This window comes from Phaeobacter gallaeciensis DSM 26640, from assembly GCF_000511385.1.
GTDB classification, from domain to species: domain Bacteria; phylum Pseudomonadota; class Alphaproteobacteria; order Rhodobacterales; family Rhodobacteraceae; genus Phaeobacter; species Phaeobacter gallaeciensis.
Window position 1 is genome coordinate 557501 of the sequence record NC_023137.1, and the last position, 226935, is coordinate 784435.

208 protein-coding genes, 1 tRNA gene, 2 rRNA genes and 1 riboswitch (1 of these 212 running past the window's edge) are annotated in these 226935 nt (G+C 60.4%); of the genes, 95 read left to right on the forward strand and 116 right to left on the reverse strand.

What is annotated here, in order from left to right:
- Positions 1–47: 47 nt before the first annotated feature.
- The 7 genes from GAL_RS02760 (at position 48) to GAL_RS02790 (ending at position 7180) form a co-directional block, all read left to right on the forward strand.
- Positions 48–2875: ribosomal RNA gene (locus GAL_RS02760) — 23S ribosomal RNA — on the forward strand.
- Positions 2876–2993: 118 nt separating this feature from the next.
- Positions 2994–3108, forward strand: a 5S ribosomal RNA gene (gene rrf / locus GAL_RS02765).
- A gap of 99 nt (positions 3109–3207) precedes the next feature.
- A tRNA-Met gene (locus tag GAL_RS02770) sits at positions 3208–3284 on the forward strand.
- A 177-nt stretch (positions 3285–3461) separates the two neighbouring features.
- Complete coding sequence (locus tag GAL_RS02775; protein ID WP_024096067.1) at positions 3462–3875, forward strand: hypothetical protein; 414 nt, start codon at positions 3462–3464, stop codon at positions 3873–3875.
- A gap of 141 nt (positions 3876–4016) precedes the next feature.
- A complete protein-coding gene (locus tag GAL_RS02780; RefSeq protein WP_024096068.1) occupies positions 4017–5207 on the forward strand; it encodes a class I SAM-dependent methyltransferase in 1191 nt (396 codons plus the stop codon).
- A 20-nt stretch (positions 5208–5227) separates the two neighbouring features.
- Positions 5228–6313: an NAD-dependent epimerase/dehydratase family protein gene (locus GAL_RS02785; protein ID WP_024096069.1), complete on the forward strand. Its 1086-nt coding sequence runs from the start codon at positions 5228–5230 to the stop codon at positions 6311–6313.
- A gap of 6 nt (positions 6314–6319) precedes the next feature.
- Positions 6320–7180 (forward strand): Gfo/Idh/MocA family protein, encoded by an 861-nt coding sequence (locus tag GAL_RS02790; RefSeq protein WP_024096070.1) that lies wholly within the window; start codon positions 6320–6322, stop codon positions 7178–7180.
- On the opposite strand, the gene GAL_RS02795 is transcribed toward GAL_RS02790, so the two are convergent.
- Both GAL_RS02795 and GAL_RS02800 read right to left on the reverse strand, forming a co-directional pair.
- Positions 7164–8180 carry a hypothetical protein gene (locus GAL_RS02795; RefSeq protein ID WP_024096071.1) on the reverse strand — a complete coding sequence of 339 codons (1017 nt, stop codon included), beginning with the start codon at positions 8178–8180 and terminating at the stop codon, positions 7164–7166. The genes GAL_RS02790 and GAL_RS02795 overlap by 17 nt on opposite strands.
- A 312-nt stretch (positions 8181–8492) precedes the next feature.
- Positions 8493–11627 (reverse strand): transporter substrate-binding domain-containing protein, encoded by a 3135-nt coding sequence (locus GAL_RS02800; protein ID WP_024096072.1) that lies wholly within the window; start codon positions 11625–11627, stop codon positions 8493–8495.
- Positions 11628–11860: 233 nt separating this feature from the next.
- Here GAL_RS02800 and GAL_RS02805 point away from each other — a divergent pair, with 233 nt between their 5' ends.
- Positions 11861–12268: a response regulator transcription factor gene (locus GAL_RS02805; protein WP_024096073.1), complete on the forward strand. Its 408-nt coding sequence runs from the start codon at positions 11861–11863 to the stop codon at positions 12266–12268.
- A 106-nt stretch (positions 12269–12374) separates the two neighbouring features.
- On the opposite strand, the gene GAL_RS02810 is transcribed toward GAL_RS02805, so the two are convergent.
- The 3 genes from GAL_RS02810 to GAL_RS02820 all read right to left on the reverse strand — a co-directional run bounded on the left by GAL_RS02810 (position 12375) and on the right by GAL_RS02820 (position 15876).
- On the reverse strand, positions 12375–13475 hold the full coding sequence (locus GAL_RS02810; protein ID WP_024096074.1) for a M24 family metallopeptidase: 1101 nt from the start codon (positions 13473–13475) through the stop codon (positions 12375–12377).
- 150 nt (positions 13476–13625) lie between these two features.
- On the reverse strand, positions 13626–15212 hold the full coding sequence (locus GAL_RS02815) for an ABC transporter substrate-binding protein (RefSeq protein WP_024096075.1): 1587 nt from the start codon (positions 15210–15212) through the stop codon (positions 13626–13628).
- A gap of 46 nt (positions 15213–15258) precedes the next feature.
- Positions 15259–15876 (reverse strand): helix-turn-helix domain-containing protein, encoded by a 618-nt coding sequence (locus GAL_RS02820; protein WP_024096076.1) that lies wholly within the window; start codon positions 15874–15876, stop codon positions 15259–15261.
- Between the two features lie 50 nt (positions 15877–15926).
- Between GAL_RS02820 and GAL_RS02825 the strand changes: the two genes are divergently transcribed.
- Genes GAL_RS02825 through GAL_RS02845 form a run of 5 tightly spaced genes read left to right on the forward strand, consistent with a single transcriptional unit; the run spans position 15927 to position 20113 of the window.
- Positions 15927–17084 (forward strand): ABC transporter permease, encoded by a 1158-nt coding sequence (locus tag GAL_RS02825; protein WP_040104216.1) that lies wholly within the window; start codon positions 15927–15929, stop codon positions 17082–17084.
- Entirely contained in the window at positions 17084–17986 is a 903-nt protein-coding gene (locus GAL_RS02830; protein ID WP_024096078.1) for an ABC transporter permease, read from the forward strand. Before GAL_RS02825 ends, GAL_RS02830 begins: the two co-directional genes overlap by 1 nt.
- Complete coding sequence (locus GAL_RS02835) at positions 17983–18828, forward strand: ABC transporter ATP-binding protein (protein WP_024096079.1); 846 nt, start codon at positions 17983–17985, stop codon at positions 18826–18828. The genes GAL_RS02830 and GAL_RS02835 overlap by 4 nt, the downstream gene beginning before the upstream one ends.
- Positions 18825–19571, forward strand: a complete 747-nt coding sequence (locus GAL_RS02840) for an ABC transporter ATP-binding protein (RefSeq protein WP_024096080.1) — start codon at positions 18825–18827, stop codon at positions 19569–19571. The genes GAL_RS02835 and GAL_RS02840 overlap by 4 nt, the downstream gene beginning before the upstream one ends.
- Before the next feature lie 29 nt (positions 19572–19600).
- The gene (locus tag GAL_RS02845) at positions 19601–20113 is read left to right on the forward strand and encodes a hypothetical protein (RefSeq protein ID WP_024096081.1); all 513 of its coding nucleotides are present in this window, start codon (positions 19601–19603) and stop codon (positions 20111–20113) included.
- A gap of 132 nt (positions 20114–20245) precedes the next feature.
- Here GAL_RS02845 and GAL_RS02850 read toward each other — a convergent pair whose 3' ends face one another.
- Positions 20246–20716 (reverse strand): hemerythrin domain-containing protein, encoded by a 471-nt coding sequence (locus tag GAL_RS02850; protein ID WP_024096082.1) that lies wholly within the window; start codon positions 20714–20716, stop codon positions 20246–20248.
- Between the two features lie 207 nt (positions 20717–20923).
- Between GAL_RS02850 and GAL_RS02855 the strand changes: the two genes are divergently transcribed.
- The 3 genes from GAL_RS02855 to GAL_RS02865 all read left to right on the forward strand — a co-directional run bounded on the left by GAL_RS02855 (position 20924) and on the right by GAL_RS02865 (position 23381).
- Positions 20924–21538, forward strand: coding sequence for a LysE family translocator (locus tag GAL_RS02855; RefSeq protein WP_024096083.1), 615 nt, complete (start codon positions 20924–20926; stop codon positions 21536–21538).
- A gap of 128 nt (positions 21539–21666) precedes the next feature.
- Positions 21667–22686: an amidoligase family protein gene (locus GAL_RS02860; protein WP_024096084.1), complete on the forward strand. Its 1020-nt coding sequence runs from the start codon at positions 21667–21669 to the stop codon at positions 22684–22686.
- Positions 22683–23381, forward strand: a complete 699-nt coding sequence (locus GAL_RS02865) for a gamma-glutamyl-gamma-aminobutyrate hydrolase family protein (protein WP_024096085.1) — start codon at positions 22683–22685, stop codon at positions 23379–23381. The genes GAL_RS02860 and GAL_RS02865 overlap by 4 nt, the downstream gene beginning before the upstream one ends.
- 108 nt (positions 23382–23489) lie before the next feature.
- Here the strand turns inward: GAL_RS02865 and GAL_RS02870 are convergent, their stop codons facing one another.
- The 5 genes from GAL_RS02870 to GAL_RS02890 form a co-directional block, all read right to left on the reverse strand.
- Complete coding sequence (locus tag GAL_RS02870) at positions 23490–25706, reverse strand: NADP-dependent isocitrate dehydrogenase (protein ID WP_024096086.1); 2217 nt, start codon at positions 25704–25706, stop codon at positions 23490–23492.
- Between the two features lie 305 nt (positions 25707–26011).
- Positions 26012–26863 carry an ABC transporter permease gene (locus GAL_RS02875; protein WP_024096087.1) on the reverse strand — a complete coding sequence of 284 codons (852 nt, stop codon included), beginning with the start codon at positions 26861–26863 and terminating at the stop codon, positions 26012–26014.
- Complete coding sequence (locus GAL_RS02880) at positions 26856–27623, reverse strand: ABC transporter ATP-binding protein (protein WP_024096088.1); 768 nt, start codon at positions 27621–27623, stop codon at positions 26856–26858. Before GAL_RS02880 ends, GAL_RS02875 begins: the two co-directional genes overlap by 8 nt.
- Before the next feature lie 51 nt (positions 27624–27674).
- Entirely contained in the window at positions 27675–28694 is a 1020-nt protein-coding gene (locus tag GAL_RS02885) for an ABC transporter substrate-binding protein (RefSeq protein ID WP_024096089.1), read from the reverse strand.
- An 83-nt stretch (positions 28695–28777) separates the two neighbouring features.
- On the reverse strand, positions 28778–29458 hold the full coding sequence (locus tag GAL_RS02890) for a GntR family transcriptional regulator (RefSeq protein ID WP_024096090.1): 681 nt from the start codon (positions 29456–29458) through the stop codon (positions 28778–28780).
- 190 nt (positions 29459–29648) lie between these two features.
- Between GAL_RS02890 and GAL_RS02895 the strand changes: the two genes are divergently transcribed.
- Both GAL_RS02895 and GAL_RS02900 read left to right on the forward strand, forming a co-directional pair.
- Complete coding sequence (locus GAL_RS02895) at positions 29649–30782, forward strand: metallophosphoesterase family protein (RefSeq protein WP_024096091.1); 1134 nt, start codon at positions 29649–29651, stop codon at positions 30780–30782.
- Positions 30779–33391, forward strand: coding sequence for an AAA family ATPase (locus tag GAL_RS02900; protein WP_024096092.1), 2613 nt, complete (start codon positions 30779–30781; stop codon positions 33389–33391). Before GAL_RS02895 ends, GAL_RS02900 begins: the two co-directional genes overlap by 4 nt.
- Positions 33392–33403: 12 nt before the next feature.
- Here GAL_RS02900 and GAL_RS02905 read toward each other — a convergent pair whose 3' ends face one another.
- A complete protein-coding gene (locus tag GAL_RS02905; RefSeq protein WP_244462778.1) occupies positions 33404–33889 on the reverse strand; it encodes an SH3 domain-containing protein in 486 nt (161 codons plus the stop codon).
- 272 nt (positions 33890–34161) lie between these two features.
- Between GAL_RS02905 and GAL_RS02910 the strand changes: the two genes are divergently transcribed.
- The 4 genes from GAL_RS02910 to GAL_RS02925 all read left to right on the forward strand — a co-directional run bounded on the left by GAL_RS02910 (position 34162) and on the right by GAL_RS02925 (position 41657).
- Positions 34162–35148 carry a 2-hydroxyacid dehydrogenase gene (locus tag GAL_RS02910; protein ID WP_040104215.1) on the forward strand — a complete coding sequence of 329 codons (987 nt, stop codon included), beginning with the start codon at positions 34162–34164 and terminating at the stop codon, positions 35146–35148.
- A 40-nt stretch (positions 35149–35188) separates the two neighbouring features.
- A complete protein-coding gene (gene ggt, locus GAL_RS02915) occupies positions 35189–36979 on the forward strand; it encodes a gamma-glutamyltransferase (RefSeq protein ID WP_024096095.1) in 1791 nt (596 codons plus the stop codon).
- A 120-nt stretch (positions 36980–37099) separates the two neighbouring features.
- Positions 37100–38503: an FAD-binding oxidoreductase gene (locus GAL_RS02920; protein WP_024096096.1), complete on the forward strand. Its 1404-nt coding sequence runs from the start codon at positions 37100–37102 to the stop codon at positions 38501–38503.
- 643 nt (positions 38504–39146) lie between these two features.
- Entirely contained in the window at positions 39147–41657 is a 2511-nt protein-coding gene (locus tag GAL_RS02925) for a GcvT family protein (protein WP_024096097.1), read from the forward strand.
- Between the two features lie 132 nt (positions 41658–41789).
- On the opposite strand, the gene GAL_RS02930 is transcribed toward GAL_RS02925, so the two are convergent.
- On the reverse strand, positions 41790–42977 hold the full coding sequence (locus GAL_RS02930; RefSeq protein WP_024096098.1) for a diaminopropionate ammonia-lyase: 1188 nt from the start codon (positions 42975–42977) through the stop codon (positions 41790–41792).
- A gap of 101 nt (positions 42978–43078) precedes the next feature.
- Here GAL_RS02930 and GAL_RS02935 point away from each other — a divergent pair, with 101 nt between their 5' ends.
- The gene (locus tag GAL_RS02935) at positions 43079–43558 is read left to right on the forward strand and encodes an Lrp/AsnC family transcriptional regulator (protein WP_027246285.1); all 480 of its coding nucleotides are present in this window, start codon (positions 43079–43081) and stop codon (positions 43556–43558) included.
- Positions 43559–43608: 50 nt separating this feature from the next.
- Here GAL_RS02935 and GAL_RS02940 read toward each other — a convergent pair whose 3' ends face one another.
- Genes GAL_RS02940 through GAL_RS02950 form a run of 3 tightly spaced genes read right to left on the reverse strand, consistent with a single transcriptional unit; the run spans position 43609 to position 46363 of the window.
- Positions 43609–44289 carry a DUF938 domain-containing protein gene (locus tag GAL_RS02940; RefSeq protein ID WP_024096100.1) on the reverse strand — a complete coding sequence of 227 codons (681 nt, stop codon included), beginning with the start codon at positions 44287–44289 and terminating at the stop codon, positions 43609–43611.
- Complete coding sequence (locus GAL_RS02945) at positions 44289–45401, reverse strand: NAD(P)/FAD-dependent oxidoreductase (protein WP_024096101.1); 1113 nt, start codon at positions 45399–45401, stop codon at positions 44289–44291. The genes GAL_RS02940 and GAL_RS02945 overlap by 1 nt, the downstream gene beginning before the upstream one ends.
- Positions 45398–46363, reverse strand: coding sequence for an aldo/keto reductase (locus GAL_RS02950; RefSeq protein WP_024096102.1), 966 nt, complete (start codon positions 46361–46363; stop codon positions 45398–45400). The genes GAL_RS02945 and GAL_RS02950 overlap by 4 nt, the downstream gene beginning before the upstream one ends.
- Positions 46364–46504: 141 nt before the next feature.
- On the opposite strand from GAL_RS02950, the gene GAL_RS02955 reads away from it, so the two are divergent.
- On the forward strand, positions 46505–47116 hold the full coding sequence (locus tag GAL_RS02955; protein WP_024096103.1) for a CDP-alcohol phosphatidyltransferase family protein: 612 nt from the start codon (positions 46505–46507) through the stop codon (positions 47114–47116).
- A 172-nt stretch (positions 47117–47288) separates the two neighbouring features.
- Here GAL_RS02955 and GAL_RS02960 read toward each other — a convergent pair whose 3' ends face one another.
- From GAL_RS02960 to xdhA, 7 genes are all read right to left on the reverse strand, one after another.
- A complete protein-coding gene (locus GAL_RS02960) occupies positions 47289–48365 on the reverse strand; it encodes a BMP family ABC transporter substrate-binding protein (protein WP_024096104.1) in 1077 nt (358 codons plus the stop codon).
- Positions 48366–48437: 72 nt separating this feature from the next.
- Positions 48438–49358, reverse strand: a complete 921-nt coding sequence (locus GAL_RS02965) for an ABC transporter permease (RefSeq protein ID WP_024096105.1) — start codon at positions 49356–49358, stop codon at positions 48438–48440.
- A gap of 1 nt (position 49359) precedes the next feature.
- Complete coding sequence (locus tag GAL_RS02970) at positions 49360–50442, reverse strand: ABC transporter permease (RefSeq protein WP_024096106.1); 1083 nt, start codon at positions 50440–50442, stop codon at positions 49360–49362.
- 120 nt (positions 50443–50562) lie between these two features.
- On the reverse strand, positions 50563–52080 hold the full coding sequence (locus GAL_RS02975) for an ABC transporter ATP-binding protein (RefSeq protein ID WP_024096108.1): 1518 nt from the start codon (positions 52078–52080) through the stop codon (positions 50563–50565).
- Entirely contained in the window at positions 52077–53027 is a 951-nt protein-coding gene (xdhC, locus tag GAL_RS02980) for a xanthine dehydrogenase accessory protein XdhC (RefSeq protein WP_024096109.1), read from the reverse strand. The genes GAL_RS02975 and xdhC overlap by 4 nt, the downstream gene beginning before the upstream one ends.
- 3 nt (positions 53028–53030) lie before the next feature.
- On the reverse strand, positions 53031–55436 hold the full coding sequence (xdhB, locus tag GAL_RS02985; protein ID WP_024096110.1) for a xanthine dehydrogenase molybdopterin binding subunit: 2406 nt from the start codon (positions 55434–55436) through the stop codon (positions 53031–53033).
- On the reverse strand, positions 55436–56830 hold the full coding sequence (gene xdhA / locus GAL_RS02990; protein WP_024096111.1) for a xanthine dehydrogenase small subunit: 1395 nt from the start codon (positions 56828–56830) through the stop codon (positions 55436–55438). The genes xdhB and xdhA overlap by 1 nt, the downstream gene beginning before the upstream one ends.
- 381 nt (positions 56831–57211) lie before the next feature.
- On the opposite strand from xdhA, the gene dnaE reads away from it, so the two are divergent.
- Positions 57212–60724, forward strand: a complete 3513-nt coding sequence (dnaE, locus tag GAL_RS02995) for a DNA polymerase III subunit alpha (protein ID WP_024096112.1) — start codon at positions 57212–57214, stop codon at positions 60722–60724.
- A 125-nt stretch (positions 60725–60849) separates the two neighbouring features.
- Positions 60850–61380 (forward strand): GNAT family N-acetyltransferase, encoded by a 531-nt coding sequence (locus tag GAL_RS03000; protein WP_024096113.1) that lies wholly within the window; start codon positions 60850–60852, stop codon positions 61378–61380.
- 9 nt (positions 61381–61389) lie between these two features.
- On the opposite strand, the gene GAL_RS03005 is transcribed toward GAL_RS03000, so the two are convergent.
- Positions 61390–62592 carry an ROK family transcriptional regulator gene (locus GAL_RS03005; RefSeq protein ID WP_024096114.1) on the reverse strand — a complete coding sequence of 401 codons (1203 nt, stop codon included), beginning with the start codon at positions 62590–62592 and terminating at the stop codon, positions 61390–61392.
- 172 nt (positions 62593–62764) lie between these two features.
- Between GAL_RS03005 and GAL_RS03010 the strand changes: the two genes are divergently transcribed.
- The 6 genes from GAL_RS03010 (at position 62765) to GAL_RS03035 (ending at position 67953) form a co-directional block, all read left to right on the forward strand.
- The gene (locus GAL_RS03010) at positions 62765–63781 is read left to right on the forward strand and encodes a sugar ABC transporter substrate-binding protein (protein ID WP_024096115.1); all 1017 of its coding nucleotides are present in this window, start codon (positions 62765–62767) and stop codon (positions 63779–63781) included.
- 186 nt (positions 63782–63967) lie between these two features.
- A complete protein-coding gene (locus GAL_RS03015) occupies positions 63968–65029 on the forward strand; it encodes an ABC transporter permease (RefSeq protein ID WP_024096116.1) in 1062 nt (353 codons plus the stop codon).
- Complete coding sequence (locus GAL_RS03020; protein WP_040104214.1) at positions 65029–65805, forward strand: ATP-binding cassette domain-containing protein; 777 nt, start codon at positions 65029–65031, stop codon at positions 65803–65805. The genes GAL_RS03015 and GAL_RS03020 overlap by 1 nt, the downstream gene beginning before the upstream one ends.
- Entirely contained in the window at positions 65802–66446 is a 645-nt protein-coding gene (locus tag GAL_RS03025; protein WP_024096118.1) for a nucleoside/nucleotide kinase family protein, read from the forward strand. Before GAL_RS03020 ends, GAL_RS03025 begins: the two co-directional genes overlap by 4 nt.
- Positions 66443–67414: a carbohydrate kinase family protein gene (locus tag GAL_RS03030; RefSeq protein WP_024096119.1), complete on the forward strand. Its 972-nt coding sequence runs from the start codon at positions 66443–66445 to the stop codon at positions 67412–67414. Before GAL_RS03025 ends, GAL_RS03030 begins: the two co-directional genes overlap by 4 nt.
- 146 nt (positions 67415–67560) lie before the next feature.
- Positions 67561–67953, forward strand: a complete 393-nt coding sequence (locus GAL_RS03035) for a GFA family protein (RefSeq protein WP_024096120.1) — start codon at positions 67561–67563, stop codon at positions 67951–67953.
- An 89-nt stretch (positions 67954–68042) separates the two neighbouring features.
- Here GAL_RS03035 and eda read toward each other — a convergent pair whose 3' ends face one another.
- The 10 genes from eda to GAL_RS03085 all read right to left on the reverse strand — a co-directional run bounded on the left by eda (position 68043) and on the right by GAL_RS03085 (position 80289).
- A complete protein-coding gene (gene eda / locus GAL_RS03040; RefSeq protein ID WP_024096121.1) occupies positions 68043–68690 on the reverse strand; it encodes a bifunctional 4-hydroxy-2-oxoglutarate aldolase/2-dehydro-3-deoxy-phosphogluconate aldolase in 648 nt (215 codons plus the stop codon).
- A 3-nt stretch (positions 68691–68693) separates the two neighbouring features.
- Positions 68694–70517 (reverse strand): phosphogluconate dehydratase, encoded by a 1824-nt coding sequence (gene edd, locus GAL_RS03045; protein ID WP_024096122.1) that lies wholly within the window; start codon positions 70515–70517, stop codon positions 68694–68696.
- A gap of 71 nt (positions 70518–70588) precedes the next feature.
- Positions 70589–72049 carry a glucose-6-phosphate dehydrogenase gene (gene zwf, locus GAL_RS03050; RefSeq protein WP_024096123.1) on the reverse strand — a complete coding sequence of 487 codons (1461 nt, stop codon included), beginning with the start codon at positions 72047–72049 and terminating at the stop codon, positions 70589–70591.
- A 44-nt stretch (positions 72050–72093) separates the two neighbouring features.
- Entirely contained in the window at positions 72094–73710 is a 1617-nt protein-coding gene (pgi, locus tag GAL_RS03055; RefSeq protein ID WP_024096124.1) for a glucose-6-phosphate isomerase, read from the reverse strand.
- A 193-nt stretch (positions 73711–73903) separates the two neighbouring features.
- Positions 73904–74899 carry an ABC transporter ATP-binding protein gene (locus tag GAL_RS03060; protein ID WP_024096125.1) on the reverse strand — a complete coding sequence of 332 codons (996 nt, stop codon included), beginning with the start codon at positions 74897–74899 and terminating at the stop codon, positions 73904–73906.
- Between the two features lie 26 nt (positions 74900–74925).
- The gene (locus GAL_RS03065) at positions 74926–76005 is read right to left on the reverse strand and encodes a Gfo/Idh/MocA family protein (RefSeq protein WP_024096126.1); all 1080 of its coding nucleotides are present in this window, start codon (positions 76003–76005) and stop codon (positions 74926–74928) included.
- A gap of 142 nt (positions 76006–76147) precedes the next feature.
- Positions 76148–76987: a carbohydrate ABC transporter permease gene (locus tag GAL_RS03070; RefSeq protein WP_024096127.1), complete on the reverse strand. Its 840-nt coding sequence runs from the start codon at positions 76985–76987 to the stop codon at positions 76148–76150.
- Positions 76988–76997: 10 nt separating this feature from the next.
- A complete protein-coding gene (locus GAL_RS03075) occupies positions 76998–77924 on the reverse strand; it encodes a carbohydrate ABC transporter permease (protein WP_024096128.1) in 927 nt (308 codons plus the stop codon).
- A 92-nt stretch (positions 77925–78016) separates the two neighbouring features.
- Positions 78017–79270: an ABC transporter substrate-binding protein gene (locus tag GAL_RS03080; protein WP_024096129.1), complete on the reverse strand. Its 1254-nt coding sequence runs from the start codon at positions 79268–79270 to the stop codon at positions 78017–78019.
- Between the two features lie 77 nt (positions 79271–79347).
- Positions 79348–80289, reverse strand: a complete 942-nt coding sequence (locus GAL_RS03085; protein WP_024096130.1) for an N-acetylmuramic acid 6-phosphate etherase — start codon at positions 80287–80289, stop codon at positions 79348–79350.
- A gap of 177 nt (positions 80290–80466) precedes the next feature.
- Between GAL_RS03085 and GAL_RS03090 the strand changes: the two genes are divergently transcribed.
- Genes GAL_RS03090 through nagA form a run of 4 tightly spaced genes read left to right on the forward strand, consistent with a single transcriptional unit; the run spans position 80467 to position 84334 of the window.
- Positions 80467–81369: a BadF/BadG/BcrA/BcrD ATPase family protein gene (locus GAL_RS03090; RefSeq protein ID WP_024096131.1), complete on the forward strand. Its 903-nt coding sequence runs from the start codon at positions 80467–80469 to the stop codon at positions 81367–81369.
- Positions 81366–82124 (forward strand): GntR family transcriptional regulator, encoded by a 759-nt coding sequence (locus GAL_RS03095; RefSeq protein ID WP_024096132.1) that lies wholly within the window; start codon positions 81366–81368, stop codon positions 82122–82124. The genes GAL_RS03090 and GAL_RS03095 overlap by 4 nt, the downstream gene beginning before the upstream one ends.
- A 24-nt stretch (positions 82125–82148) precedes the next feature.
- Complete coding sequence (locus GAL_RS03100) at positions 82149–83177, forward strand: SIS domain-containing protein (protein WP_024096133.1); 1029 nt, start codon at positions 82149–82151, stop codon at positions 83175–83177.
- A complete protein-coding gene (gene nagA / locus GAL_RS03105; protein ID WP_024096134.1) occupies positions 83174–84334 on the forward strand; it encodes an N-acetylglucosamine-6-phosphate deacetylase in 1161 nt (386 codons plus the stop codon). The genes GAL_RS03100 and nagA overlap by 4 nt, the downstream gene beginning before the upstream one ends.
- A gap of 264 nt (positions 84335–84598) precedes the next feature.
- On the opposite strand, the gene GAL_RS03110 is transcribed toward nagA, so the two are convergent.
- Positions 84599–85750: a TauD/TfdA family dioxygenase gene (locus GAL_RS03110; protein ID WP_244462776.1), complete on the reverse strand. Its 1152-nt coding sequence runs from the start codon at positions 85748–85750 to the stop codon at positions 84599–84601.
- Between the two features lie 479 nt (positions 85751–86229).
- Here GAL_RS03110 and GAL_RS03115 point away from each other — a divergent pair, with 479 nt between their 5' ends.
- The 6 genes from GAL_RS03115 (at position 86230) to GAL_RS03140 (ending at position 93294) form a co-directional block, all read left to right on the forward strand.
- Positions 86230–87357, forward strand: coding sequence for a CaiB/BaiF CoA transferase family protein (locus GAL_RS03115; protein ID WP_024096136.1), 1128 nt, complete (start codon positions 86230–86232; stop codon positions 87355–87357).
- 72 nt (positions 87358–87429) lie between these two features.
- Entirely contained in the window at positions 87430–89418 is a 1989-nt protein-coding gene (locus tag GAL_RS03120) for a CocE/NonD family hydrolase (RefSeq protein WP_024096137.1), read from the forward strand.
- Between the two features lie 211 nt (positions 89419–89629).
- Positions 89630–90634, forward strand: coding sequence for a glycosyltransferase family 2 protein (locus GAL_RS03125; protein ID WP_024096138.1), 1005 nt, complete (start codon positions 89630–89632; stop codon positions 90632–90634).
- Positions 90631–91032, forward strand: coding sequence for a GtrA family protein (locus GAL_RS03130; RefSeq protein WP_024096139.1), 402 nt, complete (start codon positions 90631–90633; stop codon positions 91030–91032). The genes GAL_RS03125 and GAL_RS03130 overlap by 4 nt, the downstream gene beginning before the upstream one ends.
- Positions 91033–91048: 16 nt before the next feature.
- Positions 91049–91834 carry a methyltransferase domain-containing protein gene (locus tag GAL_RS03135; protein WP_024096140.1) on the forward strand — a complete coding sequence of 262 codons (786 nt, stop codon included), beginning with the start codon at positions 91049–91051 and terminating at the stop codon, positions 91832–91834.
- Positions 91834–93294 (forward strand): hypothetical protein, encoded by a 1461-nt coding sequence (locus GAL_RS03140; RefSeq protein WP_024096141.1) that lies wholly within the window; start codon positions 91834–91836, stop codon positions 93292–93294. Before GAL_RS03135 ends, GAL_RS03140 begins: the two co-directional genes overlap by 1 nt.
- Positions 93295–93366: 72 nt before the next feature.
- On the opposite strand, the gene nadC is transcribed toward GAL_RS03140, so the two are convergent.
- Genes nadC through nadA form a run of 3 tightly spaced genes read right to left on the reverse strand, consistent with a single transcriptional unit; the run spans position 93367 to position 96956 of the window.
- A complete protein-coding gene (nadC, locus tag GAL_RS03145; RefSeq protein ID WP_024096142.1) occupies positions 93367–94221 on the reverse strand; it encodes a carboxylating nicotinate-nucleotide diphosphorylase in 855 nt (284 codons plus the stop codon).
- A complete protein-coding gene (locus tag GAL_RS03150) occupies positions 94218–95900 on the reverse strand; it encodes an L-aspartate oxidase (protein ID WP_024096143.1) in 1683 nt (560 codons plus the stop codon). The genes nadC and GAL_RS03150 overlap by 4 nt, the downstream gene beginning before the upstream one ends.
- 3 nt (positions 95901–95903) lie before the next feature.
- Complete coding sequence (nadA, locus tag GAL_RS03155; RefSeq protein ID WP_024096144.1) at positions 95904–96956, reverse strand: quinolinate synthase NadA; 1053 nt, start codon at positions 96954–96956, stop codon at positions 95904–95906.
- A 347-nt stretch (positions 96957–97303) separates the two neighbouring features.
- Here nadA and GAL_RS03160 point away from each other — a divergent pair, with 347 nt between their 5' ends.
- The 3 genes from GAL_RS03160 to GAL_RS03170 are packed head-to-tail and all read left to right on the forward strand — an operon-like array spanning position 97304 to position 99527.
- A complete protein-coding gene (locus tag GAL_RS03160) occupies positions 97304–98008 on the forward strand; it encodes an ABC transporter permease (RefSeq protein WP_024096145.1) in 705 nt (234 codons plus the stop codon).
- Positions 98005–98727: an ATP-binding cassette domain-containing protein gene (locus GAL_RS03165; RefSeq protein WP_024096146.1), complete on the forward strand. Its 723-nt coding sequence runs from the start codon at positions 98005–98007 to the stop codon at positions 98725–98727. Before GAL_RS03160 ends, GAL_RS03165 begins: the two co-directional genes overlap by 4 nt.
- Positions 98724–99527, forward strand: coding sequence for a substrate-binding domain-containing protein (locus GAL_RS03170; protein ID WP_024096147.1), 804 nt, complete (start codon positions 98724–98726; stop codon positions 99525–99527). Before GAL_RS03165 ends, GAL_RS03170 begins: the two co-directional genes overlap by 4 nt.
- Positions 99528–99602: 75 nt before the next feature.
- Here the strand turns inward: GAL_RS03170 and GAL_RS03175 are convergent, their stop codons facing one another.
- Genes GAL_RS03175 through apbC form a run of 3 tightly spaced genes read right to left on the reverse strand, consistent with a single transcriptional unit; the run spans position 99603 to position 101864 of the window.
- A complete protein-coding gene (locus tag GAL_RS03175; protein WP_040104232.1) occupies positions 99603–100079 on the reverse strand; it encodes a DUF6505 family protein in 477 nt (158 codons plus the stop codon).
- The gene (locus tag GAL_RS03180) at positions 100079–100786 is read right to left on the reverse strand and encodes a DUF4444 domain-containing protein (protein WP_024096149.1); all 708 of its coding nucleotides are present in this window, start codon (positions 100784–100786) and stop codon (positions 100079–100081) included. Before GAL_RS03180 ends, GAL_RS03175 begins: the two co-directional genes overlap by 1 nt.
- A gap of 13 nt (positions 100787–100799) precedes the next feature.
- Positions 100800–101864 carry an iron-sulfur cluster carrier protein ApbC gene (gene apbC / locus GAL_RS03185; RefSeq protein WP_024096150.1) on the reverse strand — a complete coding sequence of 355 codons (1065 nt, stop codon included), beginning with the start codon at positions 101862–101864 and terminating at the stop codon, positions 100800–100802.
- 177 nt (positions 101865–102041) lie between these two features.
- Between apbC and GAL_RS03190 the strand changes: the two genes are divergently transcribed.
- On the forward strand, positions 102042–102776 hold the full coding sequence (locus tag GAL_RS03190) for a hypothetical protein (RefSeq protein ID WP_040104213.1): 735 nt from the start codon (positions 102042–102044) through the stop codon (positions 102774–102776).
- Positions 102777–102805: 29 nt separating this feature from the next.
- Here the strand turns inward: GAL_RS03190 and GAL_RS03195 are convergent, their stop codons facing one another.
- Positions 102806–104755 carry a 4Fe-4S binding protein gene (locus tag GAL_RS03195; protein ID WP_024096152.1) on the reverse strand — a complete coding sequence of 650 codons (1950 nt, stop codon included), beginning with the start codon at positions 104753–104755 and terminating at the stop codon, positions 102806–102808.
- A gap of 393 nt (positions 104756–105148) precedes the next feature.
- On the opposite strand from GAL_RS03195, the gene GAL_RS03200 reads away from it, so the two are divergent.
- The 10 genes from GAL_RS03200 (at position 105149) to GAL_RS03240 (ending at position 115216) form a co-directional block, all read left to right on the forward strand.
- Positions 105149–105685 (forward strand): DUF3305 domain-containing protein, encoded by a 537-nt coding sequence (locus GAL_RS03200; protein ID WP_040104212.1) that lies wholly within the window; start codon positions 105149–105151, stop codon positions 105683–105685.
- Positions 105682–106413: a DUF3306 domain-containing protein gene (locus tag GAL_RS03205; RefSeq protein WP_024096154.1), complete on the forward strand. Its 732-nt coding sequence runs from the start codon at positions 105682–105684 to the stop codon at positions 106411–106413. Before GAL_RS03200 ends, GAL_RS03205 begins: the two co-directional genes overlap by 4 nt.
- Before the next feature lie 46 nt (positions 106414–106459).
- Entirely contained in the window at positions 106460–107107 is a 648-nt protein-coding gene (locus GAL_RS03210) for a TorD/DmsD family molecular chaperone (RefSeq protein ID WP_024096155.1), read from the forward strand.
- A 59-nt stretch (positions 107108–107166) separates the two neighbouring features.
- Complete coding sequence (locus GAL_RS03215; protein WP_014875663.1) at positions 107167–107358, forward strand: twin-arginine translocation pathway signal protein; 192 nt, start codon at positions 107167–107169, stop codon at positions 107356–107358.
- A 107-nt stretch (positions 107359–107465) separates the two neighbouring features.
- Complete coding sequence (locus GAL_RS03220; RefSeq protein WP_024096156.1) at positions 107466–110441, forward strand: formate dehydrogenase subunit alpha; 2976 nt, start codon at positions 107466–107468, stop codon at positions 110439–110441.
- Positions 110442–110453: 12 nt separating this feature from the next.
- Complete coding sequence (gene fdh3B / locus GAL_RS03225) at positions 110454–111047, forward strand: formate dehydrogenase FDH3 subunit beta (protein ID WP_014875661.1); 594 nt, start codon at positions 110454–110456, stop codon at positions 111045–111047.
- Between the two features lie 94 nt (positions 111048–111141).
- The gene (locus GAL_RS03230) at positions 111142–112386 is read left to right on the forward strand and encodes a formate dehydrogenase subunit gamma (RefSeq protein WP_024096157.1); all 1245 of its coding nucleotides are present in this window, start codon (positions 111142–111144) and stop codon (positions 112384–112386) included.
- Between the two features lie 18 nt (positions 112387–112404).
- Positions 112405–113736, forward strand: a complete 1332-nt coding sequence (locus GAL_RS03235) for a c-type cytochrome (protein WP_024096158.1) — start codon at positions 112405–112407, stop codon at positions 113734–113736.
- The gene (locus tag GAL_RS22870; RefSeq protein ID WP_024096159.1) at positions 113733–113858 is read left to right on the forward strand and encodes a hypothetical protein; all 126 of its coding nucleotides are present in this window, start codon (positions 113733–113735) and stop codon (positions 113856–113858) included. The genes GAL_RS03235 and GAL_RS22870 overlap by 4 nt, the downstream gene beginning before the upstream one ends.
- The gene (locus GAL_RS03240) at positions 113855–115216 is read left to right on the forward strand and encodes a sigma-54-dependent transcriptional regulator (RefSeq protein ID WP_040104211.1); all 1362 of its coding nucleotides are present in this window, start codon (positions 113855–113857) and stop codon (positions 115214–115216) included. Before GAL_RS22870 ends, GAL_RS03240 begins: the two co-directional genes overlap by 4 nt.
- A gap of 50 nt (positions 115217–115266) precedes the next feature.
- On the opposite strand, the gene GAL_RS03245 is transcribed toward GAL_RS03240, so the two are convergent.
- The 9 genes from GAL_RS03245 to GAL_RS03285 all read right to left on the reverse strand — a co-directional run bounded on the left by GAL_RS03245 (position 115267) and on the right by GAL_RS03285 (position 124336).
- Positions 115267–117237 carry a sensor histidine kinase gene (locus tag GAL_RS03245; RefSeq protein WP_024096161.1) on the reverse strand — a complete coding sequence of 657 codons (1971 nt, stop codon included), beginning with the start codon at positions 117235–117237 and terminating at the stop codon, positions 115267–115269.
- 133 nt (positions 117238–117370) lie between these two features.
- Positions 117371–118096: an SDR family NAD(P)-dependent oxidoreductase gene (locus GAL_RS03250; protein ID WP_024096162.1), complete on the reverse strand. Its 726-nt coding sequence runs from the start codon at positions 118094–118096 to the stop codon at positions 117371–117373.
- Positions 118093–118824, reverse strand: a complete 732-nt coding sequence (locus GAL_RS03255) for an SDR family NAD(P)-dependent oxidoreductase (protein WP_024096163.1) — start codon at positions 118822–118824, stop codon at positions 118093–118095. Before GAL_RS03255 ends, GAL_RS03250 begins: the two co-directional genes overlap by 4 nt.
- A 1-nt stretch (position 118825) precedes the next feature.
- Positions 118826–119374 carry a DUF3833 domain-containing protein gene (locus tag GAL_RS03260; protein WP_024096164.1) on the reverse strand — a complete coding sequence of 183 codons (549 nt, stop codon included), beginning with the start codon at positions 119372–119374 and terminating at the stop codon, positions 118826–118828.
- Entirely contained in the window at positions 119371–120594 is a 1224-nt protein-coding gene (locus GAL_RS03265) for an MFS transporter (protein WP_024096165.1), read from the reverse strand. Before GAL_RS03265 ends, GAL_RS03260 begins: the two co-directional genes overlap by 4 nt.
- Complete coding sequence (locus GAL_RS03270) at positions 120594–121148, reverse strand: chalcone isomerase family protein (RefSeq protein ID WP_024096166.1); 555 nt, start codon at positions 121146–121148, stop codon at positions 120594–120596. Before GAL_RS03270 ends, GAL_RS03265 begins: the two co-directional genes overlap by 1 nt.
- A complete protein-coding gene (locus tag GAL_RS03275) occupies positions 121141–122298 on the reverse strand; it encodes an SAM-dependent methyltransferase (protein WP_024096167.1) in 1158 nt (385 codons plus the stop codon). The genes GAL_RS03270 and GAL_RS03275 overlap by 8 nt, the downstream gene beginning before the upstream one ends.
- Positions 122298–123050, reverse strand: coding sequence for a DUF1365 domain-containing protein (locus GAL_RS03280; protein WP_024096168.1), 753 nt, complete (start codon positions 123048–123050; stop codon positions 122298–122300). The genes GAL_RS03275 and GAL_RS03280 overlap by 1 nt, the downstream gene beginning before the upstream one ends.
- Positions 123047–124336: an NAD(P)/FAD-dependent oxidoreductase gene (locus tag GAL_RS03285; RefSeq protein ID WP_024096169.1), complete on the reverse strand. Its 1290-nt coding sequence runs from the start codon at positions 124334–124336 to the stop codon at positions 123047–123049. The genes GAL_RS03280 and GAL_RS03285 overlap by 4 nt, the downstream gene beginning before the upstream one ends.
- Positions 124337–124484: 148 nt before the next feature.
- On the opposite strand from GAL_RS03285, the gene GAL_RS03290 reads away from it, so the two are divergent.
- Together GAL_RS03290 and GAL_RS03295 are read left to right on the forward strand one after the other, a co-directional pair.
- Positions 124485–125135, forward strand: coding sequence for a sigma-70 family RNA polymerase sigma factor (locus tag GAL_RS03290; RefSeq protein WP_040104210.1), 651 nt, complete (start codon positions 124485–124487; stop codon positions 125133–125135).
- Complete coding sequence (locus tag GAL_RS03295) at positions 125132–125767, forward strand: ChrR family anti-sigma-E factor (RefSeq protein WP_024096171.1); 636 nt, start codon at positions 125132–125134, stop codon at positions 125765–125767. The genes GAL_RS03290 and GAL_RS03295 overlap by 4 nt, the downstream gene beginning before the upstream one ends.
- 108 nt (positions 125768–125875) lie before the next feature.
- Here GAL_RS03295 and gap read toward each other — a convergent pair whose 3' ends face one another.
- Positions 125876–126883 (reverse strand): type I glyceraldehyde-3-phosphate dehydrogenase, encoded by a 1008-nt coding sequence (gap, locus tag GAL_RS03300; protein WP_024096172.1) that lies wholly within the window; start codon positions 126881–126883, stop codon positions 125876–125878.
- Between the two features lie 373 nt (positions 126884–127256).
- Between gap and GAL_RS03305 the strand changes: the two genes are divergently transcribed.
- Together GAL_RS03305 and GAL_RS03310 are read left to right on the forward strand one after the other, a co-directional pair.
- Positions 127257–128234, forward strand: a complete 978-nt coding sequence (locus GAL_RS03305) for a nitrate- and nitrite sensing domain-containing protein (RefSeq protein ID WP_024096173.1) — start codon at positions 127257–127259, stop codon at positions 128232–128234.
- Positions 128235–128525: 291 nt separating this feature from the next.
- Positions 128526–130676, forward strand: a complete 2151-nt coding sequence (locus tag GAL_RS03310; protein ID WP_024096174.1) for a methyl-accepting chemotaxis protein — start codon at positions 128526–128528, stop codon at positions 130674–130676.
- A 69-nt stretch (positions 130677–130745) separates the two neighbouring features.
- Here GAL_RS03310 and GAL_RS03315 read toward each other — a convergent pair whose 3' ends face one another.
- The 14 genes from GAL_RS03315 to GAL_RS03380 all read right to left on the reverse strand — a co-directional run bounded on the left by GAL_RS03315 (position 130746) and on the right by GAL_RS03380 (position 144687).
- On the reverse strand, positions 130746–131441 hold the full coding sequence (locus GAL_RS03315; RefSeq protein WP_024096175.1) for an RraA family protein: 696 nt from the start codon (positions 131439–131441) through the stop codon (positions 130746–130748).
- Positions 131438–132103 carry an alpha/beta fold hydrolase gene (locus tag GAL_RS03320; RefSeq protein ID WP_081731439.1) on the reverse strand — a complete coding sequence of 222 codons (666 nt, stop codon included), beginning with the start codon at positions 132101–132103 and terminating at the stop codon, positions 131438–131440. Before GAL_RS03320 ends, GAL_RS03315 begins: the two co-directional genes overlap by 4 nt.
- Before the next feature lie 26 nt (positions 132104–132129).
- The gene (locus GAL_RS03325; protein WP_024096177.1) at positions 132130–133257 is read right to left on the reverse strand and encodes a cobalamin-independent methionine synthase II family protein; all 1128 of its coding nucleotides are present in this window, start codon (positions 133255–133257) and stop codon (positions 132130–132132) included.
- Between the two features lie 92 nt (positions 133258–133349).
- Positions 133350–134312, reverse strand: coding sequence for a cupin domain-containing protein (locus GAL_RS03330; RefSeq protein ID WP_024096178.1), 963 nt, complete (start codon positions 134310–134312; stop codon positions 133350–133352).
- 154 nt (positions 134313–134466) lie between these two features.
- Positions 134467–135441: a nuclear transport factor 2 family protein gene (locus GAL_RS03335; RefSeq protein WP_024096179.1), complete on the reverse strand. Its 975-nt coding sequence runs from the start codon at positions 135439–135441 to the stop codon at positions 134467–134469.
- Entirely contained in the window at positions 135428–136456 is a 1029-nt protein-coding gene (locus GAL_RS03340; RefSeq protein WP_024096180.1) for a LacI family DNA-binding transcriptional regulator, read from the reverse strand. Before GAL_RS03340 ends, GAL_RS03335 begins: the two co-directional genes overlap by 14 nt.
- A complete protein-coding gene (locus GAL_RS03345) occupies positions 136453–137229 on the reverse strand; it encodes an SDR family NAD(P)-dependent oxidoreductase (protein ID WP_024096181.1) in 777 nt (258 codons plus the stop codon). The genes GAL_RS03340 and GAL_RS03345 overlap by 4 nt, the downstream gene beginning before the upstream one ends.
- Positions 137226–138275, reverse strand: a complete 1050-nt coding sequence (locus GAL_RS03350; protein ID WP_024096182.1) for an ester cyclase — start codon at positions 138273–138275, stop codon at positions 137226–137228. The genes GAL_RS03345 and GAL_RS03350 overlap by 4 nt, the downstream gene beginning before the upstream one ends.
- A gap of 62 nt (positions 138276–138337) precedes the next feature.
- The gene (hisD, locus tag GAL_RS03355; protein ID WP_024096183.1) at positions 138338–139666 is read right to left on the reverse strand and encodes a histidinol dehydrogenase; all 1329 of its coding nucleotides are present in this window, start codon (positions 139664–139666) and stop codon (positions 138338–138340) included.
- A gap of 5 nt (positions 139667–139671) precedes the next feature.
- Entirely contained in the window at positions 139672–140208 is a 537-nt protein-coding gene (locus GAL_RS03360; protein ID WP_024096184.1) for an ester cyclase, read from the reverse strand.
- Between the two features lie 130 nt (positions 140209–140338).
- Complete coding sequence (locus tag GAL_RS03365; protein WP_024096185.1) at positions 140339–141223, reverse strand: carbohydrate ABC transporter permease; 885 nt, start codon at positions 141221–141223, stop codon at positions 140339–140341.
- 1 nt (position 141224) lies between these two features.
- A complete protein-coding gene (locus GAL_RS03370; protein ID WP_024096186.1) occupies positions 141225–142250 on the reverse strand; it encodes a carbohydrate ABC transporter permease in 1026 nt (341 codons plus the stop codon).
- A gap of 71 nt (positions 142251–142321) precedes the next feature.
- Positions 142322–143548: an ABC transporter substrate-binding protein gene (locus tag GAL_RS03375; RefSeq protein WP_024096187.1), complete on the reverse strand. Its 1227-nt coding sequence runs from the start codon at positions 143546–143548 to the stop codon at positions 142322–142324.
- A gap of 89 nt (positions 143549–143637) precedes the next feature.
- Positions 143638–144687 (reverse strand): ABC transporter ATP-binding protein, encoded by a 1050-nt coding sequence (locus GAL_RS03380; protein WP_024096188.1) that lies wholly within the window; start codon positions 144685–144687, stop codon positions 143638–143640.
- Between the two features lie 132 nt (positions 144688–144819).
- Between GAL_RS03380 and GAL_RS03385 the strand changes: the two genes are divergently transcribed.
- Both GAL_RS03385 and GAL_RS03390 read left to right on the forward strand, forming a co-directional pair.
- Complete coding sequence (locus GAL_RS03385) at positions 144820–145821, forward strand: nuclear transport factor 2 family protein (RefSeq protein WP_024096189.1); 1002 nt, start codon at positions 144820–144822, stop codon at positions 145819–145821.
- Positions 145818–146684 carry an amidohydrolase family protein gene (locus tag GAL_RS03390; protein ID WP_024096190.1) on the forward strand — a complete coding sequence of 289 codons (867 nt, stop codon included), beginning with the start codon at positions 145818–145820 and terminating at the stop codon, positions 146682–146684. The genes GAL_RS03385 and GAL_RS03390 overlap by 4 nt, the downstream gene beginning before the upstream one ends.
- A 211-nt stretch (positions 146685–146895) precedes the next feature.
- Here GAL_RS03390 and GAL_RS03395 read toward each other — a convergent pair whose 3' ends face one another.
- The 3 genes from GAL_RS03395 to GAL_RS22755 are packed head-to-tail and all read right to left on the reverse strand — an operon-like array spanning position 146896 to position 149075.
- Entirely contained in the window at positions 146896–147333 is a 438-nt protein-coding gene (locus GAL_RS03395; RefSeq protein ID WP_024096191.1) for a response regulator, read from the reverse strand.
- Complete coding sequence (locus GAL_RS22750; RefSeq protein ID WP_244462775.1) at positions 147330–148199, reverse strand: sensor histidine kinase; 870 nt, start codon at positions 148197–148199, stop codon at positions 147330–147332. Before GAL_RS22750 ends, GAL_RS03395 begins: the two co-directional genes overlap by 4 nt.
- A gap of 18 nt (positions 148200–148217) precedes the next feature.
- On the reverse strand, positions 148218–149075 hold the full coding sequence (locus tag GAL_RS22755) for a hypothetical protein (RefSeq protein ID WP_244462774.1): 858 nt from the start codon (positions 149073–149075) through the stop codon (positions 148218–148220).
- A gap of 244 nt (positions 149076–149319) precedes the next feature.
- Between GAL_RS22755 and GAL_RS03405 the strand changes: the two genes are divergently transcribed.
- Together GAL_RS03405 and GAL_RS03410 are read left to right on the forward strand one after the other, a co-directional pair.
- Positions 149320–150717 carry an extracellular solute-binding protein gene (locus tag GAL_RS03405; protein WP_024096192.1) on the forward strand — a complete coding sequence of 466 codons (1398 nt, stop codon included), beginning with the start codon at positions 149320–149322 and terminating at the stop codon, positions 150715–150717.
- Complete coding sequence (locus tag GAL_RS03410) at positions 150707–151426, forward strand: ATP-binding protein (RefSeq protein ID WP_024096193.1); 720 nt, start codon at positions 150707–150709, stop codon at positions 151424–151426. Before GAL_RS03405 ends, GAL_RS03410 begins: the two co-directional genes overlap by 11 nt.
- Before the next feature lie 21 nt (positions 151427–151447).
- Here GAL_RS03410 and GAL_RS03415 read toward each other — a convergent pair whose 3' ends face one another.
- From GAL_RS03415 to GAL_RS03425, 3 genes are all read right to left on the reverse strand, one after another.
- The gene (locus GAL_RS03415) at positions 151448–152140 is read right to left on the reverse strand and encodes a response regulator (protein WP_024096194.1); all 693 of its coding nucleotides are present in this window, start codon (positions 152138–152140) and stop codon (positions 151448–151450) included.
- A 331-nt stretch (positions 152141–152471) separates the two neighbouring features.
- Complete coding sequence (locus tag GAL_RS03420) at positions 152472–152843, reverse strand: hypothetical protein (protein ID WP_024096195.1); 372 nt, start codon at positions 152841–152843, stop codon at positions 152472–152474.
- Positions 152844–152974: 131 nt separating this feature from the next.
- Complete coding sequence (locus GAL_RS03425; protein WP_024096196.1) at positions 152975–153832, reverse strand: LysR family transcriptional regulator; 858 nt, start codon at positions 153830–153832, stop codon at positions 152975–152977.
- A 111-nt stretch (positions 153833–153943) separates the two neighbouring features.
- Here GAL_RS03425 and tmpA point away from each other — a divergent pair, with 111 nt between their 5' ends.
- Both tmpA and tmpB read left to right on the forward strand, forming a co-directional pair.
- Entirely contained in the window at positions 153944–155089 is a 1146-nt protein-coding gene (tmpA, locus tag GAL_RS03430; protein ID WP_024096197.1) for a 2-trimethylaminoethylphosphonate dioxygenase, read from the forward strand.
- The gene (gene tmpB, locus GAL_RS03435; RefSeq protein WP_024096198.1) at positions 155086–155709 is read left to right on the forward strand and encodes a (R)-1-hydroxy-2-trimethylaminoethylphosphonate oxygenase; all 624 of its coding nucleotides are present in this window, start codon (positions 155086–155088) and stop codon (positions 155707–155709) included. Before tmpA ends, tmpB begins: the two co-directional genes overlap by 4 nt.
- A gap of 179 nt (positions 155710–155888) precedes the next feature.
- On the opposite strand, the gene GAL_RS03440 is transcribed toward tmpB, so the two are convergent.
- The 7 genes from GAL_RS03440 to GAL_RS03470 form a co-directional block, all read right to left on the reverse strand.
- Complete coding sequence (locus GAL_RS03440) at positions 155889–157034, reverse strand: iron-containing alcohol dehydrogenase (RefSeq protein ID WP_024096199.1); 1146 nt, start codon at positions 157032–157034, stop codon at positions 155889–155891.
- A gap of 94 nt (positions 157035–157128) precedes the next feature.
- Entirely contained in the window at positions 157129–158511 is a 1383-nt protein-coding gene (locus tag GAL_RS03445; protein ID WP_024096200.1) for an aldehyde dehydrogenase family protein, read from the reverse strand.
- 82 nt (positions 158512–158593) lie between these two features.
- Entirely contained in the window at positions 158594–159946 is a 1353-nt protein-coding gene (locus GAL_RS03450; protein ID WP_024096201.1) for a glutamine synthetase family protein, read from the reverse strand.
- A gap of 116 nt (positions 159947–160062) precedes the next feature.
- A complete protein-coding gene (locus GAL_RS03455; RefSeq protein ID WP_024096202.1) occupies positions 160063–161097 on the reverse strand; it encodes a TRAP transporter substrate-binding protein in 1035 nt (344 codons plus the stop codon).
- A gap of 51 nt (positions 161098–161148) precedes the next feature.
- A complete protein-coding gene (locus GAL_RS03460; protein ID WP_024096203.1) occupies positions 161149–162651 on the reverse strand; it encodes a TRAP transporter large permease in 1503 nt (500 codons plus the stop codon).
- Positions 162651–163247, reverse strand: coding sequence for a TRAP transporter small permease subunit (locus tag GAL_RS03465; RefSeq protein ID WP_024096204.1), 597 nt, complete (start codon positions 163245–163247; stop codon positions 162651–162653). The genes GAL_RS03460 and GAL_RS03465 overlap by 1 nt, the downstream gene beginning before the upstream one ends.
- On the reverse strand, positions 163240–164049 hold the full coding sequence (locus GAL_RS03470) for an N-formylglutamate amidohydrolase (protein ID WP_024096205.1): 810 nt from the start codon (positions 164047–164049) through the stop codon (positions 163240–163242). Before GAL_RS03470 ends, GAL_RS03465 begins: the two co-directional genes overlap by 8 nt.
- A 149-nt stretch (positions 164050–164198) precedes the next feature.
- On the opposite strand from GAL_RS03470, the gene GAL_RS03475 reads away from it, so the two are divergent.
- On the forward strand, positions 164199–165071 hold the full coding sequence (locus tag GAL_RS03475) for a MurR/RpiR family transcriptional regulator (protein WP_024096206.1): 873 nt from the start codon (positions 164199–164201) through the stop codon (positions 165069–165071).
- A 96-nt stretch (positions 165072–165167) separates the two neighbouring features.
- Here GAL_RS03475 and GAL_RS03480 read toward each other — a convergent pair whose 3' ends face one another.
- Positions 165168–165482 (reverse strand): hypothetical protein, encoded by a 315-nt coding sequence (locus GAL_RS03480; RefSeq protein ID WP_024096207.1) that lies wholly within the window; start codon positions 165480–165482, stop codon positions 165168–165170.
- A 119-nt stretch (positions 165483–165601) separates the two neighbouring features.
- On the opposite strand from GAL_RS03480, the gene GAL_RS03485 reads away from it, so the two are divergent.
- Both GAL_RS03485 and GAL_RS03490 read left to right on the forward strand, forming a co-directional pair.
- Positions 165602–165766 carry a DUF1328 domain-containing protein gene (locus GAL_RS03485; RefSeq protein ID WP_024096208.1) on the forward strand — a complete coding sequence of 55 codons (165 nt, stop codon included), beginning with the start codon at positions 165602–165604 and terminating at the stop codon, positions 165764–165766.
- A 187-nt stretch (positions 165767–165953) separates the two neighbouring features.
- Positions 165954–166451, forward strand: a complete 498-nt coding sequence (locus tag GAL_RS03490) for a Dps family protein (RefSeq protein WP_024096209.1) — start codon at positions 165954–165956, stop codon at positions 166449–166451.
- 103 nt (positions 166452–166554) lie between these two features.
- Here GAL_RS03490 and GAL_RS03495 read toward each other — a convergent pair whose 3' ends face one another.
- Positions 166555–167370 (reverse strand): response regulator, encoded by an 816-nt coding sequence (locus GAL_RS03495; RefSeq protein WP_024096210.1) that lies wholly within the window; start codon positions 167368–167370, stop codon positions 166555–166557.
- A 97-nt stretch (positions 167371–167467) separates the two neighbouring features.
- On the opposite strand from GAL_RS03495, the gene GAL_RS03500 reads away from it, so the two are divergent.
- From GAL_RS03500 to GAL_RS03515, 4 genes are read left to right on the forward strand one after another with little or no spacing between them, the layout of a single operon-like run.
- Positions 167468–167665, forward strand: a complete 198-nt coding sequence (locus tag GAL_RS03500) for a NepR family anti-sigma factor (RefSeq protein WP_024096211.1) — start codon at positions 167468–167470, stop codon at positions 167663–167665.
- A complete protein-coding gene (locus GAL_RS03505) occupies positions 167658–168203 on the forward strand; it encodes an RNA polymerase sigma factor (RefSeq protein ID WP_024096212.1) in 546 nt (181 codons plus the stop codon). Before GAL_RS03500 ends, GAL_RS03505 begins: the two co-directional genes overlap by 8 nt.
- 55 nt (positions 168204–168258) lie before the next feature.
- On the forward strand, positions 168259–169983 hold the full coding sequence (locus GAL_RS03510) for a sensor histidine kinase (protein WP_244462773.1): 1725 nt from the start codon (positions 168259–168261) through the stop codon (positions 169981–169983).
- Complete coding sequence (locus GAL_RS03515) at positions 169958–171475, forward strand: phospholipase D family protein (protein WP_040104208.1); 1518 nt, start codon at positions 169958–169960, stop codon at positions 171473–171475. The genes GAL_RS03510 and GAL_RS03515 overlap by 26 nt, the downstream gene beginning before the upstream one ends.
- A 40-nt stretch (positions 171476–171515) precedes the next feature.
- On the opposite strand, the gene GAL_RS03520 is transcribed toward GAL_RS03515, so the two are convergent.
- The 4 genes from GAL_RS03520 to GAL_RS03535 form a co-directional block, all read right to left on the reverse strand.
- Complete coding sequence (locus GAL_RS03520) at positions 171516–172538, reverse strand: AI-2E family transporter (RefSeq protein WP_040104229.1); 1023 nt, start codon at positions 172536–172538, stop codon at positions 171516–171518.
- Between the two features lie 62 nt (positions 172539–172600).
- Positions 172601–173335 (reverse strand): hypothetical protein, encoded by a 735-nt coding sequence (locus GAL_RS03525; protein ID WP_024096216.1) that lies wholly within the window; start codon positions 173333–173335, stop codon positions 172601–172603.
- Positions 173328–173738, reverse strand: a complete 411-nt coding sequence (locus GAL_RS03530; protein ID WP_024096217.1) for a phage holin family protein — start codon at positions 173736–173738, stop codon at positions 173328–173330. The genes GAL_RS03525 and GAL_RS03530 overlap by 8 nt, the downstream gene beginning before the upstream one ends.
- Complete coding sequence (locus GAL_RS03535; RefSeq protein ID WP_024096218.1) at positions 173738–174292, reverse strand: hypothetical protein; 555 nt, start codon at positions 174290–174292, stop codon at positions 173738–173740. Before GAL_RS03535 ends, GAL_RS03530 begins: the two co-directional genes overlap by 1 nt.
- A gap of 214 nt (positions 174293–174506) precedes the next feature.
- On the opposite strand from GAL_RS03535, the gene GAL_RS03540 reads away from it, so the two are divergent.
- Together GAL_RS03540 and GAL_RS03545 are read left to right on the forward strand one after the other, a co-directional pair.
- On the forward strand, positions 174507–174704 hold the full coding sequence (locus GAL_RS03540; protein ID WP_024096219.1) for a CsbD family protein: 198 nt from the start codon (positions 174507–174509) through the stop codon (positions 174702–174704).
- A gap of 117 nt (positions 174705–174821) precedes the next feature.
- Positions 174822–175331 carry a pyridoxamine 5'-phosphate oxidase family protein gene (locus GAL_RS03545; RefSeq protein ID WP_024096220.1) on the forward strand — a complete coding sequence of 170 codons (510 nt, stop codon included), beginning with the start codon at positions 174822–174824 and terminating at the stop codon, positions 175329–175331.
- Between the two features lie 92 nt (positions 175332–175423).
- Here the strand turns inward: GAL_RS03545 and GAL_RS03550 are convergent, their stop codons facing one another.
- From GAL_RS03550 to GAL_RS03560, 3 genes are all read right to left on the reverse strand, one after another.
- Positions 175424–175603 carry a PLDc N-terminal domain-containing protein gene (locus GAL_RS03550; RefSeq protein ID WP_024096221.1) on the reverse strand — a complete coding sequence of 60 codons (180 nt, stop codon included), beginning with the start codon at positions 175601–175603 and terminating at the stop codon, positions 175424–175426.
- Between the two features lie 57 nt (positions 175604–175660).
- Positions 175661–175924, reverse strand: coding sequence for a DUF7218 family protein (locus tag GAL_RS03555; protein WP_024096222.1), 264 nt, complete (start codon positions 175922–175924; stop codon positions 175661–175663).
- 88 nt (positions 175925–176012) lie between these two features.
- Entirely contained in the window at positions 176013–177428 is a 1416-nt protein-coding gene (locus tag GAL_RS03560; RefSeq protein WP_244462772.1) for a mechanosensitive ion channel domain-containing protein, read from the reverse strand.
- Here GAL_RS03560 and GAL_RS22630 point away from each other — a divergent pair.
- On the forward strand, positions 177422–177571 hold the full coding sequence (locus tag GAL_RS22630; RefSeq protein WP_169731155.1) for a hypothetical protein: 150 nt from the start codon (positions 177422–177424) through the stop codon (positions 177569–177571). The genes GAL_RS03560 and GAL_RS22630 overlap by 7 nt on opposite strands.
- A gap of 109 nt (positions 177572–177680) precedes the next feature.
- Here the strand turns inward: GAL_RS22630 and GAL_RS03565 are convergent, their stop codons facing one another.
- Positions 177681–177806, reverse strand: coding sequence for an entericidin A/B family lipoprotein (locus GAL_RS03565; RefSeq protein ID WP_024096224.1), 126 nt, complete (start codon positions 177804–177806; stop codon positions 177681–177683).
- A gap of 347 nt (positions 177807–178153) precedes the next feature.
- On the opposite strand from GAL_RS03565, the gene GAL_RS03570 reads away from it, so the two are divergent.
- Entirely contained in the window at positions 178154–178735 is a 582-nt protein-coding gene (locus tag GAL_RS03570) for an exopolysaccharide biosynthesis protein (protein WP_024096225.1), read from the forward strand.
- A 7-nt stretch (positions 178736–178742) separates the two neighbouring features.
- Here GAL_RS03570 and GAL_RS03575 read toward each other — a convergent pair whose 3' ends face one another.
- From GAL_RS03575 to GAL_RS03595, 5 genes are read right to left on the reverse strand one after another with little or no spacing between them, the layout of a single operon-like run.
- Entirely contained in the window at positions 178743–180023 is a 1281-nt protein-coding gene (locus GAL_RS03575; protein WP_024096226.1) for an amidohydrolase family protein, read from the reverse strand.
- Positions 180023–180967: an ABC transporter permease gene (locus GAL_RS03580; protein WP_024096227.1), complete on the reverse strand. Its 945-nt coding sequence runs from the start codon at positions 180965–180967 to the stop codon at positions 180023–180025. The genes GAL_RS03575 and GAL_RS03580 overlap by 1 nt, the downstream gene beginning before the upstream one ends.
- Position 180968: 1 nt before the next feature.
- Entirely contained in the window at positions 180969–182018 is a 1050-nt protein-coding gene (locus GAL_RS03585; RefSeq protein ID WP_024096228.1) for an ABC transporter permease, read from the reverse strand.
- Entirely contained in the window at positions 182008–183576 is a 1569-nt protein-coding gene (locus tag GAL_RS03590) for an ABC transporter ATP-binding protein (protein WP_024096229.1), read from the reverse strand. The genes GAL_RS03585 and GAL_RS03590 overlap by 11 nt, the downstream gene beginning before the upstream one ends.
- A gap of 13 nt (positions 183577–183589) precedes the next feature.
- Positions 183590–184621 (reverse strand): BMP family protein, encoded by a 1032-nt coding sequence (locus GAL_RS03595; protein WP_024096230.1) that lies wholly within the window; start codon positions 184619–184621, stop codon positions 183590–183592.
- A 327-nt stretch (positions 184622–184948) separates the two neighbouring features.
- On the opposite strand from GAL_RS03595, the gene GAL_RS03600 reads away from it, so the two are divergent.
- Complete coding sequence (locus GAL_RS03600; protein WP_024096231.1) at positions 184949–185296, forward strand: RidA family protein; 348 nt, start codon at positions 184949–184951, stop codon at positions 185294–185296.
- A 64-nt stretch (positions 185297–185360) separates the two neighbouring features.
- On the opposite strand, the gene GAL_RS03605 is transcribed toward GAL_RS03600, so the two are convergent.
- From GAL_RS03605 to paaZ, 6 genes are all read right to left on the reverse strand, one after another.
- Positions 185361–186452 carry a FecCD family ABC transporter permease gene (locus tag GAL_RS03605; protein WP_024096232.1) on the reverse strand — a complete coding sequence of 364 codons (1092 nt, stop codon included), beginning with the start codon at positions 186450–186452 and terminating at the stop codon, positions 185361–185363.
- 1 nt (position 186453) lies between these two features.
- A complete protein-coding gene (locus GAL_RS03610; protein WP_024096233.1) occupies positions 186454–187428 on the reverse strand; it encodes an ABC transporter substrate-binding protein in 975 nt (324 codons plus the stop codon).
- A gap of 14 nt (positions 187429–187442) precedes the next feature.
- Positions 187443–188228: an ABC transporter ATP-binding protein gene (locus GAL_RS03615; RefSeq protein ID WP_024096234.1), complete on the reverse strand. Its 786-nt coding sequence runs from the start codon at positions 188226–188228 to the stop codon at positions 187443–187445.
- Positions 188225–188650 (reverse strand): DUF1636 family protein, encoded by a 426-nt coding sequence (locus tag GAL_RS03620; RefSeq protein WP_024096235.1) that lies wholly within the window; start codon positions 188648–188650, stop codon positions 188225–188227. Before GAL_RS03620 ends, GAL_RS03615 begins: the two co-directional genes overlap by 4 nt.
- A gap of 106 nt (positions 188651–188756) precedes the next feature.
- Positions 188757–188970, reverse strand: a riboswitch (cobalamin riboswitch).
- Between the two features lie 68 nt (positions 188971–189038).
- On the reverse strand, positions 189039–189863 hold the full coding sequence (locus GAL_RS03625; protein ID WP_024096236.1) for a PaaX family transcriptional regulator C-terminal domain-containing protein: 825 nt from the start codon (positions 189861–189863) through the stop codon (positions 189039–189041).
- Between the two features lie 66 nt (positions 189864–189929).
- Positions 189930–191960 (reverse strand): phenylacetic acid degradation bifunctional protein PaaZ, encoded by a 2031-nt coding sequence (paaZ, locus tag GAL_RS03630; RefSeq protein WP_024096237.1) that lies wholly within the window; start codon positions 191958–191960, stop codon positions 189930–189932.
- Between the two features lie 126 nt (positions 191961–192086).
- Here paaZ and paaG point away from each other — a divergent pair, with 126 nt between their 5' ends.
- The 4 genes from paaG to GAL_RS03650 are packed head-to-tail and all read left to right on the forward strand — an operon-like array spanning position 192087 to position 195251.
- Positions 192087–192872, forward strand: a complete 786-nt coding sequence (gene paaG, locus GAL_RS03635) for a 2-(1,2-epoxy-1,2-dihydrophenyl)acetyl-CoA isomerase PaaG (RefSeq protein WP_024096238.1) — start codon at positions 192087–192089, stop codon at positions 192870–192872.
- Positions 192873–192886: 14 nt separating this feature from the next.
- Positions 192887–193312 carry a hydroxyphenylacetyl-CoA thioesterase PaaI gene (gene paaI, locus GAL_RS03640; RefSeq protein WP_040104227.1) on the forward strand — a complete coding sequence of 142 codons (426 nt, stop codon included), beginning with the start codon at positions 192887–192889 and terminating at the stop codon, positions 193310–193312.
- Between the two features lie 15 nt (positions 193313–193327).
- Positions 193328–194638 carry a phenylacetate--CoA ligase PaaK gene (paaK, locus tag GAL_RS03645; RefSeq protein WP_024096240.1) on the forward strand — a complete coding sequence of 437 codons (1311 nt, stop codon included), beginning with the start codon at positions 193328–193330 and terminating at the stop codon, positions 194636–194638.
- A 16-nt stretch (positions 194639–194654) separates the two neighbouring features.
- Complete coding sequence (locus tag GAL_RS03650) at positions 194655–195251, forward strand: TetR/AcrR family transcriptional regulator (RefSeq protein ID WP_024096241.1); 597 nt, start codon at positions 194655–194657, stop codon at positions 195249–195251.
- Between the two features lie 171 nt (positions 195252–195422).
- Here GAL_RS03650 and GAL_RS03655 read toward each other — a convergent pair whose 3' ends face one another.
- Positions 195423–195629: a cold-shock protein gene (locus GAL_RS03655; protein WP_014875579.1), complete on the reverse strand. Its 207-nt coding sequence runs from the start codon at positions 195627–195629 to the stop codon at positions 195423–195425.
- 54 nt (positions 195630–195683) lie between these two features.
- Positions 195684–196712, reverse strand: a complete 1029-nt coding sequence (trpS, locus tag GAL_RS03660) for a tryptophan--tRNA ligase (RefSeq protein ID WP_024096242.1) — start codon at positions 196710–196712, stop codon at positions 195684–195686.
- Between the two features lie 128 nt (positions 196713–196840).
- Between trpS and GAL_RS03665 the strand changes: the two genes are divergently transcribed.
- Positions 196841–197527: a rhomboid family intramembrane serine protease gene (locus GAL_RS03665; protein WP_024096243.1), complete on the forward strand. Its 687-nt coding sequence runs from the start codon at positions 196841–196843 to the stop codon at positions 197525–197527.
- A 42-nt stretch (positions 197528–197569) separates the two neighbouring features.
- On the opposite strand, the gene murJ is transcribed toward GAL_RS03665, so the two are convergent.
- From murJ to GAL_RS03680, 3 genes are read right to left on the reverse strand one after another with little or no spacing between them, the layout of a single operon-like run.
- Positions 197570–199126, reverse strand: a complete 1557-nt coding sequence (gene murJ / locus GAL_RS03670) for a murein biosynthesis integral membrane protein MurJ (RefSeq protein WP_024096244.1) — start codon at positions 199124–199126, stop codon at positions 197570–197572.
- Positions 199123–201951, reverse strand: a complete 2829-nt coding sequence (locus tag GAL_RS03675) for a [protein-PII] uridylyltransferase (RefSeq protein ID WP_024096245.1) — start codon at positions 201949–201951, stop codon at positions 199123–199125. Before GAL_RS03675 ends, murJ begins: the two co-directional genes overlap by 4 nt.
- A complete protein-coding gene (locus tag GAL_RS03680; protein WP_040104226.1) occupies positions 201911–203083 on the reverse strand; it encodes a penicillin-binding protein activator in 1173 nt (390 codons plus the stop codon). The genes GAL_RS03675 and GAL_RS03680 overlap by 41 nt, the downstream gene beginning before the upstream one ends.
- A gap of 84 nt (positions 203084–203167) precedes the next feature.
- Between GAL_RS03680 and rsmI the strand changes: the two genes are divergently transcribed.
- The 3 genes from rsmI (at position 203168) to gshB (ending at position 205466) form a co-directional block, all read left to right on the forward strand.
- Positions 203168–204028 carry a 16S rRNA (cytidine(1402)-2'-O)-methyltransferase gene (gene rsmI, locus GAL_RS03685; RefSeq protein WP_024096247.1) on the forward strand — a complete coding sequence of 287 codons (861 nt, stop codon included), beginning with the start codon at positions 203168–203170 and terminating at the stop codon, positions 204026–204028.
- A 2-nt stretch (positions 204029–204030) separates the two neighbouring features.
- On the forward strand, positions 204031–204435 hold the full coding sequence (locus GAL_RS03690) for a YraN family protein (RefSeq protein WP_024096248.1): 405 nt from the start codon (positions 204031–204033) through the stop codon (positions 204433–204435).
- A gap of 98 nt (positions 204436–204533) precedes the next feature.
- Positions 204534–205466: a glutathione synthase gene (gshB, locus tag GAL_RS03695; protein ID WP_024096249.1), complete on the forward strand. Its 933-nt coding sequence runs from the start codon at positions 204534–204536 to the stop codon at positions 205464–205466.
- Positions 205467–205487: 21 nt separating this feature from the next.
- Here gshB and GAL_RS03700 read toward each other — a convergent pair whose 3' ends face one another.
- The 4 genes from GAL_RS03700 to cobU form a co-directional block, all read right to left on the reverse strand.
- The gene (locus tag GAL_RS03700; protein WP_024096250.1) at positions 205488–206990 is read right to left on the reverse strand and encodes a YifB family Mg chelatase-like AAA ATPase; all 1503 of its coding nucleotides are present in this window, start codon (positions 206988–206990) and stop codon (positions 205488–205490) included.
- Positions 206991–207120: 130 nt separating this feature from the next.
- Positions 207121–207804: a glutathione S-transferase gene (locus GAL_RS03705; RefSeq protein WP_024096251.1), complete on the reverse strand. Its 684-nt coding sequence runs from the start codon at positions 207802–207804 to the stop codon at positions 207121–207123.
- Positions 207805–207862: 58 nt separating this feature from the next.
- Positions 207863–208468: a histidine phosphatase family protein gene (locus GAL_RS03710; protein ID WP_024096252.1), complete on the reverse strand. Its 606-nt coding sequence runs from the start codon at positions 208466–208468 to the stop codon at positions 207863–207865.
- A complete protein-coding gene (gene cobU / locus GAL_RS03715; protein ID WP_024096253.1) occupies positions 208465–208983 on the reverse strand; it encodes a bifunctional adenosylcobinamide kinase/adenosylcobinamide-phosphate guanylyltransferase in 519 nt (172 codons plus the stop codon). The genes GAL_RS03710 and cobU overlap by 4 nt, the downstream gene beginning before the upstream one ends.
- Positions 208984–209279: 296 nt before the next feature.
- Here cobU and GAL_RS03720 point away from each other — a divergent pair, with 296 nt between their 5' ends.
- The 8 genes from GAL_RS03720 to GAL_RS03755 all read left to right on the forward strand — a co-directional run bounded on the left by GAL_RS03720 (position 209280) and on the right by GAL_RS03755 (position 217917).
- Entirely contained in the window at positions 209280–210158 is an 879-nt protein-coding gene (locus tag GAL_RS03720) for an RNA polymerase factor sigma-32 (protein WP_024096254.1), read from the forward strand.
- Positions 210155–211135: a ChaN family lipoprotein gene (locus tag GAL_RS03725; RefSeq protein ID WP_024096255.1), complete on the forward strand. Its 981-nt coding sequence runs from the start codon at positions 210155–210157 to the stop codon at positions 211133–211135. The genes GAL_RS03720 and GAL_RS03725 overlap by 4 nt, the downstream gene beginning before the upstream one ends.
- A 115-nt stretch (positions 211136–211250) precedes the next feature.
- On the forward strand, positions 211251–212453 hold the full coding sequence (gene coaBC / locus GAL_RS03730; RefSeq protein WP_024096256.1) for a bifunctional phosphopantothenoylcysteine decarboxylase/phosphopantothenate--cysteine ligase CoaBC: 1203 nt from the start codon (positions 211251–211253) through the stop codon (positions 212451–212453).
- 42 nt (positions 212454–212495) lie between these two features.
- Positions 212496–212951 carry a dUTP diphosphatase gene (dut, locus tag GAL_RS03735; protein WP_024096257.1) on the forward strand — a complete coding sequence of 152 codons (456 nt, stop codon included), beginning with the start codon at positions 212496–212498 and terminating at the stop codon, positions 212949–212951.
- A complete protein-coding gene (locus GAL_RS03740; RefSeq protein ID WP_024096258.1) occupies positions 212951–214063 on the forward strand; it encodes a HesA/MoeB/ThiF family protein in 1113 nt (370 codons plus the stop codon). The genes dut and GAL_RS03740 overlap by 1 nt, the downstream gene beginning before the upstream one ends.
- Positions 214064–214106: 43 nt before the next feature.
- The gene (locus GAL_RS03745) at positions 214107–214919 is read left to right on the forward strand and encodes a transporter substrate-binding domain-containing protein (protein ID WP_024096259.1); all 813 of its coding nucleotides are present in this window, start codon (positions 214107–214109) and stop codon (positions 214917–214919) included.
- 64 nt (positions 214920–214983) lie between these two features.
- Positions 214984–215805, forward strand: a complete 822-nt coding sequence (locus tag GAL_RS03750) for an amino acid ABC transporter permease (protein ID WP_024096260.1) — start codon at positions 214984–214986, stop codon at positions 215803–215805.
- A gap of 96 nt (positions 215806–215901) precedes the next feature.
- Positions 215902–217917 (forward strand): M3 family metallopeptidase, encoded by a 2016-nt coding sequence (locus GAL_RS03755; protein WP_024096261.1) that lies wholly within the window; start codon positions 215902–215904, stop codon positions 217915–217917.
- Between the two features lie 88 nt (positions 217918–218005).
- Here GAL_RS03755 and GAL_RS03760 read toward each other — a convergent pair whose 3' ends face one another.
- The 3 genes from GAL_RS03760 to GAL_RS03770 form a co-directional block, all read right to left on the reverse strand.
- Complete coding sequence (locus GAL_RS03760) at positions 218006–219691, reverse strand: tryptophan halogenase family protein (RefSeq protein ID WP_024096262.1); 1686 nt, start codon at positions 219689–219691, stop codon at positions 218006–218008.
- Positions 219692–220221: 530 nt separating this feature from the next.
- Positions 220222–221148 carry a 2-hydroxyacid dehydrogenase gene (locus GAL_RS03765; protein WP_024096263.1) on the reverse strand — a complete coding sequence of 309 codons (927 nt, stop codon included), beginning with the start codon at positions 221146–221148 and terminating at the stop codon, positions 220222–220224.
- Entirely contained in the window at positions 221145–221555 is a 411-nt protein-coding gene (locus tag GAL_RS03770) for a VOC family protein (protein ID WP_024096264.1), read from the reverse strand. Before GAL_RS03770 ends, GAL_RS03765 begins: the two co-directional genes overlap by 4 nt.
- Before the next feature lie 92 nt (positions 221556–221647).
- Between GAL_RS03770 and GAL_RS03775 the strand changes: the two genes are divergently transcribed.
- Positions 221648–222490 (forward strand): LysR family transcriptional regulator, encoded by an 843-nt coding sequence (locus GAL_RS03775; RefSeq protein WP_024096265.1) that lies wholly within the window; start codon positions 221648–221650, stop codon positions 222488–222490.
- 2 nt (positions 222491–222492) lie between these two features.
- Here GAL_RS03775 and rodA read toward each other — a convergent pair whose 3' ends face one another.
- The 4 genes in view from rodA to mreC are tightly spaced (at most 25 nt apart) and all read right to left on the reverse strand, a layout consistent with a single transcriptional unit that may run on beyond the window.
- Positions 222493–223632: a rod shape-determining protein RodA gene (gene rodA / locus GAL_RS03780; RefSeq protein ID WP_024096266.1), complete on the reverse strand. Its 1140-nt coding sequence runs from the start codon at positions 223630–223632 to the stop codon at positions 222493–222495.
- Positions 223633–223657: 25 nt separating this feature from the next.
- Positions 223658–225604, reverse strand: coding sequence for a penicillin-binding protein 2 (mrdA, locus tag GAL_RS03785; RefSeq protein WP_024096267.1), 1947 nt, complete (start codon positions 225602–225604; stop codon positions 223658–223660).
- Positions 225604–226140 carry a rod shape-determining protein MreD gene (gene mreD, locus GAL_RS03790; protein ID WP_024096268.1) on the reverse strand — a complete coding sequence of 179 codons (537 nt, stop codon included), beginning with the start codon at positions 226138–226140 and terminating at the stop codon, positions 225604–225606. Before mreD ends, mrdA begins: the two co-directional genes overlap by 1 nt.
- Positions 226130–226935, reverse strand: partial view of a rod shape-determining protein MreC gene (gene mreC, locus GAL_RS03795; RefSeq protein WP_024096269.1) — the 3' portion only. The gene runs 130 nt beyond the window's last position; only the last 806 of its 936 coding nucleotides appear in the window; its start codon lies off the right edge, out of view; the stop codon is at positions 226130–226132. Before mreC ends, mreD begins: the two co-directional genes overlap by 11 nt.

The window sequence follows — 226935 nt, forward strand, 5'->3', positions numbered from 1 at the left end:
CTTACCAGCTTCTGTGGCGTGACAGTTCACTGTCTTTTTCTGGACCAGATCAAGCGCGAGAAGGGCGTTTGGTGGATGCCTTGGCAGTAAGAGGCGATGAAGGACGTGATACTCTGCGATAAGTCATGGGGAGCTGAGAATAGGCTTTGATCCATGAATTTCCGAATGGGGGAACCCACCTGACAGTTCGTTATTGTTAGCTCTGCTATCAATAATGAGCTTAATCAGGTACTTAAGACCTGAATACATAGGGTTTTAAGAGCAAACCCGGGGAACTGAAACATCTAAGTACCCGGAGGAAAGGACATCAATATGATACTCCCCTAGTAGCGGCGAGCGAACGGGGACCAGCCGAGCCTTGAGTGTGAATAGAATGTGTTGGGAAGCACAGCCATAGTGGGTGATAGCCCCGTATATGAAGCATGATAGGACGTATTAAGTAGGGCGGGACACGTGAAATCCTGTCTGAAGATCGGAGGACCACCTTCGAAGGCTAAGTACTCCTTACTGACCGATAGCGAACCAGTACCGTGAGGGAAAGGTGAAAAGCACCCCGACGAGGGGAGTGAAACAGTACCTGAAACCGAACGCCTACAATCAGTTGGAGGCCCCTTGAGGGCTGACAGCGTACCTTTTGTATAATGGGTCATCGACTTGGTCTCACGAGCAAGCTTAAGCCGTTAGGTGTAGGCGCAGCGAAAGCGAGTCTTAATAGGGCGCATGAGTTCGTGGGATCAGACCCGAAACCGAGTGATCTAGGCATGGCCAGGTTGAAGGTGCAGTAACATGCACTGGAGGACCGAACCCACATCTGTTGAAAAAGATCGGGATGAGCTGTGCCTAGGGGTGAAAGGCCAATCAAACTCGGAGATAGCTGGTTCTCTGCGAAATCTATTTAGGTAGAGCGTCATCCGAATACCCCGGGGGGTAGAGCACTGGATGGGTAATGGGGCCCCACAGGCTTACTGATCCTAACCAAACTCCGAATACCCGGGAGTACTAGATGGCAGACACACTGCGGATGCTAACGTCCGTAGTGGAGAGGGAAACAACCCTGACCTACAGCTAAGGCCCCTAATTCATGGCTAAGTGGGAAAGCAGGTGGGATGTCCAAAACAACCAGGAGGTTGGCTTAGAAGCAGCCATCCTTTAAAGATAGCGTAACAGCTCACTGGTCTAATTAAGACGTCCTGCGGCGAAGATGTAACGGGGCTCAAGCCATGAGCCGAAGCTTAGGATGCACATAGTGCATGGTAGCAGAGCGTAGTGTGACATAGTCTCATGTCTCCTTAGTGTCTTCGGACACATTGGAGACAAGAGGCTTTCGATGAAGCGGGCGCGTGAGCGATCCCGTGGAGAGATCACTAGCGAGAATGATGACATGAGTAGCGACAAAGAGTGTGAGAGACACTCTCGCCGAAAGTCCAAGGGTTCCTGCTTAAAGCTAATCTGAGCAGGGTAAGCCGGCCCCTAAGGCGAGGCCGAAAGGCGTAGCCGATGGGAACTAGGTTAATATTCCTAGGCCAGGAGGATGTGACGGATTGTGAAGGTAGTTCATCCTTATCGGATTGAATGGGCTGCTGATCAGTCCCTGGAAATAGCCCTCCATGAGACCGTACCCTAAACCGACACAGGTGGACTGGTAGAGAATACCAAGGCGCTTGAGAGAACGATGTTGAAGGAACTCGGCAAAATACCTCCGTAAGTTCGCGAGAAGGAGGCCCGGTTCCAAGGCAACTTGGAGCTGGGGGCACAAACCAGGGGGTGGCGACTGTTTATTAAAAACACAGGGCTCTGCGAAGTCGCAAGACGACGTATAGGGTCTGACGCCTGCCCGGTGCCTGAAGGTTAAAAGGAGGGGTGAGAGCTCCGAATTGAAGCCCAGGTAAACGGCGGCCGTAACTATAACGGTCCTAAGGTAGCGAAATTCCTTGTCGGGTAAGTTCCGACCTGCACGAATGGCGTAACGACTTCCCCGCTGTCTCCAACATCGACTCAGCGAAATTGAATTGCCTGTCAAGATGCAGGCTTCCCGCGGTTAGACGGAAAGACCCCGTGCACCTTTACTACAGCTTCGCACTGGCATCAGGATTGTGATGTGCAGGATAGGTGGTAGGCATCGAAACCGGAACGCTAGTTCCGGTGGAGCCTCCCTTGAGATACCACCCTTCGCACTCTTGATGTCTAACCGCGGTCCGTTATCCGGATCCGGGACCCTGCGTGGCGGGTAGTTTGACTGGGGCGGTCGCCTCCTAAAGCGTAACGGAGGCGCGCGAAGGTTGGCTCAGAGCGGTCGGAAATCGCTCGTTGAGTGCAATGGCAGAAGCCAGCCTGACTGCGAGACTGACAAGTCGAGCAGAGACGAAAGTCGGCCATAGTGATCCGGTGGTCCCAAGTGGGAGGGCCATCGCTCAACGGATAAAAGGTACGCCGGGGATAACAGGCTGATACTGCCCAAGAGTCCATATCGACGGCAGTGTTTGGCACCTCGATGTCGGCTCATCTCATCCTGGGGCTGGAGCAGGTCCCAAGGGTACGGCTGTTCGCCGTTTAAAGAGGTACGTGAGCTGGGTTTAGAACGTCGTGAGACAGTTCGGTCCCTATCTGCCGTGGGTGTAGGATACTTGAGAGGAGTTGCCCCTAGTACGAGAGGACCGGGGTGAACGATCCACTGGTGGACCTGTTGTTGCGCCAGCAGCAGTGCAGGGTAGCTATGATCGGACAGGATAACCGCTGAAGGCATCTAAGCGGGAAGCCCCCCTCAAAACAAGGTATCCCTGAGGGCCGAGGTAGACCACCTCGTCAATAGGCCGGAGATGTAAGTGCAGCAATGCATTCAGTTGACCGGTACTAATCGCCCGATAGGCTTGATCTGTTCCAGTAACAGGCAGTGACACAATGAACCAAAAGCAAAACTAAAACATGGACTTCATGTCGATTGTATCTCCGCGACGTCTCAAAATAAAAACGTCGCGAATATGGATTTTCCTCGGTTTGGTGGTCATAGCGCAAGTGAAACACCCGGTCCCATCCCGAACCCGGAAGTTAAGCACTGTTGCGCCGATGGTACTGCGTCTTAAGGCGTGGGAGAGTAGGTCACCGCCAAACCTAGTAAAATCCATAAATCTAAACGATCAAAAATACCTTCAGATATCCCAGCTGAAGGGACACCTTCCTAATCACAAAAAACGTGATCTGGAAATATACCGCGGGATGGAGCAGCCCGGTAGCTCGTCAGGCTCATAACCTGAAGGTCGTAGGTTCAAATCCTACTCCCGCAACCAACTTAAGCAAGCAATAACAAATACTTACAGTCGTCTCCGGGCGGCTTTCCGTGTTTGGAACAACGGCGCTGGAAGCAACGGAAACCCCGCGGAAGAAAACGAGGCACTTTGGAGCCGCGGCGTCAGCGACTTCCTTGCTCAGAGTTGCCATGAGCTCCCCAATAGTCCTGCAATAGAATGACGGCACATCGTCGGGCAAGCCTGACCGATCAATGTAGCTTCTCTGTCCAAAATTCAGCCCATCTGGGGGCCTATTGGGTCAATGACAAAGAAGCCCTGACGCCAACCAAGTGCAGGATGTTCAGCCGTCGTGAGGTGACCTTTCCGCAGCTCAGCGATCTCACGTTGAAGATTGGATTGGTGGAGGGGCCAGGGGGACGCAGATCTCGCTGTATCCATGGGTACAGCCTCGAGATGCTGACGCTGAAAGCGGCGCAGTTATCTGTTTATGCGGAAACCTGCGTGTTAACACTGATAAAACAGCTTTCGAACGAAGCACTTCGGCGGGTCGTGGTGCCATCTGTGTTTTTCTTTTCAACGCAACAGATGGTTAATGCAGCGGCACGACTTCGCGACAGATCCAATGAGTGACGACCCTTTGGACAAACTGGGTGCAATTTAAAAGGCCTTTTACCCTTTATTATAATTGATTCAGTAGATCTGATGCCAAGCCAAGCTGCCGACAAGTCTACAAAGTTGGCATCTGTTGGATTCATTTGTCAAGGAACGCCAATGTCTATGTGCTGCTCTCTCTGCCAAGAGGAAAACCTAGTTAAATTTATAGACTTGGGTCGTCAGCCTTTGGCGAATAAATACCCCCGGCCAACTGATTTCGAAGAAGAGAAATTTTTCTCCCTTGAGGTGTTCTTTTGCGTGACTTGCAAGAATGTTCAGCTGGGGGAAATGGTTCCACGGGCCCTCATGTTTGAGGATTACTACTATTTGAGTTCGGTCAATGGAGGCCTTGTGCGCCACTTCGAGGCATTGGCTGAAGATCTACAAGGCGCTGAATTCATAGTTGATATCGGTTCCAATGATGGCGTGCTGCTACGACCGTTGAAACAACTTGGTGTATGCGCCCTCGGAATAGAGCCCTCAGTGAATGTCTCTAAAATCGCCAATGACGAGGGACTGGAAACAATCTGTGCGTTCTTTGACGAGGCCTCGGCAAGACAGATTGTCAACAGTCATGGTGAAGCCGATGTGATTGTGGCAAGTAGCGTATTCACCCATCTTGATGCCCCAGATGAGTTTATCCGGGCTGCGGATATCTTGCTGGCTGAAACGGGCAAGCTGGTGATTGAGGTCGAATATATCCTCAATATGATCAATCAATTGCAGTATGAACGTTTCTACCTGGATAGGATCTTCTATTATTCGATCTCTTCGATGAAAACTCTGTTCGGCAAGCACGGTATGGTGATCACGCAGGTGGAACCGGTCGCCCAACATGGGGGGTCTCTTCGGTTCACGTTAATGCGCGAGGCGGCCGGCAGCCAAGCATCAGAGCTTGATGAGTTGATTGCCACCGAATTGGAGGTCTTGAACTCCGAAGCACTAATGGATTTTGGACAGCGCTGCCGGTCGTTGACCGATAATCTGGTGGCTGGACTGAAGAGCTGGCGGGACGCTGGTGTAAAAGTGGCCGGTTATGGTGCGCCAGCTCGGCTTTCAACAATCACGAATTTCGGCGGTATTGATAGTGAGTTGCTTCCCTTTACCGTCGACGACAGCCCGCTGAAGCAGGGGCGTACCTCTCCCGGGGCACATATCCCGGTGGTCGCGGCCTCTGAACTCGAGACCTATCAACCTGAAGTGCTTGTGGTCTTTGCTTACGAATATATCGATGACATTCGGGAAAAAACCGGCAACGCCTATGATTATTACATGCCTATTCCGCTTGTTGAACTCAAAGCTTCCTGAAATTTAGAATGGGGGACAATATGTCTCAAGAAATTCAACGCATTGTCGAACGCCTCGGAACGAATGCTCAACGGTTTTCAGGAAAAACTATCCTGCTTGCTGGTGGGGCTGGCTTTTTGGGGAAGCATTTCCTCAAGGTTTTCCAAAAGCTGAACCAAGAGGTGCTACACAAGCCTTGCAAGGTCATTTCTGTCGACAACTACATTACCGGCACCCAAAATCTCGACGACAGTATCGCGAATGATCCCCAGATAATGCAGGTTTGGGCCGATGTGACACATCCACTGCCTGTACGTGAGGATATCGACTTTATTATCCATGGGGCAGGCATTGCTTCGCCGGTATACTATATGCGTTACCCATTGGAGACCATTGAAAGTGCCGTGCATGGCACACGCAACCTTCTAAATCTGGCGGCGAGCAACAAGGAACTTGAGGGCTTTTTGTTCTTCAGCTCTTCTGAGATCTATGGCGACCCAGACCCGCGTGCGGTTCCGATCAAAGAAGATTACTATGGCAATGTATCAACTGTTGGTCCGCGGGCCTGCTATGATGAGTCAAAACGCCTAGGTGAAACGCTCTGCACTATTTATCAGGAACACCACGGTGTCCCGACAAAGATCGTACGTCCTTTCAACGTGTTCGGCCCCGGCATGGGGCACAATGACCGCCGTGTTATTCCCATGTTCACCTATCAGTCGCTGAATGGACGCACTATTCCAGTGCATGGTACCGGTCTGCAAACTCGAACCTTTTGCTATATCACCGACGCCATCTACGGTTTTCTGATGACGCTCCTGCAAGGTGAGCTTGGTGAAGCTTACAATATTGGCAATCCTGACAACGAAATCTCGATGAACGAGTTGGCAGCAATGTACCCAAGACTGGTGCCAGGCGCGACATTTTCCACCATCGACTACCCAGACACTTATCCGGCGGGTGAGCCAAATCGACGATGCCCTGACATCACTAAAGCACGGGAGACCTTTGGGTATACCGCTGAAGTGAATGTTGAAGATGGTTTGCACAGGTTTATCGACTGGGCGCGGCATGAACGCAGCTACATCGATTTTGAACCCGATGCGAACGTGAAACTGGCAGGCTAACGCCACATGGTGGTGTTGGGCTTGGTCGGGCGGGGGGCTTGGGCGCGCAACATCAGCGCGACCCTGGACACCCTGCCAGATGTCGACTGGGTGCCTGTGACCCACCCAGAACCCATGATCGATGGTGTCATCATCGCGAACAAGAGCCAAGATCATGTTTCTTCAGTGCTTCCATTCGTGGAAGCTGGCGTGCCCTGTTTTGTTGAAAAACCATTGGCGACTCGGATCGAGGATTTCCTTCGGCTGGAAGTCGCCGCAGAGGCCGCCGGGGGCGCCGTTTTTGCCGGTCACCTGCACCGGTTTAATCCGGCAGCCGAAGCCTTCTGCGCGGCACTCCCGCAGATCGGGTCGATCCAGTCGGTAAGGGCGTATTGCGCCAACAACAACCCGCGCGATGATACGTCAGTGATATGGGATTGGTTGCCGCACCCGTTGTCTATGGCTCGGCAGATCTTCGGCTCGCCTGCGGATCAAGCCAGGGCCTATAGCCTTCGGGGTAGGGACCGTCCGCTGCATGTTGTTGCGCAGCTTTTGTATCAAGGACGACGATTTGATCTGGAAGCCAGCTGGCTGGCATCGTCTGCTGCGTTTCGACTCATTGCAGAGGGACGTGATGGGAGGCTTATCTTTGATGACAAGGCGGCACATAAGGTTCTGCTTTTTCAAGAAGGCGTTTGCCAGCCCTTAACCTATGAGAATGAGCTCCCGCTTTCGCGGGAGCTGCGCGCGTTTGTCGATATGATCCGCGGAGTGTCCAGGAATGCGTCCCCTCTGAGTGCGGCCAAAGATGTCATGCACAGTCTTGATGCAATTTCACGCTCGGCGCGCAGAATGGGAGAGCCCGTCGCGATCAATTGGCAAGGCTGAGGTGCCCGTAGATCTGCGCCAGGATCTCTTGGACACGGATATCCACATGGCTGGTTTCCATAGCCAGTTCATGACGGGCGATCACACCAGCCTCTCCTTGCTTGCAGAAGTGAGCATTGGCTGCCTCAGTAACCGCTTTCGGATTTTCTAGATCACTTTCCTCAAAGTAGAATAGATGCTCCTGCAGTGCCGACAAGGCTGGCAGCTCTTTCAGGCTAGCGGGTAGGATTGGCACACCACCGGTAATCAGCGCGTCAAATGCACGTATAGGTAGATCATTGCGAGTCGGAATGATCCAATGGCTCATATGGGCGGCCCATTCATCTAGTCGATCCAGTTCCGTCCTCCCATGGTAGGTCTGCGGAGCTGCTCCGACATGCTTGAAATGCTCGCTCAGCCTCTCAAGCATCGAATTACGTTCAGGAAATTGTGGGTGGAGGATGTGGCGCCCAAGCGGCTCGGTATCTCTGGTGATGGTCAGGAAGTGATCACGGTGCTCCTCTAGGTAGGCCCGGGACCACTGGATGACCGCTGCGCTGACCGGTGAGCCCATGGCTGTTGTCATCTGCGCATAAGTTTCATTGTTATGCGGATGACAAGGTATATAAAAATCAGAAAAAAGCGCAAAATTCACTGACTCAGAAATCTGGTGATGATTGTCAAAATCCCAGATGCATACATGCGCACGCGGCTGGTTGGCAAACATACGTGCATATTTCTGCATACCAATTTTAGCGATGTCATTGTTGTTTAAAATATAGATCGTGTCGGCGTCAAAGTGCTCGATCGACTTCAGATTGATGTGATCTATTTGGTTTTTTTTCTCAGTTTGGCTGAAAATACCCTCGCTTAAGTATACCGGCGTGTGTTGTCTTAGTTTCATACCTGCAGAAAACACCTGGCGTCGCAGCTCTTTTTTTTGGTTCCACTGGGCGATCTGTGAACTCTCGGATGTCTTGTGGTGCTGGGCGGGCGGTGATTTTTCCTGGGCGATGGGCATATATATTTAATCCCTTATATTTTCTCATCTGGAAGTTATCTTCCGATCACAAATCATTCAAAACTGGGGCAGTACCTAGGAGCGGATCCTCCTGTAAGCATCAGTAGAATAGGTAAAAAGGCGTGAAAATTTCTCTAACTTGAATAATACTCTTATTTTGCGGGGCGTGACTGTAGGGTTTTGCGCAGCCGCAATTGCGATCCTCGCTGAGAACTACTCCAGCCATGCCGTTTGATCAGCGGCCTTCTCCATGCCTGCAACCTGCAAGACCGACAGCGGTGCTCTTATACAGCGGTGGCTAAGTGGATGGTCCTATCGTTGCAAAGCCGCAGCGAGGGCCGCTGCCAGATCCCTTGGGTGGACGGGTTTTTGCAGTAGCGGGGCCGTGACTGGGCCCATCTCATTCGGGGTGTATCCGGTGAAACCGGAGGTGTAGATCACTGGTATTGTCGGGTGGACCTGGCGGATGCGGTTGGCTAGTTCGAAGCCGCCCATGGCGCCTGGCATCACGACATCCGTCAGAAGAAGATCGAACTGGCTGCCGTCCTGCATCAGCTCCAGCGCCTGTTGCGCGGACCCGACCGGCAGCACGCAGTACCCGAGCGTTACGAGCATATCGCGTGTCATCAGGCGAAGATCTGGTTCATCCTCCGCGAGCAGAATGATCTCACCGGTGCCTTTCTCCAGAGGCGCGGCGATCAGGTCGGCTTTGGAAAGGCTTAGATCGAAGCTGCGCGGCAGCGTCAATTGTACTGTGGTGCCGCTGCCCTGCTGAGAATAGACCCGCAAGTCTCCGTTTGAATGGCGGGCAAAGCCATACACCATTGAGAGCCCCAGCCCGGTGCCAGAATTGCCGTCTTTGGTGGTAAAGAAAGGGTCGGTGCAGCGGGTCAGCGTGGCGTCGTTCATGCCGGGACCATCATCCGTGACGGAGAGTTCAACATAGCGATACTCTGCGGCGGAATCAGACGTGTCCAGCTCTCTATCGTGTCCATCCGGTTTGGTATCAGGGCGACCCTGCGGGGCGGGCACTGAGCGGGCTCTGAGGGTGATGCAGGAACCATCACCGCTGCTCATGATGGCATCACGGCTGTTGAGAACCAGATTCATCAGGGCAGTCTCCAACTGTGCGGGATCGCAATAGACCAGCAGGTCGGGATCGGCCTCCAGCACCTCTATCTCAATCCGCGACTCAAGCATCGGGCGGATCAACTCGTGGAACTCTGCCAGAGTCTCCTGAACCGGTTTGGCCATGGCAAAACCGGGCTGGCGTTTGGCAAAGGCCAGCAGCCGCGTGGTCAATCGGCGCCCCCGGGTGATCGTGGTTGTCGCAGTGCCAAGGAACCGTGCCCGCTGATCGGCGGTGGTTGCGGCTCCCGCCAGATCCACGGCATAGAGCAGCGAGGCCAGAAGGTTGTTGATATCATGGGCAATACCACCCGTCAGCTCACCCAGCGCATCCAGCCTGTTCCTGCGGTCGTTAACCTGCCGGTTGCGCTCCTCGCTGGTGACATCGTCCAGCACCAAGACCAAGGCCACACCATGCTGTTCATTTTTCGGTACTGCGCTGCGGACCCGGACATATCGATGGTCGTCGCGGTTGGCGCTACGCCGCAGCAGATGGGTTTCTCCTGACAGAACATGGCCTGATCGGGCGCGTTGCAGCGGATCGGCGCTGGCATCCAGTGGGGTGAGGGTACCGGTGTCAAGAAAACTGATCGCCTTGGGCCAGACAAATGGCGTCTCAGCCGAGGTATCTCCGAGCATATGGCGGGCGGGGTGGTTGATCCGAATGATCTGGCCTGTCCGGTCAAAGGCTATAATTCCGCTGGTGGCTGCGTTCAGCACCACTTCCAGTTCATCCCGGACCTCGGCGATCTCTGTAGCGCGCCGGGCGTCGTCTCCCGCAGCGCGTCGACGCGTGCGCAGTTGGTGCATACCGAGGACACCTAGCAACGTCAGCAGCCCTCCACCTAAGGCATAGCCGAGCAGGCTCAGCCGCTGCGAAGTCCAGAAGACTGGTGGCTCGAAGTACTTGCGGCGCAGGTCTGTGTAATCGGTTGAAACCAGATATTGAGATAACGCCAGATCCAGCTTGTCACGGACCTCACCAAGGCCGAACCGCAAGGCTGGCGCGCGGTCATAGCGCAGCAGAGCGGGCTGGGTTTCGCTCAACGTATCAAGATCGCTATGGCTTGACGCCGCCAGCGCCAGAATGGCTGGCTGGTCTACGATTGCATCAACCTGTCCGGCCCATAGAGCCGCCATCAGGTCGGAGGCGCGGGGCACGGTCACAAGTTGCCAACCCTCGGCCGCGCCCGCCGCCAGTGCTGCGGCGTTGTCAGCGCGCACAGCAACGCGACGCCCGCTCAGGTCCTGGGGCCGGCGAAATTGCTCCGCATCATCTGGTCGGGTATAGACGGATTGATCCACTGCCAGAACAGGATGGGAGTAATCCATTTGGGCCTGCCGCTCAGGGGTGATCCGATCTGCAGGCAGGAGATCGTAGGTGTCGGATTGCGGACCGCGCTGCCACTCGTCCTCACTGATTTGCTGGAATGTTAGCTCGAGGCCGGTTTGCCGGGCCAGCTGTCGCAGCACCTCCACCCCAAAGCCGGAGAACTCACCACTCGGGCCTACGAACTGATAGGGCGGCGAATGGCGCACCCCAACGCGCAGGACCTCCGGAGCGGGCAGGGGAATATCCAGAAAGTACTTTTTGAGCAGCACGTCAAGACGGCGGTCCGCCTTCATCTTCTGAAGCGCGGTTTCGATATCGGGCATCAATTCCGCCCGGCTTTCATGTAGCGCAACAAAGCGGTTGAACTCACGCAGGGGAGGGTTGAGAAACCGGACCCTACCATCCACTCTGGCGGATTTCGCGATACTGAAGGCAACCGGCTCAGGGATCAGTACGGCATCAATGCGCTCCAATAAAAGCGCCATAATAGCCGCTTCGGCGGTGGTGAAATTCACCGTGGTATTGCGAGCGAGAAATGCCTCCTGTTCAGAGCCGACCGCTGGTGGCACGATCCCCACCCGGACACCGCTGAGCGTCGCGGTGGAGTGACCCTGTACCATGTCTGTCCGTACCATGGGGCGAAGGGTTTCGCTGGAAATCGGTGTTGAGAACAAATTGCTGTTCTGTAGTGCGGGCAGTCGGGCGACACCGGCAATCAGATCAGTACGACCGTCAGCCTGCCCTTGCACGAAATCGTGGCTCGACGTCATCGGCACCAGCGTGATGCTGGTCCCCAGCTCCGTCGCGAGATCCTGCGCGAATGCCACCAGAAATCCGGTTTCTTCGCCCTGGTCGTCGCGCTGCGCAAAGGGGGGAACTGGTAGAAACCCGATGCGCAGCGGATCAGGGGCGTCCTGTGACCAGCAAGGCAGGGCCAGAATCGTCAGCACAAAAAAGGACAAAAGGAACCGGACTGGTCTCGCCATTTAGAAGGCTCCGTAACGCGCTGGCTCAGATTGGGATCGCGGATTGTTGCCATGTTATAAGCGACCAGTCGGGAATGTCAGGCAAAACTGACCTCAGTCCCGGTTCAGCAACCATTATAAGGCTCAACAATTGATCAAACCCCGGACGCTAGGTAAAAGGTTTATGAGAACAACCGCAGCGCGTTGATGTCTGATTCAGGGCAGTATCGCCCAACTGCGGAGGAGCGATGGATATGGCCAATATACTGGTTCTTGAGGATGATGAGATCTTTGCCAGCCTGTTGCAGGACTCCCTGGAACAGGCTGGCCACTTCCCCATCACCTGCGAGGATGCGACTGAGACGATTGCCCAGTACCACGAATACAGCTTTGACCTGGTCATCACCGATCTGATCGTGAAGAAAGACAATCGCGCCGTGCCGGATGGGGGCGTGATGGTTATTTCCTTCCTTCAAGGGCTGGCGCGTGATGGGTATAAGATTCCACCGATTATTGCGATGTCCGGGGCTACGCAACGCCGGGGGTTGGAGCAGTTGTTGGTCACATCCAAAGATCTTGGCGCGACGGCGACACTGACGAAACCGTTTGAGCCGACAGAGCTGCTGACCCTTATTGATCAGTTGTTGGAACGTTCGGTTTGAACATCGTTCGATACAGGTATTGAGGCAATCCAGACGCCGGAGGATATGAAAAGGCGCAGCCCGGATGCGGGTGCGCCTGATTTTTTGGTTGGCAGATGATCTGGTCTCAGCGCCGTTGCATGTCGCGTGGCATCTCAGACAGGATCTCGGCGCCGGTGTCGCGCAGGATCACAATTTCTTCCAGCCGCACGCCAAAGCGGTCCTTGAGATAGATCCCCGGTTCGATCGAGAACACATTGCCTGCGCGCAGTTCCACGTCGGAGGTGGCGGTGATATAGGGCGGCTCATGCACGTCGATACCCAGCCCGTGGCCGGTACGGTGCAGGAACTGCGGACCATATCCGGCGGCAGCAATTGTCTCACGCGCGGCGCGGTCAACCTCGCTGGCGCACACGCCGGGTTTCGCCGCTTGGACTGCGGCCTGTACCGCAGCCTCAACCACCTCAAAGACCTGCTCATATTCGGCCTCCGGCGTGCCGAACCACCCGCAGCGGGTCATGTCCGAAGGGTAGCCGTTCAACCGGCACCCGGTGTCGATCAACACCGCCATGTCGCGGGTCAGTCTGGTGTCGCCGGTGTGGTGATGCGGGAAGGCGCCATTGGCACCGAAGCCGACGATGGTGAATTCCGCGCTGGCGCCGTGGGCCTTGTAATGGGCATGCAGGATCGCCTGCACATCCAGCTCGCTCATGCCCTCTTCAAGACGGGAAAACGCCTCGGTCACGGCGGCATCATTCAACAGATGCGCAGCCTTCAGCGCGTCATATTCGGCGTCGTCCTTCATCGCGCGCAACAGGCCCACGGTATCATCGGTAAAGCGCCGCTTGGGTGCGTCCATTGCATCCAGAACCCGCAGCGCAAAATCGGCGCGCATGGTTTCATCCAGCACCACCGACAGGCCAGCAGCCGTGGCACCGCAGTCACTGAGCAGCTTGGCAAGCGCTGCATCCGGGCCCTCATCATCCGACCAGCAGCAAAATGGCAGATCGGTTGATGTGCGCGCCGCATCGGCGTTTAGCCCCGGCATCAGAAAACCCGCGTGGCTCTGGCTGACCATCAGCAGCACGGGCCGCTCATCACCATGGGGGTTCACGCCGGACAGCCACATCATATGGCTGGAGGGGCCAAGCACCACCAGATCGGTGGCGGTCTCTGTCATGCGGTGGCGCAGCCGGGTCAGCCGGTCTGCATAGGGGGGCGTGGTCATGGGGTTGGTTCCTGTAACGCGGGCGACCTCATCCGTTGCACAGATCAAGGTCGGAAGATGAAAAGAAGGGCCGGCTCATGTCAGCGCCGGCCCCAGATGCCCGCCCCCGGATAAGGGGAGCAGGCGAAAGCGCCAAGTGGCGCCGGGGGATCAGTTCTTTTCCACCAGACGGTAGAAGACAAAGTCGGAGGTCGCGCCATTCACATAGCCGGAGACATCCGCATCCATTGCCACCTGATAAGCGGCCTGGAACATGATCACGATGGGGGAGGTTTTCTGCACCTCTGCCTGCAATTCTCGGTACATCTCCAGACGCTTTTCAGGATCCGCCTCGGTCAGGGCAGCCTTGGTCTTGGCGTTCATATGCTCCGGCACGGCCCAGGCATTGCGCCATGTGGTGGTGGCCGCATAATTGTCGTCCGAGTTGTCGGAGTTATAGGCAAAGGCCTTGGCGTTGGAATGCGGGTCCATGAAGTCTGGGCCCCAATACAAGAGCATCGCCTCATGGCTGCGCTCGCGGTATTTGGTGATCACCTGGCTGCCGGTGCCGGGCAGGATTTCAAAGTTGATCCCCGCATCGGCAAAGCTCGCCTGCAAGGACTGCGCCATATCGGTAAAGGGGGCCGCATTGATCACATCCAGCGAGACGGTGATCGGGGTCTCAATCCCGGCCTCACTGAGGATGGATTTTGCCCGCTCCGGGTCATAGCCAAACGGGGTCTCATCGTAGGAACCGGGGAAACCTTTGGGCCAGAATGCCTGATGGATCTCCATCTGGCCGTTGATGATGGTGTCGGTCATGCCCTTGTAATCGACCAGATAGCGCGCGGCCTCCCAGACGGCAGGGTCGGTCAGGCTGTCGGTTTTCTGGTTGAAGGACAGGAAATGCACCGCCGCTTGCGGGTAAGTCTCCACCTTGATGGTGTCGCTGTCAAAGCCGCGGATCTGGTCGGGTGTCAGATTGCGGGCCATGTCGATATCGCCGGATTCCAGCAGCAGCTCCTGCGTAGCGGCTTCGGCCACATGGCGGATGATGACGCTCTCCATCTTGGGGGCGCCCTTGAAGTAATCCGCATTGGCCGCCAGCCGTACCATCTGCGCGGGGCGGTAGCCCTGCAATTTGAACGGGCCGGAGCCAGCGGCGTTTTCATTCAGCCAGCCATTGCCCATATCGCCGTCCACGGCATTGGCCATCACCACCTCTTTGTCCACCACCGAGGCGGGGCGAGCGGCCAATACGTTCATCACAAAGGCGGGGGAAAAATCCCCTTCGTATTTGATGGTGACGCTGTTGCCGTCGGTGGTGATCATCTGATCGACATTTTCGGCGGTCCAGCCCAGTTGTGCCAGGATGAAGGCCGGCGTCAGGTTCAGTTTGATCACCCGCGCCAGTGAAAACACCACATCCTCACCGCGCACCGGGTTGCCGGAGTGGAACACCGCATCGTCGCGCAGGGTGAAGCGGATGGTCTTGGCCGCGGCGTCGATTTCCCAGGCGCTGGCAAGGCCGGGCGCCAGAACGGTGGGATCTTCGGCGTCATATTGCACAAGGCGATCATAGAGGTTGGTCACCAGCTCACCAGAGGTGAACTCATAGGCCTGAGCGGGATCGATGGCGACGATATCGTCGATGTTTTGCGCCACGATCAGCGCATTGGCGGGCGTGTCAGCGATAGCGCCGCTCGCCAGAGGCAGCGCCATCACGCTGGCCAGCAAGGCGGATTTCACGAGGTTCATGTCAGTGTCTCCCTGTTTTGTTCATTCTATATGCCTGACGGATCGGTCAGGGCAGGTCCGGTGTGTTGGTGCTGTGCAAAACGCTGAGGGTGCCGGTCCACAACAGCCGGGCAGGCAGGTCGGTCGGATTGCTCCAGGAATGGGAGGTCAGACCGCTGTAGTGCAGGCTGTCCCCAACCTGTAGACGGAACACCTGCCCATCCAGTGACTGGTCGATCTCTCCCTCCAGCACATAGAGCATCTCCTCACCCTCATGGCTGACTTCCTCTGAGACATAGCCGGGCGGCACATGGAGGATATAGCTGGACAATTCGGCACCCGGAAACTGCGCGCCGAGCGCCTCATAGGTGATAGAAGAGCCCGCCAGTGAAAACTGCGTGCGCGTTGTCGCCCGCGTCAGCGCATCCGAGGGTTTCGGCGTGGCAATGAAATACTCCAGCCCAACCTCCAAAGCTGAGGCAATCTGTGCCAGCGTGCCCAGCGTTGGGGTGGCATTGTCGCGCTCCACCTGGCTCAGATAGCCGACGGATACGCCGGCGGTATCGCCTAGAGCCTGAAGCGTCAGCCCCATCTGCTTGCGTCGCTTACGGATCAGCGCCCCCAGCATCGGGCCTGCGCTGTTGCGGGTCTTGACGGGTTTGGAGGCGGCACTGGTCTGGGGCATTGGCGGCTTTCGTCTGATCCTGTTTTATCCAGCTTAGAAAAAAAATTATTGTGAAGCAAAAATTTTTTGCTTTTGCGAAAAATAATATTTATGTCGGAGGTGAATTTGGTGGCACTCTGTCGGTAGAGCGCCGTGCGCCACGGCCATGTGGAGGGCAGGATAACTTGACCAGCACAGCAAGATCGGGACGCGCAATTTTGCGCTGGGGGCAAGGGCTTGCAGGCTTTGCGATCGTGTCAACGCTGACCTTCCTCGGCCTTCTGGCAATCACCTTTTTCATTGGGCGTGTGGTGCCGATCGACCCGGTTCTCTCCGTGGTCGGGGATCGCGCCACGCAGGACCAATATGACGCGGCACGGGTTGCCATGGGTCTGGACCGGCCGCTGGTGGTGCAGTTTTTCTCCTATGTGGCGGACGTCTTTCAGGGCGATCTGGGGCGCTCTGTTTCCACCAACCGGCCTGTTGTGTCCGATCTGGCGCGGGTGTTTCCCGCCACGCTGGAGATGGCCACGCTCGGCATCATCATTGGTGTTGTGATGGGCGTGCCCATGGGCGTCTGGGCTGCGGCGCGGCAGGGCACCTGGGTCGATCAGGTCATCCGCGTCTTTGCCCTATTAGGCTATTCGGTGCCTGCCTTCTGGCTGGGGCTGGTTGGCCTGGCGGTGTTCTACGCGGGTCTGGGCTGGGTCGCCGGGCCGGGGCGGGTTGATATCTTCTATGACGGGTTGATTGAGCCGGTCACTGGCTTGTTGCTGGTCGACAGCCTGTTGGTCGGCGACACAGAGGTGTTCCGGAATGCGCTCTCGCATCTGGTGCTGCCTGCGGCCATCCTCGGGTTTTTCAGCCTCGCTTATATCGCTCGCATGACCCGCAGTTTCATGCTGGACCAGCTCAGTCAGGAATTCATCACCACCGCCCGCGTCAAAGGCGTGCCGGAGTGGAAGGTGATCTGGGTGCATGGGTTCAAACCGATCCGGGTGCCACTGATCACGGTGATTGGCCTTTCTTATGCGGCGCTGCTGGAAGGTTCGGTGATGATTGAGACGGTGTTCAGCTGGCCCGGCATCGGCAATTACCTCACCGTGGCGCTGCTCAATGCGGATATGAATGCCGTCCTTGGCTCAACACTGGTGATCGGCGCGGTGTTTATCTTCATCAACAAGATCTCGGATGTGCTGTACCGGGTTCTCGACCCAAGGAGCCTGTGATGCTGAGCCGCGACTGGTTGCTGGACAACTCGCCCGCCACACGGACCCAGGCCACCGCAGGGCGCGCCTATCGCATGATCCTTGCGCTGATGCGCAACCCGCTGGCGGTGTTGGGGGCTGTGATCATCACCGTCCTTATCCTTGCGGCGGCTTTTGCGCCCTGGATCGCGCCGCAAAGCCCGGTGGGGCAGGACCTGTCCTCTCGTCTGTTGCCGCCCTCCTGGACCAATTGGATGGGCACGGATGAGCTTGGGCGCGATATCTTTTCCCGCGTGGTGTACGGCGCGCGTATCACGCTGATGATTGTCGCTCTGGTGGCGGTGATCTCGGCGCCGCTGGGGCTGATCATCGGGGCCATCTCGGGCTACTTCGGGGGCTGGACCGACCGGATCCTGATGGGGGTCACCGATGTATTCCTGTCGATGCCCAAGCTGATCTTGGCGCTGGCCTTTGTCGCTGCCTTAGGGCCGGGGATCGAAAACGCGATCATTGCCATCGCCATCACCGCATGGCCAGCCTATGCGCGTATCGCACGGGCCGAGACGCTGACCTTCCGCAACGCCGAGTTTATTGCCGCCACCCGCCTGCTTGGGGCCTCGCACAGCCGTGTCATCCTGCAACATGTGCTGCCGCTGTGTACGTCATCGATGATCGTGCGGGTGACGCTGGATATGGCGGGGATCATTCTGACAGCGGCAGGGCTTGGCTTTCTGGGCCTCGGCGCGCAGCCGCCGCTGCCGGAATGGGGCGCGATGATTTCGCGCGGGCGGGTGTTCATTCTGGACCAATGGTGGGTCGCGACCATGCCCGGTATCGCGATCATCGTGGTCAGCCTCGGCTTTTGCTTCCTTGGCGACGGCTTGCGCGATGTGCTGGACCCGAAACAGGGGGGCAAATCATGAGCGACGCGTGCGCGCCACTTCTGGAGCTTGAAAACCTCCGCGTCAGTTTTCCGACCCCCAAGGGCCGGGTTGAGGTGGTCAAGGGGCTAAGCCTGACCCTGGGCCGCGAGCGGCTTGGCATTGTGGGCGAGAGTGGCTCCGGCAAATCCATGACCGGTCGCGCCATCCTGCGGCTGATCCGCAATCCGGGCCGGATGACGGCGGGTCGGCTGGCGCTGGAGGGGCAGGATCTGCAAACCCTCAGTGAGCGCCAGATGCGCGCCATTCGCGGCGCCCGGATTTCGATGATCATGCAGGATCCGAAATTTTCGCTCAATCCGGTGATGACCATCGGCGCACAGATCGCTGAGGCGCTGGATGTTCACGAGCGGCTGAATCGCCGCGACACCCGCGCCCGCGTGTTGGAGATGCTGGAGGCAGTGCGGATCAATGACCCGGAGGCCGTTGCCCAGATGTACCCGCATCAGGTCTCGGGCGGCATGGGGCAGCGAGTGATGATCGCAATGATGCTGATCCCGCGCCCGGATCTTCTGATTGCGGATGAGCCGACTTCGGCGCTGGATGTGTCGGTGCAGGCGCAGGTGCTGGATCTGATCGACGAATTGGTGCGCGACAAGGGCATGGGCCTGATCCTGATCAGCCATGACCTCAATCTGGTGGCGCGATACTGTGACCGGATCATGGTGATGAATGCGGGCCGCGTGGTGGAGAGCTGCGCCGCTGCGGACCTGCATAAGGCAAGCCACCCCTATACCCAAGGTCTGCTGGCGGCGGTGCCCCGGATGAAAGAGACCCGCGACACGCTGCCGGTGCTCGACCGACAAGGCTGGAGTGGCACATGACCGCGATCTCTCTGCACAATCTCGATATTTCCTACGGCGACACCAAGGTGGTGCGGGATGTCAGTTTCGACGTCGCCGAAGGGGAAAGCTTTGCCCTGGTGGGGGAAAGCGGTTCCGGAAAATCCACCGTGCTGAAGGCCATCGCGGGGCTGGCCCCGAATTGGACCGGTGAGATCTCGGTGCTGGGCCAGCCACGCAGCCATGGGATTGACCGCGCGTTTTCGCGAACCTGTCAGATGGTGTTTCAGGATCCCTACGGTTCATTGCACCCGCGCAAACCGGTCGACTGGGTGCTACGGGAGCCCCTGCGGGTGCATGGGATCGGCGCGCGCGACGCCCGCGTCGCCGATATGCTGGCGGCAGTTGGCCTCGACCAGCGGTTCCGGTTCCGCTATCCGCATCAGCTCTCCGGTGGGCAACGCCAGCGGGTCGCCATTGCGCGGGCCCTGATGCTGGAGCCGAAGGTGATGCTGCTGGATGAGCCGACCTCGGCGCTGGATGTCTCGGTGCAGGCGGAAATCCTGAACCTGTTGAAGACGCTGCGCCGCGATCAGAGGCTGACCTATCTGATGGTCACGCATAACCTGCCGGTTGTCAGCTTTATGTGTGATCGAATGGCAGTGATGAACAAGGGACGCATCGTAGAGATCGCCCCGGCAGAAGCTCTGCATGACGGGGCCTTTAGCGATGCTTATACGCAGCAGCTGTATGCCGCCAGCGGTGGCGCGGAGCCGACCGCGTGACACTAACCCGAGAGAATGGATCGACCCGAATGCCCGAAGATAGACTGCCGGAAGATACCTCAGAAGCGCTGAGCCAGTTCACCGAAACGCTCGCTATTGCCACCAGCGCCGAGGCGGCCTATGACGCCCTCTGCGCGCTGACCAAGGCGACCGTCGGGGCAAAGCTGTTCACGGTGATGACCGTGGATATGGCAGCCATGCTGGCCTGCCGCACCTATACCGATGATCGCGAGAACTACCCGACCTCCGGCACCAAGCCGATTGAAATGAATGACTGGTTCGAGATCGTCCATGGCCAGCACCGCAGTTTTGTTGCCAATACTCTGGAAGAGATTGATCAGGTATTTCCCGATGCGGAGCTGATCGGGGCGCTGGGCTGCGGGTCGGTGATCAACCTGCCGGTGCTGATCGGGGGCGAACTTGCCGCGACCATCAATATTCTGCATGAGCCGGGTTATTACACAGAGGCACGGGTGGAAGCGGCAAAGACCCTGTTGACCCTGCCTGCGATGGCGACGCTGGCCTTGGCCCGGCAGCTGTAATCTCTCCCCCGCGCAACAAACGAAAACAGAGGCCGCGCGTCGGCGGCCTCTCCGTGATCTGCGATCCCATGCGCGCGGCGCCGAGCGGCCATCGCCAGCAGGGATGCAGAAAGCGGGTTCCCGGTCGGTGGGTCAATCTTCCAGACTGTCTTCGCGTTTCTCGTCGATCAATCCGCGTTCCTCATCCTTGCGCTGTTCGAACCGGCTACCGTAGCCCTCAAGGTCCTCGTCAGAAATCACCTCTTTGGCACGGGTGAAGACCTCGTTTTCTTCCTCATCCATGTGATGTTCGTACTCATGCTTCAGCTGTTCGAATTTGGTCATCCAGAGGTCGGAGGACATCTTCATCACATTCAGCTCCTCCATCAGATCATCAAGCTGCTGATGTTCATGTACGGAGTGCCGCGCGGCATCCTGGCCCCAGGTCTTGCTTATCAGTTTTGAATAAAACGTCTCCTCCTCCGCGGCTGCGTGGCTTTTGACATCTTCGTAAAACCGTTTCCACAGGGCACCACGTGCCTCGACCTTGCTGTCCTGAATGGAGGTCAGCAGTTTGCGGTGGGTATCATGGTCGTCCTTAATCGCATCGTAAATTGTCGGCATAGGAAGCTCCAATCTGGCGGGGTCATTTGCATGGCGCGGCGGCCTTGCGGGGCAAGGTCCGGCGGTTCTCTGATGAACAAACGCCGCAATTGGGCAGAGTGTTCCTAAAGCGCTCAATCGCGCCGCAGGATTGCGCAGGATCCGGGTCGCGCGCGCTGCAGGGGTTGCCCTATTTGGGGTCGGCAGGCTGGCAGAGGATCCACCAAAATGACACCGGATATGGTATTGGCGCTGTTGTTGTTTTTGTTCCCGCTCGCGTATAGCCCCGGACCGGGCAACCTGTTTTTTGCGGCCAATGGTGCGCGGTTTGGTTTTCGCGCGACCTTGCCTGCGACAACGGGCTACCATATTGCCACCGCTGCGGTGACGCTGCTGATTGGATCCGGCGCGCTGGCGGCTCAGGCGGTGGCGCAGGAGGAGTTCACCTGGCTGAAGATGGCAGGCGCAGGTTATGTTCTTTGGATTGCATGGGGGCTGTGGCGTGCTGGTGGACTTCAGGCGGAGCTTCAGGCCCGTCCGGCCCGGTTTCGCGATGGAGTCGTCCTGCTGCTGCTCAACCCCAAAGCCTATGTGATTATCACAGTCATGTTCAGCCAGTTTCTCACGCCTCCGGGGTCGGTGAGCCTTGGTAGGGACGCGCTGGTGCCGGTGCTGGCCATCACACTGATTTTTACTCTCAACAACCTGGTGGCATTCTCGATCTGGACCTGGATCGGTGAGGGGCTGGCGCGACAGTTTTCCCGCGATCTGCGCGCACAGCAGCTCAATCGCGGATTTGCGCTCTTGCTGGCCGGTGTCGCCCTTTGGATGCTGCTCTTATGAGGTGGATGGCGGCGTATTTGGTCGCCTCAGCATGCATGAGGAGACGGCGCTGAGCGGGGACGAATGACGCGATCCGGAACATTTCTGGACCGGCGACGTTGAGCCAGAGAGCGACAACGGAGCCAAACATGGGTGAAAGCGAGTTGAAAGGCGGGGTGGGCTGCGCCGCTGGTGCCAGATCGGATGTGGTCGCAGCCCCCCTGCCGCAAGAGCCGCAGGCGCGCAGATCTGCAGCGGCCCGCAAGGTCGGCGTCGAGATTGAATTCGGCGGCCTGTCCGTTACGCACGCTCAAAAGATTGTGCAGCGTGAACTTGGCGGCGAGATCAGAGCGCAGGACCGCGCTGACGGGCCAAACCCCCATGTCAAAGCTACAGCGCTGGGCGATGTAGAGGTCTATCTCGACAGCCGTTACCGCGGCAAACCGGGCCTCGGCAAGACGCTGGTGGCCATGGCGGAACCGCTGATCCCGGTCGAAATCGTTACCCCACCGCTGGAACAGTCGCAGCTATCCCGACTGGATCAGCTTTGCGTCAGATTGGCAGAGGCCGGGGCCACGGGCACGCAGGACGGTGTGCTGAACGGCTTTGGCGTGCACCTGAACGTGGAAGTTGCCGATATGACGGCTGAGCATATCGGGCCGGTGCTGACGTCCTTCGCGCTGCTGGAGCCGCTGTTGCGCCGGATGCCGGGGATCGACCTGTCGCGGCGTGTCCAGCCGTTCATTGCGCCGTATCCGAAGGCCTTGGTAGACGCGCTATGTGCGTCTCCTCCGCCAACCATAGACGATCTTCTCGGCCTTTATCTTGAGCATGCAGCAGATCGCAACCACGCGCTGGATCTGCTGCCGCTGCTTGCGGATTATGCCCCGGACCGCGTGCGTGCAGCCTTAGGCGAAGGGGACAAAACCGCCGCGCGGCCCGCCTACCATTACCGATTACCTGACTGCCGTCTGGGGGATCCCGACTGGTCGATTACCTATGAGTGGAACCGCTGGGCCGAGATCGAGCAGATCGCCCGCGATGGGCGCCTGAAGACGTTGATTGAGGGCTGGCGGGCGCGGTCTCGCAGCGAACAATTGATGAGCCGGGAATGGGCCAAACACGCGGCTGATATTCTCGGCGTTGCCGACCGGGAGGGCATTGCATGAAACCAAGGATTGCCGTGACAGTCTCGCGCCGCAGCGGTTGGCGGATTTTTCCGCTGATGGCTCTCAATATCTGGTTAGCTGGTGGCCGCGCGGTCCGCTGGCAAAGCAACCGTGATGCGGATCTGGCTACCGTGGATGCTGTGGTGATTGGCGGAGGTGATGACATTGCGCCAACTCTGTATGATGGTCAGATCATACCGGAGGTCCGACTGGATCCCGACCGCGACGCGCTGGAGGCGGGCATCGTGAGAGAAGCGACGCGTCAGGATGTCCCTCTTTTGGGGATATGTCGCGGCGCGCAGATGCTGAATGTGGCGCGTGGTGGGCGGCTCTATCAGGACGCTTATGCCTACTACGGGCAGCAGAATTATAAAACTGTTCTGCCTCGCAAGGTGGTCACGATCACCAATAACAGCGTGTTGCGCCGGGTGCTGGGCGTGGCGAAGCTCAAGGTCAATGCGCTGCATAGCCAGTCCGTCAGCGATCTGGGGCAGGGGCTGCGGGTCACCGGCCGGGACCAGTCCGGCATGGTGCAGGCGGTTGAGGATCCGGGGCGGCGTTTTGCGATCGGCGTACAGTGGCACCCGGAGCATCTGTTCTACCGCGCGGCTCATTTGAATCTATTCCGCGCCTTGGTTGCTGCTGCCAGATCCAAACGGGATACACCGGCGGATCAGATGCGCTGTGCCGGTTGATGTCTGGCATGCGCATAACAGTCTAATCACAAAAGAAAACGCCCGGATCGCTCCGGGCGTTTTTTATGGTTTAGGGGCAGTATATCGCCCGGTCACGCAGCCGCGTGATCAGCCGATGATGCCATTCAATGTCGCGCTTGGGCGCATGACAGCGGCAGTTTTCACCGGATCGGTGTGGAAATAACCACCCAGATCCGCAGCTTTGCCTTGAACCTCTGCCAGCTCTGCGAGGATTGCCTCTTCCTTGGCGGCCAGCTCAGCCGCGATGGGCGCGAAATGCGCGGCTAGCTCGGCGTCATCCCCCTGTGCGGCCAGCGCCTCGGCCCAGTAGCGGGCGAACCAGTAGTGGCTGGCGCGGTTGTCCGGCTCACCCACCTTGCGCGAGGGCGAGCGGTTGTGATCCAGAATGCCCTGCGTCGCCGCCTCGGCAGCAGCGCCCAGCACGCCAGCCTTTGCGTTGCCTTTGCTGTCGGCGAGGAAGTTCAGCGATTCACCCAGGGCGCAGAACTCACCCATGGAGTCCCAGCGCAGGTGGTTTTCTTCTACCAGCTGCTGCACGTGCTTGGGGGCCGACCCACCAGCACCGGTCTCAAACAACCCGCCACCGTTCATCAGCTTCACAATCGACAGCATTTTGGCCGAGGTGCCCAGTTCCAGAATCGGGAACAGGTCGGTCAGGTAGTCGCGCAGCACGTTGCCAGTGATGGCGATGCTGTCCTTGCCCGCGGTGATGGTCTTCAGCGACTGGGCTGTCGCCTCACGCGGGGCCATGATCTGGAACAGGTCGGATTTACCGGCCGCTTCCAAGGCGGGCTTCACGTATTTGATCAGCTCAGCGTCATGGGCGCGGTTTTCGTCCAGCCAGAAGATCGCCTCGGAACCGGTCAGACGCTGACGGTCCATCGCCAGTTCGATCCAGTTCTCGATCGGGGCCTTTTTCACGGTGCAGGAGCGCCAGATATCTCCGGCCTCAACCTCGTGTGAATGCAGCGTCTCGCCGTTGGCCAGCACGATGCGGATGGTGCCATCAGCAGGCGCTTCGAATGTGGTCGGGTGGGAGCCGTATTCCTCAGCCTTTTGCGCCATCAGGCCAACGTTTGCCACGGAGCCTGCGGTGGTCACGTCCAGCGCGCCATTGGCTTTGAAGAAATTGATGCTCTCGTCATAGACGGTGGAATAGCAGCGGTCGGGGATCACGCAGTTGGTGTCGCCCTTGTTGCCCGCTTCGTCCCAGCCTTTGCCGCCGGCGCGGATCACCGCCGGCATCGAGGCGTCGATGATCACATCGGACGGCACATGTAGGTTGGTGATGCCCTTGTCGCTGTCGACCATATACATGGACGGACGGTCCAATGCGGCGATCTCGGCCTTGATGGCGTCGCCATTGGGCAGGCCATCAATGGTCGCCAGTACCGCGCCAAGGCCGGAATTGGCAGAGCCGCCAGCCGCTTCGATTTCAGCGCCGAATTTGTCCCAGACCGGACCCAACCATGCCTTCACCGCGTGGCCAAAGATGATCGGGTCAGAGACCTTCATCATGGTGGCCTTCATGTGCAGCGAGAACATGGTGCCGTCGGCTTTGGTATCCTCAATCGCGTCCTTCAGGAAGGACGACAGCGCCTTGGCCGACATGAAAGTGGCATCCGCAACGGTGCCTTCTTCCAGCGGCCAGCTGTCCTTCAGCACGGTGACCGCACCGTCCTTGCCGACAAATTCGATCTTCGCGGTACCGGCCTGTGCGGCAGAGATGGTGGCGGAGACTTCGTTGGCGTAGAAATCATTGCCCGGCATCGAAGACACTTTGGTCTTGCTGTCAGCGGACCATTTGCCCATCGAATGCGGGTTGTTCTGGGCAAAGTTTTTAACCGCTTTGGCGGCGCGACGATCAGAGTTACCTTCGCGCAGCACCGGGTTCACAGCCGAACCCTTGATGGTGTCATAGCGCGCGCGGATCTCTTTTTCCGCGTCCGTCGCCGGATCTGCCGGGTAGTCCGGTACTGCAAATCCCTGCGCCTGCAATTCGGCAATCGCGGCGGTCAGCTGCGGTACAGAAGCCGAGATGTTCGGCAGCTTGATCACATTGGCCTCAGGCGTTTTCACCAGTTGGCCCAGTTCGGCCAGATCATTGCTCTGACGCTGGGTGTCGCTCAGCGCTTCGGGGAAGGTCGTAAGGATACGGCCCGCCAGCGAGATGTCCTTGGTCCCGACGGAGACGCCTGCCGCCGCGGCAAAGCTGCGGATGATCGGCAGCAGAGAGGCGCTGGCCAGCTCGGGGGCTTCGTCTACGATGGTATACAAAATGTCGGGGGTCGAATTTTCTGCCATATTCCACAACCTTTTTTCAGCGATATCGGAAACTTGAGTGAGCGATTGACGCTGCACCGGATGGACGGGGTGCTGCGGTCCAGCTTGGACGCGGGGGCGGTCATTCTATGTCAGATCTGGTCTGACAGACCGGCAGCCCGCAAGGACAACAGCCATTCATATGGCCCCCCGTGTAAATCAGGTCGCGCGCGGGTGCAATTGCCAGCATGGGCTTTGTAGGGCGCAGATTGCCGCGCTTTTGAGATTATTGGGCTGATATGCCGCCAATATGGTCAATTTGTCCCGTATTGGCGACTCGCACGTCGTTAGCCACGCCAACGCAACAGGCGGCGTTCTAGCAGCCCGATCAGGCTGCTGACCAACACGCCCAGCACCGACAGGATGGCGACACCGGCAAACAGCCGTTCCAGATCATAGAGCGAGCCGGCCTCCAGAATATACGCGCCGATGCCATGCTCTGCGCCCAGCATTTCAGCGGCCACCAGCAGGATAATGGCAATCGCCAGGCTGATGCGCAGTCCCGACAGGATACCGGGCATCGCGCCCGGCAGCACGATCTTGCGCACAATGGACAGCCACGAGAGGTTGAAGCTCTGCCCCATGCGGATCAGCGACCGGTCGACATTGTCCACGGCGCCATAGGTGGCCACGACAGTGGGGGTAAAGGTGCCAAAGGCGATCAACGCATATTTCGACCCTTCATCAATCCCGAACCAGATCACGAACAGCGGCAGCAGCGCGATTTTCGGAATCGGGAACAGCGCGGCCACCAGCGGCACCAGCCCGGCACGCACATAGGAAAACAGCCCGATCATCAGCCCGACTCCAATGCCGACACTGGCCCCAAGGGCGGCGCCAACCACCAACCGTGACAGAGAGACACTGACATGGGTCCACAGCAGGCCGGAGGAATAAAGTTCCCCCAATGTGGCCAGCACATCACTGGGGCGCGGCAGCGTCAGGTTGGAGATCCAGCCCTGACGGGTGCCCAGTTCTGCCAGCACCAGCAACAGCACAAAGACGAGAGCCCCCACCCAGCGGGCCCCGCGCGGCGCAAAGCCGCCCCCGCGAAACTGCACCGGGCGCACCGGCGCATGTTGGTGGGGCGTTTGTGTCTTGAGGGCGGGCTGCACTGTGGCCATTCGGGTGTCAGACATTCATCAGCTCCGCATCCGCCGCCCGCGCCTCGTCACGCATCAGCTGCCACAGGTATTTCTGTTTCTGTTCAAGATCCGCATCGCCGAACGCGCGTTCTGCCAACGGTGTGTCCAGATGCACGATCTCGCGGATCTGTCCGGGGCGGCGGGACAGCACCACGATGGCATGGCCCAGCCGCACCGCTTCGGCCAGATTATGGGTCACATAGACCGCAGTGAAGGGCGTGCGAGTCCAGAGCGCCACCAGATCATCCATCAGCAGCTCACGCGTCTGGCTGTCCAGCGCGGAGAGCGGCTCATCCATCAGCATCACTGCCGGGTTCACCGCCAATGCCCGCGCAATCGCCACCCGCTGTTTCATGCCGCCCGACAGCTGCTTGGGCAGTGCCCCGGCGAATTCACTCAGCTTGGTGCGCGCCAGAACATCGTCGATGATCCGTGCCGCCGTCGTGCCGCGAATGCCGTGATCCTCCAGCACCAGACTGATATTGCCCCGGACGGTGCGCCAGGGCAGCAGGGCAAAATCCTGAAACACATAGGTCAGCGGATTGAGACAGCCCTCAGGTGGCTGGCCCACTTGGAGGACCTCGCCTTGGGAAGGGCGTTCCAGCCCGCCAATGAACCGCAAGAGGGTGGATTTGCCACAGCCCGAGGGGCCGACGATACAGACGATCTTGCCGCTGGGAATATCCAGCGTGATGTCGCTGAGCACCGCGACATTTTCATAGGCATGACCCACCTCAGACAGGCGAATATCCATGATGTTGCTCCGCAAGAGGGCAGGCCGGGGCAGGGCGCCCCGGCCGCAGGACTAGCCGATACTGTCGACGTAGCTGGGGTCGATGATCGTCTCCAGCGAGATATCGGCATCCACCAGCTTCTCTGCCTGGAACCAGGCCAGCTGATCCGCCAGCGATCTGGTGTTCATCGCGGCGCCTTCGTTCAGGCGCATGGTGCCGTTGATGATCGACTTGGCGGCTTTCTCGCGGGGGCGGTCGGCATAGACATATTTGTGGATCAGATCGACCATCTGATCGACGCCCGCATCACCGCTGGCCCGGTCGATCATGGTGGCGTTGTAGTCCGCAACCCCGCGGCTGTAGGCGCTCAGGAAATCCCGGGTCATCTGCTGTTCACCGCTGGCGTTCTGGGCGGAGGTGAACACCGTCGTCACCTGATAGTCGGGCAGATAGTCCGCCACATCACCAATGATATGCACCGCACCCGATCCGGCCAGAGGTTTCGCAATATGCGGCACGATGGACCAGGCATCAATCTGGCCGGATTTCAGCGCGCCGATGATGGCACCGACCTTTTGCAGCGGCTTGAAGGACAGCGACACGCCTTCCTTCTGGGCCATCCGCGACCCCATGTAGTGGAAAGACGATCCGGCTGTGGTCATGCCAAAGCTCTTTCCATCCAGCGCCGCCGGGCTGGTGATGCCCGCCTGATAGGCCGCATCGGATACCAGGATTTTCTGCCCGTCGATCCCCGGCTCCTCAGAGAGGGCACCGCCAATCACCTTGATCGCCCCGCGATTGGCCAGGGAGATCAGACCACCTGACATCGCCGTGACCGCATAATCCACATCGCCAGAGGCAATCGCCACCGACATCGGCGAGGCCGCCTGGAAAAACCGCAGTTCCACATCCAGCCCGGCATTGGCGAAATAGCCACGTTCCTGCGCGATGAAGCTCGCCGAATGGCTGGTAAAGCGCAGCGCGCCAAGCACGATTTTCCGCTTGCTCGCCAGCGCCGGTGTGGCGAGGCCGACAACCGCGCCTGCACTGCCAAGAGCCGCAAGCGCGCGGCGGCGTGTCCAATGTGTCATGTCTTAATCCTCCCTCTTCGTGAGTGTCATTCCGGACCGGTCCGGCCCGATGTGTTTGCTGTCGCAAGGTGGCGCGGGCTGGGTCAGACGCCCCTCGTCCCTGTCATCATGTCACCCGTCACATAGGTTTCCAGCGCCGCCACGGCAGCATCTGTGTCGCGCGCCAGAACCGCCTCCACCAGCGCTTGTTGTTGCTGTGCGCGGGCGCTGAAATCCAGCCGCCCCTCCCGCAGAAGCGCCAGCCGGAACCGGCGCGACTGGTCGTAGAACTTCAGCTGCATATCCGACAGCCGGGGCGATTGCGCGGCCTCCACCAGCACCGCAGCAAAGCTCCGACCAGCCATATCCCAGTCCAGCGCCAGCGCGTCGTTGGGGTCCTGTATCAGCGCCTCTTCGGTGCGGCGCAACGCATGATGGGCGGCCAGTAGTCGACCTTCCCACTGTACATCGCTCCGCGCCAGCCCCAGCCGCAGGCCCAGCCGCTCCACCTCCAGCCGCATGAACAGAATGTCCCGCAGATCATCCTCGGTGGCGGAGGTCACACGAAAGCCGCGCTGGGCGGTGGCCTCCACCAGCCCCTCGGCGCTCAGCATCCGCAGGGTTTCGCGCATGGAGTGGTTGGAGCCGCCGTAACTCTGGCGCAACGCCTCAATCTTCAGCTTCTGATCCGGGCGCAGCACACCAAAGGAGATGTCCCGTCGCAGTGCCGCTGCGAGCATGGCTACAACTGTGTCGTCCTCCGCTTGGGCGCGCCGACCAAACATGCTTTGATCCCTATTTTTAAAAATCTCCAATATTTTTGCCGCGCCGGTCACCCTCTGTCAATGGGGTGCCCACTCCGTTGGGCGCGCGCCTGCGACGCTTGCGCCGGGTCGACGTTGACGCCTCGGCGCGGCTCTGTCACTTCTGCAATCCACCCAACTCTCTTTGCCGCTTCAAAGGATCTAGCCTCGCATGACCAGCCTGAGCCTGCTGCACACCTCTGACCTGCATCTGGGCAAGCGCTTTGGTCAGTTTGACGAGGAAACCCGCGCGGCGCTGCAACAGGCCCGGATGGGCATCCTGCCCCGGCTGGCGGAAACCGCGAGCAAGGAGGGTGCAGGCCATGTGTTGATCGCGGGGGATCTGTTTGACACCGAAACCCCGTCGGCGCGGGTGATCCGGCAGGCGCTGGCGGCGATGGCGGCAGCGGATCCGGTGCAATGGTGGATCATTCCCGGCAATCACGACAGCGGCGCGGCAGAACCGCTTTGGGCGGAAATGGCGCGCCACGCGCCGCAGAACGTGCATCTGCTGATGCAGCCCACGCCGGTTGAGATCGCGCCCGGGGCCACATTATTGCCCGCCCCCTGCGAACGCCGGTTTGCCGGACAGGATCGCACCATCTGGATGGACAGCGCAGAAACCCCGGACGGACATCTGCGGATCGGTCTGGCGCATGGGGCGGTGCTGGATTTCGACCGCGATCAGAACGGGGCGGAGACCATCGCCACCAACCGCGCCGAGAGTGCTCGGCTCGACTATCTGGCGCTGGGGGATTGGCACGGTGATTTCAGCCTGAATGCCCGCAGCCGCTACCCCGGCACGCCGGAACGGGATCGCTTCAAACATCCGGGTCGGGGTAGCTGCCTTCTGGTGGACCTGCCGGGGCCGGGTCAGCTGCCGCAGCTGCGCCCGGTTGAGATGGGGCAGTACCACTGGCAGGATCTTACGCTTGATCTGGCGCCGGGACAGGATATCGCGGCCCTCATCAGAGAGGCGCTGCCGGGTGATCCGCAGGACTGGCCCAACTGTCTGATCCGCATCCGCGCGCGCGGATGGGTCACCGTAGATCAGCATATGCAGATGTTGCGCTTTGTCGAGGAGCAGGCTCCGGCGTTTTGCCACCTCAGCCTTGATGGGGATGACTTGCGCATTGAACACCGGGCTGAGGATCTCGACCAGATCGCCACCACTGGCGCGCTGCGCGCTGCGGCAGAGGAGCTGATGGCTGAGAGTCAGAACAGTGCCCTCGCCGAAGAGGCCCGCGATGTGGCCGCCGCCGCGCTGAACCGGCTCTATGCCGTCGTGCGGGAGGGCGCGGAATGAAGCTTACCGCCATTCGTCTGACCAATGTACGCCGCTTTGTCGATCCTGTGGAGGTCACTGGCATCGGCCCCGGCCTCAACCTGCTCAGCGCGCCGAATGAGCACGGCAAATCGACCATCTTTGACGCCCTGCATGCGCTGTTTTTCAAGGACGCGAAATCCTGGGATAAGGAGGTGCGTGCCCTTGCTCCGCATTCGGGTGGCGATCCTGAGGTTGAGGTTGAGCTGACCCATCAGGGCAGTCATTTTCGCATCGCCAAAAGCTTTACGAAATCAGCAGGTAAAGGCGCCGCGCGCATTTGGCGCGAGGGGGTGCTCCTGCATCAGGCCGACGCGGCAGAGGTTTGGCTGCGCGACCTTATCGCCCCACCGAAGGAAGGCCCGGTGGGCATGCTCTGGCTGCGGCAGGGGCTGACCGATTTTGCCGATGCTAAGGACACGCTGGAGGCGCGGCGCGATCTGATGTCGTCTCTCAGTGGTGAAGTCGAGGCCGTGACTGGCGGTCAGCAGATGGAACGCCTGCGCCGCCGCCTGCGCAGCGATCTGGACCGCATGGTCACCAGCCGTGGTGCTCGCAAGGGTGGTCCGCTCGCTGAGGTGGAGGCCCGCGTGGCCGCGCTCTCTAAGCAGCGTGATGCCCTGACCGGGCAAGTCGCCGATCTGCGTCAGCTGTTGGACCAGCGGCGCCTCCAGCTCCGCGAACAGGCGGAGCTTGACGCGCCGGAGGAAACAGCGGCCCGCCAGTCCCGGTTGAACCAAGCCGAAACCGCGCTGGCCGCTGCTGAACGTCACCGCGAGAAATGTGAGCAGGCCCGCCGTGCGCTTGATCTTGCAATTTTGCAGCGCGACGGGCAGGCGGCGCGGATCGAAACACAGGCCGAACGCCTTGCCGATCATGCCCGCGCCACTACCGCCCTGATGCAGGCGGCAGAACGGCGCGACAGTGCCGCAGAGCAGGCCGCGCAGGCGGCCCAGCAGTTGAAGCAGGCGGAGAGCGTGGCGACGCAGGCCCGCGAAAACGTGGGCCTGGCGCGGAAATCCGTGGCTGCTGCGCTGCGGGCTGAGGCCGCAGAACAGGCGCAGTTGCGGCGCACGGAGCTGGGCGAGCGTCTGGCGCAGTTCGATGCGCTTCAAGCCGCGCTTGCCGAGAATCGCCAGCAGGTCGGGCAGGGGATTGATGCGGATGCCCTCGCCCAGTTGGAGGATCTGGCGCGGGCTGTCACTCTGGCGCAGCATGCCCGCACGGCCTCTGCGGCGGCACTCAGCGTGGCCTACCTGCCGGGCGGTACCACAAGGCTGCGTCTCAACGGTGAGACCTTCGATGAGGGGGGTGAGATTGCCTTGCCGGAAGGGGGTGAGTTGGAGGTTCCTGGACTTGCTACAGTCACGCTGCATCCTGCCCGCAGTGAGGCCGCCGGGGCGGTATCCGAGGCCGAAACCGCGCTGGCAACGGCCCTTGATCAGCTGGAATTTGGGACATTGGCACAGGCCCGTGCCGCCCATCAGGCGCGCCTTGCCGCCACCGCCCGGCTGAGGGAAGGCGAAGCCACCCAGCGCGCACTTGCTCCCGAGGGGCGCGAGGCACTGGTTGCAGCGATCGCCGCCTTGCCCGGTGGCACAGACCCGCAGCCCCCCTGCGATCCGCTGCCGGATCGTACCACCCTGGAGGCGGCACTGGCGGAGGCGGAGGCCGGTCAGACGCGGGCGGAGGCCGATCTCGCCAAAGCCCGCATCGAGGAGAGCACCGCCCAGCAATCCGCACATGGCGCCCTTGCCGAGGCCAAAGCGGCGGAGGCCGATCTCGACCGCGCCACGCAGGCTCTTGGAGAGAGGGAAATCGCCACAACAGAGCTGGCTGCCCTGAGGGCCGAGATGCCTGCCTTGGATCAGACCGTTGCTGAGGCCCGCGCCGAAGATGCCCGCCTGACCGCTGCTGCCCCGGATCTGGAACAGGCCCGCGCCACCTGTCAGCGGGCCCGCTCGGTGGTAGAGGCCGCACAGGCCCGATTGCAGGATTTGGCGCGCGATCTGGCCGTCTTGGATGCGCGCATCAGCGCCCATGCCAGCCACGCAGTTGAGGAAGAGCTGGCCGAGGTGACCGACCAGCTGGCCGTCGCGGAGGCCCGACAGCAGGCCCTGCATTTCGAAGTGGCCACGCTGCGTCGCCTTGATCAGGCGCTGGAGGCCGCGCAGGCGGGCGCGCAGGCGCAATATCTGGGGCCTCTGATGGCAGAATTGACGCCGCTGCTGCGCCGTCTCTGGCCAGAAGCGGAGGTGCAGGTCGATGCCGACAGCGTGCTGCCCAGCCAGTTGGCGCGCGGCGCGGCAGAGGAGCAGCTGACCCAGCTGTCAGGCGGCACACAGGAACAATTGGCGCTGATGGTGCGGCTGGCCTTTGCCCGGTTGCTGGCCAAATCCGGCCAAGGCATTCCGGTCATACTGGATGACGCGCTGGTCTATACCGATGATGCCCGCATTGAGGCGTTGTTTGATGCGCTGACGCTTCAGGCCAATGATCTGCAAATTCTGGTGTTTTCCTGCCGACAGAAGAGCTTTCGCGATCTTGGCGGCACCAGCCTCGCAATCCGCCCCGCCGACGATCGCGATTGACGGCTTGATGGCTCAGTCGCGCAGCTCCTCCGGGGCCACGCCCCAGAGTTTTTCCTTGGGCGCCCAGCCGCGATAGCCGCCGGCCGAAATCGAACACCAGCTGACCTCGCATTTGCCCAGTCGCGCAACCACGCCCAGTTCAAAGGCGGCCGTGACCGGCGCGCCGCTGTCGGGGCGGGCGTGAACGGTCAGCATGTCCTCTTCGATCAGCACGGTCCGGGCACCGGACAGCAGCGCATAATGCACCCAACCACCGGCGCCATCGCGATCACGCACCCGGCGCCAATGGCCATATTCGGCGGTGATCTCCAGCGGCATGCCGCGTCGTTTGAACACCCAGTCGATCTTGTGGGTGAGGGAGGGGCCACGGCGCACATTGCCCTCTGCGGCTTTCATCGACACGAAACGCGGCAGCGGCAGATTGGTCACCGGGCCGCGCTCATCTCGCGCGGCGCCTTCAACCGGGATCATCGCGCCGGTCGTTGCAATCAGGGTCATGGCGACCACGGCCAGCCGGGACCGCAGATAAGATGCCGAAATGTTCACTGCCTGCTCGCTTCTTCTTTTTGCTGCCTGTTACCTGCCTGACCAATCCGAAACCACTGCGTTTTCTGTCGACCTACCCCTGATCTGATGTCCGGGTGCGATGAGGTCTGAAAAAGAAAGCCGCGTCAGATGGGCCGAGGTGCGGGATGGTTCTTGTGCCTGCCCGCGTCCTGCGCCACGATGCCATGAGGCCAGAGAGATTGCAAAGCCGAGGGAGAGCAGCAGTGGCAAGAGAACGTCTGAGTGTTGTCGTAACGCGACGGTTGCCGGAGCCGGTTGAAACCCGGTTGAGCGAATTGTTCGATGTGCGCTTGCGCGAGGACGACACACCGATGAGCCGGACCGAATTGGCCGCCGCGCTAAAGGATGCCGATGTGCTTGTGCCGACGGTGACCGACACTATCGATGCTGCCTTGCTAGCACAGGCCGCAGACCGGCTGAAACTGATCGCCAACTACGGTGCCGGGGTCGATCACATTGATGTGGCAACGGCGCGCCAGCGTGGCATTCTGGTATCCAACACGCCCGGCGTCCTGACCGATGACACGGCGGATATGGCCATGGCCCTGATTATGGCGGTGGTGCGCCGCATCCCCGAAGGTCTGGCGATCATGCAGAAAGGGGACTGGCAGGGCTGGTCGCCCACCGCTCTTCTGGGCGGGCGTCTGGCCGGGCGGCGTCTGGGGATTCTCGGCATGGGCAGCATTGGACAAGCGGTCGCCAAACGGGCCGGCGCCTTTGGCATGCAGGTCCATTATCACAACCGCCGCCGCCTGCGCCCCGAGATCGAGGGCAGGTTTGAGGCCACCTATTGGGAGAGCCTTGATCAGATGGTGGCGCGGATGGATGTGCTGTCTATCAATTGCCCCTCCACGCCCTCGACCTTCCATCTGATGAACGCTCGGCGGTTGAAATTGATGAAACCCGATGCGGTCATCGTCAACACCTCGCGGGGCGAGGTGATCGACGAACATGCGTTGACCCGGATGCTGCGCGCCGGTGAGATCGCCGGGGCAGGTCTCGATGTTTATGAGCATGGCACTGACATCAACCCGCGCCTACGCGAGTTGGAAAACGTGGTGCTGCTGCCGCATATGGGGTCTGCCACGCTCGAAGGTCGCCTGGAGATGGGCGAAAAAGTTCTTTTGAATATCAAGACATTCGAGGACGGCCATCGGCCACCGGATCAGGTCGTGCCGTCCATGCTCTAGGGTTGCTGACGCAGCCCGCCATTTCAAGGGAGGCGACGTTATGAAACATCTGTTCTGGGCCGGCATAGTGCTGGCAGCAACACCCGCTTGGGCACAGGAAGCGGCAGACGCCGTGGCACCTGAGGGCGCGGCAGAAACCGCAGATGCCGGGTTCGCGGCGATCAGCGACGCGGTCGCCGCTGCGATTGAGGCCAAATCCGATGGCACCCCGGTTGAGGCTGAGAACTGGATGGTCGCCGCCGCCAATCCGCATGCGGTTGCAGCCGGTGCCGAGGTTCTGCGCGCGGGCGGGACTGCGGCGGATGCCATGGTGGCGGTACAGACCGTTCTGGGACTGGTGGAGCCGCAATCCTCAGGCCTTGGCGGCGGGGCGTTTTTGGTCTGGTATGACGCAGCCACGGGCGAGGTGACCACGCTGGATGGTCGTGAAACCGCGCCGTTGGCAGCCACGCCGACACTGTTTCAGGATGACGCAGGCGAGCCGCTCAAGTTCTATGACGCCGTCGTCGGTGGCCGCTCTGTCGGCACCCCCGGAACACCTGCCTTGCTAGAAGCTGCGCACCGGCGCTGGGGCCGCGCCGCCTGGCCCGGCCTGTTCACCGCAGCCATTGATCTGGCCGAAGATGGCTTTGCTGTCTCGCCCCGGCTGGCCGGGCTGATCGAAAAAGACGCCGACCGCCTGTCGCGCTGGTCAGAGACCGCCGATTACTTCCTGCCCGGTGGCACGCCGCTGGCGGTGGGCAGCACGCTGAAAAACCCCGCTTACGCCGACACATTGCGCCGCCTCGCGAATGAGGGCGCGCGCGGGTTCTATGCCGGTCCCGTGGCGGAGGCGATCACCAGTGCCGTGCGCGAGGCCGAGGGCAACCCCGGTGTCTTATCCGCGATGGATCTGGCGCTCTATCAGGTGAAGGAACGCCCCGCCGTCTGCGTCACCTATCGCGCCTATGAGGCTTGCGGCATGGGACCGCCTTCCTCTGGTGCGCTGACGGTGGGGCAGATTCTCGGTATGCTGGGCAATTATGATCTCGCAGAACTGGGCGCAGAGAACCCCGATGCCTGGCGGCTGATCGGCGATGCCTCGCGCCTCGCCTTTGCCGACCGGGGGCGATACATGGCCGATAGCGACTTTGTGCCGATGCCGACACAGGGGCTGGTGGCACAGGATTACCTTGAAACGCGTGCTACGCTGCTCAGCGGCGATGATGCCCTGCCAGAGGTAAACGCAGGTGCCCCGGAGTTCGACCATGCGCTGCTGTTCGGCGATGACGAGTCGATTGAACTGCCCTCAACTTCGCATATCTCCATCGTCGATCAATATGGCAATGTGCTGTCGATGACGACCACCATCGAAAACGGCTTTGGCTCGCGGTTGATGGCGGCTGGGTTCCTTTTGAACAATGAGCTGACAGATTTCTCTTTCCGCAGCCATCGCGACGGGGTGCCGATCGCCAACCGGCTGGAACCGGGCAAACGCCCACGCTCCTCCATGGCGCCTACCATTGTGCTGAAGGATGGCAAACCGGCGCTGGCTGTTGGCTCCCCGGGTGGCAGCCGCATTATCGGCTATGTGGCCAAGACCATCATCGCCTGGGCCGACTGGGGAATGGATGTGCAAGAGGCCGTGGCGCTGCCCCATGCGGTGAACCGTTTTGGCACCTATGATGTGGAGGCGGGCACAAGCGCTGAGGATATGACCCAGCCGCTCACCGATATGGGGTTTGAGGTCAATGCCCGCGACCTCACCTCTGGTTTGCATGTGATCGAAATTGGTGATGGGCTGAAAGGCGGCGCAGATCCACGCCGCGAAGGCATTGCCCTGGGCGGGTAACATCATCTGCTGCTGCCTGGCCCGATGGCCGGGCAGCGGGATTGCTACGGGGTTCTGGGTATTGCTGACCTCTGGGCGTGATGCCTATGGTTGCCGGGTGAATTTCAGAGGGAGGCTGCCATGGTCCAGGCCACAACATTGCCGCGCAACGAGGCCGGTATCAACGCGGCGATTGACGTGTTGAAACAACGCTTTGGTGAGCAGTTGCAGACTGGGCAGGCGATCCGTGAACAGCATGGCCACACCACCACCTGGATCACCAATCAGCCGCCGGATGCGGTGGTCTTTCCAACCTCCACCGAAGACGTGGCGGAAATCGTCAGAACCTGCGCCGACTACGGCGTGCCGGTGATCCCCTATGGCACCGGCACCTCGCTGGAGGGCCATGTCAACGCCCCCGCCGGTGGCATCTGCGTTGATATGATGCGGATGGACAAGATCCTTGCCGTCCATGCCGAAGACCTTGATGTGGTGGTGCAGCCGGGGGTGACCCGCGAGCAGCTCAATACATTCCTGCGCGATCAGGGTCTGTTCTTCCCGATTGATCCCGGTGCCAATGCCTCGCTCGGCGGTATGGCCGCGACCCGCGCCTCCGGCACCAATGCGGTGCGCTATGGCACAATGAAGGACAATGTGCTGGCGCTTGAGGCGGTGATGGCAGACGGCGGGGTGATCCGCACCGCGCAGCGGGCCAAAAAATCCTCCGCCGGATATGATATGACCCGCCTGCTGGTCGGCAGCGAAGGCACGCTGGGTCTGATCAGCGAGCTGACCCTGCGCCTGCAGGGCATCCCGGAGGCGATCCGCTCGGCGCGCTGTGCCTTCCGCAGCGTGGATGACGCCTGCCGCGCAGTGATGACGACCATCCAATACGGCATCCCGGTGGCCCGGATCGAACTGCTGGACGAAATGAGCGTGCGCGCCGCCAACGCCTATTCCGGCCTCGATCTGCCGGAAATGCCGCTCCTGCTGCTGGAGTTCCACGGCTCGGATGCCGGCGTGGTGGAACAGACGGAGATATTCGCCCAGATCGCGGAGGAGTTCGGTGGCTTTGACATGGCGGCGACCTCCACCGCAGAGGAGCGCAGCAAGCTCTGGCAGGCGCGCCATGATATGTATTGGGCCAGCCTGCAGCTGCGCCCCGGTGCCAAAGGGATTTCCACCGACGTCTGTGTGCCAATCTCCAAACTGGCCGAATGTGTCAGCGCCGCGCGCGCGAAAGCCGAAGAGATGGGTCTCCTTGCGCCGATGGTCGGCCATGTCGGCGATGGCAATTTCCATGCGCTGCTGCTGATCGACATGGACAGCGACGCGGAACGGGAAGCCGCCGATGCCTATGTGGGCTGGCTGAATGAGCTGGCGATCTCGATGGAAGGCACCTGCACCGGGGAACATGGTATCGGTCAGGGCAAACGCCCCTATCTCAAGCAGGAACTGGGCGAGACCACCCGCTATATGGCCGCGATCAAGGCGGCATTGGACCCTGAGAATATCCTGAACCCCGGCAAAATTCTGGAAATCTGAGGTTCGCCTGCCGACAGCATCGCGCGCCAGTCTGACGGTGGAATTTGAGTATTTAGAGAAAGGTGACAGGATGGACCTCGCTCTGTCACCTTTCCTGAAATACTCACGGCGCTGCCCTTGCAGGTGCAGAAGGCGGCCCGTTGCGAAGCCGCCGCACGCTGGACTTACGTTTGTCCAATCTGAAACTGTCATGATCTGAGCTGATCGCGATCACCGCCGGGACTGACATCCCCGGCACTTTGGAATAGGGCCCTTGGCAAGGGCACGCCCAACCGACGTTCAGCGTGCGGGGCAGATTGCCCCGTCCCGCCTCCGCTTCTGGCGCCGCCGCCACTTCTTATTGCTTGGAATTCTGGCCGTATATCAGCCCCGAGCAAACGGCCGCAGCAGACCATAAGAGACCGATACTCCGGCAGGGCAGTGCCCCGACCTGACCAAAGCCATGCGCAGCGTTGCCTGGGCAAACCCGAACTGCACATCGCGGCCATGACCGCGAAAACCGACAGGGGGCGGGCAGAAACCTGCATTCAGGGCGACGCTAGGTCGGTTTTGTCATGTTTTGGGTCGGATGGATTTGGCGCAAAATCTGCAGGCGGGGCATAACTCCCTGCAAACGAGTCATCATTTTCCGGAGAGCGGGCCCATGAAAACCCAAGTCAAAGCATTGGTCGTCGGCGGTGGCGCTGTCGGCACCTCGATTGCCTATCACCTTGCCAAAGCAGGCTGGGACGACGTCATGCTGATTGAACGTGACGAGCTGACCTCCGGTTCGACATGGCACGCAGCTGGCCTTCTGCCGCTGTTCAACATGTCCTATGCGACCACCCATATTCACAAATACTCGGTCGATTTCTACAAGACCCTGGAAGAAGAAACCGGCCTGAATGCGGGTTTCGCCGTGGTGGGCAACCTGCGGATGGCGCAAACCCAGGATCGCATGGATGAATATATGCTCTATGCCTCCACCGCCGAGACCTGCGATGTCGACTACGAATGGCTGACCCCGGATCAAATCAAGGAACGCTGGCCGCTGATCGAGACTGGCGATCTGAAAGGCGCGATCTACCACACCGAGGACGGCTACATTAACCCGGCAGACGTGACCCAGGCGATGGCCAAGGGCGCCCGTCAGCGCGGCGTTGAAATCCACCGTAAACTGCAGGCCGACGCGTTCCACTGGACCGGTACCCATTGGGAAGTCACCTGCACCAAGATGGTTGAGAAGGGTGGCAACCTCATTGAGAGCGACGAGACAGTCGTGATCACCGCAGAGCATGTTGTCACCGCATCCGGCAACCACGCGCAGCGCACCGCCAAGATGCTGGGCATCAAAATGCCAGCGATCCCGGTTGAGCACACGTTCATCGTCATGGACAAAGACCCCGAGCTGGTCAAATGGCGCGAAGCGGGCAACCCCGAGCACCCGGTTATTCGCGACGCGGACAATGAATCCTATGCCCGCGAAGAGCGCGGCGGCTGGATCCTTGGCATCTATGAGCACGGTGCACCTGCTCGTTTTGAACATGGCGTGCCGGACAGCTTCCGCGCTGACCTGTTCCCGCTGGATCTGGACCGGATCGCCGACCAGTATATGGCAATGGCCGAGCGGGTGCCGTCCTGCGCGGAATCCGGCCTCAAGGACGATTTCAACGGCCCGATCTGCTACACCCCCGACGGCAACCCGCTGGTCGGCCCGGCTCCCGGCCTGCGCAACATGTGGCTGGCAGAAGGCTTCTCCTTCGGCATCACGGCGGCTGGCGGCACTGGCTACTATCTGGCGCAGATGATGGTCGATGGCGAAGCCGAGATCGACATGGCGTCGCTTGATCCCAAGCGGTATTCTTCCAACTGGATGACCACCGAATTCGCCGCCCGCAAGAACGAAGAATGCTACGAGCACGTCTACATCTTGCACCACCCGGACGAAGAGCGTCCGGCGGCCCGCCCGCTGCGCACCGCGCCTGCGTTTGACCGCCAGAAGGCCCGCGGCGCACAGTTCGGCTGGGTCAATGGCTGGGAACGCCCGAACTACTTCGGCCCCGTCGATGCCCCCGATAACTTTGACGAAGAGAGTCGCTCTTTCCGCCGCGGTGGCTGGTGGCAGCACGCGGTGGACGAGGCCAAGGCCATCCGTGAAGGCGTTGGCCTGGTGGATGCCACCGCCTTCACCAAACATGTCGTCAAAGGCCCCGGTGCGACTCAGTTCCTCGACTGGTTCACCTGCAACAAGCTGCCGAAGATTGGCCGCATCAACCTGACCTATGCGCTGACCGCATTTGGCACCACCCGCACCGAATACACCATCGTGCGCAATGGCGAGAACAACTATTACCTCGTCTCCGCCGGTGCCTGGACCGAGTATGACGCGGACTTCCTGCGCAAGGCGGCCGAGGACAAGATGGAAGAGTTCGGCTACATCGAGATCCAGGACGTGACCACCCAATGGGGCGTTTTCGCCATCGCAGGGCCGAAATCCCGCGATGTGCTGAAAGAGGTGATCGTGGACGCCGACCCCGAAACCGCACTGTCCAACAAGCGTTTCCCCTGGCTGTCGGCCCGTCAGATCGAACTGGGCATGTGCCCGGTCAATGCGATCCGCGTGGCCTACACCGGTGAACTCGGCTGGGAACTCCACCACCCGATCGAGATGCAGAACTACCTGTTCGACCTGCTGGAGAAAGCCGGCGTGAAGCACGGCATGAAGCTGGTCGGTGCGCGCGCCCAGAACTGGCTGCGTCAGGAGAAATCCTACCGTGCCTTCGGCAATGAGCTGGGCCGTGACGCGACCCCGCTCGAAGCTGACCTGCCGCGCTTTGTCGATCTGGAGAAAGATTTCCACGGCAAGGACAAGCTGGTCGAGACCGGTGTGCGCGTGAAATGCTGCACCCTGCTGATCGACGGTCCGTCGGACGCTGACCCCTGGGGCCACGAGGCGCTTTACGCTGAAGACGGCGTCACCCGCGTGGGCCGCCTGACCTCTGGCGGTTATTCGGTGGCCTTCGAGAAATCCATCGGCATGGGCTATGTGCAGCCCGACGTCGCGGTGGAAGGGACCAAGCTGAAGGTCAAGATGCAGGACAAGCTGTGGGATGCGGTCGTCACCTGCGACAGCCCCTATGACCCGAAAAACGAAACCATCCGTCAAAACGGCTAAGGTCTGACGGAGCGCGGGTTTTCCAGAAAACCCACCGGACCAGAAATGAAGAAAGCCCCGGCCATAGTGCCGGGGCTTTTTTCGCGTCTAGCGGACCCAACAGCGCGATCCTGACAGGGCTGACAAACCTCGTCAGATACGCCCCTCCATGATCGCCTTGACCACAGTTGGATCGGTGACCCCTTCGGAGCCGATGATCACAACACGTGAGGCAGCATCCAGCTTCAGCTCATCGCGCAGGTCTTGATCCAGCGCAGCGCACATCAACCCGATAAGGCCGGCAACCGCGCTTTCGCCGGCGTCGATGCCAGGATCGCCGCATTCTCCGCCTGCGAGCAATCGGACGGCTGGGGCGACCAGGCTTTCGGGAATGGTCATGAAACTATGGACGGCCTCGCCCAAAACATCCCAGGCAATCTGCGAAGGCTCGCCGCAGGACAATCCTGCCATCAGCGTTTCCGAGGTGATCGCAACAGTGGTCGCCGCATTGGCTTTGCCGCTGGCAAACAGACAGGGCGCCAGTTCCGGCTCGACAATGATACTGCGTGGGGCGGCATTGCCCCATTCCTGCTGAAAAACCGCAATCACCGATGCAGCCAGACCGCCAACGCCGCCCTGAAGGAACACATGGGTCGGCGGTGCAGGCAGATCTCTCACGATTTCTCGCGCCATCACACCGTAGCCGGCCATGACATCCAGCGGTGGCTGTGTATAACCGGGCCAAGAGGTGTCCGACACAATTTTCCAGCCATGTTCCTCGGCATCAATACGGGTCTTCGCAACCGTTGCATCATAGTCGCCATCGACGCGAATAACTTCGGCTCCCAGCGCCTGCATTGCTTCGGCGCGAAAGGGGCTCACTTCGGCATGGATGTAGATTCGGCACTTCGCCCCAAACCGCTGCGCACCCCAGGCCACCGACCGGCCGTGATTGCCATCGGTTGCCGAAATCACGGTGATCTCCGATATCTGATCTGCGAAACTGCCGCTGTGCACGTCTTCGATGGTGATGGCCCGACCCGTGGTCTCTGACAGCTCGCGCTGAAGCACGCGCAGAACAGCATAGGCTCCACCCAAAGCTTTGAAGCTACCCAGGCCGAACCTCGGTCCTTCGTGTTTGTAGTGGATTGCCTGAATATCCAGCTTGTCCGCAAGGCTGGCCAAATTTGGCATCGGGGTCGGCTGGTAGCCGTCCCAGGCGCCAATTTCGCGGGCGGCGTCGTCAAATCCGCGACGAGGCAAAGCGTCCCGGACCTTCGGCCCCAACCTTGGCCGGGTGGTAAAGACATCTGGTTTGGTGGTTCTGAATATGTCTAGCATAGCACGATCCTAATTTGTGACCGTGCAAAAATATGTCGCTTACCACGGGTTTTGGCTTCGAAATGATGGACCGCTGTGCAAAAATTGCGCACAGACATGGCATGGGAAAAGAAAATTTATCACAGGGGCTGGATTCCTATGATCTGGCGATCTTGCGGATCCTGCAACAGGACTGCACCAAGCCACAGCGTCAGATCGGCGAGATCGTCAATCTGTCGACCGCATCGGTCCAGCGGCGTATCCGGCGCATGGAGGCGGATGGGGTGATTTCGACCCAGGCTGCCCAGATCGAGCCGAAAACGGTTGGCCTGCCGTTGACCATTCTGGTGGAGGTCGAACTGAGGGCCGAGACAGCGGGCCGGATCGACGATATCAAGCGCAGCTTCCAAGACGCTCCGGAAATCCAGCAATGCTACTATGTCACCGGCGAAGTGGATTTCGTCCTGGTGGTGATCGTTGGGGACATGTCGGAATATGAAGCGCTGACGCAACGGCTGTTTTTTCCGAATGACAACATTCGGAAGTTCCGCACCTTTGTCACCATGGACCGCACCAAGTCGACGATGCAGCTGAATATCTGACCGATGCCTGACTTGGCGCAGGGTCGGCGCGGTTACTTAAGCGTCAGCTCTCACCCGGATTGACGTGTCGCCACCAGTGCCAGATTGTTGGCAGGCATCTCGATGACCTCGGCCATCTCCAGCCCGTTGTCTTGCAACCAGTCCATCACGTCGAAATCATCTTTGTAGCCGACCTCCGGGTCATGGCTGTTCAGCTTGGTGTGAAAGGCGAGGTCGCCCTCGCTGGTCAACTCACCTGCGCGCATGAAGGGGCCGTAGATCACGAAACGCCCGCCCGGTGCCAGATGATCGGCGGCCCCCCGGATCAGCGCTTTGGCTTCTGGCGTGCTGATCAGATGCAGCAGGTTGCACAGCACGATCAGATCGAAGGCAGCCATATCCTCGGGCCAGTGTCCTTCGGTGGCGTCCAGCTGGCGAGCCGGAGCAATGTTTGTACACCCGCTCTCGGCGCTGTAGGCGGTGATGCTGGCCAAACGTGCCGGGTCCACGTCACTGGGGTACCAGTCCAATTGTGGGCAGCGGCCTGCGAAGCCGACAATATGCTGACCGGTGCCGCTGGCGATTTCCAGTGCGCGCGGGCGGGGGGCCTCGGCATCGCCGGGTTGGGGCGCGATCTGGGCCAGAAGATCTGCAATCGGCTCCAGATTGCGCGCGGCAGAGGGGGCAAAGAGCTTCTCACCCGCCTCAGGAAGCGCGACGGAGGCCTCTCCGGGAACAGTACGAACCGCCATCAGCGCAACCGTCCAGGGCTGAGAGCGGCCAGCGTGGTCGCGTCGATCTCCGGAGGCTCACCGGTGATGAGATCGGCAATCAACCGCCCGGCAGCGGGGCTGGACTGCACGCCGTATCCCCCCTGACCCGCACACCAGACAAAGCTGGGCTGATCCGGGTCGGGACCCATCACCGGCACACCGTCAGCGACAAAACTGCGCAGACCCGCCCAGTTGTGCTCTACCCGCGTGACAGGCTCGCTGACCATGTCTTCGTACCGGGCCAGCCCCTCGGCCAGCACCATATCATCAGCATAGGCATCATGCGGCGCGACCGGATCGGCATCGGCGGGAGAGACCAGCAGCTTGCCCGCATCGGGTTTTGCATACCAGCATTCCCCCACCCCCATGATCATCGGCCAGCGGGTGACATCGTGGCCACCGGGGGCAGGCAGCCGCGCCATGGAGCGGCGTTTGGGTTGCAACCCAATCGGGGGGAGACCCGCCAGCGCGGCGATCTCATCGGCCCAGGCACCGGCGGCATTGACGATATGGCGGCTGCGCAGGGTTTCGGTGGTTCTGCCAGTCCCCGTGCCGGTGGCGACGTCAACCTCCCAAAGATCATCCGCAACGCTATGGCGGATGGCTGTGACCTGCGCATCGGTGCGGATCCTGCCACCGTGGCTGCGCGTGACCTTGGCGAAATCCTGCAGCAGGCGATCGGCGTCCAGATCTTCGGCGGTGTCGTGATAGGCGGCAAAGCCTACTGCGGCGGGGTTCAGAATCGGCACCATCTCCAGCGCCTGTTCCACGGGAATCTCAGTCAGCGACAGGGCGGCGCAGTCCGCAGCAAATTCCTCTGCCTGATCAGAGCCTGCAACCAGCATCATGCCGCGCGGGCTGAGATAGCCATTGCTGCGATGATGGGCCTCGCTGGCCTGCGTCAGCACCTGCACCGGGCCGGGGCCGTAGTGGGCCTCGAACATCGCGGCAGAACGTCCCGAAGAGTGATAGCCAAGCGCGCTCTCGCTCTCCAGCACGAGGGTGCTGCGTCGGGGGCTGAGCGCGGCTGCGGCGCTAAGACCTGCAAGCCCGCCGCCGATGATCAGCACATCGGGGATCTGATCGCTCATGCCTGTTCCTCCAGTCGGTCTGTAGCTGGCGCCGGACGTGGCGACAGCGCTGAGATGCGGTCATAAAGTGTGGGCGTCATCTCGATATCCAGCGCTGCCAGCGAGGGGCGCAACTGCTCAAGCGTACGGGCAGAGACAATCGGCGTCACCTGCGCGCCATAGCCCGCCGCCCAGGCCACAGCGAGGCTCGCAGGCTCCCCCCCCAACTCCGCAGCCAGTTCAGCAAGGGCGCTGGCACTGTCCAGCATCCAGCGTTGGCCATAGCGCTCGCGGTAGCGGGGATCCTCATCCAGCCGTCCCCGGCTGCCGCCATCGGTTGTTTCATCCGCACGACCCGAAGTATATTTCCCGGTCAGCATCCCGCCGCCTAGCGGGGAATAAGGGGCAACGGCAATGCCCTGATCGGCGCACATCGGCAGGATCTCGACCTCGGCCTGCCGTTTGATGAGCGAATACATCGGCTGCAGGATCGCCGGGCGCAGATCGAACTCCTGCCCGATCATGATCATCTTCATCACCTGCCAGGCAGCAAAGTTTGACAGGCCGAGATAGCGAAACTGCCCTGCCGCGCGCAGCTCGGCCAGGCAGGCAAGCGTCTCGCGCAGATCGGTTTCTTCATCGTAGCGGTGCAGATACAGGATATCGACCATATCCTGCCCCAGTCGCGCGCGCGACTGATCCAGTTGGCGGCGGATATTCTCGGCGCCGGCGCCACCGGTATAGGCGACCTTGGTGGCGATCAGCAGGCTGTCGCGGGCGTCCCGGATCAACTGGCCGAGGATCTCCTCGCTCTGGCCGTCGGTATAGACCCAGGCGGTATCAAAATGGGTGATCCCGGCGGCGCGGCAGGCGTCATACATGGCGGCGGATTGTTCGGCATTGGCGCGGCCGCCAAACTGCATTGTGCCAAAGGCAAGGGCGCTGGCTGGGGTGCCATCAAGGCTGATCAGATTGGTGCTCATGTGCCGCAGCGTGGCACGAGTGGGCCGCAACCAAAAGCGCAAAATGTCAGATATTGGCGCAAAGATAGCTGCGGGAAAACCCGCGTTCCGCCTATCATAATCGTGAGTGGCAAAGCCCCGGTGCGCGGGGTAGGGGAAAGTATGTTTGATTCAAAAATCCGCCCGCTGATTGATCCGATGTTGAACGCGCAGGGGCAGGTGATCGCCCGCGCCGGCATTAGCGCCAATCAGGTGACGCTGCTGGGGCTGGCGCTGGGGCTGCTGTCGGCGGGGATGATCGCCTGCGGTCTGTTTGCGTTGGCGCTGCTGCCGCTGCTGCTGTCGCGGCTGGCGGATGGTCTGGATGGAGCGGTGGCCCGTGCCGGTGAACCAAGTGATTTTGGCGGCTATCTCGATATCACCTGCGATTTCCTGTTCTACGGCGCGGTGCCCTTTGCCTTTGTGCTGGCGGATCCGGGCCAGAATGGGGTGGCGGGCGCCTTCTTGCTGATGACGTTTTATGTGAACGGCACCAGTTTTCTGGGCTACGCGGTTCTGGCAGAAAAGCACAAGATGAAGAGCACGGCGCGCGGGGTGAAGACGCTTTACTTCACCGGGGGCCTGTTGGAGGGGGCGGAGACCATTGGCTTCTTCGTGCTCCTGTGCCTGCTGCCGGATTGGTTTGCGCCGATGGCCTGGGTGTTTGGCGCGCTGTGTTTGGTGACCGCCAGTTCCCGCATGCTGCTGGCGCTGCGGGTGTTTCATCGCGACTGAGGTCCTGAGCCGCGCCCTAGGATTTTGAGTATTTTTGAAAAGGTGACAGGCGCAGGTCATTTGTCCCGGTGAGGCTTGCTCTCGCAGGTATCAATGATGATACCCACGAAAAAAGGCCCGCCAAATGAGGCGGGCCTTTCGTGTCATTACATCTTTGAAGAGGTGGCGCCGCTTATTGCGGGATGTCGCCCTGAATGCCCTCGACGAAGAAGTTCATACCCGCCAGCGTGCCGTCATCAGCGGTTTCGCCTTCTGCCAGCCAGTCGGAGCCGTCCTGTTTTTTGATCGGACCGGTGAAAGCATGGTAGGAGCCATCGGCCAGCGAGGCCTTCAGCGCCAGGGCTTCGTCCTTCACGGCGGCAGGAACCGCATCGGTGATCTCGCCGATTTTCACCATGCCGGCGCCGATGCCGTCCCAGGTGTCGGTGCTTTCCCAGCTGCCATCCATCACCGCCTGGGTGCGGGCGATGTAATAGGGTGCCCAGTCATCAATGATGGAGGAGACGCGGGGTTTCGGGCCATATTCCGCCATGTCGGAGGCCTGCCCGAAGGTATAGACATTGCCAGCGGCCTGCGCGGCGGCCTGCGGTGCGGTAGAGTCGGTGTGCTGCAGGATCACGTCGGCGCCCTGTTCGATCAGAACCTTGGCAGCGTCGGCTTCTTTGGCAGGATCAAACCAGGTGAAGGCCCAGACGATTTTGAACTCCACATCGGGGTTCACCTTCTTGGCGTGGAGATAGGCCGAGTTGATGCCGCGGATCACTTCGGGGATCGGATAGGAGCCGATGTAGCCGACGATATTGCTCTCGGTGAGATTGCCCGCGATGTGGCCCTGCACCGCGCGCCCTTCGTAGAAACGGGCCGAGTAGGTGGAGACATTGTCGGCGCGCTTATAGCCGGTGGCGTGCTCGAATTTCACATTGGGAAATTTCTTGGCGACGTTGATGGTCGGATCCATGTAGCCAAAAGAGGTGGTGAAGATCAGATCCGCGCCTTCCAGCGCCATCTGGGTCATCACACGCTCCGCATCGGGGCCTTCTGCCACGTTTTCGACGTAGACGGTTTCGACCTTGTCGCCGAATTCCGCAACCACGGCCTTGCGGCCCTGATCATGTTCGTAGGTCCAGCCACCATCACCCACCGGGCCCACATAGACAAATCCCACTTTGGTCTTGTCGTCTGCGGCCACGGCGCCGGTTGCCAGGCCAAGCGCCACTGCGGCGCTGGTCAGCAGTTTATTCAGTTTCATCTTTACGGACTCCCCGTTTTGGTTGTTGTGCCCAGGAGAGGACCCTGGACAGAGGTTCCGCCACCCGCCAGATCAGCGGGTGGCGTGGAAATTGCGGCCAAGGGCGGCGGGTGCGCTGCTCTTGTCCGCGGAAAGAATAACAAGCACGATAATGGTGATCACATAGGGCGACATTGCCAGATACTCGACCGGGATGGCAACGCCTGCGGCCTGCAGATTGAGCTGCACCACAGTGACCCCGCCGAAAAGATAGGCACCCAGCAGCGCGCGCCATGGCTTCCAGCTGGCAAAGACCACCAGCGCAAGTGCAATCCAGCCGACACCGGCGGTCATGCCTTCGGTCCATTGCGGCACCCGGATGAGGCTGATGTAGGCGCCGCCGACGCCGGCACAGGCCCCACCAAACAGGATCGCCATCAGGCGGATCCGGATCACCTTGTACCCCAACGCATGGGCGGCGTCGTGATTTTCACCCACCGCCCGCAGCACCAGCCCGGCGCGGGAAAACTTCAACAGCGCCCAGACAGCGGCGGTGAGCGCGATGCCGAAATAGAGGATGATATCATGGCCAAAGAGGATCGGCCCTACCACCGGTAGATCGCTCAAGACGGGGATATGGATAGCGCCCATTTGCGGCGGCTTCACCCCGACATAGGATTGCCCCATCAGGGCCGACAGCCCCAGACCAAACAGCGTCAGCGCCAGACCAGAGGCGACCTGATTTGCCTTGGCAAACTGGGTCAGGAAACCGAACAGCACCGACAGTGCCGCCCCGGCAATGGCAGCAGCAAAGAAGCCCAGCAGGGGAGAGCCGGTCTCAACTGCGGTGGCGAAACCTGCGATGGCGCCGGTGATCATCATGCCCTCGACGCCAAGGTTCAGAACGCCGGATTTCTCCACCACCAATTCGCCAATGGCAGCGATCAGGATTGGGGTGGCCGCCACCATCAGCGAGGCGACAAGGAGGACGGGATTGATTGCAGAAAGATCCATGTCACACCACCTCGGGTTTGCTCAGCGCAATGCGGAAATTGGTCAGGAGGTCGAAGGCCAGCAGGAAAAACAGCAGCATCCCCTGAAACACCTGGATCGCAGCTGAGGGCAGGCCCATGTTAGACTGGGCGATATCGCCACCGATATAGGTCAGGGCCATCAAACCACCGGCCAGCAGGATGCCGACAGGGTGCAACCGGCCCAGAAAGGCGACAATAATGGCGGTAAACCCGTAGCCCACGTTGAAATCGATGGAGATCTGACCGGAGGGGCCGGAAACTTCAAACAGGCCCGCAAGACCCGCCAGCGCGCCGGAGGTGCCAAGGCAGAACAGCACCAGGCGGGTGGGGTTCACACCTGCAAACCGCGCTGCGCGGGGGGCCTCACCACTCAGGCGGATATGATAGCCCAGCATATGACGGTTGAGCAGCACATAGGCAAAGATCACCGCAATCAGCGCCGCCACAACACCCCAGTGCATGCCGGTGCCTGTGATCAGTTCGGCATTATGGGCGCTGTCCCAGGACTGCAGGTTGCGCGAGCCGGGAAAGCCGAAACCCTCGGGGTTTTTCAAGAGGCCAAGCGAGACAGAGGCGAGGAACTGTTCGGCCACATAGACCAGCATCAGCGATACCAGGATCTCATTGGTGCCAAAGCGGGTTTTCAGTACCGCGGGGATCATGGCCCAGACCCAGCCCCCCAATGCGCCTGCCACCACCATGAGCGGAAAGATCAGGGCCGAATCCGACGGGTAGAAGGCAAGGCCCGCACCGGCGCCACAGATGGCGCCCATGATGTACTGGCCTTCAGCGCCGATGTTCCAGATCCCGGCACGAAAGCCCAAGGACAGGCCGATGGCGATCAACACAAGGGGCGCGCCCTTCACCAGCAGTTGCGGGCGGTAATAAAAGGCAAATTCGCCAAACAGCGGATCCCAGAAGATGGTGCGGATTGCCGCCACGGGATCTTTGCCGAGCGCGGCAAACAGCAGCCCGCCCGCAATCATCGTCGCCAGCACCGCCACCAGCGGCGTTGCCATCGACCAGACACGCGATGGCTGTGGTCTCTTTTCTAGCCGGATCATTCCTATCGTTCCCCCCGGTCGCAGATCTGCGCCTGCGTGCCTGTCATCTTTCCAAAAATACTCACACTCCCGACCCGGCAGCCTGCGCTGCGGTTGGACTGCGTGCGCCCGGCCGCGAGGCTAGACATGCGCAACCTCCATGCCATGTGCACCCCCCATCATGAGGCCAATTTCATCAACACTGAGACCCGCAGTTGGCCGCGGTGCGCTCAATCGGCCCTCGTTCAGGGCGGCGAAACTGTCGGCGATCTCCATCAGCTCATCCAGATCCTGACTGATGCAGATCACGGCGGTGCCCCCGGCGGCCAGATCCAGCAGCGACTGGCGGATCGCAGCAGCGGCGGCGGCATCCACACCCCAGGTTGGCTGGTTCACCACCAGAATTTCCGGGCGTTGTAGGACCTCGCGGCCAATGACGAATTTTTGCAGGTTGCCCCCGGACAGAGAGCGCGCGGCATTCTCTGGCCCCGGTGTGCGGACGTCAAATTCCTTGATGACCTTCTCCGCAAACGCCTGTGCCAGCCCCCATCTGAGGAATCCCCGGCTCGCCAGCCCCTCGCGGGTGGCGGCGGTCAGCATGGCATTTTCCGTCAGGCTCATATCCGGGGCTGCGGCATGACCCAGACGCTCCTCCGGGGCGGCCAGAATCCCCAACCGGCGGCGCGCCACAGGGCCAAGGTTGCCAATCGGGGCGCCATCCAGGGTGACCGCATCGGCTGCAGTTGTGGTCTCGCCCGATAGCACGCCCAAGAGTTCATCCTGACCGTTGCCCGCAACCCCGCCCACGCCGAGGATCTCTCCTTTGCGCACGGTCATATGCACGTTCTTCAACGCAGTTCCAAAGGCAGAGGGTGCAGGCACCGACAGCCCGCTGATATCCAGCGCTACCTCGCCAAGCGCGCGACCGGAGCGTTCCGGCGTCTGCAGCGCTGTGCCCACCATCATCTCTGCCATATCGCGGGCCGAGGTCTCGGAGGGCACGCATTCCCCCACATTTTTGCCCAGTCGCAGGATGGTGGCGTGATCACACAGCGTGCGGATCTCTTCCAGCTTGTGCGAGATATAGAGGATCGACGTGCCTTCGGACCGCAGCTTCTGCAGGGTCTGAAACAGGATCTCCACCTCCTGAGGGGTCAGCACCGATGTGGGCTCATCCATGATCAGCAACTTCGGGTCCTGCAACAGGCAACGGATGATCTCCACCCGCTGACGTTCGCCCGCAGAGAGGTCGCCCACCGTGCGATAGGGATCCAGCGGCAGGCCATAGGTTTCCGAGACCCGCCGGATCTGGCTGGCCAGATCACGCATCGCAGGCGGGTTTTCCATGCCAAGGGCGATGTTTTCCGCCACGTTCAGCGCGTCAAACAGCGAAAAATGCTGAAAGACCATGGCAATGCCATCGGCGCGGGCCTGACGCGGCTCGCTTGGGGTATAGGGCTCTCCCCGCAACAGCATGCTGCCGCTGTCGGGTTTCACCAGCCCGTAGATCATCTTGACCAGCGTCGATTTCCCGGCGCCGTTTTCGCCGAGCAGGGCGTGAACCTCTCCCGCGCCGATATCAAAGGAGACCGTATCATTGGCAACAACACCGGGATAGGCCTTCGTCAAACCTTGCAGGCTCAGGAGAGGTTGGGTCACGCGCGTCTGTCCTTCTTCAACTCGTCTGTGGCGCCCAGGCGCAAAAGCTCTGCCGCAACCCCCACCGCAATCATCTGCGGATGCTTGCCAAGGGCAGGATCGCCAATGGGGCAGGTCAGCCGGGCGATCTGATCCGGCCTGTGGCCCAGCTCTCTGAGCCGGGAGCGGAACCGCGCCCATTTGGTGGCCGATCCGATCACCCCGGCAAAGGCAAAGCCGCGCTGCAACAGGGCGTGGCATAGCGCCAGATCCAGTGCATGGGAATAGGTAAGCACCAAATGCTGCGCATTTTCAGGGGCATGGGGCACCAATGCCGCAGGCTCCGCTGCGGGCACGGTGGTGACATCGGTGGGGATATCAGAAGGGAAGCGTTCAGGCCCGGTATCGACCCAGGTGATATCCAGATTCGGCATCGGTGCCAGCACATCGACCAAGGCACGGCCCACATGGCCCGCCCCCCAGATCCACAGCGGGGTTTCGGGGTGATGTACAGGCTCCAGAAGCCAGCCATCGCTCAGCTGCGGATCGGGGCGTTGCCCCTGACTGCGGGCCAGCGCCAGTTTGCGCCGCAGGGCAAGCGGCGGTTCGCCCGTATCTGGTCTCAGTGCCCGCAGGATCACCTCATCATCCTGATGCTCCACATCCTCGGCACGGTAAATCTCGCTCCAAAGGGTCACCGACCCGCCGCAGCATTGCCCCAGATCGGGGCCAAGCGCGCGGGTGGTCTGCTGCCGCATCCGTCCCGTCGCAAGCTGGGCGCGTGCTGCCTCAGCCGCTTCATGCTCCAATGCGCCACCGCCGATTGTACCGGCCTGACCGTCTTTCCAGATCAGCATAGCCGTGCCGACCTCGCGGGGAGAGGAGCCGCGGATGGCGGCAATCACCACCCGCACCACCGGTCCATGGGCCGCGATCCGGTGGCGCAGATCTTGCAGATCAAACCCCATCGCTCAGGCCTCCGGCGCGACGCGGCGCACCGCCCGCCAGAGTTCTTCCGCCGTCGCGGGCGCATTCAGCGCTGGATAGCTGCCACCATAAGCCCCAACCGCATCGCTGAGCGCGAGCCAGGCCGAGATCCCCAGCATGAACGGCGGCTCACCCACCGCTTTGGAGCGATAGATGCTGTCCTCGCGGTTCTCGCCATTCCAAAGCGCGACATTGAACACATCCGGGCGGTCAGAACAGGCGGGGATCTTGTAGGTGGAGGGCGCATGGGTGCGCAGATTGCCGGTCTGATCCCAGACCAGTTCCTCTGTCGTGAGCCAGCCCGCGCCCTGCACATAAGCCCCTTCAACCTGCCCGATATCCAGCGCGGGGTTCAGCGAGGCACCCGCATCATGCAGCACATCGGCGCGCAGAATGCGGTTTTCGCCGGTCAGGCGATCAACAACAACCTCGGTGATCGCCGCACCATAGGCAAAGTAGAAAAACGGGCGCCCCTCGCCCTGAATGCGGTCCCATTCCAGTTTCGGGGTTTTGTAATACCCGGTAGACGACAGGCTGATGCGGCCCGTGTAGCATTCCATAGCCGCGGCCTCAAAGCTCAGCTCTTCGCTGCCGATGATGACGCGATCGTCCTCAAACCGCACGGCCGCGGCTGGCTGCTGATAGCGCTCGGCCAGATAGGTCGCCATCCGGTCGCGGATGGTGTCGCAGGCGGCCTTCACCGCCATGCCATTGAGGTCGGTGCCGGAGGAGGCTGCCGTGGCCGAGGTATTTGGCACCTTGGCCGTGTCGGTGGCAGTGATCTTTACCTTGTCCAGCGAGATGCCAAAGCGGCTGGCCGCCACCTGTGCCACCTTCTGAAACAGGCCCTGACCCATTTCGGTGCCACCGTGGTTCAGATGGACCGAGCCATCCTGATAGACATGCACCAGCGCACCGGCCTGATTGAGATGGGTGAGGGTGAAGGAGATGCCGAATTTCACCGGCGAAAACGCGATACCGCGCTTGAGACGGTCACTATCAGCGTTCCACTTGGCGATCTCCGCCTTGCGGGTTGCATAGTCTGATGTGTCCAGCAGCTCTGCGGTCAGCTCGTGCAGGATGAAGTCCTCTACCGGCATATGGTAGGGGGTTGTCTGCACATCTAAGGCGGATGTGGTGACCTCGGCCGGGTCTGCCGTGGCACCGCGAGAGGCGAGATCGCCTGCCGCATCCGACGCGGGCGCAGAGCTGTCGTGGGGCGTGCCCCGTGGCGCAGTAGGGGACTGCATCGGTGCGTAGTAGTTGCGCTGGCGCAGCGCGACCGGGTCCAGCCCCAGCGCGTGGGCAGCATGGTCCATCAGCCGTTCGATGCCCACCATGCCCTGCGGGCCGCCAAAACCGCGATAGGCGGTGGCGCTTTGGCGGTTGGTTTTCAGCCGGTGGCTTTCGATACGAATTGCAGGGATCAGATAGGCGTTGTCGCTGTGCAGCATGGCGCGATCTGCCACCGGCAGCGACAGATCCTGTGCCCAGCCGCAATCGACCAGATGGGTGAACTCAATCCCCTGAATGCGCCCCTCGGCGTCAAAGCCCGCGCGATAGGAAATGCGGAAGGCATGACGCTTGCCGGTGATGGTCATGTCGTCATCGCGGTCATAGCGCATCTTGCAGGTGCGACCGGTGGTGCGGGCGGCGATGGCGCAGGCGACAGCCAGAGCGTTGCCCTGGCTTTCCTTGCCACCAAAGCCACCGCCCATACGGCGGGTCTCAACCCGGACGGCGTGCATCGGCAGACCGATGGCCTCGGCCACTTTGTGCTGGATTTCGGTGGGGTGCTGGGTCGAGGAGTTGACCAGCATGCCGCCGTCTTCCTGCGGCTGGGCCATGGCGGCCTGACCTTCTAGATAGAAATGTTCCTGCCCGCCGATCTCAAATGTATCCTCAACCACATGCGCGGCAGAGGCGATGGCGCTGTCTGCGTCACCTTTGGTGTAGATGCGGGGGCCGTCTTCAAACCGGCTGTCTGCGGCCAGAGCGTCCTCCAGCGTCAGGAGGGCGGGGCGTTCGGCGTAGCTGATCTTGCCCTTGCGCGCGGCCATCCGCGCGGCGCGGTGCGATTTTGCCACCACGAGAAACACCGGCTGGCCGATATAATGCACAGCACCCTTGGCCAAGAGCGGCTCATCATGGGCTGAGGGAGACACATCATTGTCAAAGGGCAGATCGTCAGCGGTCAGCACTGCAACCACACCGTCGCTTTGGCGGACGGCTTCCAGCTCTAGTGCGGTAACATCACCATGGGCCACGGTGGAGAGGCCAAAGGCCAGATGCAGCGTGTCACGCGGTGCCGGAATATCATCGACATAGCGCGCCTGACCGGTCACATGCAGACGCGCCGCATCATGGGGCAGGGGTTTTGCAACAGCCATCACTTCACCTCCAGCACATGGGTCGGTGCGCTCGTCTGACCCAGATCCTCAAAATAGCGGGTGAGCATATTGGCCGCCGTCTCCAGCCGGTAATCGGCAGAGGCGCGCATGTCGCTCATCGGGGTGAAGTCGCGGGCAAATTCGCCCCGCGCGGTGGCGAGTGTTGCTGCCGACATGACTTGGCCGACCAGCGCGGCTTCCACATGGCTGGCGCGTTTCGGGACGCCGGCCATGCCGCCAAAGGCGATGCGCGCAGCGGTGATCTGGCCGTTTTTCACGGTCAGGTTGAACGCCCCCAGAACGGCAGAGATATCCTGATCGAACCGTTTGGAGAGCTTGTAGACGCGTAAGCCGTCACTTTGATCCGTTGGAAGTGCAGGCAGTGTGATCGCCTCGACAAATTCGCCGGGCTGGCGGTCCTGCTTGCCATAATCGATAAAGAAATCCTCAAGCGGCAGGCTGCGGCGGCTGTCACCCTTGCGCAGGTGCAGTGTCGCGCCAAGAGCGATCAGGGCTGGCGGATTGTCTCCGATGGGGGAGCCATTGGCGATATTGCCGCCAATGGTGGCGGCGGCGCGCACCTGCTGGCTGGCAAAGCGGCGCAGCATTTCGCCATAAGACGGGTGGCGCGCAGCGAGCGCGCTGCGCAGGCGGTTCATATCCACCATCGCGCCGATGCGCAGGCTGCCGTCGGGCTGTTCGGTGATGTCTTTCAGATCCTCGCAGCCATCAAGGAAGATCACATCAGAGAGGTCGCGCAGCTGTTTGGTCACCCAGAGGCCAACATCCGTGGCGCCCGCAATCAGCGTCGCCTCGGGCCGCGCGGCATAGGCGGCAGCCAGTTGGTCGGCGGAGGTGGGGCGCAGAGACGTGGCATCACCGTCTGTTTCCGGCAGGCTGATCGCGTCTTCGCTGTGGAGCCAGTCGGGGATCGGTGCCACAGCGGCAGCCTCAGCGGCGCGGATGATCGGGGCATAGCCGGTGCAGCGGCAGAGATTGCCTGCCAGCTGGTCGTCGTGATCCTGCGCGCCATTTTTATGGGCGGTCACCATCGACATGATAAAGCCCGGCGTGCAGAAACCGCATTGGCTGCCGTGGTGGGTGATCATCGCCTCTTGGACGGGATGCAGTTGACCATCGGGGCCAGCGGCCCCTTCGACGGTGCGAATGGATTTGCCGTGCAGTTGGGGCAGGAACAGGATGCAGGCGTTGAGCGGCTTGGCGCCGTGGTCATCGGTGACCATCACAGTGCAGGCGCCGCAGTCGCCCTCGTTACAGCCTTCCTTGGTGCCGGTGAGGCCGCGATCCTCGCGCAGCCAGTCCAGCAATGTCGCCGTCGGAGAGACCTCCGTCAGCGCGACCTCTTCACCGTTCAGCCGAAAGGTGATTGTCATGTCAGAAACCCGTCGCGTTACTCTGGTTTTCCCTTGGTGCCATCCCTTCGATGCGACGTAGAAGACATGGCGGGCCTTGGTAGCTCTGTTGCCGATAGCCTAGAAAGCAGGCTGTTGTTCTGGCAAGGAAAAGTGACTCTGCCATGGAGCGGGGCGAACGCGCAAGATCCTTGCGGTGTGCCGGAGTATGCCGTTATTTTTGAAGGGTTTAATGCCGGATTGTCGCAGGGTTTCGGGCGGATCTTGATAAGACTTTCAAAGAAAGCGGAATAATAAGCGCCCAATTTTGCGGCAATTGAAAAAGTCTGCCCGGCGCCGGAAGTTGGTTACCCGAGTGTGGAAGCGCTTTAACCTTGGTGGTGCTGGCGGTAGCTTGGCGGCATGACAAATGCTCCCCGATTCATTCATCTTCGCACCCATACCGAATATTCGCTCTTGGAAGGCGCGCTGCGGCTGAAGAAGCTGCCGGATCTCTGCAAAAAACACGAGATGCCCGCGATTGCGGTGACCGACACCAACAACCTGTTTGCCGCACTGGAATTTTCCGTTGGGGCCAGCGGGGCCGGGGTGCAGCCGATCATGGGCTGTCAGGTGGATCTGCGGTTTACTGAACCTGCCCCCGGAGAACGGCCGAAACCGCCCGCTCCGCTGGTGCTGCTGGCGCAGAGCGAGACCGGGTATGAGCATCTGATGAAGCTGAATTCCTGCCTATATATGCGCGAAGGCAGTGAGCTGGCGCATGTAACGCTGGAGGAGCTTGCGGCGCATTCTGAAGATGTGATCTGCCTCAGCGGCGGACCGGATGGGCCGGTGGGGCGGCTGTTGCAGATGGGGCAGCGTCCGGCGGCTGAGGCATTGATGCAGCGGCTGAAAGAGATGTTCCCGGATCGTCTGTATGTGGAGTTGCAGCGTCATCCTGGTGAGCATGGCCAACCGGAAGCGGAGCAGGCGACCGAGCGTGGCCACGTGGAAATGGCCTATGCGATGGATCTGCCGCTGGTTGCCACCAATGACGTCTATTTCCCGAATACAGAAATGTATGAGGCACACGACGCGATGATCTGCATCGCCGAGGGCGCCTATGTCGATCAGGCCGAACCACGGCGGCGTCTGACCGCGCAGCATTACTTCAAGAGCCAGGAAGAGATGGTGGCGCTGTTTGCCGACCTGCCCGAGGCGATTGAGAACACGGTGGAGATCGCCAAGCGCTGTGCCTTCATGGCGTACCGCCGCGACCCGATCCTGCCGAAGTTCGCCGATGATGAGGTCGCCGAGCTGCGCCGCATCGCCAACGAAGGCCTGCAGCAGCGGCTGGCGGTGATCCCCCATGCGGTGAGCGTCGAGGAATATCAGGAACGGCTCGATTTCGAGTTGGGCATCATCGAGGGGATGGGCTTCCCGGGCTACTTCCTGATCGTTGCCGACTTTATCCAATGGGCTAAGGATCATGACATTCCGGTGGGACCGGGGCGGGGTTCCGGTGCGGGTTCCCTCGTGGCCTATGCGCTGACCATCACCGACCTTGACCCGCTGCGTTACTCCCTGCTGTTCGAGCGTTTCCTCAACCCGGAACGGGTGTCGATGCCCGACTTCGACATCGACTTCTGCATGGACCGCCGCGAGGAGGTGATCAAATACGTGCAGGAGAAGTATGGCCGTGACAAAGTTGGCCAGATCATCACCTTTGGCGCGCTGTTGTCCAAGGCGGCGGTGCGCGACATGGGGCGGGTTTTGCAGATGCCTTATGGCCAGGTGGACCGGCTCTCGAAGCTGATCCCGGTTGAGGGCGTGAAGCCGATGTCTATCGTGGACTCCCTAAAGGAAGAGCCGCGCTTGCGTGAGGAAGCCGAGAACGAAGAGGTTGTCGACCGGCTGCTGAAATACGGCATGCAGGTTGAGGGGCTGTTGCGCTCTGCGGGCACCCACGCGGCGGGGGTGGTGATCGGTGATCGGTCGCTGGATGCGCTGGTGCCGCTTTATCGCGATCCGCGCTCGGATATGCCCGCGACCCAGTTCAACATGAAATGGGTGGAGCAGGCGGGGCTGGTGAAGTTCGACTTCCTCGGCCTCAAGACGCTGACCGTGATCCAGAACGCGATGGATCTGATTTTCCAGTCGGGCCGTGACCTGCATGTGGCCGCCGATGGCACCCAGCTTTATGATCCGCCGGAGGGGGCAGAGAACCAGATCAACGCCATTCCGCTGGACGACAAGGTCACCTATGACCTCTACTCGCGGGCTAAGACGGTGGCGGTGTTCCAGGTGGAATCCACCGGTATGATGGATGCGCTGAAGCGTATGAAACCCACCTGTATCGAGGATATCGTGGCGCTGGTGGCCCTCTATCGTCCCGGTCCGATGGAAAACATCCCGGTCTATTGCGAGGTGAAGAACGGCCTGCGCGAGATTACCTCTGTGCATCCACTGATCGACCATATCCTTGAGGAAACTCAAGGTATTATCGTTTATCAGGAACAGGTGATGCAGATCGCCCAGGTGATGGCGAATTACACGCTGGGCGGCGCGGATCTGTTGCGTCGCGCCATGGGTAAGAAGATCAAAGAGGCGATGGACGCCGAGCGCCCGAAGTTTGAAAAAGGTGCGGCGGAAAATGGCGTTCCGGCCAAGAAGGCCTCGGAAGTGTTCGACCTTCTGGAGAAATTCGCCAACTACGGCTTCAACAAATCCCACGCGGCGGCCTATGCGGTGGTCAGCTACCAGACCGGCTGGCTGAAGGCGAACCACCCGGTGGAATTCATGGCGGGCGTCATGAACTGCGATATCCATCTGACGGATAAGCTGGCGATCTACTTCGAAGAGGTCAAAAAAGGCCTGCGCCTGCCTTATGTGCCGCCCTGTGTGAACCGCTCCGAGGCAACATTCAATGTGGTCAAAGGCGAGCTGGTTTATGCGCTGGGCGCGCTGAAAAACGTTGGCGTCGAGGCAATGCGGCTGGTGACGGCGGCGCGGCGGGAGAGCGGTGAGGACAAACCCTTTGCCACGCTGTTTGATTTTGCCCGCCGGGTGGATTTGAAAAAGGTCGGCAAACGCCCCTTGGAAATGCTGGCACGGGCCGGTGGGTTTGACCAGCTGGACCCCAACCGCCGTCGGGTGTTTGATAGCCTCGGCGCGCTGGTGGACTATTCGTCCGCCGTACATGATCAGCGCAATTCCAGTCAGGTGTCATTGTTTGGTGAGGCCGGGGAGGATCTGCCGGAGCCGCGTCTGCCCGGCACGCCGGACTGGCTACCTGCTGAGCGGCTCTCCGAGGAGTTCAAGGCGATCGGCTTCTACCTCTCGGGCCATCCGCTGGACGACTATATGCCTGCATTGAAACGCAAGGATGTGATGACGCTGGACGAGGTGACAGCCAAGGCGGAGCGCGGGCCGTTCATGGCTAAGATGGCTGGTGTTGTCGCCGGTCGGCAGGAGCGCAAATCAGCACGCGGCAACCGCTTTGCCTTTGCCCAGCTGTCGGACACCAGTGGCGGGTATGAGGTCACGCTGTTTTCCGAAGTGCTGGAGAAGTCACGCGAATTTCTGGAAACCGGCGCCAAGGTGGTGATCACTGCCGAGGCCACAATGGAAAGCGATCAGCTGAAACTGCTGGTGCGGTCCGTCGGGCCCGTGGATGCGGCGATCGCCGATGCTGGGCGCAGTTCGCTGCGGGTCTATGTCTCGGACGCGAAGGCCGTAGCGACTGTGGCGCAGGTGCTTGAGGATGCGAAGAAAGCCGCCCGCAACGCCGCGCGCGGGGAGGTCTATATGTACCTGCAGGATCCCGGCCTGCCTGGGGATGTTGAGATGGATCTGGGCCAGCCCTTCCCCATCAACCCCCAGATCAAAGGCGCGCTGAAATCACTGGACGGCGTGATGGATGTGGAGGAGATTTGAGGGTGTAGACCTTCGCTTGCTCCGCTGACAGGCCGGGTGCGGCCCTCAATACCGAGACGGATCATTTGCGCGACCCTTGCCCATCCCATCTACGCGAAAGCGTCTGACCCTAAGGACCCATTGCCGTGATTGACCATCCAGACCTCACCCTGCGGGTTGCAGATATGGCGGATGCGTCCAGCCTGGCGGCGCTGTCGCTGGAGGTCTGGGTCGGGACCTATTTGCGTGAGGGGGTGAGCGGGTTCTTTGCCGACTATGTGCTGGCGGAGCTGACGGCAACGCGGTTTGCAGCGCATCTGGCCAACCCGCAGGAGCATTTTATTGTCTCGCAAAACAGGGTTGGCATTGATGGCTATATCCGCATCAGTCGCGGGAGTCCGGGGCCGGCCCCGGGCTGTTCGGACGTGGAGATCACCACGCTTTATGTGCAGCCGCGCCACCATGGGCGGGGAATCGGGACTGCCTTGTTGCGCGCGGCGTTGGCCCATTGCGCGGAGGCGGGTGTGGCGCGGGTCTGGCTGGCCAGCAATGCCGAAAATACGCCGGCCAAGGCGTTCTACCTGTCACAGGGTTTTGAGCGCATCGGCGAGACGCAGTTTGTGATCAACGATCAGTCGTATCTGAATGACGTCTTCGCGCGCAATTGCCAGGACTGAACAGCGTTCTCAGAGCGCAGTGTTGAAAACGGAATTGGTGTCCAGAAGATATTGCGAGATCACCGGGCCGCTGGCGGCGCCGATGGCGCGGGCGTTGGGGCCGATGGCGCCGCATTCGATGCGGGGCAGGATCAGACCGCGGGCGTCGAGAGCTGCCAAAGCGGTGCGGGTGCGGTCAACCAGTGCCGCGCGGATGCTGTCTGGCAGGGCACCGTCGATCAGCACCGCTTCGAAATCAATCACTGCGCAGGTTGCGAGGCTGGCGCGGGCGATGGCGTCGGCGGCCTGATCCAACCAGGGGGTGACCTCGGCGTCCAGCCCGGACCAATGCATTGGCAGTTGCCAGAGCTGGCCGGGATCCTTGCCTGCATCGCGCAGGTGTTGCTCGAGGAGATGGATGGAGGCAAGATCGAGAAGCTTGGCCTCCCGTCCGTCAGGACCGAGCATCGACAGGGAGCCAAGCGCGCCGGCATTGCCTTGATTGCCCTCCAGCACCCGGTGGTTCAGCACTACGCCGCCACCGATGAAGGCCCCGACGAAGAAATAGGCATAGTCGCGGTAGGCCTTGCCCCGCCCATACATATGTTCGGCGCGGCAGGCGGCAGTGGCGTCATTGACTACATGCACGGGCAGGGCGCTGAAGTGAGAAATTTCAGATGGGAAATCAACCGTCTGCCAGTCGGCTAGTGCCTCTGCGGGGGCGTTGATTTGGGCATGCCAGGTCCAGAGCTGGAAGGGGGCGGCGACGCCGATGCCGCAGATGCGGGGGTGCAACTCTGACGGCAGTGCAGCCTCGATCTGGCGTATGCTGTCGCGCAGGAAGTCAAAGACCACCGCGGGCGTCGGATAGGGGTAGCGCAGCCTGAGTTGCTGGCGGACTGCACCACAGACATCCATCAGCAGCACCTCGACGCTGCGACGTCCAATCTTCAGCCCGTAGGAGAACAGCCCATCCGGGTTGAGACCCATGGGCACCGACGGCTTGCCAACCCGGCCGCGCTGGGTTTCGCCACGCATTAGCAGCCCATCGGTTTCGAGTTTGCGCAGGATGACGGAGACAGTCTGCGGCGACAGGCCGGTGCCGCGGGCCAACGCGCTGCCCGGCATCGCCCCGTTGCGCTGCAGGAGAGACAGGATCAGCCGTTCGTTGAAGACGCGGACACCGGTCTGATTGACACCGCCGCTCAGGGATCTGGCTTGCTCTTGTTCCATGCGGCGGACCCTAATCACGCTTCGAGGTCTAAGGAAAGTGCGGACATCGATTTAATAAGTCAAGTTGATTTACTTATTGACAGAAAGGTCAGAATCACGGCCCTCTATGGGCGACACGACGGCTGGCCCGTCCTGTTTTTGTTTGTGCGTTATGATGCTGAGGGAGGACATCATGAAGAAATTGCTATTGGGAACCGCGCTTGGATTTGCGGCCATGTCTGGCAGCGCCTTTGCGGCGGAGGGCGTCACGGCCTGCCTGATTACCAAGACCGACACCAATCCGTTTTTCGTCAAGATGAAAGAGGGCGCCGAGGCCAAGGCGGCAGAGCTGGGCATGACGCTCAAGAGCTTTGCCGGGAAGGTGGATGGCGACCATGAAACCCAGGTGGCGGCGATTGAGACCTGTATCGCCGATGGGGCCAAGGGTATTCTGCTGACCGCCTCCGACACCTCGTCAATTGTACCGGCGGTGCAGCAGGCGCGCGACGCTGGTCTGGTGGTGATTGCTCTGGATACCCCGCTGGAGCCGATTGACTCTGCTGATGCGACCTTTGCCACCGATAATTTCCTGGCCGGTGAGCTGATTGGCAAATGGGCGGCGGCGAGCCTGGGCGATGAGGCGGCCAATGCGAAGATCGCCATGCTGGATCTGGCGGTGAGCCAGCCCACCGTGGGCGTGCTGCGCGATCAGGGGTTCTTGCAGGGCTTTGGCATTGATCTGGGCGACCCAAATAAATGGGGCGACGAGACGGATCCGCGCATTGTCGGCAATGACATCACCGCAGGCAATGAAGAAGGTGGCCGTCGCGCGATGGAGAACCTTCTGGCCAAGGATCCGATGATCAACGTGGTTTACACCATCAATGAACCTGCTGCGGCTGGCGCATATGAGGCGCTGAAATCCATCGGGCGTGAGAATGATGTGTTGATTGTCTCTGTCGATGGCGGCTGCCCTGGTGTGCAGAACATCAAGGATGGCGTCATTGGGGCGACCTCGCAGCAATATCCGCTGCTGATGGCCTCCAAGGGGATCGAGGCGATCAGCGCCTGGGCCAGTACTGGAGAAAAACCAGCACCGACACCGGGCAAGGCGTTCTTTGATACCGGTGTGGCACTGGTGACCGATAAGCCCGCAGAAGGTGTCGACAGTATCGACACTGCTGAAGGGACCAATCTCTGCTGGGGTTGATCCCACAGACCTCATAGAGGCAGGCCGAACAGAACTTGAGCAGCGTCATCGGACGCTGACCACCAAGTCGAGCCATGGGGGCGGTGGAAACATCGCCCCCTCTGCACCGCTGCGGATCTGTTTCGCTGTTGCGTTCTGGTTGCGGGGCCTGTGCCCCGCCGGACGCCGGATTTTACGGAGAGAGTTATGACCACGCCCCAAAGCTATGAAGCGGCGGCCAGCGGCAGCCCCGAGGCCGTTGCGGATTTTGACCAGGGAGAGGCCTCCTTTATCAGCCGATTGCAGCATCTTCTGCATGTGACGCCATCGCTGGTGCCACTGATTGTGCTGGTGCTGTCGGTGATCATGTTCGGGCTGCTGCTGGGGAGCAAATTCTTCTCCCCCTTTGCGCTGACGCTGATCCTGCAACAGGTGGGCATTGTCGGCATTGTAGCCTGTGCGCAGTCTCTGGTGATCCTGACCGCAGGCATCGATCTGTCCGTGGGGGCTATCATGGTGCTGAGTTCGGTGGTGATGGGGCAATTCACCTTTCGCTACGGGCTGCCGGTTGAAGCGGCGGTGGCCTGCGGGTTGATCTGCGGCACGCTTTGCGGATTTATCAACGGCTGGCTGGTGGCGCGGATGAAACTGCCGCCGTTCATCGTGACGCTGGGCATGTGGCAGATCGTGCTGGCGACAAATTTCCTCTATTCCGCCAATGAGACCATCCGCAGCCAGACCATCGCTGCCGAGGCGCCGCTGTTGCAGCTGTTTGGCGAGAAGATCAAAATTGGCGGCGCGGTGTTCACCTACGGCGTGATCTTCATGGTCATACTGGTGGTTCTGCTGGCCTATGTGCTGCGTCACACGGCTTGGGGGCGGCATGTCTATGCGGTTGGCGATGACCCGGAGGCGGCGGAGCTGTCGGGGGTGAAGGTCACGCGAGTTCTGATCTCAGTCTATATGCTGTCGGGGCTGATCTGCGCCTTTGCTGGGTGGGCGATGATCGGGCGGATTGGATCGGTGTCGCCCACCTCCGGACAACTCGCGAATATCGAGAGCATCACGGCGGTGGTGATCGGCGGGATCTCACTGTTTGGCGGGCGCGGGTCGATCCTTGGCACATTTTTTGGCGCGCTAATTGTCGGGGTCTTTACCCTTGGGCTGCGCCTTCTGGGGGCGGATGCCCAGTGGACCTATCTGCTGATTGGCCTCCTCATCATTGCGGCGGTGGCCGTGGATCAATGGATCAGAAAGGTGTCTGTCTGATGGAACCTATTTTGAAAGCCCGCGGTCTGGTGAAGCGTTACGGGCGTGTGACCGCGCTGGACCATTGCGATTTTGATCTGATGCCGGGAGAGATCCTTGCGGTGATCGGTGACAATGGGGCCGGAAAATCCTCGCTGATCAAGGCGATTTCCGGCGCGGTGATCCCCGATGCGGGGGAGGTCTGGCTGGAGGGGCGCAAGGTGGCGTTCCAGTCGCCGATTGATGCACGCAAAGAGGGGATTGAGACGGTTTATCAGACGCTTGCAATGTCGCCTGCTCTGTCGATCGCCGACAATATGTTCATGGGGCGCGAGCTGCGCAAACCCGGCTGGCGGGGCAATCTGCTGCGGCAGCTGGATCGCGCCCGCATGGAACAGATCGCCCGTGACAAGTTGAATGAGCTGGGCTTGGCGACGATCCAGAACATCAATCAGGCGGTGGAAACCCTGTCGGGTGGTCAGCGTCAGGGCGTGGCCGTTGCGCGGGCGGCGGCTTTTGGCTCCAAGGTGATCATCCTGGACGAGCCGACGGCGGCGCTGGGCGTGAAGGAGAGCCGCCGGGTGCTGGAGCTGATCCAGGATGTGAAATCGCGCGGTATTCCGATCATCCTGATCAGCCACAATATGCCGCATGTGTTTGAGGTTGCGGATCGCATTCATGTGCACCGGCTGGGTAAGCGGCTCTGCGTGATTGATCCCAAACAGCACAGCATGTCGGATGCGGTGGCCTATATGACCGGCGCGCAGGTGCCGTCCGAGGATCTGACGGCGGCATGACGCAGGACGTGACATCACTGGCGGATCTGGTCACTGCCATTGAGGCGCTGTCATGTCGGCCCGGTCGGGCGCGGCGTCTGGTGGCGCTTGCAGGCGCGCCGGGCAGTGGCAAATCCACTCTCGCGGAGCTGCTGGTGCGGGCGCTCTGTGCGCAGGGGTCGTCAGCTGCGGTGGTGCCGATGGATGGGTTTCATCTGGATAATCGGCTGCTGTCGGAGATGGACCTGCTTGATAGGAAAGGCGCGCCGGAGAGCTTTGATCAGGCGGGATTTCAGCGTCTGATAGCGGCGATGGCGGCGGACGAAGAGGTGATCTACCCCGAATTCGATCGCGCGCGGGACATTGCAATCGCTGGTGCCGCACGGGTGGATGCCGGTGTTGAGGTTGCGGTGGTCGAGGGCAATTATCTGATGTTTGACGCGGCGGGCTGGCGCGATCTGGCAGCGCTTTGGGACTTGTCGGTGCGGGTCGATGTCCCACGCGACATATTGCGGGAGCGCCTTGTGGCGCGCTGGCAGGCCTATGGTTTGAGCGACGCGGAGGCAGCGGCACGGGCGGAGGGCAACGACCTGGCCAATGCAGATCGTGTGGCCGCCGCCTCGCTGCCTGTGGATGTGATCTGGAGAGGTAAGACAGAATGATCCTATGTTGTGGAGAGGCGCTGATCGACATGATCCCGGCGCCGGTTGCCGGGGCTGTGCCGGTGGTGGATGGCGCTGATGCGCGGACCGGGTTCGTGCCCCATTGCGGTGGCGCGGTGTTTAATACGGCGATTGCGCTGGGACGGCTGGGGCAGAAAACCGGCCTGTTCACCGGCCTGTCGCGCGATCTTTTTGGCCAGCAACTGGCGGCGGCGCTGACGGCGTCAGATGTGGATCACGGGTTTGCCGAACGATCCGATCAGCCCTCCACGCTGGCCTTTGTGCATCTGCGTGACGGTCATGCGGAGTATCACTTCTTTGACGAGAATTCCGCCGGGGCCAGCCTGCATCCTGACCGGTTGCCGGAGCTGTCCGAGGATGTGGAGGCGTTGTTCTTTGGTGGGATTTCCCTGTGCAATGGTGCTGCGGCAGAAGCCTATGCAGCGCTGGCGGCACGCGAACGGGGACGCCGGATCATCATGATCGACCCTAATGTGCGGGCCGGGTTTGCCAAGGATGAGGCGGCCTATCGCAGCCGCTTGGCAGCGATGGTGGCGGGGGCCGGGATTGTCAAAGTCTCGGACGAGGATCTGCACTGGATCTATCCCGGTAACGCACCGCTTGAGGAGAAAATCCGCCAGGTCCTGGCCGGGGAGACGGGGATGGGACCGGGGCTGGTGATCCTGACATTGGGCAGCAAGGGCGCCAAGGGGTTCCTGCGCTCCGGCCCCACCGTCGAAGTGCCTGCACAGGTGGCGGTGGTCGCGGATACAGTTGGGGCTGGCGATACGTTCAATGCAGGGTTTATGGCCGCCGCAACCGAAGCTGGCGTGCTGGAGGATGCGGCCCGCGGTGAGATGGATCCCGAAGAGCTGCGCGCCTGTCTGGGATATGGTGCGCGGGCGGCGGCGGTCACGGTGTCCCGCCCCGGTGCAAATCCGCCCTGGCGGGGTGAGCTGGAGGGCTAGGGGGCCCGGTCCAATCCCCATCAATGCCAGATTTGTTGAGGTGCCACCTCGCTGCGAGCGCCGGTGTGGGGCGTTGCGTTTGGGATTGTCTGAACTTAAATGTTCATGTATTGTTCCTGCAAATTGTGCAGTGAAGGATTGATGTGATGATTGACGGGAGCTGTTGCTGCGGCGCGGTCAAATTCCGACTGAAGGCGGAGCCAACGATGATGGGCACGTGTCATTGTTCGCGCTGCCGAAAGGCGGGGGCGAGCACCATCGTTTTTGTGAAACGGGAAGATCTGACCTGGGTCGCGGGCAGGGATCAGGTAGCCCTGTACCAGCCGGGCGCGCCGTATAAATACGGAAGATGTTTCTGTAGGATCTGCGGCAGCTCGCTTGGTGAAATCCTGTCAGAGGAGGACAGTTTCCCGATTGCTGCAAATGCGCTGGACAGTGAGATTTCGACGAGAAACCGGTTTCATGAGTTCGTGTCGGAGAAGCCCGGCTGGTATGAGATTTGCGACGATGCGCCAAAATCCAGCGGTCATCCGGCCTGATCCGCCTGCTTTGAGCGGCGTATAGCGGTGGCCGTCCCGCAGCGCCGTTTGCACAGGGCTGCGGGTTTGTCTCTGTCAGAGCTTTGCGATCAGCGTGGCAGTTGGCTGGCGGCGCGGGCGAGGTCGCGGATGCCGTCCCAGTCACCTGCCTCAACCAGTTTCGCCGGGGCCACCCAGCTGCCGCCGGCGCAGACCACGTTGGAGAGCGACAGGTAGCTGTTTGCATTGTCCGGGCTGACGCCGCCGGTCGGGCAGAAGCTGATCTGTGGCAGCGGGGCGCCGATGGATTTGAGCGCGGGCGCGCCGCCTGAGGCCTCAGCCGGGAAGAATTTCAGCATGTCATAGCCGCGCGCGAGCAGGCGCATCGCTTCAGAGGCGGTGGCAGCACCCGGCAGCATCGGCAGGCCAGCGGCTTCTGCCGCGTCCAGCAGAGTGTCCGTGGCACCGGGGGAGACGCCGAACTGCGCTCCGGCGGCGACGGCACGGGTGACATCCTCCGGCGTGACCAGCGTACCGGCACCAACAACGCCGCCTTTGACCTTAGCCATCTCGGCGATCACATCCAGCGCAGCGGGGGTGCGTAGGGTGACCTCCAGCGCAGGCAGGCCACCGGCGACCAGGGCTTCTGCCAGCGGGCAGGCGTGGGCGACGTCATGGACAACCAGCACCGGCACGATGGGGGCGAGTTGGCAGATTTCGCGGGCACGGGTGCTGGCGTCTTGTGGGGTGATGGCCATGGGTCAGTCTCCGATCAGGGTCGAGAATACGGTGGCGCCGGTGTCGGCAGAGGTGACGGCATTGCGGAACAGCGCGAACATCTCGCGGCCGGTGCCATGCTGATAGGCGGAGAGGTCGGCGACCACTGGCTCGCGGGCATCAAACCCTTCGCTCAGAACCTCCAGCGCGCCGGTGAGGGCGTCGACCCGGACGATATCGCCGTCGCGTATCTGGGCAATTGCGCCGCCATCGAGTGCTTCCGGCACCACATGGATGGCGGAGGGGATCTTGCCCGAGGCGCCGGACATGCGGCCATCGGTGACCAGCGCCACCTTCTGACCGCGCCCCTGCATGATGCCGAGGAAGGGCGTCATCGAATGCAGCTCCGGCATGCCGTTGGCCTTCGGCCCCTGGAAGCGGACGACGATCACAACGTCGCCCTTGTCCAGTTCCCCGGCCTTGAAGGCGGCCTTGGCCTCCTCCTGGTCGTGGAAGACACGGGCCGGGGCTTCGACCACGCGATGTTCGGGCGCAACGGCGGAGATTTTCATCACCCCGGTGCCAAGATTGCCGGACAGGCGGGAAAGCCCGCCGGTGGGCTGGAAGGGATCGCTTGCCGGGCGAATGATCTTGTCGTTGAGGGTCTCGGCAGCGCCGGGTTTCCACACCAGCCCTTCATCGCTGAGGAAGGGTTCGGCGGTGTAGCCCTCTAGCCCGCTGCCTGCGACGGTCTTGGTGTCGGGATGCAGATGGCCGGAATTCAGCAACTGGGAGATCACATAACCCAGACCACCTGCGGCGTGGAAGTGGTTCACATCGGCCAGACCGTTGGGATAAACCCGCGCCAGTAGCGGGACCACGTCTGAGAGGTCAGAGAAATCCTGCCAGTCCAGAATGATGCCGCCAGCGCGTGCCATGGCGATCAGGTGGATCAGTAGATTGGTGGAGCCACCGGTCGTCATCAGCCCGACGATGCCATTCACATAGGCGCGTTCATCCAGAATATCGCAGACCGGCGTGTAGTCATTGCCAAGCGCGCTGAGGGCGAGGGCGCGGCGGGCGCCTTCCTCCGTGAGGGCAGCACGCATATCGGTGCCGGGGTTGACGAAGGAGGAGCCGGGCAGGTGTAGGCCCATGAACTCCATCAGCATCTGGTTGGTATTGGCGGTGCCATAAAAGGTGCAGGTGCCGGGGCCGTGATAGGCGGCCATCTCCGATTTCAGCAGCTCGTCGCGCCCGATTTCACCGGCGGCGAATTTCTGGCGGACCTTGGCCTTGTCGTCGTTGGAAATGCCGGAGGTCATCGGACCGGCGGGCAGAAACACTGCGGGCAGATGGCCAAAGACCTGCGCGCCGATGACCAGACCCGGCACGATCTTGTCGCAGACACCGAGATAGACACTGGCATCAAAGACATTGTGGCTGAGGGCGATGCCGGTGGCCATGGCGATGGTGTCGCGGGAGAACAGGCTAAGCTCCATCCCCGCCTCGCCCTGGGTGACGCCATCGCACATGGCCGGTACGCCGCCTGCAACCTGCGCCGTGCCGCCAACGCGGCGCACCGCGTCGCGGATCCGTTGCGGGTAGGTTTCAAACGGCTGATGCGCCGAGAGCATGTCGTTATAGGCGGTCACGATGCCGAGGTGCCCGGCGGTGCCTTCGGCGAGGGGCATCTGATCCTCACCGGTGGCAGCATAGGCGTGCGCCTGACCGCTGCACGAGAGATGGGCACGGGCGGGGCCTTTGCCCTTGGCGGCGCGCATCCGGGCCAGATAGGCAGCGCGGGGTTTGGCGCTGCGGGCGATAATTCGGTCTGTGACGTCGCGGACTGTTTGGTTCAAACGCATCAGGTGCCTCTTTCAGTCAGTCAGGTGCCGGTTTGGTCGTGTCGGATCGTGGCGGGGCGAGAGCGGGAGGCTCAGGAGCCGATGCCGCGCCAGCGTCGGTTGTCGCGGTGCATCAGCAGCAGTGCATCCTCTGGCCCGGAGCTGCCGGGATCATAGGGTTGCGGGGTGTTGTTGCTGTTGTCGGTCCAGCCTGCGATGATCGGATCGGCCCAGGCCCAGGCCGCCTCCACCTCATCACCGCGCATGAACAGCGTCTGGTTGCCCCGGATCACATCCATGATCAGCCGTTCATAGGCATCCTGAGGGCGTCCGGCCTCAGGCAGGCTGTCGGCGAAGGTCATGTCGAGATTGGCGCCGGTGAGGCGCATGCCGCCGGGACCGGGATCCTTGATCGTGGTGCGCAGGGTGATGCCCTCATCCGGTTGCAGTCGAATGACCAGCACGTTGCCCTTGATGCCGCCGGTGCCGGTGTCCTCTGCAAAGATGTTGTGCGGCGGGTCGCGGAAGAACACAGCGATTTCCGACTCGCGGGCGCGCAGGCATTTGCCGGTGCGCAGGTAAAATGGCGTGCCGGCCCATCGCCAATTGGCAACCTCCACCTTCATCGCGATGAAGCTTTCGGTGGTGCTGGCAGGATTGCCTGCATGGTCGCGGTAGGCCTCTCCCTCCGGGCCGCGATACTGGCCACGGGCGATCTGGTCCGGGGCGACGGGGTTCAGCGCCTCGATCACCTTGACCTTCTCGTCGCGCACGGCGTTGGGGGTGAAGCGGGCGGGGGGCTCCATCGCGGTGAGGCACAGGAGCTGCATCAGGTGGTTCTGGACCATATCGCGCATGGCGCCGGATTTGTCGTAGTATTCGCCGCGCCCCTTGACGCCGATGCTCTCGGCGACGGTGATCTGAACATGGTCGATGTGCGAGGAATTCCACAAGGGTTCAAACAGCGAATTGGCAAAGCGCAGCGCCATCAGGTTCTGGACGGTCTCTTTGCCCAGATAGTGGTCGATCCGGTAGATCTGATGTTCTTCGAAATTCGCGCGCAGGGCAGCATTCAGCGCCTGTGCCGAAGCCAGATCATGGCCGAAGGGTTTTTCCAGAACAATGCGGCTGTCGGGGGTGGCGATCCCAGTGGAGCGCAGACGCCCGGCGATATCAGGGAACAGGCTCGGCCCGACGGAAAGGTAGAAGGCGCGGATGGCATCGTCGCGCAGCAGAGCGCCAAGCGCCTGCCAGCCGTTGTCGCCGCGCGCGTCTACGGCGGTGTAGTGCAGCAGATCCACGAAGGCTGCGATTTCATCGTCGCTGGTCTCGCCCGGCTGGCCATAGGTGCGGATGGCGTCGGCGACCATCTCCTGAAACCCCTTGCGATCCATTTCGCTGCGCGAGGTGCCGATGATGCGGCAATCGTCCGAGAATTGGCCGATCTGGAAGCGGTGGAACAGGCTGGGCAGGATCTTGCGGCGGGCGAGGTCCCCAGTCGCACCAAACAGCACGAGATCAAAGGACTGGACGGGAATGACGCGGGATACCATGGCTTTTTCTCTGTCAGCTGAGGGGCGGAAGGGCGGCGGGCGGATCAGGTGAGTTTAGACAGCAGGCCTCGAGTGGAGCCGTCTTTGGCCTCATAAGCCTCGGGCGGGGCGGAGCCATCGACCAGCGGCAGCAAGCTGACGGCCAGCTCCTTGCCCAGTTCGACGCCCCATTGATCAAAGGAATTCAGCCCCCAGATCACCCCTTCTACAAGGACGCGGTGTTCATAAAGCGCAATCAGCTGACCGAGCACAAAGGGCGTCAGTTTCGGATAGGCGAGGGTCACAGAGGGGCGATTGCCAGCAAAGGACAGGTGCCCTGCCATCTGTTCCAAGACCTCGCCGGTAAAGCCGCGTTTGGCGGCGATGGCGCGGGCGTCTGTGTGCGAGCGGCCCAGCATCAGCGCCTCGGACTGGGCGAGGCAGTTGGAGACCAGCAATTGATGGTGGTGGGTCAGATCCTCTTCATGGGCCTTGGCGGCGATGAGGAATTCGGCAGGCACCACGCGGGTACCCTGATGCAGCAGCTGGTAGAAAGCGTGCTGGCCGTTGGTGCCGGGTTCACCCCAGACAACCGGGCCTGAGGCGCGGGGCAGGGGGCTGCCGTCGAGGGCAACGCTCTTGCCGTTGCTTTCCATATCCAGCTGCTGGAGATAGGCGGGGAAGCGGGCCAGACGCTGGTCGTAAGGCAGGATGGCGCGGCTGTCGTAGCCGCAGATATTGTGGTGCCAGATGCCGGTCATGGCGAGCATAACCGGCAGGTTCTCGCGGAAGGACGCGGTGCGGAAATGCGTATCCATCGCAGCGGCACCGGACAGGAACTGACGGAAATTCTCCGCCCCAATGGCGATCATGATCGGCAGCCCCACCGGCCCCCAGAGCGAGTAGCGCCCGCCCACCCAGTCGGCAAAGCCGAAGACCCGTTCGGGGGCAATGCCAAAGGCGGCGGTTTTGTCCTGCGCGGTGGAGACGGCGGCCAGATGGGCGGAGGTATTTTCCCCCACTGCGGCGCGCAGCCAGTCCAGCGCGGTGCGGGCGTTGGTCATGGTCTCAATGGTGGTGAAAGTCTTGGACGCGATGATGACCAATGTGGTCTGCGGGTCCAGTCCCGTCAGCGTGTCGGCAATATGGGCGCCATCGACGTTGGACACAAAATGGCAGCGCGGTCCGTCATGGTACGGGGCGAGCGCCAGCGTCGCCATAGCCGGGCCAAGGTCGGAACCGCCAATGCCAATGTTGATCACATCGGTGAATTTTGCCCCGGTGCTGGAGCGTAGGGTGCCATCGCGCAGTGCCTCGGCGAAGCTCTCCATCTGTTGCAGCGTCTGACGCACGGGCGGCAGGATGTCCTCGTCGTCGACCAGGATTGGCGTGTCAGACTGGGCCCGCAGGGCAGTGTGCAGTACAGCGCGGTTTTCGGTGGTGTTGATCTTCTCGCCACGGAACATCTGGCTGATGCGATCCGCGAGGCCCGCCTCGGCGGTGAGGCGCTCCAGCAGCGAGAGCGCGGTGGCGTCGAGTGCGGTTTTGGAATAATCCAAGAGCAGGCTGTCGGTTTCGGCAGAGAAACGCTGAAACCGGTCAGGCGCGTCAAAGAGCGAGAGCAGCGTGGTATCGGCAGTCCGTGCCCGGTGTTGTGCCAGAAGTTGCCAGGTCTGCGTCATCGTGGTCTCCCTCGGTTGTTCCTGCCCCATTGTGAACGTTGAGTTGCGAATCACTCAAGAGCACCGCTGACGCCTAGTTAGCGCTAACATGAACATTTGTAACGCCCTAATATAGCAGGCCGCCTGATTTGTCCCAAATGGTCACAATCGGACGGGGACCGGGAAATCGAGCGGCCTGATGTACGCTTTTGGATCAGATGCGCTGACCGTTCGCATCGAAGGTGAGACAGTTGGCCGGGTTGAAATCAAACTGCAGGATCTCACCCACATTGGTGTCATGCTGACCAAAGAGACGTGCAGTAAAGGTGAGGTCTTCGCCCATATCGACGAGGATATTGGTGTCGCCGCCGAGCTTTTCCACGTGAATCACTTCCCCCGCGAGGGGGCCGTCGGGACTGATGCGCGCGTATTCCGGGCGAATGCCAATGAATTGGCCGCTGCTGCCACCCAGGCGCTGCGCCGGAACAAAGTTCATCGCAGGTGCGCCGATGAATTCCGCCACAAAGCGGTTGGCGGGGTTGTTGTAGAGTTCCATCGGCGTGCCGACCTGTTCGATCCGGCCATCGCGCAGCACCACGATTTTATCGGCGAGGGTCATCGCCTCGATCTGGTCGTGGGTCACGTAGATCATGCTGGCTGACAGCTGCCGGTGCAGCCGGGCGATTTCCAGCCGTGTGTTCATGCGCAGGGCGGCATCCAGATTGGAGAGCGGTTCGTCAAACAGGAACAGCTTCGGCTCACGCACCACAGCGCGGCCAATGGCGACGCGCTGGCGTTGCCCGCCGGAGAGTTCCGAGGGGCGGCGGTCTAGATAGTCTTCCAGCGACAACATGCGGCTGGCTTCGGCGACGCGGGCGTTGATTTCTTCTTTGGACTGGCGTTCCTGTTTCAGGGCCAGCGCCATGTTTTCGCGCACGGTGAGATGCGGATAGAGCGCATAGGACTGGAACACCATGGCAATGCCGCGCTTGGCGGGGGGCGTGGTGGTGACGGTCTGTCCACCGATGGTGATTTCGCCGCCTGTGGCATCCTCCAGCCCGGAGATGACCCGCAGCAGGGTGGATTTGCCGCAGCCCGAGGGGCCGACGAAGACCACGAATTCGCCATCTTCAACAGTGAGGTTGATGTCTTTCAGAACCTCGACCGGGCCGAATGATTTGCAGACATTGGTAAGCTGTAGGGCGGTCATGACGGGTGTCCTTCAGGTCTTCGGGGTCAGGGGGAGGGAGAGGCGGGCGCTGTGGCCTCAGCCTCTGCCAGGTCAGATGTCAGATCGACAGGCGCGCCGCTGCGGATGCTCTGGTCGGCGGCAAGGCAGATCGCCAGCGAGGCAACGGCGTCCTTCATATGCCGACCCATGTCGATGTCCTCGGCGATGACGCGCAGCATATGGGCCTGTTCGGCAGCGCAGAGGGCGTTATGGTCCGGTTCATCGGGCAGGTCGATATGGCGGTCGGGGATGCCTTGCGCGCTGCGATGCACGATCAGGCTGCCAACGGCGGTATGGCCATCCACATCGTCCGAGCCGCTCTTGTCGGTTTCGGTGATCGAGACGGAGCCATTGGGCGACACCACGTCTTTCACGAAATACGCGGTTTCGGACATCATCGGCCCCCAACCGGCCTCGTACCAGCCGACGGAGCCGTCGGAGAAACTCACCTGAAACTGGCCGTAGTTATACATATCCTCGGCGATTTCCTCCGACAGGCGCAGGCCGATGCCGTGGACGCGCTGGGGCGTGGCATCGGTGATCTGGCACATGACATCGACGTAATGCACGCCGCAATCCACGATCGGAGAGGTGGTTAGCATCAGAGCCTTGTGGGTGTCCCATGTGGGGCCGTCTGACTGCTGGTTGAGATTCATGCGGAACACATACGGTGGGCCGAGATCGCGGGCCTCAGCAATCAGGCGCTGCCAGCTTGGGTGGTGGCGCAGGATATAGCCCACCATCAGCTTGCGCCCCAGGCGGCGGGCGGTGTCGGTCACGGCGCGGGCGTCAGCTACGGTGGTGGCCAGCGGCTTTTCGACAAACACATGCGCGCCGGCCTCCATCGCGGCGATGGCATAGGTGGCGTGGCTGTCGGAATAGGTGGCGATCACCACCAGATCAGGGGTGGTCGCGGCGAGAGCTTCGTAAAAATCGGAAAAGACCGGATAATCCCGCAACGGTTCCTGCGCCGCTGCACCGGTGCGATTGACCAGTCCGACGATCTGCGCGGAGTCATCATGGTGATGGGCCAAAGCATGGGACAATCCCATATTGCCGAGGCCTGCAATCAGAACGCGGGTCATTGGCAGCCTCCTGAATGATTGTTGAGCTGCACGGCGGTTGAGTGCGCCGGACCAAGAGATGACAGAGGTCTGCCATCTTGGGGGGCTGGTCCGGCGCGGCCCGGCATTGCAGCCGGGCAGGGGGGTGGGTTGAGTGGTAGCATCATTTCACTGCCCCGGAGGTGATGCCGCGGATAAGCTGGCGTGAGAAAATCACATAGAGCACCATCACCGGTAGGATCGCCATGGACAGCGCCGAGAGCACCGCGTTCCAGTCGGTGACGAATTGGCCGATGAAGACTTGGCTGCCCAAGGTCAGCGTCTTGGTTTCCTCGGCTGGGGCCAGGATCAGCGGGAACCAGAGGTCGTTCCAGATCGGGATCATGTTGAAAACAGCGACCGTGGCCATGGCTGGACGCACCAGCGGCAAGACCAGTCGGAAGAAGATGGTGTATTCCGACAACCCGTCGATGCGGCCGGCGTTTTTCAGATCATCGCTCACCTGTTTCATGAATTCCGACAGGATGAACACCGCCAACGGTAGCCCTTGCGCGGTATAGACGAGGATCAGTGCAGTCAGCGTGTTCACCAGGCCGGTGTCCACCATCAGTTCCAGAATGGCGACGGTGCCGATGCGGATCGGGATCATAATGCCAAGGGCAAGGTACAGGCCAAGCAGCATATTGCCCTTGAACCGGTACTCCGCGAGGGCAAAGGCGGCCATGGCGCCAAACAGCAGCACCAACGCCAATGACACCACGGTTACAATCATCGAGTTCTGGAAATAGAGGAAGAAATCCCCCTGTTTCAGAACGGTCTGATAGCCGACCATCGAAAACGTGTCCGATGTGGGCAGACCCAGCGGGTCGCGAAAGATGGCTTTGCGGGTTTTGAAGCTGTTCACCAGAATGACGAAGACCGGAAACAAAGCGATCAGCGTGTAGGTGATCAGCGCGCCGTGGGCGAGGAGACTGTTGAGCGGATTTGAACGGGATTTATGCATCGTCGGATCCTCAGAACTGGTAGCGGCGCAGACGGGTCTGGATGCCGAACAGATAGATACACACACCAATCAGGATGATCGCAAACATGGCGGTGGCAATGGCGGAGCCCATATGCGGATCGCCCAATTGCAGCTGAAATCCGAAGAAAGTGCGATACATGAAAGTGCCGAGAATGTCGGTGGAGAAATCTGGCCCAGCGAGCGCGCCCTGAGTGGTGTAGATCAAGTCGAAGGCGTTGAAGTTACCCACAAATGTCAGGATTGAGATAATCCCGATGGAGGGCAGGATCAGCGGCAGTTTGATCTTCCAGAAGGCGGACATGCCGGTAATGCCGTCAACCTCGCCCGCCTCGATCACCTCTTCCGGGATCGACAGCAGGGCGGCATAAATTAGCATCATCGGGATGCCGACAAACTGCCAGACAGAGATCAGCGCCAGCGTGGTCAGGGCGTAGTCTTCCTTGCCCAGCCAGGGGGCGAACAGCCACTTCAGGCCGATGGCGTCCAATAGATCCGGTGTGATGCCCCAGATGGGGGAGAGGATCAGTTTCCAGGCAAAGCCAACGATCACAAAGCTGAGGATCGTGGGCACAAAGATCGCGGTGCGATAGAGCGCAGCAAACCGGAGCCGGGGATGACTGAGGATCGCCGCCAGTGCCACCCCGATGGGATTCTGCACCAGCATATGCACAAAGAAAAACCAGAAGTTATTGCCAAGCGCGTTCCAGAATTGTTCGGACCAGTTGGGATTGGAGAACAGGGTCTCGAAATTCGCAAGGCCCACAAACTGGCGGATCTGGTCGCTCTCGCTGTAGAGCGCAAGCCGCAGGGTATTGAACAGCGGGAAAATCATGATGGCGGTGTAGACCAGCACAGCGGGTGCGAGGAAAACGGCGATATGCCAGCGTCTGCGCGGTTTATGAGGGGTGTTTTGCATGATGTGTCCCATCTGTCGGCGGGTCCGGGCCGCATGGGGCCGCCCGGACGCCTGAGTGTTAGGTCAGTCAGCTGAAGCAGCTGGCGGCGCGCTTACTTTTGCGGCGCGTACCAACTGGCCAGACCCTCTTGCAGTTCTGCACCGAGATCGGCAGCTGCCTTGGTACCTTTGATCGCGGCGACGGATGCACCCCATGTCTCGTTTTCGAGGTTGGGCGTGCCGCGCGACAGGATCTGGTAGGTGGAGCGGATGGTGCTCTCACACTCGCCACGCCAGGAGACGAACTCCTGTGCCAGCGGATCCTCCATTGCGACCTCATGGTTCGACAGCGAGAAGAAGCCCGGCAGCGCATTGGCATAGATTGCCGCGAACTCAGCCGAGCCGACCCAGTTCAGGAAGGTTTTGGCAGCCTCGGCATTGGGGGAGGCGGCGTTCAGGCCCACGGCGATGTCGGTGTGATCCGAGATGTAGCAGGTGTCGCCTGCGGCTTTGACTGGCGGTTTGAACGCGCCCATTTCAAAATCAGCCTGAGTGTTGAAGCCAGAGATTTCCCAGCTACCGGCAGGATAGATCGCGGCGCGGCCCAGGGTGAAGATGTTCTGGCTGTCGGGATAGGTTTGCGCCTCATAGCCGTCGCCCATGTAAGCGCCCCACTTCGATAGGGTCTCATAGGGGGCAACCCACTGATCGTCGGTCAGTTTCTGCTCGCCTGCGATCAAGGCAAGACGGCCTTCCTCACCTTTCCAGTAGTTCGGACCAATGTTGTTATAGCCCATGGTAGCGGCTTCCCACTGGTCGTTGGTGCCCATGGCCAGAGGAACGTAGTTGCCGTCTTCCTTGATCTTTTCCAGCGCCGCAAAGAACTCATCTTCGGTTTCGGGTACATTCACACCCAGCTCGGCAAAGGCGTCTTTGTTGTAGATGAAGCCGTGGATCACCGAAGCAATCGGAACGCAGAAGGTGGCGGAACCGTCATCGGTCTGCCAGGCGGATTTAGCGACATCGGAGAAGCTGCCCATGGCGTCCAGATCTGAGAGATCGGCCAACTGGCCCTTGTCATAAAGACCAAGCGAGGCGTCAAAGGGGCGGCATGTGATCAAGTCACCGGCGCTGCCCGCATCCAGTTTGGAGTTCAGAACGGCATTGTATTCAGCCGGGGCGGAGGGGGTGAATTTCAGTTTGATGCCAGGGTTGGCCGCTTCAAAGGCGGGAATGATCTTGTCCTGCCAGAGGGCGAGGTCATCGTTGCGCCAGCTCTCAATGGTCAGCGTTACATCTTCAGCAGCTGCGGCGCCGCCGATCACGGTCGAGCCGAGCAGCGCGAGGGTAAAGAGTTTCCGTGTCATTCAGTATCTCCCAGTTTGCATGTTTGGTATTTGTGTTCAGGGTCTTGGTGACCTCTTGGGTGGCGCATGGCCGACCGTTACACCTGTGCGAGCGCGGCTCGCAGGTTGTCCTTGTTGTGGCGCAGCAGGGTTTCTGCCGCGGTGGGTGAGGCGGCGCCCTGCAAGAGCAGAATGGCCGGCTTTACCGCTCCGCCTGTCTGATCCAGCGCTTTGGCGGCGTCTTCGGCGTTCTGATCGGTCAGTGTGCAGACGATGCGGACGGCGCGTTGGCGCAGCTTGGCATTGTCGGCGATGAGATTGACCATCATGCCATCCATCACATGCCCCATGCGGATGCCGGCCAGCGTGGACATCATATTCAAGGCGGCCTTCTGTGCGGTGCCGGCCCCCATGCGGGTCGATCCTGCAATGACCTCTGCCGGGGTCGGCAGGCAGATCGCGACATCGGCCAGGTTCAGAAGCGGTGTGTCAGCATTGTTGGCAACGGCGATCACCTTGGCGCCTGCAGCCTGCGCTGTCTGGGCAAAGCCCAACGGAAATGGGGTGCTGCCGCTGGCAGACAGGGCGATGACCACATCATTTGCGCACACAGTGGCGGCGGCTCTGGCGCCTGCCGCAGTGTCGTCTTCGGTATGGCCGGGCATGCGCCCATCGGCAGGGATTCCGCCAGCCATATGAACGGAAATCTGATCGGCGCTGATGCCGAAGGTGCCGGGCAACTCTGCACCATCAGCCAGTGCCATCAGCGCAGAAGACCCTGCGGCCGCGTAGTGCAGATGGCCACCGTTGTGCAGGCTGTTGGTGAGCAGGGCCGCACCGGCCGAGATGGACGGACGGGCGCTGGCAACAGCTTCCAATGCGCGCAGTTGACCGTCCAGCAGCGTATCGAGAATCTCCGCATCGGCGCGCAGATCCAATCCCTGAGCACGGGGGTGTAATGTCTCTGTCTGCGCCGTGGGCTGTGTGTCAGCCCGTGCAGATGTGGCGGTCTTGGGTGCGTTATCGCTCCTCGATCCCATGTGATTCCTCCCCCTCAGGTGAATGAGAAGTATTTAATACCTATACAATACCACTTGTCTACCATTTAATTTGTACATATGATTTTTGCAGCGAATTCCGCCGATTACCTCGCAGTATCACGACATTGCTGTTAGAGAGGTCTTTATTTTGAATGAAAGGTATCTTATAGGTATTGCATGACCGACTCGCGCTTTCCATATCTGATCGCCGTGGATGGAGGGGGAACCTCTTGCCGCTTTGCCCTACTGAAATCAGGGGCGACACCGCCGCAGCAGTTGGTGGTGACGGGTGGTAGTGCCAATGTCTATACAGCGCCGGATCAGGCGGTTGAGACTCTGAGCGCCGGATTGGCGGATTTGCAGCGGCAGTCGGGTCTGACCGATGAGGTGTTTTCTCAGATACCGGTCTATGCCGGATTGGCCGGCGTTATTGATTGTGAGTCTGCCGCGCGGGTCGCGGAGGCCCTGCCACAGGCGCATGTCCGGGTGGAAGATGACCGCATGCCCGCTGTTGTCGGCGCAATGGGAGAGGAGACCGCCAGCCTCATCGGGGTTGGCACCGGGTCGTTCCTCGGGCGTCAGGTGGCCGGTCAGGTTACGCTTATTGGTGGCCATGGTACGGTCCTGGGGGATGAGGCTTCAGGCGGTTGGCTGGGGCGGCGTGTGTTGCAATTGACGTTGCAGGCGGCCGAAGGGATCGAACCGATGACGCCGCTTCTGCGCAGCTGTTTGCGTGATTTTTCCAATGAGACGGCGAAGATTGTCCGGTTTGCCCAGACCGCGCGACCGGTGGCCTTTGGCGCCTATGCGCCACGCGTGGCCAAGGCTGCGATGGAAGGTGATAAAGCGGGTCAGCGGCTGATGGTGGAGGGCGCTGAGTATCTGTGCAACGGGTTGCAGGCGCTGGGGCGTCGGCCTGAGGAACCTGTTTACCATATCGGGGGTGTCGCCGCGCAATACGCCGCCTATCTGCCTGCGGATGTAGCGGATTATCTGCGGGAAGCGGAAGGTTCACCACTGGATGGCGCGCTAGAGTTGGCACGCCGATTTGCCCGCGAAATCGCGCAGGAGGTGGTATGACGGTTGAGGAATTCCTGACGCCGGCCGCCTGGCTGGAGGATGCGGCCGGGCCCCGCTACGTGCGGCTGCGCCAGCGCATTGAAGATGGCATTGAAACCGGGCTCCTACCCAAAAGCGCGCCGCTGCCTGCGGAGCGGGAGATTGCAACACTCACCGGCCTGTCGCGGGTCACCGTACGCCGTGCGATGCAGGATCTGGTCGATCGCGGCATTATCGTACAGCGGCAGGGCTCGGGCAGTTTTGTGGGGGATGGCACGCCCAAGGTCGAGCAATCGCTGTCGCAGCTGACCTCCTTTACCGAAGATATGGAGCGGCGCGGGTATGACACCAGTGTCGAATGGCTGGAACGCGGCATTCACACGCCGTCACCGGAAGAGGTGATGGCCCTGGCGCTGACCTCTGGGGAGGCGGTCGCCCGGATCGCGCGTCTGCGCCGGGCCAATGGGCGCCCGATGGCGATCGAACGCGCGTCCCTGCCGGTGGACATCCTGCCCAATCCGCAGGCTGTGCGAGGCTCGCTTTACGAGGTCTTGGAGCAATCCGGTAGCCGTCCGGTGCGGGCTTTGCAGCGGATATCGGCGATCAACCTGCCCGAACAAGAGGCGCAGATGCTGGGGGTCGAGCCTGGGATGGCTGGCCTGAGCATCGTGCGAACATCGTATTTGCGCAACCGGCGCGTGGTGGAGTTCACCCGCTCGATCTATCGCGGCGATGCCTATGATTTTGTCGCCGAGCTGCGGCTCGGGACGACCTAACCTGGCGACCCTGAGGAGGGGACCATGACTAATATCACCAAAATGCGTCGCGAGATCGACGAGATCCCGACCGCTGTGGACCGGCTGCTGAGCCATGGCGGCGCAGAGATTGAGGCCGTCGCGGATGCGGCGCGCACCCTTGACCCCAACGTCATGGTGACTGTTGCGCGCGGTTCGTCCGACCATGTTTGTACCTATCTGAAATACGCCAGTGAGATCATGCTGGGGGTGCCTGTTGCCTCAGTCGGGCCGTCGGTGGCCTCAATCTACAAGGCACCACTACGTCTGAAGGGCGCGCTGAGCCTCGCCGTGTCGCAGTCCGGTAAAAGCCCGGACATCGTGTCGATGGCGGACAGTGCGCGCAATGATGGCGCGCTGTCGGTTGCGTTGACCAATGATGCGGCCTCGCCGCTGGCGGCGGCGGCGAATCATACGCTGGACATTCACGCCGGACCAGAGCTGAGCGTGGCGGCGACAAAGACCTTTGTGACTTCGGCTGTCGCGGGGTTGTGGCTGCTGGCCAAATGGGATCGCAATCAGGCGGTTCTTGCAGCGCTGCACGCGCTGCCGGAGCAATTGGACCGCGCCTGCCGGATTGACTGGCCCGAGGTGCGCGACGCCATCGGCGCGCGGTCATCTCTGTTCACATTGGGACGGGGGCAGGCTTTGGCGGTGTCCAATGAGGCGGCGCTGAAATTCAAGGAAACCTGCCAGTTGCATGCGGAGAGTTACTCCTCGGCGGAGGTCTTGCATGGGCCAGTGTCTATTGTGGAAGAGGGGTTCCCGGTGCTGGGCTTTGCAGCGGCAGATGCGGCCGAGGGCGCGCTGGCGGGGATTGCTGATCAGATCGCTGCCAAGGGCGCGCAGGTTTTTGCCACCACGGATAAGGTCACAGCGGCGCGCCGGGTGGATCATGTCCGCACGGATCATGCGTTGACCGATCCGATCAGCCTGATTGTGTCCTTCTATGCGATGGTCGAAGCCTTTGCTGCCTCGCGCGGGATTGATCCTGATGCACCGCGCCACCTGAAGAAAGTGACGGAAACCGTATGATCGAAGATGAGCATCCGCTGCGCGCGCTGACTGGCGCGCGGATCCTGACCCCGGTGGGTTGGGAAGACGACAGCGCGCTGGTGCTGCGCGGCGATCAGATCGTGGCGGTCCTGCCGGTGGGTAAACTACCCGAGGGGGCCGAGGTTACAGCACTAGATGGCGGTATCCTGACCGCCGGGTTTGTCGATCTGCAGGTCAACGGCGGCGGTGGCGTCATGTTCAATGACGTCCCAGAGCTTGAGCAATTGCAGGTCATCGCTGCAGCACACGCGCGGATTGGTGCGACCTCGATCCTGCCAACGCTGATCACTGATACACCGAATTTCGTTGCCCGCGCGATTGAAGCGACTGTCGAGGCGATTGCTGCTGGTGTTTCGGGCATCGTCGGGTTGCATCTGGAGGGGCCACATCTGGCGGTCTCGCGCAAGGGTGCGCATGATGCGTCGCTGATACGCCAGATGAGCGAAACCGATCTGGAGAGGTTGTGCGCAGCGGCCAGCCGGTTGCCGGTGCTGAAGGTGACCCTGGCCTGCGAGGCGGCGACCCCGGCGCAGATCCGGCGGTTGAGCGAGGCGGGTGTTCTGGTGTCGCTGGGCCACACTGATGCCAGCCATGCCGATTGCGTGGCGGCGGTTGCGGCGGGCGCGCGCTGTGTCACCCATCTGTTCAACGCCCAGAGCCAGCTGGGAAACCGTGAACCCGGTGTTGTCGGCGCGGCGCTTGATCTTGGTGGGCTGTCCGCCGGGCTGATTGCTGATGGCGTCCATGTGCACCGGGCGTCGATACGGGCAGCGCTTGCTGCAAAGACAGGGCCGGGCCAGGTGTTTCTGGTCAGCGATTCCATGGCCACCGGAGGCTCAGACATTGACCGGTTTACACTAAATGGCCGCGAAATTCGCCGTGATAACAACCGTCTGACCCTGGCTGATGGTACCCTTGCGGGCGCGCATCTGGAGCTGGCAACGGCTGTGCAGATCCTGGTTGAGGGTTGTGATGTCCCGCTGGAGACGGCGCTGGAGATGGCCTCCACCCGGCCTGCGGACCTGATTGGGCGATCCGATCTGGGACGTCTGCAACCCGGCGCGCGCGCTGACGTGCTGCATCTGAACGACGCGCTGGAGCTGCAGCAGGTTTGGCAGGGTGGGCTGGCACTGTAGCTGATTGCGCGGGTTTACAGAGAGCGGTCAGCGAAAGAGAAAACCGTTGCCAAACAGTTTGTTGGGCTACAAATCATATAGCTCTGTTTTCAGCCTTCTTTCCGAACGCTGGGCATGAACGCTTGTTGTCTAATCACTCTGTTTGTCAGCTTTATGCGTTCGGTCAGCTCTGACCCGCTGCGGTAAGAAGCCAATTCTTAATATCTGCAAGCCGCAGATCACAGGCCATCCCTGATAGGATGGCCTGATCGTTTTACCTTTGGGTCAGGATGCTTTGGCGATTGTGACGTTACGCTCTAGCAGACGTAAACGCGAAGCGAATTCACCGCGATCAACGTAGCATCCATGGAGATGGCGGAAGCCGGTGGATGGATCAAATGAGTCACGGCCATGCAGGACACGACGGTTGTCGAACACAACCATTTCGCCTGCTTTTAGCCTGACATTGATGCGATATTTTGGATCCCGCGTCTTTGCCATATAGGCGCGATACGCGCGGTAATAGGCTGGCATAATCTCGGGCGACATATCGAATATGCCGGCCAGATGCGCATTGTAGCGGATTTCGATCACATTCCCCATTGCCCCCAGTGTGATCACTGGCCGGTGGACTTGTATGTCTGCATCCTTGTCAGAGAAACGGAACGGGATTGGGGTTTCGCAGAGCAGGCGAAAGGCTTCCGGGTCATCTTGTCGAAGATCCTCTGCCATCGCGAAACCATCTGCAAACAGAGACCCGCCGCCTGTGGCCTCATTGGCGAGACAGTGCAGGAATTGGTAGCCGGGGGGGACCTCCTGGTTGGGCAGATCCGTATGAAGCGGCAAAGCCACCGACGTGTAGGCAAGGTTGTTTGGGTCGGGCTTATTGATCACTTCGAAGGTGGTTCCAAAGTTTGTTGTACGCAAAAATCCAACTCGTTCAGCCACTTGAACGCCAGAGTCGATGCTGTCTGGCAAGTGTTCAACGATGGCCAGACCGTATTTTGCGGTGTCTTGCATCCATGCGTTCAGGGCGTAATCGTCGGTCAGAATCATAGTTGATGTGTGGCGCGGGATGCCATTGGCACCCAAATCGGCGCGCCAAAGCTGCTCTTGGATTTTCCCAGCGTCGTGGCTACGGCGACCGGGGCGGTGGGCGTCCATCAACGCTATAGGCATGCGGCTGACATGCCCGTCTTCGTATTCCAGTAGGACAACACCCTCATCACGCGTGGCAGAGATGAGCACCGGGGTTTCGTCAATCTCCAACAGATCCAGTAAGCGTTCATGTGTTTCAGGGTGCAGCCCCGAGGGGCAGTTGTCGCGCAACCAAATGGTTGGAAATTGTGTTGTGGTGTCGTCGGCCCAAGTCACAATTAGTGTGTCAGCTTGAACCGTGAAGTGCGGTGCAGTCATTGGATATCCAATTCGTTTCATAATTTAGAATGCTGGGTGTAGGGCTGCACTACAGGGCGGGGGCCACCATTCCTGTGTCTTGCCATAGGGCGTGCCAATCGCACGCTGCCCCAGCACTTCATATGAAACATCAGTCTTCATACATCGTCCATATGACGGCAGCTTATGTGTCGGCAAGCGTAGAAAACATGTGCAATGATTGAGGTCGGCTCAATGCAGCGTGGGTCATTTCTCAAGATGGCAGTAAATCTGAAGCGTGCCTTTGATTGAGACGGTAAACAGCGCCAAATTCGGCATCTTGCCCATTTGACCTTGTTGCGGTGAAACTACAGTTACGGGGCCTTGTGTCGTTGATCAGCACGCGCACATGCCTTGTGAAATATTTTGATCAAATTATTTGCCCGCAGGGGAATGGATAGGCTAAGTCTCTGTCAGAACACTCTGCCGTGCCTTGGCGGGGGGAGGTCCCGCTGATTGCGGGCGCACTGACAGGAGAGCCCATGACACCGCTTGAAGGTCTGAAGGTGGTCGAGCTGGCCCGTATTCTCGCAGGGCCATGGATTGGCCAGTCGCTTGCCGATCTGGGGGCGGAGGTCATCAAGGTCGAGAGCCCCGAGGGCGATGATACCCGGCGCTGGGGACCGCCCTTCATTGAGCGGGGTGGCGACAAGACGGCGGCTTATTACTATGCGGCGAACCGGGGCAAGTCCTGCGTAACGGCGGATTTTCGCACCGACGAAGGGCGTGCGCAGGTGCGGGAGTTGATCCGCGATGCCGATATCCTGATCGAGAATTTCAAGGTGGGCGGGTTGGCCAAATACGGGCTGGACTATGAGAGTTTGAAAGCGGTCAATCCGCGTCTGATCTATTGCTCGGTCACGGGCTTTGGTCAGGATGGCCCCTATGCGGCGCGGGCGGGCTATGATTTCCTGTTACAGGGCATGTCCGGGCTGATGTCGATCACCGGCGCGCCGGAGGGGGAGCCGCAGAAGGTGGGCGTGGCGATTACTGATATTGTCACTGGGCTTTATGGCACCATTGGCATTCTGGCGGCGGTGGAGCAGCGTCATACCACCGGGCGCGGGCAGCATATCGACATGTCACTTTTGGACTGCGCCACGGCCGTGCTGGCCAATCAGAACATGAACTATCTGGCCACCGGCACCAGTCCGACGCGGATGGGCAATGAGCATCCCAATATCGCGCCCTATCAGGTGATGGCGGTGCGTGATGGGCATATCATCCTCGCGGTGGGCAATGATGGTCAGTTTGCTCGGCTTTGCGAGGTTCTGAATATGGCAGGGCTGGCGTCTGATCCGCGCTTTGCCTCCAATCAGCTGCGGGTGGCCAACCGGGGTGATTTGACGCCAATGCTGGCGGCGGCGCTGGCGCAATGGGGGCAGGTGGATCTTTTGGCGGCGCTGGAGGCCGCAACCGTACCTGCGGGACCAATCAACACCATCGGGCAGGCCTTTGATGATCCGCAGATCAGACACCGCCAGATGCAGATCGCACCGGAAGATGTGCCGGGTGTGCGGGGCCCTTGGGTGTTTTCCGATGCGGAGCTGGCCCTGGAGAAATCGGCACCGATCCTGCCGGTGGCGCAGGATATGTCGCAGGGAGACTAGAACGTCAGGTCGCCTGCCGATTTGGTGGGCGGCAACAGCTTGATATCAAACCAGACAGGAAGAGGGCGCGCCATGGCGATGGAGATCACCGGAGTTGAACATCTGTGGATTCCATTGCCGGATGGGCGCAGGCTGGCAGCACGGATGTGGTTGCCGGAGGGTGACGGCCCCTTTCCCGCGATCCTGGAATATCTGCCCTATCGCAAACGCGACGGTACGGCGCCGCGGGATGCCACCACCCATCCGGTTTTTGCGGCTGAGGGCTATGTCTGTCTGCGCGTCGATATTGCAGGCACCGGCGACAGCGAGGGGCTGTTTGATGATGAATATTCCGAACAGGAGCTGAGCGACGGCGAGGCGGTGCTGGCCTGGCTTGCGACGCAGCCCTGTTGTGATGGCAATATCGGCATGATTGGAATTTCCTGGGGCGGTTTCAATGGCTTGCAACTGGCCGCACGACAGCCCGAAGCGCTGAAGGCGGTTGTTAGCGTGGCCTCAACCGTGGATCGCTATGCCGATGATATCCATTTTATGGGTGGCTGCCTGCTCAGCGATAATGCCAATTGGGCGTCGCAGATGTTTGCCTATCAGACCCGCCCGCTGGATCCCGAGCTGCGCCCGGATTGGCGCGAGGCTTGGGTGGAGCGGATCGAGGCGCTGCCGTTTATGGCCGCAGATTGGCTGCGGCATTCGCAGCGCGATGATTTCTGGAAACACGGATCGGTATGTGATGATTGGTCGGCAATCAAGGCGCCGGTACTGGCGATCACCGGCTGGGCGGATGCCTACGTGAATGCACCGCCTGCATTGGCGGCCAATATGCAGGCCTCGGCGAAGGCGCTGATAGGTCCTTGGGAACATCGCTATGCGCATATCTCCAAGCTGGAGGCACATGATTTCCACGCAGAGGTGCTGCGCTGGTTTGATCGCTGGCTGAAGGGGGAAGACAGCGGGGCGGAGGCTCTGCCGGATTATCGCACCTACATGCAGGAGCATTTCAACCCGACCAAGGAAAACAAACCCCGGCAGGGCCGCTGGGTTGCCGAGGGCGACTGGCCGTCCCCGAATGTGCGCGAGGTGGTGCACTCTTTCGGGCAGCAGGGCGCGTTGCAGGCTGCCCCGGATGCGGGGGAGGCTGTGGTGTCCAATCCGGCAACCCTTGGGGCCGCCGGTGGTTATTTCTGTGCGGGCATGCGGATTGATAATGAACTGCCGGGTGATCAGGCGGGAGACGATGCGCTGTCCACCTGTTTTGATACGCAGCCACTGGATGTCCCGCTAGAGCTGCTGGGACGGGCGCGGGTGCGGCTGGCGTTCTCTGTCGACAAACCTGTGGCGCAGGTGATGGCGCGACTGTGTGATGTGGCGCCGGATGGCGTGTCCCAGCGCATCACTTATCGCGGCCGCAACCTCTGCCATGATGACACACATGAGATCGCTGAGGCGTTGGTGCCGGGCAAGCGCTATGAGGTGGAGTTTGCGCTCAATGAATGCGCGCATCATCTGCGGGCAGGCCATAAGCTGCGGTTGGCGTTGTCGACGTCTTACTGGCCTATCGTCTGGCCCTCACCGGAGCCTGTGGCACTGACGCTGCATCTGGACGGCTGCGCGCTGATCCTGCCGGAACGTCAGGGCGCGGCAGAGAGCGACCCGCAGGCACCGCGAGCGGCGCGGGAGTATCCGACCTATGCAGCAGAGGTTGTCCGTGCGCCCTCCGGCACGTCTAACACTTATCAGGAGGCGGATGGCACGCTGGTTTTGGAGACCTTTGACGACTACGGCGCGGCGATTGACCCGGTGCATGGGATGGAGGTCGGCAGCCATGTGGCCATGCGCTATGCCATCCACCCTGATGATCCGGCAAGTGCGACATTCTCCAGCCAGTGGAGATTTACATTTGCGCGCGGAGACTGGCAGGTGCAGGTCGATACTGACAATCTGATGCGCGGCGATCGGGAGGATTTCCACCTCTGGCGCAGGGTTGTGGCCACTGAAGGCGCCGACCAGACAGAGGTTTGCGTTAAGGAATGGAGCGAGCATCTGCCACGCTATTGTTTGTGATTTCGCATCAAATCCTGTTAAAAATCGCTGTTTTTCCCCGGATTGACCCCCAGTTCGCCACGGTTTGGCCACGTTCTGTGACCAAAAACAGAACTGCGCGTTAACCATTTCGGGTGAGAATACCGCCCTTGAGATGTTGTCATCGCGCTGGAAGGCCGGGCGGATGGTCCCCCGGTTGTGAGCAGACGATAAACAGAATTGGGGCGAGAAGGTGCATCTATCCGTTGTTGTACCCTGCTATAATGAGGAAGAGTCTATCCCCCTACTGGTGGATCGGTTGGTGCAGGCAATCGAACCCTGGGCGGAACGGGCCGAGATCATACTGGTCGATGATGGCTCAAGCGATGAGACCTGGACCGCGATGGAGGCCGCGCATAAGCGGCATCCGGTGGTGCGGGGCATTCGCCTGTCGGCCAATCGCGGCCACCAGGTTGCACTGACCGCAGGTCTGGAAGCCGCCGAAGGAGACCGGATTTTCATGCTGGATGCTGATCTTCAGGATCCGCCGGAAATTCTGCCTGATATGATGATGATGATGGACCGCGGTTATGACGTGGTCTATGGCCGCCGCGCCGAACGTCAGGGCGAAACCCTGTTCAAGAAGGCGACCGCCTATCTGTTCTACCGGTTTCTCAATACCCTGTCCGATGTGGATATCCCCAAGGATACAGGCGATTTTCGTCTGGTAAGCCGCCGCTCGCTGGATGCGGTGTTGAAGATGCCGGAGCGGGCGCGCTTCATCCGTGGCATGTTCGCCTGGGCCGGATTCCACCAGATCGGGTTGGAATATGTCCGCGAGGCACGGGTGGCGGGCGAGACGAAATATCCCTTCAAGGCGATGCTGCGCTTTGCCACTGATGCGCTGACCGGGTTTTCGACCAAACCGCTGAAAATGGCCACGCGGCTGGCCTTTGTCAGCCTGCTGGTGACGGTGCTGATGGCGATCTATGTCTTCGGCTCGCTGATCCTGTTCAATACGGTTGCCGGTTGGGCCTCGGTACTGCTGGCGATTTCCTTCTTCTCGGCGATCCAGCTTCTGACTTTGGGGATCCTCGGCGAATATGTCGGGCGGCTCTACATGGAGAGCAAGCAGCGGCCGCTTTACTTCCTGTCGCAGGAGACCGGCCACCCTGCTGCCCATGCGGTGGATTTCACCGGTGACAGCCGTCCGATCACGACATCGCCCAAGGCCCCCGCCCAAAAAGAAGCGTCATGATCCGCGCCGTTGTTCAGAAGGACCTCGGCCAGTTGATCCGCTTTGCCATTGTGGGCGTCTCGGTGGCGGCGATTTATGTACTGCTGTTTCTAGGCTTCCTGCACGTTGGGCTGGTGGCGTGGCTCGCCAATGCGCTGGCCTTTGGCCTTGCAGTACTGGTGCAATATGTCGGGCAGACAGTCTGGACCTTCCGCCAAAAGCTTGGTCAGCCGGATCAGGCGCTGCGCTTTGGCTGTACCATCGGGCTGGGATTTGTCGCCTCCGGGCTGCTCACCGGTGTAATCGGGCCGATGCTGTCCTGGCCGGACTGGCTGGCTGCCAGCACCGCCGCCGTCTGGCTGCCGGTGCAGAACTACCTGTTTTTCAAAATCTGGGTCTATGCCGGAAACGGCGCGTAAAGAGGAGACACTCGCGATGTCGCATGTCTATTCCAATGAATTCTATGACTATATCGACCTTGGCGCACGCAGCTCGGCGCAGGCGTTGATCGCTGCTGTACAGCCCTGGCTGGGTGCAGAGAGCGTGCTGGATCTGGGCAGCGGTCGTGGCGTCTGGCTCAGTGAATGGGCCAAGGCAGGGGTTGAGGAGGTCGCCGGTGTAGATGGCGATTATGTAGACCGTGATCGGTTGGCGATCCCGGCGACGTGTTACCATGCGGCGGATCTGACGGGGGACGTCGATCTAGGGCGCCGTTTTGATCTGGCGCAGAGTCTGGAAGTTGGGGAACATCTGCCGAAGGCCGCGTCCGCGACATTGGTCAACGGGCTGACCCGTCATGCGGATCGCGTGCTGTTTTCAGCCGCCGTACCGGGGCAGGGTGGGGAGTTTCATATCAATGAACAGCCGCTGTCGTTCTGGCAGGATCTCTTTGCGGCGCAGGGCTACCGCGCGTTTGACTGTGTGCGCCCGGCGCTGAAAGAGGCGGAGGGCGTAGAGCCCTGGTATCGTTACAACACGGTGCTTTACGTGAATGAGGCAGGGCGTACGGGCCTGCCTGAAGAGGTCCTGGCAACCGAGATCCCGCTCGGCCAGAAGGTGCGTTCTGCGGGCAGCATTGGTTGGCGGTTGCGCCGGGGGGTTGTCTCTATGATGCCCGAGGTGATGGTGACCAAGATCGCCCAGGGGCGCGCGGCTATCATTGCGCGGCAGGCACGGGCTGCGGGGCTGGTGGGTGCTGGTTCAGCAAAAGGGACGATCTGATGACACTGGTGATGGATAGCCCTGTGGCGGCGCCACGACAGGGCGTCTGGCCCTTGGCGGCGACGATCGCGGTGGCCTTTTTCGGGTTGCTGATTGCGGCGGTGTTTCAACTGCCGGACCCGCTGATCCGTCACGACGACTACCCGGCCTTGTTTGGCGACGCGGAGACATACTACGTCAAAACCCTGACCGAGGGGCGTTGGATCAACTACCTCTGGCACTTACGCGAAATATTGCTGCCGAGCTGGGGCAACTACTTGATATACAACGCGCTTTGGGCAGTGGTGTTGGGGTGCCTCGCGCATAATGCGCTGGGCGCCGAGGCGGCGCTGTGGCGCAAGGGGGCAGTGGCGCTGATTGCGGGGCTGTCTGCGCCGGCGCTGCTGATCTCACTGTGGTTCAACACGCTGATCCCCGGCATGGCGATCCTTGCCCTCTATGCGCTGGCAACCACGCAGCTGTCGGACCGGAGCTGTCGCTGGCTACTGGTGCCCTTCGTGCCCTTGGCGCTCACGGCCTATACCACCTACCCGTTTTTCCTGCTGGCACTCTGTCTGACGCGTGTGGATACGCAGCGCTCGGCCAAGGATCTTGCTGCCCTTCTGGGGCTGTTCATCCTGTGCTTCGCGCTGGCGCTGGCGTCGATCTATACGCTGAACTACCTGTTTCACGGCATCTTCGGCATTCCGATGGCGGAATGGCGGATGCCAAGCCCGGCGCAAGATCTGGCCTCTCTGCTAGAGAATATCACCCTTATTGGCGACTTCCTCAGCAGCTCTGCTTCGCTGGTGTCGTTCCATTTCCTGCCGTTGACAGTGTTTCAGCTGGCGTTGTTGGGGTGGGCCATTTGGGTGGTTGGAAAGTCCGACCCCTGGCGCGCGATCTATCCGCTGGCGGGCATTTGCCTTGGGATGGGGCTGATTTTTGTGCAGACGGTCAAGACCGGCATCACCCTGCCGCCGCGTGTCTCTGGGTTTGTCTGGCTTTACTATGCGGTGCTTCTGGGGCTTCTGTCGCAGGAGCTGGCGGCGCGCGGCGCGGGCTGGGACCGCATCGGGCGCAACCTTCTGGCCTTTGTTGCGCTGATCTATCTTGCCTTTAATGTGCTCCAGCACCGCGATGTGACCGCATGGCAGGCTGACAGCCGCAGCATGGTGGCTCAAATCACACCTGCGGATGGCCCGATCTATGTCAGCGGTACATATCTGTCGCTGCCATCGGGGGAGAAGTCTGGCCTGCAGCATGATCTATCGGTGGCGTTTCGCCTGACGCAGCTGACCGGGCGTGATGTGGTGATCTGCGCGATGACACCAGATGCCTGTGCCCATCTGCCGGAAGATGTTCAGTCCGGTGCCCAAGGCCCCGACTATGAGGTGCGCAATCTGGACGTGGGCAGCGTGATCATGCTGTCATCCACCCCAATCCGCGAGGCGGCACATAACATCCCTGATAGCGGTTGAGGAAATAGACAAGGTGAAACAAAAACGGGGGCCTCAGCGCCCCCGTTTGCATGTCAGACTGGGTAGGTAAGCTCAGAAATCGAGGCCAAGATCCAGCGTCTGCGCCGAATGGGTCAGCGCACCAGAGGAGATGTAGTCGACCCCCGTGGCTGCGACCTCGGCAATGCGGTCGCGGCGCATATTACCGGAGGCTTCGGTCACCAGATGGCCCTTCGCCATTGCCACAGCCTGCGTCAGCGTTGGTGTATCCATATTGTCCAGAAGCACCACGTCGGCGCCGCCGGTCTCCAACACGTCCTCCAGTTGGGTAAGCGTGTCGACTTCGATTTCGACCTTCATCATATGGCTGACATTGGCCCTAGCAGCGTTGAGCACGGCGGCCACGCCACCGGCGGCAGCGATATGGTTGTCCTTGATCAGGATTGCATCGGAGAGCCCGTAGCGGTGATTGTAGCCACCACCGTGTAGCACCGCCTGCTTTTCCACGATGCGCAGGCCCGGTGTGGTCTTACGGGTGCAGGTGATCCGGGTCTCAGTCCCCTCGGTTTCTGCCACGAAGGAGGCCGTCAGACTGGCAATGCCAGAGAGACGCCCGGCAAAGTTCAACGCCACACGTTCGCCCGACAGGATCGACGCGGCAGAGCCTGCGATGGTCATCAACGTCTGGCCGGGGGTGCAGGGGCTGCCATCGGGCACCAGCGTTTCGATCTTGAGCGTCGGGTCCACGAGGTGAAAGGCGAGGCGGGCGATCTGCATGCCAGAGACAACACCTGCGTCGCGGGCATTGAGCCGCGCCTCGTAAGTGGTCTCTGCCGGGATCACGGCACGGGTGGTGATATCACCGCTTTGGCCAAGGTCTTCCAGCAGGGCAGTGCGGACCAGCGGTTCGATGATCAGATCGGGCAGGGTGGCAAAGGACGGGGTCATGTCGAATCCTGAACGGCGGCGGCGCGAATGGCGCGGGCCTCGGTGAGGGTGATGTGGGTGCGATAGGCCTGTGCAGGGTCGGCGTCGGGATAGTCATCGCGGAAATGCCCGCCACGGCTTTCGCGGCGGGCCAATGCGGCGGCGGCGATCAGCGTGGCGGTGGCGCACATATTGGCAAAGCTTTCGTCTTCACCATGCTCTATCAGCAGCTGTTCGATGGTTGCGAGCGCAGTTTTCAGCCCGGCTTCGTTCCGTCGGACCCCGACATGGGTCGTCATTGTTTCGCGCAGGCGGGCGACGGCGCTGGCGGGGGCGGCAGGTGTGGTGGCGGGAGCAAAACTCAGCGAGACTTCTGGCGGGATGACCGTATCCGTGGGCTTAGGCCCCAGGGTCTCTGCGATGTCCTGCGCTGCGGTGCGGGCATAGACCAGCGCCTCCAGTAGGCCGTTGGAGGCGAGGCGATTGGCGCCGTGGAGCCCGGTTGAAGAAGCTTCGCCACAGACCCAGAGATGGGCCAGGCTGGCGCGGCCCTGCATGTCGGTGTCGATGCCACCCATGTGATAATGCGCGGCGACTGCCACCGGAATTGGGTTCGCAACGGGGTCGATTCCGGCACGGACGCAGGTTTCCGCGACGGTGGGAAAGCGGGTCAGCACCTCGGCGCCCAAGGCGTCGCGCGTGTCGAGCATCGGGCGACGGCCTGCCTGCGTTTCGGCAAAGATCGCGCGGGCGACGATATCGCGCGGTGCCAATTCGGCATCCGGATGCGCGGCCAGCATGAAACGTGCACCGTCGCTGTTGATCAACACTGCGCCATCTCCACGCAGGGCTTCGGTTGCCAAAGGGGCGGGATCTTCGCCTATGTCAAAGGCAGTAGGGTGGAACTGTACAAACTCCGGGTCGGCGATCTGTGCCCCGGCACGGGCGGCAAATCCGATGACCTGACCCCGGATGCGTGGCGGATTGGTGGTATGGGCAAACAGCCCGCCTGATCCACCGCCTGCAAGCAGGACCGCAGGGGCGCGGATCAGCACCGGAACCGAGGTCCCGCTGGCGTCACTGACCCAGACGCCGCTGACGCGCTCGTCGGCTACTTCCAGCCGCACGGCCTGGGTGCCTTCGTGGACTTGAATCGAAGGGGTGGCGCGCACTGCTGCAATCAGCGTTTCCATGATCTGTCGACCGGCCTGATCGCCCTTTACCCGTACGACACGGGCGACTGAATGGGCGGCCTCGCGGCTCATGACAAATCCACCATCGGCGGTGCGATCAAAAGGCGTGCCAAGTTCGGTCAGGTCCAGAATGTGATCCCGCGCAACCTTGGTGACCATGGCAGCGACTTCGGCATCAACCGTTCCAGCCCCGGCGCGCATAGTATCGGTGGCATGGGCGGCCGGGCTGTCGGCCTGATCCATCGCGGCAGCGACGCCGCCCTGCGCCCAAGCGGAACTTGCGCCTTCGCCGAGTGTTTCGGGCGAGATCATCAGAACGGGACGCGGCGCCAGTTCAAGTGCGGCATAAAGTGCGGCCATGCCGGCACCCACAATGATCACGCGGTCGGTGTCACAGCTCGCGGTGGCCTCCGTCAGGGCCTGCACCTCCAGCTGGGGGGTGGCCTCATCACCGGTTTGTTCGCGGGCCTGATCGTCTGAGGTGATCTTCGCGCCGGGGGTGTCCAAGGATCAAATTCCCAATTTCTGGCTGAGATCAATCATCCGCTGCACCGCCACACGGGCCTGTTCGGCCACCTTTGGGTCGACCTCAACCGGCTCGGACATTGTGTGCAGCGACCACAGAATTTTCTCCAGCGTGATTTTCTTCATGTAGGGGCACATGTTGCAGGGGCCGACAAAGTCAACTTCGGGTAGTTGATCGGCAATATTCGACGCCATCGAGCATTCGGTGATCAGCATCGCCTTTTCCGGCTTCTCGTCGGTCACATATTTGATGATGCCGCTGGTGGAGCCAGAGAAATCTGCCTCATTCACCACATCCGGCGGGCATTCGGGGTGCGCAATCAGCCGGGTGCCGGGGTTCCATTCGCGGAAATCGCGCAGATCCTTGGCGGTGTATTGCTCGTGCACAATGCAGGAGCCTTCCCACCAGACCACGTTTTTCTGCGGCACCTGCTGAGCGATATTCTGTGCCAGATATTGATCTGGCGTCATGATCACGGTGTCGCTCTCCTGTGCGGCCACAATCTGGGCGGCATTGGAGGAGGTGCAGCAGATATCGGAGGCGGCTTTGACTTCGGCTGTGGTGTTCACATAGGTGACCACCGGCGCGCCGGGATATTTCGCGCGCATTTCGGCAATACCCTCGGCGGTGATCGATTCCGCGAGCGAACAGCCAGCCTCCATATCGGGGATGAGGACGGTTTTGTCGGGGCTGAGGATCTTGGAGGTTTCGGCCATGAAATGCACGCCGCATTGCACGATCACATCTGCCTCGACCTTGGCGGCCTCAATCGCGAGCTGGAGGCTGTCGCCGACCACATCGGCAACACCGTGGTAGATTTCCGGCGTCATGTAGTTATGCGCCAGAATGACGGCGTTCCGCTCTTTCTTGAGGGCCAGAATGGCCGCAACATAAGGCGCGTATGTGGCCCAGTCGATCGGGTTCACAACCCGGTCCATATTGGCGTAAATCCCGGACATCTCTTCGGCCAGAGCCGGATTTGGCGCAAGGTCATAGTGGTTGGCGAGCTGATCGCGCATGGTTTGCAGATCGAACATGGCATTTCCTCAAAGCTGCGCCAGAGATGGCACTTTGGGGAATTCTTGTTTCATGTTCACATTTAGCACGCAAGCAAGTGAGCGGGGTTTATTGTCCGAAAAGCGGGAATTCCTGGTGCAAATCGGCGCCAATCCGTCAGCATCGGCAACCTACTGTATCCGGATGTCGTGACGACCTTCTGACCATCGGGTAATGTCAGCGCAAACGGGGCGAGGTCAATTTGTCCAAATTTCGCGATGGGTGACGTTTTTGTCTATTGGGCGGTCCGATATTGTGGTTTGCACAGACCTAACACGCAGTAGAGGGAAGCGGTAAGGCCGGTCCCATAGGGGAGAAATCCGCTTCCATGTCTGATCTCTGGGAAGGATTGGCCCAGGCCTTTTGGCTGGTGGTCACGCTGGATGCGGATCTGGTGGAAATCACGCTGCGCTCGCTGCGGGTCACATTGACCGCGTTGCTGGTGGCTGCCGTCATTGCGCTGCCCTTGGCGGCCTTGTTGGCTGTTCGAAGGTTCCGGTTGCGGCGGGCGACTATTGCGGTGCTCAATGCGTTGATGGGGTTGCCGCCAGTCGTCGTGGGGCTTGTGGTCTATGTGATGCTGTCGCGGGCCGGGCCCTTTGGGGTGCTGGGACTATTGTTCACGCCAACAGCGATGATCATTGCGCAGGTGATCATTATCGTGCCGCTGGTGGCCTCCATCGCGCATCAGTCGCTGCGGGATCTGTGGAGCGATTATCACGACCTGCTGATTTCCCTGAACGCCAGTCAGTTTCAACGGATCTGCACGCTGCTCTGGGACGGGCGGCGGGCCTTGCTGACGGCGGCGCTGGCCGGATTCGGTCGTGCCATTGGCGAGGTTGGCGCCATCATGATTGTGGGCGGCAATATCGACCATGCCACGCGGGTGCTGACCACAGCGATTGCGCTGGAAACCGGCAAGGGGGATTTCGCCATGGCGCTGGGGCTTGGCTTTGTGCTGATCGGGCTGGCCGTCGCGGTGAACCTGACCATTCACTGGTTGGGCAAGACCGAAAGTGAGGGGCGTTGGTGACTGGGGCGAACACTCTTTTCCCGCTGGTGGTCAACGGGGCGCAGGTGCGCAGGCGTGGCAAGACGCTGATCGGTCCTGTGGATCTGCGACTGGACGGGCAGGGCACGACTATAGTGATCGGGCCCAACGGATCGGGCAAAACGTCCCTGCTGAAGATGCTGCATGGTATCCTGCGGCTGGGGCAGGGGCAGATCAGCTGGGGCTGCCCTATGGCGGAGGCGCAGCGGCGTCAGGCTTTTGTCTTTCAAACGCCAGTCATGATGCGCCGCTCGGTCGTCGAGAATATCGCCTATCCGTTGCGACTCAACCGCGTGCCGCGCAAGGTCGCACTGGCTGAGGCTGAGATCTGGGCTGAGCGGATCGGGCTTGGCGATGCGTTGCAACGGCCCGCGGTTTTGCTGTCCGGTGGGGAGCAACAGAAATTGGCGCTGGCGCGGGCCCTGATCTGCAAGCCGCAGCTTCTGTTTTTGGATGAGCCTTGTGCCTCGCTCGACGGGCGGGCCACCCGCGAGATTGAAGAGATCTTGACCGAAGCCGCCGCGGCGGGCACGCGGCTGATCATGTCCACTCACAATATGGGGCAGGCGCAGCGGTTGGCCGATGAGGTCTTGTTTGTGCTGCACGGGCAGATTGCCGAATTTTCAGCGGCGGAGGCGTTTTTTGCCCGGCCGCATACCGAACAGGGACGCGCATTTCTAAGAGGAGATATTGTCGAATGAAACGAATTATGCTCGGAGCTTTGGCCGCGCTGGCGATGGGAACAGCTGCGCTGGCGGAGGAGATGAAGCTGGCGGTGACCACGTCCTTCCACAACTCCGGTCTGGCTGAGGTGCTGTTGCCTGAGATCAAGGCGGATCTGGGATTGGAAGTGCAGCTGCTGGTGGTGGGCACCGGTCAGGCGATCCGTCTTGGCGAAGCCGGGGATGTGGATGCGATTCTTGTGCATTCCAAGAAGGCCGAAGAGGCATTTCTGGCCGGGGGCAATGGCACCCACCGCCGGGAGATCATGTATAATGATTTTGTCTTCATCGGGCCTCAGGCCGACCCTGCGACCATTGCGGGCGCGGGATCCGCGAAGGTGGCATTGCAGAAGATTGCAGCCTCTGAAGCGGCCTTCGTCAGCCGTGGTGATGACAGCGGCACCCATAAGAAAGAGCTGAGCCTCTGGGCCGCGGCGGATCTATCGCCTGAAGGATTTGGCGGCTGGTACAACGCTGTTGGTGCGGGCATGGGTGCGGCGCTGAATACTGCCTCTGGCATGGGGGGCTACATCATGTCCGACCGGGCAAGCTGGCTCAACTTCGCCAATAAGGGCGATTTGGCGCTGCTTTATTCCGGCGATCCCGTGTTGTTCAACCAATACGCCTATCTGCCGGTGAACCCGGAAAAGCACCCGCATGTGAAAACCGATCTGGTGGCAGATCTGGAGAATTGGCTGGTGTCGGACAAGGCAAAGGATCTGATCAACAGCTACCAGATCAACGGCGAAGCATTGTTTGTGTTCAACGCCGAGCAGTGATGCGTTGCCTATTGGGGCTGTGAAACGGAAAACGCCGCGCTGGTCTGCGCGGCGTTTTTTGTAGGTCGTAGGCGTTCAGTCGTCCGTCACGTGAATGGCGAACTGCTCCAGCCCGGCGTCCTGTGCCTCAATCGCGCGATAGCTTTCCTTGACGCCGGCATCTGTCAGCTCGCGCATGACGGTCAGCAGGGTGTTGGGCGCGTGATCGGCGCAGAGGTCGGCCATATGGGCCAGCTCTTCCTCCGCCACGGGGCGGGCGGTATCGGTATTCGGGGCGCCATAGTAGCTGACAAAATGCTGTGCCAGCAGATCGGTGAGCGTGGCCAATTCGCCCTCTTCGATCTTTGTCACGGCGACAAAGGTGGCACGCCCGCTGGTTTCCAGCCCCATCCAGCCATTGGCAAAAGCCTGCCGTTGTTTGCCGGTCAGATCCGCCTCTTCCCAGTTGGAGAATTCAAAGCCACCGGAAATGCACCATTCTCCCGTTCGGGCGGGGCTGGCAAAGACGTTCTGATCGCTTTCGTCGAAGTGAATGGCTCGGGCCAGCTGCATCATGGGGTCTCCAGTAGCGTGATGAGGGGGATCAGATGGGTGGTGGTCTCGTCCCGCAAAAGCAGGCCAAAGTCCTCATCCACCCCGAGAAATGTACCGGTCCGACCTGCATGGGTTATGGTCCCGCCGATGTCCTGCGCCAACCCGCGCCAGGTGCTGTGAACCGGTTCGGTGCCTTCATCCTCCCAGCGATTGATCCAGTGCAGCGCGTGGCGCGCCCAGCTTTCCAGCAATTGACCGGCATCCACATCGGCGCAGCCCTCAGCGTAAAGCGCGGTATCTTCGGGGCGGTCGCCGGTTTCGCCATCGCTTGGCGGCCAGAGTGGCAGGTCGAGGCCAATAACCAGCCAGTCTGGCACCTCGGACGGTGTCGTGGTGCTGGCGGCGGCACGCAGGTGGCCGCAGCGCCCGCCATTGATGCGCAGCCCGCCATCCCACTGCAGATGCACCGCCACCTCAGGTGGGGCCAGCGCGCCCAGGGCGTTTTGCAATGCGATGGCGCAGACCGGCAGCATGGTCATCGCTTGCTGCAACGCCACCTCCGGCGCGAACACAAGAGCCGCCTGCAAACGGTCAGGCGCGAGATTATGCACGATCAACCCCGCGTCACAGCCCAGTACCGCCTTTTGACAGGCAAGGGCAAAGGGCTCCTCCGCACCGCTGAGGACGAGCCCCTGCATCAGAGGCGGAAAGCTCAGTTCGCTCATGTCCGCCACAGGATCAGGCCTGACCCTTGGCGACCAGATCGGCGGCGAGATCGTGGAACGCCTTGGCCTGCGCGCTGTCGGGCTTGCTGACCGCAATCGGCGCACCGCCATCAGCGGCCATCCGTACGTCCAGATGCAGCGGGATTTCCGCCAGCAGGGGCACGTTCAGTTTTTCGGCCTCGGCTGCGACCCCGCCATGGCCGAAGACATGTTCCTCATGCCCGCAGTTGGAGCAGATATGGGTCGACATATTCTCAATCATACCAAGGATCGGCACGTTGAGTTTCTGGAACATATCGATGCCTTTGCGCGCATCGATCAGGGCGACGTCCTGCGGGGTGGAGACCACAATGGCGCCGTCCACATGGGCCTTTTGCGCCAGCGTCATCTGCACGTCGCCTGTGCCCGGGGGCAGGTCGACGATCAGCACATCCAGCGCGCCCCATTGCACCTGCATCATCATTTGTTGCAAGGCGCCCATCAGCATCGGACCGCGCCAGACAACCGCCTGATCTTCATTGGTCATCAGGCCGATGGACATCATGGTGACGCCATGGTTGCGCATCGGCAGAATGGTCTTGCCATCCGGGCTGGCCGGGCGGCCGGACACACCCAGCATCCGGGGCTGGGAGGGGCCGTAGACATCAGCATCCAGCAGGCCAACACGACGTCCCTGAGCCGCCAGCGCGCAGGCGATATTCGCCGAAACAGTGGATTTGCCAACACCGCCTTTGCCCGAAGCAACGGCGATGATCCGATCCACGCCGGGAATTTTCTGCGGACCTTGGGGCTGTGCTGGTTTGTTCGGTTTCAGATCTGGCGGCGCTTTTTCAGAATGGGCGGTCAGCATGGCTGAAACCTTGCCTGCGCCGGGCAGTGCCGTCACCTTGGCGTCGGCCTCATCTCGCACGGGCGTATAGATGTCGGATTTTGCCGGGTCGATCTCCAGGACAAAGCGGACCGTGTCCTCTTCAATATTGAGCGCGCGGACGATGCCTGCGGCGACGATATCGCTGCCGGACACCGGGTCTTTGATGGTCTTGAGCGCCTCTAGGACAGTTTCACGAGTGAGGGACACGCCGGGGTTGCTCCTTTTTGGTGCGAGCTTGGGTCAAGCTGGCTTGATTGGTATTGATGATCTGCCGGGGGCGTCGCCTCGGCTGCAACAGTTCTTGACGTAGATGTAGATGGTTTCCTAGCATTTCATATGGTCTGGGTATGCACTCTTTTGCGCAAATATACGGGGATACTGGTCGTGCTGGTATTTGCCGTTTCGATGCAGCCTATGGTCGCCCTGGCACAGGATGATCCGCGCAGGGTCCGGCTGATTGCGCCGCAGGCACTGATCGACACCGGGGTGCTGGGGTTTATGCTGCCCCGGTTTTCCCTGAAAACGCAGGTGAGGGTTGAACTGGTCGAGCCGGGTGCTGCGGCTGAAGTCGCATTGGGATCGACTGGTCAACCGGTCATGGCGGGCCAAGGCATCGTTTGGCATCTGGAGCTGATTACCCCGGATCACACAGGGGCGCAGCGGTTTGCGGATTGGCTGACCTCTGAGGTGGGCGGGCGTACGCTTACAGCCTTTGCCCCCGACGGCACACAGATGTTTCGCGTGCCGGAAAAGGCCGCCGTTCAGGTTGAGGTGGTCGCATGGGAGGGGGACGCCGGGCTTGGGTATGACTTGTCCAAGATCCATTGCGGGCGCTGTCACGCGGTGGATGAGGGGGGGCGTATCAACAGCATCGGCTCGACACCGTCGTTTTACGTTCTGCGCAGCCTTGCGGATTGGGAGCAGCGGTTTCAGGCGTTCTATGCTTTGAATCCACACCCCGCCTTCACCCAGATCGACGAGATCACCGCGCCGTTCGATGAGGCGCGGCCCTCGCCAATTGTCCCGGTGGAGCTTACGCTGGACGAGCTGGAAAACATCCTGGCCTATGTGGCGGTGCTCAGCCCCGCCGATCTTGGCGCGCCGTTGGAGCATAAATAGGGTCGTCATATCAACCTAGCATTTCTGGATCAGTGATCCTTGCGCTTGCTGAGGTAATCCTCGGTGGTTCGGACCCTGGGGCGGTCCGCACCAGCGAAGGGAGAGTTCTGCTGGTGGAACTGCGCATTGACGCGGCAGTCATCGCACATCTGGATCATCCGTGCCGCTTCTGGATTGGCAAACATTGAGTGTTTCCCGGCCAGCTTCTCGGTGATTTTGTCGATGGTTGATTTGACCCCGAACAGCGATCCGCATTCGACGCAGGCAAAGGGTTCTTCCTCGTGCAGGACCACTTGCGACAATGCAGCTGGTGTGAGGTTGAGGCGCGGTTCATAAGTGATCGCATCCTCCGGACAGACATTGGCGCAGAGGCCACATTGCAGGCAAGCATCCTCCTGAAAGCGCAGCTGTGGCAGGTCCGGATTGTCGCCAAGCGCACCTGAGGGGCAGAGCGAGACACAGGAGAGGCAGAGCGTACAGTTGTCCGATGACACCAGCACCGCACCATAGGGGGCACCCTCAGGCAACGACAGGGTCTCAGCCTCGGGCAGCAGCGCCTTGGCGGCTTGCCGGGTGATCTGGCGGCGGGTGCCCATGGGGCGTAGGGGTGTTTCGACCTGAGCCAAGGTGCCATCGCGAGCAAATAAAACATCGCTGAGTTGGTCTGGGTCGCTGAGGTCGAGCAGATGCAGGTGCGGACCGGCAATGGCTGCGGCGAGCGCGCTTTCGCGCTCCTGCACGTCGCGCTCACTCTTGGGAGAGAGCAGCACCGAGACCTCAGTGAAACCGGCGGCGAGGGCGGCCAGACCCTCGGCATGACCAAAGCTGTTGAGCGCGTCCACTGCCAGCGGGATCACATCTGCAGGCAGGCCACGACCGTGGCGGGCCGCCAGTTCGATCATCTCGCTGCCGTGCTGGTCGACCACGAGAAGCCGGGGGGTACGGCCGCCTGCGTCTAGATAAGCCTTCGCCAGTGTCTGGATCCGACGCATCAGCGCATCGGTTGGAGGTGCGTCATAGGTGATCGCACCGGAAGGGCAGAGCGAAGCACAGGATCCGCAGCCGGCACAGATCATCGGGTCAATGCTGACATGGTCGCCAGCAGGGCTGATGGCGCCGGTTGGGCAGACATCCAGACAGCGGGTGCAGCCAGTCTGGCCCGCGCGGGAATGAGCGCAAAGCAGTGGTTCACTGCGCACGTAGAGCGGCTTTTCAAAGGTCCCGATCAGTTGGCTTGCAGCGAGGGTGGCCTCAGCAACTGCCGGAGCGGATTTGGGGTCTGCACACAGATAACCGTCGCGTTTTTCCGGAGCAGGAAACAGCGCCTGGCCGCCACGCAGATCCAGAATGATGTCGCAGACCGAATGCCCGCCATTCCGGGCCTCGCCCCAAGTCCAGTTGCGCCCCGTGACATCCAGTTGCTGCAGCTGATCGATGGTGACGGCGAATTGTCCGAGTGCACCCTTGGCATGGCGCAACTGACCGGAAATCACATCATAGGCGCGGCTGTGAGGCGGGTCGCTTGGTGTATCGAGCAGGACGGTCACAGCAAGGCTGTCCTGCAGACGCGCAGCGGCCGCATAGGCCACATCCGGGGCGCCGAGGATCAGGCACAACCCTTCGGAATACAGGTCAATCGTCTTTGCAGGGGGCGGTGCCAATGTCGCTTCGGCGATCAGGGCGGTCATTTTGGGCAGCGTATCGGCGGTATCTGCGGTCCAACCGGCCCGGTCGCGCAGGTCGATGAACCCCGGTGAGGGGGCGTCGATTTCTTCTGCCAGAGCCTCGAAAATGCGGTGCTCCTGAGCGCAGCAAATAATTGCATCCTCTTGCGTCAGGGCCGCGGCAGCCTGTTCGATTTCGTCTGTGCAAAGCGCTGAATGCAGCTTGGAACAGGGCAGACGGGTGCTGCGTGACAAGGCCTCGGAATCGATAGATTGCGACCCAGAGCAATCACATAAAATCAATGTCTTAGGCATGGTCTCTCCGCGTATTCAGTGTTCGCTCTGGGTGGCGTAAATCCGCCGCTCTGTGCTCAGACTAGGCATGTTTGCGCAAGCAGGTAAACCGCAATTCGCAACGTGAAGGTGGCGCTGTTCCCGGCAAATCAAGCCAGTGATTCGCGCCACAGGCAGGTTGGGCTGCCCTTGCGTTAAGCCTGAGCAAATTAGTCAAAATAGACTTTTCGTCCGGGCCGTCCTGAGGTGCCATATCGGGTTGGTCAATTTGACCATTGATGTTGATTTAATGCGCCATCAGCAAAAGTTATCTTTCAGTACTGCTTAGGAATGCGGCACTGTCGAAACATCCAAACTCATGAGCAGGGCTTTGACGTGGCTGAAACCATAGATCCCAATGCAAAGACGTGTGTGATGCCGTTGGGTGTCGTCGTGCGGCGCCAGCCGGGCGTGACGCGTTGGGCGCGCTGGTCCTGGAGGGTGACCTCAGTCCTACCGGGGGCGGCACCAGCGGATTGGCAGCTTCTGCGCGAAGTGGATGAGATTTGCGAATTTCATGCTGCGACCCTGCCGCTGGAGCTGCATCGCAGTGAAGCCGAGGCGTATCTGCATGGCCTAACGGCTGAGCCACCTTGCATCTATGTGGTGCTGCGGGAGGGCACGTCGGAGGAGCGGCCGCTGGATGTGCTCTTGGTGACGGCTTCGCCCTATGAGGCGCAGGACTATGCCGACAACGGTGAGGATCTGGTGGAGAAAGTACCGATGCCGGATGGTCTGGTGGCCTGGATCCGGGATTTCGCACAGCTACATTTCCATGATGAACCGTTCAAGAAGCGTCGCCGGGATCGTGTGAAAACCAATGCGACTGAAGATGGTATTGGCGATCCGCGTATCTCGCAGCTGACCGATGTCTACCGGTCGCCCACGCTAAAGAAGGCGCGCCTGTCATGAGTGGGGGGGATTTCTGGTCCCAACGGCGCGCGAAGGTCGCGGCAGAGCAGCAGGCGGAGGCCGTCGAGGCCGCAGCCCTGGCCCGGGCAGCAGAGGAGCGGGCCCTTGAGGAGAAAAGCGATGCCGAGCTCCTGGAGGAGCTGAACCTGCCGGACCCGGATCAGATGCAGCAGGGGGATGATTTTAGTGTTTTCCTGAAAGAGACTATTCCTGCGCGGTTGCGGACCCGGGCGCTGCGGCGGCTTTGGACCAGCAATCCGGTACTGGCAAATGTCGATGGGCTATTGGACTACGGTGAGGATTTCACTGACAGCGCCATGGTCGTTGAGAACCTGCAAACAGCCTATCAGGTGGGCAAGGGTATGACCGCTCATGTTGAGGAGCTGGCGCGTCAGGCGGAGGAAGCCGCAGGCCCTCCGTCAGATGTCTTGGCCGACACGGAAGGTGCGGGCGCGTCAGGTGAAAAGACCGCGTCTGCAGGTGAGGACGCCGCCGCAGCGGACAAGTCGGTTGATGCGGTCCGTCGTCCCACCATGAGATTGCTTTCCCCGGCTGATGCGGATGACGCTGAATTGCCGACGCAGGAGGAGGTTGCGACCACGATTAGGACTGATGACGCACGGCCTGACCCGGCGGCACCCGACCCACTGGCACCTGACCCGGTGGCGCCTGCGCCGCGGCGGATGCGCTTTACCTTTGCCGCCGACCCGGATGCCCCTGCGGCCTGACCATCGATCCGACCCAAAGAGCCAAGATGCCCCCAAGGAGACACATATGACCGCCAGAGAAGCCCAGACAGAGACCATTGCACAGGAGGCCAGCCCTGCCATCCCGCAGGACGAGGATCGTCTGCGCGCGGATCTCTATAACTTTCTGGGCCTGATGCTGGCTGGCCCCCCGGATGAGATGCTGTTGGCCCAGATGGCGTCGCTGACGGGGGATGACAGCGATCTCGGCACCGCCATCAATGCGCTGGCGAAACTGGCCAAGCTGACCAAGCCGGCGGCCGCAGAGCGGGAGTTTAACAAGCTGTTCATCGGTCTCGGGCGCGGTGAGCTGCTGCCCTATGCGAGCTATTACCTGACCGGCTTCCTGAATGAGAAACCGCTGGCGGCCTTGCGGCAGGACATGGCGGTACGGGGCATGACACGGGCGCAGAACGTCTATGAGCCAGAGGACAATATCGCATCGCTGATGGAGATGATGGGCGCATTGATTGCGGGCAGATTTGGGTCTCCAGCGCCGCTGAGCGACCAGAAACAGTTCTTCAACAAACATGTCGGCCCTTGGGCTGGCCATTTCTTTTCCGATCTGGAGGCGGCCAAGAACTCGGTTCTTTATGCTGCAGTCGGTGCTGTGGGCCGGGTGTTCATGGAGATCGAAGCTGAAGGATTTCGGATGAGCGCGGAGCAATCCGCCTGAGCCGGGCCGGTGCGCCGGCCCATAACCCTGTGAACCAACCATTTGAGGAGGAGGATCACATGACCAGAAAGACCGAGGAGGCCACAAGCCGCCGCGACTTTCTCAAGCTGGCAGCGACCACAACGCCGATTGCGGCGGTGGCGGTTGCAACGACCGGCGGCACGGCCGAAGCGGCCGAGCCAGACCTGACATCAGAGGTGATGCAGGACACCGCGCATACCCGCGCCTACTACGACAGCCTCCGGTTCTGAGCGACCGGTGATGTATGAACGCCTACGGCGACTGGTTGCGTGACGCCCGACTGCCAAAGGCCCCCGATAACCCAGCGAACCCGTAAGGGAAGCAAGGGAGGAACATAATGCTTAGGAAAAAGACCAACGGGGTTGCGCGACGCCCCCAGCGGACCAGTATCCTGTCCAAGGTTGCGGAAAGCTCCGTTGACCGCCGCGCGTTTCTGCGCGGATCCGGCCTGGCCATCGGTGGCCTTGCCGCCATCAGCGCCACAGGTGGCTCAGTCACCAAGGCGAATGCCGCAACCGCTGCGGCGGGCGCGGTTGAGACCGTCAAATCCGTCTGCACCCACTGTTCGGTCGGTTGTACCGTCGTGGCAGAGGTGCAAAACGGCGTCTGGACCGGTCAGGAACCCGGCTGGGACAGCCCCTTCAACCTTGGCGCCCATTGCGCCAAAGGGGCCTCGGTCCGAGAGCACGCGCACGGTGAGCGCCGCCTGAAATACCCGATGAAAAAAGAAGGCGGGGAGTGGAAGCGCATCAGCTGGGAGCAGGCGATCAACGAGATCGGCGACGGCATGATGCAGATCCGTGATGAAAGCGGCCCGGACAGCGTCTATTGGCTGGGGTCAGCCAAGCACAACAACGAACAGGCCTATCTGTTCCGCAAGTTCGCCGCCTATTGGGGCACCAATAACGTCGACCATCAGGCGCGGATCTGTCACTCGACCACGGTTGCAGGTGTTGCGAATACATGGGGCTACGGCGCCATGACCAACAGCTACAATGACATCCATAACTCCAAGGCGATTTTCATCATCGGCGGTAACCCGGCAGAAGCACACCCCGTGTCGCTCTTGCATGTGCTGAAGGCCAAGGAGCAGAACAATGCGCCGCTGATTGTCTGTGATCCGCGCTTTACCCGCACGGCCGCTCATGCGGATGAATATGTGCGCTTCCGTCCCGGCACTGATGTGGCGCTGGTCTGGGGTATTCTCTGGCACATCTTCGAGAACGGCTGGGAAGACAAAGAGTTCATCCGTACCCGTGTCTGGGGCATGGACCAGATCAAGGAAGAAGTGGCGAAATGGACCCCGGAAGAGGTCGAGCGCGTCACCGGCACTCCTGGCAGCCAGTTGAAGCGCGTTGCGCGGACCATGGCGAACAACCGTCCCGGCACCGTGATCTGGTGTATGGGCGGCACCCAGCACACCACAGGTAACAACAACACCCGCGCCTATTGTGTTCTCCAGCTCGCGCTGGGCAACATGGGCACCTCGGGTGGCGGCACCAATATCTTCCGCGGCCATGACAACGTGCAAGGTGCAACCGACCTTGGCGTTCTGAGCCACACGTTGCCCGGTTACTATGGTCTGTCCAAAGGCGCCTGGGCCCATTGGGGTCGTGTCTGGGGTGAGGACGGCGAATGGCTTGCCGGTCAGTTCGACTCCATCAAAGGGGCCGATGGCAAGGACAAATCGCTGCAGAATCTGACAGGTATTCCGGTCAGCCGCTGGATTGATGGCATCCTTGAGGACAAGGACAACATGGACCAGCCCAACAACGTGCGGGCCATGGTTCTGTGGGGCCACGCGCCGAACTCTCAGACCCGTATGACGGAGATGAAGACGGCGATGGAGAAGCTGGACATGCTGGTCGTTGTTGACCCGTATCCCACCGTCTCTGCCGTGCTGCATGATCGCACCGATGGTGTCTATCTGCTGCCCGCCTGTACTCAGTTCGAGACCCGTGGTTCGGTTACTGCCTCCAACCGGTCCTTGCAGTGGCGTGACAAGATCGTCGATCCGCTGTTCGAGAGCCTGCCGGATCATGTGATCATCGCCAAATTCGCGAATAAATTCGGCTGGAGTGACCGGTTCTTCCGCAACATCGAGATGGAGGATGCCGAAACACCGAATGTCGAAAGCATCACGCGCGAATTCAACAAGGGTATGTGGACCATCGGCTACACCGGTCAATCACCGGAGCGGATGAAAACGCATATGGCCAATCAGCACACCTTTGACCGCACCACGCTGCGGGCCGTGGGTGGTCCTGCTGACGGGGATTATTACGGTATGCCTTGGCCCTGCTGGGGCACCGCCGAAATGGGTCATCCGGGCACGCCGAACCTTTATGATATGTCCAAACCAGTCTCCGAAGGTGGCCTGACCTTCCGCGCACGCTTCGGCGTGGAGCGGGATGGCGACAATCTGCTGGCCGAGGGCGTCTATTCTGCTGGGTCGGATATTCAGGATGGTTATCCCGAATTCACCTATCAGATGCTCAAGGACCTGGGCTGGCACACGGAGCTGACCCCCAGTGAGCGGGCGTTCATCGCGAAGGCGGCGGGCGTGGACGGGTTCGCTGACTACACCCACGAAGTTGGGGAACAAAGCATGTCGCCCTTCCCGTCGGACTATGACGACAAGGTCGCGAAGGTGAACTGGAAAACGGATCTGTCCGGTGGCATCCAGCGGGTTGCGATTGCGCATGAATGTGCGCCTTTTGGCAACGCCAAAGCCCGCGCCGTGGTCTGGACCTTCCCGGATCCGGTGCCAATTCACCGTGAGCCGCTTTACACCAACCGCCGGGATCTGGTCGAAGACTACCCGACATATGAGGACCGTCATTCCTACCGGTTGCCGACCCTCTATGCGTCGATCCAGAAGAACGACGTCTCCAAGGAGTATCCGATCATCCTGACCTCCGGTCGCTTGGTCGAGTACGAAGGCGGCGGTGAAGAGACCCGCTCCAACCCTTGGCTGGCGGAATTGCAGCAGGACATGTTCGTCGAGATGCACCCGCGCGATGCCAATAATATCGGCATTCGGGATGGGTCGCAGGTCTGGGTCGAAGGTCCGGAGGGCGGCAAGGTCAAGGTCATGGCGATGGTCACAGAGCGGGTCGGAGAGGGCGTTGCCTTCATGCCGTTCCACTTTGGCGGTCATTATCAAGGCGAGGACTTGCGCGACAAATATCCCGATGGCGCTGACCCCTATGTCTTGGGCGAGAGCTGCAACACCGCGCAGACCTATGGCTATGACAGCGTGACCCAGATGCAGGAGACCAAGTGTACTCTCTGCAAGATCAGCGCAGCATAAGGAGAAAGAGATATGGCAAGAGCGAAGTTTCTCTGTGACGCCGAACGCTGCATTGAATGCAACGCCTGCGTGACCGCCTGTAAGAACGAGCATGAGGTGCCTTGGGGTATCAACCGGCGCCGGGTGGTGACCATCAATGATGGCAAGCCCGGCGAACGGTCGATCTCGGTCGCCTGTATGCATTGCTCGGACGCGCCCTGTATGGCGGTGTGCCCGGTCGATTGCTTCTACCAGAACGAAGAAGGCGTGGTCCTGCACTCCAAGGATCTCTGCATTGGTTGCGGCTACTGCTTCTACGCGTGCCCCTTTGGTGCGCCGCAGTATCCGCAGGCAGGCAACTTTGGCAGCCGTGGCAAGATGGACAAATGCACCTTCTGCGCCGGTGGCCCTGAAGAGACGCATTCCAACGCGGAATTCTCCAAATACGGCCGCAACCGGATTGCTGAGGGTAAGTTGCCCATCTGCGCCGAGATGTGCTCCACCAAGGCACTGTTGGCCGGGGACGGTGATGTCGTCTCAGCCGTCTACCGCGAACGTGTGGTGGCGCGCGGCTTCGGTTCTGGCGCATGGGGCTGGGGTACAGCCTATGACCAGAAGGGCGGCTGATCAGCCTCCTGTGACATGATGGGATGGTCCGTTCGCGCGGGCCGTCCCGTTTCCTTATTCAGTTTTCAAGACAACCCAAGAAGGAGTGTGGCCCATGCTGCGCATCGCCTTTGCTATTCTGATGCAGCTGACGTTGATGGCTGGGATTGCTGTGGCGCAGGACGCTTCGGATGCCCCCGCGACGAGCAGTGTGCCGGACCGCAGTGCCACGGGCGGGGCGCAGACGCTTGAGGATATTCTGGCGCGGCAGCGCGGGGAGAAGATCGACGACAGCTTTCGCAGCGATGACACGGGCGCCGCGGCCTTGGGGGCCGGGTTGACCGAACAGCTGGGCACTCTTGGCGGCGCGTCTGACCCTGAGCTGTGGCGTGCAATCCGTTATAACGCTGCTGACCTACGCGTGTCGGCAGGCGGCGATGTGGCCACGGTGCTGGTGCAGGATGGCGGTATGCGCTGGCTGACCTTCCGCGAGGGGCCGTTGCGCACCTACGGTGGCTGGCTGCTGCTGGGCACTATTGCGGCGCTGGCCTTGTTTTATCTGCTGCGTGGTCGCATCCGCATTGACGCGCCCGCCACCGGGCGCAGCGTGACGCGGTTTCAGTTCATCGAACGGTTTGCCCATTGGATGCTGGCAGGGTCGTTTATCCTGCTTGGCCTTACTGGGTTGGCCAGCCTGTTTGGTCGTCTGGTGATTGCGCCTTATCTCGGCAAGGAGATCAATGCAGGCCTGCTGATCTGGAGTAAATGGGTACACAACAACGTCTCCTGGGCGTTCATGCTGGCGCTGGTCATGGTGTTTGTCATGTGGGTCGCCCATAACATTCCGAACCGGACAGATCTGGTTTGGATCCGTCAAATGGGTGGTATTGTGGGCAAATCGCACCCGCCTGCGAAAAAATTCAATTTTGGTCAGAAATTGATCTTCTGGTCGGTGATCGTCTTTGGCGCCTCTATTTCAGTCTCTGGCCTGTCATTGCTGTTTCCGTTCGAACTGCCGCTTTTTTCCAAGACTTTTGGCATCTTAAACGATCTCGGCTTGCCGCAGCTTGTGGGGTATGGCACGCTGCCGGTTGAACTTGCGCCGCAAGAGGAAATGCAGCTGGCGCAGATCTGGCACGCGATTCTCAGTTTTGTGCTGATGGCGATCATTCTGGCACATATCTATATTGGCTCTGTCGGAATGGAGGGCGCGTTTGACGCCATGGGCAACGGCGATGTGGACGAAGCTTGGGCGCATCAGCACCACTCTCTCTGGTTGGATGAGATGCGTGAAAAGGGTGAAGTCACTCCCGACGGCACGGGTAGCGGTGGCGCCAAGGGCGCAACACCGGCAGAGTGATCGGCGGTGGGGCGTCACATGTCAGCCTTCGTCGATGTGCCCCGGCGGATCTGCGCTATTTGCGGTGCAGCAGCGCTGTCGTTCATTGCTATCGGCGTCTACGCGGAGGCAGATGAATTCACCACATTGAAGGGCCACGGCGGCCCGGTGATGGCGCTGGCGGTTTCGCCGGAGGGGCAGGTGGCGACCGGCAGTTTCGACAATGCGGTTGGCCTGTGGAACAAACGCGTCCCACAATGGCTCGAAGCGCATGAAGCAGCGGTTACCGCATTGGCTTTTGCTGACGCCGAGCGGTTGATCACCGCAGGGGATGATTTTGCGCTCTACCTCTGGTCTCAAGGCAGCCATACGGGGGAACTGATCGGGCGGCATCTGGGCAAGATCCGGGCGCTTGCGGTGACACCGGATGGTGACACCCTTGTGTCGGCCAGCTGGGATGGGGAGATCGGCCTTTGGCCGCTTGCCGGTGGCTCCGAACAACGGATCAAGGTTGGTAGTGGAATCAACGATGTTGCTGTGGGACCGGGCGGGGCAGTCTATGCGGCCACCATGAACGGGCAGATCCTGGTCTACGAGGATGCCGCCAGCGCGCCGCGTCGATTGGTGGACCAGGGCTTTGGCATCAACCAACTGGTGCTGGGCCCGGATGGTGACTGGCTGGCCTACGGGGCTGTGGATGGCGCCACCCGTGTTGTTGACAGTCAAAGCGGCGATCCGGTTGCAGATTTCACGCTGGAGCGGCGGCCTATTTTGGCCATGGCCCATCACGAAGAGACAGCGCGGCTCGCCGTGGGGGACGGGCAGGGCTATATCATGATGGTAGATACGGAGACCTGGCGCATCAGCGCCGATTTTCGCGCCACCCGTGAGGGGCCGGTCTGGGCATTGGATTTCGCGCCGGACGGGCAAACGATCTGGGCGGCGGGGCTGGATGATCTGGCCTATGGCTGGCCAGTCGCGCTGATTGGAGAGACCGAGGCGCAGATGGCGGGCACTCGCGGGTTCCTGAAAGATCCGGCCACGATGCCCAACGGGGAGCGGCAATTTATGCGCAAATGTTCCATTTGCCACGCGCTCGGCCCTGGTGAGAGCCGTAAGGCGGGACCAAGTCTTTATGGTGTCTTTGGCCGTCCGGCGGGGACGTTGGCGGGTTATCGTTATTCAGAGGTCCTTGATGGATCTGATATAATCTGGAGGGAGGCGACGATTGATGCCCTCTTCGATCTGGGGCCGGATCACTATATTCCGGGCTCCAAAATGCCGATGCAGCGGATCACGGACCCGCAGGATCGGTTCGATTTGATTGCGTTTCTGAAACGCGCAACAGAGGTGGAGAAAGTGACCAAATGAAAGCCATGTTGACGGGATTTGCCGCCATCATCGTGATTGCTGCTGGTGCGAATTTTGCGCTGGACCAGGCAGGATTTGCCTCGCAAGAGGTGCATTCCGGACCCTCTGTCCGACTGGATTGATCGTGCTGACATCTGCACCGCCGCCCCGCGATGAATATGGGGAAAACCTTGCTGGTGCGTCGATACTGGTGATCGACGACGAACCGGGTATGCGCAATTTCATGACCAAAATCCTGACCCCCCGCTGCAAACGGGTGGAGCAGGCGGCCTCTGCTGCGGAGGCGTCTAACATATTGGATCAGGCCCATTTTGATCTGATCATCCTCGACAATATCATGCCGGGCAAAACCGGTTTGGAGTGGGTGCAGGAACAGCATAAGGTTGGCCTGTTTGCGGACACGGTGCTGGTCACGGCCTATGCGGATCTGGAAACAGCTATTCAGGCCCTAAGGGTCGGCGTCGCGGATTTCGTTCTGAAGCCGTTTCGCGCCAATCAAATCCTGAATTCGGTGGCCCGCGCACTGGATCGCAAGCATCTACGACGGGAAAACTACCTGCTGAAACATGCCCTGTCGGCTGAAGGCACAGCAGCACGCGGGCGATTGTTGGGGAAATCCCCGGCCATTCAGACGGCGCGCGACATGATCACGCGGCTGGCACCGCTGCCCACACCGGTCCTGTTCACGGGCGCCAGCGGTACGGGCAAGGAAATCGCCGCGCGGACACTGCATTCGCTGTCGGATCGGGCGGAAAAACCGTTTGTTGCGGTCAATTGTGCCGCCATTGCGCCTGATCGGATCGCACATGAGCTGTTCGGCATGGTGGATGCGCAGGACCGCCGTCAAGACGGGCTGTTTTTATACGCTGACGGGGGAACGCTGTTTCTGGATGAGATCGCGCAGATGCCGGAGCAGGTGCAGGCAGCCTTGTTGCGAGTGCTGGAGGACCAGCGCATTCGTCCGGTTGGCGCCGAACGCGACATCCCGCTGAACCTACGGTTTCTGTTTGCCACCAATGCCGATCTGGAACAGGCGGTGGCTGAAGGACGGTTCCGGGCGGATCTCTATCACCGGATCAATGTGGTCAACATCCAGATGCCGCCGCTGCGCGAACGGGTTGAGGATATCGTCGAGCTGGCCGCGCTCTTCATGGAGCAGTTTTCCACCACGCTGGCGATGCCCGCGCTTGAGCTGGACGCTGAGACCCTCTTGAAATTCAGCCGCTATGACTGGCCCGGCAACGTCCGCGAGTTACGAAACCTGATCGAACGCTCGGTCATTCTGGGCGCCTTTCCGGAGGAGTTTGCAGGAACGGGCGCGGTGACAGGGGCGGCCGCGATGGATACGCTGGATCTGGTGATGCAACGCCACATCATGCATGTTCTGGATGCCTGCGAGGGTAACCGAGCAGAGGCTGCCCGCAGGCTCGGCGTCTCGCGCAAGACCGTGGATCGCAAATGTGCCAGCTGGGGTCTTTGATCTGAGTGACAGCGGCGGGCGGTGCGCTTGCCGTTTTGCGGCTCCTTCACCTAGGATGTCGCCTCGACTGATGGCAACCAGATTGAGAAAACCGCGCCGATGATTTCCCCGTCTTCAACGCGGTTCTCGGCCGAGATTACACCGCCTGCGCGTTGGATCAGGGTCTGGCTGATCGATAGACCCAAACCAGTGCCTTCGCCCAGTTTGGTAGTGTAGAACGGGTTGAACACCGACGGCAGGTCTTTGGCCGCGATCCCAGGTCCGGTGTCCGAGACCTCAAGACAGGCGCCGCTGACATCATTCCGATCCATTTCGCGTAAGGTCAGCACGAGCTGGCCGGAGCCCTCCATCGCCTGTACGGCGTTTAGGATCAGATTGATCACCACCTGCTGCAACTCGCCGGGATCGATGCGGACCGCCGGTGTTTCGGTGAACTGTTTGATCACGGCGACGTCCTGTTTGGTCACCACGTGATCGACCAGCACCAAACAGTCGGACACCACCGGCGCCAGCTCCAGCCGCTCCTCAAAGGTGCCGAATTCAGTCGGGCGGGCGAATTGCAGCAGCTTGCCGACGATGGCGCTAATCCGCAGGATCTGATCGTCGATCAGTGCCAGCTCCGTTTCCACGTCCTCTGTCGCAGAGCCGAGTGTCATCCGCATGACATCGACGTTGCCCTGAATGACCGCAATGGGATTATTGATCTCATGGGCGACACCAGCGGTAATTTCCCCGATCGAGGCGAGTTTTTCACTCATCACCAGTTGTTTGTAGGTTGCTTCCAGTTTGTCATTGGCGGCGCGCAGTTCCGCAGTGCGCTGGTCAACGCGGGCGTTTAGCTCACCCGCCCAGTCGCGCAGTTTCTGGTCGCGGTCCTGGACCTGATCCAGCAAACTATCGAGATGGGCTGCGACCTGGCCGATTTCATCGCGTCGCCCCACATCTCCATTGCGCGCGGCCAGATCGCCACGTTCCACGCGGGCCATGGTGTGGCTCATCTGCTCCAGCGGCGCGAAGATCCCCTTGGCCAGCCATAAAAACAAAGGTGCCGAGAGCAACAGAACCGACAGGAAGGACAGGACAACGGTCCAGTAGGCAGAGACTTTGGCCGCGGCAAACGGCGCCTCAAGAAAGCCCACATAGAGCATGCCGACCCGTTTTCCGAAACTGTCGGTTAGTGGCAGATAACCGGAGATATACCAATCGTTCACCACAAAGGCGCGGTCGAGCCAGGTTTGCCCGTCCCCAAGAACCGCGTCTCGCACGGCTTGCGAAACACGGGTGCCGAGAGCGCGCACATCCTCAAACAGACGAACGTTGGTGGAAATGCGGGTGTCATCCAGAAACAGCGTTGCGGTGCCCTTGCGGCTGATCCGGTGACTGTCGCCGAGATAAACCAAGGCGTTGATCGTATCGATGAAATTGAGGTCCCGGTTCAGAAGCCTCCCCGCCACCAGCACGCCTTCGTTGCCCGGGTTCGACACTGGGGCGGCAGAGTGGATGACCATGCCACGATCTTCGGCGGGGCGGGTTGTGGGCGCAGCAGCTTCGGTCTCAATCAGCGGGATGCGGGCGCGGTCGCGCAGGGCCGCCGAGATCACATCGAGATCTGCAGCGGTGAAAATGTCGATTTCCGAGGCCAGCTGCCCTTGGGCGGCGCGGTTGATGACCGGCCAGCGACGGGCATCACGGTCAATGTTGCGCATCGGCAGATAGTAGAGGAAATCGAGCCTGAGCGCCTGTCTACGTTGATCCAGAAACCTCAGTTGATCCTGTAGCGGTGCGCGCAGGACCTTGGCAAATTGGGTCGAACTGGCGATGGCCGCCAGATCATCGCCGCTGTTTGCCTGCAGCTGCCGCAGGTATTGGTCAGCGATTTTCAGGTCGCTTTCCACGTTGACGATCAGGACGTTGTCATAGTCGGCGTTCCACCGGGCCATCGCCACGACCAGAAGCAGCGGCATCACCACGCTGAGCGGCAAGAGCGCGAGCAGAAGGAGGCGAAGCCGGACAGATTTCAAGGTGATGAGTTCCTGTGGACAGCGGGCACATCAGCACGCGGGTAAGCCGTGGCGTGCGGCATTGTTTGACTGTCGCATGATGCGGATTGGCGGGGCAAGCCCGGACAGACTGATCCTGCCGGACCGCCCCCAATCAGGCCGGGATTTCCTTGCCCGCCCAGTCGAAGACCCGGCCGCTGTCACTGGGGGAGAGGCCGTCGATGACCTGAGCCAGATATGCTGCGGACTGGGAGGGCTCGAATAAAGCATTTGCAGAGACGTTTTTGGAGAAGGGCCTAGAAAGCGGCGTTCGCACCGTGCCGGGATGCAGCCCGACGCAGATCATCTGGTCATTGCTGCGTGCTGTTTCGATTGCGTAGTTGCGGATCAGCATATTCAGCGCTGCTTTTGACGCGCGATAGGCATGCCAGCCGCCAAGTCCGTTGTCGCTGATTGAACCGACCCGCGCTGACAATGCTGCAAAGACGGCAGGCCCTTTGCGGGGCATGATCGGCAGCAGGTGCTTGGCAACGCTTGCGGGGGCAAAAGTATTTATTTCAAAGACTTTCCTGAAGGCTTCAGGATCCTGCTGGCGGTAGCTTTTTTCGGGTTTTAGGCCTGTCTCATCGGAGAGCACCCCGGTTGCGACAAGCACGAGATCCGGTGCGATCCCACGGCTGCGCAGAGTGCTGGCAAGCTCGGTTAGCTGTGCTTCGTCGGTGATGTCCACTTGGTGAGTGTTGATCTTGGGGCGCGGTGGTAACGTGCTGCGGGCCACTGCGGTCAGGCTGGCGGGGGACTGCGCCGCATAGTGATCCACCAATGCCGATCCTATACCGCCCGTAGCGCCAATGATCACGATGTTCTGCGGCGCGCTCATTTACCCGCTCCCATCAGGCGCAGGAACAGTTTGCGCGGAAGGTACTTTCCGACCGTGAACACCCAGGCAAATGGTGCCGGAAAACTAGTACAGAAGCGCCCGCTTTTCATCGCTTTCATACAGGCTTCCGCCGCCTCATCCGGGGTCTGGATCATTGGCATGTTGAAATCGTTTTTCTCAGTCAGCCGGGTCTTGATAAAACCGGGATTGATCACTTGGATTTTGATTGGAGTCTGAAACAGATCCGCCTGGAGATTTTCCGCCATGTGCATAACGGCGGATTTGGATGCGCCATAGCCTGTGGCGCCTGGGAGACCCGTATGACCGGCGAGGGAGCCGATCAGGACGATATGCCCCTCATTGGCGGCCACCATCTGAGGCACCACACGGCCGACCACACGAATGGCCCCCATGAAGTTAACATCACAGATCAGCTCAACCTTGTCGGCGTCCCAATCCTGTGCGGGCATTGGATCGTAAGCGCCTGCACAGTAGAGGATGCCATCCACCTTGCCGATCAGCGCAACAGCCTCACTGATGGCGTCACCATCGGTCACATCCAGCGGTAAGGCGGTGGCGTTGGATAACTCACTCGCGAGCTCCTGCAATCGTTCTTCGCTGCGGGCCGAAAGCACCAGCCGCGCCCCGGCGGCGTCCAGCTTTTGGGCAATTGCGCGGCCCAATCCTTCGCTGGCGCCGACGATCCACCATGTCTGTCCTGCAAACATCTTAGTTTCCTTTCGGACGGATGGTGGCCACCAGCTCTGCGACCTTGATGCCGAATTTGCGCATTTCAGAGCGGTTCATGATGGTGCCGTTCTCCATCAGATACATCCAATCAGTGACGTCCAGCACATGACCGCCCGCACTTTCGGGGAGGCGGATGCGATAGGTCAGGCGCACGGCTGCGCCGCTCTGCTGACCCTCGCCGGTGCCGATGATGTCGTCTGCGGTCGCGGTAAACGCCCCGTTTTCGCCCATCGTGAGGAACCACTTGCGTTGCTGCGTGCCGCTGCTGGCATACGAGAAATCCTCGCTCAACGTACCGGTGTTGCCGTCCCATGTTCCATTCATCGTGGCAACAAACCGCGACACGACGCGGCCCATTGGACCATAGATCATGCCTTCGGAAATCATTTCGCCGCTCAGATGTGTGCGAATGTCGAAGGCGGGACCGGTATCGGCGTAGTGCTGGGAGCGTTGGCTGCGAAACCCGAAACCGGGCCGGAGCAGTGCAAGCAGCAGTACCAGGATGATCGCTACAAGCAGGAGTTTCATGGCGCGGTGACCTTTCTTGGGAGACGGAGGACCATCGCAATTGCGATGAGTTTGATGCAGCAGGGAATGATGGCGTAGGCCCATGTCAGGGTCTGGAGTGCAGCGGTGCTGTTCTGGCCGCCGGGGGTGAACCCGCTCAGTTGCAGCAATGGCAGAAGCAGGACTGCAGCCGCAGCAAGCGCCAATTTTGCAGCGAAGGACCAGAGTCCGAACGCCTGCCCGGCCTGCAACCCGGCCCGTGCCAACATGCGCGAAAACAACACCGGCAAGATCACCATATCTGCGCCAAGCGCTGCACCGGATCCGACGCAGATCAGGGCAAATCCGAGAGCGGCACCCGCAGGCAGAAACGCCGCAGAAACAAATGACAGGATCGCCAGAACCATGGCCGGAAACAGCACATTGCGCGCCCCAAAACGGTCGGCGGCTCGTGTCCATACTGGTACCGAAAGTCCTGCGGAGAGGAAAAACAACACCAAATAGGGACCGGCCATATCGGGCAGTTCCAGCTTGTCCTCGACGAAGAACAGAAACAGCGTTGAGGTCATGGCGACGGGCAGGCTGTTGACCAGAGCCAAGGCCAGAAGGCGAAACCCACCAGCCTCACGCAGGGCGGCAATTGACAGGGGCTGCTCCGGGCGCGGGGTCGTGGTCCATAGACCGCGGGTCAGCCACCAGACTACGATGCAAAGCCCCGCAAGCATCGCGCCAAAGGCAGAATAACCGGCCTGACTGGCCCCCAGCGCACCCAACAGGCTGGGGGCGAGGGCGGCGAGGATGATCCCCGCCAATGTGCCACCCTCGCGATACCCGGCAAGGCGTATCAACGCCTCAGGGCTGCCGGCAAGCGCGGTGCTTTGTCCATAGAATAGTACGGTGCCCAAACTGTAGGCTGTGAACAGCAACACCAGTGCAATCACCAGCCAGGGCAACACGCCCCCGGCAGTTGGGCGATATGTGTAGAGCAGGAGGAACCCTACAGCCATTCCAAAGGCTGCCAGCGCCGCAAAGGTCGCCCGTTCCTGTGGCCAGCGGTCGGTGACCCAGCCGAGCAGCGGATCCTGCACGAAATCAAGCACCCTTATCCCGGCCAGCACTGCCGCCAAGGTGGCCAGGCTCACCCCAAGCTCCACCGTCGCAAAACGCGGCAAATGGATATAGAGTGGCAGGCCAGCAGCAGCCAGCATCATGGCAAACAGGGAAATACGGGTGGCCTGCATCAGTTGCCCCTGAGCCGACTGGACAGGCGCGCGGACCGGCTGTTGGGAGACAGCCAGATATTCAGAAACCGTTTGCGGGCCTCTGCATGGCGCACATCACAGGTCCGCCGCCCATTCAAATAAAGGGCCACCTGGTTCGGGTCCTGTGTGGTGGCGACAAAGCTGTCCCCGGCTGCCACATCGCGAAAGCAGGTTTCCAGCTTCGCAATCAATCGCTCCTGATCCGCGCGTGGCCCTTCAAGCCGGGTCAGTTCTGCGGCGGTGGCCTTGGTCAGCTGCGCCCGCGTGAACCCGCGCCGATAGCTGAGCTTTAGGGCCATAGGTGTTTGCCAATCGAAGCGGTTTTGACCCTCTGCAAACAGGCTTGCGTCATATAGCGGAAGGCCGAACCAGCGGAAGGTCACTTCACCCAGTTTAATCGGGGATTTAAGGCCTGTTTCCGCCGCTGCCGCGCTGCTCAGGAGCACAGCCAGCCCCAATGCGAAAGCTGCCATGACAGAGCGATGGCACGTCCGGAGGCTCTTGGGTACGTAGGGCTGGTGTGGATCAGGCATGGGCCAACTCCACTTGTACGACATCCGTCTGCCCGACCTCAAAGGACGCAGCACAAGTTTCCAAGTAATACCGCCAATTGCGCAGGAAGGCATCGCCATAACCCAGGGCCTGGACCTTTGCTGTCATCGCCGAAAGCCGGGCCGCCCACTCGCGGCAGGTGCGGGCGTAATCCTGACCAAAGGCAAAGTTATCCGTGACCTTCAGCCCGGCAGTGCGCGCTTGATGTGAAATGACTGCATCGGACAGCAACATGCCACCGGGGAAGGTGTATTGGCGGATATAGTCCGAGGATTGCCGATAGATATCGAAATAGCTGTCCTGCACCGTGATCGCCTGCACTACGGCACGGCCATCATCCGCGAGGCGGTTCTTTAAGGTCGAAAAATAGCTGGGCCAGTATCGTTCGCCTACAGCCTCGACCATTTCGATGGAGACGATATTGTCGAATTTACCTTCCGATTTGCGATAGTCGCAGAGCCGGATGTCGGCCCGTCCATCTAGTCGTGCATCGGCATAGCCGAACTGGCTGGGCGATATCGTCAGGCCAGTAACATGGCGGCCCTGTTCGGCGGCGCGATCCGCAAATCCACCCCAACCGCAGCCAACTTCCAACACCCGGTCGCCAGCGCTCAGACGGCTGAGAACCCGATCATATTTGCGGGTCTGGGCGCGGGCCAGATCATTGTCGCCGGGGGCAAACAGCGCCGATGAATAGGTCATGCTTTCGTCCAGCCACAGCTGGTAGAATTCATTGCCGACGTCATAATGCGCCTTGATATTACGCGATGCTCCCTTGATCGAATTGGCGCGCAGCATCCGGTCCACCACCCGGTATTTTAGACCCGCCCAGAAGCTGGGATAGGCATAGTCGGTCAGATGATCGAGGTTCATCAGCGCCACTTTGATCACATCTTCGATGCTGGGGCTGTCCCAAAGTCCTGAAACATAGGCCTCGCCGAGGCCGATATCCCCGCGGGCAGCCATAGCGGTGATCGCACTCCAGTCATGCAGTTGAATTTCTGCATGCGGGGCACCGGCGCCGAAATCATGCAGATCCCCTTCGGGCGTATGCAGGCGAAGGCTGCCGTTGCGGATGCGGGCGCAGCTGTCGAGAAAGTCGTGTTTCACACGTTTGGTAAGGAATATCATCAGCTGACCTCATGTTCCGGTGGGGTAGGGCGGGGGTGATAGCTTGCGCCCTTCAGTTTCAGTTTCAGCGCCTGCCAATAGATCAGCGCAAGCGTGCGCAGGGTTCCGGCAGGGCGGCGCAGGCTGGCGGCTAGCACGGCGGTGTTGCTCAGCGGCTGTCGTGGGCCGGTCAGGGTGGCAACTACCCCCTGGTCGCCATTCTTGTGGTCGATGCGGATTGCGATCCGCCGTGGCCCGATGTCGAAATTGAACCAGTAGTCTCCCGCGATCTGCTGAAAGGGAGAGACGTGGAATATCTTCTTGGCCTGCAGCTTGTCCGAGGGGGCAATCGCGGTGAATTCGGGTTTGTGACAGACATAGCTGTGCCGGTCGCCGAATGTATTGCTGACCTCTGCAATGACCGCGTGCAGTGCGGTGCCTCGAAAGGCGAGCCAGAAACTGACGGGGTTGAATATGTGACCCAGATAGCTTGGTTGTGTCAGCAGCCGAATGGTAGTCCCGTCCAGCTTCAAGCCGGCGTCGGCAAAGACCTGTTCCGCCCAGGGCAGCCCAGCGCCCCGACGTGGCGCGCCGCCGTGATTGCGGTCATGCACCGAAAGCAAATTGAAGCGATTGCGGGAGAACAGCAGCGGGCCGTTTTCTGCGCGGGGATCAATCAGCACATAGTCCACACCGTAGCGGAAGCTGTTGGCGATAGCACCATAACGGGCGTGGGTAGTCTGCCCGGCGATATGATCGGGCCACTGCGTCATCCCACCACCTTGGTGCGCGCGCTGATCCCCCGTGCGACGCGCACGGCGCTGGCAAAACCGTCTTCATGGAAGCCGTGGCGCAAGTAAGCACCTGCAAACCAAGTGTTGTTCTGGCCTTGGATGTCGCCGATTTGGCTCTGCGCGCGCAGGGCTGCCGTATCAAACACCGGGTGACGGAAGGTTTTCTGATCGTAGATCAGATCGCTTTGCACATCTTTTACCGGATTCAGGGAGACAAAAAGCGGGTCATTTTCATCGATGTTCTGAAGCCGGTTCATCCAGTATGTGACGCCGATGGCTGCCCGGTCATCGCGGGTGTCGGCCTTGTAGACCCAGGAGGACCAACAGGCGCGGCGGCGTGGCATCTGTGCGCTGTCATGATGCAGGATCATTTCATTGTCCTGATAACGCATAACCCCCAGCGTTGTCTGTTCTGCGCGCGTTGGCTGGCTCAGCAGGCGCAGGCTGTCGTCCGAATGGCAGGCCATGACCACCTGATCAAAATTCTCGCTGGTGCCGTCAGGCAGATGGATACACACGCCCTCTGCAGCGCGCTCGACACTGCGCACTGGGGTGCCGGGACGCAGCTGACAGCCCATCTGTTCCAGTCGGCTGGTCAGACGGCGCACATATTCGATGCTGCCACCTTTGACCGTCCACCACTGGTGTTGACCTGAGGCACTGAGCAAGGCGTGATTGCGGAAAAACCGCACCAGCGACTGGGCTGGAAAGCCACGGATCTCATCAGGTGGGGTGGACCAGATCGCGCCACAGATCGGCATCAGATAGTAGCGCTGGAACCAATCCCCCAATTGCAGATCATTGACCAACTCACCAATGGTGACGCTGTCGCTCTTGGCCACTTGTTCGGCATTGGCGTTGAAGCGCAGGATGTCCCTGACCATGCGGAAAAATGCGGGTCGCGCAATATTGCGACGCTGCCCGAGCAGCGCCCCAAGATCTCGCAGCCCGTATTCCACGCGTCCATCACCGATGCTGGCGCCAAAACTCATGTCGCTTTTGACAACGGGAACCTCCAAATCGCGAAACATCGACGTCAAATGCGGGTAATTCACATAATTGAAGACGATGAAGCCAGTATCGACGGGCTGATCCCCATTGCGCCCTGCCATCACCGTGCGGGCATGACCGCCCAGCCGCGGGGCGGCCTCAAATAGGGTGACATTATGCGTCTTTGCCAGCAGCCAGGCTGTGGCCAGCCCGGAAATCCCGCCGCCAACAACGGCGATACGCTCGCGAGCGGATGATAATGCGTCAAAGGACATGCTGTCTCCATCTGTGATTTCAAGTTGTTACGCGGCTTCTGCCCGAGCGGATCAAAAAAGGTGACAGCAGATTTTGGTGAATTGGGAAAAATACGAAAAAAATCCGGCGCAAAGTGATCCATCACCGGAAAACGAGCGTAATGCATACATGTTGACCACGCTGAGCGATCCAACTCTTGTAGCCCCTGCGCCACCCGTTACGGTAGACCGTGACACAAGTGCATCGTGCGAAAGGAAAAAAGTGGAACGGGAGAGCTTGTCTGATCAGACACTCTGGATGCTGGCCGTGCGCGATAATCGCTGCAAGGTGGCGTTTGGACGGCTGTTCGACTATTTTGCGCCGCGCCTCAAGGGGGTGATCTGCCGGTCCGGTATGCCGCCCAGTCAGGCCGAAGAGGTGGTGCAAGACGTCATGCTGACCGTGTGGCGCAAATCGGCAATGTTTGATCCGGAGCGGGCGCAGGTGTCGGCCTGGATTTACCAGATCGCCCGCAACAGGCAGATCGACGTGATCCGCAAGGAGCGGCGACCGATACCGGAAGAGCTGAAGCTTCCGGAAGAAACACAGGAAGATGCAGCGCAGATTCTGGCGCTGGATCAGGAAACATCGAAGCTGCGCGCCGCCCTTGCGCGGTTGAAACCTGCTCAGCGTGAGATGGTCGAAAAGGCCTATCTGGGCGAGCTGACCCATGCGGACATCCGGGAGCAAACCGGGCTGCCGCTGGGAACAATCAAATCCCGCATCCGCCTCGGACTTGAGCGGTTGCGTCACGAGTTGAAGGAACAAGGACTATCATGACCGGCGTACGCCATCATATCCCTGACCCGTTGTTGGTGGCTTACGCCTCTGGCAACCTCCCTTATGCCTATTCGCTGGTCGTAGCGACGCATCTGTCGATGTGTGACAGCTGCCGCACCCGGTTGGCTGCGCATCAGGCTGTTGGAGGTTCCGTGTTGGAAGCCTGCGGCACGCGGGATCTGTCGAATGATCTGCGGGATCGCGTGTTCGCTGAGTTGGATGAGCCTTATGAGGAGGCGCCGCAATTTACCCGTTCCGGCATTTTTCCGGCGCCAGTCATGCAGGCGCTTGGTGGCTTGCCGCCCAAGTGGAAATCCCTTGGTATGGGGGTGCGCCAATCCATCCTGAGCCATGACGACGGGGGCAGCGTTCGGCTGTTGTATATCCCGTCGGGGCAGGCGGTACCGGACCATGGCCACAATGGGCTGGAGCTGACATTGGTGCTGCAGGGCGCGTTTCGTGATGAGACAGGGCGCTTCGGCGTTGGCGATCTGGAAGTCGCCAATGATGATCTGGAACACACGCCGATCGCCGAGGAGGGTGAGACCTGCATTTGTCTGGCCGCGACCGATGCCGCGCTGCGGTTCCGGTCGCTGGTACCGCGCCTGCTGCAACCGATCTTCCGTATCTGAACATATAAGAGGACGCGTCTGGCCAAGGTTGGCAGGGTCATCCGGTTATGAGAAAGGGCTGCCCGAGGGCAGCCCTTTTTGCGTAGTCATGGATGGCAGTTCTGGCGTTCAGCCATTCATCACCTTGCCCATGTGGCGGCCGGTGTCGACCATCCGGTTGGAGAACCCCCATTCATTGTCATACCAGCTGACAACACGGACCAACCCTTCGGCGGTGACTGCGGTCTGCGGCGCGGCAAAGCAGGAGGAATGCGGGTCATGGTTGAAATCAATGGAGACCAACGGGTCAGTCTCATAGGACAGGATACCTGCCAGAGCGCCCTCGGAGGCCGCCTTCATTGCGCCGTTGATTGCGTCGACTGTTGCAGCTTTCTCAGGAATGAAGCTGAGGTCCACTACGGATACATTTGGTGTCGGTACGCGGATTGCCGATCCTTCAAGACGGCCCTTCAGATGCGGCAGCACTTCTGAGATCGCCCGCGCCGCACCGGTCGAAGTGGGGATCATCGACAGGGCAGCTGCACGAGCCCGATAAAGATCCTTGTGGCTGGTGTCATGGGTCGGCTGATCACCGGTGTAGGCGTGGATGGTGGTCATATACCCGGTCTTGATGCCGAATGTGTCATCCAAAACCTTGGCGACGGGCGCCAGACAATTGGTGGTGCAAGAGGCGTTGGAGACGATTACGTCGTCCTTGGTCAGGTCACCATGGTTGACACCAAACACCACGGTACGGTCGACATCCTTGCCCGGTGCAGAAATCAGAACCCGCTTGGAACCATTCTTCAAGTGTTTTGCGGCGGTGTCACGGCTTGTGAACAGGCCAGTGCATTCATACGCAATATCAACGTCTTGCCAGGGCAGTTCTTCTGGATTGCGGATCGCGGTCAGACGAATGCTGTGGTTGCCCACCTGCATGGTGTCGCCATCCACCTTCACGGATGCGCGCAGGCGTCCATGCACACTGTCGTATTTCAGAAGATGCGCCAGTGTCTCAGCCGGGGACAGATCATTGATGGCCACAACCGAGATATCGTCGGCGTTGCTCTCCAGCAGGGCGCGCAAAACGCCGCGGCCAATGCGTCCAAATCCGTTGATAGCAATTTTCAGGGTCATATGTGCAACTCCGATGATGATGTGGGTGCAGCCCTCGACGGGCGCGCCCGGTGGTCTGACAGTTGCGGCATCGTTATCGCTAACAGTGGCAAAAATCAAGCCCGTTCGCCATGCAGGCCTAAGGTGTTAAAATCTTTGGGTAGCGGTGCGGCGACAGTATGTACTGCTCTGGGCTTCGACGCATCCTTACAAGACTGCACTGGGCGGTTGGTCAGTCGTCGCTGCAGCTGGGCAAGGCCTGTCACGCTGCGGCAGACTGTCAGTTTCTCACTATCCTTGTGTCCTCAGATATCAGCCGCATGGTCACTATGGTGATTTAATCTTAAAGATTACACGCTATGATTGTTTAGTCGCTTTGGCGCAGGGAGCCTTCATGCCAATTCGAATTATCTTGTTGCTTGTCGTTGCACCATTGTTTTTGCTTGCCGGATATTTTGCCTATAGCGAAATTGCAAAGCAAAGAGAGCTGCATGTGCAGGCTGGGCAGACTGCCCAGACCGCCCGTGAAGACAGCGCAATCAGCGATGTAATCCATGAAGTACAAAAGGAGCGGGGGTATTCTGTTGGTTATGTGTCATCTGATGGTCTGACCTTTCCAGTTGAATTGACATTGCAGCGCGACCGGACAGATCAGGTTCTTGCATCGGCGCTGTCCGGTATCGATCTCATCGCGACAGAACACCGAACAGAATTTGATCACGCTGTCAGGCATTTGCAGTCCTTGCAGCACATGCGGCGCCGTATCGATAAAGGAAGCGGACCGGATAGCGAAACAATTCAAGAGGTGATCAGTGCTTACTCCAGTCTAATTGATACACTGGTGGCGCTCGCGCGGGCCAGCACGGGGTCTGACAAATCGACTGAATACCATGCATTGCGGCAAGCACGCTTTCTGATCAGTTCCGCAAAAGAAAAAGCAGGGCTGGAACGGGCCATCGGCGCGGCAGGTATCGTGAAGGTGTTTTCTCTCTCGCTGCAGGAAGAGTTGATGTCTCTGCGGCGCGAACAGCTAGCCATGCTGAGCGAAGCGGGCGCCGTCAAAGGCAGCACAGCTTGGTTACCGGTGCTGCAGAGAACGAGACAATATATAGTGCTAAGGGACTTGCACGAGACCGTTGTTGCAGCTGATGCTGCCCTCCAGACGACCCCCGTAACGCGCCCACAGTGGATTACGGCTTCGACTGCCTGGATTGATCTTCTGCGACTGGAAGAGGCTGTTATCACAGCTGAACTCGTTTTTCTCGCCAATCAGCTCGAGCAGGAGACGGCATCCCAGTTGACAGAACTTATCTGGTTCTCGCTTTTCGCGGCCCTTTCGGCTGCGACTTTCGTCGTTGTAGCGTTGAAGTAGAGGATTCTTGGACCTGCGCCGACGATTGTCCCCACCGCATCTGCCACACGAACCTTGCGCAGTGCAGGCGGCTTAACGGTCCAAAAAATCGGGTGGCCTGATATTCGCGCTGGCTCCTCGGCAGAGCATCGGATTCCAGTTCAAAGAGCGGCATGTGATCGAAAATCACTCGATCCGCCCGCATAGCGCACTTCTGTGCGCCATTTTAGGAGATGTTAGGACATCTAGGTTACCGCTGGGCGCATATTTTTTTGTTTCATTCACGATGGCGTTTAAGAGCAAGAGGTACAAATGTTTAGATCGATATCTATTTCAAACCGAATTAACGCGGGATTTGCCGCACTTACAGTGCTACTTGTAGCGCTGGCGAGTTTGTCGCTGATGGTGGTCCGGGACTTGGGCGAAAGCTATCTTCAGTACCGGGCGACCGCCAAGCAGAGCATTGCGACCAGTGATTTTGTCGAAGATCTGTTCCAGGCGCGGATCGCGGCGCTTAAGTATCGCGCGACCCGCAGTGAGGAAAGCTCTGCGGAGGTTCAATCTAACATTTCTGAAATCATCCGGGATGGAAACGATCTGACTGTCTTCGGTGAAAACGCAGCCTATTCCCGAGATATCGAAGCTGTGGTTCAATCCTCACAACAGTATCTGGCCTATTTCGAAGATCTACGTGTTGCTGTCGCACAGGAGGAGGCTCTGGAGCACGGGGCTTCACAACTTGGAAAATCGGCGCGTAAGAACCTTACGGAACTCAGCACTGTCGCTAACAAAGGTCATGAAGGCGATCTCCAGTACCTGACGTCTCGTGTTCAGGAAAACCTGTTGCTCAGCCGGATTTATATCGAAAAATACTTCCTTTCTAGAGACAGCGTCCATTTTGAGGAGGCAAACTCCTATATCTCTGCCGCACTAGATAGCCTGCCGCGCGTGGTGGTTTTGTCCAGAACGCAGAAAGAGAAAGACCTGGCAGGGGCGGCGAGTGAAGACATTACACTGTTCCAGAAGCAACTCGCTGAGATCCAGGTGGCAGTCACCCAGGTCGATGAAATCAGTGCGCGTTATCTGGATAAGATCGGCCCTGAGATGCAAAACAGTTTTGAACAACTCGCGGAATCGATCGTTGCGACTCAAAATGAACTTGGCCCCAATGGCCAAGCAATTGTTGACCGGATGTTCGTATTGGTACCCGTCGCTGGGCTGCTGTGCACGGTCATCGCTATACTGTTGTCGGTGACAGTTGGGCGCTGGATTGTTGTCCCGCTTCGTCAGGCCATCAAGACAACCAATCGCCTTGCTGAAGGTAAAACAGACGTAGATATTGTCGGGGCGGAGCAGCGGCATGAACTTGGTCAACTTGCACAGGCACTGGTGGTGTTCCGTCAAGCGCATCTAGATCGTGATCGTATTGCGCAAGAGCGTGAAAACCGCGCCCGGGAAGAGCAGGCAGATGTTGTTAACGCCTTGAGCAAGGGGCTCGAACTGCTGGCCGATGGCAGCCTTTCTACGCGGATCAATGAAACCTTTCCCGAAGAATACGATGCGCTGCGGGTGAATTTCAACGCGGCTATGGAGAAACTGCAAGCGGCTATTCAGTCGGTTATGTCCAGTACCGAGAGCATTCGATCCGGTGCATCTGAAATCAACCAATCGTCCAGTGAACTGTCCATGCGGACCGAAACGCAGGCTGCAACGCTGGCACAGACGGCGGCAGCTCTCGCCACTCTGACCGAGACCGTGCAATCCACTGCCTCAGGCGCTGAAAAGGCAAATGCCTATGCGAGCGAGACCAAACGAAGCGCCGAAGAGAGCGGGGAGGTGTTGGAACAGACGATCTCGGCAATGGCGGAAATTCGTGAGTCGTCGGAGAAGATTTCTCAGATCATCAGCGTCATCAACGATATCGCCTTCCAGACCAACCTGCTGGCACTGAATGCCGGTGTCGAGGCCGCGCGCGCGGGCGAAGCGGGGCGCGGCTTTGCGGTTGTGGCCTCAGAGGTAAGGGCGCTGGCACAGCGGGCGTCGTCTGCGTCGGATGAGATCGAAGGATTGATTTCCAGCAGCTCTCAACATGTTCAGGACGGCGTGTCCTTGGTCGAAAAAACCTTTGGCTCCCTGAAACAGATGATTGAGAAGATCACCAGTGTGAATGGTCTGGTAGAAGAAATTGCAGGGGCGACGAAGGAGCAGTCGACCGGGATCTCTGAAATCAACACAGCGATTACCCAGTTGGATGGCGTCACGCAGCAGAACGCAGCCATGGTTGAAGAGACCACTGCGGCCGCTCAGATGCTGGATACGGATGCTAACACACTGAACGGCCTGACAACGGTCTTCTCGTTCACAGAAGGGGTCGCCGCACAGTTCCGTCGCAAGAATGAAGCGGATGGGGACAAGGGCAGCGTCATCCCATTCTCCGATGGAAATCTGGCAAACGCTAGCTAAGACCGCTGAAGTCTCTGAAAATAACCTGCCGTCGCTGACAGCGGCGGCAGGTTATTCTATTCCAATTATTCAGGTACGCGCGGCTTCAAAGGCGCTCCAGGCTTTTTCAAAGGCGTCGAAGTCGAAGCCTTCCTTACGGGCGGGATCCAGCACGAGCTTTTCAGTCTCCAGCAGTTTGCGGATGGCCGCCTCTAGCTGCGGCAGCACTGCGGACGGGATCACAACTGCGCCGTGCCGGTCGGCATGAACCAGATCGCCGTCTTTGATCTTGAGGCCAAATACCGTGACCGGTGTGCCGATTTCTTTCACATGAACAAACCCATGCGACGGGCCAATAGATCCGGCAACGACTGGGAAACCTTCCGGCAGGTCGCCAAGATCCCGCATGACGCCGTTGGTTAGCGCGCCGCTAACGCCGAAGCCTTTGTGAACAGTTGTGTTGATTTCACCCCAATAGGCACCAATGCAATTGGGGTAATCAACATCCTCAACCACGGTCACGGCTGGGCGTGGGCCGCTGGCCATATGGCGGTAATAATCCATCCGCCGCGCTTTGATCACCTCAGGAGGTTCGGTGGGGGGCGCCAGCGCCGAGATCTTGGCGGTCCGCGCATAGCCGACCATCGCGCCTGCCTCGGGGGCTGAGGCCAGCATGGTACCGCGGGTGAAGGCGTTGAAGCCGCGTTTGCCTTCGGCGACCTCAATCGCGTTGCAGACGGTGGGTGTGTCGACCTGGCGTAGCAGGTCCAGAAGTGTGGGGGTCATAGGCTCTCCAGCCAGCGGCGCAGGGCGGCTGTGGTTTGGTCAGGGGTTTCCAGCGTCGGCAGATGACCGGCACCATCGAGGATTTCCAGATGGCTCTGCGGCAGAAGGTCATGCATCAGCTCATGGCGGTGCGGCGGGCAGAGCGCATCATCGCGCCCGCACAACACGAGCGCCGGACGATCGAACTGACGCAGCGTGTCACATTGGTCTGGTCGGTCCCGCAGGGCTTTGGACTGGTTGACGAACACCTGCGGCCCAAGATCCATGGCCATTGCCATGCAAAGATCAAGGATATTGCCCCGGTTGGGGCCGTCCGTCAGGTAATTGGGCTTCATCTCATCACGCATGACCTGCCGCAGCCGCCCTTCTTGGGCGGCGTCAATCTGTGGCTGGCGGCGGGCTTTCACCTCGGCGGTTTCAGCGCGTGGATTGGTGTCCATCAGGGCCGCCCCGAGAACACGTTCAGGGGCTTGGCGGATCAGCTCCATCGCCAGAATGCCGCCCATGGACAGGCCCGCAACGGCAAACCGTTTTGGTGCGATGTCCAGAATCCCGGTTGCGAGGGCTGCCATGGTGTCATCCTGTCCCATGGGGGCGGTCATGATGGGGTATCTCCCCGACAGGGTGGCGATTTGCGGCTGAAACAACCGCGCATCACACATCATCCCGGGGAGCAGCAGAAGTGGTGTCACGCGCGCCCCGCTGCAAGTTTTGCGCCTTCGGACAGGGCAGAGAGCTTGGCATAGGCAATTTCAGGATCAACCGCGCCAAACCCTGCAAAGGTGCCAAAGCCGCAGTCTGATCCGGCGATCACCCGGTCCTGACCCAGAATATCGGTAAACCGCTCAATACGCTGGGCGACGACCTCTGGGTGTTCGACAAAATTGGTGGTGGTATCAACCACGCCGGGCACCAAAACCTTATCATCTGGGATTTGCGCCTTGTTGTCACGGAACACGGTCCATTCATGGGCATGCCGGGGGTTGGAGGTTTCAAACAGCACATAGCGCGCCTTGGTCGCCATCAGCGGGGCAAAGACCTTGTCCATGGAGATATCGCAGCAATGTGGCCCCTCGTAGTTGCCCCAGCAGATATGCACGCGAACCTTTTCAGCTGGCACGTCGGACAGCGCGTAATTCAGCGCTTCTACGTGCATCTGGGCGACTTTCACAAACTCATCATCGCTCAGATCCGTGAACAGCATGTGACGTGACAGCGCCAGATCCGGGCAATCCAGTTGCAGGTCAAGCCCGGCGCCAACGATGGTTTCATATTCGGTCTTCATCGCATCGGCGAGGGCGGCCAGATAGGCTTCGCGCGTCGAATAGTAGTCGTTTTGTAGAAACAGTGAGATGACACCAGGGGAGGCGGCATTCATGAAACCACGGGTGGCACCATGTTCTGTCATCGCGGATTTCAGATTGGCGATATCTTTTTCCAGCTCTCCCTGCCCTTTGGAGCGGACCTCTCCGGTACACATAGGGCGGGCATATTGCGGGGTGCCTCCATCATCCGCGAGCCGTTTCAAAAAACCGGGAAACATCTTCAGATCAGCAGGCGCGTTGCGCGGGCTGTCGCCGGAAAACCCGGTGTAGCGGTCCTTCACATAGGTCGCATAGGAAATCTTGGAGGTCTCACCGTCGCTGACGATATCAACCCCGGCCTCGACCTGTTTTTTGACCGTATCGCTGACTGCAGTGCGCATGCAGGCATCGAACTCGGCCTGATCAAAGGGCTGTTCCCGTTCACGGGCGAAGATGAAATCGACCACTTCCTGAGAGCGGGGAAGGGAGCCTACGTGGGTTGTTTTGACCATATGCCTGTTGTCCTCAAATCAGATCGGTGACGCGGGGGCGCCGCCCTGAAGTCGCCCCCGCGCTACGATTGTTATGTGCGGGGGCGGTTGTTTTAGCTGCCGGTCCAGGTGGCGCCGGCCGGATCATCGGTGGCGGTGACGCGGTAGAGGCTGGCCTCGCCGGTCATGGAGGGCTCCAGGCTGTGTGTCTCACCCGCCTTGATCAATGCAGTATCGCCGGGATTGAGGGTTGTTTCTCCCCCCTCCCAACACAGCCGCCAGTGGCCGCGTACCGGCATCAACACAGTGTGCTGGTCATGGCTGTGCATGTCAGCAGGCAGGGAACCGCGGGTCAGGAAATCGACGCAGAAGCCGGGTTTGTCCTTGAGGAGTGCATCTGCACCGATCACCTTAGCCGGTTTATCACGGGCCAGCGCCATCAAATCCCAGTAGCGGGCGACGTAGTCACGCACCACGGCCTCGACCGGGACTTCAGGGTATTGCTTCAGCTCTTCCTCGCTCAGCAACGGCATCGGGTTGACGCCCTCGGGCAGGGTGATGCCCTGCTTGCTGTCGTAAAGGACGCCATTTTCTCCCAGTACCAGCCCGTGATCGCGGGCGTCCTCAATTACCTGCGGGGCCCATGTGACGCCGCCCCCGGCATCATCACCGCCGAGAACGGCCATGATCATTCCGTAGTCGGTGCCGATGTTCTCAAACCCGCGGAAGATGCCGGTGGGGATGTTGAAGATATCACCTTCCTCGGCGATGAACTCACCGGCATCCCCATGACGGCCCCAGAAAAAGCGCCAACGCCCCTTCAGCACGAAGAAAACTTCTGCGGTGGTGTGACTGTGCAGGGAGTTGCGGCACTTCGGCGGTTGGCCAGCGGCACCGATGTTGAACCCGATCTGGTCGGTGATATGGACATGCTGATCCGGGCTTTCGGAAACGCCGCCGCCGATGATGGTGAAGTTTTCCTTCTGATCGGAGCCGGGTGTGTGGGCGTCGATGAAGGCGGTTTTGCAGGGACGCAATTCACCGTAGCGGACGATGCGGTCTTGAATAGTGCTCATGTGTTTTCTCCGTTTTGGATATTGGGTTTGACAGATCTCAAACCCGCATCCCGGGAGGGCGATTGTTCAATCGGCGCGCCCGCAGGGAGGCGCGGTGCGTATGATAGCGCCGCGCGGCCTGAGTGGCGTTCAGATATGAGGTTTGCGCATTCACTCAGAGATCGCCTGTCTGTAGCAGGATCTGTTTCCAGACCGATGTTTCATCAAACAGCGTGTATTCCCGGCGCAGGCCCCAGGGACCGAATTCGGCATGGCTGGCCCCCAATATGAACACTTCGGTGCCGGTTGGCTTGCCAAAGGCGCCCCAGCCGTCGTGCTTGCCATGCAGCGTCCAGCGCAGTGCGGCGCGAGGGGGCATCATGGGGTCGTCGCGGCCAATCTGGTGCTCGATAGTGAATTTGGCGTTTGGGAAGGACGCACGCAGGCCCATCCAGAACCGATCCACAGGGCCAAAACTGTGGCCGGTAGCACCGCCGGGATATTCTGACTGAACCGCACGGTCGTATTCACTTTCGATCGTACGCATGTCGGCGTTCATGATCCGGGTTAGGATGTCCGCGTATTTCTGCCCCCATTCATTGTCATTTCCCCGCCCCTTATAGGGGCCAGGCTGATCGGTGGCTGGTGTGTAGGGCTGTTGGCAAGCATCGGGCCCGCCCTCACGCGCGATCAGGTCACGTGCATAATCTTTGGGGTCCCAGCCCATCTGCTGCACGATCGCGCTTTGGTCGCGTATCAGCCATTCATCATTGATCTGATTGTCGATCGCATGGCAGTCGGCGATAATTCGGTACGTGAGCTTCTTGCCTGTTGCTTTGCCATAGACGCCGTCGCCCAGATGGGTTGCCGTGGACAACAGGCGGTGGGACGAGAGCATGCCCTCCTCAGGGGTACCGGACCAGATCACGTCTTCCCCCAACAGGGTGCGGTCTGGGAATTCAGCCAGAGTGGCCATCGTGGCTGCAATGACCCCTTCGTTACCGGTGACCACCGACGCTGGCGAGCGCACAACGATCTCGGGCGCGTAGTAGTCATGCAATGTGGAGATGCCCCGATCTTCCCATATCTCTTTTGTGATGCCAATAATGTAGTCGGGGAAGTCTTTGAATTTGGGATCAAAACCCTTCATTTTTCCATCCTTTTGGAATGCGGGCAGAGCCGCGAACAATCAGTGGGCCATCAATGGCGATGCGGCGCGGCCCGGTGGAGCTGCCCTCGATTTCATCAAGCAGGATATCAACCGTGGCCGAAACCATGCGGTTTGCAGGTTGCCGAACGGTGGTCATGTCGTAGGCGGGCCAGGCGGCGGTGGGCACATCGTCATATCCCACAACGGAGACATCTCCGGGCACCGACAGCCCCAGTTCCGAGCGCAGCACATCCATCACCGCAAAGGCCATGTGATCATTGCCGACAAACACTGCATCCGGTCGGTCGTGTGCGAACATCTGGCGGGTGGCTTCGGCGGCGGTTTCCATCTTGAAGTTCCCGACGCCACGGGCATGCAGTGTCAGCCCATCTTCGGCCAGACGCTCGCAGAACCCCGTTTCGCGGTCCCGCTGGGTGGAGGCTCCTTCCCAGCCTGCAATATAGCCGATCTTGCGATGTCCTGTGGCCAGCAGGAAATCAGCGACCTTGCGTCCGCCTGCATAGTTGTCCGAGGTGACGGCGGACATGCCCGGGTCGTCTTGAGATCGGTTGAACAGCACCATCGGTACACCGGCGGCGCGGCAGCGATCTGAAAGTTCCGACGACATCGCAACGGAGGCTGCGATAATACCGTCAACTTGATAGTCAAGGATTTCCTCTATCACGTTATCAATACTGGTGGCGGTATTGGGAGCCATGAACATCAATACGTGGTAGCCACGCTCCTGAAGGGCATTGGAGAGTTTTTCGATGGCTTCGGGATAGAAGTGGTTTTCCAGATAAGCCACCACCAGCCCGATGATGCGCGACCGGCCGGAGACCATCGCGCGGGCCAGAGAATTTGGCCGATACCCCAGGCTTTCGGCGGCGGCACGCACCTTGTCCACGGTTTTTTTCGATGCGGAAGCTCCGGGGGTGAAGACCCGGCTGACAGCGGACTGCGAGACACCCGCCAGCCTTGCCACATCGGCAGAGGTGACTTTCGCGGCGGTCATTCGGCGGTCCACCCACCATCGATCATCAGCGCGGTGCCGGTGATCAGGGCCGAGGCGTCAGAGGCCAAGTAAACCACGCCGCCCATGATATCCTCGACCTCGCCGATGCGACCCAATTGGATTTTGCTTTCGATCCAGGCCCTGCGTTCAGGGCGATCAAACGTGGACTGCGTGAGGGGCGTCACAATGAAGGTTGGGCAGATGGTATTCACCCGGATACCCGATTTCCCCCATTCGATGGCCATGGATTTGGTGAAACCCTCAACCGCGTGTTTGGTTGCAGAATACACGGCCCGGTCCAGACCGCCGACCTTGGCCATCTGGCTGCTGATGTTGATCAATGATCCTGGCTTTTTGGCAGCGATGAGTCCTTTTGCCACCACCTGTGTCAGGAAATATGCGCCCTTGATGTTCAAGTCGATCACCGCGTCGAAATCACCTTCAGTGGTATCTCTGGCAGGGCTATGGCGCGCCAGTCCGGCGGAGTTTACCAGAATGTCAAAGGCGCCGTTTTGGGTGACACACTCATCGATGCTGGCCTGAGTGGCGGTGATGTCAGCAACGTCAAGAACCATCGCCTCTGCCTGCATATCGGCGGCCTGCATCTCCGTAACCAGAGCCTCCAGCGGCTCAATCCGGCGCGCTGCAATGGTGACATGGGCACCGGCCTCTCCCAGAGCCACAGCACAGGCGCGTCCGATGCCGGAGCTGGCTCCGGTCACCAGCGCGCGTTTGCCATCAAGACGGAAGGAAGGGGTGCGGGGCAGGGTCACTGGTGGTCTCCAGGTGTTGGGATCGGGCCCAGATTGCGGGCCTTGTTGAACTCGCGCAGACGCGCCATCACGTCAACGCCAAGCTGTGAATAGACGTCAAGAAGGTCGACCAGAACCCAGTTTTCGCGGATCAACCCAGACTCCAGCCGCCAGAAATCAAGACTGCGCAGATCGATCATCTTGCCGGAGGGCGCTAGCCCCAGCCAGCCATCGGCTGAGAGGCTCTGCCGCATGTTTGGCCAGCCGGTGACCGCAGCGTAATCGCCATCGCCAAAGAAATGGAAATCCAGCGTCTCATCCTTGGCGCCACGGTCAGGCATCGCATTCAGAAAGGGGATCTGATGCCAGTTGCGAAAGCCCGAAACGCCGCGTGCGGTGCCAATCCCTGCCGGGCCGTACCAGTTAAAACGGGGATGCCAGAAACGCTCCATCTCCATCACCTCCGGGCCACCCTGCGCCGGGTGGCGCGTCAGATGGGCCAGCATGTCCATGATATGATCACAGGACACCGTCGCTTGATCCCGGTCCCATGGTCCGGGGACAAATCCATCCTGCGTGGCGGGGCCGGGGACAAAAAACTCCCGCCCGAGGGAGGGCGCCATGGGCCAGGCACCGGCCTGCATCATCAGCTCCGGGATGTCCCAGATTGCCTGCATCTCGACGATTTTTCCATCTGAGATGCGATAGAACTCGTGATAGCGCATATGGGCAATATGCCCGGTTGGGGGAATGTCCAGCCAAGGTGCACGAAAGGTCCCGACATAATGTCCGCCCATTCCCAGCCAGTGATCCCCCTGTGGTGTCTCACCGGCCATCACAATCCAGTCTCGCCGCTCAAGATCAGGCATCGCTGCCAGCAACGGCGCATAGGCCTGATCATAGAGAGCATCTGCACCAGTCAGATCGCCTAAGGGATGGCAGAGATGGATCTGCGTGTCCGCCGCAAAAACTTTGGCCATGGCACTGCGCACCGGCCCGGCTGCGAAATCACGCATTGCCGTGAACAGGGGCTTTAACAGGGCCTTATGGGCGCTTGGGTAATCCATTTCTGGTCCAGACAGGGGAGGGAGTGCCGGGCAGGAAAATCCTGCCCGCACACAGAGTGTGTTTATTCAGCAGCGTCGCGGTAAGGGGCGCCTTCGCCATAAGGGACGTTGATCCCCCCAAAGCGACGGACCCGGATGTTGCATTGCTCGGCGTGGCCCACGAAGCCTTCCAGCATGCACAGACGCGAGCCGTATTCGCCGATCAGGGTGGCGGCCTCGTCGCTGGTGACCTTCTGATAAGAGTGTGTTTTCAGAAACTTACCCACCCAGAGGCCACCGGTATAGCGCCCGGCCTTTTTCGTCGGCAGCGTGTGATTGGTGCCGATCACCTTGTCGCCATTGGCAACATTGGTGCGCGGGCCGAGGAAGAGCGCGCCGTAGCAGGTCATGTTGTCGAGGAACCAGTCATCCCGGTCGGTCATCACCTGAACATGCTCGGACGCAATATCATCGGCCACCGCAAGCATCTCGTCATAGGTATCGCACAGGATCACTTCGCCGTAGTCCTCCCAGCTGACGCGGGCGGTGCCTGCGGTGGGTAGGATGGTGAGGATCCGGTCGATCTCCTTCAGCGTTTCCTCGGCAAGGGTGCGACTGTTGGTGACCAGAACGGCGGGGCTGTTGTAGCCATGTTCCGCCTGCCCCAGAAGGTCGGTCGCGCAGAGTTCGGCGTCAACCGTGTCATCAGCGATGACCATGGTTTCGGTCGGACCCGCAAAGAGGTCAATGCCCACGCGGCCAAACAGCTGTCGTTTGGCTTCGGCAACAAACGCATTGCCGGGACCCACCAGCAGATGCACCGGGGCGATGCTCTCGGTGCCGATGGCCATGGCGCCCACGGCCTGAATACCACCAAGCACATAGATCTCATGTGCGCCGCCGAGGTGCATCGCCGCTATTACGGCGGGGTTTGGCTCACCGTTGAAGGGTGGGGTGCAGGCCACGATGCGGGGCACACCGGCGACCTTTGCCGTAGCGACCGACATATGCGCGGAGGCCACCATCGGGAATTTGCCACCGGGCACATAGCAGCCGACGGATTGCACCGGGATATTCTTGTGGCCGAGGATCACGCCGGGCATCGGCTCCACCTCGATATCGAGCATGGAGTCGCGCTGCGCCTGGGCGAATTTGGTCACCTGTTCTTGGGCGAACTTGATGTCTGCCATTTCGCGGGGGGAGACCTTTGCGATGATCGCTTCAATCTCCGCCTCGCTCAACCGGTAGCTGTCGCGGTCGTAATTGTCGAACTTGCAGGCCAACTCGCGCACGGCAACATCGCCGCGCGCCTCGATATCTTTCAGCGTTGAGGCCACCACAGAGGCGGTCTTGGCGTCGTCTTCGGCCCGGTCTGCTTCGGGTTTGCCGCGTTTGAGATAGTCAATCGCCATCGTATTTATCCTTTGTTGTCGGGTCGCGGCGGTTGCTTCTCGCCACGATCAAATGCTTCCCAGCCTTCGCCGTTGAAGAGGTCGACGCCGAGCTGGGCGGCGACATGGGCAAAATCGACATTGACCCAATTGTCCACGATCTTGCCGTCAAAGACTTTCCAGAAGTCCATGTAACGGATTTCAATCCGCTTGCCGGTGGGCGCGATGCCGAGGAAGGTGCCGCTGTGGGTGGCTTCCTGCCGACCAAAGGCCGCAGCCCATTCGCCCATATAAAGACGGGCTTCGTCGATGCAGACCTTGTCGGAGAAGGCGGCCTGAAACGGGCGCTGCCAGTTGTCCTGGAATTCCTTCAGCCCGGTCTTGGTGCCGCAGCCCTGATTGCCCATCCAGCGAAACCCTTCGGAGAAAAACTCGCCGATATCGCTGATGCGGTGGTCGTTCAGCCCGTCCACCATCTCTTCGATGACGCGGCGGGTGTCTTCAGTTTTGCTCATATCCGTGTGTTTTGTCAGCACGGCTTGTTCTGGGCGAGAGCCTTTCATGGGTTTTATCCTTTTCAGTCTACCAAGGGAAAATCTGTGTTGGGGGGAGGAGATCCCGCACACAGAAAATCCCTTGGCATCCTGTTCAGCGCCGGATGGCGACCGAGGGCGTTATGACGGAAAGATGCGCTCATCCTTTGACTGCACCTGCGGTGAGGCCGCTCACGATCTGGCGCTGGAAGAACATCACCAGCACAAACAGCGGGGCGGTGGCAGAGACCACGGCGGCCACGGCAAACATTACGTTGCCTTCGGTCTGGGTGGTGCCCATGAAGCTAGCAATCTTGGGGATCATGGTCTGATTGTCCTTGCTCAGCAGCATCGAGGTGACGGCAAAATCGTTGTAGGCCAGCAGGAAGGAGAACAGGCCGGTGGTGATGACGCCGGGCCACATCACCGGGATGATCACATGGCGGAAGGCTTGAAACTGTGTGCAGCCATCGACCTTGGCACTTTCGTCCAGTTCCTTGGGGATCGACTGGAAAAAAGAGTGCAGCATCCACAAGGTGAAGGGCTGGTTGATCGCCACCAGAACGATGACCGTGGTCGCCAAATGCCCCCAGAGGTTCCATTCAAAAAACGGCAGCAGGTAGCCCGCAACCAGAGTGATCGGCGGCATCGCGCGGAAGATCAGCGCAGTGATAAGCAGCCAGAAAGTATAGCGGTAACCGGAGCGGGACAGGGCATAGCCGCCCAATGTGCCGATGGTCAGCGAGGTCATGACGACAAAGATACAGACCAATGTGGTGTTGATGCCTGCTTTCCAGAATTCCTCCTGGATCCACGCCCCTTCATAACCGGCGCCGGTCAAGGATGAGCCGTGGGTTGCCTTGGTCAGTGTGCCGGTCAGCGCATTTGTCCAATCCGCGATGGAGAAGAAATCCAGCTCAACCTTGAAAGAGCCCCAGAAGGTCCAGAGAAACGGGAAGGCTGCGAGAATGAGCCAGAACAGGATGAAACCATTGACCAGCAGGCGCAGGCCCAATGGGCGGTGAGTGGCGGCGGAACTGCTCATGTTAAGTCTTCCCCTTGAAATCTTGCCAGGTCCGGATCAGCACCGGGGTCAGCAGTACGGCAACGCCGAGAATGGTCAGGACGGATGTGGTCGCGGCGGAGGACAGAAGCCGGGTTTCACCGCCCATATCGTTGAAGATGATCCAGCTGAAAGATGTCGCATGGGCCTCGGCGTTGAAGCCGACAATCGGTTCGAAGACGCGGAAATTGTCCATCAGCTGAATGAGTGCCACAAAGGTCACCAGCGGCATCAGATGTGGCACCACAACGTAGCGGACGCGCTGCCAGCGGGTGGCGCCGTCGATCTGCGCGCTTTCCAATTGGTCCTGCGGTAGGGTCTGCAAACCAGCGTAGAAGACCACGAAGGCAAATGGAGCCGAGTGCCAGACGCCATAGACGATCAGCATGATCCAGGTCAGTCCGGTCGAGGCCTTGAGCGATAAGGTTGGATCATCGGTCAGATATTGCAGCGCCGACCCAAGAACACCGCGGCTGTCGATCATCCAGAACAGGATGAGAGAGCCAATCAGCGGTGTCACGATCATGGGCAGCAGTGAGAAGAAGATCACCAGCCCTTTGAGGTGCCGGTTGAGCGAGTTCACGGCAAGCGCGATCATCAGCCCCAGCACGATCAACAGCGGCGTCACGGTAAAGGTGTAGGTCAGCGTGAAACCCATCGCGCGGTAAAAAGGCAGGTCGCTGATTTCGCCGAAGAAAGCGCCGATGCTGTCGGTGCTGCGCCAGGCTTCTGCCACCTCGGACACAGCCAGATGGCCACGATCAAAATAGATCTGCAGACCTACAAATTTGCCTAAAGGCTCCGCATCGCGCAGGGCGCGGGTGGCCTCCTGGTCGATGGTGGTTTCCTCTTTGCAGCCGAAGGGACCGCAGTTTTCAACCGTCACCAGAACGGCGTCATGGGGGGTGTGAACGGACTGGAACAACACCGACACGATGGGCAGCGCGATGAACAAGAGCATCGCAAGCCCGGTGGGCAGAAAGAACCAGAAAAAGGTGCGGTGTTTCATGACAAACCGATGTCCAGAGTTCAGGTGGTGGTGGCAGAGGGGAGGCTCCCCTCTGCCGGTTGGGCCTCAACTTAGTTGAGGAACCCTTTTTCCTTGGCGGCAGCGGTATAGGCTGCTTCTGCATCAGCAAGAGCCTGTTCGGCGCTTTCCTTGCCCTGCATGAAATCGCTCAGCTCAGCACCCAGCGCAGTATGCAGCAGACCCATGTAGGGCAGCATCGGGTAGGGGCTGGTGCTCATCTGCACGGCCTCAAAGACACCCTGAGCGGCATCGGTCGGCTCATAACCGTCGATCAACCAGACCGCCTGAGGGGCAGTTTCTTCGTTCAGCATCGCGGGACGGATGCCGTGGGTCAGGGCGACAAAAGTCGCTTCGGCTTCGGCATCGGGAATGTTCTTGGCAACTGTCCAGCCATCCCACCACAGGGTCGAGGCCGCATCAGAGCCACCCGCCACGGTCAGTGGGCCGGAGATCGCCATGTGATCCTTCACCTCCTGCACAACACCATCGGCATCGGCCAGAGTTGCAGCGCGGCTGCCCCACATGTTCATCAGCGCGACATTGCCAGCACGGAATTCGGCGTTGGTGGCGTTGGAATCATGGGTCAGGAAGTCGGGGTTCATATATTCCGACAGTGACTTCATCATTTCCAGAGCGGCCACGCCCTGTTCATTGTTGATCGAGACCTTGGCGCTGCCCGGCTCAAAGAAGCTGCCGCCATGGCCCAGGTACATGTTGTTGAATTCCTGCGCGAGGTTCCAACCCGCCTTGTAGGCACCGCCAACCGGGTTCTCCATGAGACCCTTCTCGCGGATCATCTTGGCCGCTGCCAGCAGGTCCTCATAGCTTTTGGGGGGCTCGACACCGATCTCTTCCAGAACGTCGGCGCGATAGACCAGATGCTGGGCGTTCGCCATGAAAGCAACTGCCATGATCTTGCCATCGATGGTGATCAACTGGGTTTTCTGCAATCCGTCACCATGTTTGGCGACCAGATCGTCCAACGGACGGATGACGTCTTCGTTCATCAGGGCCACGATGGAGGAGTTGGCGATAATGGCAGACGTGTACTCCGCCGGATTGCCGGTCATGCCTGCGACGTTGATCTTCTGATGGTCTGCGGTCAGGTTGGCCTTGACCTCGCCACCGGTGCATTCCTTGGCCGCGTCGGCGACAGAATGGATGGCGGGGAATTCATTGCCAACGATGTTGACCCGCGCCGAAATCTCGCAGGCAGAACCTGCGGTCGCGGCAAGGGCCAGAACCGAGCTGGCAAGTGCGATATGTGTGAATTTCATGGTAGTCTCCCTGTTATAGGGGGACGCCGTCCGGACAGCATCCCCATCTTTGCCCCCGTCGCATGCACGAAGGCGGCGGTGGTGGGGGATTACCCCCCCAGCCGCGCACCTGTTTGTTTGTCAAACAGGTGGCAGTGATCGGTGGGCACATGGATCGACACCATATCGTCGATCTCTGCGCGGAATGTTTTGTCTGCCTTGACCGAAACCAGGACGCCGCCAATGCGGACCGTGACCATGGTTGCGTCACCCAAAAGCTCCATCGTGTAGATTGGGGCGTTGATCTGGCCGCCGCTCTCAACGACGCTGGCGTCCTCGGCGCGAAAGCCCAGTGTGACCGGACCATCCGGGCCGGACAGCCCGGCGATATCCGTGTGTTGTGCAGTGAATTGTCCGCCAGAGAGGCTGCCCTCCATCAGGTTCATCGCAGGTGAGCCGATGAAACTTGCAACAAAAGCATTGGCGGGGCGGTCGTAGATCTCTGTCGGGCTGCCGACCTGCTGTACGACGCCTTTGTTCATGACCACCACGCGATCGGCGAGGGTCATCGCTTCGATCTGGTCGTGGGTGACATAGATTGTTGTCACGGCCAGTTCATGGCTGAGGTTTTTGATCTGCGCGCGGGTAGAGACCCGCAGCTTGGCGTCCAGGTTCGACAGTGGCTCATCCATCAAGAACACGTTTGGTTCGCGTACGATGGCCCGGGCCAATGCCACCCGCTGACGTTGACCACCGGAGAGCTCTGCCGGTTTGCGGTGCAGGAACTCATCCAGTTCAACCATGGCGCTGGCCCGTCGGACCTTCTCGTCATGGGTCTTGCTGTCAACACCGCGCACCTTCAACGGAAAGCGGATATTTTCGTAGACATTCATATTGGGATAGAGCGCGTAGCTCTGGAACACCATGGCGACGTCCCGGTCTTTCGGCTCCAGTTCGTTGACCCGATTGCCATCCACCAGAATGTCGCCTTCGCTGGCGCTTTCCAGCCCGGCAATCATCCGCATTGTTGTGGTCTTGCCGCAGCCCGACGGCCCCAAGAGAACCAGAAACTCCTTGTCTGCGATGGTCAGGTCGAAATTATCAACCCCGACAAAGCTGCCCCAACGCTTGCTGATATTACGCAGCTCAATCTGTGCCATGCGGGTCCGCCTCCCAGCGAAATCTATTTTGCATACGATTGCAAAAAGGTTAGTCTTTGCTGCGTTAATTTGGCAAGATAATTTTGCAATCGTATGCAAATCGGTGCCAAGCGATTGAAAATAGGGAATGCAATGGAACATCTTCAGGCAGCAAAAGCCGTTGTGCGCGCCTTCTACGCCGATCTCGACGCCCCGGAAGCGGATCTTGAGGCGGTGTTGATTCGACATACATCGCCTGATTACCTATGGCGTGGTTTTCACCCGTTTAATGAGATGACCGAGGCTGCCGAGGTTGCGCAGCAGTTCTGGACGCCACTGCGTAAAAGCCTCACTTCACTGCAGCGGCGTGAGGATATCTTCTTTGCCGGTCGCAACCAGATGGATGGTTTCCAAGGCATCTGGGTGGTGTCTATGGGGCATTTGATGGGGCTGTTTGATGCGCCATTTGTTGGCATTCCCCCCACGGGCAAGATTGCGATGCTGCGCTATTGTGAGTTCCACCGGGTTGAAGACGGTAAGATTGCCCAAACCGCGATGTATTTCGATCTGCCGCATCTGATGGCGCAGGCTGGTGTCACAGCCTTTCCCGGTCAGACTGCCGCGCAGTTGGTGCAGCCGGGGCCAATGACGCATGATGGCCTTTTGTTTGAGGCGCAACCAGACCACGAAGGCGAGATGACGCTGGCCGTTATCAACCGCATGATTGGTGAACTGGGGCAATGGGATAACAAGCTCAGTCTTGAAGATGAGCTACGTCAGACTTGGTGCGAGGACATGTTGTGGTGGGGGCCGACCGGGATCGGCGCGACATATACCGTCGCGCGTTATGCCCAGCAGCATTCCGGCCCGTTCCGCGCAGCTTTTTCTGACAGATCCAAGACCAATCATACGGCGCGCTTGGCCGAAGGCGCCTACGGTGGCTTTGCCGGCTGGCCGAACTTTACCGCGCGTCTGACCGGTGATTTCATGGGGCGCTCGGCGACCAGTGAGCAGGGTGAATTCCGGGTGATTGATATTTACCGGCGTAGCGGTGACAAACTTGCAGAAAACTGGATCTTCATCGATCTGCTGCATTTCTGGAAGGGGCAGGGATATGATGTTCTACAACAGCTCAGCGATGGGACCCTGGCATGATTGACGCGCATCATCATCTGTGGGACCTCGCGGCGGTGCATTACCCTTGGCTGTCCGCCAAAGGTGTTTCGCGGTTCTTTGGCGACCCGAGCCCGATCCAGCGCAACTATCTGCTGCCGGAATTTCGCGCAGAGGCCGCTGCCTTGGGGATCACCGGATCTGTTCACATTCAGGTCGGTGCAGAGGATCCGCTGGCGGAGGCGAAATGGGTCCAGTCCGTCGCGGAAGCCAACCCAGGCTGGCCTTTGGTGCAGGTTGTCCATTGCGATTTGACGGCACCGGACCTCGCACAGCAATTGGATGTCATGGCAGCGCTGCCCACAGTCCGGGGGGTGCGCCAGATCGTTGGTCGCGCGCCCGGAGAGGACGCGCAGACCGGTACCAATGCGCTATTGGATGATCCGCGCTTTCTGGAGGGTCTTTTGCAGCTTAGCGAACGAGGGCTGTCCTTCGATCTGCAGCTTATTCCAGAGTTGATGGAGAAAACCGCGCGCGTTCTGGCGCAGGCACCGCGCACAAATGTGGCCCTGTGCCATGCGGGCAGCCCCCATGATCGAAGCCCGGAAGGGCTCGGAGAGTGGAGACAGCGGCTCAGGTGGCTTTCTGATCTTCCACATGTGTGGTGCAAACTCTCAGGTCTGGGTATGTTTCAGCACCGCTGGACCGTTGAGGATTTCAGGCCGATCATTGAAACATGCCTTGATCAATTTGGCGCTGACCGTTGTATGTTTGGCTCCAACTTCCCGGTGGATAGCCTTTATTCAGATTATGAAACGCTCCTGCGCGCACATGAAAAATTGGTGCCGGACAGCCAGAGGTCGCAGGTCTTTGCTGAGACCGCAGCAGGTTTTTATAAGTTCTGAACTTTGTTGCCTATGGGAGGGTAAGGGGGACCAGTGCAAATGCGCCTCCTCATGTCGAACCGGCCTGCGGGCGTGCCAAAAGCTGTGGTCGCGCCACTGACCTGTCCTATCCCTTACTGCATAAACTAAGCTCGGCCTGCGCGTCACTTCAGTTGCGCGCAGAAGGCGTGGTGACTGAAGAGATGTTTTGCGTTGGAGCCTGCAAAAATCTTCACTTCTGTTTGTTTTCCAACGACACGATTTCGACATAGGCACCCAGCATTTCCACCGCAGATTTCACCGCATCATAGGCGTTCTCTTTGACGATATAGCCGGCAATCTTATGCTCATAAGCAACAGCAATGTCCGAGGGTGCATCGGACGTTGTCAGAACAAAAATCACTGAGTTCGCCAGTTCTTTATCCTCACGCACCTCAGCGAGGAATTCCAGCCCCCCCATACGCGGCATATTCAGGTCCAGAAGGATGATATACGGGCGCTCAAGCGCGGTGGAATTCACTCCCCGCAGCAGATCAAGGGCTTCCTGTCCGTCGCCGACAACTTCAATCGGGTTCACAAGACGTAGTTTTTTCAACGCGCGTTTGATCGCCATCACGGCAACCTCGTCATCGTCTACAATCAGAAATGTAACGGATTCTCTATTGGTCATGCGGCCAATCCTTGGATGTCATTCTGTGTCTTTGCTGAGGGGGCGTTAAGGGGAACACGGACCGTAAACACGGTGCCGCGGGCCACATCCGGGTTGGAAACGACGGACACGCTGCCGCCCAGAGATCTGGCAAGTTTTTGTACAAGTGCTAGGCCCAAGCCGGATCCCTCCACTTCGTCACGGGATTTCAGCGTCTGAAACAGAACAAAGATCTGTTCCTGATATTGTTTCGGTATCCCGGGCCCGTCGTCGGCCACGGTGATCTCGACGTAGTTGGGGTACAGCTCGCTGCTTATGCGGATCGTGCCTGAGGATCTGTCGTGATGCTTGCTCGCGTTGCTGACAAGATTGATCAGAATGGTTTTCAGCGGTGTCAGATAGGCACCGAAGGGGCCACAATCCTGCTCTACCCTGATTTCGAAAGCGGAGTTGGAATTGAAGTAGAGCCTGAGCTCATCTGCAAATTTGGTCAGGCTGAAGGATCCGTGTTCACCATCAATCTGGCCGGCTCGCGCGTAGTCCAGCAAGGCAGACAGATGGCCCGACAACCTGTCGGTACGATTGCGGATCAACCCGATATTCTTTTGCGCGTCAGCGGGCATCTCATCGGCGAAATCTTCTTCTGTCCATTCGATCAGATTTGAGATGGCGCGCAGCGGCGCCCGCAGGTCATGGGCCGCCACATAGGCGAACCGTTCCAGTTCCTCATTTGAGCGTTTCAGGGCGGCCGCAGTGAGCCGGGATTTCTCCACGGCCTTGGCGATTTCAGCAATCTCATCTGAGCCGTTGGTGTCGATCGGATCATCAAGATGGCCGCGGGACATGCGCTGGATGTGGCGGGTCAGGCGGTGGATCCTCGAAATCATGCGTACCTCAATCATGAATCACAAAAGGGCAAGTGATATCAGAAGCATACACATATTAAAGGCGACATCTACGAACCGAATACGCTCAACAATACGGCTTGTTTCCGCCGCGCTTTGACGGAATTCCATGGCTGCACGCTGGGTGCTCGACCGGGTCCAGGCACCGATGTTGTTGAGCACGGCCTCCGCCTCAGCATAAAGCTGCTCCTGATCTGCTTGGCTCGTTTGCAGGGCTGACAATGCTTCGACCACGCCGGCCGGGCCCAGCATGGTGTTGCGATAATCGACCAATACACCCGCAACGTCGTGACGCGCTTCCAGGTTTTTCAGCCGGGCAAGGCGAGAGGCAAGAATATTGATTTCTCCCACCATCCGCTGGCGTGCGCCCGTCTGTGCGGCACCGGTTTCGACGGCAAAATCTTTGGTCAGAATGGCGAGTGAGGCAACGCTGCCAGATATTTCTCCCAAAGTCTTGGCTGTATCGATTGCCCAGATGACCGACCGGGGTCCATCCTGTTTGGATTGCGCGTCACGCTGTTGGTTGCCGAATTCGATCTGCGCGACAACGATGGATTTTTCCAGCGCCAGGATTTCGTCAACGGCCTGTGAAACAAGGGTGTTGATCCTGATATTTTGAGCGACGATGTCCTGGCGACCTTTCACCACGTTTTGAAAAACATCCGCATCTGCTGATGACAATTCTTCCGCGATTGTATCTTCTCGGTAGCTGAAATTCTCGCGAAACAACTGCGATAGATTGTCGACGCGCCGCGCCAGCCCGGTCAGCCCGTCCAGATCGTCGATCAGTCTGACCCGAGCTAGTGTTACTTCCAACCCATGTTGCAGGTCGCTCAGGTCGGCAATTCTGTCGAGCAAGGGAATCGTCCGGTCAGACAGGTTCTCTGTCTTGCGCTCAATGCGGCTTAGGTCGTTCCATTCCGCATACATCGCGACGCAAATCGACGCGAGGCATATAACGACACAAGATCTGAGGCGTGCGGTTAGCGACACTACGGGTCCCTTTTGCTGCTGGTGTGCTCAACATAGGGTTGAGAGGTTTACCAGTCCTTAACTGGGCGTCGATAGGCTTAAAGATACTGAGCCACACGCGAGGATCCCCATGTTCACGAGACGCGCCTTCACAACACATGCCTTGGCGCTTGGCGGGGTTGGAGGCCTGCCTGCCGCAGCGCGTTCCGGGCTTGATCACCAGCATCCTAATCTGCTTCGTATTCTGATCCCCCAAGGGGCGGAGGCAAGCCTTGCTCCAGTGGCCAATAGTTTTGAGGCGATGTGCGGCTGTCGCACGGAATTGGTCGTAGTCGGCGTCGGCGAGGTGAACGCAGTTCTGACGCTGGAAGCAATGCTGAACGATGTCGGCGTTGATGTGGCGCTGCCAGCCACCTTTGGCATCCCGGACCTTGTCGAGGCAGAGGCGATTTTGCCCTTGGATGCGCTTGCACAGCGATATGCTCCGCAGGGGCTGACCGATGCGATGATGTACACCAGCGGCGATGTTTTTGACGAGCAGCTGTGGGGGTATCAGACCGACGGTGATGTATTTTTAATGTTCTATAACAAGAGGTTTATGGAGGATCGGGACCTCGGCAATAGATACGCGGACCAGACCGGTACCGCGTTGTCGACGCCGCAAACCTGGGATGAACTGGACCGACAGATGGCGTTTTTTCACGATCCGGACGCGGGTCGGTATGGCGGCTGCCTGTTTCGCACGGCGGATAAGGTCGCCTGGGAATGGTGGGCGCGGTTTCATGCTAAGGGCGCCTGGCCGTTTTCACCCACGATGGAACCGCAGATCGCAGGAGCGCGTGGGATCGCCGCGCTGGAGGATATGATTGCCTCTGGCGCGCATCTTATCGGAGCTGATCTGGATCTGTTTTCCAACTGGGCGCGCTATCAGGAGGGCGATATCTACGCCAATATTGGCTGGGGTGGCACACAGAAGAGCCTCTATGCGCCCGGATCGGTGATGCGCGACAATATGATCAACGCGTCGTTGCCCGGCGGCCGTATAGGCGAGGCGGTGGTCCCACTCTCTTATTTCAACTGGGGGTGGAGTTATGTTGTTGCCAAGAATACAAAACAGCCAGAGCTGGCGTATCAATTCTGCGTTAATGCCGTCTCTCAGCAGGTCGGCGCTGCAGCGATTGCCCAGACTGATGGGTTCTTTGACCCGTTCAGAACCGATCAGTACCAGGATCCGGCTATCATCGAAGCCTATGGCACGCAGTTTCTGACGGTTCATGAGCAGGCGATGCGTGCGTCGATGCCGGATCTTTATCTGGCGCGGCGTGGAGAGTATTTTGAGGCTTTGTCCTATTGGCTGTTGGCCGCACTGGCCGGGGATGTGACAGCCGAGGTTGCGCTGGATAATGTTGCTCAGTCCTGGCGGGCGACAACAGATCGTGTGGGCCAGGAGGTGCAATCGCGCCGCTGGATGGCGCTGCGCAATACCTATCCTGCAGACCTGCGAAAGGCTCTTACCGATGAAACATGACACACCCGATCCGGCTCTGAGCCAGACCATGCGCGATCAGGCCATGATGGAAGTGGTCTATAAAATCGTTCACGACCTGCGTGGTTCGGTGCGGGCCATCGCTGAATTGCCGAATTGGATTGAGGAGGACCTGCAGGATGTCGGCGTTGTGCTGCCCGAGGGGCCTGCGCAGTCGTTTGACCTGATGCGGCGCCATGCGGAAAAGCTGAACATGATGCTTGATCAGCTGTCGCGGTACTCCAAGACCGGATATCGCGAGACAGAGCGGGTTTCAGTCAGAACCTGTCTGGAACGGGCGATTGCGGCGCTGAACCTGCCGAGTGACATGCAGGTGCGGGCCCGATTTGATCCGGCGGAAATCGAGATGAATCCCGATGCGTTGACGTCGATATTTCTGATCCTGTTGGGAAATGCTGCCGAGCACAACGAGGGACCGGTGCGCATTGCCGTGACCAGGCGCTTGCGCGACGGGTACTGGGACATGATGCTACGTGACAACGGGGCTGGGTTTCCGGATGGAAAATTGGAACAGGTCTTTGATCCAATGAGCAAGTTTTCTGTCGCGGAGACCGGGGGAGCAGGGATGGGCCTCGCGATTTTACGGCGTCTTGCCGACAGCTATGGCGGTGTTGTGGAAGCTCTACCGCCCCGAACCAAGCGGGACGGAGCGACCATTCGATTACGCCTTAAACAGCTTCACCGCGATTGAAGGGTGGCGATATGGTCCACCTTAATGGCGGACCGCATTGAAACTGTTGCTGTAATTTTCGATTTCGTCGAAGAAACGCCAGATGTTTAGACAGTGTGTTTCAATCTCATCAAGGGCTTCGGGGGAGGGGGTCAGCCCCTGATTATGGCAGCCGCGAATGAACGAGATCTGACGATACATGCGTCGCAGTTTGGGCTGTAATTCACTGATGCAACCCTCCGCCATGCCCCGGATCACGTTGCGTGTGGCGTCTTGGACTTCAGATTTCATCGCCGGGTTTGAGAATGTCTCCGCAATGGAATTGTAGATCACACCATGCAGTTTTTCCGCGGTCAGATTGCCCTTGCCGACATAGTCCACACAACCGGCGCGAATGGAACTGACCACCGCCTCGGTATCTTCGCGGCCAGAGATCATTACCACTGGCACCTCTTCGGTCTCCAGCCGTTTTTTGACCACGGCGACCGCTTCAAGGCCAGAGGCGTCGCGCAACTGGTGATCAATCAGGCAGAGATCAACAATGTTCTCTTCCAGTGCTTTTTCGAGGTCTTGAATGTCCGAACATGTAATCACCTCGACCGTCCGATCAGCCTGCGCAATGAGCCGACGCATTCGCGTCCGGTCAAATTCACTGTCGTCCAGCACCAAGACGCAGAGGTTGCTGGAGGGCAGTGTCGGGTGGCTGGTCTCTATTGTAACCTCAGTACCATTCATGATGACGCCCTTTCCAAAGACTGTGGCCAGAAACTGACATTTCAGCCTTAATGAAAGATTAATATGCCTGCCTCCTGTCGTTAAGACTTTAACCAGACAGCCGGGAGTTGTGTTTCTTCAAGTGGCTGGCTCCCCATGTTCATATGCTGTTAAGGCTGTTTTTCTCCTGTTTTCATGGGGTGATCGCATAATAGGTCTCAGTATTTTTGAGATTTCTTCGATTTTACTTTATCTATGAAATTGTTTGAGGCGATGCTGTTTTCCTAGAGTTACCCTGCCGCAATGCCCTCGTAAAATCGTTTGTATCAGCGTTGCGGAGGTTGGTGTCCCGCTAGAGCATCAGGCCGGCGAGTCCTAAAAGTGCCACCGGGACGAACAAAAAACCCTGAGGAATGTCCTTGTACCTCTGACCATTTAGAATCGGCAATGAGAGCCCCCAGGTGGCGTAGGCAGTGGCCAGGCCAGTGGCGATGATTGTAGCGATTTCGGCCTCGCCCGACCAGGCGGCCCAGAGGAAGAGCGCCGCCACAGCCGCCAAGTTTATGCTTACGAGATGCCAGCAGTAATAATTTACGTAACGCACTTCTGCCGACAGGTCGCGTGCCTCCAGCAGTGGGCGTGCGACGCTGGGACCGCCGGCAAAAATATGCAATAGGGTGTTGATGACAGACAGACCACCAGCGGCCAAGAGCCAGATATTCATGCGCGTTCATGCTCCAAACGGTTTGAGAACCTATTGAGCGCAGAAGATGTCGGGTCTACCGCAGCAGGGCAATGTGGCAGACTGCCAGCGCGACAATACGCGCCTGAGCCCACAAGTATACCGTCAGGTCTTCAGGTCATGATTTGGGTTAGCTCGGCCCATTGGGCACGGCTGACCGCATCCTGCCCAGCGATCATCCAATAGGTGGCGTGATGGTCAAGGCGGTCCTGACCCATCCGCACCAGCCGCCCGGCTGCCAGATCCTGATGGCAGAGCGGCAGGGAACCCAGTAGCACGCCAGTGCTGGCACGGGCCGCCCCCAGAGCGGACAGAAACGTATCAAATCGCAGATGCGGCACCGGCGTTGATCCACCGCCGTGACAGGCAACCCAATCCGGCCATCCCGGCCGAGGTCCAGAGCAGGCAATCCGGGGCCACTCGCTCCAGTGCCCGCCTCTGCGGCCAATCAACTCCGGGGAGGCCATGGGGGCGATCCCTTCGGAATAGAGCGGAAGCTTGTAGGGATGCGGCCAGTCGCCAACACCGTAGCGGATGCGGACCACCTCGTCCTCTACCGCATCATGGGCGCCCAGAACCATGGTCCGTATCGCCAACTGGCCGCCTGCGACGTCGCTCAGGGCGGCAAGCCGCGGGGTGAGCCACAAATCAATGACCGATTGGCTTGCGGAAATCGTCAGCTGTCGTCGTCCGGTGCCAAACAGCGCTTCGGAGCTGTCGCGCATTGTATCCAGAGCCGACTGGATGTGTGGCAACCAGGCTTCGCCCTCCACGGTCAGGGTCACGGCGCGGGGGTGGCGGTGAAACAGCGCTGTGCCCAGCCGTTTCTCCAGCTGGGCGATACGCTGTGAAATGGCGGATTGAGTGATCCCGGTTTCCGCAGCCGCCGCGGTAAAGCTGCCGCAGCGTGCCGCCGCCTCAAAGGCGCGGATCCATTCCAGGGGCGGCAGGGTGGGGCGCTGCTGTTGCATTAGCTGACCTTGGCCTTAGTGCGGATATTCCTAATTTGAGATTATGTAGGGGCAATGGCAACATGCGCGCAAGAGTCATCTTCCGCGTTGCGGACCATCAATGAGGATATCATGCCGACAGTCACGATTGCCCCGGCGGGCGACTATCTTACCCTATCTCTTGGAACGTCTGAGCTGCGCTTTCATGCGATCTGGTTGCGCGACAATGCCAGCGATCCGGAAACCCGCGCCGAAGCCAACGGTCAGCGCCTGATCGCATTGCGGGACATCCCGGCAGACACCATGATTGCGGAGGCCACGCTGCAGGGCGGCAGTCTCAAGGTACAGTTTACACCCGAAAACAAGAACGTGGCCTATGATATCTCGTGGCTGGAGGCTCATGCCTACGACAAGACCCAACCCGAGGATGCGGGCTGGCTTGCAGACGGGGTCGAGACCTGGGACGCGGGGCTGATGGACGGCGTGCCCACCGGCGATTTTGCAGCGCTGGAAGCTGGCGGTGCGGCGCTGGGCGACTGGCTGGGCGCTGTGACGCGCTATGGCTTTGGTAAGGTCGTCAATGGGCCGATCGAAGACGGCGCATTGTTCCGCGTGGTCGATCTCTTCGGACACGTGCGTGAGACCAACTACGGGCGCCATTTTGAGGTGCGCACCGAAGTAAACCCGACCAACCTCGCCTTCACGGGTCTGGGCTTGCAAGCGCATACTGACAATCCCTATCGCGATCCGGTGCCGACCATTCAGGTGCTCTACTGCCTCGAAAGCTCAGCTGCCGGGGGCGAAAATATGGTCGTGGACGGCTTTGCCGCCGCGCTGCGTCTCAAGGCCGAGAATGAAGCCTATTTCAATGTGCTGGCGGAGCATTGTGCGCGATTTGAATACGCAGGCGAGGCCGGGGTCTGCCTGACCTCTCGTCGCCCGATGATCGAGCTGGCCCCCGATGGGGAGCTGATCGGGGTGCGTTTTAACAACCGGTCACTGGCGGCGGTGCAGGATGTCCCGTTCGAGAAGATGGCGCTTTATTATGCGGCCTATCGCCGGTTGGGCGAGATCATCGACGATACGGCGATGGAGGTCACGTTCCGTCTCAATCCCGGCGAGGCCTTTGTGGTCGACAACACCCGCGTCTTGCACGCGCGCAAGGGCTACTCGGGCGAGGGGACACGGTGGCTGCAGGGGTGTTATGCTGACAAAGACGGGTTGCGGTCGGCTCATGAGGCGCGGCGACGTCAGGCGTTGGCGGAGGCGGCCGAATGACCAGCAGCCAGCCACAGCCAGCAACCACGCATGTCCCACCAGCGACGTTGGATCGGGACACAATCGTCGCCTTCCTCGGCTCCATCTTCGACCGGCGCGGCGGGGAGGAATATCTGGGCGAGCCGGTGACCATGGGCGAACATATGCTGCAGGGCGCCACCATCGCCGAGCAGAATGGTCAGCCTGAGGAGATCATCGTCGGCGCGCTGTTGCATGACATCGGCCATTTCACCTCGGAGTTTGGCACCTATCATCCCGATGATACAGAGGATCGCCATCATGAGGACGCGGGCGCAGAGGTGTTGGAGCGGTTCTTTCCCAGTGTGATCACGGATTGCTGCCGCTACCACGTTGCGGCCAAACGGTATCTCTGCGCGACGAAGCCTGAGTATTTCAAACGGCTGTCCCCTGCGTCCGTCCATACGCTGGAGCTTCAGGGCGGGCCGATGAACGCTGGGGAGGTTGCGGAGTTTGAGGCCAATCCAAACCTGAAAGAGATTATCGCGGTGCGCTATCTTGATGAGGCAGGCAAACGGGCGGGCATGGAAACCCCTGATTTCTGGCATTTCGCGCCAATGGTGCAGCGCATGGTGGACCGTCACTGCGGTGTGCCCGGCTAAGTTTTGAGCCGACGATAGAATTAGACGAAAAATGCGGCCTCTCTCAGCTTGGAGAGGGGCCGCAGTCTTAAGGTGCCCTATGCTGCGTCAAAGACGCGCCGGGTCATCTATGTGCTGCGCTTAGCCGGGGGACGGAACAAGCGCAGCCGCAGGATCATTGCAGATATGCTCTGCTTAGATCACATGGCATCCTTGAACAGCTGGGTGAGATTGGCCTCGTCAAGAACGACAGGGTTGCCGCCGCAGGAGGGATCAATCAGCGCGCCCTTTACCAGGTCGGGGATGGCCGCCTCCGTGACGCCCAGTTCGGACAATCCGCGCGGGATGCCGAGACTGTCGTTCAGGTCCTGCACATAGGTGCAGAAGCCTTCAAAGCCGCCTTCGATGCCCAGATAGGCCGCCGCCATATTGAACCGCTCCCGGATTTCCGGCGCGTTGAAGGCCAGCACCGCAGGCATGCAGACCGCATTGGTGGTGCCGTGGTGGGTGTTGAAGACAGCGCCGATCGGGTGGCTCATGGCGTGGATTGCGCCCAGACCTTTCTGGAAGGCGGTGGCGCCCATGGCGGCGGCGGACATCATCTGCGCACGGGCTTCAATGTCGGTGCCGTCGGCATAGGCGCGTGGCAGATACTCCTTGACCAGGCGCATGCCTTCCAGCGCGATGCCCTGGGACATCGGGTGGTAATGGGGTGAGGAGAACGCCTCGACACAATGCGCGAAGGCATCCAGACCGGTGCCTGCGGTGATGAACTTCGGCATGCCGACGGTCAGTTCGGGATCGCAGATCACCACGGTGGGCAGCACCTTGGGGTGGAAGATGATCTTTTTCTGATGGGTCACACTGTCGGTGATCACGGAGGCGCGACCCACTTCGGAACCGGTGCCCGCTGTGGTCGGCACCGCGATGATCGGGGCGATGGCATCAGCGTCGGCACGGGTCCACCAGTCGCCGATATCTTCAAAATCCCACACCGGACGGCTCTGACCGCACATGAAAGCGACCATCTTGCCCAGATCGAGACCCGAGCCGCCGCCAAAAGCGATCACCCCGTCATGGTCACCTGCCTTATAGGCGGCAACACCGGCCTCCAGGTTCTTCTCATTCGGGTTGGGATCAACCTCTGAGAACATCGCCCGGCCGAGGCCCGCAGCCTCCAGGATATCGAGCGTGGATTGGGTGACCGGCAGATCGGCCAGGCCTTTGTCGGTGACCAGCAGCGGCTTTTTCATGCCCGCTGCCGTGCAGGCCTCGGCCAGTTCCTTGATCCGGCCAGCGCCAAACTTGATTGCGGTCGGGTAGGACCAGTTTCCAACAAGAGTCATAGGTGTGTTCCTGTGATGAAGCCGGGGAGGGGGCGCTGCCCCCGCTTGCCCTGCGGCAAGCCCCCCGGAGTATTTTTCGGAAAGATGACGGGGTTCAGCCCGTGACCTTTTTCAGATGATAGGATTTTGGACGGGTGAGGTTATGATAGCCGATGACAGAGAGGCCGCCCCCGCGCCCGGTGTTCTTGCAGCCGGTCCAGCACAGGCCGGGGTCCAGGTAATCGGCGCGGTTCATGAAGACGGTGCCGGTTTCGATCTGATCACCAACACGGGTCGCGCGCTCGACATCGCGCGTCCACAGCGAGGCCGTGAGGCCAAATTCGCTGTCATTCATCAGCTGGATGGCCTCCGCGTCGGAGGTGACTTTCATGATGCCCACCACGGGGCCAAAGCTCTCGTCGCGCATCACCCGCATGTCATGGGTCACATTGGTCAGGATCTGCGGGGTCAGATAGGCGCCGCCGTCATCCTCTGCAAATGTTTCGATATGAGCCACGGCGCCTGCCTCAACGGCCTCGGCAATCTGGCTACGCACTTCGTTTGCAAAGCGCACATTGGCCATCGGGCCGATGGTGGTCTCCTGCGCGAGGGGATTGCCCAGTTTGTAGCCTTTGACGATCGCCACGGCCTTTTCGACGAAGGCGTCATAAAGGCTCTCATGTACATAGATCCGCTCGATCCCGCAGCAACACTGTCCGGAATTGAACATGGCGCCATCAATCAACGTATCCACCGCTGCATCGAGATCGGCGTCTTCCATCACATAGCCCGGATCCTTGCCGCCCAGCTCGGTCCCGACACCGGTAAAGGTGCCCGCTGCCGCGCGCTCCATCGCCTGACCGCCACCAACAGAGCCGGTGAAGTTGACGAAGTCGAAGGCCTTATCTGCAATCAGCGTTGATGTGGTGTCATGGTCGAGGAAGATATTCTGGAACACATCCGCCGGAACGCCCGCCGACTGGAAGGCCTGCGCCATGCGCTCGCCCACCAAGAGCGTCTGGGTGGCGTGTTTCAGCACCACGGTATTGCCCGCAATCAGGGCAGGCGCGACGGTGTTGATGGCGGTCATATAGGGGTAGTTCCAAGGCGCCACTACCAGCACCACGCCGTGGGGAACATGTTTGATGTAGCGCTTGAAGGTCGCGTCTTCGCCGACCTCGATATCGGCCAGCGCCTCTTCGGCGATCTGCGCCATATGGCTGGCCCGTTCGTTGAAGCCGCCGAACTCGCCGCCATAGCGCACCGGCCGACCCATCATATGGGCAAGCTCGGGCACGATTTCATCGTTCATTGCGCCTACAGCCGCCACACCGGCCATCACCAGGTCGATGCGTTCCTGCAGGGGCCGGGCAGCCCAGGCTGTCTGGGCCGTGCGGGCTGCGGTCACGCACTCCGCTGCGGCCTCCGGTGACAGCGTCTCACGCTCGGCATAGACCGATCCGTCGATCGGTGAGATACATTTCAGGGTCTGGCCCATGGTCTTCCTCATGTGGTTTGACGGAGGCCACGCCCCCATTGTCATCTTTCCAAAGATACTCTCGCCGAAGGCTCTGCGCGCCTCAGGCGCGCTCGAACCCGCGGGCAATCTCGTAATCGGTCACGATCCGCTCGAAATCTTCGATCTCGACCTCGGCAGCGCGCACGTAGTGGTCCACCACGTCATCGCCCATCGCAGTCCGCAACATGGCCGAGCCTTTGAGTGCCACAGCCGCATCCCGCAGCGTGCCTGGGATCATGCCGGTGTCGCCCTGATAGACATCGCCCTTGGTAGGGGCTTGCAGCTCCAGACCTTCCTCGATGCCCGCTATACCTGCGGCTAGCATGCCGGCAATGGCCAGATAAGGGTTCATGTCCGAGCCCGGAATGCGGCATTCGACGCGGATGGCTTTGCTGCCGACGCCACAGAGACGATAGCCCGCCGTGCGGTTGTCCACCGACCAGATGATCCGGGTCGGGGCAAAGGTGCCCTTCATGAAGCGTTTGTAGCTGTTGATATAGGGCGCCATGAAGGCGGTGTAATCCGGCGCGTATTTCAGCAATCCCGCCATGTAATTCTTCATCAGGGGTGACATGCCCAGCTCATCGCTCTCGTCAAAGAACGCAGGCTTGCCGTCCTGCCACAGCGACTGATGCACATGGGAGGAGGAGCCGACCTTGTCGTGGCTCCATTTCGGCAGGAACGTCACCGCATGGCCCTGTTGCTGGGCGATTTCCTTCACAGCGTGCTTGGCGATGGTGTGATATTCTGCTGTGTCCATCGCCGCGGCGTATTTGATGTTCAGCTCTTCCTGACCGGTCTCTGCTTCGCCTTTGGAGTTCTCGATTGGCAGGCCCGCGTCCCACAGGTGATTGCGGATCGGGCGCAACACATGCTCTTCGCGAGAGGTCTGCAGGATGCTATAGTCTTCATTATAGCCCGAGATCGGCTCCAGATCGCGGAATCCTGATTTGCGGATCGCATCAAAGCTCTTCTCGAAGAGAAAAAACTCCAGCTCGGTGGCGCACATCGCATCAAACCCCATCTCCTTGAGACGGGTCACCTGACGCTTCAGGATGGAGCGGGGGGAATGGGGAACCTCTTTATGGGTGTGGTGATCCAGCACATCGCAAAGCACCATCACCGTGCCTTCAAGCCAAGGCACCGGGCGCAAGGTGGCGAGGTCGGGCTTCATGACGTAGTCGCCATAGCCGTTTTCCCAGCTGGTCGAAGCATAGCCATCCGGTGTCGCCATCGCCAGATCGGTGGCCAGAAGATAGTTGCAGCAGTGGGTTTCCTCCCAGGCGCCATTCACGAAATGTTTGGCGTGGAAGCGCTTGCCCATCAGGCGCCCTTGCATGTCCACAAGGCACACGAGAACTGTATCAACCGTGCCGTCGGCAACCTGGTCCTTAAGAGTGTCGAAGGAGAGCATGAGCAGCCCTTTGCATTTTGAGGCCAGAACTTTTTGACAAAAAAGTTTGGCAAATTCCTTGAGTAAGGGATTTGGCCCACCCCACGCAGGCCAAATCCCGATTTGTGAACCGACGTTTAGCCGTAGCGGTAGGGGCGTCCGGCTTTCTGCATGTCGGCGTTGTACTTCTTGATGATCTCCACAACACGCGCCTTGGTCGGGCTTTCGGCTGCGATCTCATCCCAGAACTTATAGGCAGCCTCTTCAACGGTGGCCCATTCTTCGTCGGGGATGGAAGTCAGCTCCATTTTCGGGCCGTTGACGCGCAGGTCTGCTTCGCCGCCCCAGTACCACCACTGGCGGTAATAATGCGACTGGTCACAGCAGACGCGGAACAAAGTCTGCAGATCTTCCGGCAGCTCGTTCCAGCGACCTTGGTTGGCAAAGAAAGACCCAGCCCAGGCACCGGAGATGTTGTTGGTCAGGAAGTAGTTGGTCACATCTGCCCAACCGACGGTGTAATCCTCGGTGATGCCGGACCATGCGATCCCGTCGAGTTCGCCAGTCTGCATGGCGACTTCGATATCTTCCCAGGGCAGGGTGACAGGCACCACGCCGAACTGGCTGAGGAAGCGGCCAGCGGTCGGGAAGGTGAAAACGCGTTTGCCTTTCAGATCTGCCAGGCTGCGGATCGGATCCTTGGTGGCAAAGTGGCAGGGATCCCAGGCGCCGGCCGAGATGTGCTTCACGCCGACCTTGGAGTATTCTTCGTCCCAGATCTCATTCAGGCCATATTTGTTGAACAGGACCGGCACGTCGAGCGAATAGCGCGAGGCAAAGGGGAAGTAACCGCCAAAGACCGTCACATCGGTCGGGGAGGCCATCGAGTCATCATCGGACTGCACTGCATCGATGGTGCCACGCTGCATGGCGCGGAACAATTCGCCGGTGGGGACCAACTGATCGGCATAATAAAGCTCGATCTGCATACGGTCGCCTGCGATCTTGTTGAACATGTCGATGGCGGGTTTCACCACATGTTCGGCCAGCGCCGCACCGGCATAGGTCTGCATACGCCATGTGATCTTGGACTGGGCCAGTGCAGGGGTGGCCAGCGGGGCTGCGAGGGCACCGACACCGGCAGTCTGAATAAACTTACGTCTTGTCGTCATATCTCTTCTCCATGTTGAATGTCCGGCCCCCTTGCAGGGCTCTTCTGAGGGTTATTTTCCGTAAACATATTCGGGCAGCCATAGGGCGATCTGAGGGAAGATCATCACCAGAGCGAGGGCCACAACCATCACCGCGGCGAAGGGGATGATTGAGACATAGATATCTTTCAGCCCGATTTCCGGTGGCGCCATTGCCCGCATCAGGAACAGGTTATAGCCGAAGGGCGGCGTCATATAGGCGATCTGGGTGGTGATGGTATAGAGCACACCGTACCAGATCAGATCGAACCCCAGCGCGCCCACCAGCGGCACATAAAGCGGTGCCACAATGACCAGCATCGCGGTGTCATCCAGGAATGTGCCCATCACGATGAAGCTCAGCTGCATCAGGATCAGGATCATCCAAGGCGATAGCCCCAGCTGCGTGGTGAACAGATCCTCGATCGCCTTCACCGCGCCCAGACCATCAAAGATCGCACCAAAGCCAAGGGCGGCCAGAATGATCCACATGAACATGCAGGAGATGCCGAGTGTGGAGCGCACAGAGGTTTCAAACACCTCCTTGTTCATGCGGCCTTTGAGGATGGCGGCGATAAAGGCGGTCATCGCGCCGATGGCGGAGCTTTCGACCAGCGAGGTCCAGCCGTTGACAAAGGGCACCATCATCGCGGCAAAAATCGCCAGCGGCAGGACGCCGGAAAACAGCAGGCGATATTTTTCACGCATGAAGACATCGTGATAGAAGGCAGGAATGCTGCGGGTCACAAAGGCCAGAACAGACCCGACCAGCGCCACGCCGATTGTGGGCTTTGCCTCAATGATGCCGAGTTTGACCACCAGCGGCACCAATACAAGCAGTGCCAGCACGACATAGTTCAGCCGCAGCGGATGATCGCTGATGCGTTCATATTCGGCCAGATCTTCCGGGCTCATCGCCGGGCCAAGCTCGGGCTGCATACGGGCGCGCAGATAGATGTAGATGATGAACATCGTCGCCATCAAAAGCCCCGGCACGACGCCGGCAAGCCACAGCTGCCCGACAGGCTGGCGCGCAATCATCGCATAGAGAACCAGCACCACCGAAGGAGGCACCAGAATGCCTAGGGAGGATCCGGCCTGAATGGTGCCGGTCACAAGGGTTTTGTCATACCCCCGGCGCAAGAGTTCCGGCAGCGCGATGGTGGCACCGATTGCCATACCTGCCACGGACAGGCCGTTCATCGCGGAAATCAGGACCATCAGGCCGATGGTGCCAATGGCAAGCCCACCTTTGACCGGGCCCATCCACACGTGGAACATGCGGTAAAGATCATCGGCAATCTTGGATTCCGACAGCACGTACCCCATGAAGATGAACATCGGCAGCGTCAGCAGCGGATACCATTTCATCAGTTTCATGGCTGCGGAGAAGGGGATTTCGCTGCCGCCGGTGCCCCAGAGCAGGAGACCCGCAACAGCGCCGACAAATCCGATGGCACCAAACACGCGCTGACCGGTCATCAGCATCAGCATCATGCCGGCAAACATCATAATGGCGATGAGTTCATAGGACATTAGAAGTCGTCTCCGCGAAGGCGTCCGAGATCACGGAACAATTCAGCAAGGCATTGCAGCAGCATCAGAAAGACGCCGAAACAGAGGAGGGTTTTGATGGGCCACATGAAGGGGCGCCAGGCGGTGGAGCTGCGCTCCAGATAGCCAAGTTTGGCGCTGGCAGCGTCAAGACCTTCGGTCACAAGGGTCATCAGAAGGTCGCCAAAGAACTGAAAGGGTTCGAGTCCGAAATAGCCCAGCGAATAGGCTGTGGAACTGATGGCCCCGTAAAAGAGCACGCTCAGATAGACCATCAGGAACAGCACGGTGAAGGCGTCCACCCATGCTTTGGTCTTCAGCGACCAGGACCCGTAGAATAGATCCATGCGGACGTTGCTGCCCATCTGGATCGAGTAAGGCCCGCCCAGGATGTAGTAGGCAACCATGACAAACTGTGCGGTCTCCAACGTCCAGAGTGACGGGTTGAAGAATGTCTTGGAGATCGACGACCACAGCAACACGCCGACCAGCACAAAGATCAGATACATGGCAAAACGACCAATCAGCCGGTTCATCGCATCAATGGCGCGCACGTAGCTTTTGATGGCTCTAGGCATCGGCGGCCCCCTTTGTAACGAGGGTCGCGAGAGCCGGGCGCAACAGGCACAGCAACTCTTCGGTCATGGTGGTTTCCTGTTCTGGGGTGCGCAGCAGATCATTGCGGATCTCAATCATCACATTGGCCAGACCGTTATCCTGTCCATGCAGCACCAGGGAATGGGTGACGCCGTCCTGCGGACCATAAGGCGCATTGCGCTCAACCTGGCGATGGGACAGCGCAGGTGCCGCGTCCAGCATCGCGTCGGCCAGCAGCGTATCATCATCATGCAGAATGCCGATTTCGACACTGCGTGGGCTGCCGTAGTAGACCGGTGTGAAGCTGTGAATGGTGACCAGCATCGTCTCACGACCTGCAGCCTTGCGATCTGCAATTACCTTGGCCACAGCCGCACAGAAAGGGTCGTAGACGGTTGCCACCCGTTCTGCCCGCGCTGCTGCGTCCAGATCGCGGTTGCCCGGCACCTCGATCAGTTCCGATTTGGCAGGCATGGCGCTCGGGGCTTCGGGAGGGCGGTTGCAGTCATAGACCAGTCGCGACACGCAGCTTGCAACCAATGGCGCGTCCAGCGCATCCGATAGGCCCTTGGCAACCGCCAATGCACCGGGATCCCAGGCTGCGTGACTGCTGCGATCTTCCTCTGACAGGCCAAGCCCCTCGTACCGGGCCGGGATGTGGTTGCTGGCATGTTCGCACAGCACCAGCACCGCGCCGGTTCCAGTCGCATTCCAGACCTCTACCGCCCGGTTGGGCAGATCTGGCGAGGCGGCAGATGGAGCGTTGGAATCGCTCAGTGACATTGGGTACTCCCTGATTTTGGAAAAATGTTTTCACGTACGACTTTTTGTGTCAATATCTTTTCAGCGTCAGTTTGATGACCTGCGATTTGAATGGCTCTTGTTTCCGAGCTGTGCTTAGATTGCAGGCAAAACAGAGGGATAGCCGGACTGTGACAAAACCGCCCGCCACCGTGCGCGAACTCATCCGGGAGCAATATGCGAGTCTGACGCAGGCGGAACGCAAATTTGCCAACGCCTTGCTGGCGAATTACCCAGCCGCTGGTCTGGCCTCCATCACCATCGTTGCTTCCAATGCCGAGGTGTCGACGCCGACCGTGGCCCGTATGGTGCAAAAGCTTGGTTTCAAAGGGTATCCTCAGTTTCACCAGGCCTTGCTGAAGGAGTTGGAGGCCAAAGGCTCCGGACCAACCCAACGGCGGGCGAACTGGGCGTCGGAGGCGCCGGACGGGCATCTGCTGAACAGATTTGCACAGGCGGTGACAGACAACCTCAGTCAGACGTTTTCTAATGTCGACTCAGAGCAGTTTGACGCCGCCGTTCGTCAGTTGGCCAACACCGAAGGCCGACTGTATGTCGTTGGTGGGCGCATTACCCGTGCGCTGGCGGACTATGCGTTCACCCATTTTCAGGCGATCCGACAGCGCGTTACGCATATGACGTCCTCTTCCGCTACCTGGCCGCACTACGTGTTGGATATGGTCGAAGGCGACACCCTGCTGATGTTCGATGTGCGGCGCTATGAAACCAATCTGCAACGGTTGGCTGAACTGGCCTCGGAACGTGGTGTGCAGGTGATCCTGATCACCGACCAATGGTCGAGCCCCATTGGTTCAGTGGCGGCCCAGACGTTCAATTGCTGGGTGGAGATCCCGTCAGCTTGGGATTCCAATATCTCGACGATGATGCTGCTGGAGGCGATGATCTCTGCCGCACAGGAAGAGCGCTGGGATGAAACCCGTGCCCGCTATGAGAAGCTGGACACAATTTTTGACACCACCCGGCTGTTCCGTAAATTCACCTGACGGCTGCCGCTGGGCGGTTCATCATGCCCTAAGGTCTCCTGAAATACAAAAAGGGAGGCCCACGGCCCCCCTTCTATCTGTTCGTCGCGAACTGGATCAGTAGCGGTTGCGCACCGCCATACCAATCAGTACGCCGACGCCCAATGCCCCTGCCACAGCGAGTGCAGGGTTCTTTTTAACGAAATCTTCGCTTTGGCTCGCCAGATCACTGACGGCCTGCGATGTGGTTTTGACGCCGTCGCTGGCAATCTCGCGGACGGCTTGTGCGTTGCGAACAGCCATATCCTCAAGCTGCTCTCCAACGTCCTTCACCTTTTCGGCGATCGGTTGAGTCTCCTCGGTTTTGTTACCCTCGGCGCGGCGCGCTGCGGGCGATTTCTTGGTCTCGTTCTGTGTTTGGGTCGCGGCCATGATGAAATCTCCTTTCCCCCACTCAACGTGTAAAATGTGCCGAAGGTTCCATGGAACTATCGCCGTGCGGCTTGAGTTGGGCAGGTATCACAGCGCAACACGATATGAAGGAGGCTGCCATGCTCTATTGGGCACTCTTATTCTTTGTAGTCGCAGTCATCGCTGGCCTGTTTGGCTTTGGCGGGGTTGCGTCTGCTTCTGCGGGGATTGCTCAGATCCTGTTCTTTGTATTTCTCATTTTGTTCGCCATCGCGATGGTCGTTCGGGTGATCAGGGGCAGGTAATATGCAGATCTTGGATCCGGACCTGACACAGACGGGCGGAGGTGCTGACTTCCGCCCGTTTTTCGTATCAGTTCAATGTTTCGCGGCGGTCGCCGGGCGGATCAAAACAGGGTCTAGAAAATATGGAACCTCAGCTACCGACATACGTTGGGTCAACGATAACGACATAGTTAAAGGAGACGATGAAATGAGCGAAGCGCTTTCAGTTGTGCCCAGCCGCGACGATGTTGCCACCGGCGTCCGCGACACATCTGTAATTGCCAGTGGCATTGCCGACGTGCTGGCTGACACCTACCGCCTTGTATTCAAAACTCACGCCTATCACTGGAATGTCGAAGGTCCGGCGTTCTATTCGGTTCATAAGCTGACCGAAGAACAATATGAAAATATGTTTGCTGCTGCCGACGATCTGGCCGAAAGAATCCGAGCTCTGGGACATCTGGCGCCGTCCAGCCTTGCCGATATCGTGGGCCGGTCGAAGCTGGAGGACAAACCTGGTGGGCTGACGGCAGCGGAAATGGTCGAAGATCTTGCCCATAGTCATGAGCGCGTGGCGCACCGGCTGCACGCTCTGGCTGAGCTGGCTGGCGATCGCAAAGACATCGTGACCGAAGATCTGGCCACCGCGCGTTCAGCATTTCATGAACAGGCGGCTTGGATGCTGCGTGCCATTTCAAAAGGGTAACACCGCCCAGACTGGCCGCTGACAGCCTGTCACCTTTCCATAAACACTCAAAAATAGCCGCCTGATTTCAGGCGGCTATCACAAATAAAGCGTTGGTCGTTGATCAGGCTTTGAGCGTCTCGGTCGAAGAGAAGAACATCGCCTGGCTGACAGCTGAACGGACCTGATCCTCAGTATAGGGCTTCGAGATCAGGAACGCAGGCTCCGGCCCCTCACCGGTCAGCAGCCGTTCGGGGAAGGCGGTGATGAAAATGACCGGGCAGTCATCATGCGCTGCCAATATCTTGTTCACCGCGTCGATGCCGCTGGAATTGTCTGCCAATTGGATATCCGACAGGATAAGGTCGGGGGTCTCCTGCTGCGCGAGTTTCAGCGCGGCATCTTCTGTGCGGGCAATACCTGTAACGCGATGGCCCATATCCGACACAATCCCTTCAAGATCCATGGAGATGATTGCTTCATCCTCAATGATCATAATGCGGCCGGAGGTGGATTTTGACATTTCCTGATAGGCGATCTTGACCAGCTCTCCCGCTTCTGTGGCGCTGACATCCATGACCTGGCCCACTTCTGCGGTGCTAAAGTCCTCAATGGTGTGCAGCAGCAGCGCCTCGCGGGTGTTGGGCGTGAGCCTGCGCAAATGCTTCTGCGCCTGTGTCTCCAACCCGCTGTCGGGCTCATCTACTTCCAGCGGCGCGCCGCTGGAGCTCCAGATGATGTGGAAAGCGCGAAAAAGGGCCACCTTGGCCTTAAGCTCAGGCTCGAAACGATCAGGCTCGGCCAAGATCGCCTCCAGTGTAGCAAGGGCATAGGTGTCACCGCTTGTCTGGCTGCCTGTTAGCGCACGGGCGTAACGGCGCAGAAATGGCAGGTTAGACCCAATCTGATTGGCAAGAACTTCTCCCGTCGGGGCGGTCATTTGATATGTCCCTTTTTTTCTGACTACATATGGAACCATACTCTCGGTAACTGCGTTTGGTTCCAGAGCCTACGTAAAAAAAATATAGTTGGATCGTATGGAAAAGCACAAGGCAACTGAAACACGCAGCGATGCGGTCGAGCGAGAGATCGATAGCAATCTCAAGAAGGCCTTCGATACGTTGGCCTCCGAGCCTATTCCGGATCGTTTTGCTAACCTGCTGGATCAGCTGAAGGCGAAAGGGGCAGACCCCACGAAATCCTCAGGCAGCAGCGCGGGTGACACCAATGAGTGACCCTAGAGACGAGCTGGTTGATCACCTGGGTGCGATGCGCGCCTTTGCCATCAGCCTGACCCGTAACACAGCTATGGCCGATGATCTGGTGCAAGACACGTTGGTTAAGGCTTGGACCAATATCGAAAAATTCGAAGAAGGCTCCAATATGCGTGCCTGGCTCTTCACGATCCTACGCAACACCTATTATTCTCTCCGCCGTAAGCGCCGCCGCGAGGTCGAGGACGCTGACGGGGTTCTCTCCGAACAGCTGTCACAAAAACCGGACCATGACGGACGCCTCAACATGCGCGATTTCAACGCGGCTTTCGAACAGCTAAACGATGAGCAGCGCGAAGCGCTGGTGCTGGTCGGTGCCGGCGGTTTCTCCTATGAGGAAGCAGCGGAAACCTGCGGCGTCAAAGTCGGTACGATCAAGAGCCGCGTCAATCGCGGACGTGCACGGCTGGCGGAGTTGATGAACCTTGACGAAGATGAGCCGATGGAGCTGACGGATACCGTCACTGCTGGCATCGTGTCGCAGCAAAGCGTGGCATAACATGAAGTTGGGGCGGGCACTGGCCGGCGGCTTGTTTTTCAGGCTCGCCGCTCTCATGACCTTGGCCCTGTTGCCGCTGGGCATGATTGCCATCTATCAAACCTATTCGGTAATAGATGAGGCCGCCCGACTGTCGCGCGTCGCCATTTTGGCGCGGGCGGAGAACGCCGCCTTGGCTGAGCGTGAGCTTCTGCAGCGCACAAATGGCGCTGCTGAAGCGCTCAGCGCAGTTGCGCTTCCACTCAGCGATCAGCCCGAGGCATGCAATGCGATGATGACATCGTTTGTGGCGGAGCAGGGGGCCTATTCCTTCGCGGGCTTGTTCCGACCGGACGGGCAGCGGATCTGCAGCTCGGGTGGTGGGCAGGCCAGTATCGCCAATACAGCGATCTTCCAACGTGCACTGTCCCGCGGCGCGTCGTCTTATGGCGTCGGGCGCAATCTTGACGGCAGCGATGGTTTTGAGTTGTCCCTCACTCGTCCCGTCGAAGAGGCGGGCAGGACAGTTGGCTATCTGGTTCTGGCGATCCCGAACCGGCTGACCAGCAGCTTCTTTACCGATGACTGGAAACTGGAAGGGATCCGCTTCGCCACGATCAATGAGGAGGGCGACGTCCTGTCTGCATCCGAACCTCGGTCCGAGGCGGGGTTGATCCTGCCAAAAACATCAGTGCGCAAGGATTTGATGGCGCGATCCGGCCAGACATTTTTTGCAGAGTCGAACGCGGGTGAAGAACGGTTCTTTGCAGTGAGCGATATCATACCGGGCGAGATTGCGGTTGTGGGCAGCTGGCCGGCAGCAAAGGCCAAGATGGCCACCGGCGCGGGCGGTTGGGTCTTCACACTGGCCTTTCCAGTGTTGATGTGGCTGGCGGGTATGGTTGTTGGGGTATTTGGTCTGCACCGATTGGTGATCCGTCACCTCAGCGATCTGCGCGCGGCGATGCGGCGCTATGCTTTGGGTGAGCGCGAACAGGCGCAGTTGGAGCTGATCAACCCGCCACGTGAATTCGCCGAGGCACAGCAATCCTTCAACCGGATGGTATTGATCCTCAGCAAGGCAGAGGAGCGCCGCGAAATCGATCTGCGCGAGAAAACAATACTCTTGCGTGAAATCCACCATAGAGTGAAGAACAATCTGCAGCTGATCGCCTCCATCATGAACATGCAGGCCAGGTCGGCGCGTTCAGATGAGGCACGTACGGTGTTGGCGCAGCTCCAGCGTCGGGTGCGTGGGTTGGCGGCGATCCACCGCTCTTTGAATACCAACCCGGACGTCACAACCGTCGATGCGGCTGAACTGATCACCGCCTTGGCGAAGGAGGTCGCGGCCATGTCGCTTGGCTCTGATGCCGCTGTGTCCATAGAAACCAAGCTTGAGACTGTTCCGCTCAACCAGGATGATGCAGTAAACCTATCCATGCTGGTCGCTGAGGCGCTGACCAACGCGGTTAGATATGCTGGTGCGGCTGAGGATGGACGACGCGTGGTTCAGGTCTTTTTCGCCGAAGAGAAAGACGGTATGTGCCATCTTGCAATCCATAATGCGTTGGATCCGCGATCTGGAGTGGCACATGAAGATCGCCATTTCACGACCGGGCTCGGCGCGCGGCTAATCAAGGCCTTTGTCGCCCAGTTGAACGGTGACGCCAAGGTTACGGAAACTGAGACCGCGTTTACTTACGAGGTCGTCTTCCCGCGTAGTAATGATACCGCAGCAGCGGCGATCGCGGAACAAAAGGGTGCAAATGACAATGCGGACCTCCGACATACCGGGTGACGCGACCGATCCTGAGGTTTTTGAGGTTCTGGTAACGGCGGCGCAGGCGTGGCCTGCGTTTGAACGCGCAGTGCTTGGCGCGAAAAAAGAAGTGCGGGCCAGTTTCCGTATTTTCGATTTCTCGACCGCCTTGCTCAGCCCCGAAGCTCGGGCCATCGGCGAAACATGGTCTGATCTGGTTGAACACGTAGTTGCACGCGGTGTCGATTTTCATCTGGTGATCAGCGATTTTGACCCGGTCATGGGACAGGAGCTTCATCAGAAGACCAAGCGCAGTGTGGAACAGGCGCAGGCTATTTCCGTACGGCTGGCCCGTCGCGCCACCAATGATGCGGTGGGACGTCTTCAGGTCGAGGGGGCGATGCACCCGGCGCGCGCGGGCCTTCTGCCGCGACTTGCCTTTGGCCCTTTCGTCAAGATGAAGAAAACGCAGAATCCCGGCCATGGACAGTCCTCCCCGTCGGAGGGTGCCCCAGGCGATGAGGTCCTCCCAGAGGTCCGCCCGGTCACCCATCATCAGAAACTGGCGGTGATTGATGAGCGCCTTCTGTATGTTGGTGGGTTGGATCTGAATGACCGGCGCCGCGACACGCTAAAACACGATTTGCCATCGCAGGAGACCTGGGCGGATGTGCAACTTTTGGTCAGCGGGCCTGAGGCGCGGGAGGCGGCTCATTACCTGCGCCATTTCCAGCGCTATGTTGCCGGAAAAGAAACACCGCCTGAGGGACAGCTCATTCGGCGCACGATTTCTGCGCCGCGTCGCTTTGGGTTCTGGGCGGTATCGCCCCGTACAGTCCTGCGCGAGATCGAGGAGGATTATCTGGCTGCCTTCGAACGGGCGGAACATCTGATCTATCTGGAAACCCAGTTCCTGCGGTCCAGCGTGCTTGCTGATGGGCTGGCCGCCGCCGCCAAACGTAACCCTGATCTCTCGCTGATATTGGTCTTGCCAGCGCTGCCGGATGATGTGGCGTTTGAGGGAAATCGCGATCTGGATGCGCGCTACGGTATGGCGTTGCAGGGGCAGGCTCTGGAGACGGTGCAGGCGGCCTTTGGTACGCGGGCCACAATCGCAAGTCCTGTACAGCCGAGTCTGGCGAGTCGTGAAGCCCCATCGGTTCTGGCGGGGTCACCTGTGATTTATGTGCATAGTAAGGTACTGATTACTGATGACAACTTTGCGATGATCGGGTCCGCCAATATGAATGGGCGATCTATGCGCTGGGACACGGAGGTCGCGCTTCGGATCACCGATAAGCAGCGCGTCGCGAAAACCTGGCAGGCGATGTGTGCCCATTGGTGGCACCAAGATCAGATGCCTGCGGAGGCCCGCGCTGTCGAGACAGCGGCGGACTGGTGGCAGCGTGAGATACAGCGCAACGGCGTTCGCCTGCCACAGACCCGCAGTGGATTTCTGGTGCCGCATGATCCGCAGAAGATGGCGGATTTGCAGCAAGCGCTGCCGGGCGCGACCGAAGATGTGGTGTGATTGCAAAAGCTGCCAAGCGCCTCCGCCCGATCAACGCGGCTCAACTTGTTTGGGTTTCATCGCCCTGTAGTCTGCGCGCCTCTGCCGAGGAGCGCAGCAACTGCCCAATCCACAGCATCACTGGTAAGGCGACAATAGCGCCGACAGGTCCCCAGATCCACAAGCCGAAAACAATGGCAAGGAACACCACAAGGGGACTGAGATGCAGTTGATGACCCACAAAGGCGGGCGTCACAAATTGTGCCTCAATTAGATTGAGCGCCAAAAACAGCGCCGGTGGCATTAGCGCTGCGGCGCCGCCCAACTGCGTCATCCCGACAAAGGTCAGCCCTGCGATCATCATCAGCGGTCCGAGGTAGAGAATGAAGTTCAGCAGCATCGCCGCGAGCCCCCAGATTAACGCGCTGTTGATACCAAGGGTCGCAAGGCCAATCGCGGTGGCTACGCCCAGGCCTGCATTGACCAGCGTCACAGCCGCAAAATACCGCGCGACCTCATGTTCGGCACGATAGAGCCGTTTGCCCAACGATCCGGCCGCCGCGTAGATATCGGTCCGCGTGAGCACGAAAAAGAACAGCGTTCCGATGAAGATGAACACCTGAGCGCCAAAGTTCGGCGCCACCCACAGTGCGTCCATCAGTGTCGGAAAACCGCTCGTGACATCTGTTTCAGCGCCGCCTGTACCGACTGTTTGTTCTATTTCTTGACTGATCGCCTCAATTCCGCGCAGCAGGCCAGACATCATGTAAACCCAGCTTCTTATCTCCTGTTTGATCTTTGGCAGATCTTCGACCACGCCCGAAATCAGCGGTTCAAGGGATAGGAAGAGCAGAACAATGATGACACATGAAAACAGCAATAAACTGGCGGCGACAATCACGCGCGCGACTCCGATGCCCTGCAGCCGATCCGCCAGAGGCGAAACCACAATGCCGACAACCACGGCAAAGATAACCGGCGCAAGTACGGGTTTTGCAAAGAAAAGTGCAAGGCCAAGGGCAAGGGCTGTCAGGATGAGCAGCATGATACGTGCGGCCCGGTCAGAGAGCATTGAATTCAACATCGCAAAGGCCTTGTTCAAAGAAAACCCCTCCGGCATCGTCAGTGCGGAGGGGAGTTGTAAGCTCAGTCGAGTGAGGCACGCAGGGCGTCACGCCCTTTGCTGACCTGATCGTGTAGGGCTGTTTCGCCCTTGTCGGCAAGGCTGCGCATCTCCTGTTGCAGAATGTCGCGGGCTTCTGCCATCAACGCATCGCGCTTTTCGCCTAGGAGCGCATCTTCCTGCCGGGTTTGCGGTAGCAACGCCGCAGCGACGGCACCGAGGCCGAAGGCCAGCCCGCCAGCGACCAAGGGCTGGGCTGCAATACCCTCCTGTGACGCTCGGCTGAGCTTGGCGGCGCGGCGCTCCAAATCTTCCTGAATCTGGATCGCGGACATCCTCGCCTTGCGGATTTGTTTGCGGGCTTTGGGCGGTAGTTTGTCCAACCCGTGATCCAAGGCAGCGCGCAAGCGTTTGGCACTTGGACTTTTGCTCGCGAATGACTGGGCTGTTGGTGTCACAGGTGGCCCCGCAGGGGCATCGGATTGCGGTCGCGCGGCAGCGTCGCGGCGCTGGCCAGCGCCGGACATCAGCAGCGCAATACCGGTGCCAACCAAGGCCAGTGCCGCCGGGTTGGCCCGCGCGGTTGACCACAGTTGTTGCGAGATTTCGCCGCCGTAGTGCGATGCGGTGGCCGAGACCTGCGTTGCGATGCGATCAGGCGAGAGGCTAACAGCCAGTGTATCAAGGGATTTGGACAAGGCCACGCGGTCGCGGGCCACTTCACTCTCAAGATCGGTCAGATCAGATGTCTCAGGCATGGCGGGTGGTCTCCTTCAGTGTCTTCAGGTCGCGCTGGACGTTGCGCAGGCTGCGATCGGGCATCAGGGCGGACGGGGACAGACGGTTGACGCCCAGCATGACCAGACCAACCGCCAGCGCGATTAGCGGTCCACCAACAATCAGCGCGGCGGTGCCGACGCTCAGGCCCAGGGCAGAGATTGCCGCGACCAGAGCAGCGGCCAGCACATGCAGGCCCACGACGGCCAGTACGGCGCCGACCGCGATCATCGCAAGCGCCACGCCCGCGCGGGAGAGGTTGCGGGACATCTCTGCCCGTATCAGTCGCACCTCATCCTGCATCAGCTGTGACATCTGCTTCAGCACGGTCACCATAATGCCCGGCGCCTCGGAGGGGCTGGCTGCTGTATTCTGCTCTTCCATTAGGACACCCTCCGCGTGGCGTCCGAGGCAGATCCGTGACCGGTCTCGCGCGCCATCGCACCGTGGTCAGAGTTGGTGTCGTTGGTCGGATAGACGTGGTTTGCCTCGTAGCTACCCCATGGGTCATCGGCGGTGTCGTCTGCGACAGTCGTAGCGTGGCCCGAGTCCGGGGCCGTGGACTTCAGAAACCGTGTTGCGGCAAAGCCAAGCAGGGCGGCCCCGCCAAGAAATAGCATCGGATTCTTGCGGGCAAAATCGCCGGTATCGCGGAGCACCTTGTCGATATCGGCAGTCCGGACTTTATCTGCGAATTGTTCCAGGCCCTGTGCAAGTTGCTGCGCAGCTTCAGCCTGAAAAGATCCCTGCGGAAGTTCAGACGCCGCAGCGTCTGCCGCGCGGGCCACGGCGGCCGCTTCACCTGCTGCCTGCGTCTGTGCCTCTTCGGCTCGGGCGCGCGCCTCACTTCGCAGCGTGTCCTGCGCCTGTTCGGCCAGTTCGCTTGCATGCTGCTTGGCCCGCTCAATAGGGTGCGGGGTCGTGCTGTGATCAGTCATTTGCCTCTCCTGTTCTGTCTGGATGGCTCATGCTCTCAACGCTGACTACGGCTGTTGGTTCCCGATCCTTTGCGCAATCGGCGGACGCAGCCAGTACAATCGGCAGAAGATGTGACGTAGGGGGCCGGTGGTGGTACCGAGGGTAAAACTTCTGGGAACTAAGGCGATATCGGCACGTTGGTTTTGCGAGGGTACTAAACGATAGGAGCACGCTATGAACCAGGACCAGATCAAAGGTAATTGGGCGACCCTGAAGGGTAAATTCCGCGAAGCCTATGGCGATTTGACGGATGACGAAGTGGAGCAGGCCAAGGGTGACCGCGAGCAGCTGGTCGGCCTGTTGCAAACCAAATACGGCAAAGCCCGTGAGGAAGCGGAGCGTGAATTGGACAAATTCTTCGCTTCTGTCTGACTGGTCCCCGTATCGACCACAGTAATCGCAGATAGCGACATGGGGAACGGGCTGACGTCCGTCCCCAGCACAAATCAGAGAACAGACGCGAGTACATAGAGCAAAAGGACTTTATCCGTGGCACGACAGACCGAGACAAAAGACGAAGCGACCTCCCAACTCTGGTATCAACTGGAAAAACGCCGCACCTCTATGCTGGCGGTACGCGACAGTGACCAGCACCCGCAGCCGATGACTCATTTCGCCGACGTAGAGAATGGCGCGATCTGGTTCATCAGCTCATCCGACAGCGATCTGGTCAAGGCAACCGGCCTTGGCGCTGACGCACAGCTGACCTTTGTGTCGGATGGCCAGGACTATCACGCCAGCGTGCGCGGCCCGATTGAGGTCACCAATGATCCCGATAAGCTGGACGAGCTTTGGAGCTTTGCAGTCGGTGCCTGGTTCGAGAAGGGGCGCGATGATCCAAAGGTCACGCTATTAAGGATGACCCCGCGGGAGGCGGCGGTCTGGGCCTCGCAGGGCAACGCGGTTCTGGTTGGTCTGAAACTGCTGCGCGCCAGCATGAGCGAGACCGAAGGCCACCCGGACGTTGGCGTACACCACGTGCTCCAGCTCAATACCTGAGGCCGCCGCGGGCCGCCCGAACATGCAAAACAAACAGCGCTGTCTCGCAAAAGACGGCGCTGTTTTTGTATCATCGAACTAAAGCGCACTGGCTAGCGCGCGCGGGGACCAAAAAGCAGCCAGCAGATAAACCCAAATATGGGCAGGATCAGGACAAAGACCACCCAGATGACCTTTTTGCCGGTGCTGGCATTGGATCCGACAATTGATACGATCGCCCAGATCGATAACAGCAGGACAATAAGCCCGCCAATTCCAGCATATTCTATCATCTATCACATCTCCTGGTTGAAGGGTGTTACAGACCGCGCAGCGCGGGCCTGACTGGATCAGCCCTTGCGCAAAGCCTTGATCAGTTCATCTTTGTTCATGGTCGAACGCCCCTCAACCTCAAGCTCGCGGGCACGCTCCATCAACTCATCCTTGGTCCAATCCTCATATGGTGGCGCTTTGCCGCCTTTTTCAGAGGGGGCCATAGTGTCGTTGGCCTGGGCATTGGCGATAGCTGCGGCCTTGGACTTGCTATAGCCCTTGTCGCGGAGAGCATCATAGGTGCTGTCATTCTTGATAGAGGGGCTGTGGGTTTTTGCCATGGGATGCTCCTTTGTCTCAGGGGCAACGCAGAGACATGAGCGATTGTTCCGCGGAAACATCAGTCTTCACGGTTGCGCTGCGCGAGGTTTATTCCGCTTTCTGGCCCTCACTCAGCAGATCGCCACCGCCGTCGGGGGCGTTGCGTTCACGGGTGGCGGCTTCCTCATTGGCGTCTTCAACCCGCGCCGGATCAGCGGCTGCTGGAAGGGGAGTCTCTGCCGCAGCTGGTGCAGGCTGCGGCGACGGATCAGCGGTGTCTCCACGCGGCTGATCGGTGATGGGCAACAGGCTGGCCCCGGCCTTGGCATCCACGCGCAGGCGGTAGATCGGTTCTGGCAGGCCAAATCCGTTGCTCTCCAGGGCGGTTTTGGCGGTGCGGATCGCCTCGCCGCGCGCCTTCAGAAAGCTGCTGCGGGTCTGGTCCACCCAGCCGGTGAAGGTCAAGATCACGTTGGAATCGCCCACTTCCTTGACCCATGCCCCCACCGACGGATCGCGCAGCACGAAGGGCAGCGATTGCAATGCGTCGACTGCCGTCGATAGGGCCGCTGCCAGATCGGCGTCCGCATCAACCCCCAGCTCAAATTCAAACCGCCGGTTGGCGTCGCGTGTGTAATTCACAATCCGGCCCTTAAATACGGTCGCATTCGGGATGCGGATATGGTTGCCCTCCGGTGAAATCAGAATGGTTGCACGCGAGGTCAGCCGGGCCACAGTGCCCATATCGCCAGCGATCTCGACAAAATCATTCGGTCTGAAGGGTTGCCGCAGGCTCAGCAGGATTGAGGCGATGAAATTCTCTACCGTGTCGCGCACCGCAAAACCAACCGCGAGCCCCGCCACACCCGCAGCCCCCAGAACCGCACCCAGCAACGCGGTTGCGTTTAGGATATCCAGTGCCACCACCAGCCCCAGAATGATGAAGGCGATGCGGGCAACGGCGCTGTAGACCTCTGCGATAAAGGAATTGGGCGCCAGACGTTGCCAGATCCGCAGCCGGGTGGTGACCAGCCATCCAAAGGCGGAGATCATCACGAAGACCAGCATCGCAACAAAGAAGATCGGCGCATTGGCGATGATATTGCGGGTCCGCTCCTTCAGTCTGGAGACGGCTGAGTCCAGCCGTTCGTCCAGCCGACCATTGACCAGGGTTTGGTTTTCGATCGCCACGACACCATCAATCCGCTCAATCATGGTGGTGAGTTGGGTCTGGCGTGCGTTGTCCAGAACTTCTCCCGCAAGGGTTACCACACCGTTGGAAACCGTGACGCCGACTTTATCAAACCCGTCGATTTCCCCCAGGAGTTCGACGATCCGGCGGCGGATCTGCGAATCCGGAGCTGCTTTGCCGTCCAGTTGGATTGCGCTGTTAGTTTGAACCGGTTCGCTGCTAGTCTGGGCTGCCGCCAGAACCGGCATCAGCAAGGATATCATCAGGGTTGCTACCGCCAGACCGTGCAACAGCAACTGCAGCGCCCGCTCGGGGCAGATGATGCATGTCATGGCAGGGCGTACGCCCGATACAGCGATTGCTGGGCGGCGGGCAGGGCAGTCAGGCATTGGCATCCTCGGTCTGGGGCGCAGATGTGAAATTTCGGCAGCGGATCGAAGTCAAGGCTGGCTGCCGCTCCGCTATGGTTCTGTGACTTCAGGGCTAGGTCAACCGCAGACGGGCGTCGATGTCACGACAAACTACCTCAAATGCAAAAACACCCCGCCAGAACGGATCTGACGGGGTGCTCGGGCGCAGTTGGTTTACTGTGCTTCCTGAGATTCTTCGGTAATGGCATCGCCAAGATCTGAGACGTCGCGGCCGAACCCTTCGGTGGTTTCGCAAGCGGCCAGGCCGGCCAGAGCAAGTGCAGCAATGAAAAGTCGCATATCAATTTCCTTTCGTTTCACGGCGCTGGGGCCGTTTCCAATCCGGAATATCCTCCGGTCTTATGCGCGCCAGTCTGCGACCAGCGGAAGGGTGGGGCGCGGGCAAATGCCCGGTCGCGTCCCCGGTTGGCCCCGATCAGCTGGGGCCTGTCCCGTCTCATCACGGGGTTGCGCTGGGATAACGCCCGTCGCGCAGCATCGGTTCCCACCGAAGCGGCTGATCAGAAAAGAAAATGGCTGACAGGTTAGTGTGGAGTTCTGAGGGGTGACTGTGTCGGAACCACAGCGCCACCAATACGTTTTGGTACTAAGTTTATTCTGAATTGCCGGACAGGAGCCTGCAGAACATGACATCCCAAGATCAGCCCGTTGCCGAAATGATCGAGGCCACAACAGAGCTGCTTGAGGAAGACAGCATCAGCGTGGCGGACGTTGTGGAGGATCTGGGCCACTCATCGATGTCGGCGACCCTGCTGCTCCCTGCCATGGCGGTTGTGTCCCCTCTCAGCGGGGTGCCGCTATTCTCCACAATCTGCGGTATGCTGATCTTCCTGATTGCAGGGCAGATGGCATTGGGGCGCGATCATCTCTGGTTGCCGGATTGGCTTCGAAAGCAGCGGGTCTCCTCTGACCGTGCGCGAAAGGTGTTGGGGCCGATGCGTCGCATGGCTCGGTTTCTGGACCGTCATACGGAGGCCCGTGTCAAGATTTTGCTACGGCAGCCTTTTCTGACAATCCCATGGGTCATCTGCGCGCTCTGCGGGCTGGCAATGCCATTTCTCGAACTGGTGCCGTTCAGTTCCTCCACACTGGGGATTGTCGTCAGTAGCCTCGCCGTCGCGATGTTGACCCGTGACGGATTGGTAATGCTGATTGCTTTGCTATTGCTGGCCGCGGCGGGGATTGGCCTGCCGTATCTGCTGCTCTGATGTCAGGTCATCCGGGCCGTTGATGACGCCGCCGCACCTTTGCTGGGCGACCGGGGATGGACAGGTCCGCATCGCCGCGCGCGCTCCGGCTGATCACCTTGCCGCGTGAAATCACCGCGAGGCGCGCAGGCCGCAGACGCAGCGCCTCGGTCGGGGTGGCGGCATCCAGCACCACCAGCGATGCACGGTCACCTTTCTTCAGCCCATAGCCCTCAAGCCCCATGATGGCGGCATTGCTCTCGGTCACCATGGTGAAACACTGCGCCATCTCATCGGGGTGGGTCATCTGCGCCACATGCATCCCCATGAAGGCCACATCCAGCATGTCGCCGGTGCCAAGGCTGTACCAGGGATCCAGCACGCAGTCCTGACCCCAGCCTACGGTGACACCCGCTTCAAGCAGTTCCTTCACGCGGGTCAGGCCGCGCCGCTTCGGGAAGCTGTCATGCCGTCCCTGCAAAACGATATTGATCAGCGGGTTGGGGATGGCCGCGATTTCCGCTTCGGCGATCAGCGGCAGCAGTTTGGAGACATAGTAGTTGTCCATTGAATGCATCGAGGTGAGGTGACTGCCCGCAACGCGTCCCTGTAACCCGTGCCGCAGGGTTTCCTGCGCCAGGGTCTCAATATGACGCGACAGGGGGTCATCGGTCTCGTCGCAGTGGATATCAACCTGCAAACCCCGATCCGCCGCAATCTTGCAAAGGTCGCGCAGAGAGTCCGAGCCATCCTGCATGCTGCGTTCGAAATGTGGAATGCCACCGACCACATCGACCCCCATATCCAGTGCGCGGATCAGGTTTTCGCGCCCGTTTTCAGCGCGATAGAGCCCATCCTGCGGGAAGGCGACAAGTTGCAGGTCGATATACTCCTTCACGGCCTCGCGAACCTCCAGCATCGCGGTCACGCCCCGCAGGTGATCTGCGGTGATATCCACATGGGTACGGATCGCCAGCAACCCCATGCTGGCCGCCCAATCGCAATAGGTCAGCGCGCGGTTGACCATATCGTCGACACTGGCCTGCTCGCGCAGCTCCCCCCAAAGGCTGATACCCTCCAGAAGTGTGCCGGAGGCGTTGACCCGTGGCAGCCCGTAGGACAGCGTTGCATCCATGTGAAAATGCGGATCCACAAAAGGGGGCGAGACCAGATCGCCGCTGGCGTCTATAACTTCGTGCGTCTCGGCTGTGATGGAGGCCGCAACCTCGCTGATCCGGTCGCCGGTGATGCCGATATCCGCGACAGAACCGTCGGGCAGGGTGCCGCCCTTGATCAACAGGTCCAACATCATCTCTCTCCCTTGTTGAATGGCACCATCAGCGCGGCAGGCACCTCGGCGCGGCGCGACATCACGACCAGCGCCAGTATCGACAGAATATAGGGCAGCATCAGGAACAACTGATAGGGCACCACCGCGCCGATTCCGGTTTGTTGCAGGCGGATTTGCAGCGCATCAAAGGCCGCAAAAAGGATCGCGCCAAGCACCGCCTTACCCGGTCTCCACGCGCCAAAAACCACCAATGCAATACAGATCCAGCCGCGCCCGTTCACCATGTCGAAGAAGAAGCTGTCAAAGGCCGAGAGCGTCAGAAACGCGCCGCCCACCGCCATAAACCCGCTGCCGACGACCACCGCGCCCATGCGGATCGCGGTCACCGACAGCCCCTGCGCGGCCACGGCCGACGGGTTCTCTCCTGCAGCCCGCACCGCAAGGCCTAGCGGCGTCCGATACAGCGTATAGGCACACAGCCCGGCCAGCACAAAGGCGGCATAGGTCAGTGGTGTCTGGGAAAACAGTGCCGGTCCGAGTAGCGGCAGGTCTGATAAGAACGGGATTTCATAGGGTTGGAAGGCTTCGATCTTAGGCGGCGATGACACCTCGGGCAGCACCACGCGGTAGGTGTAGAAGGTCAGGGAGGTGGCCAGAAGTGTCAGCCCGATGCCCACCACATGCTGCGAGAGACCAAAGGGTACGCTGAGCGTCGCATGTAGCAGGCCAAAACCCATGCCAGTCAGCAGCGCCACACCAACCCCACCCCAAAGCGGCAGGCCCGCCCAGACCGCAATCCAGCCGGAGAAGGCGCCAGCGACCATGATCCCCTCAATCCCGAGGTTCAGCACACCGGCGCGTTCGCAGATCAGCTCTCCCAATGTGGCAAAGATCAGCGGCGAGGCGATGCGGATGGCGGCTGCCCAGAAGCTGGCGGAAAGCAGGATTTCGAGAATGTCCATCTCAGTCCCTCCGCAGCCGGAATTTGCTCAGAAGGATCGCCAGCACCATCAGCAGCAGGGCAGAGGCCAGCATGATATCGGCCAGATAACTCGGCACACCCGCAGCGCGGCTCATGCTGTCGGCACCGACGAAAATGGCCGCCACAAACAATGCCGCAAAAACAACCCCGATTGGATGCAGCAGGGCAAGCATGGCCACAACGATGCCGGTGTAGCCAAAACCGGGGCTGAGATCGAGCGTCAGCGCGCCTTTGAGGCCTGATACCTCGGAGTAACCTGCGAGCCCGGCCAGACCGCCCGATAACAGTGCAGTCTTGAGGATTACGCGCGTGACCGGAATGCCCGCAAATCGCGCGGCCTCGGCGTTCTGGCCAACCGCGCGCATCTCATAGCCCAGCGTGGTGCGTGTATTGATTACCCAGATCACCACAGCTGAAATCAGCGCCAGCGCAAACCCCCAGTGCAGCCGCAGCCCGTCCACCACCCGAGGCAGACGCGCGTCGGGGCTCAGCCGTGGGGATTTCGGCCAGCCCATCCCCATCGGATCCTTCAGCGGCCCTTCGAGCAGGTAGGAGACAAACAAGAGAAAGATGAAGTTGAACAGGAGCGTGGTGACCACCTCATCCACCCCCAGCCGCGTTTTCAGCAGCGCAGGCCCCAGCAATAGCGCAGCCCCGGCGACCATCGCGGCCAGACCCAGCAGCGGCAGCAGCAGGGGCGCAGGCAGGTTCAGCGCGCCGGTTCCCAGCACAACCGTGATAACCGCCCCAGCATAAAGCTGCGCCTCAGCGCCGATATTCCAAAGTTTGGCGCGAAAGGCGACGGCAATGGCGAGGCCGGTGAAGATCAGCGGGGTTGCCCGGTTCAGGGTTTCCAATAGCGCAAATTTCGACCCGAACGCGCCGGTCAGGATCAGGCCAAAGATTGACAGTGGCTCTCCACCAGCAATCTGGGCCAGTGCTGCGGCAATCACAAAGGTCGCCAACAGCGCCAGCGCAGGCGGCATCAGCCGCCGCGGCCAGCTTGGCGCGGCAATCGGTTCAAGCCGCATGGCCATCCTCCGTCTGTGGGCTGTCAAAGCCATGACCGGCCATCCAGGCCCCTAGCTCTTCTGGCTGTTTGGAGCCTCGGGCAAACCCGGGGCTTAGACGCCCTTCGCTGATCACATGAATCACATCAGATAGCTGCATGATCTCGTCCAGATCCTCAGAGATCAGCAAGACCGCCGCGCCTCGGGCACAGGCCTTGGCCAGTTGTTCATGCACATAGGTGACCGCGCCGATATCCAGCCCGCGCACCGGCTGATTGGCGAGGATGATCTGCGGGGCCTGCTCCAGCACGCGGCCAAGGATCAGCTTCTGCATATTCCCACCGGACAGCAGACGAATGCGGGTGTCCGGGCCGGGGCAGCGGACATCATAGCCCGCGATCACGGTCTTGGCGAAGTCACGCGCGGCCCGCCAGTCAAGCCAGCCACGGTGGCTGAAACGGGTGGCGTAGGTTTCAAGGATTGCATTCTCCGTCAGATCAAAATCGGCAATCGTCCCGGTTTTGTGGCGGTCTTCGGGGATGCGGGCAATACCTGCACTAATGGCTTTGCGTGGTGTCCAGCTCGCAATATCGCTGCCATTCAGGATCAGGCTGCCGGATTGCGGCGTGATCAGGCCGGAGACCAGATCAGACAGCGCGGCCTGTCCATTGCCAGAAACCCCGGCCAGCCCTGTAATTTGCCCTGCCGCCAGATCCAGCGAGACCCGCTGCAACCCGGGGGCTGCGCCGATGGTGGAGGTGGTGACATCGCGCAATTGCAACAGGGCAGGGCCGGGTGTGTTGACGGCAAATTTCGCGGGCGTCACCTCCGCGCCCACCATCAATGCGGCCAGTTGATCAGGGCTGGTCTCGGCGGTATTGCGTTCGGCGACCAATCGGCCATGGCGCAGCACCAATACGCGGTCTGAAATCGCCATCACCTCATGCAGTTTGTGGGAGATGAAGATCACGGACAGCCCCCGGCTGATGGCTTCGCGTAGGGTCGCAAAGAGCGCATCAGCCTCCTGGGGCGTCAGGACCGCCGTCGGCTCGTCCAGAATAAGGATCCGGGCGTCCCGGTAAAGCGCCTTCAGGATCTCAACTCGCTGCCGTTCACCCACGGTGAGCCGGGACACCTTGGCGTTGGGGTCGACCTTCAGATGAAACTGCTCGGCCAGTGCGCGGACGCGGGCCTTGGCCGGTCCGGCCCGAAGGCCGAGACCCAGCAGCGGCTCCACACCAAGGGTGATGTTCTCCCAGACCGTCAGATTGTCGGCCAGGGTGAAATGTTGATGCACCATGCCGACACCGCCATCCAGCGCTGCGCGCGGCGCACCGGGGGGCAGGGGGGAGCCAAACAGCTCCACACAGCCTGCATCGGCCGTGTACTGACCAAACAGGATGTTCATCAGCGTGGTCTTGCCCGCGCCATTTTCCCCAAGCAAGGCAATGACTTCGCCCGGAAACAGGTCAAAGCTCACGTCAGCGTTTGCGGTGACGCTGCCAAAGCGTTTGGTGATATTTTGCAGGCGCAGCACCGGGGTGGTCCCCGATGCCGCCGCCATCTGGTCCGACGTCATGCGCGGCCTCTCGTCAGGAGGACGCAGGCTCAGCGTCGTTGATTTCCACCACATAGGAGCCATCCTTGATGGCCGCTGTGCGGCTGGCGATCAGGTCCAGTGCTTTCTGCGGAATCTTCCCCTCAAAGGTGCCAAAAGGCGCCAGGGATGCGCCTCCTTCCTTCATGAAGGAATAGACGCCATAGTCCGCCGCAGTGAAGCTGCCGTCCCGCACCTTGGCAATCGCAGCATCCAACGTTGGCTCAAAATGCCACAGGGCCGAGGCCGCGACAGTGTCAGGGTAGTCGCCCTGCGTGTCGATCACATTGCCGATGGCCAGAACGCCCTTTTCCTTGGCAGCATCCGACACCCCAAAGCGTTCCGCATAGAGCATATCTGCCCCGTTTTCGATCATCGCAAAGGCGGTTTCCTTTGCCTTCGGCGGGTCAAACCAGCTGCCGATGAAGGAGACCTGGAAGGTGATGTCGGGGTTCATTTCCCGCGCACCGGCCATGAAGGCATGCATCAGGCGGTTCACCTCAGGAATGGGGAAACCGCCGACCATGCCGATATTACCACTCTCGGACATCGCACCGGCGACGATGCCGGACAGGTAGGACGCATCCTGAATATAATTGTCGAACACTGCCAGGTTGGGCAGCGCAGGATCTTCCTTGAAAGAGCTTCCCATCAGGAAGGCCACATCCGGGTAATCGGCGGCGACCTCGCGGGCCTCGGCCTCTACGCCGAAAATCTCACCGATGATCAGCTTGTGACCCTGTTCGGCGTATTCCCGCATCACGCGCGGGTAATCGGTGTTCGAGGTGTTCTCAGAGAAGGTATAGGTGATATCACCGCGATCCTTCGCGGCGAGGGCAGCAACATGGATGCGGCTGACCCACTGCTGTTCGACGGGCACCGTGTAGATGCCTGCAACCTTGATCGGTTCCGCGGCCTGTGCTTGCCCAGCCAGAGTGCTTCCCAGCCCAACGGTCAGCGCACCAGCGGCACAGCTGAGCAGAAACTGGCGGCGCGACATCCGCGCGCGGGTCTTGGTCGATGTCATGTCATTTCCCCCTGTCGATGGCCCTGCGGTGTTGCAGGCTCTTTTGGAACGTCGCCGGTCAAGCCCGCGTGTTATCGACGCTAGGGGCTCGGTCGTGACCCCGGCAATACGCGTCATATGTTCCGCAGGGGAAACTATAGGGGGGCGCTTCTCTTTTCGGCAAGGACGAATTCAAATATCAAAATTTGTGCGGTATTTGAACGGCTTGCTGCCGGTGAATTGCTGGCAGCTGATGTCCGTCTCGGGGTGCATTGCCATGCCACGGCCGGACCGATATCCCTGATGCAGACCCGCCCTCCGGCGTGGCCGTCATCGCATGAGGATCAAATGACACAGATCGAACGCCACCATACCGGCACCCGCATGAGCAAAATCGTCAAGCATGGCGATACCATTTACCTCTGTGGTCAGGTCGGCACCGCCGGGGCCAGCATTGCCCAGCAGACGCAGGATTGCCTTGATAAGATCGACGCCCTTCTGGCCGAAGCAGGCAGCGACAAATCCCGCATGCTGCAATGCACAATCTGGCTCTCCGATATGGCCGATTTTGCGGCGATGAATGCGGTTTGGGATGCCTGGGTGCCTGAGGGCGCGGCCCCGGCGCGGGCCTGCGGGGAAGCCAAGCTGGCGCGGCCTGAGCTACTGGTCGAAATGATCGTGGTTGCTGCTGCCTGATATCCGCAATTGCAAAAGGCCCCGGATGCGCCGGGGGCCTTGGCTGTCTGTTGTCGCTGCAGGCCTAGCGTCGCCGCAGCAGCCAGATGAAGAACACACCGCCCACCAGCCCCGTGACCAGTCCGATGGGCATGTCTTCTGGCGCCATCAGGGTCCGGGCGGCAATATCGGCGGCGACCAGAAACAACCCGCCAAACAGTGCTGACACCGGTAGCACCCGGCGGTGATCGCCGCCAACGATCAACCGGGCCACATGCGGTACAATAAGGCCGACAAAGCCGATCATGCCGGAGAATGCGACCATCACCCCGGTGATCAGCGCGCCGACGCAGAAAGTCATCAGGCGAAACCGCGCCACCGGGATACCCAGCGTTGTGGCCGTCTCGTCTCCGACCGTCATTGCGTTCAGATCGCCAGAGCGGGACCAGAGCCAGCCGCCACAGAGGAGCAGTACCACCAGAGGATAGGCCAGATGGCTCCACTGGGCGAGGCCAAGTCCCCCCAGCATCCAGAAGACCACGGTATGGGTTGCACGCGGATCGCCAAGGAAAATCAGCACATTGGCGCCTGCCATGATCACGAAGGACACTGCAACACCCACCAGAACCAGACGGTCGGCGGTGGTCGCCTCGGCAAAGCGGGAAACAGCCAGAACCAATGCCGTCGCCCCAAGCGCACCGACAAAAGCCAGCAGGGGAACAGTCAGAAGCCCCAGAAACAGTCCGGTGTGCAGCAGCGCCAGAATCGCGCCAAAGGCGCCACCGGCAGAGATGCCCAGCAGATGCGGATCGGCCAGCGGATTGCGGGTCACCGCCTGCAGGCTGGCCCCCACCATGGCAAGCCCGGCGCCGACCATCATCGCCAGCAGGGCGCGTGGGAACCGGATATCCCAGACAATCGCTGCCTGACCCTTGCTCCAGCTCACGTCAAATACACCGTCTGCCGCAAGCGCTGATCCGTGGGTCAGCTTGTGGGCGATAATGCCCCAGACGGAGGTCAAGGGAATGCCAACTGCGCCCACAGAAACGGCAATTGACAGGGTTAGGGCCGTCAGTACGGCCCCGCCCAGGATCCAAGCCAGCCGCCCACGCAGGCGCCGCTGGGCGCGCGCGCTGAGGCGCGGCTCAGGTGCGGGATGTGCGTGGGTGGTGGACATATCAGTTGCCTACCGGCTGCGCCGCGTCAAAGCTGGTGGCCAACGTCTTGATCGCGCGGATGTTGCGCGGGCCAGGCGTGGCTTCGACATACTCAAGGGTCACGAAACGGTCGTTCTTTACCGCGTCGATCTCGGCAAAGGCCGGGTTGCTCCGCATGAAGGCACGCTTCTCTTCAGCCGTGACGGACCCGTAGTTCACGATCACGATCACCTCGGGATTGCGCTCCACCACGGCTTCCCAAGTCACGGTGGCCCAGCTTTTCTCCAGATCATCCATGATGTTGCTGCCGCCGGCCGCCTCGATCAGCGCGGTGGGCATGGCGTATTTTCCTGCGGTGAACGGCGTATCCTCGCCGCTGTCATAGACAAAGACGCGCAGCGGATCGCTAGCCTCGGGGCGGTCCTTGGCAAAGGCGGCGAGTTCATCCTTGTAGCCCGCAACCAATGCCTCGGCTGTGTCTTCAACGGCGAAGATCCGGCCGAGGTTCAGCAGGTCATTGTACATGTCATCCATGCTGACCTTGGCCTTCTCACCGATATGAATGCAGCTTTCGGTCAACTCATAGACCTTGATGTCAAACGGCGCGAGGGTCTCTGGGGTGACTTCACCGCCCACTTTCATGCCGTAGTTCCAGCCGGCAAAGAAGAAATCCGCATCAGCGCCGATCAGTACTTCCTTGGAAGGGTATTTCGCCGACAACTCCGGCAGTTCCGCAACGCCGTCACGCATCACCGGATCCAGCGTTTTCCAGCCCGAAATACCCGTGTAGCCCACCATGCGATCGGCCAGTCCCAGCGCCAGCATCATCTCGGTCAGATTGACGTCATTGGAGATGGCGCGTTGCGGTGGTGCATCAAATGTCACGCTGCGGTTGCAGCTCTGTACCGTGGTTTCTGCCTGCGCCATGGGGGCGAGGGAGATGGCCATAACACCGGCGGCGAGCAGCTGCGTCATTGTGGAGAAACGGGCAGTCATAGTCAGGGATATCCTTATGAAACAGGGAGGTGAAAGGTCAGGTGTTCCTGCCCGGAGGGGGTCAGGGTTTCGCGTCTGGCAGCGACGTTGAAGACCCGGCTAACGGTGTCCTCGCTCAGCACGTCATGCGGCGCACCAAAGGCCAGTTGGCGGCCCTCGGACATCAGCAGGATTTCGTCACAGGCGCCGGCCGCGATGTTCAGGTCATGCAGGCTGGTCACAATGGTCACATCCAGATCCCGGATCAGCTCCAGCACGTCCAGTTGATGGCGAATATCCAGATGGTTGGTCGGCTCATCTAGCACTAGAAGTGCGGGTTCCTGCGCCAGGGCCCGCGCCACCATGACTCGCTGACGTTCGCCACCCGACAGGGTGCCGAAGGCCCGGTCAGCCATGCTGTAAAGGTCGAGACGGTCCAGCATCTCCTCAATGATCGCAGCATCGCGCGCGCCCGGCGTTGCAAACCCGGAGCGATAGGGCGCCCGTCCCAGGGCAACGATCTCCGCCACGGTCAAGGCAAAATCGGTGGGTTGTTCCTGCAGCACGGCAGCAACGCGTTGCGCGGCAGCTTTCGGCGGCAGGGCCCAGATATCGCTGTCCCCAACCGCAACCGTGCCGCTTCGCGGCTGGTTGAAGCGATAGATCACCCGCAGAAGGCTGGACTTTCCTGCACCATTGGGGCCAACCACACCCAGCACACGGCCCGCATCCAGATGAAAGCTGACCGGATGCAGGATCAGAGGCGCCGCACGGCCCGGCCCCCAGCTGACATTTGTCACAGTGAGCGCGGCTGCGGTCATTCCGCAGGCTCCATCGGCGCGGTTATTTTTGCCGCTTGGGCCGGCATTGGAGCAGTGGGCAGCAGGGCGGGGATGCGCGACAGGGTGGAGCGGCGCAGTTTTCCGGGGCGATCGATCGAGCTGCACCAGCCGTCCGCCAGCAATTTGTAGAGATCGGCAAAATGCAGAATATCCGCCAGATCGTCCTGAAGGTTAAGATCGCCAAACACGTAGCTGGCCTTGCCCTCGGCCTGAAATCCGACAGTGCAGGGATGGCTGCATCCGGCCATGCAGGCCACGCCCGCCACCTCCACGACGGTATCGCCGCGCCGGTCAAGCTCGTCTCGCAAGGCGCCAATCAGCTGCGACCCCGGACGGGTGCCGGGGTCTGTCCCTTTGCAGGATGTGCACACCAGAATGCGGTGCCGTGCTGTCCCGTCCATAGCGCCCTCCGCGCAATCCGATCAGGGGACAAAGGGGGGAGGGGACCAGCCACGCCAAAGCGTCGTGCCGCATCATCCTGCCCGCCGGAACACCCCGTCCGGTTCAATAGGTTTCCTGTGGATGGCAGGTCTCCTGACTTGCGGGTTGCTGCGGGCCTCGGCCTTCCCGGCCCAAAGGCCAGTGGTCTATCGAGGTCGCTCACCGCTCACAGTTGCGGGGGCAGTCGCGGATTTGGCGCCTTTTGGCTACACCACACCACGTTCCCTTTTCATCCCGTGACCGCGTTAGGGCCGTGGGAACCATCTGCGACTTTGGGTAGATTTCTCGCCAAGGTTTGTAAAGAAAAATCATCACTGCTGCACCGCTGTGTGCAAGCGGTGCGGCCTTTCAGGTGGCGTCGGCAGCGATCAGCTCACCATTTGGGCTGAGCCGGGGGCGCGGGAGGTGCTGCAACAGCGATGCGACACGCTGGCGGCAGTGTTCACCGGCCCAGTCATTGGGGTGAAAGCGCGACGGCAAATCCGGATGTCGCAACACCACACGGCGCCAGCGATGCACGATCAAGGTGCGCAGCGTGGCGATCTGTGCCGGGTCAAGGGCATGTACATCCGCAGTCAACTCCGGCGGTTTGACGGCACATAAAGTGCTGTCGAGCCGGGCACAGGCCAGTTTCAGATCTTCGGGAAATAGCCGCTGGCGCAGCCAGTCAGGCACGGCCAGATCCGGTTGATCAACCACCAGAAATTGGTCCCGCTCCCGTGGCAGGGAGCCATGGCCCAGCACGGTAGAGCGGTTGACTGCGACGTAATTGGGCTGTTGCAACAGCGCATCCAGAGCGCCGCCTTGCCCGTCCTGCGCAATCAGCAGGTGCCAGTCATTGGGGGCGAGTGTCGTTGGAGCATAGATGCGTGGGGTCACAGCAGCGGACTGGCTGCGGCCCATCGGCGTCAGGAAATGCACCGATGCACGGCCAGAGCGCGTGCTGTCGATCCAGCCGTCTTTGCGCAGCCGGTGCAAGGCAACGCGGATTGCCTCTGGCTTGATCCCCATCGGGGTGATGATCCGGGTGAGGGCGCTGCCGCCAATCTGGTCCCCGTCCCGCTGCGCCAGATCGCCAAAAAGCGAGACGATAATCGACCAGACCCGCTGGTTCTGCGGGTCGCTCAGGGCAGCTACGGTGGCGTCGAACCAGGTGGTCTGTGCATTGGTCATATATAATAGATAAGTCGCCCAGCCCGGATAGGCCAGACCGGACGATCGTCTGATGGCAGCGACCTATCAGAATGCGTTCATGGTCAGCAGCTCATATTCGGCGGCAATTTCATCATCCTGATTGGTCAGGGTGACATGCCAGCGCACCTCGCCGTACTCCTCGTTGCGGGGTGTCTTCTTCTTGACGGTGAGGCGCACCTTGATGGTTTCACCGGCAGAGATCGGTTTCATGAAGCGCAAGGAGTCGAGACCGGTATTGGCCAGAACCGGGCCTTCATCGGGCTGCACAAACATGCCTGCAGCAAAAGACAAGAGCAGATATCCATGCGCGACGCGACCGGGGAAAAACGGGTTACGCTTGGCAGCGTCGTCGTCCATGTGGGCATAGAAGGTATCGCCGGTGAAATGGGCAAAGGTCTCGATATCTTCCAGCGTGACGGTGCGCGGCGCGGTATGCAGCGTCTCGCCAATAGATAGCTCGCCGAATTTGCGGGTGAAAGGATGTGCGGGACCTTCGATCTCTGTGCTGCCGGGGACCCATTTCTGACCAATGGCGGACAGAATGTTGGGCGAACCTTGGATGGCGGTGCGCTGCATGTAGTGTTTGACGCCCCGCACGCCGCCCAGTTCCTCGCCGCCGCCAGCCCGGCCCGGGCCGCCGTGCACCATATGGGGAAGGGGAGAGCCATGACCGGTCGATTCCTTCATCGAATCGCGGTTGTTGAAATAAAGCCGCCCGTGATAGGCGCCCGCCCCCAGTGTGACCTCGCGGGCCACCTCGGCATCATGGGTTATGACGGAGGCCACCAGTGATCCTTCGCCGCGATTGGCCAGCGTGATGGCATGGCCCAGATCGCGGTAGCCCATGATGGTTGAGACCGGGCCGAAGGCTTCGGTGTCATGGATGCGCTGTGCCTTGTCCGGATCGGCGCAGTGGAACAGCATCGGCGGCACAAAGGCGCCTTTCTCGGCGTCGGCGCCATCGACCGCAAATCCGTCAGGATCTCCATAAACGCGGGTGGCCTCTTGGCCGATGATGGCAGCTTTTTCCAGCACGTCGCGCTTCTGGCCATTTGAAACCAGCGCGCCCATGCGAGTGGTTTCGAGGCGTGGATCGCCGATCGGGGTCTTCGCCAGCCGCGCCGACAGCGCTTCGATCACCGCCTCCACCTGCGCTTCCGGCGCGATGATACGACGAATGGCGGTACATTTCTGACCCGCCTTGGTCGTCATCTCGCGACTGACTTCCTTGACGAACAGGTCAAACTCCGGCGTGCCGGGTTGCGCATCTGGGCCAAGAATAGACGCGTTGAGGCTGTCCTGTTCGGCCACGAAACGCACCGAGTTTTTCAGAATCACCGGGTTGGCGCGCAGCTTCAGCGCGGTATCGGCAGAGCCGGTGAAACTGACCACATCCTGCATACCAAGATGGTCCAACATATCGCCAAGGCCACCGGAGACCAGCTGCAACGCGCCCTCGGGCAGGATGCCAGAGTCCAGCATCAGCCGCACCGCCAGTTCGGTGACATAGCAGGTCGCAGTGGCTGGTTTCACAATGGCCGGAACACCGGCAAGCAGGGTCGGAGCCAGTTTTTCCAACATCCCCCAGACAGGGAAGTTGAAGGCGTTGATATGCACCGCAACCCCTTGCAGCGGCGTGCAGATGTGCTGGCCGAGGAAGGTGCCGTTGCGGCTAAGCTGCTCAACATCGCCGTCCAGATAGACATGGGCATCCGGCATCTCGCGCCGTCCCTTGGAAGCAAAAACGAACATAGTGCCAATGCCGCCGTCGATGTCGATCATATGGTCGGACTGGGTGGCCCCGGTGTCGAACGACAGATCATAAAGCGCTTGTTTGTGCTGGTTCAGATGGCCCGCCAGCGCCTTCAGCATCCGGGCGCGGTCATGGAAGGTCAGCTTGCGTAAGGAGGGGCCGCCCACCGTGCGGGCATAATCCAGCATCCCCTGCACATCCAGCGCGTCATTGCCCGCCTGCGCAAGCGGGGCACCTGTGATTGCGCTGTTAATGCTGCGCGCGCCCGCACCCGGTTCAATCCACTGGCCAGCGGCAAAACTGGAAACATCAAGAAGGCTCATGGGCGGGTTCCTTTGCGTCTGGACCGGGGACTGCACGGTCTGAATATGAGAAGTCGCAAATATATTGACCAACCGGTCGGTTTATGCAAGGTCTTTGTCAACAACTGCACGAGGGGAGGCGCTGCAATGTCTGAAACGCTGTTGGTGGAGGACCACGGGACATGGGTGGAAATCACCCTGAATCGTCCGGACCGATTGAACAGTTTCACCGAGGAGATGCACCATGCCCTGCGCGCAGCCCTTGAGGCGGCCCGTGATGGCGGTGCCCGTGCGGTGCTGCTTACCGGGGCGGGGCGTGGCTTCTGCGCCGGGCAGGATCTGGGCGACCGCGATCCGCGCAAGATGGACGGCCCGCCTGATCTGGGCCACACCGTCCGCACCTTTTATGCGCCGCTGGTGAACCTTATTCGCTCGCTTAACTTTCCGGTCGTTTGTGCCGTGAACGGTGTAGCAGCCGGGGCAGGGGCAAATCTGGCGCTGGCCTGTGATGTGGTTCTGGCGGCTGAGAGCGCCAAGTTCATCCAGTCGTTCTCCAAAGTTGGCCTGATCCCGGACACCGGCGGCAGCTGGCATCTGCCGCGTCTTCTAGGCGAGGCGCGCGCCAAAGGGCTGGCGCTGACGGCCGAGCCGCTGCCCGCCAAGACGGCTGAGGAATGGGGCCTGATCTGGAAGGCACTGCCGGACGCAGATCTGATGGTAGAGGCCCGGGCCATGGCGGAGAAATTTGCAAACGGACCAACTCTGGGTCTTGGCCTGACCAAACAGTGCATCCAACAGGCGGCGGTCAACACGCTGCCCGACCAGCTGGAGATCGAGGCAGACGCGATGAAAACCTGTGGTGAAAGCGCGGATTATGCCGAGGGCGTGGCCAGCTTCCTTGAGAAACGCGCGCCTGCGTTCAAGGGTAAGTGACCATGACACAGCCGATGACACCAAAGGACCGCGCCGAAAAATCCGCCGCCGCCATGTGGGCCGACGATCACGCCTCCAAATGGGCGGGGATGGAGATCACCCATGTGGACGAGGGTGAGGCCACGCTGGAGCTGACCGTGGCCCAGCATCATTGCAATGGTCACGGCATCTGCCACGGCGGCGTGACCTTCATGCTGGCCGACAGCGCCTTTGCCTTTGCCTGCAACAGCCGCAACCAGTCGACCGTGGCGCAGCATAACGTGATCAGCTTCACTGCACCGGGACGTCTTGGTGACAGGCTGATTGCCATGGCCCGCGAGGTCTCCCTGACCGGACGCAGCGGTATCTATGACGTGACAGTGACCAATCAGGACAGCCAACAGATCGCAGAATTCCGGGGGTTTTCCCGCGCGATCAAAGGCCAGTTGTTCGACGAATAAGGCGTGGAGGATGCCATGGAAGACCTGAGCCCCAAGAAGGGTGAATTGGACCCGATCGAGATCGCTTCGATTGACGAGATCCGCAGCTTGCAGCTGGACCGGCTGAAGTGGTCGCTGCGCCATGCCTATGACAATGTGCCGATGTACAGGCAGCGCTTTGACGATGCGGGGGTACATCCCGATGACCTGCAACAGCTGTCCGATCTGGCCAAGTTCCCCTTCACCTATAAAAACGACCTGCGGGACAACTATCCCTTTGGCCTGTTCGCCGTACCGCGTGAACAGATCATCCGGCTGCATGCCTCATCCGGCACCACTGGCAAGCCGACTGTGGTGGGCTACACGGAAAATGATATCAGCAACTGGGCCGATCTGGTTGCACGTTCCTTGCGCGCCTCGGGCCTGCGCAGGGGCGATATGGTGCATAACGCCTATGGCTACGGTCTGTTCACCGGCGGGCTTGGCGCGCACTACGGGATCGAACGGCTCGGTGCTACGGTTGTTCCGATGTCGGGCGGCCAGACCGAAAAGCAGGTCGGTCTGATCACCGATTTTCAGCCCGATGGCATCATGGTGACGCCCTCTTATATGCTCAACATTCTTGAGCAGTACCATAAGGTTGGCATGGACCCGCGCGCGTGCTCGCTGAAGGTGGGCGTCTTTGGCGCTGAACCCTGGACCGATGCGATGCGCCGCGAGGTGGAAGAGGCCTTCGATATGCACGCGGTTGATATCTATGGCCTGTCTGAGATCATGGGGCCGGGTGTGGCCAATGAATGCGTTGAGACCAAGGACGGCCCCGTCATCTGGGAGGACCACTTCCTGCCCGAAATCATCGACCCGCAGACCGGCGAGGTGCTGCCGGACGGCGAGCTGGGCGAGCTGGTGTTCACCACCCTCACCAAGGAAGGCTTGCCGATGGTGCGCTACCGCACCCGCGATCTGACCCGCTTGCTGCCGGGCACCGCGCGCTCGATGCGGCGGATGGAGAAGATCACCGGTCGCAGCGACGACATGATCATCCTGCGCGGTGTCAACGTCTTCCCCAGCCAGGTCGAGGAGCAGCTGCTGGCGACCGGTGGCCTGGCGCCGTATTACCAGATCGAACTCTACAAATCGGGCCGCATGGATGCGATGCGGGTGTTTGTGGAGGCCAATCCGGACGCAACCGACGAGCTGAGCAAGACCGCGGCAGCGCGGATGCTGACCAAGCGGATCAAGGATATGGTTGGTGTCTCCACCGAGATCATTGTAGGCGAGCCGGGATCGGTGGAGCGCAGCCAGGGCAAGGCCAAACGCGTCGTCGACAACCGCAGCCAGTCCTGAACCGGGAGAGTGAGCCTTGGCCCGCACGATTGCAAAAGACCACGACGAGAAACGGGCCCAGATCCTGAAATCAGCGGCCAAAGTCTTTGCCGAACAGGGGTTTGACCGCGCGTCGATGACCCAGCTGGCGCGCGAGTGCGGGATTTCCAAGGCCAATATCTACCACTATTATGACAGCAAGGATGCCGTATTGTTCGGCATCCTTGATACCTATCTGAGCGATTTGCGTGATCGGGTCTGCGGTGTAGACGTCAGCGCGCTTTCTCCTGATCAGCGGCTGCGCCGCATCGTATCGGAAATCCTGCTGGCCTATCAGGGGGCCGACCATGAGCACCAGGTGCAGATCAGCGCCATGGGAGCGCTGCCGGAAGAGCAGCAGAAACTGCTGCGCGCCTATCAGCGTGAACTGGTGCAACTGGTTAGTGACGCGCTTGCCGGGGTCGCGGCCGAGGGCATCGCCAAGGATCCGGCGAAGCTGCGCGCCGCCACGATGTCGGTTTTCGGCATGTTAAACTGGTACTACATGTGGAATTCCGGCGCCGGGCCGGAGGCGCGTGAAGATTACGCGCAGATGGTGGCGGATCTGACCATGAACGGTATCCGATCGCTGTAGCTGGCCGACCGGGGCAGTCCGGTGGTGGTGCTCTCCCGCGCCGGTAAAATAATCTACCCAGACATGCAAAAGGCCGCCTGAAACGGGCGGCCTTAGGGTGATTCTATCCACAGATTTCCATGGTCAGAATGTCTTTAGATGGATGGGCGCGGAAAACCCGCGCCGCGATCCTTACAGCAGTTCCAGCGAACCTGCGGACTGCTTGCCGTCACGACCAGTTTCCAGCTCGTAGGAAACTTTTTGGTTGTCGTTCAAACCATTAAGGCCCGAGCGTTCAACCGCAGAGATGTGTACAAACACGTCCTTGCCGCCAGACTCAGGCTCGATAAAGCCGTAGCCTTTTGTTGCGTTGAACCATTTCACGGTGCCATTGGCCATCCGAATTCTCCAGTATCTATCTCCCCGCAGGGTGCGGGATCGTAAGGCCTGATATCACAGAGTGACCGGCGCCACCATGCCCACAATGTCATAAGTTTTGCGAAGGATGGGGGCTGTGATTTCTCGGGCACGCTCTGATCCGCGAGCGAGAATTTTGTCGATCTCATCCTGATGCTGCATAAGCCGGGCCATTTCAGTGGTGATCGGGCTCATTTTCGCAACCGACAGATCGGCCAACATCGGTTTGAACTCCGAAAACGCCTTACCACCCACATCTGCTAGCACCTGTTCGACCGACTGCTCGGCCATGGCGGCGTAGATGTTGACGAGATTGCGCGCTTCGGGCCGTCCTTCCAGCCCTTCGGCCTCAGAGGGCAGGGCGTCAGGGTCGGTCTTGGCCTTGCGGATCTTCTTGGCGATGGCATCAGCATCATCGGTCAGATTGATGCGGCTTGCATCCGATGGGTCGGATTTCGACATCTTCTTCGACCCATCCCGCAGCGACATGACGCGGGTGGCTGCGCCTTCAATCACCGGCTCGGTCAGTGGAAAGAAGTCGACGCCGTAGTCGTGATTGAACTTGGCCGCAATGTCACGGGTCAGTTCCAGATGTTGCTTCTGATCTTCGCCCACAGGCACATGGGTGGCGTGATAGACCAGAATGTCCGCCGCCATCAGCGCCGGATAAGCAAACAGACCAAGCGAGGCGTTCTGCGCGTTCTTACCGGCTTTGTCCTTCCACTGGGTCATGCGCTGCATCCAGCCCATGCGGGCCACGCAGTTGAAGATCCACGCCAGCTGCGCATGCTCTGGCACTTGGCTCTGGTTGATCAGGATCGATTGTTCCGGATCAAGGCCAGCGGCGATGAACCCGGCGCAAAGCTCGCGAGTGGATTTCTTCAGATCCGCCGGATCCTGCCAGACGGTGATCGCGTGCATGTCCACCATGCAGTAGATGCTCTCCACGTCCTTGGCCTGCCAGTCCACGAACCGCTTCAGCGCGCCAAGATAGTTGCCAAGGTGCAGATTGCCCGATGGCTGGATGCCGGAAAACACGCGTGGCGTGAATGTGGTCTCGGTCATCAAGAAACTCCCGTCTGGAATTAGGATCCTTGCTGGCTTAACCATGGCAGGAACCATCGTCAACCGCGCACGGATCAACCGGGCCGCGGGGCAGGGCGGCAGAGCAGACAAGCAGGAGCAAGATCACAATGGACTACCAAAAAGAACCGTCTCCGGTGAACCCGCTGCCGCCGGTTGTGGTGGCGCTTGTGCTGATCATCATGGCGATCGAAGCCGGGTTTTCGCTTGGTGCGCGCGGGATCTTTGGCGGGCCTGAGGCGGTGGGCTGGCGGCTGGAGGCGATCCAGACCTATGCCTTCTCTTCAGAGGTGCTTTGGTGGATGTGGGACACAGGGCAATGGCCGACGGAGCATCTGATCCGCTTTGTCTCCTATCCCTTTGTGCATGTCGCCTTCACCCAGACGCTGTTTGTCTGCGTCTTCGTCCTCGCTATGGGCAAGATGGTGGGCGAGATCTTTGGCGATCTGGCCATGGTGGTGGTGTTTCTGGTCTCCGGCGTTGGTGGTGCAGTGGGCTATGCGCTGCTGACCCAATCCGCAGTGCCGCTGATCGGTGGCTTTCCGGCGGTCTATGGGCTGATCGGGGCCTTCACCTATATTCTGTGGCGGCAATTGTCGCTGGTCGGTGCCCAGCAAAGCCGCGCCTTCACGCTGATCGCCTTTCTGATGGGAATCCAGCTGCTGTTTGGCCTGTTGTTCGGCGGCACGCTTGATTGGGTCGCTGACCTTTGCGGCTTTGCCACCGGCTTTGGTCTGTCCTTCTTCCTCGCCCCCGGCGGCTGGGCCCGCATCCGCAACCGCATCCGCCGGGAGTGAGCAGTCGGCCCTTTGGTGGCGTGTTCAATTGCCTCTGCTACCTTACCGGGTTGCGCCACCACCTCGACGCACAGTACGTCTCAGATCTCCCAGGCGCACCGCGCCGATGATCTGGCCGATGCCAAAATAGATCACCGCGCCCAGCAAGATCAGCCCCAGAAGCGCCAGATAGCGCCAGCTGGGTAGGTAAAACAGCCAGCCAAACTGCTGCACCACACCAAAGAGCACGGCTCCCATGATGGCGGAGGCGATGAGAATGCGCAGGCTCCGGTCGTAGAACCGCTGGTCGAACCGCGCGACCTCTCCCATGCGGCGCGCGCCCAGCCACAGGCAGGCGACCATCGCCCAGCCCGCCACAGTCGCCGCGATGGCAGGGGCGATCCAGCCGGCATAGGGTTTCAGACCAAAGGCCAGCACCGCATTGATCACCATCGCCACCAGCGCGTAGCGGAACGGTGAACGCGTATCCTCGCGGGCAAAGAACAGCGGCTGCAAGACCTTTTGCAGCACAAATGCGGGCAGGCCCGCGCCATAGATAGCCACCGCCAAGGCAATGGCGGCCACGTCATCGGCACCGGTTGCGCCGCGTTCATAAAGGACCGAGACCAGCACCATAGGCACCGCCAGAAACGCGGCTGTTGAGGGCAGCGTTAGCAGCAGGGAGAATTCCCCCGCCCGTGAAAACGCATCGCGCGCCCCGGCGTCATCCCCCGCCCGCAGACGGCGCGACAGATCCGGCAGGAGCACGATGCCGATGGCAATCCCGACAACCCCGAGCGGCAGCTGATACAGGCGATCCGCCACAAACAGCCAGCTCACCGCGTTTTCGATGTCAGAGGCCACTTGCTGGCCCACCACGAGATTGATTTGCGTGACCCCCATCGCCAACGCTGCCGGTAGTGCTACCCGCACGAGGGTTTTCATCTGAGGTGTCCAGCGGGGCAGGCCGGGGCGCAGGCAAATGCCTGCACGGCCAGCTGCGATCCACACCAGCGCCAACTGCGCGATCCCTGCGACGGGAATAGTCCAGACCAGCCAGGTGATCACATCGCCGCCCAGCATCGCACCTGCCACCATCGCCGCACAGGCAAAGACATTGAGCAGAACCGGCGCTGCTGCCGCCGCCGCAAACCGCCCGGTGGCATTTAGCACGCCGGAAAACAGGGCCGCCAGCGACATGAACAGGATGTAGGGAAAGACGATCTGCCCATAGCCCACCGCCAGATCAAACCGCGCATCGCCGATGAAACCGCCCGCCGTCGCCCAAACCAGCGCAGGCATGAACACCATGCCAAGCCCCACCAGCGCCAGCACGGTGACTGCCAGCAGATTGAACGCCTCCTGTGCAAATCCCTGCGGGTCTTCGCCGCTTTCCAGACGCTTGGCAAACATCGGGACAAATGCCGCGTTAAACGCCCCCTCGGCAAAGAAGCGGCGGAACATATTGGGCAGGCGGAAGGCCGCAACAAAGGCGTCCATCAGCGGCCCCGGCCCGATATAGGCGGTGATCAGGATCTCGCGCAGAAATCCGAGGATACGGCTCGCCAGCGTCCAGAACCCGACGGTGAGAAAGCCTGACAGCAGTTTGATCGGCTTCATGATCCGGCTCGCTTTGCCCCTTCGGCGATGGCCTTGCGCAGCTTGGCCTCCAGCGATTTCTGCTTGGATTCGGCATAGTATTTCAAACCGAACATATCCTTCACATAGAAGGCATCGACCACCTGCTCGCCATAGGTGGCGATCACCGCATTGGCGATATAGATATTCGCCCCTGCCAATGTGCGCGCCAGATCATAGAGCAGGCCGGGACGGTCGCGCGTATCCACTTCGATGATGGTGTAGATCTCTGAGCCGTCGTTGTCGAAGGTGATATGCGTGGGCACGTTAAACGCCCGCTCGCGCTTCTTGATCTTGTCGCGCGATTTCAGCGCTTCGCCGGTGATCACCTCGCCCTTCAGGGTCTTGTGGATCATTTCACGCAGGCGGGGCAGGCGCTCCGCCTCATAGGGGTGGCCCTCGGAATCCTGGATCCAGAAGGCATCGGTCACATAGCCGTCCTTCGTCGTGTAGGACCGTGCATCGACCACATTGGCCCCGACCAGCGCCAGCGCGCCGGCAATGCGGGCAAAGATGCCGGGGTGATCGGCCATGCAGAAACAGGCCCGTGTTGCATCGCGGTCCTCATCTGGATGCAGGCGGACAATCATCCCACCGGGATCGTCCAGATCGGTCAGCTCGCGCAGCATCTCGGCGAAATCGATATGCGCGGTCACATGCAACCCCTGCCAATAGGGATCATAATGACGCGCGGTTTCCACCTTCAGCTCCGCCTTGGTCCAGTTGGGCAGGGCGGCGCGCAGGGCCTTCTTGGCCTCGGTGCCACGATGGGCACGGTTCAGCGCCTCCATGCCGTTTTCCAAGGCCTCGCGGGTCTGGTTATAAAGCGCGCGCAGCAGCGCTGCCTTCCAGTTGTTCCAGGTGTCCGGCCCAACGCCGCGAATATCGCAGACCGTCAGCAGCAGCAGCAGATCCAGCCGCTTGATCGTCTTCACCGCCTTGGCGAAATCGCGCACCGTGCGCGGATCAGCGATATCGCGTTTCTGCGCCATATCCGACATCAACAAATGATAGCGCACCAGCCATTCCACGGTTTCGCTGTCGCTCTTGTTGAGACCCAGCCGGGGCGCCACCCGCCGTGCAATCTGTGCGCCGAGGATCGAATGATCCTGCTCGCGCCCCTTGCCGATGTCATGCAGCAGCATCGCCACCAACAGCACCTTGCGGCTCAATCCTTTGCGCAGAATTTCTGAAGACAGCGGCAGCTCGTCTTCCAGCTCTCCCCGTTCAATCGCCGCAAAGTTGGCGATCACCTGAATGGTGTGCTCATCCACGGTGTAGGAGTGATACATATTGAACTGCATCATCGCCACAATCGGCTCAAATTCCGGCACAAAGGCGCTGAGCACCCCCAGTTCATTCATGCGCCGCAACGCGCGTTCTGGGTTGCCGTGTTTCAGCAGCAGGTCAAGGAAGATGCGCCGCGCTTCCTTGTCGTTGCGCATTTCGTCATCGACCAGATGCAGGCTGGCGGTGACCAGCCGCATGGCATCGGGGTGGATCAGCATCCCCGTGCGCAAGGCCTCCTCAAAGATCCGCAACAGGTTCAGTTTGTCCGCACAAAAGGCTTCGGGATCGGCCACATCCAGACGGTTGTGGATCACTGCGTAGCCGGGCTTTACCCGAGGGCGACGGCGGAAAATCCGTTCGAGCAGCGGCTCGCTTTTCTGGTGGGTGGCTTCCAGTTTCGTGAGGAAAATCCGGGTCACATCGCCGACCTTGGTGGCGTGACGGAAATATTCCTGCATAAAGACCTCAACCGCCCGGCGCCCGGCGCGGTCCTCATAACCCATGCGGGCAGCGACCTCGACCTGCAGGTCAAAACTCAGCTGTTCGGTGGCGCGTTTGGTCAGCAGATGCAAATGGGCGCGTACCGCCCAGAGGAAGTTTTCCGCCTTGGCAAAGGAGTCCAGCTCTTCCGGGCTGAACAACCCCATGGGCACCAGTTCGGCCACATCCTGCACCTGATAGAGGTATTTCGCGATCCAATAGAGCGATTGAAGGTCGCGCAGGCCCCCTTTGCCCTCCTTGACGTTGGGTTCCACGACATAGCGCTCCCCCTGCTTCAGGTGGCGGGCATCGCGTTCGGCCAGTTTGGCCTCGACAAAGTCGCGGGCGTCCTTGGAAAACAGCTCCGCATTGAGGCGCCGATCCAGATCCGCCGCCAACCCGGCGTCCCCGTCCAGAAATCGCTGTTCCAGCATGGCAGTGCGAATGGTGAAATCTTCACCCCCCAGCCGGATGCAATCACGGATGGTGCGGCTGGAATGGCCCACCTTCAGACGCAGATCCCACAGGATATAGAGCATGGATTCAATCGCGCTCTCGGCCCAGGCGGTGATCTTGTAAGGCGTGAGAAACAGCAGGTCCACGTCGGACTGCGGGGCCATTTCACCCCGGCCATAGCCGCCAACCGCAATCACCGCGATCCGTTCGCCCTGGGTCGGGTTGGACAGCGGATGCAGCAGGCTGGTGGCAGTGAAATATGCGGCAGTGACCAGACCGTCGGTCAGATAGACATAAGACCGGGTCAGCGCCCGCGCCGCAAAAGGTTCCTCGGCAAAGGCCTCGGCGATAGCGGCGCGCCCGGCCAGATTGGCCTCGCGCAGGATTTTGACAACGCCAGCGCGCAGCTCCGCCGCAGAGCAATCCCGCGACAGGGCGGTGATGGCGGCGCGTACGGCAACGGCGTCAAAAATTTTGCCGGGGTCGCAGATCAGCGGCCCCAGCAAAGGTGGGAGATGGACGGTGTCCGGCAGCGCTGGATCAGAATCCGGCACCGGCGAAGCTGCTGGGAGCTGGGTCAATAACCACAACCTTCTGTTCTTGGATTGTCGCAACCGCAAGGCCGCGTTCATTGGTGCCATCCGGGCGCAGGCGGAAAATCCCACCGGTCCCCTGGAACCCATTGCCACGGGTCAGCGCGGCGCCGGTGAGCGCGTCGGACTTGCCTGCACTCACCAATGCGCCAATCGCGGCGACCCCGTCATACGCAAGCCCACCGATGGGGTGCGGCGCGGCGCCATAGCTGGCCTGATAACGGCTGCGGAACTGCTGCGAGCGGTTGGTGTCAGGCATTGCGAACCAGCCGCTCTGCACGCCCGGCAGTGCCAGCGTCTGTGCCGGGATATCCCAGCGGGTGAGGCCGATATACTGTGTCGCCGCCGGGTCCACGCCCGCTTCCGGCATCAGCTGGGTCAGCAGAGGCAGGGCGCCGGCGGTATTCGCAGTCAGGAACACCGATTGCGCGCCGCTGCTGGCCACGGTTGAGCGGATCGTCGGGATGGCGTTGATCACGCCCTGCTGCGACAGCTCATAGCTGACTGCGCCATTGATGTTTGCGCCGTTGCCTGCCGCCGCGCGTTCAATCGCGACGCGACCGGCCTGACCTGCCGGATCACTGCCGCTGACAACCACCATATTCCCCTTGCCCTGACGCGCGGCATAGCTGGTCAGACGGCGTGCTGTGTTATCGAAGGTCGGGCCAAGGATGAAGACATTGCCACCGGCAATTGCGGTGTTGTTGGAGAAGGCCAGAACGTTGACGTTGCGCTGTGCGGCAACCAGACCCGCGGCATTGGCGGCCTCGGCATAAACTGGCCCGAGAATGATCCGCGCGCCATCATTGATCGCGGTGGTCGCGGCTGTCGCGGCCTGCTGTGGCGTGCCTGCGGTGTCATAGATTCGCAGGTCGATCTGCGCCCCGTTCAGATCGGCAATCGCCATCCGGGCCGCGTTCTCAAGGCTCTTGGCCAGCAGCGCATCACCGGGCTGGGCCGATCCGCGCGGCACCAGCAGGGCGACGGGCACGGGCTTGGTTGTGTTGATCGACGGGCCGCCACCGGTTGGCAAGGTGTCACAGGCGGCCAGTGCCAGCGTCGAAACCACGGTTGCAGCGGCCATTGCCGCCTTGCGGGCGTGTTGAAAAACAGCAAACATAATGGACTTGAAACTCCCTTGTCCGGCGGCGTACGCCGTGTTGGTACCTGAGGGATCATAAACGACCAACAAGGCGGGTCCAGCGTGAATCACAAGATCGTCCATTTGCCATCCGGCCTCTACTTTGTTGCGACGCCCATCGGCACAGCGCGCGACATCACTCTACGGGCGCTGGATGTGCTGGCCTCCGCCGATATGATCGCCGCCGAAGACACGCGCTCTTTGCGCAAGCTGATGGAAATTCACGGTGTTCCGCTGAACGGGCGGCAGATTGTGGCCTATCACGATCACAGCGGTGCAGGGGATCGCGCACGCCTGCTGTCAGCGCTGGAGGAGGGGCAATCGGTTGCCTATGCGTCCGAGGCGGGTATGCCACTTATCGCCGATCCGGGCTATGATCTCAGCCGCGCCGCTGCTGAGGCAGGGCATCTGGTGACCGTGGCACCGGGGGCCTCTGCGGCGCTGGCGGCGCTGACACTGGCTGGTCTGCCAACCGATGCATTTTTCTTTGCAGGTTTCCTGCCCAATGCCAGCGGCGCCCGCCGCAAGCGGCTGGAAGAGCTGATAGCCGTGCCCGGCACGCTGGTATTTTACGAATCGCCGAAGCGGATCGCGGCCTCCCTGCGCGATATGGCGGCGGTTCTCGGGGATCGCCCCGCCGCGCTCTGCCGTGAAATCACCAAGAAATTCGAGGAGGTGCGCCGCGATAGCCTGCTGACCCTCGCCGAGGGGCTGGATCAGGCTCCCGTAAAGGGCGAGATCGTGGTGCTGGTGGACCGCGCCCGCGGCACCAGTGTCAGCGACGGCGATCTCGACAGCGATCTGCGCGCTGCGTTGAAGGACAATTCCGTGAAAGACGCTGCCTCCATCGTGGCGGAGATGCACAATCTGCCTCGCCGGAAGATCTACCAGCTGGCGCTTGATATGGCCAAGGACGCAGGCTGAGCATGGCCGGGCGGCAGGACACCCCGCCCAAACGCGCCTCTGCCCGTGGGCTGCGCGGTGCAAAATCCCATCACGCCGGACAGGCGGCGGAGCAGTTGGTGGCGCGCTTCTATGAGCGGCAGGGCTATCAGGTCGCGGCACGCCGTTGGCGCGGTGGCGGCGCTGAAATCGACCTCATCCTGCGGCTGGAGGCGATGGTGGTGTTTGTAGAGGTCAAACATAGCACCACCCGCGATCAGGCCATGGCGCGCATCAATGCCGCGCAGATGCAGCGCATGATGGCCAGTGCCGCCGCGTTCCTTGCGGATGAACCGGCGGGCCAGCTGACCGAAGCACGGCTGGACGTGGCCGTGGTCGATGGCACCGGCAGGGTTGAGGTGCTGGAAAACGCTTATGGTCAAGGTTGATCAGTTCAGCCATTGAACCCGCCGCCAAGCTGGGCCATGTATTCGGCGTGGGCGGTTTTGCCCATGTCATTTTGCCCATGTCATGAGGGACTGACATAATGAAAATCGCCTTTCAAATGGACCCGATCACCGACGTTGATATCAACGCCGACAGCAGCTTTCGCATCGCGGAGGAGGCGCAGGCGCGCGGCCATGAGCTGTTTTTCTACAGCCCGGACCAACTCGCCTATCAGGAGGGGAGGATCACCGCGCGGGGCCATGATATGACGGTCCAGCGCGTTGCTGGCAGCCCGGCGGAACTCGGCCCACGTCGCGAAGTGGATCTGAGCGACTTTGACGTGGTCTGGCTGCGCCAAGACCCGCCCTTTGACATGCATTACATCACCTCCACCCATCTGCTGGACCGCCTCAAGGGCCAGACGCTGGTGGTCAATGATCCGTTCTGGGTCCGCAACTACCCGGAAAAACTGCTGGTTCTGGATTTCCCCGAATTGACGCCGCCGACCACCGTTGCCCGCGATCTGGACACCATCAAGGCGTTCAAGGAGAAACACGGCGACATCATTCTGAAGCCGCTCTATGGCAATGGCGGGGCCGGGGTGTTCCGGCTCGATGCCAATGACCGCAACCTGACCTCGCTGCATGAGCTGTTCACTGGCTTCAGCCGCGAGCCGCTGATCGTGCAGAAATTCCTGCCCGACGTCTCCAATGGCGACAAACGGGTGATCCTTGTCGATGGCGAGCCGGTGGGGGCCATCAACCGTGTGCCTGCGGCGGGCGAAACTCGCTCTAATATGCACGTCGGCGGACGGCCTGAGAAAATAAGCCTGAGCGACCGGGACCGCGAGATCTGTGCTGCCATTGGCCCGCTGCTGCGTGAAAAAGGACAGGTCTTCGTCGGCATTGATGTGATCGGCGACTATCTCACCGAAATCAATGTGACATCTCCCACCGGTATTCAGGAACTGGAACGCTTTGACGGGGTGAATATCGCTGAAAAGATCTGGCAGGCGATTGAAGCCAAGTTCTGAGACACCACTGGGCAAACCCGCCTAGGCGGCGATCCGAAAACTGATCGCTTCGGCGATATGGGGGCGGCGGACATCCGGCGCCCCATCCAGATCCGCGATGGTGCGGGCCACCCGCAATACCCGGTGATACCCGCGCGCGGTCAGCCCGAAACGCTCCGCGGCCTGTAGCAATAGCGCGCGGCTCTCGGCATCGGGAGTAGCCACCTCTTCCAGCAGCTTTCCTTCCGCATCGGCGTTCTGGCGCAGGCCGGGATGATCGCGGTAGCGGCTGGTCTGGATTTCGCGGGCGATGGCGACCCGCATCGCCACATCTGCTGATGGCTCACTGTCACCCGCCATGTCCAGATCGGCAAACCCCACCGGCGGCACATCCACCCGCAGATCAAACCGGTCCATCAATGGCCCGGAGATGCGCCCAAGATAATCCGCCGAACATTGTGGTGCCCGCGCGCAGGCGCGGCTAGCATCGCTGAGCGCCCCGCATTTGCAAGGGTTGGCTGCGGCCACTAGCATGAACCTGCTGGGATAGCTGACATGGGCATTGGCCCGCGCCACATTTACCTGGCCGGTTTCGAGCGGCTGGCGCAGCGTTTCCAACACCGCGCGGCTGAATTCCGGCAGCTCATCCAGAAATAGTACCCCATTGTGGGCAAGGCTGATCTCCCCCGGCTGTGCGCGGCGCCCGCCGCCGACAATGGCCGCCATAGATGCGGTGTGATGGGGTTCGCGATATGGCCGGTCGCGACGAATGCCGCCTTCGTCGATTAACCCGCAGAGCGACTGGATCATCGAGGTTTCCAGTGCTTCAGCAGCGCTCAGCGGTGGCAGAATGGAAGGTAACCGGGCCGCGAGCATGGACTTTCCCGATCCCGGTGATCCCACCATGAACAGATGATGCCGTCCGGCGGCGGCGATTTCCAATGCGCGTTTGGCCCGTTCCTGACCTTTCACATCGCGCAGATCCTTGCCGCCGGGTGCCTCGATCACCTCACCGGGTTCGGCCGGGGGGATGACGCTTTGACCAGTGAAATGCGCCACCACATCCGCCAGCCCGCCTGCGGCAATGACCGTGGCATCACTGACCCAGGCGGCCTCCGCGCCAGAGGCCTTGGGGCAAAGCAGCCGCCGTCCTTCACTGGCGGCGGTCATCGCAGCGGGCAGGGCACCGACAACGGGCACCAGGCTGCCATCCAGTGACAGCTCCCCCAGTGCGATGGTTTCCGATGCAGCTTCGGGCGGGATAATCTCAATCGCTGCCAGCAGCGCCAGCGCGATGGGCAGATCAAAATGGCTGCCTTCCTTCGGTAGATCTGCGGGCGACAGGTTGACGGTGATCCGGCGCGAGGGCAGGGCGATCGACATGGTGGCCAGGGCGGAGCGCACCCGTTCGCGCGCCTCGCTCACCGCCTTGTCAGGAAGGCCGACGATGGAGAAGGCCGGTAGACCGGGTGCGACGGCACATTGCACCTCCACCGGGCGGGCCTCAATCCCTTGAAAAGCAACGGTATACGCGCGCGCGATCATCTCTCCCCTTTCCGCAATGGGTGGGGAGAGATGCTTTGGCATCGTGGTTTCAGAGTCGTTAATGCGTATGGGGTACCCTTGAGGTTTTACGCAGTATTTACCTTGATGCGGCGGCCCGTCATGCGGCCCGTCAGCTCAGCTGCCAGGGCTTATGCGGCAGATCAATCGGGTATGGGTCGCTGGCATAGTTCACCTCATTGATCCGGTCCTGCCAGCGCCGCAGTGCGGGATCAGAGAGGGTCACGCGGCAATAGGCGCGCATCTCGTCCGAAACCGGCAGATCAAAACCGACAATGCGTGCGGCCACCGGCGCATAGAAGGCATCCGTGATGGAGTAACGACCAAAGAGCCAACCCTCCGCGTAACCAGAGACCTCGCGGGCATGAGCAAACAGCGTCTCAATACGCCGCAGATCTGCGAGCACCGCGTCAGAGGGTTCAAACCCCTGATAGATATGGGCCAATTGCATCGGGCAAGCGCTGCGTAGCGCACCAAAGCCGGAGGCCATCTCCGCCACCAGCCAGCGGGCGGTCGCGCGCTGGCGCGGATCTTCGGGCCACATGCCAGCCTCAGGGTGGCGCTCCGCCAGCGTTTCGGCGATGGCGACAGTTTCGCCAATCACCGTACCATCAGGCAGGTGCAGCGTCGGCAGCAGCCGCGCAGGCGCCAGCGCCGCCATCTGCGCCTTCATGGTGCCCGAAAACATCTCGATCAAGGAGACCTCATGGGGCAGGTTGAATTTTTCCAGCATCAGCCAGCCGCGCAACGACCAGCTGGAGTACTTGCGATCACCGATATAGAGTTGATATGTCATGGTGCGAGGCTAACGTGTCACATGTCATTCCTGAAGGTAATATTTGTGCGCACACCCATCACGGAATGTGATTAATTTTACCGCAGCCCCAGCCCTGGTCCCAGTCGGTTCCCTGATGGGTGAGTTCCGTGACCGACAGATTATCGATCCGGTGCGAAAAGGCCTCCTCGGCGGTCAGCTGCTCGGCGCGCTGGATCTGTGTCAGGATCTGGCCGAAATGGCCCACCACAATCAGATCGCGCCCGCGATGGGCGTCGATCAGCCCATTGATTGCGCCATTCACCCGCGCGCAGACCTGGTTCCAGCTTTCGCCGCCGGGCGGTGTCACATCGCCGGGGGTTTCCCAATAGGCGCGGATACGCTCAGGGTCTTCCGCGTCAATCTCGCTCCAGCTGCGCAGTTCCCAGGCGCCGAAATGGATCTCACGCAGGTCGGGATGATCCTCCAGCCGCCGCCGGTTGCGCCCAATGGCGGTGGCGGTATCACGCGCGCGGCTCAGATCTGAGGAGATCACCAGCGCCTCCTCCGGTAGGTAGCCATGTAGCCGGTCCAGTGCCGCAGTATCGGACAGGTCCGCAGGGATGTCCGACCAGCCCACCATGGATTTCGCATGGGTCGGACCGTGGCGGACCAGAAACAGCCGTGTGGTAACATCGTTGCTCATGGCGTTCCCTTCAGCACCTGCGGCAGCCCGGCGGTGACCAGCACGGCCCGGTCGGCCATCCCGGCCAATGCGATATTGAGCCGCCCCTGCGCCTCGCGGAAGGCGCGCGCCAGCGCATTGTCCGGCACAATGCCGTGGCCCACCTCGTTTGAGACAACCACCACCTCGGCCGTGCAGCGCGTCAAAGCCTCCAGCAGGTCGCTCTGTGCCGCCTGCAGATCCGCCTCCGCCAGCATCTGATTGCTCAGCCACATGGTCGCACAATCTACCAGACAGATCTGATCCGCCGTCAGCGAGTCGAGCACCGGCGCGAGGTCCAGTGGCGCCTCATGGGTGGTCCAGCCGGTGCCCCGCTGATGGAGGTGGCGGTCAATCTTCGCCCGCATCTCATCGTCAAACACTTGTGAAGTGGCTAGATAAACCCTGTCTTTCCCAGAATTTAGGCAGATTTCCTCCGCGTAGGCTGACTTGCCCGACGCTGCGCCGCCCAGAATGAATGTGACTTTAGACGGCACTTTTATTACCCTGACTCTATCAAGTGTTGCGTGACTGGGTAGCCACGGGTGCGACGCAGCACAAGATGTGTTGACCACAGGAGCGCGTCAACCTGTCAGGGGTGACGCCGATTTTCAGACGTTAATTGCACCCAAGATTGACCCGATGTGGCGGCGTATTTCGCGCCATTCCCACCACAGGTTTTGGTCAGAAACGACGGTCCCGACCCTAATTTTCGGGAATTTGCCAATTCTGAAGTGATCCAATTTCGCGCGCCGCGCGTAACCAGATCAAAATTCATCTACGGGGAAGAAAAATGGCTCTTGATACCATGATCGAAAACCCGTTGCCCAAGCGGGCAATGAAGGCGGAATTGCTGGACGCGGAAACAGAGCTGCAACTGGCCTATGCCTGGCGGGATGAACGCGATGTGCAGGCGCTGCACCGCTTGATCAACGCCTATATGCGACTGGCGATCTCGATGGCGTCCAAATTCCGCCGCTACGGCGCGCCGATGAACGACCTCATTCAGGAGGCCGGTCTGGGCCTGATGAAGGCCGCCGATAAATTCGACCCAGACCGCGGCGTACGCTTCTCCACCTATGCAGTCTGGTGGATCAAGGCCTCCATTCAGGACTATGTGATGCGCAACTGGTCGATGGTGCGTACCGGGTCGACCTCTTCGCAGAAATCACTGTTCTTCAATATGCGTCGCGTGCAGGCCCAGCTGGAGCGTCAGGCCCAGTCGGAGGGCACACGTCTGGATCAGCATCAGCTGCACCAGCAGATTGCCACCGAAATCGGGGTGCCGCTGCGAGACGTTCAGATGATGGACGGGCGGCTGGCGGGGGCGGATTTCTCGCTGAATGCGGTCCAGTCAGCCGAGGAAGAGGGCCGCGAGTGGATTGAGGCGCTGGAAGACGACAGCGCTCAGGCCGCCGAGCTGGTTGAGGAAAGCCATGACACCCAACAGCTACGGGCCTGGCTGGTGGAAGCGATGCAGGCGCTGAACGAGCGCGAACGCTTCATCATTACGGAACGCAAACTGCGGGATAAACCTCGCACATTGGAGAGCCTCGGAACCGAGCTGGGCCTGTCCAAGGAGCGTGTTCGCCAGCTGGAGGCAGGCGCCTTCCAGAAGATGCGCAAATCGCTTGAAACCTGCTCACGGGAAGTCCAAAACTTCCTTCTATGAAAAACCATAGTAATTTTATCAACAAAGGCGCGACCCAGATCGGACGCGCCTTTTCCATCTGCGCGGCGGCGCTACGCCCCATGACGCTCGGGGGCCTTGTCTCTGCCGCTGCAATCATCGGTACTGCCCGCGCAGATCAACCGATCAACCAGACTGCCCCGACCGCCCAGACAGCAACAGCAGTGACCTCCGTTTCTGGCGTGGTGCCACGGCTCATGGATGCAGTGGTGCCACGGCTCATGGATGCAGATGTGGTGTTTTTGGGAGAGGTTCATGACAATCCCGCCCACCATACGGCGCAGGCGGAGATTATTGCCGCGCTAGAGCCCGCCGCCGTGGTTTGGGAAATGATCACCCCGGCGCAGGCTGCTGGTCTGACCCCGGATCTGTTGCAGGATGGCCCTGCATTGGCGGAGGCGCTGGACTGGGCGCAGTCCGGCTGGCCGGAATTTGCACTCTACCAGCCGGTTTTTGCGGCGGGCCACGGGGCCGCGCAGGTTGGAGCCTTGGTGCCTCGCGCTGAGACCCGCCGCGCGATGGAGCAGGGGGTGGCGCGCTTTTTCGGTGCGGAGGCAGCCGCATATGGTCTGACCGAACCGCTGCCAGAGGCCGAACAGGCCGCGCGCGAGGCCGACCAGCTGGCAAATCACTGCAACGCACTGCCTGCCGAGATGTTGCCGGTTCTGGTCGACCTGCAACGGCTGCGGGATGCCGCGCTGGCGCGTGGTGTTGTAACGGCGTTGGACCAGTTGACAGATGGGATCGCCGACCAACCGCGCGCGCAGGTGGTTGTCATCACCGGCAATGGTCACGCCCGGCAGGATCGTGGCGCGCCGGTGGCCTTGCGATTGGCCCGGCCGGATCTCAAAATTGTCGCCCTGGGCCAGTCGGAGGGCGGGCAGATCGACGGGGTGTTTGACGTGCTGCTGGATGCGCGGCCGGTTTCGCGGCCCGACCCCTGCCTTGCTTTCCAGTAAGAACAGGCTGTTCATAAGGGGGACGACCACTTGATCGTAGACCCCGTGGAAAACCGTTTCACACTGGCGGCTGGGCGCAGTAGAGTTTGCCGGGATCTGCGGCAAGGATAGGCAAATGCTGGCGAACAAACGTATTCTCCTGATTATCGGCGGCGGAATTGCCGCCTATAAGTCGCTGGAGCTGATCCGCCGTCTTCAGGATCAAGGGGCCGAGGTTGTACCGGTTCTGACCAAGGCGGGAGAAGAATTTGTCACGCCGCTGTCCGTCTCGGCGCTGGCCGGTCAGGCGGTGCATCGCGATCTCTTTGACCTCACGGCTGAGGCTGAGATGGGTCATATCCAGCTGTCACGCAGCGCGGATCTTTTGGTGGTGACCCCGGCAACCGCAGATCTGATGGCGAAAATGGCCAATGGTCACGCCAATGATCTTGCTTCTACCCTGCTGCTGGCCACGGATACGCCGGTGCTGCTGGCGCCAGCGATGAACGTGCGCATGTGGCGGCACCCAGCGACCCAGCGCAATCTGGCCACACTGCTGGCGGACGGCATCACATGCGTCGGGCCCGATGAGGGCGGCATGGCCTGCGGTGAATTTGGCCCTGGGCGTCTGGCCGAACCGGATGCCATCGTGGCTGCGATCATCGCCAAACTCTCCGATGGGCTGCTCAAGGGACGTCGCATTGTTCTGACCTCTGGTCCGACCCATGAGCCGATCGATCCGGTGCGCTATATCGCCAACCGTTCATCCGGGGTGCAGGGGACTGCGCTGGCCCGTGCTCTGCGCGATCTGGGCGCTGAGGTGATCTTCATCACGGGCCCGGCCAGCGTCCCGCCGCCCGAGGGGGTGGAGGTGGTGGCCGTTGAAACCGCACAAGAGATGGCAGATGCGGTGTCGGCGGCGCTGCCTGCGGAGGCCGGGGTCTTTGCCGCAGCGGTGGCTGATTGGCGGGTCACCAGCGCCTCGGACCGCAAGCTGAAGAAATCGAAGGACGGGCTGCCGGTGATGGAATTTGCCGAGAACCCGGACATCCTCAAAACCGTGTCGCATCTGAAAGAAGGACGACCGGGGCTGGTTGTGGGCTTTGCCGCAGAAACCAATGATGTGGTGGAAAACGCCACCGCCAAACGTCTGCGCAAGGGCTGCGACTGGATTGTGGCCAATGACGTCTCCCCGGCGACAGGTATCATGGGGGGCAGCGAAAACGCGGTTGTGCTGATTTCGGACGCAGGCGCCGAGAGCTGGCCGCGCATGGATAAGGGCGCAGTCGCGCGCCAATTGGCGGATCGCATTGCAGAGGCGCTGACGGGCAAGGGTTGAACCGCCTGAGTAGGAAACATCAAATAGGGATAAAGCACGGGAATGGTCGAGATCCGCATCACATATGACGAGGGCGCAGACAGGGATGTGCCGCTGCCCGCCTACCAGACGGCTGGTGCTGCCGGGGCCGATCTGCGCGCCAACCTGCCGGATCGCGCGCAGCTGACCCTTGCCCCCGGTGCCCGCGCACTGGTACCAACAGGGCTGCGGCTGGCGATTCCGCAGGGCTATGAGGTGCAGATCCGCCCTCGCTCCGGCCTTGCACTGAAACACGGGATTACCGTGCCCAATGCCCCCGGCACCATCGATAGCGATTATCGCGGCCCGCTTGGGGTGATTGTGATGAACGCAGGTGACGCCCCGTTTGAGATCGCCCATGGCGACCGAATTGCGCAGATGGTGGTGGCCCCCGTGGTGCAGGCGGGGTTCACGTTGGTCGATACCCTTGACGAGACATCACGTGGGGCGGGCGGTTTTGGCTCGACGGGACAGCGCTGATGCTGTCGATCCTTGTCCTTGCCGCTCTGATCTGGTGGGGCGGGCGGTTTCTGGGGCTGGGGCACAACCTGCGGCTTGGTCTGCTCGTGGTGTTGTATGTCGCTATTCTGGCGGTGCATCTGACCCTGCCTGAAACGGCACCGCTGCGCGTGGGCACCGGTGGATCTGCGGCGCCCTGGCTGGTGCTGGCCGGTATGGTGGCTCTGGTGCTGGCCTATCGTCATGTGCTGCGCCGCCTGCGTAGCCGTGCACAGCCGGAAGAGGATACAGAAGGCGGCGCCAAACCCCGCCTGGACAAATTCTCGGAGACGGAGCTGGACCGCTACGCCCGTCATATCGTCCTGCGCGAGCTGGGCGGGCCGGGGCAAAAGAAACTCCGCAAGGCGCGCGTTCTGGTGATCGGGGCCGGGGGCTTGGGCGCGCCAGCGTTGCAATATCTTGCCGCCGCCGGGGTGGGCACTATCGGGGTGATCGACGATGATCTGGTGGAAAACGCCAACCTGCAGCGGCAGGTGATCCACCGCGATCAGGACATCGGCATTCCCAAGGTGTTTTCGGCGCAGGCCGCGATGGAGGCGCAGAACCCATATGTCACCGTGCGCCCCTATCATCGCCGCTTGGATGCGGAGATCGCAGCCGATCTTTTTGGCGATTATGATCTTATCCTGGATGGCACCGACAATTTCGAGACCCGCTACCTGGCCAATCGGACCGCCGTGGCACTGGGCAAGCCGCTGATTTCAGGCGCGCTGTCGCAGTGGGAGGGGCAGATTTCGCTGTTTCACCCCACTGCGGGCGGCCCCTGCTATCAGTGTATCTTTCCCGAAGCGCCGGCAGCAGGCTTGGCGCCCAGCTGCTCCGAGGCGGGGGTCGTGGGCCCATTGCCCGGCGTGGTTGGCGCGATGATGGCACTTGAGGCGATCAAAGCTATCACCGGCGCAGGACAAACCCTGCGCGGTGAGATGCTGATTTACGACGGGCTTTATTCCGAGAGCCGCAAGATCACCCTTAGCCAACGCAGCGACTGCCCAATTTGCGCGGGCGGAGCGGAAGCCGGAGAGGACAGCAGCAAAGGGGTGGGCGCGCCGCGCTCTAGTGCGGAGGCAACCTGAGACAATCTGACGACGCAATCACATTACCAAAGGGGAGGATAAGATGACATTCACATGGACTGGGACGGCGCTGAAAACAGCGGCCGCAACCGCAGGGATGGCCTTGCTGGCAAGCGGAGCTATCGCGGCGGATCTGCCGGATCTTGAAGGGCGCGAAGTGGTCGTGTCGGTGGAAAACGCCTATCCGCCGCTGCAATTTGTTGAACCCTCCAGCGGTAAGGCAATTGGCTGGGAATATGACGCCATGGCGGAGATTGCGGAGCGGATCAACATCACCGTGGTTTATGAAACCACCAGCTGGGATGCGATGATCCCGGCGGTCAGCGATGGCCAGTATGACATGGGCATGACCGGCATCACTATCCGCGATGACCGCAAGGAAAAGGTTGATTTTTCAGACAAATACCTGACCTCGCAGATGCGCATGATCGTGGCCGGGGATGAGAGCCGGTTTGACGATGCTGCAGGTTTTGCCGCTGATGCGGACCTGCTGGCAGGCGCGCAGCCGGGTACCACGCCGTTTTATGTGACAGTTTACGATATCCTTGACGGCGATGAGGCGAACCCGCGTATCAAGCTGTTTGAAACCTTCGGCGCGGCGATTCAGGCGCTGCGCACGGGCGATGTGGATCTGGCGCTTTCTGACAGCACCGCCGCCAATGGGTACGTGCAGGCGTCTGATGGTGCGTTGAAAATCGTAGGTGAGCCGCTGGGGACCGAGGATTTCGGCTTCATTTTCCCGAAGGGCAGCGATCTTGTGGCACCGATCAATGCGGCCATCGCCGCGATGGAGGCGGACGGCACGCTGGATGCGCTGAACACCAAGTGGTTCCTTGAGTATAAGCTCGGCGGATAACCCTGCACAGACAACGACCAATCCCCGGCCTAGGAGCCGGGGATTTCTACATCACGGGGCAGATATGAGCGCACAAGAACCAAAGCCGCGCAGGGCGGACGGCAAGAAAGACGATTTTCCCTGGTGGCTGGCGGCGGTGCTTCTGATTGGCGGGACGCTGGTCTGGCGGGTGGCTTCGGATGATCTTTATCTCACCATCCTCAGCACGTTGATGCGCGGCGTGCAGCTGACCATCTTTGTGACGCTGATCAGTTTTTTTCTCGCATCGCTCCTGGGCCTTGGGCTGGCGCTGGCGGCGGGGTCACGCTGGCTGGTGATCCGCCAGAGCGCGCGGTTCTACATAGAGGTGGTGCGCGGCATTCCGATCATTGTGCTGTTGCTTTATGTTGCCTTCGTTCTGGCGCCGGCGCTGGTGGAGCTGCGCAACTGGATCGGCGCGCATCTGGGGCTGGATCCGATCCGCACCCGCAATTTTCCGCTGTTGTGGCGGGCCATCATCGCGTTGATGATCGCCTATTCCGCCTTCATCTCGGAGGTGTTTCGCGCGGGCCTGCAATCCGTGGATGAAGGCCAGATCGAGGCGGCAAAGGCGCTGGGCCTCAGCCGTTGGCATCGCTTCCGTTTCATCGTGTTTCCACAGGCAATCCGCACCATCCTGCCACCGCTGGGCAATGATTTTGTCGCCTTGGTGAAGGACAGCTCGTTGGTGTCGGTGCTGGGTGTTGCGGATGTCACGCAGCTGGGCAAGCTGACGGCGGTCGGCAATTTCCGCTATTTCGAGACCTACAATGTGGTGGCGTTGATTTACCTGACCCTGACCATCGGCCTGTCGCTGCTGCTCAGACGGTTTGAAAAACACCTGCGCCGCCGTGAGGAGCGCCGCTAGCTACGGTCCCCTTGCGGTGATTGATGAAATTCTCTCGACTGTGCCTCTGGACGGCGGGCAGGGGCAGGCATAGCTTCCTCTCAAAGGAGATTTGCCATGACCAATCCACTGCTGTCCACCTGGGACACGCCGTTTGAAATCGCCCCCTTCGACCAAATCAAGGACAGCGATTTCGCCCCTGCGCTGGAGGAGGCATTGGCTGCGCATAAGGCGCAGATTGATGCGATTGCCAGTTCGGATGAGGCGCCGACATTTGCCAATGTGATCGAGGCGCTGGAAACCCCCTGCCGCGAGTTGGAACAGGTTCTGTCGGTGTTCTACAGCGTGGCCGGGGCCGACAGTAATCCCGAGCGTGAGGCGCTACAGCGGGCGTTTTCGCTAAAGCTGGCGGCGCATTTCTCGGCCATCACCGCGAATAAGGCGCTGTATGCCCGCATCAAATCTGTCTGGGATCAACGCGATACGCTGGATCTTACGGAGGAACAGGCGCGTGTCTTGATGCTGACACACCGTAGCTTTGTGCGGGGTGGTGCGGCGCTGGAGGGCGTGGATGACACCCGCATGCAGGAGATCAAATCCCGCCTGGCGACGCTTGGGACCGAGTTCACCCAGAACCTGCTGGCGGATGAGCGCGACTGGTTCATGGCGCTGAGCGAAGACGATCTGACCGGTCTGCCGCAATTCGTCGTCGATGCCGCGCGTGCGGCGGGCAAGGATAAGGGGCTGGATGGTCCCGCGGTGACGCTGTCGCGCTCTCTCATCACGCCGTTTCTGCAGTTCTCGCCACGCCGCGACCTGCGAAAACGCGCCTTTGAAGCCTGGGCCGCGCGCGGTGCCAATGGCGGTGACAGCGACAATCGTGAGATCGCTGCTGAAATTTTGGCCCTCCGCGAAGAACGCGCCAAACTGCTGGGCTATGAAAACTTTGCGGCCTACAAGCTGGAAACCGAGATGGCCAAGACCCCGGCTGCAGTGCGTGATCTGTTGATGCAGGTCTGGGAACCGGCCAAGGCGCAGGCGGAGGCAGATGCCTGGGTGCTGACCAAGATGATGCAGGAGGATGGCATCAACGGCGAACTGGAGCCGTGGGACTGGCGCTACTATGCGGAGAAACGGCGCAAGGCGGAGCATGATCTGGATGAGGCGGAGCTGAAGCCCTATTTCCAGCTGGACCGCATGATTGAGGCGTCGTTCGACTGCGCAACCCGCCTGTTCGGGCTGGAGTTCACGCCGCTTGAGGTGCCACTTTATCACGAAGATTGCCGCGCCTGGGAGGTGACCCGCAATGGCGCGCATGTGGCGGTGTTCATTGGCGATTATTTTGCCCGTTCGTCCAAGCGTTCCGGTGCATGGTGTTCGGCGATGCGCAGTCAGGCGAAGTTCCCTGAGGTGCAGACCCCGATCGTGATCAACGTCTGCAACTTTGCCAAGGGCGATCCGGCGCTGCTGTCTTATGATGATGCGCGCACGCTGTTTCATGAGTTTGGCCATGCGTTGCATCAGATGCTGTCGGATGTGAGTTATGAGAGCATCTCCGGCACCTCCGTGGCGCGCGACTTTGTAGAACTGCCTTCGCAGCTTTATGAACACTGGCTGGATGTGCCGGAGGTTCTGGGCAAATTCGCCACCCATGCGGAAACCGGCAAACCGATGCCCGTCGAGATGCGCGACCGGGTTCTGGCGGCCTCGACTTTTGATATGGGGTTCCAGACGGTGGAATATGTGGCGTCTGCGCTGGTGGATCTGGCGTTTCATGACGGGCCTGCGCCGAAAGATCCGATGGCCAGACAGGCAGAGGTGCTGGCAGAGATCGGCATGCCGCCCGCGATCATCATGCGCCATGCGACACCGCATTTTGCGCATGTCTTCTCGGGTGATGGCTATTCCTCCGGCTACTACAGCTACATGTGGTCCGAGGTGATGGACGCAGATGCTTTTGCCGCCTTTGAGGAGGCGGGCGGCGCCTTTGATGCGGAGCGCGCCGAGGCGCTGGAGGCGCATATCCTCTCCACCGGTGGCTCCCGTGATCCGGCCGAGCTGTACACTGCGTTCCGGGGGCGCCTGCCGGGTGTTGATGCGTTGCTGAAGGGGCGCGGACTGGCGGCGAAATAATCCACGTTGGCCGTTGGCATGGAAAAGGGCAGGCGCCACGCGTCTGCCCTCTTTCATTTGTGAACTGTTTGAGCCTTTGTCCTTGATCCTAGAACAGCTGCAGGTCTTTTTGACCGTTCTCGATTTCGCTGAAGCTGGGCATATTCTGGATCATGCAGGGCACCGCCTCAGGACATGGCATAGACACCGTTGGCTTCATCGCAGCCGCCATGCCAAAGCCGCGCTGATCCAGCTCGCCGCGAATATCGCGCAGCAGGGTTTTGTGATCGGGCATGGATTTGAGGATTTGCGCCAGATCCACCTTCGCGCCTTTCCACCACTGGAACCAGATCGGTTTCTTCAGCGGCCGCAGCCGATCCCGGATGCCGGGGCCATAGCCCGTATCATAGACCTGCTTGCCCAGAAGCACGGTCTGATAGACGCGGTAGTCAAACAGGGTCGCGAACTCAATATCATGGGGCATCGGCAGTCGGTGCTGCCAGAGTTCCAGATTTTCGGCCAGACGATCCGGGATTTTCATCTCGGTGCGGGCGTCGATCCAATACTGGTCATCGGTGCGGTTGCCCAGCCGGTAGTGTAGGCAGATGAATTCCAGCACCTCATCATAGAGCTTGTCCATCTGCCGGTTGTATCGGCTGCGCAGGGACGGGGCGATGTCGCGCGTGGGCATATGTTCGGTAAGCCAGCGCACCGCGTGATCGATCATATGGATTGCGGTGCTTTCGAGAGGTTCGATAAACCCGCCGGCCAGACCGATGGCGACACAGTTCTTAACCCAGGCATTGCGCACCCGCCCGATCCGCATTGGAATGATGCGCGGGGTCGCCCCCTTGCCACTGTCGCCGAGCCACGCGAGGTATTCATCCGCCGCCTGATCATCGGTGCGATGGGCGGAGGAGAACACATAGCCGGTGCCCACACGGTTATAAAGCGGCACCCGCCAGGTCCAACCGGCGCCAAGGGCGGTGGAGCGCGTCAGGCTTTCGATCTTTTCCGGGTTCGGGTGGTCGATCTGCAGCGCCATCGCGCGGTCATTGGGCAGATAGTCGGAGTAATCCATAAACGGCTCACCCAGCGCCTGATTGATAATCAGCCCGCGGAAACCGGTGCAGTCGATGACCATCTCGACATCGTGACGGCCGCGCTGCTCCAGCATCAGATGGCTGACATTGCCCTGCTCATCCAGCTCAACCGATGTCACCTCATCCTGAATATGTTCTACGCCATGCTTGGTACAGACCTTGGTGAGCATGCCTGCAAATTTCACCGCGTCCAGATGGTAGGCATAGCCAAACCGCTGCTCAAACTCCGGCTGACCTAAGGGGCGTGCGCCCTTGCACAGGCGGCCCAGATCATCATGGGGGGAGATGGACTGGGTATAGTCCCGATCCCCGTTACCAAAGCGCAGGAAATACTCTGCAGGCTCCAACCCCTCCAGCAGCTGGCCATGGGCGAAGGGGTTCACGTAGTCGATGCGATTGCCCTTGGCATCGGTGTTCCAGTTGCAGAATTTCACACCCAGTTTGAACGAGGCATTGGTCTCGCGAAAGAAAGCGCGCTCCGAGATCCCCGCCTGACGGAGGGTTTTGGGCATCCGCGGTACGGTTGCCTCGCCCACACCGACGGTGGCGATATTCGGGCTTTCGATCAGGCAGATTTTTGGCCGGTCTTTGGGCGCTGACGTGCGGGAGAGTTCCGTCTCCAGGATCAGCGCCGTCATCCAGCCCGCCGTACCACCCCCAACGATGGTGATCCTCCTTAAGCGATTGTTCATGTGTTCCGTCCCTGTTTTATAGTTTTTTCAAGGACCGTAGCGCAGCTATCTGGCATCTGGCTAGCAACAATTCCGCAAATTGCTGTGTGGACCCTGTTATCAGGCGGTCCGAGGCGCGATGCGCTGTCGTGCGGAGGGGCGCAGGCTGGGCACGCCAGTCTTCAAGTTTTGAAATCTACTGTTCTGCAGCAGGGCTTGCCGGTGCAGCCTGTGGCTATCCGGGGGGTGGCTCTGGGGGCGGATCAATCTATCAGTTGTTGATCGGGGCCTTTGTCTGCAGCCGGGTGGTCGCGGCATAAAGCGGACGGCGCCGCCACGGGGGCGGAGGAGGGCGGGTTCAGGGCCCGCGTGCTCAAATTCTCTGCACGACCCCAGAAGTTGGGGTCCGGTTCCTGGTGGGAGCCGGGGTGCCAGACCCGGATCCTGCAATCGCGATTGGGGCCAGTCTGCCACAGCGGTCTGAACCAATCCTGAGCGCGACGGGCGCTGGGTTTGCTGATCGTTAAGTCTTATCCGCTGCGTATCTGGGGCTAGTACCCAAGCCTGCGATCCACCTGATGCAGGAAGGCGTCATCAGCCTCACCCCGCCGGATATTCTCAGCAATGACGCGCGCGGCGGTGAGGGGCCGGGTTTCTGCCGCGATATGCGGCGTCACGGTCACATTGGGATGGGCCCAATAGGGATGATCCATCGGCAGCGGCTCAACGCGGAAGACATCAAGCGTTGCATGGCCGATCTGACCCCTGTCGAGCGCGGCCAGAAGGGCGTCGTCGTCGATGAGGGGGCCGCGACCGGGGTTGATGATCCGCGCGCCCTTGGGCAGCAGGGCGAGGGTGTCGCGGTTGAGGGTGTTTTCCGTCGCCGGGGTATCAGGCAGCAGCAGGACAACGATTTCTGCCATCGCTAGCGCGTCGCGCAGGCCTGCATCGCCATGGCGGCAGGTGATGCCGTCTATGGATTTCTCAGATCGCGACCAGCCAGTGACCGGAAAGCCAAGTGTCGCTAGCATCTGCGCACAGGCCTGCCCCAGCGCGCCAAGACCCAGAACCGTCACCGGGCGTTCCTCGGCAAGCGGGGGGACCACCGGCTCCCAGCGGTCCTGCGTGTGGATCGTGCGGTCGATATCGAGGTGATAGCGCAGCACATGGCCACTGACCCATTCCACCATACCCGCGGTCAGACCGGGGTCGACCATCCGGCAGAGCGGCATCGTCAGGGTCTGGTTGCCCACGATCTTCTCCACCCCGGCCCAGAGGCTGAGCACCGCCTTGCAGCGGGTATAGGGGGTGAAATCCTGCAGGTCTGAATTGGGGGCATAGACCACGTAATCCACATCAGCCGGGGCGTGATCCAGACGCAGATCGACCTTCAGCCCGACCTCTGCGAAGGCGGCGCGCAAAGGCGCCTCATAGGTGGCCCAGCGTTCGGGCAGGGCGGCAAACTGGACGTTGATCATGTTGCAAATACTCCGGCCATATCGGCAAACCCCTTGATTTCAACCGGGTTACCTGCGGGATCATGAAAGAACATCGTGCTTTGCTCGCCCGGCTCGCCTGCGAACCGTGTGGTGGGGGCGATAGTGAACGCCAGCCCCGCCGCCTCCAGCCGATCGGCCAACGTGCGCCAGTCCGCCTGCGGTAGAATCACGCCAAGGTGGGGCATCGGCACCATGTGATCGCCGACCTTGCCGGTGTTGGCGGTGGCAAAAACCGGTCCGAGGTGGAGCGAGATTTGATGGCCGAAGAAGTTGAAATCCACCCAGGTCTCGGTGCTGCGCCCCTCCTGACAGCCGAGGAGGCCGCCATAAAAACCGCGCGCCTGATCAAGGTCATCGACGTGATAGGCGAGGTGAAAAATGCTCATCGCTCTGCTCCCTGTAATCTGTGGCCTCAGGGATAGAAGGGGATGATGAAAAAGGGTAGCTTATTTTTCTATATTCAAACATAAGAAAAACTATGGATATACGGTTTCTTGCCAGCCTCGTCGCAACGATAGAGGAGGGATCCCTGGCGGCGGCGGCGCGCCGGGAGGGGATCACCGCATCGGCGATTTCGCAACGGATCGCGGCGCTGGAGGCTGATATCGGTGTGGGGCTGTTGTGCCGCGCCGGGCGCGTCATGCAGCCGACGGCGGAGTGCCGTCGCCTGTTACCAAAGATGCGAGAGGTTCTGCGGGCTGAGGCAGAGCTGCGGGGGCAGCTGCGCGGGGCCACCCTGAGCGGCACGCTGCGGCTTGGGGCTGTGTCAACGGCCATGGGGGATTACGCGGGAGTGATCCTTCGGCACTTGAGGGGGGCTGCGCCGGAGGTTGCCTTGCAGCTGGTGCCGGGCTCATCGGAAGGGCTTTATACGGCGATGCAGCAAGGGGAGGTGGATGCCGCACTGCTGATTGAGCCACCGTTTGCGCTCCCCAAAGCCTATATATTCAAAGAGGTGGCCCGCCAGCCCATTGGCTTGTTGCAGGCAGAAGGGGACGGTGAGGGGCTATCTGATGGGGCGCTACCGTTCCTGATCTACAGCCGCGAGGCCTGGGGTGGGGCGTGCTGTTGGCAGGCGCTGACACAGCGGGTTGAGACGCCGGACATTCTGGCGGAACTGGATGCGCTTGAGCTGATCGCGCAAATGGTGGCCGAGGGCACCGCACAGGCTGTTGTGCCGCTTTGGCAGGGGCTGCGCAGGCATGCTGGCCTGCGGTTCATCCCTTTTGACGGGGAGGCCCGGCGGTTGGGGGTTCTGCTGCATCAGCGCGATGCCGACAGCGCGTTGACAGGGGTGCTGCTGGCGTCCCTAGGCGCCTGATCTTAGCGGGGGCGGTGGATATTCGCGCTTTGCACAAGGCCGAAGGCGCCCATCAGCACCAGCATCACCGAGCCACCATAGGACACCATCGGCAGCGGCACCCCCACCACTGGCGCAAGGCCCATCACCATCGACATGTTCACTGCAAAAAACAGGAAGAAGCTGATCGCAATCCCCAATGTGACCAACGACGCAAAGCGGTCCTTGGTGGCGAGTGCGGTGGCAATGCAGAAGGTGATCACCAGCATATAGATGAACAGCAGGGTAAACCCGCCGATGAAACCGAATTCCTCGGCCAGAGTGGTGAAGATGAAATCGGTGTGTTTTTCCGGCAGGAAGTTCAGTCGCGACTGGGTGCCCTGCATGAAGCCGCGCCCTGACCAGCCGCCGGAGCCGAGCGCGATCTTCGACTGGGTGATGTGATAGCCCGCCCCGAGCGGGTCCTGTGAGGGATCCAGAAAGGTGTCGATGCGGCGGAACTGGTAGTCCTTCAGCAGTTGCCAGTCGGTGCCTCGGCTCTTGAACACGGTGGCCACAAGTCCGACACCGGCTCCGATTACAGCGGCGAAATAAGCCCAGTGGACACCGGCCAGGAACATCACACCGCCACCGGCCGCCATCAGCAGGATGGAGGTGCCAAGGTCCGGCTGGCGCAGCACCAGAAACGTGGGCAGCAGGATCAGGATGACCGGCAGGATCACCCATTGCGGACGCGAGCAGCGTTCCGGCGGCAGCCAGTCGTAATAGGCGGCCAGCAGCATCACCAGCGTGATCTTCATCAGTTCAGATGGTTGCAGGCGCATGAAGCCGATATCGATCCAGCGCTGTGCGCCCATGCCGACGGTGCCGAAAAACTCCACCGCCACCAGAAGCAGGACGGAGACCAGATAGGCCAGAACAGAGATATTGCGCCAGAACCAGATCGGGATCATGGCGACGACCAGCATCACCGACAGGCCCAGAACGAAACGTTTGACCTGCGGCTCCACCCAAGGGGAGAAACTGCCCCCCGCCACCGAGTAGAGCATCAGAAACCCGACGCTGGCGACGCTGGCTAGTAGCAGAACCAAGGGCCAGTTCAGATAGAGGACCTTGCGCAGGCCAGTGGGAACCGATTGTGCGTTATTGGCGAGATAGCTCATGCCGATCCTCTCATGCGCGGCGGTCTCATGCTTGGTCGCTGCCGCTGTCACGGTTGCGCTGAATGCGCTCACGTTCCAGACGTTCCTGCAGGGCTTCGATGTTTGTGCGGTCCTTCTTGGGGTAGGCTTCTAGCGGCGGGCTGCCGTCATAAAGCGCCTGCAAAAGCACATCGCGCGCAATCGGGGCGGCTGCTTTGGAGCCGCCGCCGCCATGCTCGACCACCACTGCAACGGCAAATTTCGGAGCGTCAGCCGGTGCATAGGCCACAAACAGTGCATGGTCGCGGCGTTCCCACGGCAGATCCTCGTTGCGGATCACCCCGGCGGCCCGCTCGGCAGCGGTGATATTGCGCACCTGGCTGGTGCCGCTTTTGCCGGCCATGCGCATACCGTCCGCAATGATCCGGGAGCGATAGCCGGTGCCGCGCCGCTCATTGCTGACCGAATACATGCCCCGGCGGATGGTGCGCAGATTGTTTTCATTGACGCCGATTGGGTCGCCCGCGCCGCTGGGCTGTTCCACCCCGTCGATGGATTTCAGCAGGCGCGGGGTAACCGACCGGCCAGTGGCCAAGCGCGCGGTCATCACCGCCAGCTGCATTGGCGAGGCCAAAAGATAGCCTTGCCCGATGGAGGAGTTCACGGTGTCGCCAACCAGCCAGTCCTGACCGTAGGTCTTCGACTTCCATTCCTTGTTCGGGGCGATCCCCTTGGCCACGGCGGACATCGGCAGATCGTGCCGCACGCCAAGGCCGAAGCGTTTTGCCATGGCGGAAATCTTGTCGATGCCAACCTTGATGGCGAGGTCGTAGTAATAGACGTCGCAGGAGCTTTTGAGCGAGGTGTTGAGATCCACATGGCCGTGGCCTGCGCGTTTCCAGCAGTGGAAGCGGCGGCCTGAGACCTCCAGATGGCCCGGACACCAGACAGTGTCTTCGGTGCCGATCAAGCCTTCTTCCAGCGCGGCGAGGGCGGTGATCATCTTGAAGGTGGATCCCGGCGGATAGGTGCCCTGCACCGATTTATTGGCGAGTGGGCGATAGGGGTCTTCGGTGAGCATCCGGTAGTCGGCGACCGAGATCCCTCGCACAAACAGATTGGGATCAAAGCTGGGGGAGGAGGCGATGGCGCGTACATCGCCGCTCTCGCAATCAATCACCACGGCGCTGGCGCTTTCCTTACCCAGGCGGGCCTGAGTGTAATACTGCAAATCCGCATCAACGGTCAGCTGCATATCCGCACCGGCCTCACCCTCGCGTCGGTCCAGCTCACGCATGACCCGCCCGGTGGCGTTGACCTCAACCCTCTTGGCGCCGGCCTTGCCGCGCAAGACGTCTTCGCGCTTGGCCTCGAACCCGACCTTGCCGATCTGGAAGCGCGGGATCATCAGCACCGGCTCGGGGTCTTCCATCTTGCTCAGATCATAGTCGGAGACCGGACCGACGTAACCGACCACATGGGCAAAGTCTTCCTGCTGGGGATAGACACGGGTCAGGCCAACCTCAGGCGTGATGCCGGGCAGGGCGGGGGCGTTCACGGCGACTTTGGAGATATCGTCCCAGCTGATCTGATCCGCCAGAGTGATCGGCAGAAACGGCGGTGAGCGGCGCATCTCGGCCATGGCGCGTTCGATATCTTCGGGGTCCAGCGTCAGTAGGCGCGACAGCTTGTCGATGACGTCACCCACGTCACCTGCGTCCTCCGGCACCACAGTGATCCGGTAGGATTGGGAGTTCTGCGCCAGAATGGTGCCGTTGCGGTCATAAATCTGCCCGCGGGCGGGCGGGATCAGGCGCAGGTTGATCCGGTTTTCCTCGGCCAGCAGGCGAAACTGATCTGCCTGATCGACCTGAAGATGGCGCATTCGCATTGCAAGACCACCGGCAAAGGCCAGCTGCATCCCCCCTAAAAGCAGGGCGCGGCGGCTGAGTTTGCGATGTGTGGCTTCGACGTCTTTGACGTTGCGTTTCATCAGCGGCTTCCCAGGGCTTCTGCCTCCGCGGGGGAGAGTTTGCGCACCCCCAGCAGGCTTTGGCTGATCAGCACGATCAGCGGATAGATCAGCAATGTTGCCACCATCTGGATCAGAATCAACCCCAGCGACGGCTGCACCACCCCCAGAACCGCGAGGATCAGCCGGTTGAGCAAGGTCACAGCGGTGATGGTCATCGCCACGGTGACCCATTCCCCAATAAAGGCGGTTTCGCGGTGCGGCTGGACCTGCGATTTCAGAAAGCTGCAGGCGAGCACAACCAGAAGCGCCATCAGCCCCGGTGGCCGTTGAAACAGCAAATCCGCCAGCAGAAATGTCAGGGCAATCAGCAGGGTCGGGACATAGTCAGGGCGGCGAACCGACCAGGCCATGACCAGCGCCAGCAGCAGATCCGGCGGTGCCCAGCGGGAGGGCAGCGTGTCCAGGGGCAGCAGATGAAAGAACATAACCACCAGGGCCAAGGCGGGAAAGGCCGCCCGCATGATCCAGATCCGTGCCGGGGCGTTATTCGCCATTGCCGGCCTCCGCTGCGGCCTCATCGCCCAGACCTTCGGGGCGGGGCTGCGGGATATTGATGCCCGGTGCAGGCACCACGAGGCCGCCGGGATCCTTGATCACCTCTGAGCCGTGGTGGCGCAGCACCCGCAGAAATTCGAGCCGCTCATAGTCTGCCGACAGGCGCACCCGCAGGCGGCCAAACCGGTCCTGCGTAACCTGCCCGATCAGCAGGCCTGCCGGAAACACATTGCCATCGCCTGAGGTCACAACCCGGTCACCGGGGCGGACCAGATCGGGGTTTTCAAGGAAGTCGATCACCGGTGCCGGGCTGTTGTCGCCAGCCACCAGCGTGCTCTGCCCCGAAGGCTGGATCAGCGCAGGTACCGCACTGGCCGCATCGGTCAGCAGGATCACCCGCGCGGTGTCCTGCCCGGTGCCGGAGATCCGCCCGACAAGGCCGATGCCATCCATCGCCGCCCAGCCATCGCGCACCCCGTCGCGGGCGCCCACATTCAGGATCACCGACTGGCGAAACGGAGACCCGCTGTCGGCCATCACCACGCCGGTCACATAGGTAAGACGCGGGTCTAACCGCACATTGTTGAGATCCAGCAGACGGGCGTTTTCCTGCTCCAGCTGCAACGCGGCCTCTTTCCAGGCGCGCATCTGGCGCAATTCGCTGCGCAATTCCCGGTTCTGTTCGGCAAGCCGCTGATAACTCTGGAAATCGCGGAACAGGTTGATTGCTCCCTCAACCGGGATCATCGCCCAGTCCATGCTGGGGACCACAGCATCAACCACCTGCGCGCGGA

Excerpts from the sequence above, each read along its gene's own strand:
- GAL_RS02775 (WP_024096067.1), top strand. The coding sequence starts at position 3,462 with ATGACGGCACATCGTCGGGCAAGCCTGACCGATCAATGTAGCTTCTCT.
- GAL_RS02780 (WP_024096068.1), top strand. The coding sequence starts at position 4,017 with ATGTCTATGTGCTGCTCTCTCTGCCAAGAGGAAAACCTAGTTAAATTT.
- GAL_RS02785 (WP_024096069.1), top strand. The coding sequence starts at position 5,228 with ATGTCTCAAGAAATTCAACGCATTGTCGAACGCCTCGGAACGAATGCT.
- GAL_RS02790 (WP_024096070.1), top strand. The coding sequence starts at position 6,320 with ATGGTGGTGTTGGGCTTGGTCGGGCGGGGGGCTTGGGCGCGCAACATC.
- GAL_RS02795 (WP_024096071.1), bottom strand. The coding sequence starts at position 8,180 with ATGCCCATCGCCCAGGAAAAATCACCGCCCGCCCAGCACCACAAGACA.
- GAL_RS02800 (WP_024096072.1), bottom strand. The coding sequence starts at position 11,627 with ATGGCGAGACCAGTCCGGTTCCTTTTGTCCTTTTTTGTGCTGACGATT.
- GAL_RS02805 (WP_024096073.1), top strand. The coding sequence starts at position 11,861 with ATGGCCAATATACTGGTTCTTGAGGATGATGAGATCTTTGCCAGCCTG.
- GAL_RS02810 (WP_024096074.1), bottom strand. The coding sequence starts at position 13,475 with ATGACCACGCCCCCCTATGCAGACCGGCTGACCCGGCTGCGCCACCGC.
- GAL_RS02815 (WP_024096075.1), bottom strand. The coding sequence starts at position 15,212 with ATGAACCTCGTGAAATCCGCCTTGCTGGCCAGCGTGATGGCGCTGCCT.
- GAL_RS02820 (WP_024096076.1), bottom strand. The coding sequence starts at position 15,876 with ATGCCCCAGACCAGTGCCGCCTCCAAACCCGTCAAGACCCGCAACAGC.
- GAL_RS02830 (WP_024096078.1), top strand. The coding sequence starts at position 17,084 with ATGCTGAGCCGCGACTGGTTGCTGGACAACTCGCCCGCCACACGGACC.
- GAL_RS02835 (WP_024096079.1), top strand. The coding sequence starts at position 17,983 with ATGAGCGACGCGTGCGCGCCACTTCTGGAGCTTGAAAACCTCCGCGTC.
- GAL_RS02840 (WP_024096080.1), top strand. The coding sequence starts at position 18,825 with ATGACCGCGATCTCTCTGCACAATCTCGATATTTCCTACGGCGACACC.
- GAL_RS02845 (WP_024096081.1), top strand. The coding sequence starts at position 19,601 with ATGCCCGAAGATAGACTGCCGGAAGATACCTCAGAAGCGCTGAGCCAG.
- GAL_RS02850 (WP_024096082.1), bottom strand. The coding sequence starts at position 20,716 with ATGCCGACAATTTACGATGCGATTAAGGACGACCATGATACCCACCGC.
- GAL_RS02855 (WP_024096083.1), top strand. The coding sequence starts at position 20,924 with ATGACACCGGATATGGTATTGGCGCTGTTGTTGTTTTTGTTCCCGCTC.
- GAL_RS02860 (WP_024096084.1), top strand. The coding sequence starts at position 21,667 with ATGGGTGAAAGCGAGTTGAAAGGCGGGGTGGGCTGCGCCGCTGGTGCC.
- GAL_RS02865 (WP_024096085.1), top strand. The coding sequence starts at position 22,683 with ATGAAACCAAGGATTGCCGTGACAGTCTCGCGCCGCAGCGGTTGGCGG.
- GAL_RS02870 (WP_024096086.1), bottom strand. The coding sequence starts at position 25,706 with ATGGCAGAAAATTCGACCCCCGACATTTTGTATACCATCGTAGACGAA.
- GAL_RS02875 (WP_024096087.1), bottom strand. The coding sequence starts at position 26,863 with ATGTCTGACACCCGAATGGCCACAGTGCAGCCCGCCCTCAAGACACAA.
- GAL_RS02880 (WP_024096088.1), bottom strand. The coding sequence starts at position 27,623 with ATGGATATTCGCCTGTCTGAGGTGGGTCATGCCTATGAAAATGTCGCG.
- GAL_RS02885 (WP_024096089.1), bottom strand. The coding sequence starts at position 28,694 with ATGACACATTGGACACGCCGCCGCGCGCTTGCGGCTCTTGGCAGTGCA.
- GAL_RS02890 (WP_024096090.1), bottom strand. The coding sequence starts at position 29,458 with ATGTTTGGTCGGCGCGCCCAAGCGGAGGACGACACAGTTGTAGCCATG.
- GAL_RS02895 (WP_024096091.1), top strand. The coding sequence starts at position 29,649 with ATGACCAGCCTGAGCCTGCTGCACACCTCTGACCTGCATCTGGGCAAG.
- GAL_RS02900 (WP_024096092.1), top strand. The coding sequence starts at position 30,779 with ATGAAGCTTACCGCCATTCGTCTGACCAATGTACGCCGCTTTGTCGAT.
- GAL_RS02905 (WP_244462778.1), bottom strand. The coding sequence starts at position 33,889 with ATGACCCTGATTGCAACGACCGGCGCGATGATCCCGGTTGAAGGCGCC.
- ggt (WP_024096095.1), top strand. The coding sequence starts at position 35,189 with ATGAAACATCTGTTCTGGGCCGGCATAGTGCTGGCAGCAACACCCGCT.
- GAL_RS02920 (WP_024096096.1), top strand. The coding sequence starts at position 37,100 with ATGGTCCAGGCCACAACATTGCCGCGCAACGAGGCCGGTATCAACGCG.
- GAL_RS02925 (WP_024096097.1), top strand. The coding sequence starts at position 39,147 with ATGAAAACCCAAGTCAAAGCATTGGTCGTCGGCGGTGGCGCTGTCGGC.
- GAL_RS02930 (WP_024096098.1), bottom strand. The coding sequence starts at position 42,977 with ATGCTAGACATATTCAGAACCACCAAACCAGATGTCTTTACCACCCGG.
- GAL_RS02935 (WP_027246285.1), top strand. The coding sequence starts at position 43,079 with ATGGGAAAAGAAAATTTATCACAGGGGCTGGATTCCTATGATCTGGCG.
- GAL_RS02940 (WP_024096100.1), bottom strand. The coding sequence starts at position 44,289 with ATGGCGGTTCGTACTGTTCCCGGAGAGGCCTCCGTCGCGCTTCCTGAG.
- GAL_RS02945 (WP_024096101.1), bottom strand. The coding sequence starts at position 45,401 with ATGAGCGATCAGATCCCCGATGTGCTGATCATCGGCGGCGGGCTTGCA.
- GAL_RS02950 (WP_024096102.1), bottom strand. The coding sequence starts at position 46,363 with ATGAGCACCAATCTGATCAGCCTTGATGGCACCCCAGCCAGCGCCCTT.
- GAL_RS02955 (WP_024096103.1), top strand. The coding sequence starts at position 46,505 with ATGTTTGATTCAAAAATCCGCCCGCTGATTGATCCGATGTTGAACGCG.
- GAL_RS02960 (WP_024096104.1), bottom strand. The coding sequence starts at position 48,365 with ATGAAACTGAATAAACTGCTGACCAGCGCCGCAGTGGCGCTTGGCCTG.
- GAL_RS02965 (WP_024096105.1), bottom strand. The coding sequence starts at position 49,358 with ATGGATCTTTCTGCAATCAATCCCGTCCTCCTTGTCGCCTCGCTGATG.
- GAL_RS02970 (WP_024096106.1), bottom strand. The coding sequence starts at position 50,442 with ATGATCCGGCTAGAAAAGAGACCACAGCCATCGCGTGTCTGGTCGATG.
- xdhC (WP_024096109.1), bottom strand. The coding sequence starts at position 53,027 with ATGGGGTTTGATCTGCAAGATCTGCGCCACCGGATCGCGGCCCATGGA.
- xdhB (WP_024096110.1), bottom strand. The coding sequence starts at position 55,436 with ATGGCTGTTGCAAAACCCCTGCCCCATGATGCGGCGCGTCTGCATGTG.
- xdhA (WP_024096111.1), bottom strand. The coding sequence starts at position 56,830 with ATGACAATCACCTTTCGGCTGAACGGTGAAGAGGTCGCGCTGACGGAG.
- dnaE (WP_024096112.1), top strand. The coding sequence starts at position 57,212 with ATGACAAATGCTCCCCGATTCATTCATCTTCGCACCCATACCGAATAT.
- GAL_RS03005 (WP_024096114.1), bottom strand. The coding sequence starts at position 62,592 with ATGGAACAAGAGCAAGCCAGATCCCTGAGCGGCGGTGTCAATCAGACC.
- GAL_RS03010 (WP_024096115.1), top strand. The coding sequence starts at position 62,765 with ATGAAGAAATTGCTATTGGGAACCGCGCTTGGATTTGCGGCCATGTCT.
- GAL_RS03015 (WP_024096116.1), top strand. The coding sequence starts at position 63,968 with ATGACCACGCCCCAAAGCTATGAAGCGGCGGCCAGCGGCAGCCCCGAG.
- GAL_RS03020 (WP_040104214.1), top strand. The coding sequence starts at position 65,029 with ATGGAACCTATTTTGAAAGCCCGCGGTCTGGTGAAGCGTTACGGGCGT.
- GAL_RS03025 (WP_024096118.1), top strand. The coding sequence starts at position 65,802 with ATGACGCAGGACGTGACATCACTGGCGGATCTGGTCACTGCCATTGAG.
- GAL_RS03030 (WP_024096119.1), top strand. The coding sequence starts at position 66,443 with ATGATCCTATGTTGTGGAGAGGCGCTGATCGACATGATCCCGGCGCCG.
- GAL_RS03035 (WP_024096120.1), top strand. The coding sequence starts at position 67,561 with ATGATTGACGGGAGCTGTTGCTGCGGCGCGGTCAAATTCCGACTGAAG.
- eda (WP_024096121.1), bottom strand. The coding sequence starts at position 68,690 with ATGGCCATCACCCCACAAGACGCCAGCACCCGTGCCCGCGAAATCTGC.
- edd (WP_024096122.1), bottom strand. The coding sequence starts at position 70,517 with ATGCGTTTGAACCAAACAGTCCGCGACGTCACAGACCGAATTATCGCC.
- zwf (WP_024096123.1), bottom strand. The coding sequence starts at position 72,049 with ATGGTATCCCGCGTCATTCCCGTCCAGTCCTTTGATCTCGTGCTGTTT.
- pgi (WP_024096124.1), bottom strand. The coding sequence starts at position 73,710 with ATGACGCAGACCTGGCAACTTCTGGCACAACACCGGGCACGGACTGCC.
- GAL_RS03060 (WP_024096125.1), bottom strand. The coding sequence starts at position 74,899 with ATGACCGCCCTACAGCTTACCAATGTCTGCAAATCATTCGGCCCGGTC.
- GAL_RS03065 (WP_024096126.1), bottom strand. The coding sequence starts at position 76,005 with ATGACCCGCGTTCTGATTGCAGGCCTCGGCAATATGGGATTGTCCCAT.
- GAL_RS03070 (WP_024096127.1), bottom strand. The coding sequence starts at position 76,987 with ATGCATAAATCCCGTTCAAATCCGCTCAACAGTCTCCTCGCCCACGGC.
- GAL_RS03075 (WP_024096128.1), bottom strand. The coding sequence starts at position 77,924 with ATGCAAAACACCCCTCATAAACCGCGCAGACGCTGGCATATCGCCGTT.
- GAL_RS03080 (WP_024096129.1), bottom strand. The coding sequence starts at position 79,270 with ATGACACGGAAACTCTTTACCCTCGCGCTGCTCGGCTCGACCGTGATC.
- GAL_RS03085 (WP_024096130.1), bottom strand. The coding sequence starts at position 80,289 with ATGGGATCGAGGAGCGATAACGCACCCAAGACCGCCACATCTGCACGG.
- GAL_RS03090 (WP_024096131.1), top strand. The coding sequence starts at position 80,467 with ATGACCGACTCGCGCTTTCCATATCTGATCGCCGTGGATGGAGGGGGA.
- GAL_RS03095 (WP_024096132.1), top strand. The coding sequence starts at position 81,366 with ATGACGGTTGAGGAATTCCTGACGCCGGCCGCCTGGCTGGAGGATGCG.
- GAL_RS03100 (WP_024096133.1), top strand. The coding sequence starts at position 82,149 with ATGACTAATATCACCAAAATGCGTCGCGAGATCGACGAGATCCCGACC.
- nagA (WP_024096134.1), top strand. The coding sequence starts at position 83,174 with ATGATCGAAGATGAGCATCCGCTGCGCGCGCTGACTGGCGCGCGGATC.
- GAL_RS03110 (WP_244462776.1), bottom strand. The coding sequence starts at position 85,750 with ATGAAACGAATTGGATATCCAATGACTGCACCGCACTTCACGGTTCAA.
- GAL_RS03115 (WP_024096136.1), top strand. The coding sequence starts at position 86,230 with ATGACACCGCTTGAAGGTCTGAAGGTGGTCGAGCTGGCCCGTATTCTC.
- GAL_RS03120 (WP_024096137.1), top strand. The coding sequence starts at position 87,430 with ATGGCGATGGAGATCACCGGAGTTGAACATCTGTGGATTCCATTGCCG.
- GAL_RS03130 (WP_024096139.1), top strand. The coding sequence starts at position 90,631 with ATGATCCGCGCCGTTGTTCAGAAGGACCTCGGCCAGTTGATCCGCTTT.
- GAL_RS03135 (WP_024096140.1), top strand. The coding sequence starts at position 91,049 with ATGTCGCATGTCTATTCCAATGAATTCTATGACTATATCGACCTTGGC.
- GAL_RS03140 (WP_024096141.1), top strand. The coding sequence starts at position 91,834 with ATGACACTGGTGATGGATAGCCCTGTGGCGGCGCCACGACAGGGCGTC.
- nadC (WP_024096142.1), bottom strand. The coding sequence starts at position 94,221 with ATGACCCCGTCCTTTGCCACCCTGCCCGATCTGATCATCGAACCGCTG.
- nadA (WP_024096144.1), bottom strand. The coding sequence starts at position 96,956 with ATGTTCGATCTGCAAACCATGCGCGATCAGCTCGCCAACCACTATGAC.
- GAL_RS03160 (WP_024096145.1), top strand. The coding sequence starts at position 97,304 with ATGTCTGATCTCTGGGAAGGATTGGCCCAGGCCTTTTGGCTGGTGGTC.
- GAL_RS03170 (WP_024096147.1), top strand. The coding sequence starts at position 98,724 with ATGAAACGAATTATGCTCGGAGCTTTGGCCGCGCTGGCGATGGGAACA.
- GAL_RS03175 (WP_040104232.1), bottom strand. The coding sequence starts at position 100,079 with ATGCAGCTGGCCCGAGCCATTCACTTCGACGAAAGCGATCAGAACGTC.
- GAL_RS03180 (WP_024096149.1), bottom strand. The coding sequence starts at position 100,786 with ATGAGCGAACTGAGCTTTCCGCCTCTGATGCAGGGGCTCGTCCTCAGC.
- GAL_RS03195 (WP_024096152.1), bottom strand. The coding sequence starts at position 104,755 with ATGCCTAAGACATTGATTTTATGTGATTGCTCTGGGTCGCAATCTATC.
- GAL_RS03200 (WP_040104212.1), top strand. The coding sequence starts at position 105,149 with ATGCCGTTGGGTGTCGTCGTGCGGCGCCAGCCGGGCGTGACGCGTTGG.
- GAL_RS03205 (WP_024096154.1), top strand. The coding sequence starts at position 105,682 with ATGAGTGGGGGGGATTTCTGGTCCCAACGGCGCGCGAAGGTCGCGGCA.
- GAL_RS03210 (WP_024096155.1), top strand. The coding sequence starts at position 106,460 with ATGACCGCCAGAGAAGCCCAGACAGAGACCATTGCACAGGAGGCCAGC.
- GAL_RS03215 (WP_014875663.1), top strand. The coding sequence starts at position 107,167 with ATGACCAGAAAGACCGAGGAGGCCACAAGCCGCCGCGACTTTCTCAAG.
- GAL_RS03220 (WP_024096156.1), top strand. The coding sequence starts at position 107,466 with ATGCTTAGGAAAAAGACCAACGGGGTTGCGCGACGCCCCCAGCGGACC.
- fdh3B (WP_014875661.1), top strand. The coding sequence starts at position 110,454 with ATGGCAAGAGCGAAGTTTCTCTGTGACGCCGAACGCTGCATTGAATGC.
- GAL_RS03230 (WP_024096157.1), top strand. The coding sequence starts at position 111,142 with ATGCTGCGCATCGCCTTTGCTATTCTGATGCAGCTGACGTTGATGGCT.
- GAL_RS03235 (WP_024096158.1), top strand. The coding sequence starts at position 112,405 with ATGTCAGCCTTCGTCGATGTGCCCCGGCGGATCTGCGCTATTTGCGGT.
- GAL_RS22870 (WP_024096159.1), top strand. The coding sequence starts at position 113,733 with ATGAAAGCCATGTTGACGGGATTTGCCGCCATCATCGTGATTGCTGCT.
- GAL_RS03250 (WP_024096162.1), bottom strand. The coding sequence starts at position 118,096 with ATGAGCGCGCCGCAGAACATCGTGATCATTGGCGCTACGGGCGGTATA.
- GAL_RS03255 (WP_024096163.1), bottom strand. The coding sequence starts at position 118,824 with ATGTTTGCAGGACAGACATGGTGGATCGTCGGCGCCAGCGAAGGATTG.
- GAL_RS03260 (WP_024096164.1), bottom strand. The coding sequence starts at position 119,374 with ATGAAACTCCTGCTTGTAGCGATCATCCTGGTACTGCTGCTTGCACTG.
- GAL_RS03265 (WP_024096165.1), bottom strand. The coding sequence starts at position 120,594 with ATGCAGGCCACCCGTATTTCCCTGTTTGCCATGATGCTGGCTGCTGCT.
- GAL_RS03270 (WP_024096166.1), bottom strand. The coding sequence starts at position 121,148 with ATGCCTGATCCACACCAGCCCTACGTACCCAAGAGCCTCCGGACGTGC.
- GAL_RS03275 (WP_024096167.1), bottom strand. The coding sequence starts at position 122,298 with ATGATATTCCTTACCAAACGTGTGAAACACGACTTTCTCGACAGCTGC.
- GAL_RS03280 (WP_024096168.1), bottom strand. The coding sequence starts at position 123,050 with ATGACGCAGTGGCCCGATCATATCGCCGGGCAGACTACCCACGCCCGT.
- GAL_RS03285 (WP_024096169.1), bottom strand. The coding sequence starts at position 124,336 with ATGTCCTTTGACGCATTATCATCCGCTCGCGAGCGTATCGCCGTTGTT.
- GAL_RS03290 (WP_040104210.1), top strand. The coding sequence starts at position 124,485 with ATGTTGACCACGCTGAGCGATCCAACTCTTGTAGCCCCTGCGCCACCC.
- GAL_RS03295 (WP_024096171.1), top strand. The coding sequence starts at position 125,132 with ATGACCGGCGTACGCCATCATATCCCTGACCCGTTGTTGGTGGCTTAC.
- gap (WP_024096172.1), bottom strand. The coding sequence starts at position 126,883 with ATGACCCTGAAAATTGCTATCAACGGATTTGGACGCATTGGCCGCGGC.
- GAL_RS03305 (WP_024096173.1), top strand. The coding sequence starts at position 127,257 with ATGCCAATTCGAATTATCTTGTTGCTTGTCGTTGCACCATTGTTTTTG.
- GAL_RS03310 (WP_024096174.1), top strand. The coding sequence starts at position 128,526 with ATGTTTAGATCGATATCTATTTCAAACCGAATTAACGCGGGATTTGCC.
- GAL_RS03315 (WP_024096175.1), bottom strand. The coding sequence starts at position 131,441 with ATGACCCCCACACTTCTGGACCTGCTACGCCAGGTCGACACACCCACC.
- GAL_RS03320 (WP_081731439.1), bottom strand. The coding sequence starts at position 132,103 with ATGTGTGATGCGCGGTTGTTTCAGCCGCAAATCGCCACCCTGTCGGGG.
- GAL_RS03325 (WP_024096177.1), bottom strand. The coding sequence starts at position 133,257 with ATGGTCAAAACAACCCACGTAGGCTCCCTTCCCCGCTCTCAGGAAGTG.
- GAL_RS03330 (WP_024096178.1), bottom strand. The coding sequence starts at position 134,312 with ATGAGCACTATTCAAGACCGCATCGTCCGCTACGGTGAATTGCGTCCC.
- GAL_RS03335 (WP_024096179.1), bottom strand. The coding sequence starts at position 135,441 with ATGAAGGGTTTTGATCCCAAATTCAAAGACTTCCCCGACTACATTATT.
- GAL_RS03340 (WP_024096180.1), bottom strand. The coding sequence starts at position 136,456 with ATGACCGCCGCGAAAGTCACCTCTGCCGATGTGGCAAGGCTGGCGGGT.
- GAL_RS03350 (WP_024096182.1), bottom strand. The coding sequence starts at position 138,275 with ATGGATTACCCAAGCGCCCATAAGGCCCTGTTAAAGCCCCTGTTCACG.
- hisD (WP_024096183.1), bottom strand. The coding sequence starts at position 139,666 with ATGGCGATTGACTATCTCAAACGCGGCAAACCCGAAGCAGACCGGGCC.
- GAL_RS03360 (WP_024096184.1), bottom strand. The coding sequence starts at position 140,208 with ATGAAAGGCTCTCGCCCAGAACAAGCCGTGCTGACAAAACACACGGAT.
- GAL_RS03365 (WP_024096185.1), bottom strand. The coding sequence starts at position 141,223 with ATGAGCAGTTCCGCCGCCACTCACCGCCCATTGGGCCTGCGCCTGCTG.
- GAL_RS03370 (WP_024096186.1), bottom strand. The coding sequence starts at position 142,250 with ATGAAACACCGCACCTTTTTCTGGTTCTTTCTGCCCACCGGGCTTGCG.
- GAL_RS03375 (WP_024096187.1), bottom strand. The coding sequence starts at position 143,548 with ATGAAATTCACACATATCGCACTTGCCAGCTCGGTTCTGGCCCTTGCC.
- GAL_RS03380 (WP_024096188.1), bottom strand. The coding sequence starts at position 144,687 with ATGGCACAGATTGAGCTGCGTAATATCAGCAAGCGTTGGGGCAGCTTT.
- GAL_RS03385 (WP_024096189.1), top strand. The coding sequence starts at position 144,820 with ATGGAACATCTTCAGGCAGCAAAAGCCGTTGTGCGCGCCTTCTACGCC.
- GAL_RS03390 (WP_024096190.1), top strand. The coding sequence starts at position 145,818 with ATGATTGACGCGCATCATCATCTGTGGGACCTCGCGGCGGTGCATTAC.
- GAL_RS03395 (WP_024096191.1), bottom strand. The coding sequence starts at position 147,333 with ATGACCAATAGAGAATCCGTTACATTTCTGATTGTAGACGATGACGAG.
- GAL_RS22750 (WP_244462775.1), bottom strand. The coding sequence starts at position 148,199 with ATGATTTCGAGGATCCACCGCCTGACCCGCCACATCCAGCGCATGTCC.
- GAL_RS03405 (WP_024096192.1), top strand. The coding sequence starts at position 149,320 with ATGTTCACGAGACGCGCCTTCACAACACATGCCTTGGCGCTTGGCGGG.
- GAL_RS03410 (WP_024096193.1), top strand. The coding sequence starts at position 150,707 with ATGAAACATGACACACCCGATCCGGCTCTGAGCCAGACCATGCGCGAT.
- GAL_RS03415 (WP_024096194.1), bottom strand. The coding sequence starts at position 152,140 with ATGAATGGTACTGAGGTTACAATAGAGACCAGCCACCCGACACTGCCC.
- GAL_RS03420 (WP_024096195.1), bottom strand. The coding sequence starts at position 152,843 with ATGAATATCTGGCTCTTGGCCGCTGGTGGTCTGTCTGTCATCAACACC.
- GAL_RS03425 (WP_024096196.1), bottom strand. The coding sequence starts at position 153,832 with ATGCAACAGCAGCGCCCCACCCTGCCGCCCCTGGAATGGATCCGCGCC.
- tmpA (WP_024096197.1), top strand. The coding sequence starts at position 153,944 with ATGCCGACAGTCACGATTGCCCCGGCGGGCGACTATCTTACCCTATCT.
- tmpB (WP_024096198.1), top strand. The coding sequence starts at position 155,086 with ATGACCAGCAGCCAGCCACAGCCAGCAACCACGCATGTCCCACCAGCG.
- GAL_RS03440 (WP_024096199.1), bottom strand. The coding sequence starts at position 157,034 with ATGACTCTTGTTGGAAACTGGTCCTACCCGACCGCAATCAAGTTTGGC.
- GAL_RS03445 (WP_024096200.1), bottom strand. The coding sequence starts at position 158,511 with ATGGGCCAGACCCTGAAATGTATCTCACCGATCGACGGATCGGTCTAT.
- GAL_RS03450 (WP_024096201.1), bottom strand. The coding sequence starts at position 159,946 with ATGCTCTCCTTCGACACTCTTAAGGACCAGGTTGCCGACGGCACGGTT.
- GAL_RS03455 (WP_024096202.1), bottom strand. The coding sequence starts at position 161,097 with ATGACGACAAGACGTAAGTTTATTCAGACTGCCGGTGTCGGTGCCCTC.
- GAL_RS03460 (WP_024096203.1), bottom strand. The coding sequence starts at position 162,651 with ATGTCCTATGAACTCATCGCCATTATGATGTTTGCCGGCATGATGCTG.
- GAL_RS03465 (WP_024096204.1), bottom strand. The coding sequence starts at position 163,247 with ATGCCTAGAGCCATCAAAAGCTACGTGCGCGCCATTGATGCGATGAAC.
- GAL_RS03470 (WP_024096205.1), bottom strand. The coding sequence starts at position 164,049 with ATGTCACTGAGCGATTCCAACGCTCCATCTGCCGCCTCGCCAGATCTG.
- GAL_RS03480 (WP_024096207.1), bottom strand. The coding sequence starts at position 165,482 with ATGGCCGCGACCCAAACACAGAACGAGACCAAGAAATCGCCCGCAGCG.
- GAL_RS03485 (WP_024096208.1), top strand. The coding sequence starts at position 165,602 with ATGCTCTATTGGGCACTCTTATTCTTTGTAGTCGCAGTCATCGCTGGC.
- GAL_RS03490 (WP_024096209.1), top strand. The coding sequence starts at position 165,954 with ATGAGCGAAGCGCTTTCAGTTGTGCCCAGCCGCGACGATGTTGCCACC.
- GAL_RS03495 (WP_024096210.1), bottom strand. The coding sequence starts at position 167,370 with ATGACCGCCCCGACGGGAGAAGTTCTTGCCAATCAGATTGGGTCTAAC.
- GAL_RS03500 (WP_024096211.1), top strand. The coding sequence starts at position 167,468 with ATGGAAAAGCACAAGGCAACTGAAACACGCAGCGATGCGGTCGAGCGA.
- GAL_RS03505 (WP_024096212.1), top strand. The coding sequence starts at position 167,658 with ATGAGTGACCCTAGAGACGAGCTGGTTGATCACCTGGGTGCGATGCGC.
- GAL_RS03510 (WP_244462773.1), top strand. The coding sequence starts at position 168,259 with ATGACCTTGGCCCTGTTGCCGCTGGGCATGATTGCCATCTATCAAACC.
- GAL_RS03515 (WP_040104208.1), top strand. The coding sequence starts at position 169,958 with ATGCGGACCTCCGACATACCGGGTGACGCGACCGATCCTGAGGTTTTT.
- GAL_RS03520 (WP_040104229.1), bottom strand. The coding sequence starts at position 172,538 with ATGTTGAATTCAATGCTCTCTGACCGGGCCGCACGTATCATGCTGCTC.
- GAL_RS03525 (WP_024096216.1), bottom strand. The coding sequence starts at position 173,335 with ATGCCTGAGACATCTGATCTGACCGATCTTGAGAGTGAAGTGGCCCGC.
- GAL_RS03530 (WP_024096217.1), bottom strand. The coding sequence starts at position 173,738 with ATGGAAGAGCAGAATACAGCAGCCAGCCCCTCCGAGGCGCCGGGCATT.
- GAL_RS03535 (WP_024096218.1), bottom strand. The coding sequence starts at position 174,292 with ATGACTGATCACAGCACGACCCCGCACCCTATTGAGCGGGCCAAGCAG.
- GAL_RS03540 (WP_024096219.1), top strand. The coding sequence starts at position 174,507 with ATGAACCAGGACCAGATCAAAGGTAATTGGGCGACCCTGAAGGGTAAA.
- GAL_RS03550 (WP_024096221.1), bottom strand. The coding sequence starts at position 175,603 with ATGATAGAATATGCTGGAATTGGCGGGCTTATTGTCCTGCTGTTATCG.
- GAL_RS03555 (WP_024096222.1), bottom strand. The coding sequence starts at position 175,924 with ATGGCAAAAACCCACAGCCCCTCTATCAAGAATGACAGCACCTATGAT.
- GAL_RS22630 (WP_169731155.1), top strand. The coding sequence starts at position 177,422 with ATGTCATGGCAGGGCGTACGCCCGATACAGCGATTGCTGGGCGGCGGG.
- GAL_RS03560 (WP_244462772.1), bottom strand. The coding sequence starts at position 177,428 with ATGACATGCATCATCTGCCCCGAGCGGGCGCTGCAGTTGCTGTTGCAC.
- GAL_RS03565 (WP_024096224.1), bottom strand. The coding sequence starts at position 177,806 with ATGCGACTTTTCATTGCTGCACTTGCTCTGGCCGGCCTGGCCGCTTGC.
- GAL_RS03570 (WP_024096225.1), top strand. The coding sequence starts at position 178,154 with ATGACATCCCAAGATCAGCCCGTTGCCGAAATGATCGAGGCCACAACA.
- GAL_RS03575 (WP_024096226.1), bottom strand. The coding sequence starts at position 180,023 with ATGTTGGACCTGTTGATCAAGGGCGGCACCCTGCCCGACGGTTCTGTC.
- GAL_RS03580 (WP_024096227.1), bottom strand. The coding sequence starts at position 180,967 with ATGGACATTCTCGAAATCCTGCTTTCCGCCAGCTTCTGGGCAGCCGCC.
- GAL_RS03585 (WP_024096228.1), bottom strand. The coding sequence starts at position 182,018 with ATGCGGCTTGAACCGATTGCCGCGCCAAGCTGGCCGCGGCGGCTGATG.
- GAL_RS03590 (WP_024096229.1), bottom strand. The coding sequence starts at position 183,576 with ATGACGTCGGACCAGATGGCGGCGGCATCGGGGACCACCCCGGTGCTG.
- GAL_RS03595 (WP_024096230.1), bottom strand. The coding sequence starts at position 184,621 with ATGACATCGACCAAGACCCGCGCGCGGATGTCGCGCCGCCAGTTTCTG.
- GAL_RS03600 (WP_024096231.1), top strand. The coding sequence starts at position 184,949 with ATGACACAGATCGAACGCCACCATACCGGCACCCGCATGAGCAAAATC.
- GAL_RS03605 (WP_024096232.1), bottom strand. The coding sequence starts at position 186,452 with ATGTCCACCACCCACGCACATCCCGCACCTGAGCCGCGCCTCAGCGCG.
- GAL_RS03610 (WP_024096233.1), bottom strand. The coding sequence starts at position 187,428 with ATGACTGCCCGTTTCTCCACAATGACGCAGCTGCTCGCCGCCGGTGTT.
- GAL_RS03615 (WP_024096234.1), bottom strand. The coding sequence starts at position 188,228 with ATGACCGCAGCCGCGCTCACTGTGACAAATGTCAGCTGGGGGCCGGGC.
- GAL_RS03620 (WP_024096235.1), bottom strand. The coding sequence starts at position 188,650 with ATGGACGGGACAGCACGGCACCGCATTCTGGTGTGCACATCCTGCAAA.
- GAL_RS03625 (WP_024096236.1), bottom strand. The coding sequence starts at position 189,863 with ATGACCAATGCACAGACCACCTGGTTCGACGCCACCGTAGCTGCCCTG.
- paaZ (WP_024096237.1), bottom strand. The coding sequence starts at position 191,960 with ATGAGCCTTCTTGATGTTTCCAGTTTTGCCGCTGGCCAGTGGATTGAA.
- paaG (WP_024096238.1), top strand. The coding sequence starts at position 192,087 with ATGTCTGAAACGCTGTTGGTGGAGGACCACGGGACATGGGTGGAAATC.
- paaI (WP_040104227.1), top strand. The coding sequence starts at position 192,887 with ATGACACCAAAGGACCGCGCCGAAAAATCCGCCGCCGCCATGTGGGCC.
- paaK (WP_024096240.1), top strand. The coding sequence starts at position 193,328 with ATGGAAGACCTGAGCCCCAAGAAGGGTGAATTGGACCCGATCGAGATC.
- GAL_RS03655 (WP_014875579.1), bottom strand. The coding sequence starts at position 195,629 with ATGGCCAATGGCACCGTGAAATGGTTCAACGCAACAAAAGGCTACGGC.
- trpS (WP_024096242.1), bottom strand. The coding sequence starts at position 196,712 with ATGACCGAGACCACATTCACGCCACGCGTGTTTTCCGGCATCCAGCCA.
- GAL_RS03665 (WP_024096243.1), top strand. The coding sequence starts at position 196,841 with ATGGACTACCAAAAAGAACCGTCTCCGGTGAACCCGCTGCCGCCGGTT.
- murJ (WP_024096244.1), bottom strand. The coding sequence starts at position 199,126 with ATGAAGCCGATCAAACTGCTGTCAGGCTTTCTCACCGTCGGGTTCTGG.
- GAL_RS03680 (WP_040104226.1), bottom strand. The coding sequence starts at position 203,083 with ATGTTTGCTGTTTTTCAACACGCCCGCAAGGCGGCAATGGCCGCTGCA.
- GAL_RS03690 (WP_024096248.1), top strand. The coding sequence starts at position 204,031 with ATGGCCGGGCGGCAGGACACCCCGCCCAAACGCGCCTCTGCCCGTGGG.
- gshB (WP_024096249.1), top strand. The coding sequence starts at position 204,534 with ATGAAAATCGCCTTTCAAATGGACCCGATCACCGACGTTGATATCAAC.
- GAL_RS03700 (WP_024096250.1), bottom strand. The coding sequence starts at position 206,990 with ATGATCGCGCGCGCGTATACCGTTGCTTTTCAAGGGATTGAGGCCCGC.
- GAL_RS03705 (WP_024096251.1), bottom strand. The coding sequence starts at position 207,804 with ATGACATATCAACTCTATATCGGTGATCGCAAGTACTCCAGCTGGTCG.
- GAL_RS03710 (WP_024096252.1), bottom strand. The coding sequence starts at position 208,468 with ATGAGCAACGATGTTACCACACGGCTGTTTCTGGTCCGCCACGGTCCG.
- GAL_RS03720 (WP_024096254.1), top strand. The coding sequence starts at position 209,280 with ATGGCTCTTGATACCATGATCGAAAACCCGTTGCCCAAGCGGGCAATG.
- GAL_RS03725 (WP_024096255.1), top strand. The coding sequence starts at position 210,155 with ATGAAAAACCATAGTAATTTTATCAACAAAGGCGCGACCCAGATCGGA.
- coaBC (WP_024096256.1), top strand. The coding sequence starts at position 211,251 with ATGCTGGCGAACAAACGTATTCTCCTGATTATCGGCGGCGGAATTGCC.
- dut (WP_024096257.1), top strand. The coding sequence starts at position 212,496 with ATGGTCGAGATCCGCATCACATATGACGAGGGCGCAGACAGGGATGTG.
- GAL_RS03740 (WP_024096258.1), top strand. The coding sequence starts at position 212,951 with ATGCTGTCGATCCTTGTCCTTGCCGCTCTGATCTGGTGGGGCGGGCGG.
- GAL_RS03745 (WP_024096259.1), top strand. The coding sequence starts at position 214,107 with ATGACATTCACATGGACTGGGACGGCGCTGAAAACAGCGGCCGCAACC.
- GAL_RS03750 (WP_024096260.1), top strand. The coding sequence starts at position 214,984 with ATGAGCGCACAAGAACCAAAGCCGCGCAGGGCGGACGGCAAGAAAGAC.
- GAL_RS03755 (WP_024096261.1), top strand. The coding sequence starts at position 215,902 with ATGACCAATCCACTGCTGTCCACCTGGGACACGCCGTTTGAAATCGCC.
- GAL_RS03760 (WP_024096262.1), bottom strand. The coding sequence starts at position 219,691 with ATGAACAATCGCTTAAGGAGGATCACCATCGTTGGGGGTGGTACGGCG.
- GAL_RS03765 (WP_024096263.1), bottom strand. The coding sequence starts at position 221,148 with ATGATCAACGTCCAGTTTGCCGCCCTGCCCGAACGCTGGGCCACCTAT.
- GAL_RS03770 (WP_024096264.1), bottom strand. The coding sequence starts at position 221,555 with ATGAGCATTTTTCACCTCGCCTATCACGTCGATGACCTTGATCAGGCG.
- GAL_RS03775 (WP_024096265.1), top strand. The coding sequence starts at position 221,648 with ATGGATATACGGTTTCTTGCCAGCCTCGTCGCAACGATAGAGGAGGGA.
- rodA (WP_024096266.1), bottom strand. The coding sequence starts at position 223,632 with ATGAGCTATCTCGCCAATAACGCACAATCGGTTCCCACTGGCCTGCGC.
- mrdA (WP_024096267.1), bottom strand. The coding sequence starts at position 225,604 with ATGAAACGCAACGTCAAAGACGTCGAAGCCACACATCGCAAACTCAGC.
- mreD (WP_024096268.1), bottom strand. The coding sequence starts at position 226,140 with ATGGCGAATAACGCCCCGGCACGGATCTGGATCATGCGGGCGGCCTTT.